Here is a 230,686-nt window from a genome sequence, read left to right on the forward strand (position 1 = left end):
AACTTCTATAAGCGCTTCATAGTGCAATTCGTTGGTTGGGACAACACATCGAACAGGTTTGTGATCTTCAAAAAAATCGCTATATACAGCATTTACTTCATCCCAAAGTTGAACATTCGGAATATAAATTCGTACTTGTAAAACATGGTTTTTATCGCTATTTGCTTCGTGTAATATGGTTTCGATATTTTTTAAAACTAAATTAGTTTGTTCAGAAATTGTAGAAGGAATTTTCTTCGTTTCACGATCTATTGGTAATTGTCCAGATAAATATAAAATGCCATTATGTTCGATACATTGTGAGTAATGACCATTAGCAATAGGCATATTTTCGGTTTGAATGATGTTCATTTTTCTATTGATTTTGAAAGTATCTTCACATCAAGATATATTACAAATATACAATTTATCTTGATGTGAAGATATTTTGTACCTTTGTTTTTCATTCAATTATGATGAAAAAAGAAAAAGATTTAATTGATACACTGATTGCAGAATGGAATATTGAACGTCCGGAATTGGATGTTGAAGCGATGCAAATTGTTGGAAGAATAATGAAATTAGGTAAGATTTTAGAGAATAGAGCGAGTTTAGCTTTAAAAGAAAATGGAATTTATTATACCGATTTAGATGTTTTAGCAACGATTCGCCGTTCTGGTGAACCATATCAATTATCTCCGAAACAATTGATGCAATCTGTTGTTATTACTTCTGGAGCAATGACAGCACTTCTTAATCGTCTAACGAAGTTAGAGTTGATTTATCGTGCGCCTGATGAAAATGATGGTCGAATAAGTTTGGCAGGTCTTACAGAAAAAGGAAAAGAAATTATTGATAAAGCGATTGAAAAGCGATTTGATGAAGCCAAAGAATCGATTCAGATTTTGACTCAAGAAGAGCAAGTTGATTTAGCCATCTTATTAAAAAAACTATTGGTTGAGTTGGATCAATAACAGTGATAATAAAAGAAAAACCTGAACAAATAAGTTCAGGTTTTATATAATTCAGGAATAAATTTTAACCATTTCCTCCACCGCCTCCGCCGCTTTGTTCTTGGTTAGATTTAGATCGTTCGATTTTAAATTGTTTTCCGAAATTGTAGCTGATACCAACTCGATACATTCTAAAAGGTTGTCCTACACCAGTATTAATGATATTATTTGAAACACTTGTATAAGTACCATTTTTGTTTTCGAAAAGGTTAGAAACATTGGCAGATATTTGTAGTTTCTTTTGGAAAACCATCGCTCTCAAACCAATATTATGTCGCATGAAATCTCCAAATTTATCCAATCCATCTGTACTTTTTGTGTAATACATAAACGAATAGTTGGCAAAAAGTGTTTTCTTTTTGTTTAGATCTAAATTATTTGTCAATCTAAATTCACCATTCATTCCGTCTATTGTATAATTCATTTCAGGAATTTTACTCGTTGTTTTTCGATAAAAAACATCGGCAGAAGCATTTATTTTCCACCATTTATATGGTTTTACATTGATGTTTTCACTAAAACCAATACTATATGTTTTTCCAATATTAAACGGTTTAGAAAGTGAAATTTTAGTTGCAGGATCATAAATTGTTACTTGCTCAAAAAGATCATTTGCGTTTCTATAATAAATACTCGAAACAAATAAATCTTTGTAAGCATGCTCTAATTCGAAGTTATTCGAATTAGAAGGCGTTAAATTAGGATTTCCTTCTGTGAAATTGTATTCATTTTGTTTAATTGTTCTCGGGTTTAAGTACCATATATAAGGACGATCTACACGACGAGAATAATTTAAAGTAAACGAATGATTTTCTGACGCTTGATACATCATGTAGGCAGTAGGGTATAATCCGTCATATTCTTTTTTGTAATTATCTTTCGGATCTTCCATGATACTTTCTGATTGAGCATGCTCGTATCGTAAACCTACTTTTGCAGTCCATTTTTCGCTCAATTGTTTTTCTATCGAATAATATAATGCATAGACGTTTTCATTGTATTGATAACTATTTGAAAAGTTAGTATCCTCACTAAAATCATCTGTTGGATTTGTTTTAGAAAAACGCTGATTGTCTGCTTTATCAATCGCCCAACGTAAGCGCGTTCCATAATTCATTTTCCATGAATTAATCGGGTGTTCCATGTCAATACTTACATTGAAACGATTAGAAGAACCATCAGTTAAGCTATAATTATTATCATATTTACCATTAATAGGATTCCAATTTGGATCGAATTCGTTACTAATGTTTTTAGAGGTGTTATCGTTCCCATTTTTAGAATAATCGAAATCGAACGTTAATTTTTTTCCTTCCTCTTTAAACTTTTTAATGATGTGATAATTAAATCCAAGATAATCCCAGTCCCACGAACTTCCATCTCGATTAGTGGTCATGTAACGATCAGTTGTATTGTTTATCAAATCAAAAATATTGGTTACAGAAGTTCCTGTGTTTGTTCCATTACCATCAGAATAATCAAAATTAAAACCAGTAATTAAGTTGTCATTTACTTGGTAATCAACTCCAATTCGCCCTCCATAATATTTATTCTTGTTTTTGTTTTCCCCATTTGTCATCCACTTTTGGTCTGGGTAGATAGTTGCACTTTCGTTTTCGTTGTACCAATTACCTAATCCACTGTAAATACTAGAAGTTAATGTCCATTTTCCTTTTCGGTAATTGATGTTGCCATTCAAGTTAAGACCTGGAAATTTTTGTTGGCTATATGATGTTGAAATAGAACCATTCAAACTTTCTTGTTTGGCATTTTTTAACACAATATTGATAATTCCACTATTTCCTGTTGCATCATATTTTGATGGAGGATTTGTAATGACCTCAATTTTGTCAATATCTTCTGTTCGAATAGTTTTTAAATAATTAGCCAATTGTTCGCTACTCATTTGCATCAAACGATCGTTAATCATCACACTTACAGAACCTTTTCCAATGATAGAAATAGCATCTGTAGCTTCTTCTACTTTGATACGTGGAGCAAGTTTCAGCGCATCTAATGCATTTCCACCTTTTGCACCTTCAGCTTGATCGACATTAAAAATGATTCGATCTACTTTTTTTTCAATTAGTTTCTTTTGCCCTGTTACAACAGCTTCTGTTAACGTAACATTTTCAGTTTTTGGAACTAAAATAATTCCTAAATCAGCATTTTTAGAAACATCAACTTTTAATGAATGTAGGGTAGCACCAGCTTCTTCTATTTTTAAAGTATATGAGCCTTCTTCTAAAACGACAGTAAAATGTCCATTTTCGTCAGTAGAAATTTCGTCAACAATCTTATCTCCTTGCGAAATAATTACATCAGCTAATGCAACTGGCGTTTGATTGGTATATTGTAGAGTTCCTTTTATTTCTTGTTGTGCATAAGTTTGAATTGCTGCAAAACAAATAATTGGAAGAAAATATTTTTTCATTTTTTAGGGTTATTTACAAATTAGACGCCCTATTCATTTAAAAGTTACATGGTTAAATGTGAAATATATCTTAAATAATAGTTAATTAACAAAATAGTTAAAAAAGTAAATCCCAATAAGCGGGTTATTGGGATTTTGGTGGAGTTTATTTAAGTTCTTTTTCTAACTGAATTGATTTCGGAAATAAAATATTGTTTTCTATGTGGATGTGTGTATGTAAATCATTTTCGAAATCTTGCAACATCGCATACGTTACTTTGTACGTATTACAAGCATCAGCAGGTGGAGTATAATTATTGGTAAGTTCTGCTATTTTTGCAAAACGATCTCCTTCTGCCGTGTGTTCATGTTCCATCATATGAACCGGATTCTCAACCGAGCCAAATGGTGGATAATCTATTTTTGTACCATTACGTTTACTGTTTGCCATCTCTTTGATAAAAGGAAATAGAATGTGTTCTTCTTTTTTCAAATGTGCGCTAAGCTCTTGAGCAGTTTGATTAAACAAATTATTGATTTCATAAAGTTCTGGATGTCTTTCGCCATGAACTTTGCATAATTTATCTAAGAAAGCTACTAAAACAGGTGTTTTTTCTTCTACATAAACATGGTGTATCTTTTCGACATATTCTGTTAGCAAATCTAACGGCCACGATTTATAATCAATCGATGCTTCTGTGCCTGAAGGTAAATTTTCTAAATCTTTGTAAACTTGTTCTTTATCTGTTGACTTATTTTCACAAGCTTCTTCTATCGTTCTACCTCCACGACAACAAAAATCAATTCCATGTTTTTTAAAAATAGCTGCAGTTCTGAAATCTTCTGAGACCATTTCTCCAATTAAATTTGTTTTTACGTTCATAATAAAATACTTTTTTATCTTTTATTAATTTAAATTTTTTTAAAGCTTATTATATCTTTATATTTTCTTTGCAACCATCACAAAAGCACATAAATGCTCTTCATATTTTTTGAAAACTTTTTTCATTCGTATAACTCTTTCTCTAACTTCTGGTTGTGTTGCAATATTTTTTATAATATTTAGAAAGCCAGAGAAACCTTCATCATCAATTAATCTTGATGGTTCGAGCAAATGCATTTCTGATGTTTTTATTTCGATAATTTCAAAGCCTTCATCTTTTATTAGATTCGTCCATTCTTCTATTGTCAAAGGTCTTGCATTAACATTCATTGTAAGGGCAAGTTCCTTTTGAATATTTTTTTTGATTTCTTCTGAAATATTATTTGGCTTTAATGCTAATTCGTGAATTGCATAATAACCATCGTTTTTTAGAATTCGATGCGCTTCTTTTATTATTTCGCTTTTTCGATGATTGACATGCATGGTTAACATAGCTTCACCAAAAACTTTAGTTTGCGTATTATTATCAAGCATCGTTTCTGCTGCATTTGCAAGCTGAAATTTAGCTTTATTATCATCGAATTTTTGATTTAAATTTTCGATCACTTTTTCATCTATATCTACTCCGGTATATGAACTTGGTTTTTTGTTGAGAACTATAGAAGTGGTATAACCAAGTCCAGGAGCAAATTCTACTACTGTGTCATTGGTTTTGATATTTAGTAAATCAATCATCTCAAGTGTTAATTTTTTACCACCAGGTCTCAAAACTTTTTTTCCTATTTTAGCAAGAAGCCAATGTCCAGACATTTTATCAATTGTATCGTTTTTCATTTTGTTAAGTATTTAATTTTTAATTCAAACAAAAAGACCTTTTTATCTCTTATTGAGTTAAATGATTATTCTAAATTTAGTTTTAGAAATACTTCTTTAGATTCTAATCTATCAACTAACATTGTAAATGTTGTTGTCTCTAATAAATCTTTCAAAGTATTTCGTATTTCTTTAAATTGATGATGTAAAGGACAAGGATTCTTTTCAGAACACTGTTTTAACCCTAACGCACAACCGCTAAAAATTTTATCACCATCAAATTGTCTAACAATAACAGCCAAAGAATTATTTAAATCTTTTTCGCTAAGATGAAATCCACCTGTTGGACCTTTTGTAGACTGCAATAGATTTTGTCGTACCATTTCTTGCAAAATTTTAGCTATAAAATATTCTGGAGAATCAATTCCTTTAGCAATTTCTTTAATTCCAACTTTATATCCTTCTTTTGTTTGCTGAGCAATATAAATTAATGCTCTAATAGCATATTCACAAGTTTTTGATAACATTTACAATTCTTTTACACTACAAATTTACGATATTATTTTTAATAAAAGAGTAAAAGGTGTTTTATTGTTTTTATTTATCTATTTCCAAAATTCATCTTGGTAAGAATCAATCGAGTGTGTATGTATTTTTTTTAATTTTTCACCAATTAGTTCCAAATCAGTTTCTTTTAGATTGTCTTGTAGAAAAGGAAACCAATCTCGTTCTTCGAATCGAATATGTTTTTTTAATAAATGAGAAAAATCTTCTAACAAAGCTTTCTCAGGATGTTTCATAATCTTTTCAACTAAAACATTCAAATCCTTATGCTCTGTTTTAATCTGTAGATTATATGTTTCATTAGAATAAGGAAAAAGAATTTCTTCTTCTTGATTAAAATGATCAGAAAGATGATTTTCCCAGAAATATTCTACATATGTTGCAATTCGTTCTAACGCTACATTTTTAGTTAGTCCTTGTTCTATTTTCCAGCTACAAAGTAATCCGAAATGATGATCTTTTGATAACGGTACAATGTGTTCATTTCTTTTCATAATCAATTTGTTGTATAGTATAAAGGTATGGTTTTTAATTATTTAATAAATCATTCAAACCTTCATTTTCAAATATTAATTGACCAACTCTGATATCAGACCATCCATTTTTTATTTTATAGGTATAAATAGGACGATTTTCTTCTATAACACATTCTAGATGTAAAAATTCTATATCGTCTAGCTGTTCTAATTCCTCTTGTATTTCATAATAATGAGTCGATATAAATGTTAAAGAATTTTGATAAAAACGTAAACCTTTAATTGTTTTTGCTAACAAGTTTGTTGCATCTACAGAATTTGTACCACTGAATAGTTCATCGAAAATTGCAAAGCTATTTACATCATTTTTATTCGAAATTATAAAGTTTTTTAGATTCACAATTTCATTCATAAAATGACTGTAGCCTTTCAATACGTTATCTGTATGATCAATATTTATGCTTATGGTATGATAAAATGGTATTGTTGCAGATTTACATGGAATTGGAAGTCCAAGATTTCCTAAATAACTACAAAAGGAAATTGCACGAAAAAAAGTTGACTTTCCTGACATATTTGCCCCAGTTAAAACAACGACTTTTTTAGAGGTTTTAAAACTATTTTTAATAGGGTTTTTGAGTAATGGATAATAGAAATCCACTAAATCTATTTCATTTTTCTGAGAAAGAATAGGAAAAATAAATTGATGTTCAATAACTTTTAGACTAATAGATATATAAGCTTCGAATAAATGAAATATATCGTAAAATGAATCTATTTCGTGCTTGTTCGCAATTAATATATCATTTGTTTTTAGAATATTTTTGCTTTTAAATGCATTATTTTTAATGATATGATAGGTTTCTTTGGTTTTAATTTTTTGTAACGTATCCATCATTTTATTAATCGAATGCTTAAACTTGGTTGGAAATAAATCGAGATTTAACGTCAATAAAAACGTATTAATTTTATTGAAAAAAATATAAATCTGAGCAAAATTACTTTCTAAAGAAAGTTTAGTAGCTGAATGAAATTTTATTTTCAGATAATTTTCAGGTTCTAACTCTTTTAGTTTTTGATAAACTTCGTTGTAATCTGTTTTTGAATAGTGATAGAGTTTTTTTTCAGGAAGTTCGGCTATAAAACCTTTTATAATGTCTTGTCTAAATGTAATCTCTTCAATAGAATTTGGTTTAGTTTTTAAGAGATCAATTAAAATTGAACGTGAATTATAATTTAAAGTTGCATTAAAAAGAGGTAAAATTTCTTTTTCTATATTCAAATTATCAATGTTGATCATATTTTTTGAGGTTAGGTCTATTTTAAAATTTCAGTCATTTATATATACCAAAACTGCTTTCTAAGATAATCATAATTTAAGTAAATTTGAGATAGGAAAGTTATTAGAAAATAATTATATAGCTGTTTTTTTTAATTTTCTTTAAAAACTCTAAAAGAAGATTTGATAAGTTTACAATTCTATTCAACTCATTAATATTGCTAATTGAAATAACAATTTAAAAACTATAAAAATGAAAAGAGAAATTTATCCGTGTTTATGGTTCGATGGACAAGCACAAGAAGCAGCAAAATTTTATTGTTCCGTTTTTCCCAATTCCAATATTATTAGTGACAATCAAATGGTGGTAATATTTGAGTTAAATGGCAAAAAGTTTATGGGATTGAATGGTGGACCAAATTTTAAATTCAATGAAGCGACATCATTTGTAATTGATTGCGATACACAAGAAGAAATTGATTATTATTGGAATACATTAACTTCCGATGGAGGAAAAGAGGGAAATTGTGGTTGGTTAAAAGATAAGTTTGGACTTTCTTGGCAAGTTATTCCAGTTATTTTACCACAACTTTTGAGTAATCCAGAAAAATCGCAGAGCGTTGTAGAAGCCTTTATGAAAATGAAAAAGTTTGATCTCGCAACTTTAGAACGGATATAATGAACTTCTAAAGTAAATTCTTTAACATGATATTTTTTCTGTTCAACCTACTTTTTAGGATGGTCATATTTGACTAAATTTGAAGTATGAAAGCAAGTTTTGAACCTTATATATTGAAATTCAAAAATCCAAGTGGAACTTCGCGTGGCGTTTTGACAGAGAAATTGACATATCTTTTTACAATAGAAGAAGATGGAAAAGAATATGTTGGTGAATGTGGATTGTTTAAAGGACTAAGTTTTGATGATCGTCCTGATTATGAAGAAAAATTACAATGGGTTTGTGATCATATCGATTTAGGAATTGATGAGTTATGGCGTGAATTACGTGAATGGCCTTCGATTCAGTTCGGAGTTGAGCAAGCTTTTCAGAGTCTTTCTACCAATCGTTACAACGATAATTATACAGATAAATTAAATCCAGATTTATACGAGTCCGCTTTTTCTACAGGCGATAAAGGTATTCAGACAAATGGATTAATTTGGATGGGAACAATCGATTTTATGCGCGAGCAAATCAAAGAAAAATTAGCCATTGGTTATAAATGCATCAAATTAAAAATTGGAGTTGATTGGGAAAATGAACATAAGATTTTACAACAATTACGTGCTGAATTTTCTGCAGAACAATTAGAATTACGTGTCGATGCCAATGGAGGGTTTACGTTCGAAGAGGCTAAAGTAGTTTTACAACAATTAGCAGAATTAAAAATTCATTCTATTGAACAACCAATAAAAGCAGGACAAATTGACTTGATGACAGAATTATGTGCTTCTACACCAACGCCAATTGCACTAGACGAAGAGTTAATAGGAGTTGTTCATCAAGAAGATAAATTTAAGTTGTTAGAAAAAATAAAACCTCAATATATTATTCTAAAACCAAGCTTAGTAGGAGGAGTAAGAGGTTCTTTAGAATGGATAAATACGGCTGATAGCTACGAAATTCCTTTTTGGATTACTTCTGCATTAGAAAGTAATATCGGTTTGAATGCCATTGCACAATGGACAGCAATATTATACCCAGAAATGCCACAAGGATTGGGAACAGGAGGTTTATTTACCAACAATTTTCCAAGTCGATTAGAATTAAAAGGTGAATACTTATTTAGAAACAAATTATGATCAATAAATTATTTATAGCAATTATAACAACGGTTGTGTTAATGAGTTGTCAAACAGCAAAGAAATCGAATGATATAGCTGAAATTCAAAAATATCAGACAGAATTAGCAACTTTTTATACCGATCCTAAAACAACACCATTGATGGACGAAGAGAAAACAAATTTCAAAGGAATTACGTTTTTTCCGATTAGTGAAAAATATCGTGTTAAAGCGAAATTTACACCAATTAAAGATGGAAAAGTGATTCCATTTCCTACTTCTGCAAAGAAAATTAAGAATTATAAAGAATACGGAATAGTCACTTTTACATTGGATGAAGTGCAACAAACGTTGACGATTTATCAATCTTCTCCTATTATGGAGAAATACGCAGAGAGTTTATTTTTACCTTTTATGGACGAAACAAATGGTGTGACTTCTTATGGTGGAGGAAGATATTTAGATTTGAGCACGAAGGATTTTGAAGGAAAATCGAATGAGATTATTTTAGATTTCAATCAAGCATATAATCCATATTGCGCATATAGCAAACATTACAATTGTCCAATTCCGCCAGCTAATAATGTGTTGGATGTTGAAATTAATGCAGGAGTAAGTTACCATAAATAAGATGTTGTATTTAGATTTTTCTCAACCAAATTTTGATGTTAATTCAATTCAACCAACAAATGAATTTGAAGAAACTGTTAAAGCATTTTTGGTTGAATGGTTTTCGGACTCTACGATTATGATTGCGCATACATCTGGTTCAACTGGAACTCCCAAAGAGATTATTTTGACCAAAGAAAACATGCGTAAAAGTGCGAATATGACAGGAAAATATTTGCATTTACAAAAAGGAGATTCTGCATTATTGGTTATGCCTGTTTCTTACATTGCTGGTAAATTGATGTTGGTTCGTGCAGTAGAAATCGGTTTGAAATTGATTTGTATGCAACCTACTTCGCATATTACGTTGAAAACGGTGAATGAATCGATTTCAGAACAATTTAAAACAATAGATTTTGTTGCGTTAACACCTATGCAAGTAGAAAACTCGTTAGTATTTGTTTCAAAATGTAAAAAGTTAATTATTGGTGGAGCTCCGCTTTCTGAGAAAGTGAAACAAGAATTAGCTGCATTTGATAATGAAGTTTACGAAACGTATGCCATGACAGAAACAATTACGCATATTGCTTTCAAACAAGTTTCAAATCGTAAATATCCTGATGCAGAACAAGTATTTGAAGCTTTTGATGAGGTTAATATTTCGCAAGATGATCGCGGTTGTTTGGTGATTAATACGCCTTATGATGATTTACAAGTGGTAACGAATGATATTGTTGAAATCATCGATCAACGTAAGTTTAATTGGATTGGACGAGCAGATAATGTGATTAATTCGGGTGGAATAAAATTATTTCCTGAACAGATTGAAAATAAATTGAAACCTTATATCCATTCAGACTTTTATGTGACATCAAAAGCGGATGAATTATTAGGTCAAAAATTAATTTTAGTAGTGGAAGGTGAGGAGAGAAGTTTAGATTTTTCTTTGGTCGATTTGACGAAATATCAACTGCCGAAAGAAATTATTTTTATCAATCAGTTTCCTCGTACTGAAAGCGGGAAAATAAAAAGACAGCAATTTTAGAAATAGCTGATTTTATTTTGTTCATGCATTTTATCTAAAAATAGCTTAATTTTAGCACTACTAAAAACTTATACTGTGGATTACAATAAACTTTTTAACGATATTTTTTTCTTAATTCTTGATGATGAGATGGATGAAAATCAATATCCAATTTGGAAAAGTTTTTCGTTTATTCACAATCCAATTCAGCAACTAATCAAGGCGCAAGATTTATTGAATCAGTTGTTACATGAATTTCCAAAAGATAAAAAAGCGCTTTTTCTAAAAGGCGTTGTTCAACGAAATTTAAACTTTAACGAAGAGTCAATTTTATACCTTTTAGAAGCCAAGAAAGAAGATTATTATTTGTACGCAACGAATTTTTATATTGCCGAATATTATATCCATAAATTAAAATTTGAAGAAGCGCAGAAGTACCTCAAAGAGCTTGAAATTGTGTATCCAACCAATCAACGTTTTCTTTTTTTATCGATTTTGGTAAATTTAGAACTTTTTGAATTTGAGGATGCTAAGCGTTATTTAAATACGTTGTATCAATTGGTTGAAGATAAACAGGTTTTAGAATTGTTAAGTAAAAATCTTCAAATTACAGAAGAAATAGTCTTGAAAACGACTAATCGTTTGGTGTTGAAAAATTTTAAATTAAGAAGTTTTAATTACAATCTTCAGCTCAAAACAAATCTGATTGCTTTTTATAAAAACTTCGCTGATATTGGTGTTAATTTTAATGGAATCAATTGCTTTATTATGGCGTTAACGTTGAAACAAATTACGTTATATCCTACGTTTCATAATTTTGAAATTTACAATGTACAAACGGTTTTAGATTATATTGATGTTGATAAAAAAGGTGTTCAAATGCGTTTAGATGATATTGATTTTGAACATGATTTTGTGCGAAATTATCATGAATATTTGGAGGTTGAAATTTTATTGAAAGAAGATTAATAGTGTATAAATTATCTTTTTATAAAATAAATAGAATGAATAAACTTGCTCTGTTGAAATTCAAAATAAGTCACTAAAATAGAAACAGACAATCAGAAAAAATATTTAATTTTGTCAAAATTTATAAGATGGAGTTTGTTCAAAATAAAGAAGAAGTTTTTGATAATGTTGAATTGTTTTTAGAAGGTTTGGAGATGGGAACTGAGCAAGAAAAAGCCAAAACAATCCAATTGATTAAAAAATCGAAGACATTTTTAGTAATCGATACGGAAGAGTTAATGGTTTTTGTGCCAAGTACATTTATTGGATATCAAGAAAATACTATTGCAAATTTTTCTGGGAAATTATTGGAACATGAAACAAATCCAGTTTTAACAAAATTATTTGGTTCAACTCCAAAAATAGATAAAACTTTAGACGAATTATTTTTAGATTTTTGCGACGAAATAGAAGTTAATCGCAATGATGTTGGGCTTTCTCGAGATTATTGGATTGTAAAAGATATATAAATAAAAAAGGCTTTTCTAATTAGTTTGAAAAGCCTTTTTTTATAACAAATTTAATCGATCAAATTCACTTCAAGTTTAGAGATAGGCTCTATTCCAGCCAAAACTCCATCAATTTCACATTTCAACAAACCACTTCCTCCACCAAAATGATGAATTTGCTTTACTGAAGGAAAATAGGTGCTTATCCATTCTTCCAAATTTTCTAACTCCGAAGCACCAATTCCGCTACTATATAAAACAATTTGAACATTGTTTGCAGCGATATACCATTTCAATTCTTCTTGCGTACAGGTACAAAATGCCTTCCATTTTTCATTCTTGTTGATCACACGTTCTAAGGTGTCCACAATTTCTTTATTCTTACCAAAAACAGCGATTTGTACTTGCATACTAGATTAATTTATGATGCAAAGTAACGTCACAATAAATAGTTGTACATTGATTTACATCAAGAAAGGAAGAAAAAAACCGTTTCTTTTGAAACGGTTCTATTAAGAATTTTGATTTTCTAATTGTGCTAATCTTTCTGCAGCCAAATAAAATTCTGGATTCAACTGCAATGCTTTTTTGTATTCTTCTACAGCTTCGTCTTTCTTTTCTAATTTCTCAAGAATTGCCCCTTTGTTGTAGTATGATAAGAAATGATTTGGATTTAATTCAATTGATTGATTAAAATCGCTTAAAGCATTGTCTAAATCATTTAAAACAAAATAAGTATTTCCTCTGTTGTAATAGGATAAGAAATGCGGTTTCATTTCAATTACTTTCGAATAATCCTCAATTGCTTGATCAAATTTTTGCAATTGATCAAAACAAAATGCACGGTTGTGGTAACAAGATTCATATTCTGGATTAATTTCTAATGCCTTATCAAAACATGCAATTGCATCGTCATATTTGTTCAAATTCATTAATACATATCCTTTTTGGTGATATGCTACAAAACTATTTGGATCAATTTCGATTACTTTATCAAAGTTTTCTGCAGCTTTTGTTGGATTATATTGATTAAAATTAGCCATTCCTCTATAGAAATAAAAGTTTGGATTTTTATCATCTAATTCAATTGCTTTATCAAAATCTTTGATTGCATCTGTATTTTGTTTCATGTAATATTGGCTCAATCCACGTCCGAAATATGAATTTGCCACTTCTATTTGACGTTTAATCGATAATGTAAAATAATCAATCGCCTTTCTATACTGACCTTTGCGGAGATATTGACTCCCATCTTCATAAAAACTCATAGTTCAATATTACAACAAACTCTTCAAATTTTAAATAAAAATTTTTATAAAAGTTTATCTTTACGCAAAACATCACACATGAAAATAGAACATATTGGCATTGCTGTAAAAGATTTGGGTTTGTCGAATGATTTATTCGAGAAATTATTAGGAAAAGCACCTTATAAAGAAGAAGCGGTAGAGTCGGAAGGTGTGCGAACTTCTTTTTTTGAAATAGGCGAATCGAAGATAGAATTGGTAGGTTCTGAAAAAAAAGATAGTGCTATCGAAAAATATTTAGAAAAAAATAGAGAAGGTATTCATCACATTGCTTTTGGTGTTGATAATATCGAAGATGAAATAGAGCGTCTTAAAAATCAAGGGTTTACTTTTATTAATGATCAGCCAAAATTAGGTGCAGATAATAAGCGTATTGTTTTTTTACATCCAAAAACTACGAATGGTGTACTGGTGGAGCTTTGCGAAGATGTAAAATGATTTTGAAGTTAAAAAAAATAGCTTTAATATTGCAAACGAATTAATCAATAGCTTCATTTTTATTGTTACTAATTCTGGTCCTATAACTCAGCTGGTTAGAGTAGCTGACTCATAATCAGCAAGTCCTTGGTTCGAGCCCAAGTGGGACCACACAAAGCACTCAATTTGAGTGCTTTTTTTTATTTAATTATGCTGATAATTAATGGTTTATCATTTTGACTACATTTTAAAATCACCATTTTTTACTATAGTTTGATACCCGTTTGATACCCAAATTATTTTAGTTATCAATGAAATACATTCTAAGCGAGTATAACAATAGAATTGTTTAAAGTTTAAAATATAAAACAAAATGTCCAGTTTTTTCATTAAAAAACTGGACATTTTTATTCTTTAAATTAAGTTTTAAACATTGGTATTCATTTGTTTAATCCTGATTAATTATTTTTTACCTATTATAGTTTTATTGAATAGGTGAAATTAAATATTCAACTCATATCTCACAGAACGTCCCGCTCCTTCAGTTATCAATACACTTTTTTTAACTAAATCTTGTAAATCACGTGTAGCCGTAGCTTTTGATATTTTTGTTATCGAAATATATTTCTTTGCAGACATTCCCCCTTCAAAGCCTTCTGCTCCTTGATCTAACATTTTTATAACGACTTTTAGTTGACGTTCATTTAAAAGAGTTTTTATTTGATCTAAAAACTTCGTTTTATTTAAAGTAAAATTGGTTATTTTCTTTGACTGAATTTGCGCCTCTAAAATAGTATTAGAAAAATAATAAATCCAATCGGTAATTTCTAATGTTCGCTGTGCATCTTTTAGTGCTTCGTAATAGTTTTTTTTATCTTTTTCAATTGTACTTGATAAACTCATGATTAAAGGACGATTAAAACTCTCTGCTAAACATTTTTCTGCAATAGCACGTCCAATTCGTCCATTACCATCTTCAAAAGGATGTATCGACTCAAAATAAAGATGAGCAATAGAAGTTTTAATCAATGCATTTTTTATATCAATCGATTCAACTTTATAATTATTGTACCAATTAATAAAGCTTTGCATTTCGTTTGGAACAATTTCAGATGGTGGAGCTTGGTAATGTACTTTTTCACGTCCATAAGCTCCTGAAATAATAACCATTGGTTCTTCTCCTACTCTGTATTTTCCTGCATTAATAGAATTTGAATTTTCAAATAATATTTTGTGCCATTCTTTTATTAAATCTTCAGTTAGTTTAGTCTTAAAATTATTTCGAACATCAACCATTAACTCTCCAATTCCACGAGCATTTTTATCTTTTATATGACTAATAGAAGAATGAATTCCAATTTTATTTTTGATTGAAGACATTACGTCCTGACGACTATAAAATTCGCCTTCAATCTCAGAAGTTTTAATGGCTTCATCAATCATAAATTGAATAATCGTTTCCTGTTTAATATCTTCAGATAAAGTATCAATCATCCCTTTTAATTCGCCTGTTTCTAAAGCAAATTTTATAACTATTTGGTCAATTACAGATGAGACATATTCAAAATTTGTCCAATTTTCATATTGCCAATTGTATTTCATGAGCCGATTATTTAATATAATTGGCTCAAATATAATGAAAATATGAGCCGATTAATAAATTTATTTGGCTCATTAAGTTCATTAACATCAATTAAACATTTTAAATTCACTATTTTACTTCATCTTTCTTAGCCCAATTCTAAATAAGAAAAATCATCATTCTTATAATATAGATTTGACTTTTAAAACGGATAATTATGAGTCAAATACAGATTTTGTTGGTCTATAATTGAAAGAATAAACTCAATAAAAATGAAGAATCATTAATTTAGATTTGCTGTTATCAGAATGGAAAGAGAACATATTTTTCGATAGGTCAATTATGTTTAATAAAGTATAATGTTAATAAACCATAATTTATTTCATTTTAATCAAATTAAGGATTTTAAATATTATAATAAAAATACAACACTATTATATTGTAATTGAATTTGTTGTGAAAAATATTAAAATTCTTTTATTTTTAACTTGTTTTTTATGTTTTAGATTTTATATATTTGCATTCAAAATAAAAGGGATTATTCTTTTTATTTTTGGTCCTATAACTCAGTTGGTTAGAGTAGCTGACTCATAATCAGCAAGTCCTTGGTTCGAGCCCAAGTGGGACCACAAAAGCACCTTTTTAAAGGTGCTTTTTTATTATCTTTATATTTATTTATTAATAAGTCAATTAATTAGAAGTATTTTTAAATACAGTTGAGTATTTATTTTTAATCGTATAATTAAAGAATTAATCTTATTTTTTGATGAATTTTGTAGAAACTCTTTTTCCATTTTTCGTTGTAATAATTGCTAAATAAACGCCTGGAGTAAGAAATCCTACTTGATTAATTTCTTTATTAGAATTCATAATATTTTTTCTATGTAAATCATAAACAGACAAAGACATAAACTCAGGTGTTTTTACTTCTAGTATTTGATTTACAACTGTTGTTGCTAAAGTAGGTGTTGCACTATTGAAAATTTCAGTTGTTCCTAAAGTGGTGTTACCTTCAATGCTAAAAGTTAGGTCTGTAGCTTGTTCTGTCCATTTTTCGTTGGTATAAACTTTCGCCAAATTCGTACCTTCTTTTTTGATTGCAGGATAGAAATGCCAATCGGTTAAATTTGAAGGATAAGCAGCATTAATATATGCACTAAAAATAATCCAGTATTTACGATCTGCTTTTAAATTAATAGAATGATTACTTAAATCAATTCAAAACTACTTTCGACAATGTGGCATCAGTTGTTAAAATGAAATCATCAGCGGCATGGATGGTACGGGAAGAAGAGGAAGCACTAATAGCACTTCCTTCAGGTGCTTGTTCTTGTGTGAATAAAATTGTGCTTTGAGCATTAAGGGAATGAGAACTTAACATTAGTCCTAATAAAATAAATGAGTAAACTTTCTTGTTCATATTGTGTTAATTTTCTCTAATATAGTGTTGTTTAACTATTTAACAAAATTTGATCATTTATTTGGCACGGATGATTCTGATCTTTCTTTAAAATTAAAATCAGATAACTTTGAGAGCCTCAGGGAACGATCTCTTGGTGGCTGAGGTTCTCGAAGTCACATTTTACGATTTTTTCCTTTCGAGAGTTTGATCTTTTCCCTTCGATTGCCTCAGGTAACGATTGGTTTTTTATTGGTGGCTGAGGTTCTTGAAGTCACATTTTACGATCTTTTCCCTTCGAGTGTTTGCTCTTTTCCCTTCGAGTGCCTCATGGAACGGGTTTTCTAGGGGGCTGAGGTTCTTGAAGTCATACTTTACGGCCTTTTCTTCTCGAGTGTTTGCTCTTTTCCCTTCGAGTGCCTCATGGAACGATCTCTTGGTGGCTGAGGTTCTCGAAGTCACACTTTACGGCCTTTTCTTCTCGAGAGTTTGCTCTTTTCCCTTCGAGAGCCTCAGGGAACGATCTCTTGGTGGCTGAGGTTCTCGAAGTCACATTTTACAATTAACCTATTTCCCTTATCCCTTGGAGTGCCTCAGTGAACGATTTTTTGGTGGCTGAGGTTCTCGAAGTCACACTTTACGGCCTTTTCTTCTCGAGTGTTTGCTCTTTTCCCTTCGAGTGCCTCATGGAACGGGTTTTCTAGGTGGCTGAGGTTCTTGAAGTCATACTTGCTCTAATTATTAGAACTAAACAATTTATTAAATCTAGTGTTCAATGTTTCAATATACGCTTGTTTAGTATCTTTATTTAAGAAGCTAATCTCCACAAAATCGATCCATTTTAGTCTAATTTTGATGAATCTTTTGTAAATAGATTCCACTGATTTATCAGGGATTTTCAGGGATTTAGCTAATTGGATGAAATCTTCTATTTTTAATCTATTTTTTTTATCATTAATTGTTAATGCAGATTCTTCCTTATCATCGGGAATTAATAACAGTGTATTCAATAAATCGTAAGCTGGAGATAATTCGTATTCATTGAAATCATTTTCGATTAATGAATAGTTTTTAAGATGCATATCAGCATTTGCAGTCAAGTAATTAAATAAAACAATTTCAAATAATTTTTGAGCTTCAAAACCACTATTTTTAGTTAGTTGATAGATTAATTTTCCAATTTTTTCTATTGAACCTCGATATTTATGTTCCGTTAAATTTTCAGTCAATTGACAAAAGTCTTCAACAGCAATTTTATCTTCATTTTTTCGATCAAATCGCTTTGTTAAATAAGCCAATTCACCTGATTTAAGCCGAATAAGTGTGTGTGTTGCTGTTTTTATTTTTACCAATTCCGCTAAATGCATGGTTAAGTCTTCATTTTCGGGTAAGTCGATATATTCTTTTGAAGCAGGTTTTAAAATATAATTTCCTTCAAGATCCACAATTGTAAATCTCGATTGTTTATTTATATCGCTTATAAGATTTAAAGATAATTTTGGTTGCACACCTGTAACTGCCACACTTTTTACAATCAACTCTTTTGCTAATTCTTCTAATTGTTTGCTGTCAAAATCAATTGAAGGAGGATTTATTGAACCAAATATTTTTTTAGAACATTTAGAATGAAAATCAATTTCATTTTCTGCTAATTCTTTGTAACAACTAAGGCATTTTTTCATAATTCTTCATTATTTGAAATGATAGAAACAGCTCCAATACAATCTCTGCAAAGAGTTAATAATAAACCAAAACGATCTTTAGAATTTAATTTCCAATTTTTTACTGCAATATTCAAAAGCCAACCTTCTGGTATTAATCCATCAAAAAAAGGAAATAAAATTTTACTTTCATAAGAATCTTGTTGTTTTGGAAGCGTTAAACTAATTGGTTTCGATTCCAAATTATTCAAATATTCTTGATCGTATTTAAAAATATAACCATTTTCATTTTCAGAAATTGTTCCTGCAAATAGATTTTTATAATAGACTAAACCTTTTCTCATTGCTCAATTTTATCAATTACACCAACTTCAGAACCAAATAAAGCTAAAACTTGATTAACTTTATCTAATCTTACAGAAGGTTTTCCTTGTTCTAGTTCGCGAATAAATCTTAAACCAACTCCAGCTCTCTCAGCTAATTCAGGTTGTGTAAGTTTTAATCTTTTTCTTTTTTGTTTGATAAATTCTGCAATTGATTGATTCATATTATACCCTTTGAGGTATAAATATAGTCATAATTTTTATTTTATACCCAAAAAGGTATAAAATTTATTTAAACGTAAGTATTATACCTTTTAGGGTACGATTTTTTCCCTTTGAGAGCTTGAGGGAACTGTTTTTCTTGGTGGCTGAGGTTCTCGAAGCTAAATTTTTACGATCTTTTCCCTTCGAGTGCCTCAGGGAACGATCATTTTTTGGTGGCTGAGGTTCTCGAAATTACATTTTAAGATCTTTTCCTTTCGAGTACCTCAGTGACCGTGCTAAATGTGAATTTGAATATTGGAAAAGAATGACGAAAACGGTATTAAAACACACACGTTAAGAAATGTTTGAATGAAACGTAAAAAGGTATTAGACCGTAGGGTTTTTAAAATCTTTAGTGAAATGAGAACATATTTAGTAGAGAGTTTTACAGCCAAGTCTTTTTTCATTAGTTTTTTTGACTATTCCCCGAAGGGCATATGAATACCTATAATTAAAATAGATAAGCTATGAATAAAAAAGTGATAGAAAGATTATTCTCGTTTTTCAAAACTACCTTCATTCATTTTTACCTTGACGCAAAAACGAACCAAAAACGTCAAGTCTGTGCCTACAAATCGGTCAATAACGGCTATTCACTAAATGCTTTAAATCATTCACATATAAAATGTGAACAGTAAATCATTTTTAACGTTCGCTACGCCGAATTTACACTCGACTCTTCAGCAATGACGGTTTTTAATTCCTTATTAAAAGTAAATTTAAAACTTGAATATTGAAAAAGAAATTAAAAATCCGACGATTTAGTATCGAAATGACGAATTTAAATTAAATTGTTCAGAATTATAAGCAAAGGACCTAAAGTATATTCGAAAGAAAAATTAGTTGAATTGGGTTATACCAATCCTTCTCAACCTGATTATTTAGTTGTAGACATAGAGCCTTGTACAGATTGGGAAGATATAGAAATTGCTTACAAGGAATTCGATTAATATAAAGGTTTATCAGGTTCTATTTACACACGAGTAGGACAACCTTTTGTGGTAATTTTGGATAAGATTCTGAGTTAGGAATTATAATACTTTTTGCTTATTAAACGTTACAATTTGGTTTATGCGTAATATATGTTGTAATTATTTTTGTATTTTTAGTGAATATATTTGATGATATATGTAATGCAAGTAATTAACGCAGTTCAAATAATTGATGTTTTAGGTACAAATAGCATCCCGATTAGGGTTTTAGCTGAGGATACAGAAATTTATTTTGCCAAGACTATTTTTAAAACTCATCCTCCATTAGAGGATATTATTAATGAATTGATTGGTAATTTTATTTATAGTAGTTGGGGAATTCAGGTACCTGAAATCATTGTAATAAAAATTGAAAACGAACTTTTACAGCGTTTTATAACAGATCATAATATATTTACTAAATATAGTGATTATAATTTAGAAGAATTATTTATTATTGGAGTTAAAGAAATTGTTAACCAGATAGATGTAGACATACATAACTTAACCATTACGAATAAAAATGATTTCAATAAATTTTTAAACCCTTATCGATTTTTAGATATTGCTTTTTGTGATATATGGTTAGGGAATAAAGATCGAAGAATTAATAATACTAATCTACTTTTAGTTGAAGATTATGGTAAATTAGATTTTGTTGCTATAGATCATACGCAGCTATTTGCAAATCAAAGCAATTACAAAGGGCTTAAAATTTCTGTCATGGATAGTGATTTATCTAATATGTTAATAACTACCGATTTCACTAAAAAGATTTGTAAATTTGCAGAGAAAGAAATAATTTCAACCTATCATAATAGAATTCTTGAAAAGATTGGTATAACACTTGATGTTTTACCTAACTTCTTAGATCTCCTACCTTCTGAAATAGGACTAAGTAAAGCAGGTAAAAACAAAATTATAGAGGTATTAGAAAATCAAGAAAGAAACAATAGAGTCGCTAACAAATTAATCAATTACTAAGATGAAATCGTATTACAGTTTAATCAGGTATTTTAATAACTCCTTATCAAAGGAGAATATTGTTATTGGGTTAATTGCGATTTCTACAACCAATGTATTTTATAGATTCTCTGAATCTAAAATTAAATTGATTTCTAAATTTTCAGATCATCGAGATGATCTTTTACATTATAATGTAAAAAAATTAAGAGATTATTTAGATGTCAACGTTAAGGATAAATTATTTGTCAAAGAGAATTCGTATAATCTTAAAGAATACATTGATCGTCTTTCTATTTATAGTAATGGTTTGATTCAATTCGATAAACCTGTAGAATTGAATATGGATGTAAACGAAGCATTTTTCAATAAATTTTATGATAAATACATTGGCGAGTTTAAATCAAATGCGAGAAATAGAAAAGTTGATCAAGTATTTGTACAACGTGTAGAGAACAAATTTCGTAAGCCTTTAGAACATATCATTGATATAGATTATAGAATAGAAAAAAAGATCATTCCATCATTATTCTTTGATTATAAATTAAATGGAATAGGGGTTAATGGTTCTGTTTATAGTGTAAAATGTATTGATATCAATTCAAACAGAACACTTGAGAATATTCAGAAAGATGTTTCAGAATTAGAAAGTTTAAGTTATAGACTAAATAAATTTTCTGAAGATAAAGTTCAACAACCAGAAAATAATCAACATTTTTTGGTTATAGATGAATATAAGGGTTATGATGATAAATATGCAGAGTTATATGAAGCTTTAATTAGCCAAGAAAACGATTTATATAAAATTGTCAATTCAGATCAACTAGATAAAATAACAACTAAAATAATCAATTCAGGAGCCACTAAATTTTCTGAATTAATAGAACAATAATAAAATCTAATAGTAAAAAAATCCTCAATCATTAATGATTGAGGATTTTTTTATTAATCGAGAATTGGAAATAGAAGGTATCAATGAATACTTCTTAAAAAACAAGAAAAATTATATTACTAAAGATATTAAGGTGTTTTTGTAATTAATATTTTTTGTAAAATTCAAGAAATGGTTTTTTCTTGATGGCTGAGGTTCTCGAAGTCACATTTTTACGATGTTATTCTTTCGAGAGTTTGCTCTTTTCCCTTCGAGTGCCTCAGGGAACGATTTCTTGTTGGCTGAGGTTCTCGAAGCCACACTTTTACGATATTTTCCCTTCGAGTATTTGATCTTTCCTTTCTAGAGCCTCAAGGAACGATTTTTTTTTTGTTTCAATGAAAAATAATTATGCGATTGTAATCTGTATGCACTAAATTCGTATAATTCTGAAAACTATCCTATGGTTACAATCTTCACAGCATACATCGTCTCCATCTTTTATTAATTGGTTTTCTATATCAATCTCTATGTTACATAAAGGACAATAGATCGAATGATCTGTAAATTTTAGATTAATAGGAGGGTTTAAAACAGTTGGTATTTCTAAAATAGAAATGCTTTCGGTTGTTGTATTTTGTTTATCCAATCTGTTGATTTTATTTATGAGTTTATTAAAGGTAGTGAAATACCTAATTTATAAACTTTGTAATATGCTTTTATTTTTTGTTTTGATTGCTGAATATTATTTAATGAAAAATCAACAATTCCATTCTCCATATCAGGATAAATAATTAAACAATCAATAGTTTTATCATCTTCAATCTTTAGCTTATTGCGTACTTTATTTAATCTTGCATACCCCGCAACCTGTCTAATATCTTCATGCAGATGACCTTTCTTATAATTTAGCTTATACTTTGCATCAATTACCATTTGATAATTAGGGGAAGAAACCAAAATATCTAAAGCATTTCCATACGTGCTAAATTGATAATGAATTTCTTTTTTTAATTCAGAATTACTCTCAATCATTTTACTGTAAACATACAATTCAAATAAACGTGGCATATCAATCCAAAAAGGAGGAGTTAAGATCTTAGAGTTGGATGTTTTTGTTATGTTGTAGGCAAATCGCTTTAAAATATAACTTCCAGTTTCTAAAGCATCTTTATAATCTTTATAGAATGGATTATGTTTTAAATGTTTGATTTCATTTTCTTTTATATCATCTGAAATTAGCTCAAATACTGGACGACAATAATTAATTGTTTCTTGAATTATTTGATAGTTTTGATTTAATAGTACTTTATTATTTTCTACATAACTAATCACAAATTGTAAAACTTTCTTCAAAAAACGATTCTCAAGATGATCTTCACCAAAAACTTGATATTCACAAAATGTAGTAGTCAATCGATTTTTAAAAACATTTTGTTTGATGTTTTGTCCAACTAAAATTTTTCCTTTTACTCGATTATTGAGATTTTCTTGAACTTTATAATAACTCTTTTTTAAACCTTTACGAACGATAGATTTTAAGGTTTGTAAAAATCGAATAATTAGAAATGGAGTTAATTGATCGTCTTTTTGTTCGATTCTTATTTGATTAGCATTCCAATCTATTTGAACAAGTTCTTTCACTTCCAAATTACTTTCTGAAACCGAAGTTACTTGTAACAACATTTTTAAATAATTCAATTCAAATTGTTGATTACTTTCATAATCAATTGTATTTATCGATGAATCATTTTCATCCTCTAATTCTTGAGTAAATGATTGAATAGAAGAAGAATTTAATTTTGGTTCTACATAAATATATTTTCCTGTTTCTCCTAACCAATCAATCCCAATACAATAATCAGCTTTTATAATGTATTGAGATTCTTGTTTTTCAAATAAAAAACGATAACTACTATTATTGAATGATTTAGATAAAACAGTTTCATAGCGTGAAAATTCTAATTCAGAAAGCATTAACCCTTCAAAAGATTGATTAATATTTTCTTCTGAATCATTTCTACGAATAGAAAAAGATTGATGTTCTGATAAACGAATTCCCATTAGATTGAAGCTTCTAATTCTTCTATTTGTTGTTTGATTTCTTCACCAATTAAAACGCCATCTTTTACATATTCTAATAAAATAGGTTTAATTTCATACTCTAAACGAATGTTCATAGAACCACCTTCTTTTGATTTATCAATAAAATAAGAATGCCCTAATTGTACATCCTTTTTCTCAAATTCTGTAGATAAATTAGTTTCGAAAAGTTCAGCAACTTGATGAAATAAAACAGAATCAAATAAAATACCTTCTTCATTCGACAGATCTTTCGGTAACACATCTACAAATGCAAATCTTCTTCGAATAGCATAATCAATATGACCAACAGAACGATCTGCAGTATTCATAGTACCAATAATGTATAAGTTCGGGGGAAGGATTAATTTATTATCTCCGTCTACTTCATACATACTTTCGACAGCTTCTCCGCGATATTCTAAAGCATAAATTAGCTCTCCCAAAACAGAAGATAAATTTGCACGATTAATTTCATCGATAATTAAAACGTAGTTTTGAAGTTTAACTTTTTCCGTTTCAGATTCTGAATTAAATTTTAAATTATTTACTTTTAAATATTCCTGAAATAAATTTAAAACTCTAATAAAGTAGCTTGCATGCTGTCTTGCTAATCCAGAAAGTGTTTGATTTTTTTTGATATCTTGCCTTTCTTGGTTATCATCTAAATATGCTTGAATGATATCTTTATATAACATTCTGTTGCCTCCTTTTAACCAACCTTCCGCCGATCCTTTATACCTAAAAGCATCTTCATCAGTACTTGTTATTAGTCCAACACTATTAGTAAGAGAGTAGAAACCTTCACTTTTTTCGATTTCATCACCAATATAATCGGTAAATAAATCAAAATATTTTTTTACTTGTTTTTCTTTTGAGATTGTAGAAATAGCCTTTTTACTATCGATATAATTATCCAAAGCTTTTTTAGCAAACTCAGCTAAAATTTTATTCTCGGCTTTATACATAATTCCGTCACCTTCTTCATTTGGTTTAGAAACTATACCTCTTACAAAATCTTCATACGTATAACTTGGGTGGAATTGAAGAATTTTGAATTGTTCATTTTTGTCCAACTCCTTTATATCTGATAAATTCAATAATTCTTTAGCAATATATTTAGCTTCTCTTGTTTTACCTGTTCCTGGAGGTCCTTGTAAAATAATTTGCTTTTTATACTTTAATAAATTTATATATTCATTCATTTTTTTTGAATTTGCGTACTTCTTTTTTAGAGAAATAAATTTGTTTCGATAATCTTCACCTTGAACTTTAACAATACCTTGTTGTAAAGGATACGTAAATCGATCATTTTCTAAAATATCGAAAAATACAGCATCATAAACAAAAAGATTATTATTAAATGGAATCTCTAATTCATTAAACTTATATTCTAAATGAGGAAAATCTAAAATTGATTTTCTAGAAGATGTAACTTTTGCTATATCTAGTACTGTATGTCCATCTGTTACTAATACATGAGAATCTAAAGAATAATCTTTATCAACCCAACCTATTAAAATATTTTTTTCTTTTATAAAATTGTAAAACAATGGTGTTCCTGAACCCCATCTACAACCTAATTTCCATAATTCCATTCCTCTATCTTTTACCTCCCAACAAATCCACTAACGTACGTATTCACAAAATCAAATATTTTATGCGTAACACGCTCTATTTTACTACTGCGTTCTTTCAAACTTGGACGTTGAAGCATTGTTCCAACAATATCATCGCGCAAAGGTTGTTTATCAGAAAAAAGATATTCGCCAATTACTTTTTCTAATTTTGAAGGATCAAGTTGTTCGACCTTACTCATTTCTTTTAAAGCATTTTGTCTTTCGATGTAAACAAACTGATCAAATTCTTCTAAAACCTGATCTGCATCTGTAATAAATGGTAATTGTTTTTGTATAAATTTTTCTATCAATTCTTTTTTACTTCTCAGTTTCAAATCACTGTTCAGTAAATCTTGAATCATTTTTTCTTGCTTAGCCTTATCGGTAACTGAAGCTGATTGTAATTTAACAATCAAATTCATGATATAGGTTACATTAATTTCATCACGATGAATTAATTCTAATTCGAAATCCAAATCATCTAAAACCGAATGGCCTTTATCTTCTTCTTTGCTAATCCCTTTTGTTTCTTCGTATAAGTCTAAATATTTACTTTTAAAATCTTCAAACTCTTGGTGAGATAACGGTAAATCAGCAAAAGAAAAATCAGCATATTGCTTCATTTTATTGATTAATCGCATCACATCTCGAAATGCTTTAATGAACTCAGCTTGCTCTTCTTCATTTTTCAAGTCATTTACTGCATCTACATTTGGAACAATTTCAATTAATTCATCATATTTTTCTTGAAAAGTTTCTTCCAATCGTTCAAATGGAGGCTCTATAATATCTTCTATTGCATCTTTGTTGGCAAATAATTCGATCGCTTTATCAGTCGCTTCTTTTAGATTTCGGTAACACACTATATTTCCGTGCGATTTTACTTCATCTAAAATTCTATTCGTACGGGAATAAGCCTGAATTAATCCATGATATCTTAAATTCTTGTCAACATATAATGTATTCAGCGTTTTGCTGTCAAAACCTGTTAAAAACATATTGACAACGATTAATACATCAATCTGTTTCGTTTTTACACGAGCTGTAATATCATTGTAATATTCGTAAAATAATTTCGAATCTTTAGTCGAATAGTTCGTCTGAAACGTTTGATTATAATCGAGAATAAATTCGTCCAAATATTCACGACTATGTTTTGTAGTATACGTTTCTTGATCTTCGGCAACCATTCCTAGCTCTTCATCATCAAACTGCTCTGTAATCGTTCCGGCATCTTTATCTTCTTCATTTGCTTGATAGGTAAAGATTGTCGCGATATTCAGATTATGTTTTCCTTCTTCTTTCGCTGTTTTAAATAATTGATAATATTCAATCGCTGCATCTACATCAGCCACACAAAACATAGAAGTATAGGTTTTATGATGTGTTTTATTTGGATGATTTTGAATAATGTGATTCACTATATTTCGACGACGAATAGGCGAATTCATTACTTCAGCTTCATCTATTTTTTCAATTTCGATGTCCTGAATTTCATCTCTTTGTTTAAACGTTCGAATATATTCTATCGCAAAACGTAAAACATTTCCATCTCGAATTGCATCTGTAATTACATATTTGTGCAAACATTCACCAAACAACATTTTAGTTGTTCGTTTTCCATATTCATTTGTGCCAGCATTATCTATGAAAATTGGTGTTCCTGTAAAACCAAATAATTGAGCACTTTGGAAGAAATTGACAATATTTTCGTGCGTCATTCCGAATTGAGAACGATGACATTCATCAAAAATAAATACAATTCGCTCGTTTTGTAAACTACTCATTTGGTTTTTATAGCGATTACCTGTAATGGCATTATTCAGTTTCTGAATAGTAGTTACAATCAGTTTGTTATCGCTATTTAATTGTTCTACTAACGTATTTGTATTATTGGTAGAATAAATAGAACCTTTCGCAAAACTGTTGAATTCTTTTGCTGTTTGGTAATCCAAATCTTTACGATCAACCACAAAAACGACTTTATGAACTTCAGGAATATGCGTTAAAATTTGAGCTGCTTTAAACGAAGTCAATGTTTTTCCCGAACCTGTCGTATGCCAAATGTAACCGTAATCTTTGGTCGTTTTTACTTGGTTGATAATTTCTTCAACCGCATAATATTGGTATGGACGCAACACCATCAATGCTTTTTGTGTTTCGTTGAGCACAATGTATTGCGTAATCATTTTTGATAAATGACAAGGATTCATAAAATCATCTGCAAACTCAGATAGATTTGTTGTTAATGAATTATCTTTTTTCGCCCAATAAAACGTTTGCTTAAAATTACGTTGACGCACCGAACCATTGCAATAATATTTGGTATTAACACCGTTACTAATGACAAACAATTGAATAAACTGAAACAATCCAAAACCTGCGGTATATGAATGACGTTGATAACGATTAATCTGATTGAACGCTTCTTTCAACTCCAAACCACGACGTTTTAACTCAACTTGTACCAAAGGTAAACCGTTAATCAATATGGTTACATCATAGCGATTGTCGTACGAACCTTTCATAGTGATTTGATTCGCGACTTGAAATTCGTTTTTACACCAATTTTTACTATCTAATAATTGTATGGTTTTATTTTCTCCTAAACTATTAACGTAAGGAATACGAGAACGCAAAGTTTTTGCTCGTTCAAAAATATTTCCTTTGTTGATGTACAACATAATTTGGTTGAATTCTGCTTCTGCTAATTCAACTTTATTGTGCTTCTCTATTTGGCGTTTAAAATTTTGGACTAAATCTGCTTCATCTTTTAATGTTATTGATTCGTAACCCAAAGATTGCAATTGGTCAATTAATCCGTTTTCTAGTAATTGTTCTGGTTGAGCGTTCATTTTTAAACTCTTAACATTTGTGTTTTGTTCTATATACTATCAAACTTGTTGTACAACAAGTACAATATTTGTTATATAAAGTACGTTTTTTGTTATATTTTTTATTATATTTGCATTATAAATTAGTCTTTAAAATAACTAAGATACAAAGGATTGGGGTGTCCCCGGTCGAGCAGAAGCCAGTCGTTTTTGATTGGCTTTTGTTTTTAGGGAAATATTTTAATTCCATACAATTTTCCATTTTTCTTGTAGATTTTATCCTTTACAACTTCAAATGCTGGGTTTGCTCTTTTCTTATCGATCACATAGCGTGCAATAGGATAAGCGACCAAATCGGATAATTGTAAACCATTGATGTTTTCTCTTTTGGATTTGAAGGTTATTTTTAAATAGACATCTTTCAAACGTTCAGGCGAAACATACGATGTCCCTCTTGCCAATAAGCGTTGAAAGTGTTCTTCTAATTTTTTATCTTCCTTTTTTCCACGTTTTTCTATAATGATTTCCAATTCCTTCTGTACACCTTTTATTTCGTCCAAAGAAAAAATAGCTCTTTCTATCACAAAAGACAATGCTAATTCGTACACATCATTAGAAAGCTTACCATACATATTAATGTATTTTTCTTTATTGATTGCCGATGCTAATACACGATATTTAGAAGTTGAAATAACATGATTGATCATTTCATAAAAATCCTTTTTGAGTGCTAAATCAAATAGAACCTGAAATTCTTTTTCGCATTTGCGAATATCTCTGGAATGAAGAATGACATCTTTATCTCCCCAAAATTTATTTTTAATCTGATTGATATTATTCTTTATAGACGCGTAATTTTCTTCGCTTGTGAGTATAGCACACAACAAGAAAACAGGAAATGACGGATCTAAGTTTACCAAACCATGATCACCACTTTCGTCTATAAACAAATAATACTTTTTCATACGCTATTCTTTATACAAGCATTTCATCTCTAATAATTGTTCTGATTTAGCGTTCATACCAATTTATTCAACGTTTAAAATATTTCTGAAATCATTATATTCTGCAACTTTATCATTTTTAAAAGTAACTGTACTACCATCATAGCTCCATATTTCACCTATAGATTCATATTTATTAATTCGAGTTGGTGTTCCTTGTGCTTTTTTAACTTCAAACTTTGTTGCTCCAATAGAAAATCTTGAAATTCCTAAGTAATCTGTTTCGGGAAGAATTTCAATAAATAATTGATCTTGATTATCCGAATATTCATAAACTCTTCCATTTTTAAAAGTAATCGTACTTGAACCATATCCCCAAATTTCACCAATCGTTTCATAATTACTAATTCGTGTTGGTGAACCTTGAATCCTTTTAACCTCTTCTTTACTTGATCCTAAAGTATAAAATTCTTGATTCGTTACTAAATCCTGAGTATCATATGAAGACTGAGCAGTATTCTGATAATTGTAATCATTTCCACCTGTATAAGAAGAATCAACTACACCTGAAGAATAATCTACTACAGCACTACTCACTGAATCTACATAATTATTATCGACAATAGGAGGATAATTTGATCTATTATTAAAATCATTACATTTATATATACCAAAAGCAACCATTGCTCCTATAAAACCAGCAGGTAACCATGATGATTTCTTTTTATTATTCGAAGGTTTTCCAATTTTATTGTTTAGCTCTTTCTCGTATTCTTTCTTATCGAAATCATATTTGTTTTTTTTACGACTCTTACGATACTCTTCTGCTTTTCTTAATAATTCTTCCTCTTCTGCTTTTTGTTTTCTTCGAAATTCTTCTTGTGCTTTTTGACGCTTTAAATCTTCTTGATAAGTATTATTTTGAGTTGATTTATTTGATGAACCACCTCTCAAAAAACTATCAAGCGATGATCGTTTACTATCATCAGTTAAAAAATCATAAGCTTCTTTAAGTTCTCTAAATTTATTCGCAAAAAATTCATCTCCATCATTTAGATCAGGATGAAACTTTTTAGATAGTTTACGGAATGCTTTTTTTATTTCATCTTGCGTAGCAAAATCAGATACTCCAAGTATTTTATAGTAGTTTGTCATGGTTAAATATTTTCTCTACACAAACATTTGCTGTAACATCGCTTTTTTGAAGCTTTGTGTTTCTTTTATTTGTTCACTTACTTTTTCGATATTCTCATCTATGGCCGATAAAAAATCTGCTATTTTTTGTTGTTCTGATAATGAAGGTGTTATAACTGGTAACAATTTTAAATCACCAATCTTTATACTTTTGAATGAACTACCTGTTATATTATTTTCAAAATAACGTTTTGTACTATCATTCGACAAAATATAATAAATGAATATAGGAAGAATAACTTTCACATTTGACCTTATCATAAAAACAGATTCATTAATGTTCCAATTTAATGGATCTTCTTTTAATAAATAAGCTTCACCTATATTACCAATACTAGACATTATAATATCATTCTTAGATAAATCTGAACGCTTCTTAATTAGATTCAAAGCTCTATCATCTATCATTTCACAATTAGAAAAATCTATCCTACCATTAGAGATGTTTTTTATTGTAACATAATAGTTTTTACCTTTTCCTAAAATGAAATTTTGTCTTGGGTTTAATCCTGTTGACATTCTCTCAATTATATCTCCCAATCTTTTCTCTTCCCACTTTGGAAAATCATTTCCCTTATCATCCTTAAAACGTATTTCTTGCGAAAAGAGTTTTTGCATCATGGCTTTTTTGTAACGAGATAGTTCGGTTTTCTTTTCTTCTAACAAGGTTATTTTGTTATCAATCGTTGATAAATAATCTGCTATTTTTTGTTGTTCTAGAAGTGATGGTGATATATTTATTACTACATTACTCAATGTTTCTTGACCAACATTAAATCTTGTGCTTCCTCCACTTTTAGTTGTAATTTCTAATCTAGCTTTAGTCGTTTTTAATAAGTAGTGTAAATAAAATGAATTGTATTCAGAAATAGATTTTCCTCTAATCACAAAACCACCAAAAGTTGCTGGTAAATCATCTAAATAAACATTCGATTGACCAACTTCCTCTCTTGTTTCAGAACTTCTTTGAAATAAAATATCACCATTTTGAACAATATTCTTTTCAAATTCTTTTTCAGTAATATTTACTTCTCCTATAATTAAATCATTTGTAATAATATTGTTATTAATAATATCTAAAACATTAATAAACTTATGTCCAAATCCGTAATTTTCTTTTGATGCATTAACACCATTTTTAAAATTCATTAAATTACCTAATTTATCAGAATACCAATCCTCTTCAAATTCAGGAAATCTCAATTTTGGTTGTAATTGTTTTTCCATACTTAAAAAGGTGTTGGGATATTCAATTCATTACAAAATTCTGTCAACTTTTTGTCTACATCAACCAATTCGGTGTTTATTGCTTTTAGGCGTTCTGTAACAGCGTTTACATCAATAGCTTCTTCTTCCTCAAACGTATCTACATAACGTGGTATATTTAGGTTATAATCATTTTCGGCAATTTCTTCCAACGTTGCTAAATGACAATATTTCTCTATCTCTTGTCTATTTGCATACGCATCTACAATACGTGCAATATCTTGTTCGCGTAATTTGTTTTGCGTTCCTTCTTTTATAAAATTATCATCGCCACTGGCATCTATAAAGACAATATTATCATCAGCTTTTCTGCATTTTTTCAGTACCACAATACAAGTCGGAATCGACGTCCCGTAAAATATATTGGCTGGTAAACCAATTACAGCATCTATAGCATTTAGCTCTTTGATAAAATATTCGCGAATTTTACCTTCTGCTGCACCACGAAACAAAACTCCATGCGGAAAAACAGAAGCAACCGTTCCGTTATCTGCCAATTGGTAATACATGTGTTGCAAGAAAGCAAAATCGGCTTTGGTTTTTGGAGCCAATTTTCCGAATTGTGAAAAACGAGCGTCTTGTGCATTTAGTGGATTGGTATCGCCTTTCCAATTTGCAGAGAAAGGTGGATTGGCAACGATGGCTTCAAAACGTTGTTCGAGATGACGAGGATCTTCTAAGGTATCATCTTGCTCGATATTGAAACGAGAAAAATGTACATCGTGCAAAATCATGTTCATTCGAGCCAAGTTGTAGGTTGTCGGATTTAACTCTTGCCCATAAAAATCGGCTACTTTTGCTTCTTTGGCAACACGCAACAATAACGAACCCGAACCACACGTAGGATCATAAACAGAACGAATTTTATCTTTCCCTAAAGTTACAATCTTCGATAAAATAGTTGAAACTTGTTGTGGTGTATAAAATTCTCCAGCCGATTTCCCTGCCCCTGCCGCAAAGTTTGAAATCAAATACTCGTAGGCATCACCCAATACATCCGATTCGATATCTTCTAATTTGAAATCAATTTCGTTTAGTTTTCCTAAAATTTCTACAATAACTTCGTTGCGTTTATCAGGTGTTTTACCCAATTTTGTAGAAGCTAAATCCACATCTTGAAACAATCCGTTGAAATCTTCTTCAGATTCTGTTCCCATTGTCGATTGTTCGATATAGTTTAATGTTGCTTCTAATTCTTCTATAATAAAGTTATTTTGACCTTTTTTGGCAATCACTTCAAACAACTGATTTGGATCTAAGAAATAACCCAATTGGGCCAACGATTCTTCTTTTATCGCTTGTAACGTTTCATCATCTGAAACCTTTGTATATTCTTTTACATCTTCCTCCTCTAATAATCCATTCGCATACAAATGTTGCTTTTCTGATAAATATTTAAAGAAAATAAAACCTAAAATATAGTTACGGTATTCATCAGCATTTATTCGTCCACGTAGTGTATTAGCTATATCCCAAAGCTTTTGCTCTAGTTGTTGTTTTTGATCTGTTGACATATTTATTTATTGTTTGGTAAAGATACAAATTGGTTTAGTTTGTTTAATGTTTCTTTTAGTTTTGCTAAAGTATTATTGATTCGCGTCATTATGTGGCGTTATAGTTTTCTACTTTTGGTATTATTAACTCTAAATTATTTGACAATGATTTCAATTTTAGCAATCAAACCAGGTCCGAAACCGAAAAAAGATGATGGTTCACCTGACAGAAGAAGAAGGGTAACTCCTGAAACAAAACCGAAGCATCCAGCTTTAAAACCTCATAAACACAAACCTGGAGATTAATTTAAAAAATTAGTATTCGTCACAAAAAAGTGGCGAATACTTTTTTAGTAAAATTACTTTAATAAATCTTTCTAATAATGCGGGAAACCGTAAAAACAAGAATGTTCTAATACTTAACTTTATAAAAATATCTAAATGAATAAAATAATAACAATGCTAGAAGAATTAAAGACTAATTTTTCTGAGCAATTATTTCGTGATACAATTGAGGAAATTGAAAGCATTCATGGAAATGAAATTTCTAAAAATTCAGAAGAATTTTCAGAAGCTATAAATGGACAAAAAGATCAATTCTATGATGAATTAGCTTATAAATTCAAAGAAGATTTTGAATTAAATGCGATGCTGTATTTAATGATTTGGGAGGAATTTCTTTCAAGCTTTAATCAAACATCTTTAGATTATTTTTATGAAAGCTGTAAAGCTATTGATCCAAATACTGATTTTACAGACTTCATAAATGGATTAATGGAATTGAACCAAAATAATTTGGATTTAGCACTTTTACATTTCAATAGAATGGAAGATGAAATAGCCTACTATTTTCTTGGTCTTTGTTATTTTGAATTAGAGAATGATGAAAATGCTATTAAACAGAATTTGTTATTTTTAGATTATATAAATGATATAATTTCTAACTTAAATGAAGAAGAGTTACCTTCTTCTACTTTTGATCTAATATTATGGAATATATATAATGATTTAGCCTATTCCTATATAAAATTGTATGAATTTGAAGAAGCTCTGCATTACTTTGAAAAATCAATTCAATTATTTGATATTAAAAGTAATTTTGAAATTAGATCTAGTATAACATATGAAAATGAGTTAGATGATTTTCAGATTTTTACAAACAATTACTTATTTGCTTTAGAAAAGAATGGAAATTTTAAAAAAGCGTTAGAAGTATTAAATTTTGTATTAGATAAATATCCTTCTTCTGTATATTATCAAAAGTTAAAACTAGATTTCCTTTCGAATGAAGAAAATACTAAAAATACTGATAATATTATTCAACGATTATTTAAACCTAAAAAACCATTTGAAATTTCAAATTTTCAATCAGTTAAACTTTTATCAAAGGAAAAATCCCTTGAAGATATGATTGTAGAACAAATAAAATATGGGATAAATGTTTTCGGAAAAGAACTAGAAATTTATCAAGATGATTTTATTTATGGAAGACAGTACAGAATACCGTATATCAATGGAATATTAGATTTACTTTTAATTGAAAAATCTACTAATCAGTTGTATTTAGTTGAGTTAAAAAGAAATGAAGCTGGAGTAGAAGTTGTTGATCAAATTGAAAATTATATTTCTGCACTTTCAAGTCAATTAGAACGTGAAATAAAAGGAATTATTTGTTTACATCAACCAAATCATGCTTTAATTGATCTTGTAAAATCTAAAGACAATATCGATTTATTCACTTACAATTTTGAATTTAACAAATTATAATGTTGTTTTTAGAAGAGTTTTTACTTTATAATATTTATCAAACATACAATAGCCACTTAACAATAACTTACGGTTTCACGTAAAAACAAAAAACCTCACTTTAAAACTTAGCGAAGTTGTATAGTTTAATTCTATTCAAGATATTGATCCTCAATAGCAAAATTGGGGATTTTTTAATACATAAAATACTGAATTTAGACGACTTATATTAGAGTGATTTTATTCAATAAAAAATTAATTAATAACATCAAAATAATTAAATAATTTATTTACTTAAAAGAAATAAAAAACTATCTATTAATTAATGATTATCAATTAATTAACAACTTGTTGATAATCTTTTTAATTTTTAATATTTTGAGATTTTTAATTGTAAAATCTTGTGTTAATTTTGAAAAACAACTAAGGTAATTATTAAATAAATGAAGACATAATATAAAAAATAGAGGAGAGTTTATTGCATAAAAAAACTCGGAATTGTTTGCCGACGTACCGAGTTTATTTTTGTAATGATTTTCTTAATAATCGAAATCTCTTTAAGAAATATTGATATTCTATGAATCAAAAATAGAACTTTAAATAAGTTTTTAATATAAAACTTAATAGATAATTTCTATAATATTCATATTTCTTTTCGGTTACTACAAATTCAATCCTGATTTGCCTCAAGTGGGATATTTTATTAAAAAAATATTAACGAATTAAAATTTTTAGTAGATGGCTACTAATAGAACACCGGGTGATAATCGACGCCACGGAGCAGTAAGACAATGCTCACAAATTTTTAACCCTAAAACAGAACAATGGGTTAAAAGAGAAACAAATACAGGAAAATTTATGGATGTTAAACAGGATGGTACACCATTCGAAGGAGTTGGAAAAGAGAAGTAATATGGAGCATAATTTTAATACAAAATCGATTACATTTATAGATAAGAAATCGAATAATTCAGTTAGTTTTCAGCAGTTAACTAAGTTATTCAGTGATTATAATGATGAATATTTAAATGATATCTTAAACAGATTTAATCCTGATGGATTGGATTTTAATATTAATATTGAAAATGTAGATATTGCATTTGATGCGGTAAATAAGGCGCTATCAAAATATGAATTTATCGACCATCTATGCAATGGAGAAAAATTAACAACATTTATTCTTGAAAATGAGGATGAAAGTTTAAATGCTAAGGCAAAAGATTTTTATTTTCAATTTAATGATTATAAAGATGCTCCAATTAATGCAAAAGCTATATATAACTCGAAAGATCAATTTTATGATGTGATAAAATTGGCTAACCATATTAACTACCTTAGAAAAAATGGTTTGAATAAAGAATTGCAAGAGATTAATGCAATTTGGCTTACAAAATCAAAATTATTTAAAGACAGAAAATTTAAATTATTAAAATCTAAAAATAATTTATGGTTTTTAAGAGCTGTAAATTCATCTAAATTTAAGGAATATGGAACAGCATTCACTTTCGTGTATACTATTCTATTATTAAATGAATATGAAAATAGAAATAAAGGAAATAACTTTAAAATTGAATCATTGGATATTAATGAATCTAAAATATCGATGGTTATTTCACAAGGTTTAATGAGGAAATTGGGTGATATCGGATTTATAAAATCATCTATTGAGATGACAAATAACGATTTAGGAAAAGAATCTTTCGTGTTTACTCAGAAAATAACATTGTATTCGAAAGATGATTTTAATATTCATTTTCCATTAAATTTTAAAATCCAAAATGCAAAAACTGTTGCTATTAGGGTGTCACATAAAACTGGTATTAAAACATTAGATGAAAAATTCAGTACTCTATTTAATGAATTTACCTCTATAGATGGTTTCGAAAAGGAATATTTTGAATTTTTAAGTTCGAAAGATCCTAAAGGTTTATGTAGTGCAATTATTCAAAAAATTTCAAATAGCCCAAGTTTAAGGAATTGTAAAGAGATTAAAGATTTATTTTTACCCAAAAATAAATTAATAGTGGATAATTTAAGTAAATTAATTAATATCTGCGGTAAAGCGGATCAACTGGATATTGATTATGACTTGAAGTATAAAATTCGAGAAATAATATCTGATGTTATGATTAAGAAAAATAATTAAAAAAATTAAGCACAATCATTGATTGTGCTTAATTTTTAAATGGTAGTTTACAGCTTTATGCATTATCATTCTATTCTTTTTTAATTGCCTATTAAAAGTGTCAGTTTCAAAAACAGTACAACAGCGCCTAATATAAGAATGATAATTTGATCTATTCTTCATCTTATTAGGATTTGGAGGATAATGAACATACTCATAAAATCCTTTTGTTACATTGTATTTTAATAAGCTATACTTGCGTTGAAGATTTTTTTCTTCAATATTTTCTATAGCTTGTAAACGTATAGGAAGAGTGGTTATTTTTCTTAATTGATTAAGATAGATAACACGTTTAATTGCTTCATCTTTTTGATGTAAATGATGGGCTCTTTTAGCTTTTTTCTTAGCTGAAGAAATCATTTTACGATAATATTTAGCCAAATTGGTTGATTTAATACCTGTATGGTATCCTCTAAACTCAAACCCTAAATAGTTTAAGTAGCTTTTAGTTTCAATATTATCAATTGAATGTTTAAAACATTCTAAACGTTTTTGTTTTTCAAGATTATACTCAACCATTTTAAAAACAAAACGCTCTGTTTTTTCTTTACTGATAGTAATTTTATAGTCTTTAATTAAATCATAAAAGAAGGATTCAATTTTACTCATATCACTTCGCTTACAAATTACTAATAAATCATCTGAGTAACGACGATAGACTCCATTATATTGGGTTAAAAAATCAATAATTTTTTGATCGAATTCAAGCAAATAAAGGTTTGCTAAAGTAGCAGATATAGGTAACCCTTGCGGGATACCTACATTTATTTTTCGAGTATTAGATTTATGCTTATTTATGTTTTCTATTTCTCTATAAAATGGATTATTATAAATTTTAAGATTTCCTTGTTGAATTTCATTTCTAAATTCCTCATTATCTTTAAAAAAACATTTGTAGCCTTTGTGTTTACGTATTGAGGCTAACTTAGATTCATTAAATCCATTTCTTCTTCTTCCTAACTGTTTTTGACCAATTCTTAAATCATCTAATAAAATATAATTGAACTTTGTACAAGCTTTAAATACATTGTAATGATCTTTAGGTAATTCATTTTTCCCTAATAATTTAGCCCAAGTTCTTTTTAATATTTGATGGTCTAGGGTTGAGAAAAAGCTTTTTAGATCAAATGCTAATACGCCAACTTCTTCGCAAGTACTATTGTAATTGGTTATAACATCAAAACATTCTTTTGCAAAATGAATATTAGATTTTCCTATTCCAGAACCTTTGAAAGTTTCTATTTTTCTATATGCTAAAACGGCATCATTTAATGCTGGTTGACTGTATAAAATCTTTTCATAACGTTCATTTATTAGTTGAGCATAATATCCATAAATTAACGAATCCATATGACTTGCATAATGCAACGGACGTTCTTTTTGTGTCTTTAAAGTTTGATTGGTTTTTATACAAAGATGAGAATGTCGTCTTCCTACTGTATGATGTTTGCTAGGATCAGCTTGTTTGTATTTACGCTCTTTGATAATTTTATGAATCAAAGGATAAAAAGCAAACTTCGCGACAAAGTTAGGGTTTTTAATTTGATGAATAATACGTTCACTATCCGAAAGCTGTATAGTCGGAGATAAATGCGTATAACCTTTTATTTTAAACCAATCTGGTAATTCTTGTATCATAAATTAAAAAAATCCTTAGGTAGCAATAGCGTTTATACATTAACATACACATCGTTGGAACAGTACCCAATTACTGAGTCATTGATAATGCGATGATCTTTGATAAAACAATTATAACAAAAGCCCAAATAATGGAAACAACCTTATATGTCATAGAATATATGTCAGCTGTTGGTTTAATAGAAACCACACCAGAAGTAGCCTTAATACTGTCTATCTTACCGATTTTCATACAATCTTATGGGGAATTCCCCAGAAGTTGGATGAAAATTGGTATTAACCCACCTCTATAACCTATCTGCTATAAAGTAAATCAATATTGATTCGTATTCCACTAAATGTTAATGAACTCTACCTAAAGGATTCGCTTCAAAGATATTTATTAATTACATTTGCCACAACTAATCGATATAGAAAATAATGACTAATATAGAAAAAGGTAGTATTGCTGTATTTAATACAAACAATTTTATAGATTCTTCAATTTTAATTGGAGCAAATCACGAATACACTTCACCATTTTTAAATGTTTATGAAGTTAAAAAAGAAAAATTTCACTCTTCTATTTCAAGTGTAAATTTAGGAAGTATAGTACATACAATTTACTATAACTCAAAAGCAGGTAAATTTGAGCGTAAAAATTTTAATACTAATGCATTAAATTATGTTGAAAATAAATTAAGTGAAGCTAATTTAACATCTATTGGAATAATAGATATTGATTTAAATAAATTTGAAAATGAATTTTACAACAGCTATTATAATAAATTAGTTATTTTAAAATCAGTTGATTTAGAATTAAAAAAAAGGGCGATTAAAGAAACGAATGATTTAGATAATGCTAAATTTATAACTAGTGCTTATTTAGAGTTTTTACCTCCTGTAATGACAATTATTGGCTATAAGTTCTCTGATGAAAAAAAGAGAATCTGTGAAGATACAGGTGATATAAAGCTTGAATTAAAATGTAAATGGTACAATAGTACTACCAAAACTTTCTCTGAAGAATTTTTACCTTATCAAGTATTAGCTTTTATAGAGAATCATGAAGAATTAAATCAAAAAGTTAAATTATTTCCTGAATTGATCAAGTCAAAAAAACTTATTCAAATAGAATTAGAAAATCCTATTGTTTTTAAAAATAGTGAGGGTGAACTTACAGATGAAATAATTAGTTATGAACTATTAAAACCTCATTCAATTGCTTTTTATCATTATTATCATCAGTTATTAGTAAAATCATTATTTTCTGATAAAATTAGAAAACAAAAAATTGAAATAGATTATAAAACTTGTCATGATGTTTTGGGTGTAAAATATCAAAAAGATGAAGATAGGGTATCATTTTATGATTTTATACCAAATGAATATTATTTGATTAAATACAAAGACAGAAATAACAATATTACTAAACGAATAATAAGAGTAAATAAAGTTGAAGTAGATGGAGGAATTTATTCATCATTAGCTGAATTTAAAACTTTTGTACAAGCTTTAAATCAAGAACAAACTTTAGATATTTATAATAATTTAAAAATTAATACAAATTGTCTACTTCGTCGTGGTGAAATTAGAAACTTCAGATTACAAGGTGTGTTAGAAATTATTCCAATTAATCGATTTGGAGAACAGCAAGAAAAAAGTTTTTTTGAAAGTGAATTTGTGAAAAGTATAGAAGTATCTGATAAATAAGGTGAATTTTCAATCAACATATTGATAATAAATCGATTTAAAAACAAAAATACAATTTAACTAAAATTGATAAATCATTTAAACTATTACCACCAAAATATAATTTAGAAGAAGTTTTTAAATGTGATTAATAACTAGATCTTAATAGTAAGCAAAATCAAAATGCCTCTCAATAAAGCAATTCAAGAAAATAAGATAAGTTTATCTATTCAAAAATTATTTGAATTAAACCTAGATATTCCAGATTATCAACGTCCATATAAATGGAAAGATAAAAATATACATCAATTAATAGACGATATCATTTTCGTAGCGGGTAATAAAAAGAATTATTCAATTGGCTCAGTAGTATTATTTAATGCAAATAAAAAAGAAAAGAGATCGATTAATGATATTTTCGATGTGGTCGATGGACAACAACGTTTAACAACATTAACAATATTATTACACTTGTGTAAAGTAAATATTAATCTTCCTTTATTAAAATCAAATTATAAATCTCCGATTAGTCAGGCTAATATTATTAATACTAAAAAGATAGTTAATTCTAGGAAATCAGAATTAACCAACGAGGTGATACATTATATTATAGATAAATGTTATCTAAATGTATTTATATTAAGTAAAGAAACTGAAGCATTCCAATTTTTTGATTCACAAAATTCAAGAGGTTTAGATTTAATGCCACATGATTTATTAAAAGCCTTTCATTTACGTGAAATGCAAAATAATACCGAGATTGAACAGATTAATATAGTAAATCAGTGGGAAAAATATAATAAAGATCGATTAGATCAATTTTTACGAAGTCATTTGTTCCGTGTAAGAAGACTATCTAAACAAAAATCAGGCTTAGGGTTTTCTAAAGAGAAAATAGAAACATTTAAAGGAGTTAGTTTAAATTCTACAATAATTTCTAATAAACTTCAAAAAGCTAAATTATTAGAGATGGCGTTGCATCATTATAATTCGAATTATGATAGAACATTTGATGCTAATTATATTATATATCCATTTGAAGTTAATCAGGTCATTACTAATGGTAAAAGATTCTTTGAATATGTAGAATATTATAAATCTAGTGAATTCTTATTTAATATATCTAAATATTCAGTAAAAAATGGAGAGAATAGCTTTTTAATTGAAAAGCTAAAATTGAATTCGGACAGCTTAGAAATGATAGGCTATGTAAACTCTTATAATCTTAATCGTAAAGGTGATCAAGCCTTAAGAAATCTTTTTATTAATTTATGTTTCTTGTATTTTGACAAGTTTAATACGGAAAAACTAGATTTAGCAATACAGAAAATCTTTGTATATGTATACACAAAACGTATTGTTAGTATGAATATTGGATGGGAAGATGTAGATAAATATGCTTTAAATAATTATAGCAATTCAATGTTTAGGATAATAGAAGATTCACTTACTGTAAAAGACTTTATTAATATAAGACTTAAATCAAGTGAAGCTTTAGATTTAATTATAAAAAATAATGCTCTAGAAAAAAATCAAAAAAAATTATTAAGAAATAATTTAGATGAACTAGTTAGACTTTACTTAAAATATACATAATGATAGATAGTACTAAGATTGAAGAAATTAAAGTAATTGATTTGTTTAATAAACATAATAAAGAGTTTGTAATTCCTATTTATCAAAGAGATTATGCTTGGGAGAAAAAGGAAATAGTTCGCTTATTAGATGATATATTTTATCATTTTGAGGATGTTAATTCCAAAGACGTAGTGAAATATTATATAGGTTCTATGGTTGTTTATCAGTCTTCTAATAATAAATATGAAGTAATCGATGGTCAGCAAAGATTAACCACATTTTATATTTTATTTCAATACCTAAATCAAATTAGTATTGTAAATAAGCTTTCTAGATTAACTGCTTTAAAGTTTCAGAGTAGACCGAGTTCTATGTATACATTAGGGATTTTAAAAAAGGAAGATATCCAAAAAGATTTAAATGATAGTAATCTTAACTTTCATATTATGGATGGGCATAAGGTGATTCAGAATTATTTTATTGGTAAAGAAGATAAAATAGAAAAATTAATTGAATATTTAAATAAAGTTATTCTTATGCAAGTAATGGTTCCAGCTGATACTGATTTAAACCATTATTTTGAAATTATGAATAATAGAGGAGAACAGTTAGAAGAGATAGAACTTGTTCGTGCAAAATTTTTTGGTCTAGTAAAAAATGAATATCCTAATTTATCAGAATTGTTTATAACAACTTGGGATAAGTTAGCAAATATGGAGGAGTATTTTGAAGTATTGGATAATAATTGGATAGAGAATTATTTCAATTTTCAAGTAAAAGAAAAAAACTTATTAGAGAATTATCTAGAGAGTGAGCATGAATTTACACTAGAATCAATTCTTCAACTTGACTCTTTTGAAGTAATCACTGAAACGGATAGTAAGGCTAAATTTTCAAGTGTATTAAGCTTTGAATATTTTCTTTTAACAGTATATTCTCTCTATTTTGATAAAAAAGTACTTAATAAAAAAGATTTTTTAGATACATTTTATTCTAATAAAGAATTTACAGCAGATTTAGTTATTAATTTTATACAAAAATTAATAATTTATAGAATTATATTCGATCGTTTTATAATAAAAAGAGAGGCTGATGATACAAGTAAAGGATGGGATATTTTAACTTTATCACCAGATCATAGATATTATTATCAAAGTTTTGGTTCTTCAAAAAATATAAGTGAAAATGATACACAAGAAGAATTAGAAAAATCATTAATTCACGATAGAATTAAACAACTTCAATCATTTTTTCAAGTAAGCTATTCAAGTCAAAATTATAAATATTGGCTTTTAGATTGTTTACAGTTTTTAGAAAAATTTGTAATTATAAAGGATAATACGATTGAATTAGTTGTAGAAAGAGTGAAATTCTATGAGTTCATATTTAATTTAAGTGAAAATTATATTTATAGTAAGTTATTGGATTTTGATTTTAAAAGATCTCAGTCAAGTTTGACTAAATTAAGTAATGACCAATTAAAGTCTTTAAAACACGAAAAGTTTACAGATTTAGTTGTTCAAAATCCGAAAAGCTTTGATTATGTAAATAATGGAACAGCTATAGAAGATGATATTTTCAATTTTATTGAATATAAAATTTATGATGATTTATTCTTTAAAGATGAAAATTCATCAGTATTGAAAAAATTTAAATTGAATAAACAGAGTCTTAAATCCTATTATTTTCATTATAATAATTCTGTAGAGCATTTATATGCACAAAATCAAAAGTTGGATCAAGGAAAAATAAATTATTTAAATAACATAGGAAATCTATGCCTACTATCAACGAATTTAAATTCTACCTTAAGTAATGCAACGGTTGAAAATAAACTTAGTTATATTAAATCAAATAATATTTTATCGAGCTTAAAACTATTAGTAATGGATGCAACCTTACAAAATTCAACTGATAAAGTTTGGAATGATAATGTTGTTAAACAGCATTACAGCGATATTATTGAATTGTTAAGAAATTAAAAAATTTATTTTTTGTTACCATTTTGATACCTAAAAATAAATACTTTTCACAAGTATTTGTAATTTAATTAATTATAAAATATTAATTCATACTAAGTGGAACCACAAAAACACCTTTTAAAGGTTTTTTAATTTAAGAAATACTATAACTGCTTAGATATGAATATTTTGAAATTATTTGCTGTTTTGAGCTACATAACGAGTTTACTAATCATAGAAAGTGTAGCAACTTATGTATACTTCAAGAAAAATTAGAAATCGCAAGACAGTTGACAGAGGTTGAGTAAATAAAGGCTTTCATAAAAGAGCCTTTATTCATTATTATATTGTATTAAAATCAAAATCTAAAAAAATTAGCATGAAAATTTAAAGCTATAGGTAATTGTATTTAGAGTCCAATAATAATTTTAGTTTTTCGGTGCTCATATTTGTATATTTTTCAGCATATTTTTTTTCAATAAAAATACTTTCATTCCCATATTTTTGTTTAAGCTGTATTATTAATGTATTTCTGGGTTCTTTTCTTAAAAGATTTGTAATACTAGTTGAGCTTTTTTTCTGAGCATCAGAATTCATTAAGGATAGAAGAAGTTTTGAAGTAATAGGTTTATTTAAAATACCTTCATTTATTAAACGATCAAGTTCTATTGCAAGAATATTAGATTTATCACGGATAATAGAACCTTTTTTCTGTCGTTCTTTAATTATTTTAATAGTTAATTCAGGAAGACTACTTTTTAAAGGTAATTTAAATTTTGGATTTGCAAAATCGTAATATGTAAGACCGAATACAGATGCTATATTAATCATCTTGTTAATATTTAAGCCAACTTCACCATTAATGATACTTCTAATATTGGTAGAGTTTGAATCAATTAATTTAGCTAAATCACCTTCTGTAAGATTATAATAGATTAAAAATTTAGAAACTCTTTTTCCATATTCTTTTTGATAATATTCTTTATTCATATTAAAATAGATTAGTTTATTTTGTTTTATCTATTTTTATTCATATATTTGTTTATGAAAACAATAGCGACAGAAAAAAAGTAAATTATAAGTTACTTTAGACGATGTCACTCGTTCGAAATCCGCCAGATTGCCACGAGTTGACCGAGAGTTTGCCTATTGCTGGAATTTTGTAACTTTGCTAAATATTCCAGTAGGGCACTCCTCGTTAACTTTTAGGCAACTCTGACTTGTTCAGAGACGGTTTCTGGCGGAACCACGAGTAAAAGTTGAGGGTGCTCTATCTGGTATTTTACCATATAATTCCTCTACTTTGTAAGTACATCGTTCCATAAAACCCAACACAAAATGAGAACGAAACAATTTCCATTCATCCGTAAAAAACCGCCAGACAAAGTCTGTTTGTTTTAACCATTCTTTTAAAGAACAAACCTCCGTTTTATAACATTTAACGGAACGTAAAGCAAAGGGCTAACCTTTCTTTACACGCTCTCTATCAGAGCCTCGGTAATGAGACTTTGACAGTTTGGTTATACTTTTATTTTTCGCACCTTAAAAGTAAACCCTTTATTGCCATTTTCCAAATTTATTGAGGTTCTGCTACCTGTTATTTAGATGTGAGACGTGAGAATTGAGATTTTAGAGTTGTACGATGTAAAAAGTACAATGTATTATGTATTTGAGGTTAAGATTAAGGACGAGATTCTGAAACGAGTTCAGAATGACAAAACTCATTGTAGAAAGTGAATTTGAATATTGAAAAAGGATGGAGAAACCGGCATTAAAACTCTCACGTTAAGAAAATGTTTGAGTGCAGCGTTAAAAAGGTTTTAGCCCGTAGGGTTTGTAAAACGTTTAGTGAAATGAGAACATTTTTAGTAGAGAGGTTTACAGCCAAGTCTTTTTTCGTTAGTTTTTTTGACGAAAAAAAGTGACATTAAAGAAAAGGACATTTCGATACTATTTTCTTTTTCTATGAAATGAAAATCACTCAATGTGACAGCAAGAAAGAATAACACGTAAAACATTAAGCGTAAAACTTATAACGTAAAAACAACCCCCTTTCCCAAAAACAAAGTTGGCGCGATGTACAGGAAAAGGAGAGGCTTTTAAAACTAATGTTGAATTAAAAAACTTATGTAAAATTATGAAAGAGTAAACAGATTCACACTCTATCCCCCGAAGACAACACAAAGAGTATAAATGATCTTCATAAAGTAATTAGTGTTAATTTTTAGTTTTCATTTATTAATGTAATTTTTAAAACCTGTCGGAGGGGGAATTTTTAAGGAGGTATAAACAGACGCGAATGCGTGCGCGCGAAAATAGAGCCTGCACTTCGATGCTTCGACAGGCTCAGCAACCGAAACTCAGTGCCCGTATTAAAAGTGATAATGAATTTGAATATTGAAAAAGGATGAAAAACTGGCATTAAAACTCTCACGTTAAGAAAATGGTTGAATGTAACGTTAAAAAGGTTTTAGCCCGTAGGGTTTGTAAAACGTTTAGTGAAATGAGAACATTTTTAGTAGAGAGGTTTACGGCCTTGACTTTTTGGTTACTTTTTAGTCAAGTAAAAAGTGACATTAAAGAAAAGGATTACCTAAGCTATACTATGGCTTCTCCTTTTAATTTCAAATGTTTTTTGCGCTCTTCCCTGTAAGGCATATGAATACCAAAAATTAAAACAAACAGAAAATGAATAAAAAATGAAGAAGAAAAGATTCTTCGACAGGCTCAGAATGACAAAGTCCGTAAAACTTAACAAACACTATGTTTCTATTGTGGTTAAAGATAGAATTGAAAAAAAATACGTAAAACGTTAAGCGTAGACCGTAAAACGTAAAAAAACAAAACCCCTTTCCCCAAAACAAAGTTGGCGCGATGTGCAGGAAAAGGAGTGGCTTTTAAAACTAATGTTGAATTAAAAACTTATGTAAAATTATGAAAAAATTTTACTTCAAACTCAGTAGGCAGTCATTTGCTGTATTATTGGGATTGTTTTGTGCAACACCTTTGTTGGCACAAACAGGTAAAACCGTGACTGGAACGGTAAAAGAACTTCAAATCCCGTTAGTGGGCGTAATGGTAAAAGAGGAGGGAACGGATAATTCTACTTTTACCGATACTAATGGACAGTATTCGTTGATCTTACAACATGATGATGCTAAACTGATTTTTGAGCAATTGGATTTCCCTATTCGAGAAGAAGAGGTATTGAATAGAAGCGTGATCAATGTACGTTTCACAAAAGAAGAGGAGGAGATTCAGCTGAAAGATGTGGTGGTCAATGCAGGATACTATGCTGTAAAAGACAAAGAACGAACGGGATCTATTGCACGTGTTACGGCAAAGGAAATCGAGAATCAGCCTGTGAATAATGTACTTTCTGCCATACAAGGACGGATGGCTGGCGTGAGTATCGTACAAAATTCGGGTGTTGCAGGTGGTGGGTTTGATATCCAAATTAGAGGGCGAAATAGTTTGAGGAGCTTTGCTTTAAAAAGTGGATATGAAGCTAACACTCCTTTGTATGTAGTGGATGGGGTTATTGTAACAGCTGCAGATGAATTTGTATCGGGTTTATCAGGAGCTATTTTCCCTTATCAAGATGCGAATCCATTAAATTTTTTAAGTCCATCTGATATTGAAAGTATTGAAGTTTTAAAAGATGCGGATGCTACAGCTATTTATGGATCACGTGGAGCGAATGGAGTGATTTTGATTACCACTAAAAAAGGAAAAAAAGCCAAAACGACGCTTCAATACGCGACATCATATACTATTGGTGAGGTGGCTAATCTTCCAAAGATGATGTCGACTTCTCACTATCTCGAAATGCGTAAAAATGCATTTGCTAATGATGGTCTTACAACTTATCCAGCAAATGCATACGATATTAATGGAGCGTGGGATCCTACAAAGAATACCGATTGGCAACGCTATTTTGTAGGTGGTCGATCAGCCCGAACATCAAATGAAGTTCGTTTATCAGGAGGGAGTGCACAAACACAATTTATGATAAGTGGTGGTCATCAAGAAGAAACCACTATTTTTCCTGGTGATTATCGGTATAAGAAAACGAAAATAGGGTTGAATCTTTCTCACGAAAGTATAGACAAACGATTAAAACTTCAGTTGAGTGCCTTTTATACATTGCAAAACAATTTTTTACCTCCGACAGATTTTATGCGGATCTATCAATCATTAGCACCGAATGCACCTGAGTTATATGTAGGGAATGGCACAATTAATTGGGCGAATAATACGTTTGCAAATCCCATGGCTGCTGCTACACAGAATTACAAAACCAATCAAACCGATTTTCTTAGTCAACTAAATATAAATTACAAAATTATAAAGGAGCTAGCCTTTCAATTTAATGCTGGTTATACGTCTAATGATGCTAATGAGCGAATGATTTATCCTAAAACTTTATATAATCCTATTTACAATTATGGAAGTGAACGCTCTGCTTTATCTACCACATCTATTCAACAATTGAATTGGATGGTTGAGCCTCAATTGAATTATCAAAAGAAATGGGAAAGACATAAAATTGAAGCGTTGGTGGGGACAACTTTTCAACATACATCTGCTGATTATTTAATGCAAAATGGGTCTAATTTTACTTCAGACGAATTCATTGAGAATATGGGCGCAGCGGCAACTGTTCAAATAACACGTGATGCTTCAACTACTTACCGTTATACAGCTATTTATGGACGTTTCAATTATCAATTCGCTAATCGTTATTACATCAATTTAACTGGACGTCGCGATGGTTCGAGTCGTTTTGGACCAAATAATCGTTTTGCCAACTTTGGTGCTGTAGGTGCAGCATGGATTTTCTCGAATGAAAAATTTTTAGAAGACTCTAATTGGTTGTCATTTGGGAAAATTAGAACAAGTTATGGTACAGCAGGTAGTGATCATATAGGCAATTATCAATTTTATGATACTTATACCACTACAACAGTTGTTTATAATGGAACGCAAGGAATAACGCCAAGTAGATTGTTTAATGCCAATTATGGTTGGGAAACCACACGTAAATTTGAAGTAGCGATGGAATTGGGATTTTTAAAGGATCGTATTCAATTTACTTCAGCCTATTATCGCAACCGTTCAGGCAATCAACTAGTCGGTATTCCATTACCTGGTACAACAGGTTTTACTTCTGTACAAGCAAATTTGGATGCAGTTGTTCAGAATCAAGGAGTTGAATTGACGTTGAGTGCTAAGCCGATAAAACATAGTAATTTCCAATGGGAATCGTCTTTTAATTTTAGTGTTCCTCAAAATAAGTTAATCTCTTTTCCAAATTTAGAAGCTTCTACTTATGCTTCTACTTTAGTAATTGGTCAATCGATGGTCTTAAAAAAGATGTACCACTATTTAGGAGTTGATCCCGTTACAGGTGTTTATCAATTTGAAGATGTGAACAATGATGGGAAATTAGATGCAAACGACCGTACAGTTGTTAAAGAATTAGGTGTGAAATGGTATGGTGGATTTCAAAATACTTTCCATTACAAGAATTTTCAGTTGGATGTTTTGATGCAAGTTTCATCTCAAACCCGAGAGAATTTAATTGTTAGAATGGGTAATTTGGGAACTATAGGAAATTATAGTACTGAATTTTTAGATTATTGGACACCTACAAATACCGATGCTCGCTACCAAAAACCAAGCAGTGGTGCTAGTAGCGTATTGAGTACTGCTAATGCTAATTTCAGATTGAGTGATGCTAGTGTGATGGATTCTTATTACATCCGTCTTAAAAATATACAATTTAGTTATCAACTTCCTCGAAAAACCTTTAAACGTTTTCAAGGAGTGGTCTTTTTTCAAGGACAAAATTTATGGACTTCAACTAATTACAAAGGGCTAGATCCTGAATTTAATCTTTCAGGTTATACACCAGCTTTACGAACATGGTCATTTGGGTTTAACTTAACATATTAACAATGAAAAAAATTATTATCCTACTATTCGTATTATCGTATTCGAGTTGCGAAAAATTTATAGATCTCGATTTGCCACAGGATCAAATTACACAAGAGACCGTATTTAAAGATGGTAAATTGGCTCAGTCAGCTTTAGCAGGGCTTTATCAGTCTTTAAGAGAAGGCGGATTTTTATCTGGTGGATTATTTGGAGGCGGAGTTTATTTAGGGTGTTATACTGACGAATTGGTTTCTTATCAAACAGCTAACTCTACATTAGACCAATTTTATCAGTTAAATTTAAATCCAACTTCAAGCGCTGTCAAAAATTTATGGCAAACAACTTATAATCAGATTTACCAAGCCAATCGGATTATTGAAGGAGTCGAAAATTCGAATTCGATCGAGTTATCTACGAAGAATCAACTGAAAGGAGAAGCCTTGTTTATTCGTGGATTGTTGCATTTGTATTTAGTTCAAAGCTATGGTGAAATCCCTTATATTGCTACAAGTGACTATAAAGTAACACAACATGTTTCTAAGAATACGATTGCAGAAGTTTATCAAAAAATAGAAGATGATGTATTACTAGCTCAGCAATTATTAGCCGTTAATACAGCGGTAGGTAATCGATTTATACCATCAAAAGAAGCAACTCAGTTAATCTTATCACGATTGTATTTGCTTCAAAAAAGATGGGATGATGTGATTAAGGTTACTGCTAATTTAGCTCAAAATGAATCATTCCAATTGAGACAAGATATTAGTAAAGCCTATTTAAAAGATAATGTCTCTACTATTTGGCAATACGCTCCAGCATCAGCGACAGCAACCACATACGAGGCAAGTATTTATATTATGTTTTTTGCACCACCTTATATTGTGGCTTTGCAACCATCTTTTGTCAATACATTTCGTACAGGAGATCTTCGTTTTCAAAACTGGATAGGTACAATAGCTGATTTTACAGGAAAAAAATATTCCTATTCGTATAAATACAAACAATATTCGACAGCAAATGGTCAGAATGAATATTCGATTATTTTACGCAACGAAGAAACGATTCTTAATCGTGCAGAAGCTTATATTCAAAAAGGAGAACTGGCAAATGGAGTAGGGTATTTGAATCAAATTGTAACACGTGCTGGTTTGACAGCTGTTCCAATGGGATCGAAAGAACAATTGTTGGAGCGTGTATTAGAAGAGCGTCAACATGAATTATTTACTGAATATGGTGCACGCTTTTTTGATTTGAAAAGAATGAATCTATTGGATGCTAAAATGATTGGTTTAAAACCTAATTGGAAATCAACTTTTGTATTATTACCACTCCCTGAAAGCGAACTTTTATTGAATCCAAATTTAAAACCACAGAATGATGGTTACTAGAATAATTTTGCAAATTTTACTTCTTTTCTTTGTATTGCTTGGTCAATTAAGCCCTGTTATAGCTCAAACCATCAAAGAGTTTAGTGATTCTTACAAAGCATATCATAGGACTTCGTTGCATACTCAAAGTCCGAATTTGGATTGGGTAGTAGTACGACATGTATATGGAGAAGATAAACCGATGTATGAATTAATTTCACTAAAACATAGTACAACTAGAGTATTACCAGAAGCATCTTTATTTACATTTACATCTGATTCAGTTTTAGTGTATCAATTGCCTAACCAAGAGGTGGTGTTTGAAAATTTGTATACGCAAAAGAAAAAGAAATTTGAAGGCATCGTAAATTTTATTCATTTTCCATCTAATCATATGGTTATATTAAAACCGATTGATCAGACAGAAATGATTATCATTAATGCAAATGGTTTGGTCAATCACCACTTAAAACATTTGAAGAGTAATAGAATCGATTTTACATCCCAGAAAATATATTTTAGAATTGATGCTGTGTGGAATGTTTTAGACCTAAAGCAGAATAGAATGAGTCAATTAATCAATTTTCCTGCTATAGATTGGTTGCATGAAAGTAATTCTGAATGGATAGGGTTGAAGAAGGAAAATGACAAATTGCGATTATTTCAACAAGAAAAAGATTCTCAAAAAATTAATGAATCAATTATTATTCCTCCAATTCAATTTCTATTTACGGAAGATTATGTTACAAATCTTGAGATAAGAGATAATCGTTATATTTTATTTAAGCTTGTTTTAGAAAATAATAAAAATGAATTAGCAGAAATAAGTTATACCAATCAATATAATCCTAAAGCTTTCTCATTTTTGCAATTAGGTATTTATGATGTGCAAGAAAAAAAATGGACTTGGAAACCAGATAAAAAGAAACCCTATCAAACGCAAAAATTTTTAACTAAAGGTGGTGATTTTATGTTGTATGATAACGCATTAAATGTTGTTGATACGTTAACGAATGTTAGATTACCGATGCGATTGGTGAAAGACTATGGAAGACTACAAGAATCGATTGCAAATCAGTTCATACAAGATTATAATTATTATTATGATATAAATACAGATTATATTCTCTATTTTGAAGAAGGAAGATGGAAAAGTGAAAACTTGTCTACACACGAAATTAAAGAAGCTCCATTTGAATCTAATGTACAATTAAGTGACGGAAAATACAATGATTTAGCAGATTTACCGAAGGATAGAATTACACCTACTTTTCAAAAAGGTATTTTTATAGTGAAATCTGAATATGATTTGTACAGTTGGGATATCTTTAAAAACAAAGTACAGTTGTTAACCAATGGAGCTACTGATCATATAAATTATGAGCTGAAAGCACAACCTCTTTGGATTTTAGGGGAATCATTATGGGGGGGTATTTTTCATCGTCCTATAGATTTGAAAAAGCCACTTTTGGTAAGAGGAATTTCAATGAAAGATTATACCACTCGTTTGGGAGTCATCACAGGAAATAAATTGAAAATTATTGCGCAATCTGATTTTACAATCAAAGATTTTGAAGAAAATAAAAGAGTGGTGTATACTACATCAGGCTACAATGAGCCTTTAAAAATTTATGAAGTAAAAGGAAATAAATCCTATTTAAAGTATACAAGCAAAGGCATGAAAACTGGGAGTCGTCCTTTACTAAAAAAGAAATTGTTTCATTACACAGTTGATGGGCAAGAATTAAATGCTTATTTATTTTATCCCATAGATTACGATTCTACTAAAGTTTACCCAATGGTAGTTAGGGTATATGAAAAACTTTCTTACGATTTTAGACAGGACGATATACCTCATTTAATGGATGGAATAGGTTTTAATTTTATGCACTATGTTCACAATGGTTATTTCGTTTTGATACCCGATTTGGCATATAAAGTAAATGATTCACAAAAAACAGCAATTAAAAGTATTGAAAACTTAATGAGTAATATAAAATCTATTCCGCAAATAGATAGCAAACATATCGGGCTTATTGGACAATCTTTTGGAGGGTATGAAGCAGCCTTGTTTATGGGGACAACTAATCTATTTGCAACAGCGACGATAGGGGTTCCTGTAATTGATATTCCTAGAAAATATTTGACACAGTATAAATTTGATAGAAGTTCTTATTCTGATTACGCGAGGGAAGAGCGTCAACAAACACGTATGAATAGTAGTTTATTTGATAATTGGCAAGGTTATTTGGAAGCTTCTCCTATTTACCATGTCAAGAAGGTGCAAAAACCAATTTTACTTTGGGGTGGTGATTTAGATAACAATGTATTACCAGAACAAGTACGTTCTTATTTTTATGGTTTGACACGAGTCCGTAAAAAAGCTGTCTACCTTAATTATCTTGATGAGGGACATAGTATATCGAAAAAAGTGAATCGTTTGGATTTGAATTATAAAATATGGCAATGGATGGAATACTTTCTAAAAGGAAATTCCGCTGCTGATTGGATACAACCAATGTTGGAAGAGTAGAGGGAGGAGATTAAGATTTTAGAATTGTACAATGTCATAAGTATTAAGATCGAAGCTAATTTATTTGATTAGCTCATTTTTTGATTTCTTCTCTTATTTTTAAAATTTAAGAAAAAAGATAGCTCCCAATTGGGAGCTATTTTTTTAAGGTTTATATAACGTAACATTACATGTATTCAGATCGCCAGTGTTTTTTAGACCAAAAACTTGTTGACTATCTTCATTATCATCTATTGTACAGATATCATTTGGAATATCAGAACATTCTCTAATGGGAACACATGTATTTAATGTTGTGTTGTAAATGTATCCCATTTTAGGAGCGCGTTTATTTTCTTTTTGCTTTACTTGATTTGTAGCAAAAGCTGCACCAGTCCCCATCATGATGATGACAGCTGGTAAAATGATTTGTTTGAAATTTGTTTTCATTTTGTATAATTTTAATGTGGTGCCTACGTTAACAGGTTTCAGCAATCCTGCCTCTATTCGTCAATAAAGGGTGTATGCATACGTTTATATTTTATTAGTAAATTATCTTGTAACACATAGAAGTATTTCGAAGTCAACCACATTTCTCTTATTTTTTCTTTTCCTTCTTCGGGTACTGTAAAACTATAGTGGTAACGATTAGCTCGATAATCGTAAACATCAATAATTCGGTTGTTTTTTCGAATGTCACGAGGGTCTAGTTTAGCTTGACTATTAGAATCGTTGAAGAGAAAACCTCCATAGGCGATTTGTCTATTATTTAGTTTGAGAGGAGGAGCATCGAGTTTGGTTGTACCATCTTTGAGATGGATGGTTGATAATTGAGCAGTCGAAATAGTATCAATTGTGTTTCCTCTGCCTTTATCTTGAAGTATAGAGTCTATTATACGGTATTCATTGCGATAGAAATAGGTATAAATAACATTTTTTATAATAGGATCATAAGCAAAAGTACCATCGGTATCAAAGACTACATCCATTTGTTTTTCGAGTATTTTAGTATTAAATGAAATATGATGTGTAGTCGTATTTTGTAATCCCAGAATATTTTCTCCTGTTTGTGTACTTTGGCCTCTAAAAATATAATTTGATGAACTTGTTCTTACTATTCTTGAAAAATAGGCTTGATTTTCGAATTGTCTGTATGCTTTTTTAGAAGGAAGTTTACCTTCAAAAATTGCAGGAACATAGCCGTCAATTAAGCTGTAATCTGGATAATTAACCTGTATACGTGCATTTTGAAAAGGTAAATCCATTTGGTCTAATTGTATAGTGTCTATTTGTAATATATCGTTTTCAGGAAAAATTGTTCCTAATAATAGAGGAGCGGTTGTTACACCTAAGAAAATAGTATCTCCTTGCGCACCTGCAAAATAAAAACCATTAGAAGGTAATGTTATGTTGGTTGGATGATCAATTGCATGTGGTTGAAATTTTCGAATAAAAGGATTGTTGATCTTCATTGTTTTTTCGGAAGAAATATGAAGAAAATAGAGTAATCCAATGCCTATAAAGATCTCAGTGAATAATAGTATACTAATTTTTAACTTCGAATAAGAGGTTTGAATAATAATGGCAATACATGCGAGTAAAACAAAAACAAGATTAAAAACTATGTGTTGTTCCCACGATAATTTTTCGAGAATCCCTCCACAAGAACATGGAATAAAATCGCTGTAATGTAAGATAATGTAAATGTAGGCAGTAAATGCGATCATTATAATGAAAGAGGCATGTAACGCAATTTGTCGTGTAGAACGAAAGCATAATAATAGCGTAATAATGAGCTCTACACTTATTACGGCATAACCAATCCATGTTGCATAAGCTGTAAGAATAGGTGATTGTCCCAATTGCGTTTGAAAAGTCTCAAAATCGATAAGCTTACTGACTGCTGCATAGACAAATAAAACAATAAATAGGTAGCAGATGAGTGTTTGTAAAATAGAAGTTACTTTTCTCATCATTATATGTTTTATGGTTAACGGTAAATGGCTAACGGTAAATGTTATACAAAGTTCAGAGAAGTTATTGAGCAAGTCAATACCTATTTTTTGAAAAAACAGACCAATTTTTGTTAATTCTACTCATATTTTAAAAATAGAACTCATTTTTTTGAAAAACCTCTCATTTTTGATGAGTTTTAGAATTGTTCTATATAAGGTAATTTTATTTTAACCAGATTATTTGAAAACCTTTTTCTCGATACAAAATTCTTTCAGAATTCCACTCGAAATGACGATTTTAAAGTTGAAATGGGCAGAATCTACAACGTGATTGTATTTATTTTAACCACATAGAGGCATAGAAAATAGAAGATTTACAAAAGAGTAATCAATAGTTTACCATAGAGTTTTCATTTTATGAAAACTAGAGTATTGAGAATAGATATTTAATTTGAAAACCTTTTTCTCGATATAAAATTCTTTTAGAATTCCACTCGAACTGACGGTTTTAAAGTTGAAATGGGCAGAATCTACAACTTGATTGTATTTATTTTAACCACATAGAGGCATAGAAAATTTACAAAAGAATAATCAATAGTTTACCATAGAGTTTTCATTTTATGAAAACTAGAGTATTGAGAATAGATATTTAATTTGAAATCCTTTTTCTCGATATAAAATTCTTTTAGAATTCCACTCGAAATGATGGTTTTATTGATTAAGCGTTTTATTTTTTAGATAATTAATCGAGGGATTCCTTTTAAAGGAATTTGGTGTTTCGCAAATGTACGTTTTAAGGTAATGTAAGTGGAGAAACCACTTTGAACGGTAATGTCTTTGAATGGAGCATTGGTAAACATGATCAATTCTAATGCTTTCAACATTTTTAATTTTTGTTCGTATTCCGTAAAGGAGCAGTTGAAATAGTAGTTAAATCCTTTCTGAATTTCATAGTAAGTAAATTCGGTGTCTGCTGCAAAAGCATAAAGTGTTTGGTTCTTTTGCAGGCATTCTTTGTAAATTAATTTGAGTTTGTGAATGGGAATATGATAAAATCTTTTCCATTGGCCTTTTAATTCTTGACTTATTACTTGGAACGAAACACAGTAATACGCAAATTGATCTTGTTTGTGTCGGTGTACAAAACCAGCGAGATGATGGTAACCGACGGATAATGCAGAAATATCGATGAGTGCAGGAAAATATTGGTTTTGATTATAGTTGATTTGTGTGTTGTTTTTTAATAGTTCGCAAACAGCTTCTATGTCAACTTTAAAATCTATGGATAGGGTTGGGGGACGGGGACATTCGCAGATATCATTGAAGTAAAAGATTAATTGCGGAATAAACAGAAGTTGTGATTGATAATCTTGTATCCCAAACAAATTGATTTTTTGAATAAAACCAAATGCATATTCAATCATTTGCATATACTGTTTGTTTAGGATATCTTGCTTGGCCTCGATTTGTGGTTCAATTTTTTTGATTACATCCCCATATCGATGAATAAAAAAGTTCAGATACTTGATATATTCTTCATATACTTCAATTTTCATACGCTTAAAATTAAAATTGAAAATGGTTGTAGTAAAGATGTAATTCTCTAATATACAATAAATTATAAAATAAACAAAAATCCCCTCCAAAAAAATAGAGGGGAAGTAATTAAAGTACAGTGACTTGACCTAAATAAACAGAAGGTGCAGCGTCTTGTTTTATGACGGATAAAAAACTCATCCAAACATGCACATCTGTTCCTTGATATTTGGGCAGAAATTGTAGTACATAGGATTCTTCAGAGCGTTTTACCGTTGTTTGTACAACCGTTGATTGTGCTTTTGTATTACCATCTTCTGCATACAATATAACTAAGGTGTCATTTTGATCCACAAGTTCTGTTGCATTATTGGTCCATGTAATCGTTGCCGATAGTGGATCGTCTGCTGTAATATTTACAGGCTGTGGTTCGAGTAAGTTACCTTTTGTGAATTGAATGTTGTTGTACTGAATAGAAAAAGTTAACGTATCCATATCACATAAAATAGCTTGTAATAAATTTGCCATTGCTTGGTTGTAAGGTGATTTTAGTCCAGACCTTTTTCCGTAATAGGTTTTAGCCAATGCTTTATACCCTTGTATAAACTGCACAGCAAAATTGAACCTGTTTTTTATAACTTGTTGTTTTGGCGTTGGTATACGATTTGATTTTCGTGGTCGCATACGAGATATTTCATGCCCTTCGATATTCGAAACAACAATTCGTCCTGTACGTCCTCGCGTACCTGACAATAGAGAATCTGTAATTTTTCCCATTTTTAATAGATTTTAAATTAAACTTTATTTGACTTGGTTCAGCAACAATTCGAATGTAGACTGAATAGCTTTAAGTGATTGAAACCTGACGAGCTGTGAACAAAATTGATGGATGATGAAGGGGAATGATTGGTGTGAATGTAGATGTTAGGTGTGAAATATAGATTTTATTAGCTGTATTACGTGAAACCGTAATTTTTTATTAAAGCCATACTATAAATTTGTTATCTATTAAAAATTAATTAGGAAGGCTTGTAAAATGAAATTGGTAAATAAATTTTTCAGAAGAACATTAGGTTTTGTTTTAATAATAAATGTTTCAAGTTGTAATAGTTGTAATGAAAGAAGTTTTAAGCAAGAGTTAATGACATCTATTCGTGATGATAGAAAAATTGATTCACAAGAATGTATTTCTTTAAGAAATTATATTATTAATAATCAAAGAAAGTTTGAAGATTTATTTGTTGATAATAAGTTAGATGAAAAGTTATTTATTAATTATTTAAAGAACGTTCTCCAAAATGAATTAAAAGGATATTCTGATGTTCAGGTATTATGTAAAAAAGAAGTTCAAACAACGGTAAATGTATATATAGAAAACTCAGGTAGTATGGATGGTTATATAAATGGAAATACCATTTATAAATCAAATTTATCTGATTTAATTGTACAAGTAAGAGGTGTTTTTGGTATTACAAATACAAATACGTTTTTTGTTAACTCTAATGTTTATCAATCGAATTCGGAGGATGTCAAGAATTTTATTTCTAAAATTAATGCAAATAATACCGAATATAAACAAGGAAATACCTCAACTTCTGAATTAAATGAAACGTTAAAATTGATTTTATCTAAATCAAATAATAATAACATTTCAATATTATTATCAGATTTCATTTACTCATTAGACAAAAATCAAAATACACAAGATGGTCTAGGAATAGGAAAATCTTTAACTAAAGATGCATTCTTACAACATTTAAATAAGCATCAAGTTTCAACATTGATTTTAAAATTCAATTCTGATTTTGATGGTCGTTATTATACTGCTAATAATACAATAGTTAATTATAAAGGGAAAAGACCATACTATGTATTAGCAATCGGAAATGATGAGATTTTAAGAAACTTTATAAAGCAAATCCAATTAAGTAATTTAAAAGGATTTGAAAACAGTTACTATATTTCCAATTCTGCTAGTTTTAAGCCAGTTTACGAAGTTTTTGATGCAAAAACTAATATTGGGTCATCACGTGTAGATCGAGAATATACAAAAGACAATATTATACTGAATCAAGTAAAAATGGATAATGGAGTTTTTCAATTTACTATTGCAGTAGATTTTTCTGAAGTCCCAGATCAAAAAATAGTTATAGATCCAACTAATTATAATATCGTTGGTGATTTTAAAATTAAAGCTATTACACCAAGAACTGATGATTTTATTAATGACAATTTCTCATCAGGTGTAGCTAATAAAGTGAAACAATCAAAAGCAACTCATTTTATTACTGTTGAATCAACTCAATCTAATTTTGATAAAAAATTAGCGATTCAATTGACAAATAAAAAACCAAATTGGATTGTTAAATCATCAACTGAAAATGATTCAAATATCTCTTCAAGTGTATTGACAACGTTTGGATTCAATTATTTCGTTGATGGAATTTACGAAGCTTACAATCTTAAAAATAATAATACAAACAACGACTTCATAAGTCTAAACTTTACTCTAAATAAATAATACTATGTTTAATGAGATTTTTGCGTCTATATATGAGACGTTTACGTATTCGAATGAATTTTCAGGGGATTTATACAACGAAAATATTTATCAAATTCTAGGATTTGTTCTATTGCTAACATGTATTCTTATCCCTTTTTTATACTATAAGGTTATTGATAAAGTCCATTTAGCTAAATTGTTTATTTGGGTAGTTGTTGTATTAATTCCTATTTTAATCAACTTTGTGTTTGCGTATAGTTATCCAAATAATCTTTTTGTTGGTTTAGGAATAGAGTATGACTCGAATGATTATTTGTCTTTAGCAACTGTTAATGCAGTTTTCGCATTAGTTCTATCGATATTATTTTCTATTATTTTCAAAAATATCAGTACAAATACAAAGAAAATTCCTTTTTAACTATGCCTAAATTATATATTTTCGGAATCGGAGGAACGGGATCACGAACGTTGAAATCCTTAGCAATGTTATTAGCATCTGGAGTAAAAACGAATTATGAAATTGTTCCTATAATCATTGATCCAGATAAATCTGCTGCAGATGTAAATCGTACGGTTAAGATTTTAAATAACTATTCAAACATTTATAATAAGATCAGTACTAGCGAGAAAAATACTTTTTTTAAGAATAAAATTAGTACACTTGGAAGTATTATTAATGAAAAACACGGTCGTGTAATAGCGGATCAATATGTTATTAATTTAGAAGGTTTACAAGGTGATAACTTTAAAAATTTCATCAATTTTTCAACTTTAGATCCTAATAATTCAGATTTAACATCGCTATTATTTTCTGAACAAAATTTAGATTTAAATCTTGAAGTTGGATTCAAAGGAAATCCGAATATTGGTAGTGTAGTTTTGAATAGTTTTACGAAATCGCAAACGTTCCAATATTTTGCTGATTCTTTTGAAGAAGATGATCGTATTTTTATTATAAGTTCTATTTTTGGTGGAACAGGAGCTGCAGGTTTTCCTTTGTTACTAAAAAATTTAAGAGAAGGAAATATCGGTGGTAAACATCATCAACAAATCAAGAATGCGGTAATTGGTGCAATATCTGTTTTACCATATTTTAAATTAAATACAGATGAAAATTCAGCAATAGATAGTCATACATTTAATTCAAAAGCTAAATCTGCACTACATTATTATTATAAAAATATTTCAGGAAATCAAGCATTAAATTCAATGTATTACATTGGTGATAATGCGGATAATTTATATAAAAATAGTGAAGGTGGACAAACTCAAAAAAATGACGCACATTTTGTTGAGGTAGCAGCCGCTTTGTCAATCATTGACTTTGCAAATGATGAGAATTTATACACATCTGATGGAAAAGCTGAGAATTCTAAGTACAAAGAATTCGGAGTAAAAGTAGATGTAAATACATTAAATTTTAGACATCTTCATGAATCTACACAATTTATTGTTAAGCAAAATCTAACAAAATTGTTCTATTTTAATTTGTTCTGCAATGATGTGTTAAAGGATAAACTGGATCAACGTTTTGCGAGTGATGGAACTTATCGGATTGATACTAATTTTTTAAATCAATCATTTTATACAAATTTAACAGATTTCTTTAAATCATATAGAGTTTGGTTAGGAGAATTGAGTAGAAATCAAGTTTCTTTTAAACCTTTTATAATAGACTATCTAACAGATGATGAAACAAAAGAAGTGACAGATATTTTATACGACAATTCAGATATATACAATTTAATTAATGGAGTAGAAGCAAAGAATTCAGGGATCTTCTCAAAATTAATAGGATCTAAAAATTATGATTTTTATGTTCAAAAATTAAATGAAATAGATAAGAAGAATTCAGCAAATTTCACTTCAGTAGAGACAAAATTTGTAGAATTATTTTCACAAGGGACAGAAGAATTAATAAAAGAAAAATTATTCTAAAATGGCAAAAGTATTTAGATTAACTGCAGGTCAAGATTTAGAACATTGGGCCGATTCAGAAGTGATAGATAGTACTGTAATTGAATCGATATCTACAAAAGATGGAGACAATACAAGAAAAGAACCGACATCAATTCCAAGTCCTTTTGCTCGTTTAGATTTAATTAGAACAGCATTTAAAATTGTAGCTGATAATTATGATTTAGATGGAGATACTGTTCATCATAAAATGGTTTCTGATACATTAGATTTACTAGAGTTATCATTTAATTTTGATAACGTACCTGGTTTAAGTATGTCGTATTGGAATAAAAAAAGCCATCTTAAATTATTGATTGAATCGAATGATCCAAAACATCGTTTATATGGTGAAACTTTGTCATTATATTTAAGTCAAGATAATGAATCGTTTAATTTTAATAATTTCAATGGATTTTATATTTTCAAGTATAATCACCAAGTAATTGGAGGTACTTCTCCATTGACTTTATTTTTTACTTCTGCAAATGATTTATTTGATATTACAAAAGGATTAAGAATTAATAATAATGATGTCCTGTTTGATAATGAATATTGTCCGCTTCATAAAAGAGATGTAGAATTTATTAAATATGTTTTTAGTTTATTTGCTCATTATCCGATGCTTAAGGCTAAAATGGTGAGTTTCTATGATTATTTAGAAGCTACTCGAAAACTATTGAATTCAACAAATTTTGATTTATATAACGAAATCAGTTTATTTACAGAAGGAAATAATTACTTATCAAATTGTAAGACATTAACGAATGGTATTGGAGGGCAAAATGTAGAAATTTTTGGTATCCCATTATACAAACGTAGTGGGGAAATGCCTATCGAATCTGAATCTGAGTTTTTAATTTATTCAGATCGATTCAAAAATATATACCCTGACCAAAAGCAACCTTTAGTCCTACAAAATAATTTCAACAAAGCTTTAAAATACACAAGTAACACTTCAATTTGGGATATAAATTTTAAAATTCCTTATGTCGATGAAAATGCTTTGGAAGAAAGATCTTTGCCAGGAGTAATCGTTAAATATCCATACTTAACGGTAAGTGATTTTTTAGAGCCCGTAATTTTTGAATTTGATTATGCTTTAAATTCGAATGCATTTTACAACGGAATTTCGAAAGATAAAGAAAAATATGATGTTAGTTATGCACTCCCATTAACAAAAAGATTTTTTGATTTTTATACCATTGATGATTTAATGAATAAAAAAATTAATGGTAATCCAATGCTTGAAATTACAGCTTTTTCTGCTAGTGTGGAAGTGGTATTAAGAATTCCTATAAATGCAGGAATAGATGTTATAACATTTACTAGAAAATACGACTCTAAAGAAGCTTCTTTTGATAAAGATTTAAGACCTGATTTAGAAAATAACCAAGGTGTAATTGAAAAATTAGATGCAGCTGTTGCTATATATCCGTTTATAAAATCTGAGTTTATTAATGATTATCGTATAGGGTTATATAAAATGAGAGATTATAATGTAAAATTAAATTATTATAATTCTAATAATATACCTAATCGTATTTTAGCTTCTAAAACAAGAGGTCAAGAACTAATCAAATCGTCATATGATCTTGTAGAAAAATCATTTGACTATATTACTGTATCACAATTTGATTATCAGAATGTAATTGTACCAAAATGGAAAGTTCAAAAAGCAAAAAATGATGTATTTACATTTGCAATAGATTTTGGTACTACAAATACTCATATCGAATATCAAATAAATAATTCTGAACCAAAAGCATTTGAAATTGTAGAAAGAGACATTCAATATCAGTCAACTATAGATCCTGATTTTATTAATAAAGGAGATATTTCAGATGCTTTAGATATGAATGATTCTGCTATATTAATTGAATTAATGCCTCCATTGATTAATTTAGAATCAGATTATAATTTCCCGATAAGATCAGTTTTAACGCATAAAAAAGATTTAAATAAAGCTGTTCCTACATTTTCATTAATGGATTATTCTATTCCATTTGTTTATCAAAAGAAAGTTATACCGTTAGATAATGAAATTAAATCTAATTTAAAATGGAAAAAGCAGACAAATTTAGATGTAGAAAAGTACTTAGAAGAATTAATTTTATTAATAAAAAATAAAGTAATTTTTAATAATGGAGATTTAGAAAAGACAAAAATTAAATGGTCATACCCTTTAAGTATGTCTAAAGCTCGTTTAATTAATTTAGAAAGTGTTTTTGAAAATTTAATAGAAAAACATTTTAGTGATAATGTAGAAATTGAAAAATATTCTGAATCTCTTGTACCGTTTCAATACTTAATTAAAAAACAAGGAATTGTTTCATTGAATAAACCTGTAGCCTCGATTGATATGGGGGGAGGAACAGTTGATATGGTGATTTATTATAAAAATGAGCCACAATTAATAACATCTTTTAAATTAGGTGTTAATACTTTATTCGGTAATGGATTTAATAAATCTAAAGAGTTAAATGCATATAAAAGATTTTATGAAAGGATAATCAAATCATTAATTGATAATAATAAATCTGATTTAGAATCTATTGCAGGGAAATTATTGTTTAACTCAAATGATTTTACAGACTTAGCTACGTTTGCTTTTTCACTTGAAAATAATAAAGAACTAATGGAAGATAATATTGAAATATCATTTAATAAGATGCTTTCAAATAGTGGAGATTTGATTATTGTTTTCTTGTTGTATTACTCATCAATGATATATCATTTAGCCAAAATTATGAAGTTAAATGAACTAGAGTCTCCTAATACTATAACATTTACAGGAAATGGATCAAGAATTTTAAATGTAATTGATTCTTCTAAAAAATCTAAAATTTTATCTGAATTGACTGCACTTATTTTTGAAAAAGTTTATCAACAAGAAGTTGATTCAATTAAAATAGGTAGATATGATAATCCTAAAGAAATGACTGCAAAAGGTATGATTTACGCTATTAAGGATTATGATATAAATGATTTAAGTTTTACTTTGATTGGGGATATCAATAACACTACATCGGATACGTATGAAAATGTAGAGAATTATATTAATGATGTTGAATCAGAATTTTCAAACTTCATTGATTTATTTTTTGATTTAAATAAAGATTTTAGTTTCACAGATAATTTTGAGATTTCTCAAATGCGATTAAATGAATTTAAATCATTTATAAAATCATCATCTAAAGATGAATTATTGTTAGGTGTACACGAAAGGGTTAGTGAACTAAACAATCAGTTAGATACTCCTGTAAATGAATCTTTATTCTTTTATCCTTTAATCGGAATATTAAACAGTTTAGCAACTCATATAATTGAAGATGATTATGAGAAATAAAATTTTTATAATGTTAGTGTTTTTTACGGCAGCTAATTTATATGCTGTAGATCCTGTCGAAAAGAATCAAGATAGTTTTTGGTTTACAGCTTTTATTGTTCTAATATCTTTAAACATTGTTGTATTTGTAATTTTTTTCTTAAAGTATAAGCTTGTAGATAAAAAGTTTATGAATAATAATAATATTTCTGTCAGAAATATAGATTCAAATAATAGAAATCATCATATAAAGGATAATTATAAAGAAACTTTAGATAATTTAAAAATATCATTAAACCAATTTAGTGATTATCTTGATATTGATTATTTAAATAATAAAATTTCCCTTAAAAAAGGAGTAGTTTTTAAGAAAGAAAATGCTGAGGTTAATAAAAATGTTAAGGAAGAAGTAAAAGAGTCTGAAAAATGTAACTTAAAAGAAAAAACTATAAAAGAAATTAAAACAGATCTTTTACTTGAAAAAGAGGAATCTTTAGAAATAAAAAATAATGATACGATATTTTCATCTGAGAATGATAAGTCAAATGTTATTAAAAAATTTTTTGTAAATAAGTTTAATAAAAATGGTTATTTTGAGAATCAACTCTTGAATACACATAATAGTGACGATTCTTTTTATGTGATTGAAATTATTGAAAATAAAGGGGAAATATCTTTTAATAATAATAATTTTACTCTACAAAAAGCTCTTTATTCTCCAGAAAATTATATCAAGCCATTTTGCGATAACCAAAATGCATTTAAACCTAATGCATCTAAAATCATTACAATACAACCTGGTATTGTAATAAAAGAGGGGGATTTATGGAAAATACAAACAAAAGCTCAGATTCGCTATGAATAACATTATAACCATAATAGAGATAATATTAGTTGTAGCTATTATTTTTTTACAACTTAAATTTGGATTAGAAACCAAAAAAACTATTCTAAAACTTAAAACTTACTTACCAAAAATCAATCAATTAGATATTGATAAATTAATCATTTCAACAGATGAACTTTCAAAGAAAAATCCGAAAGAAATCATTGATAAATTTGACGAATTAAAAGATATTGAAAATCAGTATAATGAAGAAATATACTTGAATAATGAGTTAAATTTATTTCATCAAGATAATACTGAATTAAATTTGATAGCACCTACAAAATCATTTAATACTTCTTTCGATTCAATAAAAGAATCTTTAAATATTTATTTAATAAAGAATAAAGGTTCTGTAGCCGATTTTAACTTAATCAAAGATGTTATAGAGCGTAATATTGATGCAGAAGATGATATGATAGCTCAGACGATTAATACACCTTTGTATTTAGGATTAATGGGGACTATGCTTGGGATTATTTTTGGGTTAGTGAATTTATTTATTATTCAAGGAAGTGGACAAGATATTTTTGACAAAGGAATATCAAGTTTTTTATTAAGTGTTGCTATTGCAATGCTTGCAAGTTTATTTGGTTTAGCATTTACCGTTTATAATTCGGTATTAGGTTTTAAAGATGCACGTCGAATAATTGAAACGAATAAAAATGATTTATATACATTAATTCAGACGGAACTGATGCCGTTGATAAATCAATCTGTTACGTCAAGTGTATCTACTTTAAAAGATGTATTGATTAAATTTAATACAGACTTTGGTTCAAACTTAGGGAAACTTGATAAAATGTTTGCTAAGAATTATCAAACAATAACAGCTCAGGCTACGATTTTAAGTTCTTTAGAGTCTATTGATATCAACAATTTTGCAAAAGCAAATGTGAAAGTTCTGAAAGAGTTAAAAGAAACTGTCCCAAATTTAGAGAAGTTTAATGCTGCATTAAATTCATCTGATCGTTTAATTAACAATACAGAAAACTTAAGTAGAGAAATCAATCAAATACTTCAAAGAACGAATGATTTTAGTTTAATTGCTGAAGGAATAGATCAGCGTATTGAGGAAACTCGTACAGTTATGGAATACTTGAAAACACATATTTCTAAATTCGAATCAAGTGATGATTTGTTAATGAAATGGGTGATGAAAGCGGATGATTCGATGACTCGTACGGTTACTGAATACCAAAAATTAATTGATACCCAAAAAGAAGGCATCAAGCAAATGACAATGAAAGAAACTGAGTTGTTAGAAAAAGCTTTTGAAGAAAATAGATCATATTTTGCGAATCTAAAATATCTAGAGGATTTAAAAGATTCGAATAACGAGTTAGCTGATAAATCCAATACTATTGTTGAAATTAAATCAGAATTAGAAGCCTTGAAAATATTCTTTGATCGAACTAATACTACATTAGAAAAAGGTAATGAGTTAGTTAAAGAATCTAAAAAAACTTTAGAGAAAACTTCTGCAGTAATTGAAAAATCTGCTCATGCAGTAGAATCGATACCTAACAGAATTAAAGTTGATGTTATTTCAGATATATTTAAAAATCCTTTTAAAAAGAAGAAAATAAATGGCTAAAAAAAAGGATCAGGGAATGTTCTGGGTAAGTTTCTCAGATTTAATGACCAGTTTATTTTTTATTGTATTAGTCTTGTTTGTTATCACCTTTATTTCTCAACAAAAACAAGTTAAGGATTTACAAAAAAAACTTGAAGTATATGATATGGTGGAGCGTAATGTAAAACCATTAAAGGAAAATAGTAATCTTTTTAAATACGAAGAAGATTACAAGCGTTTTGTCTTAAGTTTTGACGTTAAATATACTCTAGCAAGATATAAAATTGTTGAAGGTGATATTGATAATTATTCATTAACAGCATCCAAAATTAAGGAAGCAGGTTTTGAATTGAAAAAAATTATTGATCAACTTGAAGTAGAAAAAAGAAATAATCCTAATTTACAAAATGTTTCATATATCGTTATTATTTCAGGATATGCCTCAAAGCTGTTAAAACCAGAATTAGATAGGGATTATGAATTAAGTTATTTAAGAGCTTTAAATCTTTGGAAATTTTGGCTAATCAATGGAATAAATTTCGAAGATGAGAAATATAACGGATTGATCGATTTACAAATTTCAGGTAATGGATGGGGGGGAGTTGGTCGACATCAATATACGATTGAAGATATGTCTAATAAAGAACAAGTGAATCAATTTTATCATACCGAAACTAAGAATCAACGTTTTATAATTCAAATTGTTCCAAAAATAACTAAACCAGAAAATGAATAGAATATTTGTATTAATAGGATGCCTTTTAATCTTAAGCTGTTCAAAGTCTGGTAGTAGAAGTCATCAAATTCATAATCTTGAAACTGTTTATGTCGATAAAAAAGAAATAAAATCTAATATTTCCGATGTAAAAGATGTGGTTAAAAAAGAAGAATTAAAACCGATTAGAAACGAAATTGTGTTGCCTTTTGAAACAGAATGGGGTGTTAAAATTGTAAATATTAAAGTAAATAATATTCCTTTAGATTTTATTTTTGATACAGGTGCAAGTTTAATTTCTATTTCAGAGACTGAGGCAAGATTCTTAGTAAAACAAGGCACTTTAACTGAGGAAGATTTTTTAGGTGTTCAAGAATTTATTGATGCAAATGGTGATATTTCAGAGGGGGTATTAGTTAATCTAAGAGAGATTGATATACAAGGCTATAAATTATATAATGTAAAGGCTTCTATAGTTCAAAATGCTAATGCACCATTACTTCTAGGACAATCACTTTTAGAAAAATTTGCTCAAGTAACCATTGATAATAGAAATGAAAAAATCTTATTGAAATAATGAGAAAATTATTAATTATCACTTTATTATTATCGATTATTTCTTGTCAATCTAAAAGCTCTAAACGAAGTAATAATAGTAACAAGTATAAAGAAAATAGAGAAGGTGTTTTTATAGATGAAAATATAAATCTTTCTCTAGCATCTGATTTATATTTTGTTTATAAAGTAGTTGATGGAGATACTTTTTATTGCTATGATGAGAATAGAAATGAGGTGAAAATCCGTCTGATTGGAATTGATACACCTGAAACTAGTAATCGATTTAAAAAAAAGAAAGGGTATTATGGAATTGAAGCAAAAAATTACTTAACAGAATTGATTTTAAACCAATCAGTTAAATTAGAATTTGATTTAGATAGATACGATCAATATAACCGTGTATTAGCTTATGTCTATTTGGATGATAAATTTATTAATGCTGAATTAGTAAAAAATGGATTCGCGAGAATAATGACTATTCAGCCTAATTCAAAATATGCTGAATTATTTTATGAGCTTCAAGTCAAGGCGAGAGAAAATAAAATTGGACTTTGGGCTTTAGAAGAATATTAAATATGAAAAATACAAATCGTTTTATTTTTAATAATAAAAAAATAAAGAGCTTATTTTTAGTAAATAGTATAGTTCTTTTTATTGCTTGTTTACCAATGCCCTATGGTTTTTATCAATTTATAAGAACGGTAGTTTGTTTAATTTTAATATTGATCATTTATAACTACATTCAAAAGAATAAATCCTTTGATCAAATTATTATTCTTGGGTTGATTGCAGTACTTTTTAACCCTTTGTTTCCAGTTTTTTTAAATAATAAATGGTTATGGGTTTTGATTGATATAGCTTTTGGATATTATTTCTTTAAATTATATAAAAAAAATAATTGATATGATTAAGTTGTGTGACAGCATTAGTTAGAGAAATTAAGTGTTAAAAAGTGTTAAATTCCTGTATCGATGTATATCGAAAATGACACTTTTCTGTATCGGTTGTGTATCCGCGCTGTATCCATTCTGTATCCATTGTATATCCGTTCCGTATGGTTTGTTCGGTGTTCGTGTATCGGTGTTTAGTTGTAAAATGTAGTATGTATTAAGTAAAATGTACAGATTAGATGTGAGGGTTGTATTATGTAAAATGTATTAAGTAAAAAGTAGATGTATTTGAGGTTAAGACTAAGGTTGAGAAAGAGGATTGATTTTAGATGTGAGAATTGAGATATTACAATTGTAAAATGTATAAAGTAAAAAGTATGATGTATTTGAGATTTACGAGTTACAGGAGAATAAATTCTTCACCCTAGCTAAGAATAGTATTTTAGATTTTGTTTAGGCAAAAGCAAAAAGAGAAATAAATGGTTTATTTCTCTTTTTTTTGTTATTTCACCAAATGGGTAAGAATACCTCTTATAATATCGTGTTGTAAATATAGGTTTCGCTTGCCTATTTGATACACATTAAAATACTTTTTTAAGCGATACCTTCGTAAGGTGGATTTTGAAATTTGTAATAGGGTTGTTACTTGATGTTCTTCCATTAAAATGGAATCGCTGAATTGGATAATATTATTTTTCCAATCTTGTTCTAATTCATCTATTTTTTTGATAATAGAATTGAACCATTGAACCGAAAATATAGTTTTATCGTTCATAATTTTTTGTTTTTAAATTGATTCTTGAAAATCGAGAGGATTAATGTTGTACACGTCGCAGAACTCTCTTAGACTTAACATGTCGTCTTTTGATTTACCTACTTTATGTTTGGCTTTTTGTAATAAGCGAAGACTTTGCCTGTAACTTCTTCCAGTGGCATTTTGTATGTCTTTCGCATAAATGATCATTCGTTTGTTTTTTTTCATATTTCATCTTTTTAGTTGTCGAATTAAATTAAGTAGAACTCAATAGCTTGTTGTGCCTGATGGTTTTATTTGTTTAGTTTTTTTAGAAAATGATCTATTTTTCTAAAAATCATTGTTGTTGTATGACAAAAAGGGATAAAAATGTTTTTCATTGATTATAAATGACATCTGGTTTATGGTGATTTGTTTTATATGGAAATAGATTAGAATTTTATGAAAAGTTTATGTTGAGGTGACTTATGGTTAAACGATTATGAGATGAGGAATGTGAAGATAGGCGACAGATAAAATGACTAACAACTATAAAAAAATAGAAGATGGATTTAGTTTTAAAAAGAAAGTATTTACCTGACGGAACCAATGGACAGCTTTGGTTACAGCAACAACTGATTTGCATGACAATTGAATTACCATGGAAGAACAACTTGAAACGCAAATCATGTATTCCTGAAGGTAAATATCCACTAAAGAAGCGATTTAGTAAACGTTTTGGGTGGCATGTATGGATTGATTTGGTTCCGAATCGGTCGTTGATTTTGTTTCATCCAGCGAATGATGCGCTAAAGGAGCTGAATGGATGTATAGCTCCAGTTACTTCTCTTCAAGGAGAAGGAAAAGGTATTGATTCTCGTAAAGCATTTGAACGACTGAAAACAATCGTTTATGAGTATTTACAGAGAGGTGAAGAGGTATTTTTACACATTAAAAAATAAACGTTATGAATATAGTAGAACGTTTGCAATTGCCAACACCTAAGTTATTTCAACATATTCGTACAATAGGATTAGTCGCTGCTAGTATTGGTGGTGTATTGATTGCCGCTCCTGTTGTTTTACCAGCACTATTGGTGCAATTAGGTGGATATTTGGTTGTGACGGGAGGTGTTTTAACAGCCGTAAGTCAATTAACTGTTGACCATGATGTTGTTGATGAATCCGATGCCGCCTCACGATCACACGAAGTTTAGTGTGATTTGTGGTGCTATATGCGGTATGTATGCAAGTATACAATGGCAGGATATTATTTCGACAATTTTACTTTCGCTCGTAGGGGCATTAAGTAGTTTTTGTTTGTCTTTGTTGTTGCAAAAATTGAAGAATGAAAATTTTATGTAATTGTTAAAGGCTACCCAGTGATGGGTAGTTTTTTTGTTATGTAAAAGTAGATTTGAGAAGTGAGAAGTGAGAAGTAAAATGTATTATGTAAAAAGTAAAAAGTAAAAAGTAGATGTATTTGAGGTTAAGACTAAGGTTGAGAAAGAGGATTGATTTTAGATATGAGAATTGAGATTTTAGAGTCGTAAAATGTGTTATGTATTATGTAAAAAGTAGATGTTAGATTTGAGATATGAGTATTGAGAGGGTTGTACAATGTACAGATTAGATGTTAGATTTGAGATTTGAGAAGTAAAATGTATTATGTAAAAAGTAAAAAGTAAAAAGTAAAAAGTAGATGTATTTGAGGTTAAGACTAAGGTTGAGAAAGAGGATTGATTTTAGATGTGAGAATTGAGAATTGAGATTTTTGAATTACTAATTACGGGTAGTATCACACAAACTGTGTAAGAAGAAAAGTTATTCTGAAAAATTATGAGCCTTACAGCTCAAATAATTTTTCGGAGATAACTTTTTATTATTTTTAAACGTTACATAGTTATGATCGACAAAGAAGATTTATTAAACAGTAAGGATTTTTACAAGTCCTTTAAGAATGGAGAGGATTTAACATCTTTCTTCAAGGAGCTGCACAAGAAAGCAGTTGAACATATGTTGGATGCTGAACTAGATAGTCATCTAGACAATGAAAAACATGCCAGAAGCAAAGATGGAAATTATCGAAACGGACATGACTCCAAGAAAATAAAATCCGCTTTTGGTGAATCAGAAATTAAGGTTCCTCGTGATAGAAAAGGCAGTTTTGAACCTGCTTTAGTTCCTAAAAGACACAATATTATCGATGGTTTAGAAAATATTATTATTTCATTTTATGCCAAAGGAATGAGTGTTTCGGACATCGAAGAACAGATTCGCGAGATGTACGATTTTGATATTTCAACATCAACAATATCACGAATTACTAACGCTGTTGCTAGTGAAGTTGTTGCTTGGCAAAACCGACCGTTAGACGATTTATACTTGATTGTTTGGATGGATGGAATTGTTTTTAAAGTTCGAGAAAATTCAAAAGTCATCAATAAAACCATTTATTTAGCCGTTGGTTTAAACCGAGAGGGAAGAAAAGAAGTGTTAGGCATGTGGCTTGGAAAGAATGAGAGTTCCAGTTTTTGGATGAGTGTTTTGACCGATTTAAAAGCTCGTGGTGTTGAAGATATTCTCATTACAGCAACCGATAATTTGAACGGATTTACCCAGACTATTCGCTCTGTTTTTCCAGAATCGCAAACTCAAATTTGTGTAGTTCATCAGATTAGAAACGCTTGCAAATATGTGGTTTGGAAAGACAGAAAAGAGTTTTCTGCCGATATGAAACACATTTATACAGCACCCAACAAAGACGCCGCAAAAGCTGCTTTGGACGATTTTGCAACAAAATGGGAAAGTAAATATTTGTACGCCATTCAATCCTGGAGAAATAATTGGGATGAATTAACCGTATTTTTTGAATTTCCGCTAGAAATCCGTAAAATCATTTACACCACTAATTTAATTGAAAATCTAAACGGAAAAATTAGAAAATACACTAAAAATAAAATGTCATTTCCTACCGATGATGCTGTCTTAAAGTCTGTTTATCTGGCACTCAAAGAGTCCACTAAAAAATGGACTATGCCAATCCATAATTGGGGAATTGTTTTAAACCAATTTATGCTTATTTTTGAAAATAGGCTCAGATTATAAAATCTAAGCCCTAACTTTTCTACTTACACACTTGATGGGATAGTGTCTAATTACGAGTTAAATAGTTACTTATTTATTACACATACTAAAAAGTCCGATAAACAGTATGTTTATCGGACTTTTTTATAGGAAGTTAGTTAGGGGAGTGTATATAATTCAATTTATTTTTAATGTCCATGATCTCCTGTATTACTTAGTTTCGCATTAATAAAAAACGCTCCTTTGACAACAATTTTCGCTTGATGATCGATTTCTTTAACAGGTGTAATTGCCGTATAACCAATATTTGAAACTCCTTTTACAACTTCTATCTTTTCGAAATTAATTTTCTTTTCAGTATGATTTTCCTTTGTCGTTTCTTTGTGATCATGTGTATCTTCTCCTTCTTCTGCATGTTCAGTAGGTTTCTTATCTGTTTGAATAAAAATATAATATTTTCCATCTGCTTCTACAATAGCTTCGTCAGGAACAGCTTCTGTCAACACATTCGATAAACTTACGTTTCCTGTAATATTCATTCCATTTATCAATCCCGTTTTGTTTCCACGCACTTTGCTATGTACAGCAATCGTTTTACTATCATTCTCGAAAGATGAACCAATACTATAAACAACGGCTTCGTAACGATTTCCTGGATTATTCGTTAATTCGAATTGAATGACTTGACCAACTTTCATTTTTGGTAAATCTTTCTCGAAAACTTGTAAATCCAAGTGAATAGAATTGTTATCAATAATTTCTGCAACTGGTGACGAAACATCGACATAACTTCCTATTTGTGCAATAATTTTACTCACCGTACCACTAATCGGCGCTGTTATCACCATTCCATTTCTCAGATTTGCATTGGTAACTTTAGAAGGATTGATTCCCATCATTTGCAATTGACGTGACAAAGAAGCTTTCTGAGAACGTAAAGTTTTCAACTCAGCAGAAGAATTCTGAAGATTCTTTTTTGCTCCAGCATCGTTATCAAATAATTCTTTTTGTCGTCTAAATTCTTGTTCAGCATAGGTAATTCGACTCAGAACAGTTAAGTATTGTTCTTGTGTCAAAATAAATTCTGGATTAGAAATCGTCGCAATTACCTGCCCTTTTTTTACATAAGAACCTTCCTGAATTGGTAATGTTTGAACCAGTCCTCCAAACATCGACGCAACACTTGCCATGCTACTATTAGGCACATTCAACAAACCATTTGCTTTAATCATCGACGTTAATTCTTTCATTTCAATTGAACCCAATTTTACGCCAACAGAATTCATTTGTTCTTCTGTTAAAGTCGCAATTGTTTCTGCAACTTCATCATGTTGTTCTTCTTTTTCTTCTGTCGGTTGTTCTGTTTTAACTTCTTTTGTACAACTATTCAGAAATGATAAAGCTAGAATGCTATAGATAAGGATATTTATTTTTTTCATTTTATTGATTGATGATTGAATTAATATTGACCACTGTTTGATTAACTTGTTGGATTGATTCAAGATATTTTAACTGAATATCTGTTGCTGTTTGTAAAGCAAAAAGATATTCGATGTACGATATTTCTCCTGTTTTATATCCCAACTGAGCTGCTTTTACAATTTTTTCTGCATTTGGAATAGCTTGGTTCACATAATATTCATATTGATCCAAATCTTGCTGATATTGATTCGTTGCATTTTCTAATTGAACTTTCAGTTGTTGTTTTTGATAATTTGCATTTTGCTGAATCGCTTGTTTATCATATTCCAATGCTTTTATTTTTGCTTTTGTTGCACCAAACGTCAGTGGAATAGCCACTCCAAGATTTACAGAAGTAAAACGATCAAGACCATTGTAATATCTTTCCACGCCATTTTTCTCGTGCATACCAATCATCGACAAACTATTTACACCAAACGAAAACTCAGGCAAACCTTCTGCTTTTACCACTTCTTTATTTCGCTCAGCAATTTCCATTTGTTGATAAAATGCTTTAATTGTTGGATTATTATCTATTGTAGAACCGTCTAAAATTCCACTCAATTTTAATGGAATATAATTCGTCTCTTTGGTAATTGTAAAATCCTCTTCGGTATTCAATAAAACGTTTAGATTTTTGTACGCATTATTCAAATAGACTTTATTTTGTTTCAACAATAAATTAATTTCTCCTTGCTGTGTTTCTGCTGTATTAATTTCGATTTTCTTAATATCACCAGCCTTAAATCGAACCGAAGCAATTCGAATAAATTCTAAATAAAGTTTATTTAATTGCTCGAGTTGATCATGGTTATATTCTAAATATTCGATCTGATAGAAATACGTTCTCACTTGTTTCAACAATTCGTTTGTTGTCACTTCTTTTTGTATCTTCTTACTATTTACTTCTGATTCTAAAACTGCCTTTCGGTGTTTAAAAATAGTTGGGAATGGAATACTTTGAGAAATAGATAAACCATAATCGAATTTTGGACTCGCATATTGCCCAAGTTGCGCTTCCACATTTAATTTTGGTAATTCATTTGCGGCTCCTTTTAACGCTTCGCTCGACGAAATACTTAATTCATCTGCTTTAATTAAAGGATTATTTTCAATTGCAATTTGTTGTGCTTCTTGAATATTAATTGAACGAGTTTGTGCTTGAGTAGATTGTCCCATTAAAAACATTCCGATTACAAGAAATGGAAGTGTATTTTTTGAGTTCAATTTTATTTTCGGAAGTTTTGAATTGAATATTAAATATAACATTGGTAAGACAAATAAGGTTAAAAAAGTAGCGGTGATTAATCCTCCAATGACAACTGTTGCCAAAGGTTTTTGTACTTCGGCACCTGCGCCTGTGGAAATTGCCATCGGTAAAAATCCTAACGAAGCTACTGTTGCAGTCATTAATACAGGACGCAATCGGATATTGGTTCCTTCCATTATTCGTTTTAGAATGTTTTTCTCTCCTTCTTTTTCTAATTGATTGAATGTTCCGATTAATACAATTCCATTTAAAACAGCGACACCAAATAAAGCAATAAAACCAATTCCAGCACTAATACTAAATGGCATATCGCGAATAATTAATGCAAAAATACCTCCGATTGCACTCATTGGAATTGCTGTGAAAATTAAGGCTGCTTGTTTGAATGAATGGAATGTAAAATACAACAACATAAAAATTAACAACAACGAAATTGGAACTGCAATCAATAAACGTTGACTAGCTGCTTGTAGATTTTCGAACTGACCTCCATAGGTGAAATAATAGCCAGAAGGCAATTTGATTTCTTTGTCTAATTTTGTTTGAATATCTTTTACAACCGACTCTACATCGCGATCTTTTACGTTGAAACCAATTACAATTCTTCTTTTTCCTTCTTCGCGACTAATTTGTGAAGCACCCAATTTATAACTCACATTGGCAACTTGAGACAATGGAATTTGATTGCCAGAATTTGTCGGAATCATTAAATTATTAATGTCATCTATGCTTTTTCGATGCACACTATCCAAACGAACAACTAAATCAAAACGTCTTTCATTTTCGAAAACTTGACCTGCTGTTTTTCCTGCAAAAGCTGTACTTAAAATATCATTCACCTCTTGAATATTCAATCCATAATTTGCCATTCGAATTCGATCATATTCAACATTTATCTGAGGTAAACCACTTACTCGTTCCACTTGAGGTTGCGTAACACCTTCAACAGATTGAATTGCTTTTGAGGTTTTATCTGCATAATAAGACAATGAATCTAAATTCTCACCAAATATTTTGACCGCAACATCTTGTCGAATTCCTGTCATCAACTCATTAAAACGCATTTGAATTGGTTGATTTTTTTCGAAGAAAACACCAGGGATAACTTCTAATTTTTCTAACATTTCATCGCCTAATTCTTCATAAGAAATTTTTCGTTTCCATTCTTCCTTAGGTTTCAGAACGATAATCATATCCGATGCTTCTGGAGGCATGGGGTCTGTTGGAACCTCGGCTGAACCTGTTTTTCCTACAACCATTTTTACTTCATCAAATTCTTTTAAAATACGAGAAGCTTGCATGGATGTTTCTAAACTTTGAGTTAACGAACTTCCTTGTGGCAAAATACAGTGAAAAGCAAAGTCGCCTTCTTGTAATTGAGGAATAAATTCTCCTCCCATATTTCTAAATTGAACAATAGATAGTACAAAAATTGCTACCGTAATTCCGACTAACCAGTATTTAATTTTGATTGCTTTTTCTAATAATGGTTCATAAACCTTGTGAATTTTCACCATCATTTTATCTGAAAAAGAAGCTTTCAAAACTGGTTTCTTTGATAAGAATAATGCACTCATCATCGGAATATAAGTTAACGAAAGAATCAATGCACCTAGGATAGCGAAGCCAACTGTTTTAGCCATTGGTGTAAACATTTTTCCTTCTACACCAACTAATGTAAGAATAGGAATGTACACGATAAGAATGATAATTTCTCCGAACGCTGCCGAATTTCTAATTTTTGAAGCTGAAAGAAAAACCTCTTCGTCCATTTCTTTTTGAGACAAACGATGCGTGGATTTTCTAAGTCCAAGATGATGTAAGGTAGCTTCTACAATAATCACAGCTCCATCGACTATCAATCCAAAATCAATAGCTCCCAAACTCATTAAGTTTGCACTAACACCGAAAACATTCATCATTCCCAAAGCAAACAACAACGATAGCGGAATTGCAGAGGCAACAATTAATCCTGCTCTTAAATTTCCAAGAAAAATAACCAATACAAAAATGACTATCAATGCGCCCTCTATCAAGTTTTTTTCCACTGTACTAATTGCACGGTCAACTAAGTCTGTTCGATCTAAAAAAGGCTCAATGACTACATCATCGGGTAAAGATTTTTGAATAGTTGGTATTTTTTCTTTAATCAAATTTACCACTTCATTACTATTGGCTCCTTTCAGCATCATCACGACACCACCTACGGCATCTACTTCGCCATTATAAGTTAAAGCTCCGTATCTGATTGCGTGACCAAATCTTACCTCAGCAACATCTTTTATAAAAATTGGAACTGTTCCTGTATCATTTTTAACTGGAATTAACTTTACATCATCCAAGGAAGTCACCATTCCAATTCCACGAATAAAATAAGCATTTGGCTTCTTATCGATGTAAGCTCCTCCTGTATTTTGATTGTTTTTTTCTAAGGCATCAAAAATATCTGTTACACTAATTCCCATTGCGCGTAATCTATTCGGATCTAGAGCAACTTCGTATTCCTTTAATTCTCCACCAAAACTATTGATCTCAGCAACTCCAGGCGTTCCGTTTAATTGTCTACGAACAATCCAATCTTGCATTTCGCGCAATTGCTTAGAATCGTATTTTTTCTCACTTCCTTTTTTAGGATGCAGAATATATTGATATACTTCGCCAAGTCCTGTACTAACAGGAGCTAACTCTGGTATACCAACACCTTTGGGAATATCTTCTTGTGCTTCTTTTAGTTTTTCGTTAACTAATTGACGAGCAAAATAAATATCAACATCTTCTTTAAAGACTACTGTAATCACAGATAATCCGAAACGAGAAATACTTCGTGTTTCTTCGATATCAGGAATATTTGCAATACTTTGTTCAATTGGAAAAGTCACCAATTGTTCCACTTCTTGGCCAGCCAATGTAGGACTGACCGTTATAATTTGAACTTGATTATTTGTAATATCTGGAACAGCATCTATTGGCAATTTTGTTGCACTCCATACGCCCCAGATAATCCATAATACAGTCATTATTCCAATAACAATTTTGTTTTGGATACTAAATTTTATGATTTTATCTAACACAGATAATTTGATTAATTGCATTAACATTACCCATTTATTATCGAAATAAATGAGCACAGAAAAGGGATAGAATTACAGTTTTGATAATTGAATTCTATTAATTGACGAAAAAAGAAATCGTCTCGTTAAGCAAGATTTATCTTGGGAGGTTGCCAGATATCGGCATACAATTGATTTTTAATTGTATTTTCCTTGAATTGTATTTTTTTGGAAGTATTTGGTTCAAATACTTTCGGAGTCTTTAGTAATCGTGTAAATTTTATAGAAGAAATTGTTATTTGACAACAATTGCATGCACACAAAGGACTACATTTATCTTTATGATTAGGTTCTTCATTTTCACTATGTACCATAGAAGTTAGTGATCCATTATTATTTGTATCCTGACACGGAATAAATGATAGAACATTAACATATAAAGCGATTATGAAAATTATAAATTTCATTGTTACAAATATAAAAACATTTTTTGAGTATAATAATTTTATGATGCAGTACGAATTACGAGTTTCGAATTACGAATACAAAATGAAAATTACCTGCTATTACGGAGTTATAAATTCTTTACTCATTAAAAACTAGAAACAATATAATTATTAACTATTTAATATATATACTTTATAAAATAAATTGATTGATTGATAAAACAATTTGATTTTTAATTAATAAGACAAATTATTATATTTATGATATTTACAAAACAAAATAATAAACATAAAATAATCATTAATGGAAAATCAAGGAGGAGACATCTCAAAATGCCCATTTCACAATGGTAAAGTAGCGACAACACCTGTTGCTGGTGAAGGGACTCAAAATAAAGATTGGTGGCCTAATCAATTAAATGTTAGTATTCTTCGTCAACATTCAAACAAATCAAATCCTTTGGGAGTAGATTTTGATTATGCTGAAGAATTCAAAAAATTAGATTTAGAAGCTGTAAAAGCAGATTTAAAAGCTTTGATGACGGATTCGCAAGATTGGTGGCCAGCAGATTTCGGTCATTACGGACCATTTTTTATTCGTATGGCTTGGCACAGTGCTGGAACTTATCGTGTACAAGATGGACGTGGAGGAGCAGGTGAAGGGCAACAACGTTTTGCGCCTCTTAATTCATGGCCAGATAACGTATCGTTGGATAAGGCTCGTCGCTTAATTTGGCCGATCAAACAAAAATATGGAAATAAAATTTCTTGGGCAGATTTAATCGTATTAACAGGAAATGTTGCGTTAGAATCAATGGGATTCAAGACACTTGGTTTCGCAGGTGGTCGTGCAGATGTTTGGGAGCCAAACATGGATGTGTATTGGGGATCTGAAAAAATATGGTTAGAACCAAGTGGAGGAGAAAATAGTCGTTATTCTGGAGATCGCGATTTAGAGAATCCTTTGGCTGCTGTACAAATGGGTTTAATTTATGTGAATCCTGAAGGACCAGATGGAAATCCTGATCCATTAGCTTCGGCTCGAGATATTCGTGATACGTTTGCACGTATGGCAATGAATGACGAAGAAACTTTAGCATTGATTGCTGGTGGACATACATTTGGTAAAACACATGGTGCTGCTTCGGCTGATCATGTTGGAGCTGATCCAGAAGCTTCTGATCTTGAAATGCAAGGTTTGGGTTGGAAAAACTCGTACGGAACAGGAAATGCAGGTGATACCATTACATCTGGTCTTGAAGTAACGTGGACAAGTAAACCAACAGAATGGTCGAATTTATTCTTAAGCTATTTATTCGGTTTCGAATGGGAATTAACAAAGTCTCCAGCTGGAGCTCATCAATGGGTGGCGAAAGATGTAGGTGAAATTATTCCACATGCTCATGATGCTTCTAAAAAATTAAGACCAACGATGTTGACTTCGGATATTGCCTTACGTGTTGATCCGGCTTACGAAAAAATTGGTCGTCGTTTCTTAGAAAATCCAGCAGAATTTGAAGATGCTTTCCGTAAAGCGTGGTTCAAATTGACACACCGTGATATGGGACCTCAATCTCGTTATTTAGGTGCGGATGCACCAAAAGAAACGTTTACATGGCAAGATCCAGTTCCAGCTGTTACACATGAGTTAATTGATGAAAATGATATCGCGAATTTAAAAGCTCAACTTTTAGATTTAGGATTATCTGTTTCAGAATTAGCAGGTACAGCTTGGGCTTCGGCATCTACTTTCCGTGGATCTGACAAACGTGGTGGAGCGAATGGCGCGAGAATTCGATTAGAACCAATGAAAAATTGGGATGTGAATAATCCAATTCAATTAAATAAAGTTTTAAAAGCTTTAGAAGGTGTACAGGCTTCATTCAATGAAGCAAATACTTCTAAACAAGTTTCTTTAGCAGATTTGATTGTTTTAGGAGGAAATGCCGCGATTGAAAAAGCCGCGAAAGATGCTGGAAAAACAATTACAGTTCCTTTTGCAGCTGGACGTACTGATGCATCGCAAGAACAAACAGATGTTGAATCTGTTGCATGGTTAGAACCAATTGCTGATGGCTTCCGTAATTACCGCAAAGGAAAACGATTAGGTGTTTCTACTGAAGAATTATTAATTGATAAAGCTCAATTACTAACATTAACAGCACCAGAATTAACTGTTTTAATCGGAGGTTTACGCGCAATTAACATTAATTACGATGGTTCTAATCACGGAATTTTAACAGATCGTCCAGGTCAATTGACAAATGATTTCTTTGTAAACTTATTAGATATGGGTACACAATGGAAAGCGAAAGACGAATCAAGAGAAGTTTATTTAGGTTCTGATCGTAAAACAGGTACACCAAAATGGACAGGAACTCGTGCTGATTTGGTTTTCGGTTCTAATTCTGAATTAAGAGCTGTAGCTGAAGTGTATGCGCAAGAAGATGCACAAGATAAATTTATCAATGATTTCGTTGCTGCTTGGAACAAAGTAATGAACGCAGATCGTTTTGATTTGAAATAATCTTAAACATTATAAATAAAAAACGAGCGTCATATGATGCTCGTTTTTTATTTTTGCTTTACGCTTTACGCTTTACGCTTTACGCTTTACGCTTAGAACGGATATCCAATGGCGATGTTTAGAATTAAATTATCTTTTCGCCATGCTTTGTCTCCAAAATCTATTTTATCAAAAGTCCAGCGGTCATTCTTTTCGTAATAAGGAACTCGAAGTGGAGTTGCTAAATCTAATCTTAAAATTAAGATATTAAAATCTAGACGTAGTCCTAAACCAGCTCCAACTGCAATTTCATTCATAAACTCTTTTGAAAACTTAGCACCTGGACGTGTTTCATCTTCGTTGATTAACCAAATGTTTCCAGCATCAACAAACAAGGCGAGATTAAGAAAGCTGAATAATTTTTGTCTAAATTCTGCATTTACTTCTAATTTAATATCACCTGATTGATCATAAAAGAAATTTGCATTTTGGTTACGTGGATCATAACTTCCTGGTCCTAATGTTCGCGCTCTAAATGCACGAATACTGTTGCTTCCTCCGACAAAGAATTGTTTCGAGTAGGGAACAAATTCTGAATTTCCGTACGGATAAGCGATGCCACCAATAAATCGTGTGGCAATTGATGATTTATCTGAAAATTTATGATAAAAACGGAAGTCGTGTTCCATTTTTGCGTATTGACTAAATGGGATTTTGAAAATCTCTTTTTCTTTGTCTTTTTTTACGTTTGCACCTGTAATCAATCCAGTTAAATTTCCCGCTAAATCGACAGATCCACGGTAGTAGAATGTACTATTTCGTGGTAACATTGTGGTTGTATACGTGTACGAATATTGTGGTCCAAAGATTAATTGTTTGTCCACTACACGTTTTAAACTTGGGTTGATGATATTTCCAATTGAATCGTAAATTTTGCTGTTATATTCATCTGTTACTTTTTCTGGGAACAATAAAGTCGCACTAAAAACTTTTAAATTGTGCTCTTTTTGAGCATTTTCTTTCCAAACATATCCAAATGATGTATTGAAATTATGTAAGGTATATAATTTTGATCTGTTTTGATATTCGTAACCAATTTCAATATTTGTTCTTGGTACAAATGCACTCGATGAATGAAATTTGAATGGTGCTACAATTCTTGGAATCGAAAGTTGTGTATTAAAACCAGCTCTAAAAATGTTGTTGGCATCTTTTTGCCCTCCTAATTGCATATCAAAAGCACCATACAAAGCCATTTTAAGCTGTTCTGCTCCTTTAAATATATTTCGGTGTGTCCAGTTCAAGTTTAATTCACCACCGCCGTAATTCGCCGAATTTGTTCGTCCTAAAACTTCTAATCTCAATGATTGGAATTCGCGTGGTGTTAAGGTATAATACACATCAAATTTATTATTAATAGAATCAGAGATCACGAAATCATTTTTCACAAATTTGAATACACCCAAATTAATTAATCGATTTAGGGTTAAATTATGATCTGCTCGGTTGTAAATATCTCCTGTTTTAAAATATAACGCGCGGTCAAAAACTTTTGGTTTGAAAATCTTTTTAGAATCGACCATGTAAAAACCATTTTGCTCATATTTCGCTAAGAAGTCGTTGTTCATGGGCATATTGTAGATTCCTTTTCGAGCATCACGAATGTTATAATCTGGGAAAACAATTACTTTATCTATACTATACTGTTGTTTGGCTTGCTCTGGTGTCTTATCTTTTAATTTTACAAAAAGTTCAACATCTTGTTTATTTGTAACTGTACTATCCGCTTGTACAATAATGTTATCGGGATGAAAATAATAGAATCCATTTTCTTTTAGTCGCGCATCTATTCGTTCTCGTTCGGCTTTTATAACATCTAAATCAAAAGGCTGTTTATCTTTTAGTAAAGTGTTAGCTTGTGTTTTTTTAATTTCTTTGTTGACCGCTAAAGTGGTGTCTTTTGGGAAATTAATTTGGTTGATGTAATAACGTTTATGTGGTTTTAAAACATAATGTACTTCTGCTTTTTTGTTGTTACTTATTGTATCACCTTGTGCTTTGGCATTGAAATATCCTTTGTTTTCAGAATAATTAACTAAAATATCTTTATTGAATTCGATGTCTACATCTCCCAATAAAACAGGTTTTTCACCCACTTTATATTTTAACCAATATTTCAGTCCTTTTTGCTTTTTAGGTTCGCTGGTGATGTTGTAAATGTACAAACGCGGACGAAGTCCAAAAAAACTTGAATTAGGTTTTGGAATGATATTTTTTTCGAGATTATCTTTTAGTTCAGCTTTGTCTGTTTTGCTTAATGAATCGCCTTCTATTGTTAATTTAGAGCCCGTGTAAAGCATTTCACCTTCTTTGAGAAAACGTGTATTGCTACAAGAAGAAATACCTAAAATAGAAATTGAACAAGTTATAAATTTGATATAGGTTAAAACTGATTTTTTCATGGTTTCACTTCTTGATTTTGTGTATTTCTATTTGCTCTGTTCGTTCTATTTTTTCTTCTTTTCTCGAAAATTTCTTTGAATTTATCGTAATCTAATGTGATGATAAATCCAACACCTGTTTCTACAATTTGTCCTTGTAATGCGACTTGGTATTCATCTTTTCGATAAGCTCTCAACATGTATCGACCATCACGAGATAAGCTATAATCAATTGTGATATCACCCGCAATATTAGTCATGTTTTCATTTTCTCGTGCATCACCATCTAATCCAAAATTACTTCCAACCGAAACTTTCAATCGGTCGTTTAGTAATCGTTTGCTCACGGCAACATTCAGATCAGTACGTGTGTTTTTAGATCCTGAAGAATAATCGTCTTGCGTATCTAATCCCAAATCGATGTCAATTCCTTGGATTAAATCATCCGCTAAATTATTCAATTGCTGAGATAGAATATTACTCACACTTTGTAACGCCATTGTTTCTGCAGATACACTTGTTTTACTTTCGAACGGATTCTCGCCAATAAAACGATTCAATAATAATAGCGCAAAAACTTGTTTGTTCATTTCGGCTTCATCATTTTTCAACTGATCCAATTTCGATTGTGTATTTTCTATCACCGCAGTTGCAATGGACGGATTGTCTTTATCCATTGAAATATTGAATTTAATATCAGGCTTTAATAGTTCACCTTTTAAAATTAATTCAGTATTGAACGGAATTCGTTGTTTGTACATGTTCATTTCTGCTGATGAATAACCTGAAATTTGTTGTTCGATTAAATCAATGGGAGCAGCTTTTGTTTTGTAAATCGCCGTAATGTCTAAATTGGCTGTAGTTGGCTCACCAGTCCATGTAATGGTACTTCCTTTCTGAATATCAAAACGACGTTTTAACATGCTTACCGAAAGTTCGTACGCACCTTTTTCTACTTGATAAACGCCAACCAACGTCATTTTTCCTGAAGGATCCATTCCGCCTGTTAATTCTGCTTCACCTTGTATTTCAACAAAATCTCCGTTTGCTTTGTCGATGATAATAGATGTTTTAGCTTCTTTACTAATTTCAATATTGACACTTACATCTAACCCTTTTATTTTAGATTCGGCTATTAATTCATCTGTTTTAATCGTTTCTTGAAGCGCCACTTGATCTTGATCGATAAATTCGACAATTCCTTCGCGCTCTTGTAAAGAAGGTGAAGATTGTGGTAAAACAAATGTGAAATTCGTATCATCAGTCACGGTTAAGCTTCCGTTTACTTTCGGTAAATCTAAGTCACCTTTTATCGTTAAGTTTGCATTAACAGCTAACTTTCCGTACATGATGGCGTCGTTCGATTTTTCTGAATTTACCACATTGAAATCTCGTGCATTTGCTGTTAAATTGAAAGCGAAGTCACGATACGTTTCGGTTAAAATTTCTCCTCTTATCGTTAATGAATTACCATCATTATCATTAATTTTGAATCGATTGAACTCAATTCCTTTGTTCGTGAAATCAATCACGTCATCAATTTTTCTGAAATTACTTCCTGTTTCAGCAATCGTTAAACCTACTTGATTAAATTTGACTTGACCTAAAATGCTCGGCTTATCCATTGTTCCAGCGATTTTTAGATTTCCAGAAATATAACCTTCTGTGTCTTTGATTTGATTCATTGTAAATCCTTGCACCGATTTCATTTCTAATCGATTGATATCTAAAGCTAAATCAAACGCACTTTCTTTGGTGTTATAATCTCCAAAAATCTTCATGTTGTTGCTGTTTCCATCTAAGGTAATGTCAGCGTTAATCATGGTTGGAGAAGTGTTTTTTACTTTTGCTATAATATTTCCAATAGGATTTCCAAAAGCTTTTAAATCTGAAACGGTCAAATCAGCATTGAATGTCATTTCTTTGTTTAAATCTCTAATTTGAGCTGTTCCATTGATTGTTCCTTCGGCAGGTAAATCCTCTTTTTTAATGATTTCTGCAATGGTTTCAATTTTGAAATCTTTAATGGTAATATTCAGTGGACTTGTTCCTTTTTCCGATTCAGATTGCAATAAAATTTGACTTCCATTGTTCATCAAACTGAAATTATTTGCAACAATTCCATCTTTTCTTAACTGAATTAAATTTCCTTCGCCAACTTGCCATTGATCGTAGTTTAAAACCAATCCATTCGGATTTAGACTAATTTCCGTGATATCATTCAACGTTTTTAGATTTCCAGCCAGCAAAAATTGCGTTACATCTTTCACATCCTTTGTCGAAACGTTATAATTGATAACATTATTTGTAATATCACCATTCAAATCAATTTTTTGTAATTGAAAACTTTCGCTTTTTAACGCATCCACATTCAACGAATACAACAAGGCTTCATTTTGGTTGGATAATTTTATCAATCCATTGTTAATCGTATTTGTTCCGTACGTTAAATTTGGGATTTTTCCATCAACATTGATTTGTTTTGAATCTGCATCATAGGTTGCGTCAAGTGTTATGTTTTCAAAGTTTTTCAAATCTGGAACAAATCTTCGAATCAATTCATCATCTTTAATTTTTGCATTCAAAGTAAAGAATTGATGAGGTTCTATTTTTTCGTCTTTATTTGGTTTCTGAAATTCATAATATTGGTTAATTGTTGAAGTTAGCGAACCAAAAATTTGTGTCAATTTAAATTTTCCTTTCATATCCAAATCGGCCAATTGTGAAGTCAAACTAATTTGATTTGAATCAGCAGTTGAAGTCGCAATCAAGCTTACTTCTTGCATTGGAAAAATATCTTTTGTATTGGATAATGCAAAGTTTTTCAGGTACAAAGAACCATTTAAATAATCTGGATTTAAATCAGCAAAATTGGCATCAATTTCACCAGCTACAATCATTGGTTCGTTGTAAAAACCAAGCTTTTGAACATCTAATTTGACAATATTTCCGTTCAATTTTACATCAGATAAATCTTTTTTGTACACGCCAGAAGCAGTCAAATTAAGATTCGCGTTTGGATCTTTTGAGAAAACATGCGCATCAAAGGCACCATGATTCACTTTTGTATCGAGTGTTATATTTTGATAAGTATATTTATTGTAATAAGCGGATGAAACGGTTCCCGAAAGTTTTGTAACCATTTTTTCAGGGTTGAAACTTGTTCCAACAGCATTAATTTTTCCAGTTATTTTACCTAAATCTTTGTTGCTAATAAGCGTTCCAATATCCAAATTTTGTAGATCTGCTTTGACATTATATTTTTCTGCATCCTTTTTTTGCATGTCCACAATTGCATCAATTTTCGCATTTCCCAACGTAGAATTTATTGCCAATTGTGTATTGATAATTTCGGTTGTTCCTTTTGCATTTCCTTTGACAGAAAGCTTTGAAGGAATTCTAATGTTAGTTGGAATGGTATTTTTCGGAATTAAATTGTAAATCGTTTTAGATGATGTCGAAAAGTTTTTGATGTTCAAATCATAAAATAAATTCTTCGGATTCATCGCATTTTTCACTCTTCCTGAAGCCGAAAGTTGCAAGTTATCTAAACCAGAAACTTGTAAATTATTAATCAATAAATCGTTTACTTTTCCTTTTACATTGGTGTTAACACTCAGAATGGCGTTTGGATATTTGTCGAAAGGCGTCGTATTTCTAAGCGTTGGAGCAAGATTTAAAATATCTGCCAAACCAATTTTTGAATTTTTGATATTTGCATTAACCAAAACATTTTCTGGATGAGAAGTTAACTCATTAATCGTATTGTAACGTAAAATAACTTCGTCACGAAGAACGGTTCTTGGTGTTTGTAAATAAAGGTTTTTCAGATACGCTTGTGTATCTGCGTACAAGAAATCTGTTGTCAATTTCTGAATATTCAAACCTCTTGATTCCTTTATTTCAGCACTTTTTACTTGTCCAGCAAATGTATTATTGAACATTTTGAAATCGCGCAAATCAAGATTTAATTTAGAAAAATCTAAATGGTTAAAATCCATTCCTTGCGCAGTTCTACGCTCTGCTGTATTGTTATATTTTACTTTTACATTTTCTAAAATTGTTTCATTCAAAACCAAATTCATTGGAGTAGATGTAGAAGTTTGAGGAGATGTCGAATTTTTAGAAGAAAGATATAAATTGGCTTCGATGTCAGCGTCTTTCAATAAAATATTTTCAATATCAAAAATTGAATTTTCAAGATCAAGTTTATTGACTTTTGTTTCAAATTCATTCAGGTTGATTTTTGCAAACGTTTTCGAATTTTCGTCACCGTAATTAACTTTGATATCATTCAAATTAATTTTGTTTAATGTAATTTGAAGAGGATTTTGTGTTGATTTTGAATTGATTTTATCAACATTATTTTCTTGAATTTTTTCAACCATTTTTTGATTGAAGTCAACCCATAAACCATTCAATAAAATATCATCAATGGCATAAGAATTCTGTTGTAAATCAAGTTTTTTGACTTTAGTTTTGAAATCTTTGAATTTTACTTTTGCAAACATTCCAGAATTATCATCACCATAATCTACATCAAAATTGGTTAAATTAATTCCATTCAATTCGATTTTCATTGGTTTTTGATTATTCAACGAATCAACTTTTTCTTCAACTTTTTGTGAAACTTCTTTTACAATATCTTGTTTTAATTTAAGTTTTAAACCATCTAAATTGATATCACCAATCGCATACGAATTTTGTTCTAAATCAAACTTTTTGATACGTGTATCAAACGAATTTAAATAAACATTGATGTTGTTTGCAGATTGCTGATCGATGAATGAAACCTTGATATCTTGAAGTTTTATTTTATCCAAGGAAACAATAAAAGGTTTGGAAGTACTTTCTTCTTTTTCGTCGGTAGCAAAAGCATTCATAATGTAATCAAAATTAAATTTTCCGTCTGGTTTACGAATTACATTTGCTTTTAAACCATCCAAATCAACAGATTTTATATCTGCTTTACTCTTGGTTAACTGCCAAATATCAAGACCTACATCAAATTTTTTGACGTACAATAAGGTGTCCACATCTTGTCCTTGTAGAAAAAGATTTTCCATGACAAGGCTGTTAGGAAAGTCAATATAAACTCGATCTAATTGAACTTTTGTATGGATTTTATTTTCAAGGTAATTGACTAATTTATTTTTAACAAAATTTTGAACAGCAGGAAATTGTAAGCTGAAAACAGCAATGGTCAACAATAAGATTATTGATAAAAGCGTAAGAGAGAAATATTTGAGTATTTTCTTTGTGTTGAATTTCAATTGGTTAGATTTTATTCGTTTTAGTTGGATTTAAGATACGAATTTCTAACAAGGATAATACCAAAAATATTGTTTTATAACTACTTGATCTAAAATTTACGTTTTATTTTGTTATCAAATCACTTTTCATGACGGCATCTTTTATCAACTTTTCATAGAAATAGTAGTCTTCTGGTTGATCAGGCATAATATTTTGTAAAACAACTAAACTAACTTTTGACTTAGGGAAATAAATATTTATAGCAGAGAAACCGTCTCCTAGACCTGTATGCCCAACGTAATTGATATTATTTTCAGTAACATTTCGTATATTATATGCATATCCATGAGGAGTTTTACCAAAAACATTATGTTGTGATAGAGTAGAAGGTGTTATTAAAAGTTGATAGGTTTCTTGTTTTAAAATTTTTCCATTATGTAATAAACTATTCCATTTTGCTAAATCTTTTGCTGTCGAAATTATTCCATCTGCAGGTAAATTTTCTTCGTTAATCAATGTTTGGTGATTTAGAATTAGCGAATCATTTTGATAAAAATAACCTTGTACGAGTTGATTTTTTTCCTTTTCAGAATATACAAATGTTTCGGTAAGGCTAGTTTCTTTAATCAAATTCGTGGCTAATTCTCTATAGGTTTTATTGGTTACTTTTGTTAAGATTTTACCTAAAAGAACACACGAATAATTTCCGTATTTGAATTCTGTTCCTGGTTTGAATAAAAGCGGTTGCGAAACATCTTTTATCCCATGTGTATGATTTAATAATTGATGAACGGTAACAGAATCTGCCCAAGTTTGTGTAATTTCAGGTAAATATGTTTTTATAGATTGTTGTAAATTTATTTTTCCTTTTTCGACTTCTTTCAAAATTAAAACAGAAGTAAATAATTTTGAATTGGACATGATTTCAAATTGATTTGTTTTTTTTAGAGGAGTTTTATCTTCTATATTTTGAAAACCATAGACTTTTTCATAGACAGTTTTTCCATTTTTAGAAATTAAAATAACACCATTAAAAGGAAAAGAATGTTTTGATGTAATAATTTCTTCAATTTGTTGATTTAATGGGATAGATTTTTGAGCAAAACTTTGTTTGCTGAAACAACAAATTAATGTTAAAGTAATTATTTTTAGAAGAGTTTTCATTTTTTGAATTGGTTTTACACAAAAGTAAAATTTAATTTGTTTCGATTTTGAGGATATTTTAAAAAACTAGCAAAAGTTTTTAATTTTCATTGGTAAAACAAATATTCTTTTATTAAATTTGAGTCAAACAATTGAAGCTATGAGAAGAATTTTTTTTGAAAAAGATAGCCACAAAGATTACTTATTTGTTATAATTGATCATGAAAGAGAGTTAGATCAAGTCTATAAAGTGGATAATTTTACTGATGAAACAGGTCGAGAATATGTATATACCTTGATTGGTGAACGAAAAAAATTAACACCAGATTTGTTGAAAGCTCATGTTGTTGCGCAAGAGAATGGAAGTTATGTTGATTATAACGGAAATAATGTGCTCTCAGATCCGCATGCTTGTATAGAAAGTATGATTGATAACAGAGAATTGAATCGAGAACAAGAAATATTTGTTTATGTTCGTAATAAATAGAAAATAGAAAAGGCTTTGAAAATAAACTTCAAAGCCTTTTTTTATTGTATTTCAATTTGATTGAATATTAATTTTTGTACCACTTCATCTAAATACTCTTTGTGTTTTGCAACAAAGTCATTTGCTACATCTAATAATGTTTTGATATTGGTATTTGAAACATTTCCTAAATCTAAAGCAGATTCAGGAATTTCTGGATTAAAACGATAATAATTTTGTTGATACTTTGGTTTCAGTAAAGCGAACATACTTTTCATTTCTTGGTCAACCATATCAACACCAGTCGAAATAAAAATATCAACCAAAGGATCTACCCATTTTGATTTTGAAATTCCACTTAAATGTTCATGTTTATAGGATTTTGCTCTTGAGCCATTACCAATGGAAATAACAACAAATTCTTGTAAAGAAGCTGTTCCGTTAAATTTTAATTCATCTTTGAAGTATTTGTTGAAGTTTATTTTTTGTGTTTCTATAAATCCGACAAATGTTGGATTGTTAGCAAAAACACCACCATCAATACAGCAAAACTCTTGGTCTGCAAACGATTTTATTTTTGCTGGTTCAAAATAGGTTGGTGCAGCCGAGGATGCTCTACAAACATCTTTTATATAAAAATTTCTAAAAGGCGAAATTCCATCAATTGAATTGAAAATTTTAGGTTTTTGATGTTCTGTATCATACGCAAGTAAAGCGCAAGGACGAATTAAATCTTTTAATTCTAACTTTCCGAAAACAATTTTCAATTGTTCTTCTAAAACCAATGTCGGTAAATTATCTTTTAAAACACTTAGAGGATTATTGAGAATTGTCCAAAACGTTTTCGAGAAAATATTTTTTCCTTCTCCCAAATAAATATTGAGTGCATCTGTGATAGAATGTTTTGCTTTCTTCGGATTATCGTCAGAAGGTGAAAGTAACAAAGCGGCAATTAAAGCACCTGTACTAGTTCCTGCAATAAAATCAACATAATCGCCAATTTTAGCATTTTCATCGTGCAATTCTTTCAGTTTATCTTCGATGTATTTTAGAATGACACACGAAATAATTCCTCTAATTCCTCCGCCATCCAATGAAAGTAAAATAATTTTTTTCTCTTTAAATTCCATTTTTGATGTTCTATTGCTTAAAGTTAAACTTTTCAGTCCAACTATTAGCAATTGTATTTATTTTTACATCTGATAATTCACTCCATTATGACAAAAAAACTATTTCCGACATATGATATCTGTAATTTGAACACAGAAAAGAACAGCAACGAATTGTTTTCTGTGGATCGATTTAGAGGTTATGTGGATAGTAATCCGCATTTACAGGAAGTTCATAGCCATAATTATTACCATTTGGTTTATTTTACAGAAGGGAGTGGAGAACATTTAATCGACTTTGAAAAGTTTGAGGCAAAATCTGGAACGATGTATTTTATGAAGCCTGGACAAGTGCATCAATGGTATTTTAAAGAAGAATATGATGGGTTTGTTGTGAATTTTTTTGATAATTTTTTTGATTGGATTGGGATTAATTCGTCTATTTTACAAAAGTTCAGATTTTTGCAATCAATTTTAGTAAAGGAACATGTGGTAGAAATTCCGAAAGAAATTCAACAAAAAATTGCACATTATTTTGAAGAAATGATGAACGAAAATCATCAAAATAATCAGTTTTCAAATCTAAAAATTGGGTTTCATTTAATGAGTTTGTTCATTGATATCGAAAGAAGTTTAGAAGTGAAAAAAGTGAATACAACTGATTACCAATCGGTGTTATTGCATAATTTCCAAACGCTTATTGAGCAAAATTTTAAAACGAAAAAATTGCCAAAAGAATATGCAGAACTTTTGTATATCACGCCCAATCATTTGAATGCACTTTGTAAAGATGTTTTGGGTAATTCCGCAGGAAAGTTGATCAGAAGTCGTGTGGTGTTAGAAGCAAAACGTTTGCTGGTTAATAAAGAAATTTCGGTGACAGAAATAGCTTATTTACTTAACTTTCAAGATGCTTCTTATTTCGTAAAATTCTTTAAGAAATATACCAATTTTACACCAGAGCAATTTCGAAAACAATATTACGCTTAGATTAATTATTACTATATCGAACAGGAATATTAAAATAGACTTTTACAGGATTTTCGTTAATTAAAGCAGGTTTTATTTTAGTTGAATTTTCTTCTTGTTCTCTATTTATTTTATACAAAATTTGTGTAGCAATTCTTCCTAATGTCTCATTTCCTTGAGAAGTTATGTTGGAAAAGTATCCATTTTCATCAATTATAAAATTTAATTTCGCAAAATAATCACCAGATTTTTGGAGTATTTTATCCAGTTTTATTTTGGATAATCTTTCTTCAAGATCATGATTCAATTTCGTATTAAAACATTCTACGTAATCATCTGTCTTTTCTTCACATCCTGGATAAATTGCAAACTGACTCACATTTTTTATTGTGTAAATTTCTTGCGAAAATGTAAAAGTACAAATAGAAAATACTAGTAGTTTTAGTAAGTTTCTCATAATAGGTGGCTTAGGTTATGGTTTGGTAAATATTTATAAATTAATGATTTATATCAATCCATAAATATTACCATAAATACCATAAATAGTGCCAAACTCTAACTTGATTGTAGCGGTAAATTTGCATAGATATTAAGTAGAAGGTATATGAGTGATATAAAACAAGATTCAACGCAACTTGGTTTTGAAAAAGAGAATGAACAATTCAGAACAGAAGTCGCAACAATGGATAAAAAAGGAACTCGAAAATGGGTGTATGCGAAGAAACCTTCTGGAAAATACACTAATTATCGTACAATTGTTTCTTCGGTTCTATTGATATTATTAGTTGGGTTACCCTTTATAAAATTACCAAATGGAAATCCTATTTTCAAATTTGATGTGTTTAATACGAATTTCATCCTTTTTGGTTATCCATTTTTTACAACAGATTTTTTCTTACTTGCTTTCGGAATGATTGTAAGTGTGGTTTTTATTATATTATTTACAACTGTTTATGGACGATTGTTTTGTGGATGGCTATGTCCGCAAACCATTTTTATGGAAAGTGTTTTTCGTAAAATTGAATATTGGATAGAAGGTGATAGAAGTAAACAAATTCGTTTAGATAAACAAGATTGGAACGAAGAAAAAATTCTGAAGAGAGGAGGAAAATGGACGATATTTTACATTATTTCGTTTTTCTTTTCGAATATACTTTTAGCATATATCGTTGGAATGGATGAATTGATTAAAGTAATTACCGAGGGTCCATCAGAGCATGGAGGTTTATTATTTGGAACATTTATTTTCAGTGTTTTTTTCTATTTTGTTTTCGCTTGGTTTCGTGAACAGGTTTGTACGTTGGTATGTCCTTACGGAAGATTTCAAGGAGTTTTGATTGATAAAAAAACAATTCAAGTTTCGTATGATTTTAAAAGAGGTGAAAATACAAATGGACGCTCTAAATTTAGAAAAGGTGAAGATCGAACTGCTGTAGGAAAAGGTGATTGTATAGATTGTCGTCAATGTATAGCGGTTTGTCCTACTGGAATTGATATTAGAAATGGTTCGCAATTAGAATGCGTAAACTGTACTGCTTGTATGGATGCTTGTGATGATATTATGACGAAGATTAATCTTCCGACAGGATTGATCCGTTATGCTTCTGAAGAAAATATCGAACAAGGAAAATCATTTAAGATTACAGCGAGATTACTTGCTTTTACATTTGTATTGGTTGCAATGATTGGTGCGATGACAGTATTTATGTTAAATAGAAGTGATGTCGAAGTAAAGTTTCTACAAGTTCCAGGAAAAGATTATGTCGTAGAAGGTGATTATATCATTAATACGATGCAATATAGTTTGATGAATAAAACCAATGAACCATATAAATTAGTTGTTCATGTAAATGGTTTTAAAGGTGGAAAAACTGTTTTGTTAGTAGAACCAAACCAATATATACAAATAAATCAAGGGCAATTAAAGCAAGGTTTAATAGATATTAAAATTCCTAAAAGTGAACTAAAGTCCTACAAAGTTCCGGTTATTTTAGAATTAAAAGATTTAAAGGGAAAAACCATCGATCATTATACGATTAGTTTTATGGCTCCTTTTTAGTTGAATTAAAAACGTCTTACAAAATGTAAGACGTTTTTTTAAAAAGTTTATTTTTTTGACAGCACTTCGTTTTCGAATGTTACACCTTTCCATCCGTTTTGCATAAATTGACGAATATTATTGTGATCATTTCCTTCTGGCGTAGCTAATACAGCTTGATAATGTTCTGCAAATAATTTTAATGTATCATCTTGAGACAAACCATTCAATTTTGCAAAAGCAAACACCTTTGCACTACCTTGATTTTGATCTATAGCATTCTCTTGATTTCCATTTACAAAAGCAGATGGTGTATAGTTATAATTTTCTTCAATATGCGTAATAACATCAGCAAAATTTGCTTCGTTTTGGTTTAATTTTTCTAGAATCATTGTATCTTTTTGTCAAAAATAAGAACTTATTTCGAATACAATAAATCATTAAGTATGTTAATTTTTTTTCTTGATAGAATAGTTAACGAATGTTTAACAAGTTTCTGTATATTAATTGATTAGATTTATAATTATTAACCCACAAAAACTATTTTTATGTTCGAAAGAAGGCAATTTAATTATGAAACTTCAAGCGTAGCGCTAAAGGAGTTGGCAGAAAAAGGATATCAAGAAGATTTTAATTTATTAGAAAGTGATTTGATTGATCATCCTCACGATTTTAAAATTATTTATATCTATCGTTACGAAGGAAATTCGAATCCAGAAGACGAATCAAGTGTTTATGGAATCGAAAAAATATCGACAGGAGAAAAAGGCGTTTTAGTTGCAGGCAATTTGGGATTTGTACAAACAAATTTAGCATCGATACTTATTCAATTAGAAATTGAGGGTAGAGGTAGAATTCTGAATAACTAAAAACAAAAGCATGAATCAACTACTAAATATTACCATTAAAATATGAAAAAGCGTTACCAAAAAATTTGATAACGCTTTTTTAATTGTATATATTTTCATTAGTTTTTTTGAAACTAATTGTCTTCTATTTTTAAAAGTAATCTATATTCTGCAAAACGATGTTCACGAATTGGACGAACAAAAGGTTCTGTTTTGAAATATAAAACTAAGCATGGAGAAATATTTTTATATTTTTCTACAAATTCATACGAAATTAGTTCTCCATTATTTATTCGCTGTTTTATTTTATTGTGATAAGGATACATTTTTCATTCAATAAACAATTATTTTGCCTTTCTACATAAAACTTTGAATGGAATAGAAAATGCGCTATTGTATTTCGATTTTAAACGACGAATATCTCTTGATGCCGATGCTCTTGTAAAGTAATCGCCAACTAAAACTCGGTAGTCTGGAGAAAAATAGGCTGTTTGAGATGATAAATCTGGAAAAGAACGCGAGAATTCATTTCTTACTTTGTCTGCATCATTTCTATCTTTTGAATAATAAATCTGAATTTTGAAACCATTTACTTGTGGAGTTCCTGCACATGGATCATTCGATTGTACGATAGGTTTTTTTTCTGTATTTTTTTTGATCGGAGCAGTGTATGTACATACAGCATCTTCTTTTGCTTTTAACACAGTGTTTATTCTACTATCAATTTCCATATTCAATGTACCATTGTTAATAATTTGAACAGTGTCAATTTTATCTTGTGCAAAAACACATGACGAAAATGTAATAAGGAATAAAAAGATAAATTTTTTCATAGGATGAAATTAATTTGTGCAAATATACTTTTTACAATTAAGTTATTAAATTTTATAGACTTTTATTTTCCTACAACGAATATTGTTCCAAATTACTTTAAATTTCAAAATAATCTGGTTTAATCATTCTTTTATTGATGACTGATTTTGATAAAATAGAAAGTAATTATTTTTCAGATTGTGTTAAATAGTAAATCATTTCAATGAAAACCTCTAATCTCAAACCGAATAGATAATATTTATAGCTTCATTTCTTTTAACAATTAATTTAGAAACGTTTTAAATTAAGCTGAATGACAAAGTTCAGTATGTAAACTTTATGATTTTATTAAGTATTGAAGCTATTTTTGCTGTTAGTTAAGTGTTCAAATAAAAACGAGTTAAAAGAAACAACGAACTGAGATTATTTAAGTAAATGAAGGCAAGATTTCTAAAAAGAATACGTTTATGGAGCTGCGCGATAATACTATCGACGTTCTCCTTAGCAAATGCCCAAGATGCAGGTAAAGGTTACGAGTTATTCGAAGCCAACTGTACTGCTTGTCACCAGATTGATGGTAAGTTAATTGGGCCGGAATTACGTGGTGTAGAGAAACGCGTACAAGAAGAAGCTGGACTTGGAAAAGAGTGGTTACACGCTTGGATTAAGGACAACAAAGCTTTACGTGCGTCTGGAGATGCGTATGCAAACAAAATTTTCGCTGAGTACAATAACACGGAGATGTTAGCTTTCCCTAACTTATCTGACGGTGATATTGATAATATCTTAGCATATACTGCCGATCCTGATGGTGGTAAAAAAGCTTTTGATGATGCAAAAGCTGCAAAAAAGAAAGAAGCTGCTGCTGCTAAAGCTGCTGCTGCCGGAAACGGAGGTGGTGCTGGTACAGGAGTTATCGCAATTGGATTTGTTGTATTAGCTGCATTATTATTGTGGATTTTGGTTCGCGTAAATGCATTAGTTAAAGCAACAGCTACAGAAGATTTAAATTCTAAAGAAGAAAAAGCTGCTTTTTCTTTCGCAAACTTCTTCCAAAAATACCAAAAAGTTGGTGGTGTGTTAATCGCAGTATTAGCATTCTTTGCATTGTACAATGTGTATTGGGGATTAATGGGAATTGGTGTTGATAAAGGTTACGAGCCAGAACAACCAATTTATTTCTCTCACAAAGTTCACGCTGGTGTACAAGGTATCGACTGTCAGTACTGTCACAGTTCAGCTAAATACGGTAAAGTGTCTGGAATCCCTTCACCAAACGTATGTATGAACTGTCACAAAACAATCAAAGAATACAAAGGAGATTACTTCGAAGAAGAATTAATCACTTCTGGTAAATTCTCTGATGAGGAGGCAGTTAAGAACTTCTATACAGGAGAAATCCAAAAAATGTATAAAGCTATTGGATGGAATACAGAAACGAACAAATACGATGGTCCACAAAAACCAATCGAATGGGTACGTATTCACAATATGCCAGATTTCGTATTCTTTAGCCACGCGCAACACGTTGTAGCAGGAGAGAAAGCGATTAAGAAAGCAATTAAAGATGGAACTATTCCAAATGCTAAAGAATTAAACATTGGATCAGGAGACCAAGTTTGTTTCGCATGTCACGGACGTGTTGATGAAATGAACGAAGTAAAAATGGCGAATGATTTCACAATGGGATGGTGTATCGAGTGTCACAGAACTACTGAGGTAGATATGGACAACGAGTATAACAAAGAATATTACGCAGAACTACACGAAAAATTGAAAAAACAGTACGGTGACGCAACTAAGATTACAGTTGATGCTATCGGAGGTTTAGAGTGTGGTAAATGTCATTATTAATATAAAAAAGAGAGGAGTATAAATGGCTTCGAAGAAAAATTACTGGAAAAGTTTTGAGGAGTTAACTGACAATACATTAAATGAAAAGTTAACTACCAACGAATTTGCAGAAGAAATTCCCGTAGACAATTTCTTAGGGAATGACAACGCCATGGAGAATAGTCAAACTTCACGACGTGACTTTTTGAAGATTTTAGGGTTCAGTACAGCTGCTGTTACATTAGCAGCGTGTGAAGCTCCAATCGTAAAATCTGTTCCTTATGTAGTAAAACCAGAAAACATTATGCCTGGTGTACCTACATATTATGCATCTACAGTTTTTGATGGATACGATTATGCGAACGTATTAGTACGTACAAGAGAAGGTCGTCCAATTAGAATTGATGCAAATAAAGGAGCAAAATATTATGGTTCTACAAATGCACGTGTTCAGGCATCTGTATTATCATTATACGATTCTGATAAAATAAAATCACCTTTAACAAATGGTGGTGAGAATTTCAAAGCAACATCTTGGAAAGATTTAGATGCACGTGTTTCTAAAGCATTAGCATCTGTAGGAGGAAAGAAAGTAGTTATTTTAACTCCATCTTTACCTTCTCCAACAACTAAAAAGTTGATTGCAGAATTCGCAACAAAATATCCAACTACTCAACATGTAGTATATGATGCAATTTCTTATTCGAATGCATTAGACGCTGCACAAGAAGTATACGGAAAAAGAGAATTACCATTCTACGATCTTAAGAATGCTGAATTGGTTGTTTCTTTCAACGCAGACTTTTTAGGAGATTATAATGGTGGTGGAATGGAAGGTGATTATGGTGTTGCTCGTAAACCAGGAGCGAACATGATGCGTCATATCCAAGTAGAATCTATCTTATCTTTAACAGGTGCAAATGCAGATACACGTTATCCTTTAAAACCAACTGATACTGAAAAAGTATTGGCTGAAGTTTATCAAGGATTAACAGGTGGTTCTGCTGCTTCTAAAGAAGCGAAAGCAATTGTTACTGAATTAAAAGCGAAAGGATCTAAAGCAGTTGTAATGGCTGATGGTTCTAAAGAAGCTTACGCAATTGCATTTGCAATTAACCAAGTTTTAGGATCGGCAGCAGTTTCAGATAAAGCTGTTTTATTAAAAGAGTCTAACGATACTGCATTCTATCAATTCGTAGCAGAAGCAAAAGCTGGACAAGTAGGAGTTTTATTAAACTTCCAAACAAATCCAATTTACAATGCTAAAAATGCGAAAGAAATTGAAGCAGCATTCAAAAACATTGGACTTAAAGTTGGTTTAGTTGAAAAATTAGACGAAACTGCATCAGTAATGGACGTTATTGCTCCGGTTACTCATGGTTTAGAGTCTTGGAATGATTTCAATCCATTAACAGGAGTATATTCATTACAACAACCAACAATTCCACGTATTTTTGATTCTCGTCAATTCCAAGATTCATTAATTGCTTGGATGACAGGAGTAACTAAAGTAACTGAAGTAGAAGATCCAAATGACCCAATTATGGTGATGGCGGTTTCTGCTACAAGACAAAAAGTTTCTCCATTCTACTTATATGTAAAACAAAACTGGGAATCAGCTATTTTACCTAAATTAGGTGTAGATTTCAATAAAGCGTTATACAATGGTTATAATGAAGCTGCTGAAACTTCTGCATTTACTGCTAACACAGGTGCTGCTTCTGCTGCTGCTACAAAATTAGCTGTAGGTAAAGCAACAGAATGGGAAATTCAATTCTATTCTAAAGCTGGTTTAGGAGATGGTACACAAGCAAACAATCCTTGGTTACAAGAATTACCAGATCCTATTACTCGTAACTCTTGGGATAACTATTTAACAGTTAATCCAAATGATGCGGAGAAATTAGGAATCAAAATTCAAGATAACTACAACGTTACGAACGGAAGAATGCAATTTGACGGTGAGTATGTAAACTTAACTGTTAATGGAGTAGTTTTAGAAAACGTTCCAGTATTCATTCAACCAGGTCAAGCAATCGGAACTGTAGGTTTAGCTTTCGGTTATGGTCGTACAAAAGCTGGTAAAGTTGCAAATAATGTAGGGGTTAACGCTTACACATTATATAACGGAACTGTAGGTGTATCTAACGTTAAGATTGAAAAATCTTCTCGTACAGATAAACACGAGTTTGCTAACATGCAACAACAACCAACATTGATGGGACGTTATGAAATTGCAAGAGAAGTTTCTTTAGCAGATTTTATTAACACAGATCGTCAAGAATGGAATCCAGTTGCTAAAATGCCAACATGGAGAGGAGATTCTCCTGTAGGTGAAGTTGATTTATGGGCTAGTTTTGATCGTTCAACAGGACCTCACTTCAATTTAACAATTGACATGAACTCTTGTACAGGATGTGGAGCGTGTGTTATTGCTTGTCAAGCAGAAAACAATGTGCCAACTGTAGGTAAAGAGCAAATGCGTATGTCGAGAGATATGTACTGGTTAAGAATTGACCGTTACTACTCTGATGTTACTTACAATGATCCTGAAGGAAAATTAACTCAAAAAGTTGCTTTAGAATCTGATCCAGATAACGAACCACAACAATATACACGTTTAATTAAGCCAGAGGCTGAGAATCCAGATGTGATTTTCCAACCATTAATGTGTCAACACTGTAACCACGCTCCTTGTGAGACCGTGTGTCCAGTAGGTGCAACATCTCATGGTCGTCAAGGTCAAAACATGATGGCGTATAACCGTTGTGTTGGTACTCGTTATTGTGCAAATAACTGTCCTTATAAAGTACGTCGTTTCAACTGGTTTAACTGGGCGAATAATGACAAATACGACTTCCACATGAATAATGATTTAGGTCGTATGGTACTTAATCCAGATGTTGTTGTACGTACACGAGGAGTAATTGAGAAATGTTCATTCTGTATCCAACAAACTCAAGCTGCAATCTTAAAAGCTAAGAAAGAGAACAGAGTAGTTAAAGACGAAGAGTTTATGGCTGCTGCTGCTTGTGCTGCTGCTTGTGGAACAGGTGCGATGAAATTTGGTGATATCAATGATGATAAATCAGAAGTAAGACAAGCATCGAAAGATAAACGTTCTTATGTTTTATTAGAAGAAATTGGTACAAAACCAAATGTTATCTATCAAGTAAAAGTTAGAAACAGAAAAGAACAAGCTTAATTAAATTAGTAAAGAATTAATAAGGTAAACAAATATGTCACATTACGAATCACAGGTAAGAGAACCCCTTATTTTAGGACATAAAACCTACCACGATATCACAGTAGACATTGCACGTCCGATTGAGACGCCTGCAAGTAAGCTGTGGTGGATATGTTTCAGTATTGCAATGGTTGCTTTCATTTTTGGTGTTGGTGCAATTGCATATACAGTTGGAACTGGTATTGGTGTTTGGGGATTGAATAGAACGATTAACTGGGGATGGGATATCACCAACTTCGTATGGTGGGTAGGTATCGGTCACGCTGGTACGTTAATCTCAGCCGTTTTATTATTATTCCGTCAAAAATGGAGAATGTCGGTAAACCGTTCTGCGGAAGCCATGACTATCTTCGCCGTTGTACAGGCAGCGTTATTTCCTGTAATCCACATGGGTCGTCCATGGTTAATGTACTGGGTATTCCCTATTCCTAACCAATTTGGATCTTTATGGCCTAACTTTAACTCACCATTATTATGGGACGTTTTTGCGATTTCTACGTATTTCTCTGTATCAACAGTTTTCTGGTTGATGGGATTAATTCCTGATTTCGCTATGGTGCGTGACCGTGCAACAAAACCATTCGCTAAGAAAATCTACGGAATCTTATCATTCGGATGGGGTGGTGGAGCAAAACATTGGCAACGTTTCGAAGAGTTATCTTTGGTATTAGCTGGTTTATGTACACCGTTAGTATTCTCGGTACACACGATTGTATCTTTTGACTTCGCTACATCGGTGATCAAAGGATGGCACTCAACAGTATACCCTCCATATTTCGTAGCCGGAGCTATTTTCTCTGGTTTCGCAATGGTACAAACATTATTAAGTGTAATGCGTAAAGTTTTACACTACGAAGATTATATCACACGTAAGCACATCGAGTACATGAACATTGTAATCGTTGTAACAGGTGGTATGGTTGCTGTAGCTTATTTAACAGAGTTATGGATCGCTTGGTATTCAGGATCTCGTTACGAAGATTTTACATACTTCTCTCCAGGAGCTGCAACAGGACCTTATTGGTGGGCATTCTGGGCATTAATTATTTGTAACGTTTTAGTACCAGGATTATTATGGATTCGTCCGATTAGACGTTCATTCTTCTGGACATTCGTTATCTCTATCGTAGTTAACATTGGGATGTGGTTCGAGCGTTTTGATATTATCGTTATCAACTTAGCGCGTGACTACTTACCATCGAGCTGGACAATGTTTATGCCTTCATGGGTAGACGTAGGTATCTTCTTAGGTACTATGGGATTCTTTTCTGTGTTATACTTATTGTACGCACGTACATTCCCAGTTATTTCACAATCTGAATTAAAAACTATTTTGAAATCATCAGGCGAAAGCTATAAAAAACATCATACTGAAGATGAGCATCACGAACACTAAAATCGTTTATGGTCTTTACGGAGACGATGATGATTTATTAAAAGCAGTAAAATCTATTCGTAAACAAGGTATTACGATAGATGAAGTATATACACCTTTCCCTGTACACGGTTTAGATAAAGCGTTAGGATTAAAGAAAACTCGTATTTCTGATCTTGCTTTCTTCTATGGTGCATTTGGAACAACGTTAGCATCTTTGATGACATGGTTTATCATGAACCATGACTGGGCTCAAGATATCGGTGGTAAACCATCTTTCTCTTGGGGACAAAATATGCCAGCTTTCGTTCCTATTATGTTCGAGTTGACAGTATTCTGTGCGGCACACTTTATGTCATTAACGTATTTAGTACGTAATAAAATGTATCCAGGTGCAAAAGCAAAAAACCCAGATCCACGTACTACAGATGATAAATTTTTAATCGAAATCAGAACTGCTGATGTAGAGAAAATCAAAAATGTATTTGTAGAAACTGGTGCTGAAGAGGTAACTGTAAAAGGTGATGTAGTCGTAGAACCAAGTGTTAACAATTTAGTACAAGAAGCATAATGAAAAAGATAGCATTACTTATAGGATTAGGAAGTATTATTATCACTTCTTGTTCTGATAAAAAACGTCACGCAAGTATCGTTTATATGCCAGATATGTATTATCCAACAGCATATGATCCTTACGAAAAGGCAACTTTTGGTTATCCTCATGACGAAGAAAACTCTGAAGTTCCAGTAATGAGTAAAAATCACAATATGTCTGCTTTAGAATCTGTAGAAGGTGCTGTAGCAAGAACAGACGGTGATATCTTACCATGGACTTACAAAAACAATAATGCTGGTTATGCACAAGCAAAAGCAGTAACTGTTTCTCCATTAAATGCAGCAAACAAAGTAGCAGATTTAGAAAGAGGTAAATTATTGTTTGGTCAAAACTGTGCAGTTTGTCACGGTGACGCTGGTGATGGACAAGGATCAATTGTAAAATCTAAAGCTTATTCAGGAGTTCCTAATTATAGCGAAAGAGATGTTACTGTAGGATCAGTTTATCATGTAATTATGTATGGAAAAAATGCGATGGGTTCTTACGCATCTCAATTGACTCCTGCAGACCGTTGGAGAGTTGCTGAATATGTAATGAGTTTGAAAGGTGGTTCTGCTACTGCTGCTCCAGCTGGAGAAGCAACTGCTGAAGTTAAACCTGCAACTGAAGAAACAGCAACTAATAAATAATAAAATAAGTTAATTATTATGCAATATACATTTTCCCCAAGATTAAAAAATGCATCACTTATCCTAGCTGTGATAGGTGTTGTACTTTACGGGATAGGATTTTTCTTACATCAACAAGATGTTGCTAATTCAACTGAATATATTAACGGTTTGATTGAAGCTCACCCAACACAATTTTTTGGTGAGTACATTTCAGATTCATATGCTGCTATGAACACTGATCATGCAGGTCATATGGAGCATTTAACAAATTTATTGAAAAACAGACCTTGGGCTGCTTTCTATGTACCAGCTTATTTATCGTTTGGTATTGCAGCATCTGCATTGTTTTTCTTATGTATTCAGTTTGTAGCAAATGCAGGTTGGTCTATGGTAGTATCTCGTGTTATGGAGGCTATCGCATCATTTTTACCAGTTGGTTCTGTTCTTGTTGGTATTATCGTTTTAGGATCTTATTTTCACATGAATCATTTATTCCACTGGATGGATGCTGATTTAATCAATCCAGATAGTGAGAAGTATGATATTTACATGGCAAACAAAGCTCAACTTTGGTTAAGTCCAAACTTCTGGTTAGTACGTTGTGTTATTTACTTAGTAGTATTATCTTTAATGTTACCAGTAATTAAAAATGCAACACGTAAATTAGATGAGACAAACGGAGACTTAAAAGTTTACGCACAATTGTATAAAAAATCAGTTATTTACTTAGTGATTTTTGCAATCTGTTCTGCAGCTTTTGCATGGGATTTTGTGATGTCTTTAGATCCACACTGGTTCTCTTCATTATTTATGTGGTACGGAATGGTTTCATACTTAGTTTCTGCGGTTTCTATTATGGCAATTATTTCTATCTACTTAAAAAGAAAGAACGCTTTACCATTATTCAATGATAATCACTTACATGATTTAACAAAATACATGTTTGGTTTCTCATTATTATGGTCATATTTATGGTTCTGTCAATTCATGTTACAATGGTATGCAAACATTCCTGAGGAAGCACAATACTTCCAACAACGTATGGCGCAATATCCATTATACTTCTGGATGTTGATCATTAACTTAGTAGCTCCATTCTTGATTTTAATTTCATCAAGCATGAAACGTCGTTACCAAATCGTTTTCGCGATGGGATTCGTTATCATCTTTGGACACTACTGGGATTTCTACAACCAAATTATGCCAGCAGCTGTTGGTCCGTTCCACAACTTCGGATTAATGGAAATTGGAGCATTAGTTGGAATCGGAGGATTATTTACATTCGTAGTAATGAATGCAGTTTCTAAATTAAACTTAGAAGCAAAAGGTCACCCTTACTTCCACGAATCTAAAATTTATGAATATCCTTTCTAATTAGAAAGATGTTATAAAACTTAAAAAGCTCGATGCATTAGCATCGAGCTTTTTTTATTTTAATCAAATAAATATTATTGTATTGTTCTGCGTTTGATTTCCAAATCAACCAAAAAATGATCTACATCGTCATCAGTCGATAAATTTCCAACTACATATACACCTTTCTCTCCATTTAGATTATTGATTATTCCATAAACTGATGATTCATCATCAGGATCAGACATACCTTCGTATCGATAAATACATACAATATCAAAATTCTCTGAATGTTGTTTTAATTGATCTTTTTCAATATTATAATCAATTGTAAATCCATTAGTATTTAATTCTGTTAAAGCTTCGTTAGTTGTTTTATAACGGTATTGAATTTTTTCTTTCATAATTTTAATAGTTTAAGAATTGATTCTCAAATACTATTCCATTAAAGCTCTTGATATATCAAGAAATAAACTTTTTTGGTAAGGTTCTTGTCTTATGTTAAGTTAGATTATATTATATTATATGAATGTGATTATGAAACTAACAGTATTAAAGAAAATCAATTTGGTTGCAATTTTTGCACTTGCAGCTTTATTTTTAACATCTTGTGATGGTTCTACTACAATTTATGGTATTGAGCATACAAATCGTAAGAAAGGTAAGTACAAAAAATATCCTAAATATGAAGTAAGATATGATGATCATAGAAGTTTACCTCCAGGACAACATAAGAAAATTCATGGTGATAAATCCGCGAAGCGTTATGCTCCAGGTCAGCAAAAGAAATACAATAACAAGTATTATAAAAAGAAAAATCATCACAAACATCACAATGATTAACATAAAAAAGGATTGAACATTGTTCAATCCTTTTTTGTTTAATATCTAAAAATTGTTTTAATCTACAACTTCCATTTCTACGTTCAATGTTCCAGAACTTGTAGAACCTATAGACGAAAACGCCGCTTTACTTAAATCTAATAATCTTGATTTTGTGTGTGGACCTCTGTCGTTAATTTTTACAACGACTGATTTGCCATTATTTGTGTTTGTAACTTTAACTTTTGTACCAAATGGTAAGGTTTTATGTGCGGCTGTGAGGTTGTTTTTATTATATAATTCGCCGCTCGAAGTTTTTTTGCCATGAAATTTGTCTGCATACCACGAGACAATTCCACTTATTTTGCTTCCTGCTTTTTCTACAATTTCTGCAACAGTAGTATTTTCTACTTTGTTCAAATCTGCAACTTTATTTAAGATGGTTGATTTGATATTTTTTGTATAAACTGATACTGGTAAAGGTAAAGGACTAACTGTCGAAAAATTTGATTTTCCCTTAGCCTGAGCCATCGGAATAATCATCAGCATTACTAATAATGTTAAAAAATTCTTTGTCATTCTTTAGTTTTTTCTGAATCTTTATCTAAAATAAGCATTATAGATTTTGTTTAGACATAAGTTCCTTTTTCAAATGGTTTTAAGAAAATATTTGGCGTCTAAACCTTTATATTCAGTACTGTTATGAATGATTGTTAACGATAAGTTAAAAATATGATTACTTATTAAATTTTTTAAGAATATTTTTTAAATAATGTATAACTGATAGATTGTTAATTTGTTACATATGTTTTAACAATTTATTGAATTATATGACACGATTGAGATGTTGATTTAAGATATTTTTTAAACCCGTAAAATGCATGATTTGTTGAAGAATTTGATTGGTTTCCTCAATAGGTAATTCAGGATTTCTGGTTTGTTGCATCAATTCTTTAATCATATTATCAATATAGATAATTTTGAAGCGTAGTAAAACATCAAACAAATCTTTGTGTACAAACTCTTCTTTCTTTTTGATATTAATTCCTTGCTTAATCGTCCAGTTTTCGCTTAAACTATGTTTATCTATCATCATTTCAGAAGCTAAGTTTACAATTTCAGGATTGGTTAAACGCGAGAAAAAAGTCCCAGTTCGCAATTCATCGTTTTCTAAACCATTTTTTACATCTTCTATAATTGATTGATAAAGCGGATTACTCAATTGCAGTTCATTTTCTTCGAATTGAGAAATAATTTCCTGATTAACGGTAGTTTTATATAGTTCGTTGTTTTCGTTCTTTAAATCAACCTCTAAATCACCAAATTGCATAATCAGCTTGATGATTTCATTTTCTACAGTTTGTTGAACATTGATTACTTCTTTTGTCGACGGAATAACCGAAATAGAAGGTTTTTTAGTGCGTGCGCTATCTGTAATATGAGAAGATGAAGAAGTTGATTTGTCATTAGAATTTTGTAGTTGCGCCAATTCTTTGAACAAAACTTCTTCTCGAATCTCCATAATTTTAGAAGTTTCAGCAATGTAAACCTCTTGTTTGATGATATTCGGAATTAGAGAAATTGATTTGACAATTTCTCTAATTAATTCAGCTTTTTTGATTGGATCATTCTTCGCATCTTCTAATAAAACATTTGCTTTGAAACGAATAAAATCGGTTGCATTCTCTTTTATATAGGCTTCAATTTCTGTTGTTGAATGTTTTTTAGCAAATGAATCTGGATCTTCGCCTTCTGGTAACAAAAGAATTTTTACGTTCATTTCTTGTTCCAAAATCATATCTATTCCTCGGAAAGATGCTTTAATACCAGCATTGTCGCCATCGTACATGACAATGATATTTTCTGTCAGACGCTTTACTAAACGAATTTGCTCATTTGTAAGTGCTGTACCAGAACTCGCTACGACATTTTGTATTCCAGCTTGATGTAAAGACAAAACATCTGTATATCCTTCAACTAAAAAACATTGATCAGCTTTAGTAATATGTTGTTTTGCCTGAAATAAACCATAAAGTGTTTTACTTTTGTGGTAGATTTTATTTTCTGGAGAATTTAAATATTTAGCAGCTTTAGCATCATTTCGTAAAATACGTCCACCAAAACCTAATGTTCTACCCGAAAAACTATAAATGGGAAACATTACACGTTCGCGAAACTTGTCGTATTTTTTATTATCTTCCTTAAAAGTTGCTAAACCTGCTTCTTCGATTAATTCTTTCGAATAGCCATTTTTTAAGGCATGTTCAGCTAAAGCATCCCATTGTTTTGGAGAATAACCAAGCTCAAACTTATCAATAGTTTCTTTGGTAAAACCACGTTCGCGAAAATAGCTTAAACCAATTAAATTTCCTTCTTCTGAGTTGTGAAGCTGATTTGTAAAGAATTTTTTAGCAAAATCCGTTAAAATGTATAAACTTTCTCGGTCTTTTTCTTCTTGTTGTTGTTCAAAATTATATTCCCCATCTTCTTCAATCTCGATATTATAGCGTTTCGCCAACCAACGTAATGCTTCTGGATAAGTAAATTGCTCAACTTCCATCAAAAAAGTTACGACATTTCCTCCACGCCCCGACGAAAAATCTTTCCAAATTTGTTTGGCAGGTGAAACGACAAAAGAAGGAGTCTTTTCGTTACCAAAAGGTGAAAGTCCTTTTAAACTAGAACCGGCACGTTTTAATGTAACAAAATCACCAACAACTTCTTCTACACGAGCTGTTTCGAAGATAATATCTATAGTTCTTTGAGAAATCAAATTGAAATATTTTTTGAGAATTGAATAAACTAATTATTTATCAAAATTAAAACAAATTCTTTACATCAATTCATCTTTTCAAATGCTTTGTAGAAAAGATTTTTAACATTTATGAAAATTGGTATGATATTCGTGTATTAAGTAGAAACTTGAAATTAAATTTTATGAAATCAACAATTTTGAAAATATCTTTTGCTGCAATATTAGCAACTGGTTTTTTATCATCTTGTTCTACTGTAAATAATGTAATGGGTAATACAGAATCTAGTACAAATAGCACTTCTGTTTTAGGAAAATGGGAGTTAAGCCAAATTAATTTTATGAAAGCTGGTTCTATTGCTGAAGCTTATCCAATGGGAGTACCTTACCTAAATTTTGTTTCGAATAGTATGTTAAATGCTTCTGATGGTTGTAATACTTTAAATGGAGGAGTTACGATTTCGGGTAATGAAATTACGTTTGGAAACATGATGTCTACAATGAAAGCATGTCAAAATGTAGAAGATGCAAATTTTAGTTCAAAATTAAACGGAAAGTTAAAATATTCAATCTCTGATAATAAATTATTATTAATTCAAGGCGATATTGTTATTATGACATTTGTTCGTCCTGGAACTTTAGCAGGTTCTTGGGAATTAGAAGAATTTATTGGAAAAGATAGAAGTGCAAAATCTTTAGATGATCGTTTCCCAAATCAAAAACCAACTTTAACATTCCAAAATAATAAAGTTTCTGGTAATGATGGGTGTAATAACTTAACAGGAGCATATGTTGCAATTGGTAATTCTTTAACTGTTAAAAATATTGCAACTACACGTATGGCTTGTCAAGGAGTCGATTCAGATGCGTTTGGAGAGCGTTTTAATAATGTAAACAGATACGAAGTTCAAGATGGAAAATTAGTTTTGTTTGCGAATGATGTTAAAACAATGGTTTTCAAGAAAAAATAATTTGATTCTATTCAAAAAATCATAAAAGCTGTCATTTTTTGACAGCTTTTTTATTTTTATATTTGTAGACTTTTTAATAGAAGAAAAAGATGAAATTTCCAAATACACATAAATTAAAAGAAATTGCATCAATAATTGATGCAAAATTTATTGGAGACGAAAATTTTCCAGTAGAAGGAATCAATGAAATTCACCGTGTAGAAGCGGGAGATATTGTTTTTGTTGATCATCCAAAATATTATGACAAAGCATTACAATCTAATGCGACAATTGTTTTGATAAATAAAGAAGTTGATTGTCCAGAAGGAAAAGCATTGTTGATTTCTGATGATCCTTTTCGTGATTTTGTAAAAATTGGTCAACATTTTTTACCATTTCAATCATCAAACAAGCAAATTTCTGATTCTGCAGAAATAGGGGAGGGAACAATTATTCAACCAGGTGCTTTTATTGGAAATCATGTGAAAATAGGAAAAAATTGTGTGATACATTCTAATGTTTCAATTAACGATCATGCAATTATCGGAGATAATGTAATTATTCGTTCGGGAACTGTTTTAGGAGCAGATGCGTTTTATTACAAAAATCGTGAAACTGGTTTTGATCGATTAAAATCTGTCGGAAATGTAATCATAGAGAATAATGTAGAAATTGGTGCAAATTGTACGATTGATAGAGGAGTTTCTGCTTCTACGATTATTGGAGAAGGGACAATTATGGATAATTTAATTCAGATTGGTCATGATACAATTATTGGAAAAAAATGCTTGATAGCTTCTCAAGTTGGTGTTGCAGGTTGTGTGATTGTAGAAGACGAAGTTTCTATTTGGGGACAAGTTGGGATTACAAGTGGTGTAACAATAGGAAAAAAAGCAGTATTGTTAGCACAAGCTGGAGTAAGTAAAACATTAGAAGGAGGTAAAACGTATTTTGGTACACCTGCAGAAGAAGCACGTGGGCTATATAAAAAGATCGCAGCCACAGAGATAATGGTACGCGATTACAGAAAAAAATAATCTAAAAGAATATATCATAAGAAAAGCTGAGCATTGCTCGGCTTTTTTTATGATAAATATCTTATGCTTTTTTGTCCTATTAAAATAAAGACTTAGTGTATTTTTTACATTGAATATTTTTTAAAATGCAAAAGTCCTTTTATATTTGTGTAAATTAAAAATCACAATGTCTGTATTAGTAAACAAAGATTCAAAAATAATCGTTCAAGGATTCACAGGGAAAGAAGGAACTTTTCATGCTGAACAAATGATTGAATATGGAACTCAAGTAGTAGGTGGTGTTACTCCAGGAAAAGGTGGGCAAACTCACTTAGGATTACCAATTTTCAACACAGTTAAAGATGCAGTAGATCAAGCAGGAGCTGATGTTTCTATCATCTTCGTTCCACCAGCATTTGCAGGAGACGCTGTAATGGAAGCTGCTGAAGCAGGAATTAAAGTAATTATTTGTATTACAGAAGGTATTCCAGTAGAAGATATGGTAAAAGTACAAGCGTATGTTGACCAAAGAGATGTAACATTAATTGGGCCTAACTGTCCAGGTGTTATTACTTCAGGTGAAGCAAAAGTTGGTATTATGCCAGGATTTATCTTCAAAAAAGGTAAAGTTGGTATCGTTTCTAAATCAGGAACATTAACTTACGAAGCTGCTGATCAAGTTGTAAAAGCTGGTTACGGAATTTCTACAGCTATTGGAATTGGTGGAGATCCAATTATTGGAACAACAACTAAAGAAGCGGTAGAATTATTTATGAACGATCCAGAAACGGAGTGTATCGTAATGATTGGTGAAATTGGTGGACAATTAGAAGCTGAAGCTGCTCGTTGGATTAAAGCGAATGGAACTAAACCAGTTGTTGGATTTATTGCAGGACAAACTGCACCAAAAGGTCGTACAATGGGACATGCTGGAGCTATCGTTGGTGGAGCTGATGATACAGCACAAGCTAAAATGGCGATTATGACAGAATGTGGAATTCACGTAGTGTCTTCTCCTGCTGATATCGGAGCTAAAGTTGCTGAAGTTTTAGGATAAGAAAATTCTAATCAAAATAATAAAGGAACTCAAATAGAGTTCCTTTTTTTATTTAAACCAATATTTACTCATTTCCTCTAAGAAAATTGGATCATTAATTGGAAAATTATTATCAATAATAGCATCAATTCCACATTTTGGACAAACTGCAGTTGCATCTTTTCCTTCAATTTCTTCAAAATAGTCTTTAATTTCTGAAGTAGAGAAAATTTTTTTACAACAAAAACATGCACAATTATTACTATTCAATATTTTTGATTTATTAAATATAGATTCTTGATGAGCCTGTTTTAAAAATTCAATTGTATATTTCATATACTTACAAAAATTCATCGTCATCATCAAAATCATCCTCTGTCTCGTCATCATCAGGAGAATAATCTTCAATAAAAACTTTGAATAATCTTGGGCATATAACTTGTAAATTAGTCAAGTTTTCATCATCCCAATCAAAGTCAGGTTTTGGAGATTTTTCAGTAAAAAACTTAAGACATTCTTTGTCTACAAACTCAATAATATTATGCTCAAATTTTGCATAGAAAACGTTATTAGCAATTAAATGAAAATCTTCAAATTCGTATAAATCATCTTCGTTAAATCCATCATTAAAATAATCTGCTAAATTATCAGGAGCTAAAATTGCTTTTTCAAATAATTCTTGTCCTTGAGAAATGATCCAATTTTTAAAATAAAAAAAATGTAGAGGATCTGTATCATCATTCATAATGCAAGCTGCACACCAAATTTCTGGAGTATGAAGGGAGTATGAATAAAATTCTAAACGAAGCTGAAAACCAATCATATCTTCGGCAGTTAGATTTTCAAGTTCTTGTATTAAAGCTAATTCTTGATCTTGCAGATTATTGGCTTCAAGCAAAGAATTTTCTATAATTTGCCAAAATAAATCTTCTTCGAGCATGCGTGTAATACGTTCCGAAGGTAGAGTCGACGAATTAAACAAATCATCTAAAAAACCCATATTTCTACTTTTTAGTTTTTAATTAGTTGGTTTTGATTTGCTAAAATTTTCATAACGTTTTATTTCTTAAATCTTTAATTATTTAAAACTTTTAACGAAATCTTTTTAAAATTTATAAATAATAAATGATGAAACCAATCAATTTTTGAACTATTTATATTTTTTTAGTTAAATAAATGATTTAGTTAGAATTATAAAAGTCTAATTCGTTGAGGAATTAGACTTTTTGGTTATTTAATTGAATTTTTTATTTAGCGTAATAATTCCAAACTGCTTTTGTAATATCTACAATTACTTTTTCTGTTTCTACTCTTTCTTCTGTGATATTTTTTAAATAAATCGATAAAATAATTGGTTTATGATTAATTGGTTTAATTATTCCAACATCATTCAATGCAACTCTTAAATTTTGGTTATTAGTACCACTAATTCCAGTTCTATGAGCCAATTCTGTATTTGCAGGTAAGCCAGCTTTCATCCATGTTAAACCTCTGGATGTTTCTACCATTAATTGATATAAATACGCTGTAGAATTTCCTTTTAGAACCTTTTTTGCATAAAAATTCTCAAGTAATTGTGTGGTAGAGTTTGCGGAAGTTATATTGAGATATAAATTATCCCAAGTCTGCATTTGTTGTTCATTTACTTTTATCACAAAATCTTTAATTCCTTGTTTACGAATAAAATTTTGTACAATTTTAGTTCCTCCAATAATTTTTAAAAGTATATCACAACCATTATTATCGCTATGCGAAACGGTATATCTTAAAAGTTGATCAAGTGTTAGATAGATATTTCCATTTGGATAATCTTCAAGAATCGGACTCCAAGTATTAGGTAATAAATCTTCTTTTTTGATGAAAAATTTTTGGTTGAGTTGTAATTTATTTTGATCAACTTCGTGTAAAACAGCTAATGCAATATGAAATTTGAACACACTCATCATTGGCATCATTTGATTACCATTGATACTTAGCGTATCGTTATTCTGAAGATTTTTTAATGAAATTCCAACTGTAAGATTTTTTGAAGAAATAAGTTGATTGATTTCTGTTCTTAAATTTTCAATGGATTGAGCATTTAAACAAAAACTTGAAAGGATAAATAGTAAAGTAAATATTAGTTTGTTCATATTAGAAATTAAACTTTTAACCAAATTAGTTATTTATTTGGTTAAAAATTTAATTATATAAATAAAAACTCTAATTCGTTGAGGAATTAGGCTTCTATAAGATTTACGAATGCTGTTAGTATTACTCAATAATATGGGGTACAAAACGGCTTTTGTCTGTTGTAATAAATTGATCACTTTCGCGAACAGTAATTCCGCACGATTCTTGACCAATTATCCAGCTTCCGATAATTGAATAACCTGTTTCTTCACGATGTAAATTTGCCAAAGCTTGGTAAATAAAACCTTCTTCGCCATATTCTCCAGAAGTTTGTTCAGAGATATTTCTGTCTTTTACAACGTCTACATTTGCGCCCTCGCGCGATAGAAGTGGTTTTTTTACATAGTTTTTCATCTCTTTTGGCGAATCTGTGTATGCTTCTAATAATAATGGATGATTTGGATACAATTCCCACAAAATCTGTAAAATTGCTTTGTTTGAAAGAATCATTTTCCAAGCAGGTTCGATCCAATTTGCGTTAATTTCATCATTTTTTATGTTGTATGCAAACAATTCATTCACGAGCCATTCCCACGGATAAAGTTTGAAAATATCTGTAATTGGTTCTTCTTCTAAATCTACAAAATTGACATTATTCCAACCGATTTCATCAATGTAAATTAATTTGGTATTGATACCTGCTTGTATTGCACAATCTCTGATATATTCGATATTTGTCAAATCTTCTAACGATTCTCTCACACAAGAAAAATGCAATGTTTCGCCTTTCAAATAAGGTTTTAGCATTTTCCAAGTTTCAATTAATTTATCGTGAACAGAGTTGAATTGATCCTTTGTTTCCCCAAAATAATTTTCCATCCAAAGCCACTGTACCACACCACATTCAAACAACGAAGTTGGTGTATCAGCATTGAATTCTAATAATTTTAATTGACCGCTATCGTAAGCAAAATCGAACCGACCATAAATACTTGGTGCATCATTTTCCCATGTATCAATTAAATAAGGTTGAATAAATTTTGGAATTTTAAATTCGTCTAAACGATTATTCTGAATAACATGTTCGACAGCATTTAAGCACATTTGCCATAATTCGTTAGTTGCTTCAAAAATTTGATCCGCTTCTTTTTCCGAAAACGAATAGTAATAATCTTCTACCCAATAGGTTTGTTTATTTTCGTCTGTATGATAGCCAAAGCCAATGTTTTCTAACCTTTCTTGCCAGTTTTCATCAGCTTTTATTTTTTTTAATTGCATAATATTTTTTTAAGATGAAACTGAACGAGATGAAGCAGATTTACCAAATCCACCACGAACAGTTTGACTTTTATAGGCTTGCGCTTTAGCGGTATTTGTTCCTACATTTGATTGTTGATGCAAACCTTGACTTGCATAGCCCATTCCTCCGCCAGTTAAGCTACGAAAAGCCATAAACCAAAGTAACGAGCTTCCCATTCCACCATGATGTGAACCGCCTGAATGCGAAGCATAATTAGAGGAAACATCTGTATAAGGAGCAGTAGAGTCTGCACGCATATAAACTTTTTGAGCGTTGTTTGTAACTGGTGCTTCTTCACGATTCATACACGAACTAAGAACTGAAGAAATCAACACTAACGTCACAACTTTACTTGCTCTTTTTTCTTTTTTATTCATCATTAATTATTGAATAGTTACGTAAATAGGAATTTTTGTAGAATCGGTAGGTGTATATTGTTTGTGTGTAATCAATGTATCTACTTTTTCTGCGATCATCAAGTCATTTGACCAAATTTTTTGTTTGGTAATATGTAAAACAGAATCGCCTTTCGTTTCGGTTGTCAATACAACTTCACGAGCCGACTTTTTATCTAGCTGTTCTAAATTTTGATTTTCGTTTTGATTAGATTGACACGCAAAAAAAGTTATCAATGGAAGTGTTACAAAAAGTATTTTTTTCATCTAAGTTATTTTGTTGTTATAATTAATAAATCACCATTAAATTGTTTTCCAAATGTCTGGTTATTCATTTTCTTTTGAGGAACAATATTTATGGATTTTATTGCGTTAGGATCAATTTTTATAAAATTTTTGAGACTGTCGGAAATAGATTTACCATCAATAATAATTAAATCAATTTTCTTTTTATCCCAACCTCTTCGATTGTCGATATTAATATCACTTAATTTAAATAATTCATTGATTTTTTTTAGTGTAATATTTAATTCTTTAGATTTTTTATTAATTGTAATATTTTCAATATTGTCTCTATCTAAATAATTTTTTTCGAAATCAGTTATTTCATTGTTAATAAATATACTGTATTCTTTAGAGTATTTCTTAAGTATTTTGTCTCTGTTATAGTGTATATTATTTGTTTTACAACTAAAAATTAATATTATAAAAATAAAAGGGAAAATTAATTTCATATTTTTATTTTAAAATTATACTTTCAAATATACAAATAAGAGATTAATTGGAATTATTTCACAAAAAAAGCACAATCCGAAATTTTCGAATTGTGCTTTTAGAAAAAGTATAGTCTTATTATTTATTATTTCTAGTTATTCAAAACCAATAAATCTTCTTTTTTCATAGAACCTGTCGTTTTCAATCTTGTGTGCCAAGAAAACGCTTCTTCTAAGATGTGTGGCGTTTGACCACCTCTTTCTGCACAAGCTCTTTCAAAGTAAGATAATAATTCGCCTTTATAATCTGGGTGAACACAGTTGTTGATAATTTCGATAGCTCTTTCGCGTGGTGCTAAACCTCTCAAATCGGCTAAACCTTGCTCTGTAACAATAATATCTACGTCATGTTCTGTGTGATCGTGATGAGAAACCATCGGAACGATAGAAGAAATATTTCCACCTTTTGCGATAGAAGCCGTAACGAATATTGAGATAAATGCATTACGCGCAAAATCTCCAGAACCTCCAATACCATTCATCATGTGTGTACCAGAAACGTGAGTTGAATTTACATTACCATAAATATCACATTCTAAAGAAGTATTGATTCCGATAATTCCTAAACGACGAATAACTTCGGCAGAGTTAGAAATAGATTGTGGACGTAAAAGGATTTTACCTTTATAGTTATCAATATTTCCAATTACACGATCGTAACATTCTTGAGAAACTGTCATAGAAGATGCCGAAGCAAATTTCATTTTTCCAGAGTCAATCAAATCAAATGTAGAATCTTGTAATACTTCTGAATACATTACTAAGTCTTCGAAATCAGAATGTTCTAAACCTCCTAAAACAGCGTTTGCAACTTTTCCAATTCCACATTGTAATGGCATTAATGATTTTGTTAAACGACCTTCTTCTACTTCATTTTCGAAGAATTTTACAATATTTTGAGCGATTGCAGCAGTAGCTTCGTCAGCAGGTTGTATATCTCCAGGAGCATCTTGAATGTCATGGAATACAATACCAACAATTTTAGAAGGATCTACTTTAATAGTTTCCGTACCTATTTTAGCATCACAAGTTGTAATGTTAATTGGAGTACGTTTTCCATATTCTTCTACACTGTAAATATCGTGGATTCCTTTTATATTTGTAGGAATAGATGTGTTAATCTCTATGATTAATTTATCTGCATTTGCAGCAATTTCTGCATTATTTCCGATTGAAGTAGTAGGAACTAATGAACCATCTTCTAAAATCTCAGCAACTTCTAAAACACCTAAATTAATTTTAAATTGTCCATCTAAAATATGTTCAGCTGTTTCTCCTAAATGTTGATCTATAAATAATACGTTTCCTGCATTAATATTTTTACGCATTACAGTGTCAACTTGGAATGGTAAACGTTTTTTTAATGCTCCACTTTCTACCAAAGCAGCATCTGTTCCATGTCCTAATGAAGCGCCTGTAACTAATGTGATTTTTAAATTCTCAGATTTGGCACGCTCCGCAACAGCTTTTAATACTACTTTTGTATCGCCTCCTCTTGTAAAACCACTTGAACCAACAGTCATTCCATCTTCAAAAAATTTGGCAGATTCTTCTGCTGTCATTACTTTTGACTGTAAGCTAGTTAATTTTATTCTTTCCAACATAATGCAACTTATTTTCTAATACTTTTCAATAATTATTCCCTTCTTAACAGAGGGAATTACAAATATTGAATTATTTAATAAAATGTTAATATCAAAAAAAGTCAAATAATTATTCATTTCAGACACTTTTATTTGTGTACTTTATACATTATATCAAATAAATTGTTATATTAGTTCAAGATTAAAAAAACTATGAATATACATTTGGATAATAAGTTCGAAACACGATACTACTTAACCGAAATTGATAAACTACCAACATCTATTTTCTGCTATCACAAGGAAATTTCGGAGGCATACGTTGTAGAACACAAACATAATAAAGCGCAATTTCTTTATTGTGAGGGTGGAATAGTGTATGTAAAAATTGGAAAAGATACTTTTTATCTGCCTGCAAGACATTATATGTGGATACCTCCTCATGTAGAGCATAGTATACACCCAAATACACCAGACTTGATAATGAGAAATTTATATTTTCCAATTAACGAAGGTGATAATTCATTTTATAAAAAAGTAGGAATTTATCCTGCAGATGGTTTATTATTAGAACTTTTATTGTTCACTAATCAATGGAAAGGAGATATTGTTCCAGAAAATAGGAGCGAATATGTAATAGCTCAAGCATTTAAAGAAATTCTGCCAAAGGTGAGTAAAAGTAGTTTGAGACTTGCATTACCACTTCCTCACGATGAACGTTTGAAAAAAATTGTACAATTCTTAGATGATAATATGGATTCTTCGATTACAATGAAAAAGATTACTGCAGAGTTTGGATTTTCTGAACGATCGTTGTCTCGATTATTTCAAAAAGATTTGAATATGACATTTGTGCAATATTTTACAATTCTAAGAATGTTACGTGCTTTACAATTATTAATAGATAATACGTATTCTATTAGTGAAATATCGACAATGGTTGGTTACAATAGTTTGCCTACATTCAGTAATACCTTCCAAAAAGTGATTGGCGTACGCCCTACAGATTATTCGAAAAAGAAAGATATATTATAATAAGGTATGAAAATTTATCAAGTAAGTGGATTAGGAGCAAATGGAAATGCGTTTAGAAATCTACACTTGGAAAAAGATTTTGAGCAAGTAAATATTCCTTGGTTAACTCCTGAGAAAAATGAAACATTAGCTCATTATACAGAAAGAATGTTAGAAAGTATTAATCCCACAGAAGATTTTCTTTTGATGGGATTGTCTTTTGGTGGAATAATTGTACAAGAAATGAATCGTTTTATCGATCCCCAACATACATTTCTTATTTCGACGGTTAAAAATAGAACTGAAATCCCAAAACTTTTTCGTTTTTCTGCTTCAACAAATGCTCATAAAATAATTCCGATGAGTTTCTTGACATCAGATCGTACTTTTTCATACATGATGATGCGTAAATTATATTATACCGATAAACAAAAAGATAGTATTGATGATATTTTTGATTTTAAAGATCATTATTATTTGAGTTGGGCAATTCATAAGATTGTTAATTGGGAACATTCATCTGCTTATCACGAAAAAAACTTAACGCATATTCATGGAACCAAAGACATTGTTTTTCCAATAGAAAATATAAAAAATGCGATACAAATAGAAGGTGGAACACATATTATGGTGATGCAAAAGCCAAGACAAGTAAGTGCAGAAATAAATAAAGTATTAATCACTTTATAAAAAATAAAAGCTTGAACATTTGTTCAAGCTTTTATTTTTTATATTTTTTCAGTTGTATTTCCTTCTTCAAAATAACTCTTTTCTAAAGCAAAATTTTCGGAGTTGATTACATCAAAATCGCCAATTTTTGTACGACGAAGAGCGGTTAAATATCCGCCTGAATTTACTGCTTTTCCAAAGTCAAAAGCTAATGAACGAATATAAGTTCCCTTGCTACAATTTACTTCAAAATCGACAAGAGGTAAATCAATCTTCGTGATTTTAAAATCGTGAATAGTTATTTTACGTGCTTTACGCTCTATTTCTTGACCTTCACGGGCTAATTCATATAAACGTTTTCCGTCGACTTTAATCGCCGAATGCATAGGAGGAAATTGTTCAATCTCTCCAATAAATTGTTTTGTTGCTTCGCGAATAATTTCTTCTGTGATATGTTCAGTAGGAAAAGTTTGATCCTCTTCCGATTCTAAATCATAGGTTGGCGTTGTAACGCCTAATTTGATAGTACCTGTATAGGTCTTTTCTTGCGCCTGAAATTCATCAATGCGTTTTGTCCATTTTCCGGTACAAACCAATAAAAGTCCAGTCGCTTTAGGATCTAAAGTTCCAGCGTGCCCAACTTTTATTTTCTTCAAATTATATGCTTTTCTAATGTTCCAACGAATCTTGTTTACGACATCAAAAGATGTCCAATCAAGAGGTTTATCAATCAAAAAAACATGACCTTCTTGTATTTTTTCTACATTCATTTTATTTGTGCTGAATCATTGTAGTTTCTACTGAAGCGGCATTATCTTTTTCTACTTGTGTTGGAGAATTGTATGAGAAATAAATCAGTAAAATAATACCGATTATAATTCTGTACCAACCCCAAAATTTGAAACCGTATTTTGTTAAAACTGCGATAAATGTTTTTACTGCGATTAACGCCACAATAAATGCGACAACATTACCAATTACGAATAGTATAATATGGTTTTGATCTTGCAAAATCATTTCGTAACCTTTCATTGGTGTTGTAGTATCTTCTCCCCAAGTTTTTACAAAAACAGAATAAACTGTAACCGCTAACATTGTTGGAACCGCTAAAAAGAATGAAAATTCTGCAGCTGCTTTACGCGATAAACCTTGTGTCATACCACCAATAATAGAAGCAGCAGAACGAGAAGTTCCAGGCATCATCGCTAAACATTGCCAAAAACCGATAATAATTGCTTGTTTTAAAGAAATGTCTTTTTCATCATTAATTTTAGGATTTTTGAACCATTTGTCTACAAATAATAAAATAACTCCTCCGAAAACTAACATTCCAGAAATAGCGACTTGATTTCCTAAAACTGCTTCAATTTTATCATCAAATAATTTTCCTAAAACCAAAGCAGGTACAACAGCACAAGCTAATTTGATGTAAAAATTGATGTTGAAATTTTTGAAGTCAAAGAATTTTTTCCAGTACAAAACAACGATAGATAAAATAGCTCCAAATTGTATCGAAACTTGAAACATTTTTAAGAATTCGCTTTCTGGCATTCCCATCAACGCAGCAGTAAATCCCATGTGCGCCGTAGAAGAAATTGGTAAATATTCGGTAAGACCTTCTATAATAGCAATGATAATTGCTTGTAAAGTATTCATTATTTTTCTTTATTCGGATTGATTAATATGGCATATACTTCGACAATAAAACCAACGACAACTAAAAATGGCGCTAATCTAATTCTACGGAAAGAATAAATCTCGTCGTTCCAGTAATTAGCATCCCATGTCCCATCTGGTCTTGTGTTTGCATCGTGACCTGTCATTAATAAAAATCCAAGACCGATTAATGCAACACCAATTGCCATGAAAATATAGTTTCTTTTTCCAAATAAAAAAGTAAAACCAGCATCATTTGTAGATGCTGATTTTTTTGTTGTATCGATAGAATTTGATTTCATTAATAAAGTTGATCAGTTTTTAATCTTAAATAACGCCACGCAGCAAACAATGTACTAAATACTGCGATGATAACTCCAATTCCTATAAGAACAAGAATTAAAGGAGTGAAACTAGGATTCCAAAGTACTAATCCAACTTTTGTTGCTAATATGTACCATAAAAATCCTAAACCAATTACAGCTATAAATGCTGCTAAAAATCCTAAAATAGCTGCTTCTATTAAGAAAGGTTTTACAATAAAACGTCTGCGCGCACCTACTAATTGCATTGTTTTGATGCTGAAACGTTTTGCGTAAATTTTTAAGCGGATAGAGTTATTGATTAATACAACAACAATTACCAAGAAGATAACAGCAAAAATCATAATCCAAAATGTGATTTTGTTGATGCTGTGGTAAATTGTTACCATTGCTTCTTTATCACTTTTTACTTCGTCTACAATTGGATTTTTTGCTAAAACTTTGTTGATCGAATCAATTTGTTCAACAGATTGTATTAAAGCAGGATTCAACGTAATTTGAACCGAAGCCGGGAAAATACTTTCTTCGAAGAAATCGCTACCATCTGTTCCCAAATCTTTTTTCGCAATTTTAGCTGCATCCTCTTTACTGACATACTGTGTAGCTTCAACAAACGGGTACTTTACTTTTAACGAATCGATATAAGATTTTTGTAAATCAAGCTCCTTATCTTTTAATTTCGGATCTTCGACATCTTTAAAATATGCCTCGATTTTTAACTCTCTTTTTAGATGTTCTGCGTAACTTTGTGCATTAATGACAATTAAGCCGAAAATACCTAATAGAAATAAAACAAGCGAAATACTAATCACAACAGTAATGTTAGAAGATCGCAGTCTTTTTTTCTCAAATTTATCGTTCGTTTTTGACATTTGGGTTAATTTTGGGGCTAAGATAAAAAAAACTTATTTCGCAAGAAAGATATTCCGTATATATTCTACGATAAGTTGGTTAAAGAAAACATAAAATTTAGAATTTTTGAAAGTAAAAGCTAAAAAACATTTAGGTCAACATTTTTTAAATGATGAAAATATTGCACGAGACATTGCCGAAGGTCTTACTTGGCAAGGGTACGATCGTGTATTGGAGATTGGACCAGGAATGGGCGTGTTGACAAAATATATTTTACAAGCTAAGAAAAATATAGAGGTTGTAGAGATTGACACTGAATCGGTAGAATATTTGAAAGAATATTATCAACCATTTTATCCAGGATTTAAAATTCATTCCGAAGATTTCTTGAAAATGGACTTTTCATCAAAGTTTGATGAACAAATTGCTATTTTAGGAAATTTTCCGTATAATATATCTTCACAAATTATTTTTAAAGCATTAGAAGAGCGTTACACAGTTCCCGAAGTTTGTGGAATGTTTCAAAAAGAAGTTGCCGAACGTATTGCATCTAAAAAAGGTACAAAAGATTATGGTATACTTTCTGTATTAGCGCAAGCTTATTATCATTGCGAGTATTTGTTCACTGTTCCAGAACATGTTTTTACACCACCACCAAAAGTGAAATCGGGTGTCATTATTATGAAACGTTACCGTACAGAAATTGAAGGAGTTGATCAAAAAAGATTCTTTCAAGTAGTAAAAGCTGGTTTTGGACAACGAAGAAAAACACTTCGTAATTCGTTGAAATCATTAGGGATTCCTGAAGATTTAAACGATCACGAATTTTTGACTATGCGCGCAGAACAATTATCTGTCGAAGATTTTATTGAGTTAACGAAAAGAATGAAATAGATTATGGAGGTAAAAATTACAAAAGATTTTATTGAACTTTTAAATGAAAGAATAACCACTCAAAATGCAAAAGAGGTAAAGGAAATGTTGCAAGATTTGCACCCTGCCGATATTGCAGAATTGTTTGATGAACTTTCGACCAAGGAACAATCTTTTGTAATTGATTTACTTGATAATGAAATTTCTGCAGATATTCTTCTCGAATTAGAAGAAGACGACCGTCGCAAATTCCTTAAAACACTTACAGCAAAAGAAATTGCTGAAGATGTCATCAACGAAATGGATACGGATGATGCTGTTGATGTCATTAATGAGCTTTCCGATGAAAAGAAAGATCAAGTTATTGCGCAATTAGAAGACCAAGAACATGCCCGAGAGATTGTAGATCTTTTGCGCTATGACGAAGATACGGCGGGTGGTTTAATGGGAAAAGAGTTAATCAAGGTTAACAAAGATTGGTCAGTAATTACTGCAGTTAAACAAATGCGTAAACAGGCAGAGGATTTTGAAGAAGTTTTTTCGATTTATGTAGTGGATGAAAATGATAAATTACTTGGAACATTAAGTTTAAAGCGTTTGTTGACAACTTCTGCAAATTCTAAAGTAGCTGATGTTTACAACGAAAAAATTCAATACGTAAAAACGTATACCTCTGATTTGGATGTTGCAAAAGTGATTGAGAAATATGATTTGTACGAAGTTCCAGTTGTCGATGAATTAATGCGTTTGGTTGGAGTAATTACGGTGGATGACGTGATTGATGTAATTCGTGAGGAAGCAGAAGAAAATTATCAATTAGCTGCTGGTATTACACAAAATGTAGATTCGGACGATAGTATTTGGAAGCTAACAAAAGCACGATTACCTTGGCTTTTATTGGCATTGGTAGGTAGTTTTGTAGCGGTTAACGTATCTCAAAGTTTTAGTGATGCAATGAATTTGTATCCACAACTGTTCTTTTTTACACCACTTGTTGCTGCTATGGCTGGTAATGTAGGAGTACAATCTTCTGCGATTATTGTTCAAGGTATTGCAAATGATAATATTTCGGGATCAATTTGGAAAAGACTTGGAAAAGAAATGTTATTAGCCTTATTAAACAGTACTTTTTTAGCAATAGTATTGCTTTTAGCAACACATTTTATGATGAGTACCAGTTATGAAATTTCTTCTACAATCGTCTTAGCATTAGTTATTGTAATGATTTTAGCAAGTTTAATTGGAACTTTTATTCCTATTATGTTACATAAATATGGTGTAGATCCGGCAATTGCAACAGGACCATTTATTACAACAAGTAATGATATTTTTGGTTTGTTGATTTATTTTTCTATAGCAAAAATGATTTTAGGATTTTAAAAATAAAATAAATGAACACATTAAAAATAATAGGAATAGCAACTCAAACGACTAACAATAATAGTCAGGCAATTGAAGATTTAGGAAAATTATGGCACCAATTTTTTGCTGAGAATGTTATTGCCAAAATTCCGAATGCTATCAGTACAAATATTTATTCATTATATACAGATTACGAAAGCAATTATACAGGAAAGTATACGACAATTATAGGTTGTGAAGTTTCTTCTTTAAATGAAATTCCAGAAGGTATGGTTGGAAGAGAATTTCAATCTCAAACGTTTAAAAAATATGTTGCAAAAGGAGAATTACACGAAGCTGTAGGAAAAACTTGGTCAGAAATTTGGAATGATGATGCAAATTTAAATCGTACGTATATGTATGATTACGAATTATACACCGAAAAAGCTCAAAACCCAGCTGATGCCGAAATTGAAATTTATATAGGAGTCAGAGATTAGTATGAAATAATTCTAAATTCAAGAATAAAAATAAAAATGAGCTGAAGGTTTACCTTCAGCTCATTTTTATTTTGGATATTTTGTAGGATTTTTATGCGTATTAAAAACGGCTTTTATAAGAATAATATTTTGTTGTTCATTTAATGTAAAAAAAATAATATAAGGAAATTTCTTCATTGGTTTACCTCTGAAATTTTTATAATAAATGCTATAAAATGGATTTTTAGTAATCATTTCTACATTTATTTCATAATCTTTCAAAAAACTTTGCGCGATTTTTAATGACACATTTTCTTTATAATAAGTAATTGCTTCCCTGATATTTGCTTTGGCTATTGGAGAAATAACAATTTTATAACCCGTATTCATTTTTAACTTCTTCTAAAAAATCAGCATTATCTTGGTATTGAGTTAAGGACAGATTCTCTTGGTTATCCAATATTTCTTTCTGTTCATTACTTAATTCAAATTCTGTTTCTTGATTGTGCTTATAAGTCAAAAAATCAATATAACGCTCAACTTCTTCCAAAAGTGATTCAGGAAGTTGTTTCAATTTAGAATTTACTTGTTCAATAGATGTAGCATTCATAATTATTAATTTTACAAAACAGTTGTCGTTCTAACAAAGTTACAAAAAGTATACCTTATATATTATTAAGCTAAAAACTTTGTGAATAGTAGCTTTTTAGCTATTTTAGAAAGTAAAATTTTATAACATGTTTAAAAAAGAATTTTTTATTATTAAAGTTTGGTTATCAACTATTTTATTTTCTCCTATTTTAATTTTTTTATTTTCATTGATTTTATTTAGAAAACAAACTGATGCTATTTTTGAGGCATTAAAATATTATTTATTGTATGCCGCAATTGGTTTCTTATTTTCAATTCCATTAATAATTATATTTGGATATTTATATCGTTATTTGACTAAAAGAAAAATAAGTTTAGCATTATTAAATTTATATTTATGTTTATTCTCCATTTTTAGTGTTTTTACTAGTTTTTATTTTCTTGGTAAAAATTTTTTATTTTTGAATATAGTATTTCCAATAAGCTATTGTATCGTAAGTTGTCTTTCAATAATATTTATTAATAAAAATTATTCTATCACTTCTTCAATAAAATCTTAAATTCAGTTCCTGTTTCTTTAGACGATTTGGCTACAAATATTTTTCCTTTGTGATATTCTTCTATAATCCGTTTGGCTAACGATAAACCAAGTCCCCAACCACGTTTTTTTGTTGTAAATCCGGGCTCGAAAATCTTTTTTTGCAATTTTGTAGGAATTCCAGAACCAGTATCTGCAATAGAAATTTCAACAAATTTATTCTTCGTCGTAACCGAAATCTCCAATACGCCTTTATTTTGCATCGCATCAGCAGCATTTTTCATCAAATTTTCGATAACCCAACTGTATAAAGAAGCGTTGAGGTTGATGTTAAACTCATCTACATCGGTTCTGAAATTGACTTCAATTCCTTTCGAAATTCGTTGAGAAATATAATCAACGGTTTGTTTAGAGGTCGAAATTAAGTCGATTTGTTTAAGCTCAGAAGTTGAACCAATTTTAGAAAAACGTTCTGCAATATGTTTTAAGCGGTCTACATCTTTTTCAATTTCGATAACAGATGTTTGATCAATATCTTCTAATTTTAATAATTCGACCCAACCCATTAACGAAGAAAGTGGTGTACCAATTTGATGTGCCGTTTCCTTTGCCATTCCTGCCCATAAATAACTTTTTTCGGTGTCGCGAATTGTTTTAAAATACCAATACGAAAAACCAAAAAATAGTAAAATCAATACGATAATGATAAGAGGATAATATTGAAGTTGATTCAATAGTTTCGAATTTTTGAAATAAACGTAATTTTTTGAACCAATTAATTCGACCTCTATACTTTGTTCAGAAATTTTCATCCTATTGACATACTTTTTTAACTGAGCTGAATCTTTTACAATCGATTCATCAATGTTTTTTGTATCTAGAATAGAACCTTTTTCGTCTACAAGAGCAACAGGAATTGATTTATTATCTTCAATCAATTTAAATAAAAAATCTTGTGTTTTAGAATCTAAAAATTCCGAAGAACTAATCAACTCCAATGATTTTGCGTAATTCTCTACACGCTTGTGTTCTTCACGCTTCAGCTCTTGTACAATTTTGTTACTTGACCAGATAGTTATGGCAAAAATGACAAAGATGATAAAGAAGCCAAACCAACGCTTATTTATTTTTTTTGTTAGAAAATTTCTCATCTAAATGTAAAATCTTTCTTAAATTTATATCAAATGTAATGATTATTTGACTATAATATATTTTTATGGCGAGATAAGATAAATATGATGAAAGTAATTTTTTTTAAAGCCTTAAATAGTTTATTTTTGTAGCTAAATCTCATAGAGAGTAAAATTTATGGATCGTTTTTCGTTTTTAAATGCCGCTCATTTAGAGTTTATAGGCGACTTATATGATCAATACGTCCAATATCCGGATAGTATTGAACCAAGTTGGAAAGCTTTTTTCCAAGGGTATGACTTTGCGAATGCAACATATGATGGAGAGCCATTATTTGCACCAGCACCTCAAGCAGCACCTAACAAAGGTAGTCAGACAACACAAGCTGTAGTAAATCCTGCAGTTGTTTCTCAAGTTCCAGACAATGTTCAGAAAGAGTTTAAAGTTATCAATTTGATTGATGCTTATCGTACTCGTGGACATTTGTTTACGAAGACTAACCCCGTTAGAGCGCGTAGAACTTTTGAACCTTCATTAGACATCAAAAACTTTGGTTTGACAGATGCTGATTTAGGATTAACATTTAACGCTGGTGAAATTTTAGGTATCGGTGGACCAATCACTTTACGTGAAATTATTGGACACTTAGAAAACATGTACTGCGAATCTATCGGAATCGAGTATATGTATGTAAGAGAACCTCAAAGAATTAATTGGATTCAGAATTGGTTAAACCAAAATTTGAATCAACCAAAATTATCTAAGGAGGAGAAAGAGCGTGTATTAGAAAAGTTAAATGAAGCAACTGCTTTCGAAAACTTTATGCACACTAAATATGTTGGACAAAAACGTTTCTCAGTAGAAGGAAATGAATCATTGATTCCTGCTTTGGATACATTGATTAATCGTTCTGCAGATCACGGCGTACAAGAAGTTATCGTAGGGATGGCTCACCGTGGACGTTTGAATGTTTTGGCTAACATTTTTGGAAAATCATATTCTCAAATCTTTTCAGAATTCGAAGGGAAAGCTTTTGATACAGATTTAATGGCTGGTGATGTTAAATATCACATGGGATCATCTAATCAAATCAAAGCATTAAATGGAAAAGATATCTTAATCAATTTAGCGCCAAACCCGTCTCACTTAGAGACTGTAGATGCAGTTGTAGAAGGAATTACACGTGCAAAAGCTGAGGAAGATTATAAAGATGATTATTCTAAAATTATTCCAATCTTAATTCATGGTGATGCTGCTGTTGCTGGACAAGGAATCGTTTACGAGGTTGTTCAAATGGCAGGATTAGACGGATACAAAACAGGTGGTACAATACACGTTGTGGTAAATAACCAAATTGGGTTTACAACAAACTATTTAGATGCGCGTACTTCTACATATTGTACAGATGTTGCAAAAGTAACATTATCTCCTGTAATGCATGTTAATTCTGATGATGTAGAAGCGGTAGTTCATGCTTTCCGTTTTGCTGCAGATTACCGTGCAGAATTCGGTTCTGATGTATTCATCGATTTATTAGGATACCGTAAATATGGACATAACGAAGGTGATGAACCAAAATTCACTCAACCTAAATTATATAATTTAATCTCTAAACACCCAAATCCTCGTGAAATTTACAAGGAAAAATTATTAAAAGAAGGTGTAATTGGAGAAGAAATTGTTAAGCAAAAAGAAGCTGAATTTAAAGCTTTATTAGAAACAAACTTCGAAGCTTCTAAAGAAATTGAGCGTAATCACATTTTCCCTTTCATGCCAGAAGAGTGGGAAGGATTTGAAATTGCTGATGATGCAAAAGTTTTCGAACAAGCAAATACAGCTTACGACGAAACAAAATTAAGAGAAATTGCAAAAGCTGTTTCTACTGTTCCAGAAGGTAAAAAATTAATCAAAAAAGTTTCTCGTTTAATTGAAGGACGTGGAAAAATGATTGATGAAGATAAAATCGACTGGGGATTAGGAGAAGCTTTAGCTTTCGGTTCTATTTTAACAGACGGACGTAATGTACGTGTTTCTGGGGAAGATGTAGAGCGCGGAACATTCTCTCACCGTCATGCAGTTGTAAAAACTGAGGACACAGAAGAAGAAATTATCTTATTAAACCATATTAATGATGAGCAAGGTCAATTAAGAATCTACAACTCATTATTATCTGAATATGCAGTTTTAGGTTTCGATTATGGATACGCAATGGCTAATCCAAAAGCGTTAACAATTTGGGAAGCTCAGTTTGGAGACTTCGTGAATGGAGCGCAAATTATGATTGACCAATACATTTCTGCAGCAGAAGATAAATGGAAATTACAAAACGGATTAGTAATGTTGTTACCTCATGGTTATGAAGGTCAAGGAGCAGAGCACTCTTCAGCACGTTTAGAGCGTTTCTTACAACAAGCAGCAAGCAACAATATGTTTGTAGCAAATATTACAACTCCAGCAAACTTTTTCCATGCATTAAGAAGACAAGTGGTTACAAATTTCCGTAAACCATTAATTGTAATGTCTCCAAAGTCATTATTACGTCATCCTTCAGCTGTATCAAAATTAGAAGATTTCTCTAAAGGAGGTTTCCAAGAAATTATTGAAGATACATTTGTAGATCCTAAAAAAGCGAAAAAAGTTGTTTTCTGTTCTGGTAAAATTTACTACGAATTAGAGAAAAAACGTCAAGAATTAGGTGATACAACAACAGCTATTGTACGTATTGAGCAATTATATCCACTACAAAACGAAAGAGTAGAAGCGATTATTGCAAAATATGGAAAAGCAGAATTAATTTGGGCTCAAGAAGAACCTGAAAACATGGGAGCATGGAGTTACATTTTACGTAAATTCCGTAAACTTCCTTTCGAAGTTGTTTCTCCAGCAGAAAGTGCTGCTACAGCGCCAGGTTCAAGCAAACGTTGGGCTGCTATTTACGAAGAGGTAATTAATAAAGTATTCAATTAAAAAATAAAGCTAATAGATATGTTAGAAATGAAAGTCCCATCACCAGGGGAATCAATCACAGAAGTAGAGATCGCTACGTGGTTAGTAAAAGACGGTGATTACGTAGAAAAAGACCAAGCAATTGCAGAGGTTGACTCAGATAAAGCAACATTAGAATTACCAGCAGAAGAAAGTGGAATTATTACTTTAAAAGCGGAAGAAGGTGATGTTGTAGAAGTAGGACAAGTTGTTTGTCTTATTGATACATCAGCTGCTAAACCAGCAGGAGGAAGTGCTCCAGCTGCAGAAGCACCAAAAGCTGAGGTTAAAGAAGAAGTAAAAGCTGCTCCAGCTCCAGTTGCTACACCAGCACCTGCTGCTCCAGCTGCAACTTATGCTACGGGAACTCCATCTCCAGCTGCTAAAAAAGTTTTAGATGAAAAAGGAATCGATGCTTCTCAAGTAAAAGGATCAGGACGTGACGGACGTATTACTCAAGAAGACGCTGTACGTTTTACTCCAGCTATGGGACAAGCTCCAATTTCTGGAAACCGTGCTCAATCAGAGAAAAAATTATCATCATTACGTCGCAAAATTGCACAACGTTTAGTTTCTGTTAAAAATGAAACTGCAATGTTAACTACATTCAACGAAGTTGATATGTCTGCAATTTTCGAATTACGTAACCAATATAAAGACGAATTCAAAGCTAAACATGGTGTTGGTTTAGGATTTATGTCTTTCTTTACTAAAGCAGTTACTCGCGCATTAGAGTTATACCCAGATGTAAACTCTATGATTGACGGTGATTACCAAGTGAAATTTGACTTTGCTGACGTTTCTGTTGCAGTATCAGGACCAAAAGGTTTAATGGTGCCAGTAGTACGTAATGCAGAAAATTTAACTTTCCGTGGAGTTGAGCAATCTATTAAAGATTTAGCGATCAAAGTACGTGACGGAAAAATTTCTGTTGATGAAATGACAGGAGGTACATTTACAATCACAAATGGTGGTGTATTTGGATCTATGATGTCTACACCAATCATCAACCCACCTCAATCAGGTATCTTAGGAATGCACAATATCGTTGAGCGTCCAGTTGTTAAAAACGGACAAATTGTTATTGCTCCAATGATGTATGTTGCTTTATCTTATGACCATCGTATCATTGACGGACGCGAATCTGTTGGATTCTTAGTTGCAGTTAAAGAAGCGGTAGAAGATCCATTAAATGTATTAATGGGAGGTGATGCTAAAAGAGCTTTAGAATTGTAATACAAAAAAACATTCTAACAATCCATAAATTGAAAGCCATTCGAAAGAATGGCTTTTTTGGTTTTATATAACCTAATTTATAAGATATCCTTTATTGTGTAATTAGAATTAATGGAGTAATTTAGTTGGTTAACAAACATAGAAAGAAGATAAAAAATCTCCTTTCAAATTAACACAATTATTTATTATGCTAAATTCTTTTAAAAAGAGAGCACTCTTTTTCTTATTCTTACTCTTTTTTGTATATGCGCAAGCAAATGCTTCTAAAGTTTATGATTTATCCAAGTATGGAATCAAACCAAATACTGGAGAAAATATAAGCTTGGTAATTAATCAAGTTATTCAGAAGATAGTAAAAGATGCAGGTACAGACACATCAATTGTTCTTAAGTTCAAGAAAGGACGTTATGATTTTCATACTGAAGGAACACAGTTAAAAGAATATTATATTTCTAATCACGATCAAGAGAATCCTAAAAAAGTAGCTATAGCATTAGAGAAATACAATAATATTACGTTAGATGGACAAGGTGCCGATTTTATATTTCATGGACGAATTTTACCCATCTCATTGATTGAAAATAGTAATTTAACCTTAAAAAATATCAATATAGATTTTGAACAACCACAGATTTGTCAAGTCAAAATTTTAGAAAATAATATTGATAAAGGTACTATTACTTATCAAGTTGCACCTTGGGTGACATATACTATAAAAGAAGGTAATTTTTTTAATACAGGAGAAGGTTGGGAAATGCAACCAACTGCTGGAATTGCTTTCGAAGAAAATACAAAACGAATTGTTTACAATACGAGTGATATTGCAGTTGGAACGAAAAATGTTGAAGAAATTTCGAAAGGAATTATTAAAGCTAAAAATTGGAAAAATCCTAAATTAATTCCAGGAACTGTTGTAGCAATGCGAAGCTGGTATAGACCAAATCCAGGAATTTTTGTTCACAAAGGAAAGAATATTAGCTTGGATAATGTGACGGTACATTATTCCGAAGGAATGGGCTTGTTAGCGCAATTAACAGAGAATATTCATTTAAATAAATTCAATGTTTCGTTAAGAGGTAAAAATGATCCAAGATATTTTACAGCTCAAGCAGATGCCACTCATTTTTCAGGTTGTAAAGGTGTGATAATTTCTAACAACGGTTTGTACGAAAATATGATGGATGATGCGATAAATATTCACGGAACTTATTTAAAAGTTTTGAAAAAAGTGGATAATAATACAATTATTGCAAGATATATGCATGATCAAGCATATGGTTTTGATTGGGGATATAAAGGAGATTCGGTACAATTTATTCAATCAAAAACGATGGAGTTATGGGATTCTAAGAATACGATAAAATCAATTGAAGTTATTCGTAAACAAAGTACAGATCCAATTAGAGAATTTAAAATTATTTTTTCTAAACCTTTAGATAATTACATTGATCCAACAAATTTAGACATTGGAATAGAGAATTTAACTTGGACACCAAAAGTAGAATTTAAAGGAAATATTGTACGCAATAATCGTGCGCGTGGAGCTTTATTCAGTACGCCTCAAAAAACTATTGTAGAAGACAATATCTTTGATCATACTTCAGGTACAGCTATTTTATTATGTGGAGATAGTAATGGTTGGTATGAGACGGGAACAACGAGAGATATTACAATTCGCAAAAATAAATTTATTAATTCGCTTACAAATATGTTTCAATTTACAAATGCTGTGATTTCAATTTATCCAGAAATTCCAGATTTGAAAAATCAGAAAAAATACTTTCATAGTGGAATTAAAATCGAAAATAATTATTTTGAAACATTCGATAAACCAATTCTCTATGCGAAATCAGTAGATGGAATTTCCTTTACGGATAATAAAATTAAGACAAATTCGGCTTATCCAGCATTTCATTGGAATAAGAAAGAGATATTTTTTGAACGTGTAATTAACGAAAAAATTCAAAACAATACAATTGATGGAAAACCATTGATTTATTCGTCTAATTAAATTTTAGAAATCGGTTTTTGAGTTTTAAAATAATACATCCAGAGAGTTTTTCTTTGGATTTTTTTTATATTATTTTTATATTATTTTGATAGGAATATACAATACTAAATAATGTGAAATTATAATAAATATAGAAAGTTATTTTTTCTCTTCATAATAAGTTGACATCCAAAAAAAATTTAATGAAAGAATTTGAGTTAGTAAACAAAAGTCTATCTAACACAATTATACCTAAAAGCAAGTATGACATACTTATTGTGGAAAAACAAAGGTAGGGTTTCGATTTTGTTAAGAAAATATGGTAACATAGTTAATATAGATCAAGAATCTATTCTAAAAAATCAAAAGAGAGATCATCTCAAAAAATAAATATTAGAAAGATATTAGCTAATGAAAAGAGGAAGTTTAATATTCTCAATAAGTTGATTACAATGTCAGATGGACAAAATAGTTATTGAAAATTTTATATGATTTTTATAAATAAGTGATGTTTTTGAAAATATTTAAAAAGTAACAAAATTTATAAAGCCCTAAACATAAGTATTTAGGGCTTTATCAGCGGAGAGTGAGGGATTCGAACCCCCGGAGGTGTGACCCTCAACAGTTTTCAAGACTGCCGCATTCGACCACTCTGCCAACTCTCCAAGACAGCGTTTATTGCTGTATTGCGAGTGCAAATATAGAACGCTTTTTCGAATTACCAAATTATTTTTTCAAACTACAATTTTACGAAAACGTTTTCGTGGTTAATTTTATTGAAAGTATTAAAGTTTAATTCATTTATATTCTGACAAATAGGTTGTTCTTGTAATTATATTTTTTTTTAATTTTTTCTAAATTTATATTATATTACTATTGTTTTCATGAAAAAACATGTATTTTTATGACAATAATTAGTTTTTGAAAAAAAAATGTACGAAATCGTTATAATTGATTACTTTTGCCAAGAATTAAGTAAATAAACACAAATAAACATTTCTAAAATGAACCACTCTTCTTATGATCAGCAACTTGCATCTTTCAATGAAATGAGCAAAAAGGTTGTAGAATTCATTAAAATTGTTTCAGATTTATGGTACGATCAATCAATCGAATTAGTTATTTTTCGTAATCAATTAGTGGATAAAAACGTTAGCGATATCGTAAATCTACACCAATATGCAGAAGAATTTGTAGAGAAAAAGATTGCTATTGATGATACGTTAGCGATTGCAAAAGCTATTTCGCAAGCAAATTTACCAGCTTCTAGACTTGACGTCGGAAAATTGGCGAAAGAATACGTTTCTGGAAATTATGCTTCAGCTGAGGTTTTTGTTGAAGAAAAATTAGGAGAAAGTAGAAATGTAAAAAATGTAGAACCAAAAGATGTTGTTTTATACGGATTTGGTAGAATTGGACGTTTATTAGCTCGTGAATTAGCTTCTCAAATGGGAAAAGGTCAACAGTTAAGATTACGTGCCGTTGTTACGCGTGATAAAAATGATCCTGTTTTATTAGAAAAAAGAGCTTCATTATTACGTCATGACTCTGTTCATGGTGATTTTGATGGAAATGTAGTTGCAGATCACGAAAATAATACTTTAGTTATTAACGGAGTAAGTGTTCATATGATTTCTGCTGCGCAACCAGAGGATATAGATTATACTACATACGGAATTAATGATGCGTTAATTATTGATAATACAGGAGTTTTTAAAGATGAAGAAGCTTTATCTCGTCATTTAAAATCTGTTGGTGCTGATAAAGTATTATTAACTGCTCCTGGGAAAGGTGTACCAAATATTGTTTATGGAGTAAATCATGAAGAATATAGTCCAGAAAATGTAAATATTTTCTCAGCTGCTTCTTGTACTACAAATGCCATTACACCAATTTTAAAAGTTGTAGAAGATAATTTGGGTGTTGTGAAAGGACACTTAGAAACGATACACGCTTATACAAACGACCAAAATCTGGTTGATAATATGCATAAAAAATACCGTCGTGGACGAGCTGCTGCTTTAAATATGGTAATTACCGAAACTGGTGCTGGTAGTGCTGTAGCAAAAGCTTTACCAAGTTTAGCAGGAAAATTAACTTCAAATGCAATTCGAGTTCCTGTTCCAAATGGATCATTAGTTGTTTTGAACTTAGAAGTTGGTAAAGACACTTCTGTAGAAGGTGTAAACAAGATTATGAAAGATGCTGCATTGAACGGAGAATTAGTTGAGCAAATTAAATACTCGTTAAATAACGAATTAGTTTCTTCTGATATTGTAGGAACTTCAGCTCCATCTATCTTTGATAGTAATGCAACAATCGTATCTGCAGATGGTAAAAATGTTGTAATGTACGTTTGGTATGATAACGAATATGGATATAGCCACCAAGTAATGCGTTTAGCAAAACATATTGCTGGTGTAAGACGATACACATACTATTAATAGTATTTTTTCCCTTTATTTAAAATTAATCCACTAGCCTTTTGGTTAGTGGATTTTTTTAATATATTCATTTAAAACCGATTAATTAATTATATAGATTATCTTTGTTAATATTATATTAATGTAAAATATAAAAATTAACATTATTTTTGAAGAACTTAAAAAAAACATTTTATTTATGAAGAAATTTTACTTTTTTAATTGGATATTTCTCTTGCTAGGATTAATATCTTTTACTGCTTTTGGGCAAAATTCAGAGTTAGTAACTCCAAAAAGAGATCAAGTTACAGGTTTTCCTACTTGGACAGATACTAATGTAACAGGTTCAGCTTATATTCAATTATTACAAGCAACATCAAGTATTGTAACTCCTACTTTAAATCTATCATCATACGAATCTATTAAGATAAATTTTTTAGCTAGAAGTTTTGGAGGAACTAATGTTACTGAAAATACTATTTATATAGCTATTTCAAATGATAATGGTAATACATGGACAGATTTGGCTTCGAGAGTTCCAAGTAGCTCAAATTTAGCAGCTGTAACTGAAATATCAACAGTAAATAATAACACTCAAGTTAAAATAAGATTTTCTGTTAGTGGAACAAATAACTCTATTGGAGCGGGGCTTGATGATATTGAAATTGTGGGTATGAAGCCTAACAATCTACCTCCTGTAGTTTCTCCAAAAGCTATCACAGGAACTTATGGTGTTTTATTGACTAATGGAACTATTACAGCAACAAATAATCCTACATCTTGGACACAAACAGGAGCTTTACCATTAGGTATTACATTTGACAATGGTGTTTTTTCTGGAACACCTACACAAGCAGGTAGTTTTATAGCACAAGTTAATGCTACAAATGAGTTTGGTACTTCTGCTTCTGCTAATGTTACATTTGTGATTGCAAAAGCTAATCAAACTGTAAATTATACGTTCAATAATGTGTCACAAAATCAAGGTACTACGTTTTCGGAATTACCAAGTCAGACAGATCAAGGACAAAATATTGTTTACTCATCTGCAGATAATTCTATTGTTTCTATAAACGGAAATACATTATCTTTTGATGGTATTGGTTCTACAACTGTTACTGCTACTGCAATTGGAGGGGATAATTTTAATGATTACACAACTGCCTTTAGTGTGAAATCTAAAGATCCTAATGTAGTTACATATAATGGACAAGGAACATTTGTTAAAGTAAATAGTTTGGCTGAAGTTACAGATGGGTATTATGTGATAACAAATGAGGCTGATCTTTTTTTAATGACAAATAATTTATCATCGAGTGTATTACAATCTGCCAATGCTAATGTAGTGAATGGAGAAATTATTAATCCTTCTACTGCTAATGTATGGAAGATAGAAACTGATGGAGCTTCTAAAACAATCTACAATGAAGTTGTTGATAAGTATGTAGGTTGGATGTCTGGAAATTCAGCAGCTTTATCGTCATCTTTATCTAATAACTACAGATGGTCTTTTACTTACGCAAGTAATAAATTTACAGTAAATAATGTTGCTACGCCATTAAGACAATTGTCTTACAATGCTGCAGCTCCTCGATTTGCCTCATATGAAGGTGCTGGACAGCAAGAGTTGCAATTCTATAAATTAATTCCTTCTCCATCTACAACTTGGGATGGAACAACTTGGTCTAATGGAGAGCCAGATCTTACAAAGGATGCAATTGTTAAAGGAGAAGTTGTTATTGATTCGAAATTAGAAGCTAAAACACTTACAATTTCAGATGCTGGAGGTTCAATTTTATTGAAATCAGGAGGCTGTTTAACGGTTGATGGAACAATAGATAATCAAGCTGGATTAACTGGTTTAATTATTGAAAATGGTGCTAATTTAATTCAAAATCAAAATGTAACGAATACTGGAGCTATTACTGTAAAAAGAAAAAGCAACTCTATGGTACGTAATGATATGACATTTTGGTCTTCACCAGTGGATGGACAAGTTATTCGATCATTTTCTCAAGAAACATTATATAATCGTTTTTGGACATACAATGAAACAGCAGATGAATTTAGCCAAATTTTAACATCGGATACAGATTCCAAATTATTTGAAGCTGGTGTAGGAGTTGCAATTCGTGTTAAAAACACTTTACCTACAGGACAAAACACAATTCATAATGGAGAATTCTTAGGAGTTCCATTTAACGGAAATATTGAAGTTCCTGTTCAGTTTACTACAAACGGATATAACCAAGTTGGTAATCCTTATGCTTCTAATATTAATGTAGAGAAATTTTTATTAGCAAATGAACATGTTAATTCATTATATTTCTGGTCGCATCAATTCCCTGTCGGGTCTCCAGAATATGCCAATAATTACATCGCATTCAATGTTGTAGGCGGAGTTATTCCTAATTTATCTAATATATCTGTTGGACAAGGATTTATCGTAGGTCTTTCTCAAGCAACACCTACAGTTAATTTTAATAATGCTATGAGAACTTCTCAAGATGCATTATTCTACAAAAATTCTAACGTAGAAAAAAATAGAATTTGGTTAAGTTTATCAAAAGAGAATAAAACAATTAGCCAAATTTTATTAGCTTATATGGATGGTGCAACAAATGGTCTGGATAATCAAATTGATGCGAAGGTTATGCAAAGAGGTTCTTCTGCTATTTATTCTTTAATTAATGATGAAGCTTATGCAATTCAAGGACGTAGTTTACCTTTTAAAACTGAAGATGCTGTGAAATTAGGCGTAGAAGTTTTAGAGCAAGGAAATTATACAATAAACATTGAACAACTAGATGGTCTATTTGAAAAAGGTCAAATTATTTATCTAAAAGACAAAGAGCTAAATAAAATACATAATTTATCTGAATCAGTTTATTCTTTCGCTTCAAAAGAAGGTGTATTTAATGATCGTTTTGAATTAATTTATTCTGAAAAAACTTTAGCTACAAACGAATTAACTAAGAATGATATTACGATTTATAATTCAAACAATTCTATTGTTATAAAATCTAATAACAGTAATATTGTTTCAATACAATTATTTGATATTCAAGGAAAAAAAGTAATGGAGAAAAATAGTATCAATTCACAATCGTTCAATTTAGAATCTAAAGAAAAAGGAGTTTTAGTTATAAAAGTTTCTACTGAAGACGGAAAAATCAAAACACAAAAAATTGTAAATAAATAATATAATATGAAAAATATAAAAAACATTTTATTAATAGCTGGTGCTTTATTATGTACCATTAATACATCAGCGCAGGAGGAAGAAACGTCATTCTTTGGTTCTCAAAGTTTAGCCGGACCTAATACTGGTGGAGGTACTGATGATGCAGATCCAGATCCAAACCCTGCTGCGCCAATCAACGATTATTTACCATTATTGGTAATTGGTGCTGGATTAGTTGCTTTACGCTATAGAAAACAATTGTTAAAAAACTAACTTACAATAATTTTTGAATAAAAAAGCTTCTCAATTTTGAGAAGCTTTTTTTATTTAATCTGTTCCAAACTATTAGCAATTGCTTTATATAAAATTTCACCCATTGTTTGGCATTCCTCATAAGATTGATCTTTGTAGAATTTTGCGAAACTTTTTCGTAATTGCTCAATATTTTCTGTTTTAGAAATTTTATCCTTTTTAATAATTTTCATTAAATCACGAAAACGTTTTGAACTATTGGATATTCTTTTCGAAGTAAGCGATTTTACTTCTTTTCGATATTGGTCTATAGAATTTGGTTTCAAACGATTATTCACTAAATCTACCATTACACGATTTTCTTTAAAATATTGTGGTCGATAAATCTTTAAGTTACCTTCATAGCTTTGTTGATCAAAATCTATTGGTCGAATTCGATAAATAACTTGATCAAAATCGTGAATTGGTATAATTACATAATTATATGAACGCATATCACCCAAAAGACCAATAAAACAACGTTCATTAAACTTTACAAATTCTTTTGCGATTTGATTTTTTTCTAAATCATTACATTTATCCAAGTAATTTTTAATAAAAACATCTCCAGGTATTCCTAAAATATGCTCTTCTATTAACGTATTTTTATACACCAAAAAATTGATGCGGTGTGGTGACAAAATATCTTCTAATTCTAATCCATAAATACGCGACGCATCTGCTTTCTTAATATAAAAGTTCGTGTAATTATCATTCAAAATATTACGAACTCTAATTCGAAAAGGTTTCGAATTCCCGAACGTACAATAATCAATAGAATCTACAACAAGATATGGCAAAGACTCTTCATCTCCATCAGAATGTAAAAAAGTATAAATACGATTTAAACTATCTTGAATTTCCTGATGTTCGGAATCTGTATAATAAACACCTAGCCAATGCGTGTCATTTCCTTCTTTATCTTCCAAAGTAACACAGCCCGAAAAACGCATCAAATCATCATATTCTATACTCGCTTTTGTTTTACGATGATATTTTTCCAAATAAAGATTTAATTCTTTATTTACAGGATAAATAGGTTTTTTAAATTCTATTTTTACATCTTTCATTTTCGCATTTATCTACTTACGAAGATAAGTTTTAATTTATTTTTTAAAATTGTTTATTGGATTAATATTTGCTAAATTCAAGCATAATCTAAATCTAAATAAAATGAATATTCAGGTCAGAAACTTGACGCTTGAAGATTACAGTGATTTGACAGAATCTACAAAAGAAGCTTATCACAATCAACTTGGAACTTGGACTGTTAACGAAATAAAAGAATTATTAGCAATTTTTCCTCAAGGACAATTTTGTGTAGAAGTTGATGGTAAAGTTGTAGCTTCTGCCTTAAGTATTGTAGTAAATTCTAAAAAAACAAATATCGAATCTAATTATGATACAATAACTTCTAATGGTAAGTTTTTGAAACATGATTCCGAAGGTGATACTATGTACGGAATTGAAGTTTTTGTGCATCCAAATTATCGTCAACTTCGCTTAGGGAGGCGTTTATATGATGCAAGAAAAGAACTTTGCGAAGAAATGAATCTAAAATCTATTGTAGCAGGAGGACGAATACCAAATTATTACAAATATTCGCACGAATTATCTCCACGTCAATATATAGAAAAAGTAAAAAGTAAGGAAATTTACGACTCTACTTTAGCGTTTCAACTTTCGAATGATTTTAATGTTAAAAAAATCTTGAAAAATTACCTTAAAGATGATAAAGAATCATTAGAATATGCCACTTTATTAGAATGGAATAATATCTATTACGAACCAGAACTGAAATCGAATTCACCAACAAAACGTACAATTCGACTTAGTTTGGTACAATGGCAGATGCGTTTATTTAATGGATTACAAGATTTTTATGATCAGATTGAATTCTTTGTAAATGCGGTGAGTGATTATGGTTCAGATTTTATTATGTTTCCAGAATTTTTTAATACACCATTGATGAGTCCTTATAATCATTTAAAAGAGATTGAAGCAATGCATCAATTAGCAACGATGACAGAAGATATTGTAAAGAAAATTCAGGAATTCGCCATTACATATAATATCAATATTATTTCAGGTTCTATGCCTCATTTAAAGGAAGGAAAATTGTATAATACGTCTTTTCTTTGTCATCGTTCAGGAAAATTAGATTCCTATAGTAAAATTCATATTACACCAAATGAATTCAAATATTATGCATTAAATGGTGGTGATGAAATCAAAGTTTTTGATACAGATTGTGGTAAAGTTGGTTTATTGATTTGTTATGATGTTGAGTTTCCAGAATTGAGCCGAATATTAGCTGATCAAGGTATGGAAATTTTGTTTGTTCCATTTATGACAGATACGCAAAACGGTTATACGCGTGTAAGAAGTTGTGCGCAAGCTCGTGCGATAGAAAACGAGTGCTATGTAGCTATTGCGGGTTCTGTTGGTAATCTACCTCGTGTAAATAATATGGATATACAATATTCGCAATCCGCTGTTTTTACACCTTCCGATTTTTCTTTTCCAAATAATGGAGTAAAAGCAGAAGCAACGCCAAATGCAGAAATGGTGCTTGTTGCCGATGTTGATCTTTATCTTTTGAAAGAATTACACGAATATGGAACAGTAAAAACAATGAAGGATAGACGTAAAGATTTGTATCAAGTTAAATTAATGAAATAACATAAAAAAAACCTCCAATTTTGGAGGTTTTGTTTTAGTTCTTATCCTTGTTGGTTAAACTTGAATAAGAACAGTAATCTAACTTTTTCTTTAAGTATAGAACCTTAGGTTCGGTTAAGAATTAGTATTAAATTTAGAAAAAATTTTTATTTGAAACAAATATTTTTCATCAAAATATAAATTTTAACATTATTAGAACAAATGATTTATCTCCAATTGAAAGATTTGAATATATTTTTCATTAAAATTATTCGGCACAAACTGATTAAAATAGATTTTTTTACTATTATTTGAAAAATGAGGAATTCCTGTTAATTCATTATTGAATAATTTTGATTGATATACTTGTTTAGATTTTTTTTCGGATAAATTGGTAATAAATATTTTATCTTCACTAATGTATACAACTAGGTTTCCGTCTGTTGATAGAGTAAATGGAGAATTTATTGATTGATCTAAAAAAGAATATTGAATAATTTCATTAGAAACTAAATTCACTCCAAATAATTGAGTAATTTCAAATTGATCTTCCATTAAAAAATAGATAATTTTTCCATCATTTGATGAACGTAACCAATGACGAAAATTACTAATTCCTTTTTCTGTATACGTTAATCTTTTTTGCGAAATACATTTCGGAACATCAGGCAAAGTTAACTCCGAACCTAATAAATTATCATTTTCATCAATTGTAATTTCATTCGGAATTTCAGCAACAAAAATTTCTGTTTTTAAATTTCCTTTTTCATCACGTACATGACCTTGAAAAGCAATATTATTAGACGAGTTTATCCAACATTCATCAAACGCTTTTTCTATTTCATCACTTCCGAAAATAGGAAAGCTAACAACCTTTGAAAGGATAATAGAAAACATTTCTCCAGAATTATTTTCTAATGTTTCATCAAAATCTATCTCAACTTTTTTAGGAAACATCATTCCAACAACACGTTGATCTTTTATTGATGAATTGTTAAATGATTCTTGTTCTATAATAAAATCATTGTATGTGAAACTTATCCAATCCTTATCTTTTTTCCATGAATGAGAGTGTGTTCCTCCTCTTAAAGCACCAGTTGTAAAAGGGAAATTTATATTTCTTGCATCCATGAAAATTGGTTGATTTGGATGATTCAAATCAATTGCAACACCAGTTCTTCTTGTTGCTGAATATGGTTTTTTTTCATCAGCATTTCGAATTCCATGAATAAAAATAACTTTATTTTCTAACTGCGAAAAAGAAGCAGCTCCTACTCCTGGTCCAAATTTCGTTTGATTTGAAGTTGTGTAAATCGTTTCACTTTCAAAAGTTTTTGTATTCAATAAACAAATAGATGATGTTTCTGAAATTTTTGTATCGTCATTCCGAGTGTCATATAACAAATATTCACCATTAAGCGACTCGATTTGAAAATGATGTAAGGTATGTCCAAAATCTCCAAATGTTAGTTGAAGAGGTGCAATTGATTTGTTTGAAATTGTCATAAAAGCAAATTTAAAAATTGATTTTATATGATGTTCATTTGTAGGAAATAAAATAGCCTTTTGAAGCTGATTTCAAAAGGCTATTAGTTGATTTTTTATTTTACTTTGAATCGTGTATTCGGATTAACCAATATTTTTTTCAAATAACTTGAAATATAAATATCGTCCTCAGATTTACATCCATCTGAATATTGAACATCAACTTTAAATGTTCCGAAACCTGTTTTTCGTAAATCAAGATAATTATCAGTACTAATTACAGTTTGATTACCAGTAGAAGTTCCATCTATTTTATACCATTTATACGTTGTATTTGCATTACCATAAAATTTTGATGTAGAAATAATGTATGTAGAAGGATCATTTGCAATAACTCGATGTTTTAACCAGTCAGGACCTAAACCTTCAAACGCACCTGGATTGTAAGTATCATAGTTAATGTTATTATTATTCTGATTTGCAATGGTACTTTGTTCACCAAAATGCAAGGTTTTTCCTAAAGCATTAATATCTCTAAGATTGCCAAAATTGAAACTTGTGTTATCTCCTGTTATTTTTACATTTGATTTTATTGCATTTGTTTCACTTTTTACAAAGGTAACATTACATGGATTTCCTCCTAATGTCCAATTCTCAATAGTTTGCATTGAATTATCTTGAAATGTATACGTTTTTCCTGCTGTGAAAATAAGATCTTTAAACGTGTTATTTCCTTTTATGAGAGCATCTCCTTTTAATTCAACTTTATTAAAAGTCGCGTTACCATTATTATACATATATCCTCCAGTATTTTCAAAGCTTAAGTCATGATAAGTTTGCTCATTATTAGCATAAAACCCATATGGATTATTATTATAATCTTTAGTAAACTTAGTAAAATGAATGTGAGAGGTACCAGCATTTACAATTGTTAATAAAGAATTTGTTTTAAAAATGGCTGATATAGATGATAAATAAATGTTAGAACTTCCAAGGTTTAATGTTTTGGTTTTATCATCATTAGAAGCATCGAAGATATTCATTATGTATACATCATGATTACCTGTATTCCATGATCCTGCAGATAAAGTAAGATTATAAGTGCTAAAATTGTCTAATAACGTAATTGAAGTTTCTTCCTCTAAAAAAACATTATAATTATTATTTGCACTAAATGTAACACCATTACTTTTTATCGTTTTGTTTTTTCCTGTATGTCGATAATAGATATTGAAAATATTAACATTAGGCATTCCAGTTTGCCATTCACTTGATCCGTAAATATTGAATGTTTGATTACCATTTTGAGTAAATGTAGGAGCTACAGTACTACCCGAAAAAGTAATATCTTTGGTATAAGACATATTATCTACAGTAACTGTTTTATTATTGTTTAGAAAAGCTGAACCAGCATCAAAAAAAGTATTATCGTTTGGACCTGGAACGCAATAGCCACCAGATCCTCCAGAAGTTTTTGACCAATGCAATCTATCATTCCAATTTCCTGATGCACCTACCCAAAATAAATCTTGTCCAATAGAAGCTGGAAATTGCCAACCCATATTATTCCCATTATCTATCGAATTATTTGCTATAAAATTAGCCCCACCAGCAGCATCAATATTTTGCATAACAACTCCTGATAGGTCTATTGTTGTGTTAGATGAAGCAACTATATATGCCTTTTTACCAGCTGTTGTAGAATTAATTGTTGACCATCCCCCGCATTGAGCTGTATGTGCTGAAAACAGATCATAAATAGTCTGCGTAGCCCCTTCTTGAAACTGATAGGTTTTTGTAGGAGAAAATATTAATTGTTTAAATTTATTAGAACCAGCTATTCTTCCATCTCCTAAAAAAGTAACTTTGTTAAAAGTGACTGAATAATTTAAAGAGTTATTTATTATTCCTCCTGTTTTTTCAAATGACACGTCATAATATACTTGTCTATCATAACCTTTTAAACCGTAATCTCCACTATTGTAGCCATTTAAAAACTCGGTGAAATGAATATGAGAAGTACCAGCATTTACAGTAAGATAAGGCGAGGCTGCATTAAATTTTGCGTTAATAAGTGTCATATAAATATGAGAGCTACCTAAATTAAGTGCTCTTTTTTTACTCCCTATAGTAGCATCGTATCCATAAGTTATTGTGACATTGTTATTATTCGTATTAAAACTTCCAGCTTTATGATCTATATAAGTTGTTGAAAAATTATCAAGTAAATCTATACTTAATTCTTCTTCTAAAATCAATTTATCAAATCCTGTTTTAACCCCATTACTCTTTATTTTTTTTGGTAAGCCAGTATTTCTATAATACAGATTTCTAATCGTAATAATTCCCATTCCTGTTTGCCACTCACTAGAACCATAGATATTAAACTCTTGATTTCCATTTTCGTTTAATATAGGTGCGACAGGACTTCCTGAAAAAGTAATATCTTTAGTATATGATGTATTATCTATTGTTACAGTTTTATTAGTGGAGGTAAAACCAGAACCAGCATCAAAAAATGTATTATCGTTTGGTCCAGGAACACAATAGCCTCCTGCATCTCCAGAGGTTTTTGACCAATGAGCTTTATCATTCCAATTACCAGAACCTCCAACCCAAAATAAATCTAAGCTGGTAGATGCTGGAAATATCCAGCCACTATTGTTCCCATTATCTATCGAATTAACCGCTGTAAAGTTTGCAGTTCCACTTGCATTCATATCTTTCATTATAGCTCCCGAAACATTAATAAGGGTTGCTGAACTGGCATTTATTGTTGCTTTACTTCCTGTAGAAGAAGAAGTAATAGTAGTCCAACCTCCACAAACAGGAGTGTTTGCAGTAAAAGATTCTAAAATCGTCTGTGTTTTCCCTGCATCTAAAACATAGGTTTTAGACGGTGAGAAAACTAAGTTTTTAATTGTAGTTGTTCCTGTAATTCGACCATCACCCAAGAATGTAACTTTATTGAAAGTTGTATTACCTCCATTCGAATTAATGACACCTCCAGTTCCTTCAAAAGATACGTCATAAAAAGTCTGATTAACATAAGTTATCAAACCATATGCAGTACTATAATTATAATCCCTATTAAAATTAGGGAAATGAATATTTGAAGTACCTGCATTTATTGTAACATTAGCTGAATTTGTATTAAAGCTTCCATAATTTAGCTTCATATAAATATGAGAACTTCCCAAATTAATTGTTCTCGGTAATGTCCCTTGACCAACACTAAAACTATAAGTGATGGTAACATTATGTCCATTCGTATTCCATACTCCTGCATTATGATATAAGAAATAAACTTGAAAATCATCTAATAAGTCAATTTTATTAGTCTCATTAAAATTAACAGTCGCATTATTTGAACCCGTTTGTACACCGTTACTTTTTATAGTTTTAGCTTCTTTTGTATCTATATAATTGATCGTCTTAATATCTATGATTCCCATTCCAGTCTGCCATTCACTAGAACCATGTATATTGAGGATTTGAGATGTATTTTCTTTAAACGTTGGAACGACTAAACTTCCCTTAAAAGTAATATTATGAACGTTTGCTGTGTTGTCTAATGTTACAGTTTTACTGGCTGTTGTAAAACCAGAATTTACATCAAAATAAACATTATCAATAGGTCCAGGAATTACAGAAGGAGTTAATGAACCTCCAGATGTCGTTCGCCAATGGCTAATATCTGTCCAATTTCCAGAACCACCAACCCAATAGTATTCTGCTGCCCATGAGAAACTCATAAGCAGAAGCGCTAAAAAGCTTGCTATTTTTTTCATAAAAATCTAAGAAATGTATTATTTCACTTTGAAAATAATATTCATAAAAGTATCTTCAGAAATCATGGGGTTTGCAACAATTTTGTAAGAAAGTATACCATTGTCATCCAAAGAAATTGTTAATGGATCAAAGACTTTATTATCAAAATATGTCACAAAATAATCCAATTCTTTTGCTGTCACACGTGGCAATTTATTAGCAGAAGGATTCTTTAGCGCAGTTCTTGTATTTCCAGTAATATCACCAGCTAAATCAAACTGTTGTTTGTAGATTTCGAACAATCTTGCACGAAATGTTTGTGTAGACGACTCGTACCAAATTGCATCCGCAGAATTAGTCGAAACTCCGGCAAAATCTGTTGGTAATGCAATAGAGGGCGCATAAAAATAAGACACAACCGTTTTGTGACCTAAGTTTAAAGGTTCCCATTTTTTTATGTTATCACCAGTCCAATACCAATATCCCATATCATTTACATCGGGAGTACTTGCAGTAGAAACAGTTGTTGAATAAAGAAGTGTTCCTGCTTTTAAATCAGACGTTTTCATCGCTTCAATTTGATCTGCAGTCATCATAGGAAATGCAATTCCAGCACTTTCTCCATTTATGTAATTGGGATGAAGTGCCACATCTAATGTCGCTTTTGGTTTATCCGTTCCAATTCCAACTTGAGCCAATGCACTCAAAGAGAAAAAATGTAAAAAAAAGGTTGGTAAAAATTGTTTCATTTTTCTATATAAAAATTAGAGCGCGAAGATAACTAATTTACTCATATACAATTATGTAAAATATATAATTTTTATCATGTTTTAGTAATGTTGTTTGATTATATATAACAAAGTTCTTTTTATAGAATATAAGCAGTATATATTATTCAAAACAAGGTGTTTAATTTAAATAGCATAAATACTGTTGGTATAGTTTTAAACATTCATTTTTAAAGTTAAATACAAATGTTTTAATTATTAAAACCAGTCAAATTTATCAAATATTTCTTGAGAAGTAAGTGTTTTATTTAATGATTATTTTAAGAGAATATACGATCACTTTGCTTAATTTTTCTCTTACATAAAATGCTTAAAATCGTTTTTTATTTGCGCCGGTTTCAAGTATTTTAGATTTAATATTTAAAACACTAACAATGAGTTGGTTAAGTATTTTGTTGTTGTTTTTTGTGTCCGAATTTGTCCACGTTTGTCCACATTTGTCCAGTTCTGTCCATATCTTTTTTACACAATTATACTTTTGCGCAAAAATAAATTCCTTTCTAAGCTACTGTTTATAATAGTTAGAGAAGAAGTGAGTTTTTAGTCAATTTTGACTTTGTTCGACCATCGTTCGAGGATTGTTCGACAAACCTCACTAAAACTGCACCTTTTCTCGAACAATTGTCGAACAAAACACGAACAAAAGTAGAAGCAAAGTGGTGTTATTTTAATTTAACAACAATTGTTATAGTTTGTCATTATTCTTCAGGATTTTAATTTTATAAAATACAGATGTAGTTTAATTATTGTAAAATAGTTGCCTGTTTAATTTGTTAAAATGTTCTGGGTAATAATTAAATTTAAAAGTTATTTTAGGACTAGTCATTTTTTTACTGTTTATCGAATTCGCGTGTCATCTTCATTCACTTTATTCTCTTTGTAAATCGATTTATTTAAACGACCAAAATTATATTTTACAGCAATTGAAAATTCTTGATTATCGACGATAAAAAGATTTTTCGAATCAATTTTCTCATAATTTAATGTTTCGCGAAATTTCATTTGTTTAAAAACATCATTGAAACGTATAGTAAAATCAAAGTTTTTGTACGATTTTGTTAACCCTAGATTAACGATAGTAAAAGCATTTCGTTCATAAATTCCTTCTATTCTCTTCGTTAACCAATAACCATCCAATAAAAATTTGAAATCATTTCCCAGTTGAAAAGTATGATTAGCGTATAAATATAAATAAGGTATAGATTTTCTTAAAATAGCCTTTTTATCATTTATTTCATTGTAAATTAATGATAAACTAATTTGTGTTGACCAAAATTTGTATTCGAACGGAACATCTAAACCAATTGATATATTTTTCTCTTTTTCGAAATTAACAGTTGTAAAGGTTGAGATATTTCTAAAATCATCATATATCAACGTATAATTCATTGGATTTTTACTTTGGTAATACGTAAAAATTACAGCCCATTTTTTATATAAATAATTTACAGAAAATGTATTGGTATAGGTTGGTAAAATATCAAAATTTCCTGCATATTCTACATATGGACTTCCGTACAAATTTCCTGAGGAAATACTACTATAATTTGGTCTATCAATTATACGTTTATAGAATATAGTGAAATTATTATGATCATTCAATTTATAATTGATTTCACTTGTAGGAAACCAATCAATATATTTTTTATCAATATCTATTAATCCTTTTGTCAGATTAGTTCCTTTCGAGTCTGTCGATTCGGTTCTTAGTCCAACTTTATAGTCCCAATTTTGGTATTTTTTAGAATATTGTATGTAAGCTCCCAAATTAAGCTCATTGAATTTATATTGAAATTTTTCTGACATCGAATTTGCAAAAACAGTTTGGTTGTTTGTCTTAGCATCAGCATTTGTTAATCGTGCTCCTAGTTCAAATTTTTGGTTATTTTCAATGTTTTTTTCAAAATCAATTCGAGCAGCAAAAGCATTAATTCTATATTTTTGATCACGAGATTGATTATATTCTAAACCATTTTGATTGATTGAATTATAAAAATCATAAGATCTTCCTTCGTTGTAAATTGTATATTGTAAACCTGTAAAAAGTGTTGCGTCAATTGGTTTTAATACTTTATAGTAATTTATGATCGAGTTCACCGAGTTTCGATGATTTTCATTGTGATTTAATGTTAAAATAGATTGTTTTAGATCATTTTCGCTGTAATTTGTTTGTGTATCAATGAGTCCTTTATCTTTTCTGAAATTAGAATTAATCGAAAAAGTTAGATAATCACCAATCTCATTCAATTCTTGATAAAAACTTGAATTTATAATAAAGTGAGGACGTTTTGTTTGAGATTTGATAAAATAATCTGAAGTTATGTTTTTATTTTTTACGTTATAATCAAAACCATTTCCTTCCCAAGGATTAAGTTGATTATATGAGGCATTTAGTTTAAATTCACTTTTATTTTTTCGAAATTGTAACGTACTATTCAAATAATTATTTAGTTTTCTTTTAAATGATAAAGTTTCTTGAAAAGTGAATTTTAAACCTTCTTTTTTACTTTTTTTAAGCGATATTTTAACAACAACTTTACCATTCGATTCATATTTAGCAGAAGGGTTTCTGATAATTTCTATTGTTTTAATATCCTCTACAGCTAAACTACTAATTGTGGTAAAATCTACTTGTTGATTATCTAAATACAACAAGGGATTTCCTTTTCCAATAATAGATAAGGATTCTTTGTCAGGTCCCAAAATAACAGAAGGTATTTTAGATAAAAGTTCTGTTGCATTAGTTGTTTTATTAAAATCTGAATTTGCAATATCTATAATTAAATTACCATTTTCTACTTTGAAATTTTGTTTTTTAGCGTTGATGATAACTTCATTTATTTCTATATTATCATGAAGCTGTATAATAAAATTTCTGTCTTCATTTAATTCAAAAATCGGTTCATTTTGAACAATACTCGATGTAATGATTGAAATAGAATACTGACCAGGTTTGACATTTTTGAATTCGAAAAGTGATTCATTTGTTTCGGTAGAATAAATCGTATTCTGATTTTCATCTTGCAAAATTATTTCTGCATGTGTAATTGGTTGATTATCTTGATTAATTATTTTTCCATGTATTGTATAAGTTTCTTGCGCAAATAAACTGAGATGTAGCAAAAAGAAAAAAAAATTTAAAAACTTCATAATAAATATGTGTTAAGAATTGTTTTACTTTGAATAAATGATTTATTATCACAAGTTTAAGTATAAATGTTAATGAGTTTTTGTTTAATAGGTGTGAAATGATAATTGGTTACCATGATTTATAAAATAAACAATATCAATAAAATAGGTTTTAGAATTCGAGAAAATAGTTTTATTAAATCTATCTTAATGATTCTCATTTTTTTCGTTTCAATTCTTGTTGAAGCCAAAAGTCAACACGAAAAAGCTGAATTCCTAAAACAAAAGAATAACGAATTAATAGAAGAAAATCTTCGTGTTTTAGATTCAACTATTGCTACTGCTTATCGTTTGGGGGATGAATCATTGTTGAGTGAAGCTTATTTAGAGAAAGGAAATTATTTTTTGCAGCAACGTAATTATAATAATGCGCTAAAAAACTTTATGATTTCAAATCAACTTTCAACAAAATTAAAAGATGAATTCAATTTATTCTCTTCGTTTTTGGGTATTGCAGAAGCAAAAGAAAGTTTTAATCAAATCAACGAATCAATAGGTTTATACAACAAATCGTTGACCTATTTTGAATCTCATAAATCTGATCCAAAAGCATTCAAGAAATATCTATTTATTTTAGGAAAATTATCCTACTTAAATAGTAAAACAAACCAAATAGAGAAAAGTAAATTCTATAATGATTTAGAACTTAAAGAAACAATTGATACTGTAAATTATCAATATGCACTAAAAAATAAAGGTATAATTGATTTTTATAAAAAAGATTATTCGAATGCTTTTATCACTTTAAAACATTCTCAACAAACATTTATTCGTCAAAATGACGTGGATTGGTATATTGTAACCGAACAATATTTAGGTGAAATTTTGTATCAACAACGAAAGAAAAAAGAAGCGATAGTTTATTTTGAAAATGTCGTAGAAATGTCAAAAAAGTATAAAATTGTTAAAGACGATTTGCGACTTTCTTATGAGCGAGTACTTGAATATTATGAAGAATTTGGAAGTAAAAAAGAGCAACTAAATGCAATAAATAATATGTTATCTTTTGATAGTTTGTTTTATACGAATGATAAAATTGTTTTAAAACCAAATGTTGTTAAATATGAAAATGTTGTATTGAAATCTGAACGAAATCAATTAACTGAAAAGAATAAAACGATTACTTATTCTGCTTTTACTGGTTTTGTTTTGATAGTATGTTTTGGAGGGTTTTCAGTGTATAAAATCAATCAAAACCATAGAAGTAATCAATCAAAACTATTGAATTATATTGATGAATTGAAGTCAAGAAAAAGTGTTTCTCCATTAACTTCATTACCTCAAAAGAATAAAAAAAATATCGAATTTGATTCAACTTTAGAAGCAAATTTGAAATCTTTCGAAGAAAGAAAATTATATCTAAATTCAAAAATTTCGCTGATTGATTTAGCAAAAGAATTGGACACAAATCGTTCTATTGTTTCAAATTATATAAATCGTTCAAGGCAAAAGAATTTCAATCAATATATTAATCATTTGAGAATAGATTATATCATGCAACGATTGGTAAATGAGCCTACTTTACACAAATATACGATTGATGCATTAGCTGAAGAAACAGGATTTAATTCAAGAAAAACATTTTCAGATGCTTTTTTAGAGCATACAGGTTTTCGCCCTTCAGATTTTATTCGAAAATTTTCTATATAAAAAAAGCAATCCAATTGGATTGCTTTTTTATTTACAATTGATTCAAGGAAATTCAGTTTATTAAACAGTGTTTAAATGGAGTTTAATTATATGAATTTAAGTTGTTTATGTTTGTGTTTTTAAGAATTTATTTTGATATTTTTTTACCTTTTAATATGTATTGATATAATGTATAATTTTAAAGTAATGAATTAACACTTTACAATTATGAAACAAATTTACTTTACTGCATTATCACTTTTAATGCTTTCAGAATCAAATGCTCAGGTTTATGATGTAGGGACATGGGCCCAAGTTACTGATATCTCAAATAATGGTGTAGCTGTTGGGAATGCTGCTGGTGTTTTACATTTTAAATGGACAAAAGAAGATGGTCCTTCTGTAATTGGAGAATTATCTGGAAGTGATGATTATATTTCAGGTAATACAACTATTTCTGCTGATGGGACTTTGGTGTCGGGAACTATGACAAATCCTGATACAGGAAATGATGAATTGGCGCTTTATAATATTTCTAACAATAAATGGGAATTTATAGGAGGGAAGGATACCTCTGCATGGGGTATGTCAAGTAATGGTGAAACTTTAGTTGGATTAAAATTTTTAACAGCTTCACAAGCATTACCTATTGTTTGGAATAGAAAAGATGGAATAAAACAATTGCCGTCAACTTTCTCAGGTAAAAGCGCAAGAGCTAATTCTGTTAACAACGACGGAACAATGGTTGTTGGTTGGCAAGATGGTGAAAATGGTTTTCGTAAAGGTGTGTATTGGAAAAATGGAGTACAAACTCATATAAAAGATTTACAAGGAAATGAAGTAGGGGAAGCATTGTCTGTTTCTGCTGATGGTAATATAATTGTTGGATTTAATGATCCAGAAGGATATATCTATAATGTTACAACAGGTGTTTATACAATGGTAGAACATCCAGATCCAGAATATGTATCATCTATAATTGCGGTTTCAGATGATGGTAATGTTGCTGTTGGATATTCAAGATTATGGTATGCAACAAATACGGACGGAGAAGGTTTTATCTGGTTTAAAGATAAAGGTATGGTTAAAATTGAAGACTATGTAAAAGAAGCTGGATTTGATGACAAAAGCTTCACTTTTGTATTACCAACAGGAATTTCTCCTAATGGACAATATATAGGAGGAATTGGAATTAATTGGGATGAAATGGATTTGAAAGGTTTTGTCATAAAATTGAAAGATAATTTAACTGTAACAGAAAACGTTATAGAGAAAAATATCACAACGATTTCGCCAAATCCTGTCGTTGATGAAATGACAATAAACTCAAAAGAGAAAATTAATACAATAGAAATTTATAATTTAGTAGGTCAACAAGTTTGGAAATCAACTAAAGTTACAACTAATAAAATTGATTTAAATTTCTTAAATAAAGGAGTTTATATGATTAAAATTAATACAGATTCTACTAACGAATCAATTAAGTTTATCAAAAAGTAATACCATCTAAATAACAAAAAAGTCGCTCATTGAGCGATTTTTTTTTATTCTACTTTATAATCCATCGGAACCATATTGGCAATCTTTTCCCAACTCCAATAACCTTCTACAATTAAATTTGCAGGATGATAATACGTTCCATTTTCTTCTATTTTAAGAATATCATCTTTCAAGAAAAAAATAGATGATTGAAATGAAGAATATTGTAATCCCATTTGTTTTATATATTCAGGTTCCTCTTTTTCTTTCGTGTAAACAACAGAATATAAACCTTTAAAGTTAATATACTTACCATCATTTGTTATTGTTCTAAGACTATCTATCGGAACTTTTTGGTCAACTAAATAAGTTATAATTTTTGGAGGGACTGATCCTGCAGTTATTTTTGCTCCCAATAACATTTCATCTTTGTATTTTTGATATGCAGGATTTTCTTGTCTAATTATTCTTTTTACATCATATCCTTCTTCAACTATTTTATTATCATAAACCGCTTTTATAAAATGATTTACACTTCCTAAATATGATTTTTTACGATTTTCTTTCCATTTTTTAGATACAGAATTATCATCATTTAAATCACTAAACAATGCTGTTCCAAGAGTTAGCGCATAATTTGATTTAAAATCAACATTAAAATCAATTAAATCATATTCTATTTTATAACCTAAATAATTATTTGTTAACTGTAAAGGATTACGAGAAGAAGCTGTCAAAATTTTATTTTTTTTATCATAAGAAAATCTTAGATCTTTCGAATTTTCTATTTTAGTCTTTTTTGCAGCTTCGTTTGTTCCCAAAAATAATTTTAAAAATACACTATAATAATATTCCCAATCTTTCTTAGATATTGCTTTTACTGTAGCTTCTTTCAAAGAAATTTGTTCAGGATCTAAAATTATTTTATGAATTTTTTTATCTGAAGATGTAACGCCTAAAATAAAATTTTCATACAAATTAGCTCGAATAATTAAATTGTATTGACCATTTGGAAGATTTAATTCAAACTCACCTTTTTGATTAGTTTCTGTTTTCAACGTAGAGCCATCAACATAAATTATCGCATGAACAATTGGTTTAAAATTTTCATCAGTTACACTTCCTTTCACTATATTCTGAGCATACATTAATGAAAATAATAAAACAAATACTACAGTAATGTATTGTTTAAAAATCATTTAAATAAAATTTTCAAACAAGATAATAAAAAAACCGCTTAATAAAGCGGTTTAAAATTATTTAAAGAAATAAGTAAGTCCTAATGTTAAGAATGAAGAGCGATTTGTTCCATTGTCCCAACGAGTATAGTCATAGGTGTCAATTAATCCATACTGATAGCGTAAATTGATTTCATATTTTCTATCAATAGAATAACCTCCACCAATATTAAAAGCTAAATCAAAAGATTTAGGAACATTATTTGTTCTTTCTGGTTCATCTTCATCAAATTTCTCAGAAACTTTAAATCCTAATTGTGGTCCTCCTTCAACAAAGAAATCTTTTCCTTGATCATCAAAATAATATTTATACATAATTGGAATATTGATATAGTTCAAGAACGCTTTATATTTATCGCCACCTTCTTTATATAATGAATATTCTCCTTGAGTAGTATATAAAACTTCTGCTTGTAAATAGTGGTTTTCATTTCGTGTTGTTAATTGATATTTCGCTACACCTCCAGCTAAAAATCCAACTCTTTCTTTAGAAACTCCATGAACAATAGTTGTATTACTAAGTCCTACACCACCTTTTACTCCAAATTCAACTTGAGCAAAAGACATAGTAGATAAACTTAATAAAAATAAACTTAATAGATTGGTTTTTAAATTTTTCATAAGTTATTGTATATTTTTTAACAAAATTAAAGATTTTTTTAATACAATTTTCATTCTACAAAAAAAGCTCTTCATTTGAAGAGCTTGTATGATATAATAATTAAAATTATTGTTTTGGTTGCGGTGGAAATTTAGCTAAAATTTCTTCAATTGCTTTCGGAATTCTTTCTGCTTTTGCGCTAATATTACTTAAGTTTAGATCAGAACCAACTCCTTGCCATACTAATACATTACGCTTGTCGTCAACAATGTCAATTACAATTGTTCCTGCTTGATAAGATGAAACATTAGATGGTCCATAGTATCCGCCATAATATCCGTAAGGTCCATAACCCCAACCACCATTATTTACAGAAACCTGTTCTTTAGAACTTGTCAATATATTAATCACTAAATCTGTATCAGAGCTAACTTTAGTAAAACCTTTTGCAGTCATTTGCGTATCAATTGCTGTAATTAACCTATTCTTATCCAAATCGTTCACTTTCAACTTATCTAACCCTTTTTGATGGAAAGAATAAGTTTTATACGTTGCGAAATTTGCTGATCTATCATAATCTGTACTCACCTGTACTGTACCACAGCTTGTTACAAATAAAGACAACAAAATTATAAAAGTAAAATGTATAATTTTCATGACCTTAATTTTTTTATTTAAAATTACAATTATTATTCCTAAATGTAAAGGTAAATCAAAAAAAAGAAGCTCAAAATAATTGAACTTCTTTTTAACTAATATTTACAATACTTATTTTGCTAATTCTAACTCCTGAATTTTCACTTCAACGATACCATTATGATTGATTCTTATTAAATCGACAATTTGCGTCTCGTTGACTAATTCAGGATTAAAATCTGTCTGAACTTTTACATAATTTTCTGTAAAACCAAACATTTTTCCTCCTTTATTATCATGTTCCCAAAGCACTTTTTGAGTTGAATTTAATTGAGATTGATAAAAAGCCTGACGCTTTTTCTCTGATAAAATACGTAACATTTTATTACGACGTTTACGTTCTCCTTGATCAATAACACCTTCAAATTCGATCGCTTCTGTATTATCACGTTCCGAATATGTAAAAACATGTAAATAACTAATTGGTAATTCGTTTAAGAAATTATATGTCTCCATAAACAATTCTTCCGTTTCACCTGGAAAACCTACAATTACATCAACACCAATACAAGCATTCGGCATTACTTCGCGAATTTTCGTTACACGATCTAAATAAAGATTCGATAAATAACGACGTTTCATTTTTTTCAAAATTTGGTCGCTACCAGATTGCAATGGTATATGAAAATGAGGAACAAATCGGTTGCTTTTTGAGACAAAATCAATTGTTTCATTTTTCAGTAAATTAGGTTCAATAGAAGAAATTCTGATTCGTTCTATCGCTTCAACTTGATCCAATTCTTGCACCAATTCCAAGAAAGTATGCTCGTGTTTTTTATTTCCGAATTCACCTTTCCCATAATCACCAATATTTACACCCGTTAATACAATTTCTTTGATTCCTTTTTGTGCAATCTCATTCGCATTTTTGATGACATTTTCAACTGTATCCGAACGCGAAATTCCACGAGCCAAAGGAATTGTACAATACGTACATTTATAATCGCAACCATCTTGCACTTTCAAAAAGGCACGTGTACGATCACCGATAGAGTAAGAACCAACGTAAAAATCGGCCTCTTCAATTTCACAAGAATGTACAATTGTTTCTTCTTTTTTATTGATATCGTCTAAATATTCAGCAATATTAAATTTTTCTGCAGCTCCTAAAACCAAATCAACACCTTCCATTTCCGCAATTTCTTGCGGTTTCAACTGCGCATAACAACCTACAACGACAACAAAACCTTCTGGATTTGCTTTCATTGCATTTTTCACAATCGTTCTGCACTCTTTGTCTGCATTTGCGGTTACCGAACATGTATTTATTACGTACACATTCGCAGAATCTGTAAACTCAACTTTCTGATAGCCATTATCTTTCAAGTTTCTTGCGATCGTCGAAGTTTCAGAAAAATTAAGTTTACATCCCAATGTATGAAATGCAACTGTTTTAGTTTGATTATTCATAGCTGCAAATTTAAGAAATTATCCATAGTTTTGAAACATAAATAAATCAGCTATACAAAATGACTAAATACTTTATCTACATTATGTTATTCGTTTCAGTATTTTCGTGCTCTAAGAAAATTGAAATTGATGAAAGCAAAGTATTTAAATTAAATCGTTACGATAATATTTCTTCTTTAGATCCTATCAATGCGCGAACACAAGCTAATAACTGGGCGTGTAACTTAATGTACAATAGTTTAGTAAAGATTGATAATCAATTAGAAATTCAGCCAGATATTGCAAAATCTTGGACAATTTCTGAAGATGGAAAAACCTATTCTTTCAACTTAAGAAAAGATGTTTATTTCCACAAACACGAAGCTTTAGGTAAAGATTCGACACGAATTGTAACCGCTTCAGATTTTGAATATAGTTTTAATCGATTAAAAGATCCGAAAGCTGGTGGTTCTGGTGGTTGGATTATGAATAATATTGATTCGTATAAAGCAATTAATGATACAGTTTTCGAGATTAAATTGAAAGAAGCTTACCCTGCTTTTCTAGGTCTAATTTCGATGAAATATGCTTCGGTAGTTCCAAAAGAATTGTTCAAGAATGGAAATGAAGATTTTTTGAAACATCCTATCGGAACTGGTCCTTTTCAATTTAAAATTTGGGAAGACAATGTAAAAATGGTTTTCAGAAAAAATCCAAAGTATTTTGAATTTGATGAAAAAGGACAACGTTTACCATATTTAGAAGCGGTAAATTTATCTTTTTTACCAGAGAAAAATTCAGAATTTTTAGAATTAATTAAAGGCAATTTAGATATGATGGCAGATTTGGATCCATCTTATAAAGATGAAATTCTAAATCCTATTGGAGATTTGAATTCAAAATATTCGAATGTTTTAACAATTCAGAAAGTTCCTTATTTAAGTACGGTTTATTTGTGTTTTTACCTTGATGCGCCCAATGCAGTTGATTTGAAGTTGAGACAAGCATTAAATTATGGAGTTGATAAAAACAAAATTATCAAATACATGATGAAAGGACAGGCTTTTTCTGCAGATGGAGGTTTTATTCCGAAAGGTTTACCAGGTTATTCTGCAGAAAGTGGTTATGTTTACAATCTTGAAAAAGCACGTGAATTAATCGATACCTATAGAAAATCAAAAGGTAAAATAACGCCAATTGAGTTGACAACAGTGCAAGAATATGTGGATGTTTGTGAATATATTGCTGCTGAAATGGCTAAACTTGGTTTACCTATAAAAGTGAATGTTGTACCAGGACCAACAATGCGAGATGGTAAGGCTACTGGTAAATTTACACTTTTCCGCGCAAATTGGGGAGCAGATTATCCAGATGCAGAAAACTTTTTGTCGTTGTATTATTCGAAAAACTTTGCGCCAGAAGGTCCAAATTATTCACATTACAAAAATGTAGTATTCGATAAATTATATGAACAAGCTTTTTTAATAAATAATCCAGAAGAACGCGCCAAAATTTATCAAAAAATGGATGCGTTAATGATGCAAAATGCGCCTATTATTCCATTATTCTATGATCAGACGACGTTGTTTTTGAATAAAAGAGTTAAAAATTTTTCGATGGGACCAATCAAATTGTTAGATTTAACGAGAGTTTACAAAGAATGATTCCTTTAACTTTTTGTGAAAAGTTTGAACATCTTTTAAAAAAATCTGAATAATATTTCATTTTATTTCACGACATTAGATAATTGTTAACTTATTTGAAATAATTGGTTTTCTCTAACGTTTGAAATCAATCTATTAAAAGAAATAATTTCAGAATTAAAGCGACTAAACCGAGTTTTTTTAGATATATTTGACACCAAATTTTTAATCAAAATCATTTAAATTTTTACTTATGAAAGTAAGACAACTTTTCGTAGTAGGATCTATCATTACTCTCGTTGCAATTGGAGTAATCTCTTATTTTTGGCCAGGTATTTTATGGTCTTTAATAATTATTCTTCCTTTAATTGCTTTAGGAATTGCGGATATCACGCAAACAAAACACGCTATCAGAAGAAACTTTCCTATTGTAGGACACGGACGTTATTTACTAGAAAGTATTCGTCCAGAAATCATGCAATATTTTGTTGAAACAGATACAGAAGGAAAACCGATTGACCGTTTGATGCGTAGTATGGTTTACCGTCGTGCAAAAAATGTAATTGATACTGTACCTTTCGGAACACAATTAGATGTTTACGAACCAGGATATGAATGGTTAAACCATTCGATGTATGCAGGAAAAATCAAACATGCTGATGATCCTCGTGTAAAAGTTGGAGGAAGCGAATGTAAACAACCTTATTTAGCAAGTTTATTAAACATTTCTGCCATGTCTTTCGGTTCTTTAAGTGAAAATGCTGTATTAGCGATGAACAAAGGAGCTAAATTAGGAAACTTTGCACACAATACTGGTGAAGGAGGTATTTCTCCTTATCACTTACAACCAGGTGGAGATTTAATTTGGCAAATTGGTACTGGATATTTTGGATGTCGCGCAAAAGACGGAGGATTTGATCCTGATAAATATGTAGAGCGTGCAAGTTTACCAAATGTAAAAATGATTGAATTAAAAATTTCTCAAGGTGCAAAACCAGGACATGGAGGAATTTTACCAGCAAATAAAAATACACCAGAAATTGCGGCAATTCGAGCTGTAGAGCCATATACAACTGTTGATTCACCTCCTTCTCACTCAGCTTTTTCTGATGCTGAAGGAATGTTACATTTCATTAAACAATTAAGAGAATTATCTGGAGGAAAACCAGTTGGTTTTAAATTGTGTATTGGAATTAAACGTGAGTTTATCGAGATTTGTGAAGCTATGATCAAAACAGGTATCAAACCAGATTATATTGCGATTGACGGTGGTGAAGGTGGAACCGGAGCTGCTCCTGTTGAATTCTCAAACTCTTTAGGTATGCCTTTATTAGATGGTTTAGCTTTTGCAGTTGATACATTACGTGGTTATGGTCTAAAAAAAGACATTCGTGTTGTAGCTTCAGGAAAAATTATTTCTTCTTTCCACATTGCTCGTGCAATGGCTATTGGTGCTGATTTAGTTTATTCTGCTCGTGCTATGATGATGGCTGTTGGATGTATCCAAGCATTACAATGTAACACAAATACATGTCCGGTTGGAGTTGCAACTCAGGATCGTGAGTTAATGAAAGGTCTAGATGTTGAAGATAAAGCAACACGTATGTATAACTTCCACAAAAAAACAATGCATATTTTATCTGAATTAATTTCTGCTACGGGAGTTAAATCACACAGAGATTTTAATCGTTCTCACGTTAATTTACGTATTGATAATACACGTATTATGTCTTATGATCAATTATATCCTATCGTAGAAGAAGGTGCATATGTTGGTATGTCAGTTGAAGATGTTTTACAAGAAATTAGAGTTCGTACACTTAGTAAAGTAAATTAATAAAATTGAAATAAATTTTAAAAGCAATCCAATTGGATTGCTTTTTTTATATTCCTTTTCCTGTTAATCATTATTAGGTGCATCATGAGAAGGTATGTCTTCTAAATCGAGCATTTCTTTTGCAAGTGCAATCATTCTTGGAGTTCCAGTGTGTTTGTTTTTTTCGTCTGAAAGTTTAACAACTCCTGTCCATTTAATATCTATTGAAGAGATTTCAGTTAATTTCATTACTATATTCATAGGTCGAAGATTGGTATCATTTGTTAAATCTGTTCCAATTCCGAAAGATAAACCAATTCGCCCTTTAAATGCATTTGTTATCATTTCTACTTTTTCTGAGTTTAATCCATCTGAGAAAATAATAGTTTTGAACAAAGGATTGATGCCCATTTTTTTATAATGTGCAATTGTTTTTTCTCCAAATTCTATTGGATCTCCAGAATCGTGACGAACACCATCAAATAATTTTGATAATTTTTTATCAAATTGTCCAAAGAAAACATCAGAAGTGTACGTATCTGTTAAAGCAATACCTAAATCGCCATAGTAGACTTTAACCCAGCGGTCTAAACTAATGGAATTAGCGATTTTGAAACCATAACGAGCACCATGAAACATAAACCATTCGTGTGCATGTGTTCCGATTGGTTTTACACCATATTTATGTGCGAAATGTACGTTTGATGTCCCTACAAAACTTTTTCCCTTATGGTTTGTTAGTTCTTTCATTACCGTATCATGAACTTCGTAGCTATGTCTGCGACGTGTACCAAATTCTGCAACCGTTACACCAAGTCGATTATATAAATCGACTTTATCACTTGTACGTTTGGTAATTTCTTCATTTGAAATTCGTTGAGCATTTGTCAATTTGTAAAAAATCTCACTAATTAAGCAAAGAATAGGAACTTCCCATAAAATTGTACGGTACCAATATCCCTCAACATGAACTTCTACATCAGATCCGTTTTGAGAAATCTTTACTTCAGAAGGATCGTAACGATAACCTTGTAAAAAATCTAAATAAGCAGGACTAAGATAGGGACAATTTGTAGAGAAGAAATCTTTTTCATCTTTTGTTAAGGAAAGTGAAGCCATTGCGTTGATTTCGTTTTGTAGTTCCTCTGCAAAACCTTGTGGAAATTCATGTTGTCCTCGATTGATAAATTTATAGCGCGCCATAACATCTGGATATAGTTTTGTAACGCCAAATTGCATGGTGAATTTATAGAAATCGTTATCTATAATAGATTTTATAATACTCATTTTTTAGGTTTAAATTCTAATATTTTTGAAAATTAAAGATAAAAAAAAACCATCAATGAAGATGGTTTTTAAAAGAATATCTTGTATTTGAAATTATTATTTTGTTCTTTTTTCAATTTTAGGTAATTCAAAATTGAATACAATAGTTGCATCTCTAAAATAATATGTATCAGATAATCCTGTACCAGAAACATAGTATTTATTTCTTGCATAAGCTAAACGAGAAGGTAAGATAATAACTCCTTGAAAATTATATAAATCATTCGCAGAACGTTCTGTAGTTTTGAAATGCTTTAACCCTTCAATAAAGTTTTTTAATTCTAAATGCTCTCTTTTTACTCCGTTTTTTACTTCAGTATCTGTAGGAATAAAGTAATAAAATGTAGGATCTTTTACAGCAGAACCATCACCTGTATTGATACTTGAATAATAAAATTGATTTAAAGAACCATATTTTCTTTTGTAATCTTTACTATTTGTAGCAACAAAATAGGTTGAAACTGAACTAAGATAAATAGAGGAACTATCATTAGATACTATAGTTTGTCCAGTTCCTTTATGATTAGGATTTTCTGCATACCAAATTCCTAAATTATCTTGTTTAGCCGAACTTTTTAAAGTTGGATAAGCATCATCTTCATTTCCTTTTATGGTATCAAACTTTGTAAGAACTCCATTTTTTGGATTAAAATAAAAGTCTTCCATATATTGTTGAATTGCTTCGTCATCTAACGCATTACGTTCTTCAACTGGAATTTTTGTTTCTTTATCTACACCGTTATCATCATCATTATTACATCCTACTAAAACAGCAGAACATGCAATTAAAGTAACGAAGAATTTCTTTATCATGTTATTTCGATTTATATTGCGAATTTAGAAAAAATATTAATTTATCCTAGTAAATATTAAGTTTTAAATGAGATTAGATAAATTTCTTTGGAGTGTTAGGTATTATAAAACGAGATCATTAGCTGCAGATGCAGTTAAAAAGAATCGTATAAAAGTGAATGGAATTGTAGCAAAAGCATCTCGAGAAATTATTCCGAGTGATATAATCGAGGTGCGAAAAGATCAGATTAATTTGTCGTTTAAAGTATTACAAATACCGAAAAATAGAATTGGAGCCAAGTTGTTGACTTTACATATTGTTGATACTACTCCAAAAGAGGAATATGAGGTATTAGAGCTTCGTAAGCTTTCTCAAGATTATTACCGCGAAAGAGGAGAAGGTAGGCCTACGAAAAAGGATCGTCGCGATTTGGACGATTATTTAGATGAAGGTGCAGAAGAAATCATTATAAAAGGAGAAGATTTGGATTAATTCCAAATTTTCTCCTTTTTAAGATGATTCATTATTTCGTCTAAAATTTCTAAAGTACTTTGATTCGAAATACTGATTGTGTATTTTGCTTTTTCGTAAAATTGATTACGCTCAAACAAATGTTTGGCAATAAACTCTGTCATTTCTTCATTAGATAAATGGGCTATTAACGGACGAGTTTCTTTTTTGTTTTCAAGTCGTTTAACTAATTGAGGGAGTTGAACACGCATAAAAATTGAAACAGAGTTTTTAACAACTTCGTCCATATTGTCATAATAAACTGGAGTTCCTCCGCCCAAAGAGAGTACAATATTGGTTGTTGTTAGAACTTCTTTTAACGCTTCACGTTCCTTTTTACGAAAACCTAATTCGCCTTCTTTTTCAAAAATAGAAGTAATTTTGGTTTGATATTTTTGTTCGATAAAATCATCCAAATCGATGAATTCAAATCCAAGTGCTTTGGCTAAATCCTTTCCGGTAGTCGATTTTCCACTACCCATATAACCAACTAATGAGACTATCATTTGTTTTGTAATTTATTTAATCTACAGGTAAATCTTCAGAATAAAAGATCGTTAATCTTGCATAACCATCAAACGAATCAATTTGATAAGAATAGCTATTCTCTAACCTTCTTGCATCATAACGCTCTACATTATACGTTACTTTGTAATCTTCGTTCGTTACAATTGAATTAGAATGATGATATTTAGATTTTGGAGCATCTTTTTTGATTTCAGCTCTATATTGATTCAGAAATTTAATAGGAAAAGAATACGTTAACTTATAAACAATCTCCTGCGAAATTTGCATAGCAGTAATCTTATTCAAAAACATTGTTCCTTGATTATTATTTTTAATTTTCAAAGAATCTACACGATCTACATTTTGGATGTATAAATTTTTACCAAGTTTCGAAACCTTAAAACAACGATCATTTAATTTTTGATGAATAGATTGTGGCTGTTCTTTTATCAAAGTTTTTAATTCCTTTAAAGAAAAGTTAGCTAAATGTGCATCTTTTGTTTCTTGATTACAATTATTCGCATACTCAGAATCGGGTACATCTGCCTCTGGATTGTCAGATTTTTTACATGATACTACCGAAAACAAAGCAATAATAATATAGATAATATTTTTTTTCATTCTAAAATTTCAATCTTTAATTGCTTTTCCGAATACAATTCGGTTAACATAGATCTTGATTTGTTGGTTGACAAATATAGTATATAAATCATTTATCAATTACATAAAATGATGTTTCTGTCACTTATTTTTTCAGTTTTTTGTTCCTGAAATATTACTTTTCAAAAAAAACGAAAATATTATCAATTTTTAAGTTCTTAAAACCGAAATGTTTAATTAATAAATTGGAAAAAACTTCACAAAACGTTTGTTAAATTAGTATTAAACACCCTATATTTGCACTCGATTTAAGAAACCGACCTGGTAGCTCAGTTGGTAGAGCACAACACTTTTAATGTTGGGGTCCTGGGTTCGAGCCCCAGCCAGGTCACTTAGTCAAAACGTTCTTTTAATATAAGAAAAATAAAAAACAAATTTCGTTTTGTAAACTCAGATATAGTCGTATATTTGCAGTCCGAAAAAACGGAGACCTGGTAGCTCAGTTGGTAGAGCACAACACTTTTAATGTTGGGGTCCTGGGTTCGAGCCCCAGCCAGGTCACAAACTTCACGTTATTGAGAAGTATAAAAACAATAACACTCCAAAACGGAGACCTGGTAGCTCAGTTGGTAGAGCACAACACTTTTAATGTTGGGGTCCTGGGTTCGAGCCCCAGCCAGGTCACAAACTTCACGTTATTGAGAAGTATAAAACGATAACACTCCAAAACGGAGACCTGGTAGCTCAGTTGGTAGAGCACAACACTTTTAATGTTGGGGTCCTGGGTTCGAGCCCCAGCCAGGTCACAAACTTCACGTTATTGAGAAGTATAAAAACGATAACACTCCAAAATGGAGACCTGGTAGCTCAGTTGGTAGAGCACAACACTTTTAATGTTGGGGTCCTGGGTTCGAGCCCCAGCCAGGTCACAAGAAGCCAAACAGAAATGTTTGGCTTTTTTTTATGCATAATAATTGAGGTAAATATGATAAATATCGCGGTAAATAGAAGTTTTATTGCTTTCTATTCATTCATATTCTCAGTTACTTTGCTCAACCGATTGTAGTAATTATGAAAAAGAAGAAAACGATTCTTACGAAAGTAACGAAAGTGATGAAGATTACTGGAATTTCTTTGGGAGGAATTGCATTGGTATTATATGTTTCACCTTATTTTTTTAAGGAACAAATTAACGAGGGTATAAAAGAAGTCGCTAAGAATTACATCAAGACAGAAGTTGATTTTAAGGATTTAGATATATCTTTTTTTAATCATTTTCCAAAACTTACCGTAACACTTGCAAATTCGTCAATCAAAGGTTCGATCCCTTATCAAACAGAAAACTTAATCTCAGCAAAAGAAATAGCGCTTGGTGTAGATGTTAAAACGTTATTTGAAGATAAAATTATCTTCAACGAATTGTTTATTACGGATGCAAACATCAATCTAAAAATAGATAGTTTAGGGCGAAATAATTTTGATATCACTGTTCCGTCTGATGAAGTAGAAAAAGAAGAAAAATCGGGGGTAGGATTAGCATTAAATAACTTTAAAATTACTAATTCTAACTTTTTATATGACGATAAATCATCAAAAACATATTTGAAGCTGGATAAATTTGACTACGATGGATTAATAGATTTAACGAAAAATCAATTAACGCTTAATGCTGATACAGAAATTAAAACTGTTAATTTTAGTTTTGATGAACAAAAATATGTCAAAAATTTACCGTTAAAAGGAAAAATAAATTCGAGAATAGATTTAGAAAATTTAGCATTTTATTTCACAGAGAATAATTTAGAGTTAGGTCAATTTCCATTTTCTTTAAAAGGTTCTTTGTTGATGCCAAATGAATCACAAGTTTATGATTTGACGATTTCTTCCGAAAAAAACGATTTAAAATATATTCCAGCAATTATTCCTGAAGCGTATCAAAAGTGGGCAAAAGATGTGGAAATGAAAGGTTCTTAGACGATTTTTTTCACGATGAAAGGAATTATGAATGCAACCACAAATCAAAATCCTGATATTCATATTGAAGCAAAAATAGCTGATGGATCACTAAATTATAAGAAATCATCATCCCCAATACAAAACATAAATCTTATTTCTACAATAGATTTACAAGCGTTAGATCCAGAAAAAATGCGTGTAAAAGTAGAAAATCTTGATTTTAAATTGTTAGATGGAACAACGAAAACTAACTTTACATATTGGTCTGGAAAAACAATGTTTTCTGAAGGTGTTATAGAATCAAATGTTGATTTAGAGGCTTTGAAAAACGCTACAGGTTTTAGTCAATTTGATGCAAAAGGTATTCTAAATTTAGAAGGAAATTGGAAAGGTTCAATCGTTCAGAATGTAAAGAAATCACAACAAAAAATTCCGACATTTTATCTAAAAGCAAATTTAGAAAATGGTTATTTCAAAATGAATGAAATGCCTGCGGCATTGGAGCATATCAATTTGAATATGACGATGAAAAATACAGATGGAAACTACAAAAACACTTCTGTTTTGGTTCATCAAATTGATGCGAAAGCTTTGGATAATTTTATAATTGGACGTCTTGAGTTGAAAAATCTTAACAATTTCCCGATTAATGCTGATTTTGCTGCGAAAATTCATTTAGAAGATATTTACAAAATTTATCCTGTGCAAAATATTGAAATGCGCGGAGATTTGTATGTAAAGATGAAAGCAAACGGAACATATGAGCCGAAAAGAAAAAAAGTTCCTGTTTCGAATACAGTTCTAAAATTGAAAAACGGTTTCATAAAATTGAATGAATATCCAAATTTACCTTTAGAAAATATTACAGTAGAAACGCATATTAAATCGGGTAGAGGTTCGTTTAGTGATTTGTCAATAGATGTTTTACCAATTTCGTTTACGTTGGCTGGAAAACCTTTTAAAGTGAATGCAAACCTTAAAAATTTAAACAATTTAGATTATCGTATTCATTCGAAAGGGGAATTGAATTTGTCGAATTTGTACAAATTATTTCCAATCGAAGGATTAGATATTGATAGATTAATTGAAACTAATTTTGGTGTAAAAGGGAATAATGGTGCACCTTTAGAAAGTTTTCAAAATAAAGGTTATGTGAAAATTGAGAATATCAAAATCAATACAAAATTCTTTCCAAGTAAGATTGTGATTAAACAAGGAGATTTCAGATTTGAGGGAAGTCATTTAACGTTTAAAGATGTAAAAGCGCGTTATAAACGCAATGTTTTTGTGTTTGATGGAGACGTTTCGAATTATATCAATTATGCCTTAAAAGAGAATGAAACATTAAAAGGGACGATTAATTTCACAACCAATCGAGTTAATATTGATGATTTTATGGCGTTTAATTCCGGCGAAACTTCCTCTAATTCGGTAGTTGCTGAAGAAGGAGTGGTATTGTTACCTAAAAATGTCGAATTATCAATAAAGGGGCAAGCGAAAGAAGTATTGTTTAAAGATATTACACTTCAAAATTTTACTGGAGATTTAGGATTGAAACAAGGAAATTTAGAGCTTCAAAATACCAAGTTTAATTTGATTGGTTCAGAGTTTTCGATGAATGGAAATTATGTACCAACAAATGCGAAAAAAGCAAAGTTTAATTTTAATATAAAAGCCAATAATTTCGATATTCAGCGTGCTTATCATGAAATTACACTTTTTAGAGAGTTGGCAAGTGCAGCAGAAAAAGCGCACGGAAAAGTTTCGATGGATTATCAGTTAGAAGGAGATTTGGGAGCAGATATGTTTCCGAAGATGAAAACAATAAGAGGTGAAGGGAATTTTACATTAGAAGATATCAAATTTTTAGGATTCAAAGTGTTTAATACAGTTGCTGAAAAAACTTCTACAGACGCTTTGCATGATGCAAATTTGAAAAAGTTAATTTTAAAACGAAAATCGAGAATAATGTAATCACGATTAATCGTACGAAATTTAAAATTGCAGGTTTTCGTCCTCGCATAGAAGGTCAAGTGACTTTAGATGGTTATATGAATCTTGGAATGCGTCTTGGTTTGCCACCTTTTGGTATTTTCGGAATTCCGATCAAAATTACTGGTCCAGCCGATACGTTTGAAGTTGAAGTTGGAAAATATCATAAAGAAGATTTAGACGAATCAGATGACGAATTTGGTGAATATCAAAAGTCGTTAGAAGAGGAGAAGGTCAAACAAGAAATGGCACAAGTGAAATAATAATAAATAAAATCCTTCAGAATTTCTGAGGGATTTTTTTCATCATAAATAGTGATTGTAAATTAATTATAAAAAGTGTATTTTTAAAGTATAAAATCAACCTATTCTGAAACTTACACATCCTATAAAAAATATATCGTGGTGGAAAATGCTACTTTTTTTCGTTTGGCTTTATTTCTTCGGATTAATGCTCGAAATTACATGGCGTTATGTTCCAATATCTTCAGATGTATCTTTTCTAGCAATTAAACAAGATGAGGTGACGATGGTTCCACTTTATTTAACGATATTTTACATACACGTCTATTCATCCATATTTACCTTGTTTTTCGGGATTGTACAATTCGTTAAAATCACTAATCCGCAGATAAGAAAATTACATCGTCTTTTTGGTAAATTCTATTTCTATATAACTGTCTTCTTAGCTGCTCCGAGTGGAATCTATATCGGATTTTATGCAAATGGAGAATTAATTGCAAAAACAGCTTTTGTTATTTTAGGAATTCTATGGTGCATTTTTACTGTACTAGCTGTTATTAAAATTAAGCAGAAAAATATCGTCGCTCACCGAAATTTTATGCTTCGTAGTTATGCGTTAGCGATTTCGGCACTTACGTTACGAGCTTGGAAAGTGATTTTGGTTTTCTTGTTTCATCCTGCGCCAATGGATGTTTATCAAATTATTGCTTGGCTAGGATTTGTTCCAAATCTATTACTTGTAGAATTGTATATTTATAAAACTAAACAATCTAAAATATGAAAAAACTTACGTTAATTATGTGTTCTATTATTGCACTTTATAGTTGTAAAGAGGAAGAAAAAACAAAAACTACAGACGTTAATACTGTAAAAAGTCAAGATATAAAAGAGTCTTCGATTTCAGATTTTGATAAAAAATATGGCTTATGGTCAGGTGAGTTTGTAGCTGATATTATTAATTATGAAGCTGGCGAAAATTTTTCTAATATTAATCGGATGACATTAGTTATTCAGGATATTACAGATGACAAAATTGAAGGTTATAGTGTTTCTGCTGGTAATATCAGACCATTTGTAGGAGAGATTAAGAAAACTGATTCCACTAGATATATTGTTGCAAAAGAGCCTGGAGATCATAAGTATGACGGAACATTTAAATTTAATATAGCTGATAATAATGATTCTATTTTTGGTGAATGGATTTCTAACCGAAAAGATTTACCAGTTTTAAGTCGTAAATTTTCAATCAAGAAAAAAGATTTTAAATATAACCCTAATAATATGTTGGACGAAGAAAAAAATAGCGATGGTTATGACGATCTTGGAGTTGTTGATTGGGTAAATGGCAAAAATAAAATAATGAATTATGAAGGTGAAAAATACGAATCTTATGTGAATAGAGCCGCTTCCAAAGATATATTCTCAATTAATGGTTCTACAAGAAAACTAACAGAAAAAGAATTGAAAAATCTACACAAATTAGATTTAGAAATCATTAGAAATACAATTTATGCACGTCATGGTTATTCTTTTGCGAATCGTGGCGCACGTCAATATTTTGATAACGTAGATTGGTATATTCCTTTGTATGATAATGTTGAAAATGAATTAACTTCAACAGAAAAAGAAAATATAGCTTTGTTAAAGCGTTTTGAAAAATATGCAACGGATAATTACCAACAATATGGTCGTTAAAATTTATTCATTAAAAAAGTAATATCTACCTATATAAAATCTGTTATTCTGTTGGATAACAGATTTTTTTATTGTGTTAAATTTTATATTTTTATTAAAATTACACAAAAAAAATACACATGAATTTCATTAAATCAGTTTTAACTCTTACTATTCTTTCTTTTGCATCTTTTTCTACTGCGCAAAATATTACGACTATCGATTATGATAAAGGTGAATTTTGGTGGGGTGGAGTTGTGGCTTATGGTTCTAAAATGCCATATATACAACCTATAAAGCAATTTGATTTAGCGTTGCAGAATAGTAATAATCAAGTTGTGCCATTATTTTTATCAAACAAAGGACGTTATGTTTGGAGTGATAAACCTTTTAAGTTCGAAATCAAGGATAATCAATTAATAATAGATTCTAAATACGAAAAAATAGAGATTCAAAAAGTTGGAAGTACATTAAAAAGTGCTTATTTAGACGCAAGTAATCAACATTTTAAGTCAACTTCAACTCTGCCAAATGAATTGTTGTTTGTAGAACCACAATACAATACATGGATCGAGTTGATGTATAATCAAAATGAAACTGATATTCTAAAATATGCCAAAGCAATCAAACAAAATGGATTTCCAGAAGGTGTGTTGATGATTGATGATAATTGGCAACGTTATTATGGAAATTTTGATTTTAGAGCAGAAAAAATTTCTAATCCAAAGGCAATGGTAGATGAATTGCATGCAATGGGATTTAAAGTAATGTTGTGGATTTCACCTTTTGTTAGTGCAGATTCTCAGGAATATAGAGCGTTAGAAGAAAAAGGATATTTAATAAAAGAAAAAGGAAGAAATACACCTGCTATTATTTCGTGGTGGAATGGTAAAAGTGCTTGTTATGATTTGACGAATCCAGAAGCTAAAGCTTATTTCATAAAACAATTGAAAGATATGCAGATGAAATATGGAATTGATGGATTTAAATTTGATGCAGGTGACAACGGGTTTTATAATGAAAAATACATCGATAGTTACGATAAAAATGCTATTTCTGTAGATCATACAAAAGCATGGAGCGAGATTGGATTAGAATTTCCGTTCAATGAATATCGAGCTGGATGGCAATTAGGTGGACAACCGTTAGTACAACGATTAGGAGATAAGCCTTATTCATGGAAAGCTGTTCAAATGCTTGTGCCAGATATGATTTCTGCAGGTTTATTAGGTTATGCATATACATGTCCAGATATGATTGGAGGAGGATCTTTTACTACTTTTTTGAATATTAAAGAAGATGAATTTGATCAAACACTTATAGTTCGTTCTACTCAAATTCATGCTTTAATGCCAATGATGCAGTTTTCTGTTGCTCCTTGGAGAATTTTGAGTAAAGAAAATTTAGAAATTGTAAAAGATGCAGCAAAATTGCACGAAAAATTTGGGAACTATATTTTAGAATATGCGAAGATTTCTTCTAAAACAGGAGAACCAATTGTACGTCATATGGAATATGAATTTCCAAATCAAGGTTTTGAACAAGTGATTGATCAATATATGTTAGGAAAAAAATATATGGTTGCACCGGTTGTTACGGCTGATAATAGACGATCTATAAAATTACCAAAAGGAAAATGGAAAGATGATTTAGGAAAAGTACATCAAGGAGGAAAAACTATTGAGGTAGATGTTCCATTAAATCGAGTACCATATTTTGAAAAATTAGATTAATTAAAATTATATCAGCATTTAGGTATAATAAACTAATCAATCTGCAAATAAATCGACGTTTTACTAAAAAGTATTCATTAATATTAAATTTTTCTAAATTAATTATTGCTAAATTTAAATAAAATCAAAAGTATAGTAATAAAAAATAAATTTGTCGTAAATTTGCACCCATAATTTTCAAGGATGCAAAACATTAGAAATATTGCGATTATCGCACACGTTGACCATGGTAAAACTACATTGGTTGACAAAATTCTTCACAGCGGAAACGTTTTTAGAGAAAACCAAGAGTCTGGTGAATTAATCATGGATAATAATGATATCGAGCGTGAAAGAGGGATTACGATCTTCTCTAAGAATGCATCGGTTGATTATAAAGGTGTAAAAATCAATGTAATTGATACTCCTGGTCACGCGGATTTCGGTGGAGAAGTTGAGCGTGTATTGAAAATGGCTGATGGGGTTATCTTATTAGTGGATGCTTTTGAAGGACCAATGCCACAAACTCGTTTCGTTTTAGGAAAAGCGTTAGAGTTAGGTCTTAAACCTTTAGTTGTTATTAACAAAGTTGATAAAGAAAACTGTCGTCCTGACGAAGTTTATGATAAAGTATTCGAATTATTCTTTAATCTTGATGCAACAGAAGAGCAATTAGACTTCCCAGCATTCTATGGTTCTTCTAAACAAGGATGGTTCAATACAGAAAATGTACGTGTAGATGATATCACACCTTTAATGGATGGTATTTTAGAGCACGTTCCAGCTCCAGAAGCACAAGAAGGTGCTTTACAAATGCAAATTACATCTTTAGATTATTCTAAATTCTTAGGACGTATTGCTGTTGGTAAAATAACACGTGGTGTATTAAAAGAAGGTGATTGGGTTGCTTTAGCAAAACCTGATGGAACTTTCAAAAAACATAAAATTAAAGAGTTATTTACTTTTGCAGGTTTAGGAAAAGTAAAAGCTTCTGAGGTAAAAGCTGGTGATATTTGTGCTGTTGTTGGTATCGATGGTTTCCAAATTGGAGATACAATTGCAGATGCAGAAAATCCAGAAGCATTACCAGTAATGCATATTGACGAACCAACGATGAATATGTCGTTCGGAATTAACAATTCTCCTTTCTTTGGTAAAGACGGTAAATTTGTTACTTCTCGTCACTTAGTAGATCGTTTAACAGACGAATTAGAGCGTAACTTAGCTTTACGTGTAGAGCCAACAGACGATTCTAATACACAATTAGTTTACGGACGTGGTATTATGCACTTATCTGTATTAATCGAAACAATGCGTCGTGAAGGTTACGAGTTGACAGTTGGTCAACCTCAAGTAATTTTCAAAGAAATTGACGGTGTTAAATGTGAACCATACGAAACATTAGTAATTGATGTTCCAGATGATTATTCTTCTAAAGCAATTGACTTAGTAACTCAACGTAAAGGTGATTTATTAGTAATGGAAGCAAAAGAAGGTATGCAACACTTAGAATTCGAAATTCCATCTCGTGGATTAATCGGTTTACGTTCTTTAATGTTAACTAACACGGCTGGTGAAGCTGTAATGGCACACAATTTCTTAGAGTATAAACCTTTTAAAGGTGCTATTGCTGGACGTTCTGCAGGTGTTATTATCTCTAAAGATCAAGGTGTTTCTACTCCTTATTCTATCGATAAATTACAAGATCGTGGAAAATTCTTTATCGAACCTAGTGAAGAAGTTTACGAAGGTATGATTATTGGTGAACACTCTCGTAATAATGATTTAGTTGTAAACGTTGTTGAAGCTAAAAAATTAAATAACATTCGTGCAGCTGGTAAAGATGATTCATCTTCTATTGCTCCTAAAATTGAAATGACTTTAGAAGAATGTATGGAATATATCCAAGCAGATGAATGTATCGAGGTAACTCCAAACTTTATCCGTTTACGTAAAATTCATTTAAAAGAAAATGATCGTAAACGTTACGAAAAATCAATGAGTTAATCAGTTGAAATTATATAAACAAAAAGCCAGAAGAATTTTTCTGGCTTTTGTTATTTTAAATAGATTCAATTCTATTTTTTGAGCTTTTTAATTGCGAAACTTAAATCATCTTTAGAAGCAGAATATTCCAAAATTTGACCTTTCGATTTATACCTCGAAATGTTAAATCCTTCTTCGATGTCATTGTACCAAATTACATGATTTTGGTAGAGTGCAACTGCCCAAAAGTTATCTTCTATAACATCTGTACAAATCCAAATTTCTGGAGAAATTTTAATTTGATTCCAAAATAATAGAATTTCTTCATCCATATTTTGCTCGCCAAAATAAATTTCGAGCAGCAAATCCTTTTTAGGAAAGTTTATCAAATTGTTCGCAGAAATTAATTGAACCGAAATTTACCCTATTTTTCCTAAATTTTCTGCAATTGTTTCGATAAAAGAAGTTAATGGTTTTTTTGCCATCATTTCGATCATCATATTAAAGTTTCCATCAAAATCTAACGTAACATCAGATGAATGATCATCAACTGCATCAATAGAAATTGTCAATGTATATTCAAAAGCAGGAGCAGGAGATTCGAAAATAATTTGAGAAGGCTCAATTGTTTCTTTCAAACGCATTCCAACTTTTGGTAAAGCACCAACACCAACCGTAAATCCTTTTCCAGACTCGTGGATTTCGAATGATTTTGTATCTTCTGGCATCAATTGCTCATAATTCTTCATATCCAACAAAAAATTGTACGCATCTTGTTGATTTTTTTCAAAACGGACTTTATTTGTATTTACCTTCATATCCTTGTGAGTTTTTTATAAATTTGTATCAAATCGTTCAAATGTACAAAGTTTTTTTTAATGAAAGTTTGTTAACTTTCAGCAACCAATCTAATCCTGAAGCAAAAAATATTTTGTTTCAAAATGAAGCTCAATTCGATGAATCTTTTCATTTATTATCTTCAAAAGCGGCAACTTTAGTAAATATTTTTAGTGAAGATATTGAAACTGTTTGGACGAAATTTTTAAAATATTACAAGCATATACAAGCTGCTGGTGGTATTGTTCGCAATCCAAAAGATGATTATTTATTCATTTATAGACTTGGTAAATGGGATTTGCCAAAAGGGAAAATGGAGAAAGGAGAATCGAGAGAAGAATCTGCAATTCGAGAAATAGAAGAAGAATGTAGCTTGACGAATTTGGAATTGAAACGATTTTTGATGCCAACTTTTCATATTTATTTTTTGAAAGAATATATCATTAAAGAAACTTTTTGGTTCGAGGTTTATTACAATGGAGTTGAATTGCCATTACCACAAACTGAAGAAGGGATTGAATCTGTAGAATGGAAAAAGGAAAGTGAAATTCCTCAGTTATTAGAAAATTCATACCCAAATATAAAATTGTTAATGGATAATTATTTAAATTTGAACTAAATAAGACTCTTATGAAAAAATATATTTTAACTTTTTGTGCTTTAACATGTTTAGCATTGACAACAAATGCGCAAGCAAAAAAAGAAAACAAAGCCAAAATAGAAAAAGCTTCGAAAGTTCAAACAAAAATTTTAGATAACGGAACTGCAAAAATTGATGATTTATATGCGTATCAAGTGTATGGAGAATCTTTTGATATTAAAAATACATTGACAAAAAACGAACTTGGAAAGTTATACGATAACATGAAAAGTGGAGATTCTTTAGAAAATGTACAATTTGTTTCGACAATAGAATCGGTTTGTAAAAAGAAAGGTTGTTGGATGAAAGTTGATTTAGGCAAAGGTGAAGAACAATCTTTTGTTCGTTTCAAAGATTATGGATTTTTTATGCCTTTAGATGGTGAAAAAGCGAATGTTGTCGTGCATGGAAAAGCTTTTGTAAGTGAAATTTCTGTAGAGAAATTACGTCATTATGCTGAAGATGAAGGAAAATCGAAAGAAGAAATAGCAAAAATAACAAAACCTCAGTTGCAATATAATTTTGAAGCTGATGGAGTTTATTTGAAAGAAAACTAATAATTATTATTAATCGATAATACATCAAACCTTTCTAATTTTGGAAAGGTTTTTTTATGAAACCAATTTTAATATAAAAATGACAAATTTATTTCAAGCCAATCCTAATCAGTATTTTTCTTTAATTGGAAAATCAGAAAATGACGAATTATTTCAAAAGTTTCAATCAGAATTTGATTCAGAAATTTCTGAACAAAATGTTTTGAATGAAAAAATATTACTTTATAAAAACGAAGGAATTTCGATCAAAATTGTAGAAGGAATTATTGTTGTTATAAAATTTTATCTTTCTCCGAATCCAATTTCTAAAGTTTATGAAGGTCAAAATATTTTTGAGTTGAAACGAATTACAGATGAAACACAAATTCGAAAAAATGATCTTTATTCTCGTATAAAAAATACTGATCCTAATCGTTTGACAAATGATTATAAACGAGATAATTGCTTGTTTTCATTTGATTCGATGACAGGAGAATTTTTATCCATCGAAATTTTAAATGAAATTCAGTAAGATTTATCAGCTAAAATGTAGATATTTATAGTTTAATAATAAACCTTAAATGAAAAAATATATACTTTTAGTTTCTTTATCTTTCTCCCTATTCGCCACAGCTCAGTCTAATAATAACAAATCTTTCGTAGTAAACGATTCGCCCATTTCATATTCGTATAAAGCTGTTTTTGATTCTAATACAAAAGACGAGGTTATTCAGAGAATTTCTTCTCAATTTAATCAACCAAAAGTAAACGAAGGAGATTTAGTTTGGAATTTAAATGGAAGTTATGAAATTGTAGTTTATGAAAACAATGTCACAATAAACTTTGGGAAAAGTAGTGATAATCAACATCTATATGAGAAAGTAAAATCCCTAGGACAAGATTTATCGACGATTGTAAATCAACAAGTTTTTAAACATAGATTGATTACAAACAAATTTTATGTAATTAATGATAAAGCGAGTACGTATTCTTATCGCGGTGTTTTTACATTAAATAAACGCCAAAACATGAAAAAAAGTGTCGAAAAATACTTTGGAGAGCCAAAACTTGTTGGCGATAGTTTTATTTGGACTTCTCCTGATTACGATGTAAAATTGAAAAAAGATCAAATTGAATTTTTTTTGATGAAAGATCAAACGAATAATTTGTATTATAATCAATTTATTGCATTAGAAAATGATGTAACAGAGATTATTGTAAATCCTGGACCAAAAAATACATTGATTACAAAGAAAAATTATGCGTTGAATGATAATCCACTTTCTTATACATACAAAGCAGTTTTTCAGCCAAAACAAAATGAAAAGGTAAAAGAATTAGTTATCGAACAATTTGGAGATCCAAAAATGTATGAAGGCGATTTGGTTTGGAATACAAATGAGAGTTATGAAATTGTTTTATCAGATGATCAAATAAAAATTAATTTCGGAAAAAGCAGTGATACTGAAAGTGTTTATCAACAAATAAAAGAACTTGGATCAATGATTACAAAAACATTAAATTATTAATTTAAGTATTTAATAAACGAGTAAAAATTTATTTTTGACGAAATTTAATTCTCTAAAATAAACTACTATGAAAAAATATTTATGCTTTGTTCTATTTTTGTTTACTTTTTCTGTTTTTGCTCAGTTGCAAGTAAATAATACAGAATCTTATTATTCGATGAAAGGAATTTTTAATTCTGATAAAAAAGATAGTGTAAAGAAAGCGATTGTCAAAGAATTTGGTGAACCAACGACTGAAAATGGAAATTTAATTTGGACAGGAAGAGGAAGTTTTGAAATTATTCTCAATGAAAATTCAATTAAAATGGAAATTCAGAAAAGTAATGACAACCAAGAAGTTGTAGATAAAGTTAAAAATTTAGGAGATAAAATTCTCGCAACAAGACATATAAATAAAATCAATTCTTAAAAAATGAGCTGCAAAATTATTTGCAGCTCATTTTATATTAACCCTTCGTTAACCGTTTATTAACCAATATAAATTAATCTTTTTTAGATTTTTATAAAAAATAAAAACATGAAAAAGATAATTTTAATCGTATCCGTTTTTTGTACTGGATTAGCTTATGGACAAACAGCCAAATCATATGTTACTTCAAAAACATCTGGTTCTACAACACATTCTAATGTTTCGGTTAGTGTGAGCGATAGTAACGAAGTTTATTCGTATTCTGCAATTTTCGATAAACCAAAATCAGCAAATGCAATTAAAGAAATCGAAAAAGTATTTGGAAAGCCAATAACAGAAGGAAAAAATTATGTTTGGCGCGAAGGAAATTCATTAGAAATAAAAGCGCGCGAAGGAAAAGTTTCAATAGAATTTGAAAAAGGTTCTACAAAACTGTATGAGAAAGTTAAAGAATTGGGCGAATCTATTTCTGCTGTTATAGGAGAGAAGTAATAAATAAAATGATTTCAAAATAAAAGGTTTAAATATTTTTTAAACCTTTTATTTTGAAAATTAATTGTAAATCAAATATTTTGCTCTTATTTTTTTGAAAGCTTCCAAATCTTTTTGCCAAGTTGCTTTTATTTCTTCTTCCGATAAACCAGCTTCTATCTGCTTACGCAATTCATCTGTTCCAGAAAGTTGATCAATCCAAAGCTTTTTACCATTCATCGTCCAAAAAGGTTGTTTCGTATTGTTTTTGTATGCATTGATTAACCATTTCAAATTAATGGAAGATTGATACGGAGCATCGGACAAATCTTCACCATAACAAACTTGATCTTTAAACTTTGGGCTTGTAGCACCTGGTTTTGAAATTGGCGTATATTGAAAAGGCATATTTTTTAGGAATGGAGAACCATAAACTTGAAACTGAATATCTGTTCCACGACCTTCGTTTACATTTGTACCTTCAAATAAACAGGTGCTTGGATACAAATTAATCGCGTGAGCATTTGGTAAATTAGGCGATGGTTTTACAGGTAAATTATACTTAGATTGATGTGTATAATTGATTAATGGAATAATTTCTAAATCAGCTTTTACTCCATTTGCCAACCAACCTTCACCATTAATCATTTGCGCGTATTCGCCAATCGTCATTCCATAAACAATCGGAACATTGTGCATGCCAATAAAGGATTTGTACTCGTTTTTCATCACAGGTCCATCTATATAATGCCCGTTCGGATTTGGTCTATCCAACACGATTATTTTTTTTCCATTTTCAGCCGCAGCCTCCAAAACATAATGTAACGTAGAAATGTACGTATAGAAACGTGCACCAACATCTTGCATGTCAAAAACCAAAACATCAACATCAGAAATTTGATTTGCTTTTGGTTTTTTATTATCACCATAAAGCGAAATAATTGGCAAGTTAGTTTTACTATCTATACCAGATTTTACTTTAGCACCAGCATCAGCATCTCCTCGAAAACCATGTTCAGGCGAATATAATTTCACAACATTGATGTTATTTTTTAATAACAAATCAACTGTATGCATCGTTGTTCCATCAATTGTTGCAATTCCTGTTTGATTAGAAATTAAACCAACTTTTTTCCCTTTTAATTTAGAAATATAATTGACTGTATTTTCTGCTCCAATAATAATATTAGAATGGTTTTCTTGTATTTTAGAGGTGTTATTTTGAGCTAAAATTGGTGTAGAAAAGCCGAAAAAAATAACTGAACTAAGTAAACCAATTGATGTATATTTGACAAAGTTTTTCATTTCGTTTTGAATCTTTTGAGTTTAGGCGAAAATAAAGCCTAAAGTTAGTTTTAATCTTATAAAAAATATATAATTTGAGTTTTTCTTGGTGGTTTTCAAAAAAAATTGCGCTTGGTAAAAATACTAAAAATAACTTATCGAGTATTATTATTCGTGTAGGTCAAATTGCAGTAGCATTAGGTTTGATTGTTTCTTTGGTGACAATTTCGACAGGTGTTGGGGCAAGAAAGGCAATCAAAGAAAAGTTAGCCGATTTTAATGGTCATATTACGATCAGAAATTACAATAGCAACACATCGCTAAACTCGGATTCGTTGTCACTTCATCAAGCTTTTTATCCTAAATTTAAATCAATTCCCGAAATTGAACATGTACAAGCAATTGCAAATAAAAGTGGAGTAATTCGTACCAAAGAAAACTTTAGTGGAGTTGTTTTTAAAGGAGTTGGGACAGATTATGACACAGTTCGTTTCGAGAAATTTATGGTAAAAGGTCATTTTCCACGAATCAATAAGGATTCGATTATGGATGAGGTTTTATTATCTGAAAAGATTGCCAACGAAATGAAATTGGATGTAGATAGTTCGTTTGTGATGTATTTTATTCAAGAAGATACAAAGCCAATTTATCGTCGATTTACTATTTCTGGATTGTTTAAAACTGATATCAAAAATTTTGACGATCAAATTATGTTTGGCGATATCAAACATGTGCAACGTCTTAATCGTTGGGACTCGACTACAGTTGGTGGTTTTGAGTTATTTGTAAACGATGTCGAAAACATAGATCCCGTCGCAAAACGTGTGCAAGAAAATATTCCATACAATTTATATGCAGAATCAGCTACAGCTTCATTTGCGCAAATCAATGATTGGATTACAATTTTTGATAAAAATATAATCATCATTGTTTTTATTATGCTTTTTGTAGTGGTAATTAATATGGTAATGGTTTTATTAATTTTAATTTTAGAACGAACTCATTCCATTGGAATTTTAAAGGCATTTGGTGCAACAAATTGGCGAATCCGAAAATTATTCATCAATTACGCTTTATTTATTATGTTACCTGGATTAATTGCAGGAAATGTAATAGGACTTGGATTATTATTCATTCAGAAATATTTCGGAATTATCAAACTTCCAGCAGAAAATTATTATTTATCAACAGCTCCGGTCTATTTAGATTTTGGCACAATTATTTTATTAAACGCAGGGGCTTTATTAGTTTGTGCAATTGTATTACTTTTGCCATCGTATATGATATCTAAAATTACTCCAGCAAAAGCGATTAATTTTAGATAAAATTTAATCATTTAATTTAAAATTTAGAAAAAAATGAAATACGCAAATAATATATTAGAAACGATTGGGAATACTCCTTTGGTTAAAATCAACAAGATTACAAAGGATTTACAATGTACTGTTTTAGCTAAAGTAGAATATTTTAATCCTGGTCATTCTTGTAAAGATCGTATGGCGTTGAAAATGGTAGAAGATGCTGAAAAAGATGGTCGTTTAGTTCCTGGAGGTACAATTATCGAAGGAACTTCTGGTAATACAGGAATGGGATTGGCTTTGGCTGCAGTTATAAAAGGATATAAATTAATTTGTGTTATTACAGATAAACAATCAAAAGAGAAAATGGATATTTTGCGCGCTGTTGGTGCAAAAGTTGTGGTTTGTCCTACGGATGTTGAGCCAGATGATCCACGTTCATATTATTCAGTTTCGAAACGTTTAGCACAAGAAACACCAAATGGTTGGTATGTAAATCAGTACGATAATCCATCAAATGCAATTGCGAATTACGAGCAAACTGGACCAGAAATTTGGGAACAAACAGAAGGAAAAGTAACGCATTTTATTGTTGGAGTAGGAACTGGAGGAACAATTTCTGGAGTTGGAAAATACTTAAAAGAAAAAAATCCTAACATTAAAATTTGGGGAGTTGATACGTACGGATCAGTTTTCAAAAAATATAAAGAAACCGGAATTTTCGATGAGAATGAAGTGTATTCTTATGTAACAGAAGGAATTGGTGAAGATATTTTACCAGAAAATGTTGATTTTGATATCATCGATGGTTTTACAAAAGTGACAGATAAAGATGCAGCGGTTTATACGCGTCGTTTAGCTTTAGAAGAAGGTTTGTTTGTAGGAATGTCATCAGGATCTGCAATCAAAGGATTGTTACAAATGAAAGACGAATTTGGACCAGACGATGTTGTGGTTGTTTTATTCCACGATTCAGGTTCTCGTTACGTTGGAAAAATCTTTAATGATGATTGGATGCGCGATAGAGGATATTTGGACGAAGAAATTAAAACTGCAGTCGATTTAATCAAAGAACATGTAGATAAACCTTTGGTTACAGTTCGTACAGAGGAATTAGCTTCTCATGCGATTGATCGTATGCGTCGTTTCAAAATTTCTCAAATTCCAGTAATGGATGTAAATGGAATTGTTGGTTCTTTAGATGAATCAGATTTGTTTCAAGCATTTTTAGAAGATAGAAATGTTGCCGAAAAACCAGTTCACGAAATTATGGGAAAACCTTATCCAGTTGTAAAAGCAGGAACGTCTATCGAAGAAGTTTCGAAGTTAATTACAAAGGATAATCAAGCTGTATTAATAGAATTAGAAAACGGAAAATATCATATCATCACAAAATATGATATTATTAACTCGATTAAATAACAAAAATCCTATCTTTGAAGCGATATGGGAATTGTATTAAAAGGTCAGAATTTAGTAAAAGATTACGGTAAAAAACACGTTGTTAAAAACGTATCTTTTCAAGTAGAACAAGGAGAAATTATTGGATTATTAGGACCAAATGGTGCTGGTAAAACAACTTCTTTCTATATGATTGTTGGTTTGGTAAAAGCAACGCAAGGAAAAGTTTTTTTAGATAAACAAGATATCACAAGCGATGCGATGTATAAACGCGCGCAAAAAGGTATTGGATATTTAGCGCAAGAAGCGTCTATTTTTCGTAAACTTTCTGTTGAAGATAATATCAAATCAGTTTTACAATTCACAAAACATTCGAAAAAAGAACAACAAATGCGAACAGATGCTTTGATTGAAGAGTTTTCTTTAGAGCATGTACGCAAAAATCGTGGAGATTTACTTTCTGGAGGTGAGCGTCGTCGTTGCGAAATTGCACGTTGTTTGGCTACAGAGCCTAATTTTATCTTATTAGATGAACCTTTTGCTGGAGTTGACCCAATTGCGGTAGAAGATATTCAGAAGATTGTACGTTCGCTAAAAGAGAAGAATATTGGAATTTTAATTACCGATCACAATGTATCGCAAACATTAGCAATTACAGATAAAACCTATATCATGTTCGAGGGCAAAATCTTGAAAGAAGGTTCACCAGAAGAACTTGCAAATGACGAAGATGTTCGTCGTGTTTATCTTGGTGAAAATTTTATGTATCAGCAGATATAATTTACAATATGGTATTTTTGAAACCACTCTATTTTGAGTGGTTTTTTTGTTTATGTTTGTAGAAGAATTAACTACTAAAAATTATTTATGAAAAGATTAAATTCCATTTTATTATTTTTATTAATGATAAATATTCATGCTCAAATACGTTTTGAACAAGGATATATTATTGATAATAATGATCAAAAACAAAATGTATTAATTAAAAATATTGATTGGCTTAATAATCCAAAATCAATTGAATATAAAAATGATGAAACTTCTAAAGTTGAAGTAGTAAACATTAATCAAATTAAGGAATTTGGCGTTGATAATCAATCAAAATATGTAAGAGCAGATGTTAAGATTGATCGATCTTCGGAGGATTTGAATCAAATAAGTTCAACTGTAAATCCTGAATTTAAAGAAGAAAAATTATTTTTAAAGGTTTTAATTGAAGGTGATGCAACGTTATATGGTTATACTGATTATAATTTAAAAAGATTTTTTTATAAGACTAACAATGGAGATATACAACAATTGGTGTATAAAAAATATGAGACATCTACAAACCAATATGCTTATAATAGGACGTACAAAGGTCAAATAGCACAAAATTTTAAATGTCAAACTATTTCAAATGAAAGAATAAAAAAGGTAAACTATAGAGATGTGGAACTTATTAAGCTTTTTACTGAAATTAATAAATGTATGGGATCAGATGTAACTTTTAATGATAATATTGAATCAAAAAAAGTAGATTTTAATTTATGGTTAAGACCTAGATTGAATAATTCTAAATTAGATTTGACAACAGATACTGAATACGCAAAATTTGATAGTAAAACAGGAATAGGAGTAGGAATTGAGACTGAATTTGTTTTACCATTTAATAAAAAGAAATGGAGCTTGATAGTAGAACCAACTTATCAAAATTATAAGGTAGAAGGAACAAAATTATCAGGTGGAGATGTTGTAAATATTGATTATAAAAATATTGAAGTTCCTTTTGGTGTAAGACATTATTTCTTTTTAAACCATACATCTAAATTGTTTGTTAATCTTCAATATATGATTAATTTAAATTTAAACTCAAGTATTGAATTTAAAAGAGGTGAGTATACTTATTGGGATTATAAAATAAATAGTAGAGGTAATGTTGCAGCAGGTATTGGATATAATTTTAAAGATAAATTTAATGTAGAGTTTCGTTATCTTTCTGATAGAAAATTATTGGATGAGTTGAATGTTACTACGAAATATTCTACTATTTCATTTGTATTAGGTTATAACGTTTTTTAATGCAAGATTAAGTAAATCTTAAGTTTGTATTTGATTTATTGTATTTATATTTAAGTACTAAAACAAATCAAAAAAATGCTTAAACTTAATTGTTATATTATTTGTTTTCTTTCAATTTTTATCTTGAATAGTTGTACACATGAAGATGAAATTGTAAATGATACAAAAAAAGATAATCAAAGAGGTGGGGTGGTGCTAACTTTTGATGACGATTATGTAGATGAATGGTTTAATGCGAATATAAAATTAAAGCAATACAATTGGAAAGGAACTTTTTATGTAACGCATTTTGATAAGCTTTCGGAGAATCAAATTCGTGAATTAAATTATTTGCAACAAAACGGAAACGAAATTGCAGCACACGGATTAAATCACGTGCATACAACACAGTTTATCAAAGATTTTGGCGAGAACGAATTTATCAATAAAGAAATAAATCCAATGTTAACAATGATGAAAAACAAAGGATTGAATATTTCAGATTTTTCTTATCCATATGGAGATCGAGATGTAAAATCTGATCAATTGCTTTTGAGTCATTTTAAAACGTTGAGAGGAACAACTTACGGAAACGAAGCACCTATTTATCAGAATTGTTATTATCAAAATAAACCATTGTTTTATGGATTAGGAATTGATAATAGCTATGCACATTTTAGTATTCCGTATTTTATTTCGTTGCTGCAATATGCGAAAGATAATAATAGAATAGTTGTTTTTTATGCGCACAAAACGGTAGCAAAAGCATCTAATAATTATGAAACAGAGTTTAAAACCTTAGAAGAAATATGCAAATTTGTGAAGGATAATAAAATGAAATTTTATACTGTTTCAGATTTACATAATAAATTAAAATAGGCTCAATTAATTGAGCCTATTTTAATTATAAATCAACAAAAAGTAATTTTCCTTTTTGATTAATTGTATTTTTGAAATGTAAAAAAACATCTTGAATATCAAATCGTCTAAAATGAATAGTTTGAGAAATGTTTTCATTTGGAAGTTGATACGTCATCTCAAAATTCAACATGCTACCAAAACCTGAACTTTCAATTTTCTCGACTAAAATTCCTAAAGATTCTAATCGTTCTATCAAACGGTTAATTTCCAAATCATTATGTTTCATACTACCTAAACCTACCAAATTATAAGGCTTCAAAGCTAAAACATAATCATTTAAAAAAGAAGTTAAACTTTAAAATAATCCACAATTTACTTCAATTTAGTTTTCAAAAACAACAACATATCTTCGATAGAATCGTATTGTTTTACACCATATTTTTCTGCTGTTATATCAACATTTCCTTTTCGCCAAAAACCTTCTGGACAAATAATTAAAAGCTTTCCGCTTCGTGCATATAATCTCATTTCTAATAAACTAATTGGACTTTTTGAATCTTTTCCAAAATACATAATAATATAATCAGAATTCTCTAAAGCATTTAATTCCCATTCCACTTGTTTTCGAAATTCAGGCTCTTCTTTTACAGGTTTCCAAGCAATATTCCAATCATCTCTTCTCGGATTGAATAATATTATCGATTCGTTTTTTAATTCTCTCGAAATTTTAGCTTGCCAATCTTCCGAATTTCCCATATCAATCGTTCCACCCAAAAAAACTTTTAATCGGTTATCCTTTTTCGGAAGTTCATTTGGTGATTTTATTTCAATAAATTGAGCAGAAACAGAAAAATTTAGTAGTATAAAAAATGTAAATAGAATTGCTTTCATTTGAATTGTTTCGACAAAGATAACAATGCTATATAATTTAGTTTTGATGATTTCTGTTAGCATTGACTTGAAATATGGAATATTTAACATAGATTTTATACGTTTTAAATTGATTTGAGGTTATTTAGTATAAATAATAATCATACATGAAAAAGCTATTATCTATTTTTGTTGCTTTTGTAATCTTTTCTTGTCAAGAAGACGAAGTGATAATTCCTGTCAAAGAACAACCTACAAATCCACAACCAACAGAAACTGAAATTTTCCAATTCGATAAAAATGTTTCAATTTTAGATGCATATTATTACAAAGGACCAGACGGAAAAGATTATCCAGCCGAAGCCGAAACTTTCTTCAAGAAAACTTGGACGCTTTATGAAGATCCTTCTATCAAATCTATTGAATTGAAAAAAGATTCGATTATAATCAATGAAGAATTGAAAACGTCTAAATATAAATCAACTGTAGAGGAAAATAATCTGTATGTTACTGACGGTTCAAGAAAAATTTTGTTAGGTAGAATTGATAAAACAACAAATTCATTTTATTTGTTTAAACATTTTGAGTCTTATACTGTTGTAGATACTGAAAATGGAAGTTCGTTTTCAGGTAAGAGTTCTGATTTTGGAAAGATTACAAAAGATAATATTTTTCTAAGAATTATTGAGAAACCAGAAGATTTAAAGCAAAATGGAGTATATGTATTCTGGAATAATGTAGAATATAAATTTAAGAATAAGTAACATCAAAAAAGCTAAGTATCAATTGACGCTTAGCTTTTTTTAATTTAAATATTTGGATGATATTGATGTGTCAACTATTTTGTTGGCTCTTTGTGAGTCGTAGGAGTGTGAACGATATCAAAGTAAACAGATTTATCATCGTTAGAAGGATAGATTCTGTATGTAAATTCTTTCTTTGTTAAAACTGTTATATCAACAATTCTTGTAAATAAAATCTGTCCAGCATCATTTTTAGCAACGATTGTTCTTGTTTTTCCATCTTCAGAAACAGACCAATCTCCTTTCATTTTTGGTGTATCATCTAAGTTGAACATTGTAAATGTTCCATCTTTTTTGAAATAAGCAAAACCAACAAAATTAGAAACATTAGCATCTGATAAGGCAACATTTTGTCCTTTGTTGTTTAAAGCGTTTGTTGTTTCCCAAGAAGTGAAGGATAAAATTTCGCTTGGTGTTAATTGCTCTTTAATAGCAGAATCGTCATCATTGTTACAGTTGAAAAGCGTTAAGCCAACTAATAATACAAAAATGCTTGCTGTAATTTTTTTAAAAATGTTCATCTTTTAATTTTTTGATACCACAAATAAACTCAATATTCAATGGCTTTAATTGTGAATTTTATTCCCATTATTGTATAAATTATTGTAGATGAAGTTGAAATAAAAAAGCTGAAAATCATGGTTGATTTTCAGCTTCAAAAATTACTTTTTCGCTTTTTTTGCAGGTTTTTCTTCGATAACTTCTTCCTCGTAATAATATTTCTTACGCTGACGTTTTACGCCATAAGAGCCATTGACAATTTTTCCTCTTCTCGATTTTTTATCGCCTTTTCCCATTAATAAATGTTTTAAAATTAATAAATTCGATTACTTTCCATCCAAGTTAATAAATCTAACTTAGATGAACAAAAGATTTACAATTCTTTATGAATTAAACTAACTTTGCGACATAGTTTGACGTGAATAATATTTAATTTAGAAATTAAAATCATGAGTAGAAATACAGAAGCAAATAAAAAAGCTGTAAAAGCAAAAAAGGCTCAGAAGCGTAAGAAGGAAAAAGATGCAGAAGCGGAACGCAAAGCACGTTTGAAAGAAATAAGCAAACAATTTAATCAACAAAATAATTCTGAAAAAGAAGAATAAAATATGAAAATTTTGCATACAGCCGATTGGCATTTGGGTAAAAAATTAGATAGTTTTTCGCGTTTAGAAGAACAAATTTTAGTGATGAATGAAATTGTCGAAATAGCAGAACAAGAGCAAGTAGATCTTGTGCTTGTGGCGGGCGATTTATTCGATAATTTTAATCCAAGTGTAGAAGCTGTAGAATTATTTTATAAAACATTAAAAAGACTTTCTAATAATGGAAAACGTCCTGTTGTAGTGATTTCTGGTAATCATGATTCACCAAGTTTGATTGACGCGCCAGATCCTTTGGCAAGAGAATGTGGTATTATTTTGATTGGTTATCCAAATGCAAAAATTCAGGAATTTGAACTAAATGATTTTAAAATTTTGAAATCTGTCGCAGGAATGATCGAATTAAAGTTAAATTCTATTGATTTTCCTGTAAGAATTTTACATACGCCTTATGCAAACGAAGTTCGTCTCAAGCATTATTTGGGAGAGAATAAAGAAGATGCTTTGAACGATATTTTAGCAACAAATTGGAAAAATATTGCAGAAGAATATTGTGATATAAATGGAGTGAATTTATTGATGGCGCATTTGTATATGAATCAAAAAGGATCCGAAATTTTAGAAGAACCAGAAGGTGAAAAACCAATTAAAATAGGAAATGCTGATATGATTTTTTCGGAAGCAATTCCATCTCAAATTCAATACACGGCTTTGGGACATTTACATGGTTTCAAAAATATCGGGACAGAAGAAAAACCTGTTGTTTACAGCTCTTCGCCTTTATGTTATAGTTTTTCTGAGGCTGGTCAAACGAAATATGTTTCTATAATAGATGCAGAACCTAATCAGAATGTTTCTTATCATAAAATCGAATTGAAAAATGGAAAACCGCTTATGCGTAAAACATTTGATTCTGTAGAAAATACGGTAGAATGGTTAAACGAAAATAAAAATGCGTTGGTCGAATTGACCTTAGAAAGGGATACGTTTCTGAAAGCAGAAGATCGAAAACTTATTTATCAATCGCATGCTGGGATTATTCATTTAATTCCGAAAGTAAAAAATCAAGAGATTGAAACTGCAGAATATCAATTTGCTGATCAAACAAAAGATATCAAAGAATTATTTGCTGATTATTTCAAATCAAAAAATGGAAATCAAGAACCAAACGATGAGATGAAAGATTTGTTTAATGAAATATTGAATAGTTAAATTTATCTTCTTCATTTCGCTAAAGCTACATTCAGAATGACAGACTTTGATGTAGTTGTCATTTCGAGCTTGTCGAGAAATCTATCATAGATATTGTATGAAAACACTAGGTACTCATAATTATTTTGTCTATATTCTTACGAATAAAAATAAAACTGTATTATATGTCGGCGTAACAAATAATTTGAAGTTAAGATTATATCAACATTCAAACCCTAACATTTTTAGTAATGCATTTACGATGAAGTAAAATTGCTATTTTTTAATTTATTATGAGTGTTTTTCGGATATTAATATAGCTATTTCAAGAGAAAAAAAGATTAAAGGTTGGAATAGAGAAAAGAAAGAATCGCTAATTAATAACTTTAATTCAGAATGGAAATTTTTGAATGACGAAATTGTATAATAGATTAATAAAATGTCATTTCGAGCTTGTCGAGAAATCTTTAATTAAAAAATTAAACAAAAAATGATTCCAGTAAAATTAACAATAGAAGGACTTTATTCGTACCAAGAACGTCAAACAATTGATTTTTCTCAATTAACAGATGCAGGATTATTCGGTATTTTCGGAAATGTAGGCTCTGGTAAATCGTCTATTTTAGAAGCAATAATGTATGTTTTGTATGGCGAAACAGAACGTTTAAATTCTAAAGATAAACGAGCTTATAACATGATGAATTTGAAATCGAATTTGTCTTATATCGAGTTCGATTTTTATAATTTCGAACAAAAACTATTTAGAGCGACACGAGAATTTAAACGTAATTCGAAACGTTTTGAAGATGTGAAGTCGCCAACAGTAGTTTTTTATGAGCAAAAAGAAGGTGAATGGGTTCCACTTAATCATTCGAAAGCAGAAGAAATAATTGGTTTAAGCTACGAAAATTTCAAACGAACAATTATTATTCCTCAAGGACAATTTAAAGAATTTATTGAGTTGGGAGCGAAGGATCGTACGCAAATGATGAAGGAAATTTTTGGGCTTCATCGTTATGATTTACAAGACAAAGTTTCGTCATTAAACGCTAAAAATTTAACGAATCTAAACCAATTAGAAGGAAAATTATCTGGTTTTGAAGAGGTTTCAGAAGAAAAAATAAAAGAACTTGAACTGAATTTGATTGAACAAACTAAAGTTGCAAATCAAGTTCAAGAAAAATATAGCGAAATCAATGAATCTTTTCAACGTTTAAAAGCTTTGAAATCAGATTTTGAAAGTTTGCAACAAAAGAAAATTGATTTTGAAAAAGTATCAATTCAAAAAGTTGAAATGGATCAGCGTAAAGTTGAAATGGATCGATACGAATTGATTTTTAATGTTTTTTATCAAATTTTACAAAGTCAAACAAAAGTCAAAAATCAATTTGTAGAAAAATCGAATTCTATAGAAAATCAACAAAAACAATTAGTCTTAATTGAAAATCAAATCAAGGAAGTTTCAACTAAAATTGAATTGATTAAAACTGATTACGAAGCTTTACCAACAAAACGAAAAGAAGAAATTGATTTAGAATTAATTGTTCAGATTTTAGAATTTTCTCAAGAAATAGAAAAGCTAAAAGATAGAACAGCAAATGGTTTGAAAGAGGTTGAAGAAGTTCAGAAGAAAGAACAAGAAATTGAAAACTCAATCAAATTATCTGAAAAAGAGTTGAAAACTTTATCAGAATCAAAAATAGAATCAAAAACATTGATGGAAGTTGGAAATTGGTTTGTGCAAAATCAAAATTTACATCAATCGATTCAAAAACAGCAAACTAAAATTGAAGAACAAAAACAACAAATAAATAGTTTCGAACTTCAGTTAAAACAAGAAAATATAGCTATTTCTACATTCGAAAATTGGTTTAATTCAGAATTTGAAAAGCTTGAATTATCAAAAAAATCCCTTGAAAAAAAGAAAAGTGAGATAGAAGTGCAAGAAAAATTAGCACATTTTGCACATAATTTACATGATGGCGAATCTTGCCCGCTTTGTGGAGCTTTAGAACATCCAAATATTATTGAAATTGATGATGTGACTTCAAAATTAGGAGTTGTAAATAATGAATTAAAACAGATTGAGGAGCAATTAAAATTACTTCAGAAAAAGCAAAATGAAGTTCAGAAAATAATTGATCAAAAATTATTTATAGAAAAACAAATAGAACAAGAGGAAGTTGTTTTAAATGAATTAAAAACTCAAGAAAAAGAACATTTAAATTCATTTGTTTGGAAAGATTTTGATCCGAAAAATATAGGGCTTTTTGAGGAGAAAAAACAAGCTTCAATTTCTTTAGAAGAATCTATTTCAGAAAAAAATAAACAACTTTCTTTAGATAGAGAATCTTTAGAAAAAGAACGCCTAAATTTATCGAAATACAAACAGTTTTTAGAGAAATTTAAAGTAGAAGAAGCTGAGAAAGCATCTCAAATCAAGCAAAATGAAACGAATTTGAAGGTATTGAAATTTGAAAATTTTCAACATAATACGATTGAAAACGTTCAACAAAATTTAATTGCTTTAAAATCTAAAAATGCAAAAATTGAACAAGATTATCAACAATTTTCGGAGAGTTTAAATCTTTTGAATCCTAAGTTATCTTCTCAAAAAACATCAATCGAGTTGATTGAAAAACAGATTACTGAATTAAATGAAGAGTTAAAACACTATCAGAATCAAATTGAAAAATCGTTAGAAATTCATCAAATCGATTCTGTGGAAGTTGTTCAGCAAATTTTGAATCAAGAATTAAATGTTTCTAAAATTCGAAAAGAATTAGAAGAATTTACAATTGAGTTCGAAACATTGAAAAGTTCAATTCAAGAATTAGAACAAAAATTGAATAAAGTTTCTTTTGATGAACTAGTTTTTAAAGCGCAAGAAGAACAATTGCTTTTGATTACTAATCAACTGAAAGAGTCAACTGAAATTGTAACCAAAACGAAAACTGAAATTGAACGATTTACAAAATCTTTTGTAGAAAAGAAAGATTTGTTAACAGAGTTGGATAAATTACAAAAACGTGGTGCTAATTTACAAACGATGCGAAATTTGTTTAATTCAGCTGGATTTGTGCAATATGTTTCGTCTATTTATTTGAAACAATTATGTGATAACGCAAATGTGAGATTTCATCGTATGACTCGAAATCAATTAAGCTTACAAATGAATGAAAATAATGATTTTGAAATTATAGATTATTTGAATGAAGGTCGTTCGAGAAGTGTGAAAACTCTTTCAGGAGGTCAATCTTTTCAGGTTTCATTGAGTTTAGCTTTGGCTTTGGCCGAAAGTGTACAAACGAATGCGAAGTCGGAAAAGAATTTCTTTTTTATTGATGAAGGTTTTGGAACACAAGATGCAGATGCTGTAAATATTGTGTTTGAAACGTTGATGAGTTTGCAAAAAGAAAATAGAATTGTCGGAATTATTTCACATGTAGACGAATTAAAAGATCGAATTCCAGTCGCTTTACAAGTGACAAAAGACGAAGAAAAAGGTAGTTTGATAGAAGTTATTTTATAAAAAAGTCCTCAGTTGAGGACTTTTTTATATACTTTCTATTTTAATTGTTTTCAGTAATTCTGGTAAAACAGTATTCGAAAATTCCTGTTGCGCTTCTATTAACAAAGGTTTGTAATCGTGGTAACGATTAGAAAAATGTCCTAAAATTAACTTTTTTACATTCGCTTGTTTGGCAATCATTCCAGCTTCTTTTGCTGTTGTGTGTCCTGTATAAACAGCCAAATCTTTCAATTCATGTAAGAAAGTAGATTCATGATATAGCAAATCGACCTCTTTGATGATTGAAACAATATCTGGTTTATATTTTGTGTCAGAACAAAAGGCATAACTCAATGATTTTTGTGCAGAAAAAGTCAAATAATCATTCGGAATTATTTCTCCAGATTCTAATGTGAAATCTTTTCCATTTTTCAAATTTTGATAATCACAGATTTCAATTTCTGAAAATTCCTGAATAGTATCCATGTTCAATTTTCGAGGTTTTGGTTTTTCTCGAAATAGATAACCATTTGTATAAACACGGTGATTTAAAGGAATAGAATAAACTTCTACTTTATCATCTTCAAAAACTAAAACGGATTCTTTCGTGTGTAATTCATTGAAGATAATCTCGAATGAATTGTTAGATTCTGTTAAACGTAATTGTGTTGTAATAAATTCTTCGATTCCTTTTGGACCATGAATATGCAAGGGCATATCACGCCCAAGTAATTGAAATGTAGAAATTAATCCGATTAAACCAAAAACGTGATCGCCATGTAAATGCGATATGAAAATATGATTAATTCGGTTAAATTTTGCTTTTGCTTTACGCAATTGTACTTGTGTTCCTTCACCACAATCAATTAAAAAATAGCGTTCTGCGATGTTTAATAATTGTGCAGTTGGATGTGTGAAAGCAGTTGGTAATGCCGAATTAAATCCTAATATAGTTAGTTGTAAACTCAATTTACGTTTAGATTAGTTAAAAAATCATTTAATTTTTCGACAGCTTTTCCTCTATGACTAATCGCGTTTTTTTCTTCAGCTGTCATTTGAGCAAATGATTTTGAAAAACCATCTGGAATAAAAATTGGATCGTAACCAAAACCATTGTCACCCATAATTTCGGTTGCAATTGTTCCATTTACTCTACCTTCGAAAAAATATTCCTCTCCATTCAAAATTAAACAGAAAATACTAATAAAGTAAGCTTTTCGGTTTGTTTTTCCGTCTAATTCTTTCAAAGCTTTTGCAATATTATCTTCGTCCTTTCCAGTTCCGGCATATCGTGCTGAATAAACTCCAGGAGCTCCGTCTAAAGCTTCGATGACTAATCCAGAATCGTCAGCAAAGATATTTTTACCAGTTTTTTCGAAAATTGTTTTTGCTTTTAAAAGTGCATTTTCTTCGAAAGTTTTCCCTGTTTCTTCAATTTCTTCGAAAAAATTAATGTCAGTTAAAGATTTCATCGTTAAATAAGAAGGTAGCATTTTTGTAACTTCTTTTACTTTATTGTTGTTATGCGTGGCAAAAATTAATTCCATTTATATTGTTTTTTGTTCTGTTTTTTTGATTAATAAGTACACCGATAAAAGTCCAATAAGTGTCATTCCTCCAATTAATAAATAATCTCTTTGAGCAAAAACTTCTCCCTCCATATCGCCTTGTATTAACATTAACGAATAGGAAAGTGTATTATTAAGAAAATGTAATAACATTGGTAAAAACAACGATTTTGTACGATGATAAACAATTCCGAAAATGATACCTAAAATTCCTGCACCAATAAATTGCCAAGGATTCATGTGTGCCATTCCAAAAACAAAACCATTGATTACTATCGCAATCGTTGGATTGACATTGAAATTCAACATTCCTTTTAAAATAATTCCTCTAAAAATAATTTCTTCGAAAATAGGCGCAAAAAGGCAAACCATTATAAAACCAGCAACTTTGTAATCAAGCATCATTTCGAAAGAACTTTGAAAGATTTTATAGATACCTTCTAAAGGTCCAGTTGTTGGTATTAAGCTTGTAAAAACTTCTGCCAAAGGCAAAAGAAATAACCAACATGCTATGGATAGAATAAGTTGAATTGCTGTAAAAGGATGTTTAATTGCTTGTAAAATTATAGCAAATTTTGTTTGTGTTAACATCAACAAAATGACAATTGCACAAACAGTTCCTGTTAAAAACCCTAAAGGTAAAAGAACGTGATTTAGTGGTAAGTAAAAAAATGCAGGAGCAGAAACAATTCCGCCAGCAAATTGCATAATAATTACCGCTACAGCACTGTATAAAATAGCTTTTCCAATTCCAAAACTCAATTTATTATCTTGTTCTAAGTTCAAATTTTCAAACTCTTGAAAATGATTTTCGTTATTCATGGTGATAAGGTTTACCCTTCAAGATACTAAATCCGCGATAAATTTGTTCTGTTAAAAATAAGCGAACCATTTGATGTGTAAAAGTCATATTAGATAAAGACATTTTTTTGTTTCCGCGATTGTAAACAGATTCGTCAAAACCATAAGGTCCACCGATTACAAAGACAAGATTTTTGACTGCTTGATTCATGTAATTTTGGATATCGTCAGCAAATTGTTTCGAAGTGGGTTGTTTTCCTTTTTCATCTAAAATGATAACAAAATCTGTATTGACGATTTTGGTCAAAATTTGTTCAGCTTCTTTTTGTTTTTGTTGAATTTCGGACAAATTTTTACGATTTTTGATGTCAGGAATTTCAATTCTTTGATAATTAATATGCGAAGGCAATCGATTTTCATACTTTTGTAATAGCATTTCGATGGCTTTTTCGTCAGTTTTACCGATACAAATGGTCGTAATATTCATTCAAAATTATTTATTGAGACAAAAATATGCGCATTCTACAAGATTTTAAAACATATACAGGAATAAATTATTTTCGAGATTGGTCGAAAACAAAATTGATGAACAAAAATACGGGCATTACGGTATATGATTTTTTGAAAGTTTTTTGGATTCGCGTGATGAAAGGTAATTTTCCGTTGCGTTCTGCAGCAGTTTCGTGGATTTTATTTTTTAGTATGTTTCCTTTTCTACTTTTTTTGTTTAGTGTTTTACCGCATTTGGCTTATTACGAAGAAATAAAAAAATTATTGTTTACACAGCTACTCCCTCAGCTTTTACCAAAGCATGTGAGTAATGAAGTGATTTCGTATATCGATAAAACGACAGCTTTACAAGGAAAGCGAAAAGTAAATTATGTGTTGATTTTGATTACAATTTTTATGTCGTCAAATGGAATACAAGGAATTATTAATGGATTTAATGTTTCGTATCAAGATGTATATGTGAAACGAAAAAACTCAAAATCGAGAATGATTTCGATTATTCTGACATTATTTTTTACAGCTTTTATTGTATTGCAAGTGTTTTTATCATATTCGACATCAATTATTTGGAAATATTTGTCTAATGTTTCTTTCTTGAGTAAACTTGGTCAATTTTCATATCTCATCAATTATTTTACTGTATTTATGTTTTACTTCGTCTCAATGTGCATGTTGTATTATTTCGGTCCGAATCACAAAAAATCGCGTAGTACAGTTTTACCTGGAGCATTATTAACTTCGGTATTGTTTTTATTAACCGTAATAGGATTTAACACGTATTTAAGCTACTTTACAAATATTGATTTGCTGTATGGTTCGCTTGGATTAGTAATGATAATGATGATTTTTGTATACATCAACGTAATATTGATGTTGGTTGGTTACGAATTGAATATGTCAATTAATTATACTAAAAATTACGAGCATGTGAATCATATTGACAATAACCGATTCATTAATTTAGATAAAGATTAATGTTCGTTTAGTTTGTGACCACAAGTTTTGCAATAAATAGAACCATCAAGGTGATAATCATCTCCACAATTTCTACAACGCTCTGTATTAGTAGGGATATCATCTTTAATTTTAGAGGCTTTATTCATTTCCATTGTTACAATACTCGTTGGAACAGCAATTACACCATAACCTATAATCATTACAACAGAAGCTAAGAATTGTCCTAATCCAGTTACTGGAGATATATCACCATAACCAACTGTTGTTAAGGTTACAATTGCCCAATAAATACTAATTGGAATACTTGTAAAACCAGATTCAGGATGGTCGTGTTCGACCATATACATCACCGAACCAATTACGACTACAATCAACAGAACGAACGATAAAAAAACAATAATTTTATCTTTACTTTCTTTTAATCCTAGTACCAAAACATTTTTTCCACGTGTAAAGCGAGTTAAATTGAATATTCTGAAAATACGTAACAAACGTAAAATTCTGATACTTGATAAATACTTGCTTGTTGGGAAGAAAAGACCAAGATAGAATGGTAAAATTGACAATAAATCAATAATTCCATAGAAACTAAAAATATAGCGCCAACGATTTTTTACACAATATATTCGCAGTAAATATTCAACCGTAAATATACTGGTCAAAATCCACTCAAGTGTTACTAAAACCGAATGATGACGAGCGTTTATGGCAGGAATTGATTCTAACATTACCAAACCAACGCTTATTAAGATTAAAAATAATAAAGAAATATCGAAAAGTTTACCATAAGGAGTATCAGCTTCAAAAACGATATCGAAGATTTTTTGTTTTAATTTTTTTTCTTCATCCGCACCCATTTTTTTTAGGAAAGGAAATCGACCTTTAAACATTGGTTTATATTTTTGGAATGAGCTAAATTAGGAAAAAAATTTAGTATGAATATTCTTCTAACTGGTGGAAGCGGTTTAATTGGCTCTGAATTATCAAAAATTTTAATTGATAATGGACATCAAGTGCGTATTTTAACAAGAGAAAAAGAGATTGAACATCCTTTTTATCATTGGGATAAAAATAAGATAGACGAAAAAGTTTTTGAAGATTTAGACGGAATTATTCATTTAGCAGGGAGTTTAATTGCAAAAAGATGGACAAAATTTTACAAAGAAGAAATAGTATCAAGTCGTGTAGATACAGCAAATTTACTTTTTGATTATGTAAAAAAACTGGATATTCAACTAAAATTTTTTATTTCAGCTTCGGGAACAGCTTACTATGGTCAAATTACTTCGGACAAAATTTTCAATGAAACCGATGAACCAAATACTGATTTTTTAGGAAAAGTTTGTGTGGCTTGGGAAAATGCGGCTTACCAATTTGAAAAATTAGGTGCTAGAGTAGCCTGTTTTAGAACATCATTGGTTTTAGCAAAAAATGGTGAAGGATTTAAATTATTGAAAAAACCAATTCAATTAGGTGTTGGAGCAAATCTTGGAAACGGAAAACAATGGATGCCTTGGATACATATTACAGATTTGTTGCAAATTTATGCATATGCAGTCGATAACGAAACAATACAAGGAAGTTACAATGCTTCCGCGCCAGAACATGTAAATCATTCAACATTCAATCATATGTTAGCGAAAAAATTGAATAAGCCATTTTTTTTACCAAATATTCCCGCTTTTGTGATGAAAATAGCACTAGGTCAAATGAGCGATTTGGTTTTAAAAGGTTCTCGAATATCTCCACAAAAAATAGAAGAAACAGGTTTTAAATTTCAGTATCCAACATTAGAAAAAGCTTTTAGTGAATTATTAGAAAAATAATCTTTAATTTATTTTAAGTGTTATTGTATTGTGTATTTTTGCGTCAAATTAAACCAGCATGAAAATAAAAATTACTTTACTCTTTTTACTTTTTACATTTTATATAAATGCCCAATCGAAAGATTTAAAATTAGGAAAAATATCTGAACAAGAAATTAAATTAACTCAAGTTCATTTTGAAAAAAATGCAGACGCAGTCATTCTTAGTGAAGAAGGGAAAATGGATTTGACAGGAGCTAATTATTATTTAACTGTAAAACGTAGAATAAAAATTCTTACAGAAAAAGGTGTTGAAGAGGCGAATGTACAATTGAATTATTATAGTAAAAATAAACAAGAATCTATAATTGGAATAAAAGGAAGTACAATTAATATTGTAAATGGAGTAGAACAAATTACTCCAATTGATGAGAAAGAAATTTTTGAAGTTTCGTTAAATGAACTCTATTCTGCAAAACGATTTACGTTTCCAAATGTTAAAGTTGGCTCTATAATAGAATATACATATGTAAAAGGAAGTGAGCATAACTTCTCTATCGATGCGTGGAATTTTCAACATGATTTACCAACACTTTCAAGTAAATTTAGATTAAACAATCAAGCTTATGGTGCTTATTCTATCATTACAATTGGCGATGCATTAAATGCTAAATATAAAAGTAAATCAACTTCTACAGAATGGTCATTGAATAATATTCAGAGTTATAACCAATTAAAATATGTTTATAATCCAGAAGATCAAAGTGAACGTATAAAACTTCAGGCAGATAATTATCATACAGATGGAACTAAAAAGCCAACGTTGAATGCTTGGAGAGAGTTGCTTCAAGATATTAATGCACAATATGAAACATATAGAAACCCTTCTGCAATAAAGGATGTTGCACAAAATATTCCGAATGGAAAAGATGAGATAGAAACGTTGAGAAATGTGATCGAATATATTGATACAAATGTAAAATGGAATAGATTTTACAGCATTATTCCATCCCGATCAAACAGAACATTACTGAAAGAAAAAGTAGGTTCTACAGCAGATATGAATCTATTATTAAATGAAATTTTAACAGCAAAAGGCTTCGAAACATCAATGGTTTTATTTAGTAGCCGTCATCATGGACAAATTTTATTTTCTTATCCAATTGTTAATCAATTTAATTCTGTCTTGACCGTTGTGAAATTGAACAAAGGCGCTTCTAATCTTATTTTAGATGCTTCAAAATTAAACAAAGAACAAATAGAATTTGGACCTTTAGATGTGTTTAATTATCATGGAGTAGTCATTAAAAAAGGAGAACCTTCTTTTGTGAAACTAAATCAAAAGTTATCTTATTACGAATCATCTATAAAATATGATTTCATGAACAACGGAAACTTGGTTCTTTATAAAAAAGATAAATTTAATGGATATTTTTACGATGAAAAAACTGATGAAAAGAATGTATTGAATCGATTTGTAACAGAATCTTTAGAAGCACGTTTGGATGAAGAATCGAGTGATAAAATGATTTTTGAAACAGATTCTTATGTTAAATCATATAAATCAAAAACTACAATTCCTAATGCTCCTTTTTATACATTTATTAATCCTTTGCGTGAGTTTTTGAAGCAATATACTTTTGAGGATACAAATCGACAACGTAAAATAGAATTTGATTATCCTTATTTATTTAATATTCAGATAAAGTCTAAAATTCCAGAGGGTTATCAAGTGGTGATTGATGAAAAATATAAAGCGCATCATAAAATAGAACTTGGTTTAGAATATTATCAAGAAGCCAAAGTAAAAGACGGACAATTAATTTTAGCTATTCAATTTTTATTACCAGAAGGCGTATACGAAGCCGATAAATACAACGAACTAAAACATTTTTTTGAGAAAGTAAAAACAGAATCTCTGAAAGAAGTTTTAATGAAAAAGAAATAACAAAAAACCGCACTGATTTTCAGTGCGGTTTTTTTTGTATATTTATACAATAACACTATATATAAAATTTAAAATTTATTTTCTTTTCAGTTTTTTATTGACTCAACTAATTTTTGGTCAATTAAGTAAGTTTGAATTTGGAGTAATTTCAGAAGAAGAATATAATTATGAAACAGTTCCGTTCGAGCCAGATGCATCTGCAGTAATTTTATCTGAATATGGAGAGTTACAGATGAACAATAATGGATATGAGCTAAAACAACATATTCGAAAAAAGATTTTAAAACAAGATGCTGTTGATGGAAATGTATTAAAATTTACGTACAATCCAAATAATAAATATAGTCGAGTTAAGATAAATAATGTACAAGTTTATAATAAGGTGAATAATGAAATTGTTATCACAAAATTGAATAAAAAAGATATTCTTGAAGAGTCAATTGACGAAAATACATCGCGAATTATATATATTATTCCAAATGTTAAAGTCGGTTCTATTATTGAATATGAAACAGAAGAAGTTCGTACAGCTGATTTATATGCTACTCCATGGGCTTTTCAGAATGATTACCCGACATTAAAATCGAAATTAGATCTTAGAATGTATACAGATTTTGATTATCGAATTTATTTGATTGGTCAAAAATTAAATGAAAAATATGGAAATAAAAAGGGTAATAAATCTTGGGAAATTGAAAACGTGCCAAGTGTTAAAAAATACGACAAAATATACAATATTCGTGATTTTAAAGAAACAATTGGATTTCAATATACCGCTGAAAAAGATTGGCATGGAACTATTTTTTCTTCTCCAACTTGGAGTTCATTTCGATCTGTTTTTATTAAAAAAATTGAAGCTAGCATAAGAGGAACCGACTTTAATGAACTTGCTTTAAAAATTAACAATGGTACTTCGCAATTAGAAACATATAAAAATGTGATTCAATATGTCAAGCAAAATTACAAAGTAGAAAAAGAAAATATAATAGATAAGATATCAAACTTTAAATCAGGAATTTTAAGAACTAAATCAGGAACAAATTTAGAATTAGTTATTTTGGTTAACAAAATACTGAAATCTAAAGGGATAGAATCACATTTAGTGATTAATAGTTTTAGAGGTAGAGGGAGATTAATTATAAATTTTCCTATTGTATCAAGAATTTCTAATATTCAAACAATGACAATTTTAGATAATCAAATTTATCTTTTTGACGAAAATATTTTAAAAATTGCTGATGATAGTTACAATGAAAAAATCGTTTTTCCTTATTTAGATTATTATAACCAACTTGTATTAAAGCTTGAAACCACTTCCGATGAATTCTTATATATCAATCCACCATTGTCGGAAAGTTATTTAATCAATGAAATAGAATTTAAAGGAGATGATTTCAAAATGAAATCTTTAAATAAATTCAAAGGTTATTTTAACAAAGAAAATCAAAAGAATTATGATTTTCCAATGTTTAATGAATTAACATATTCATCAGATGATTTAAGTAATAAAGGAGATTATAGCACAATAAACAAAATTTTTGCAAGCAAAGAAAAAACGATCAACTATTTTGGATTTGAATTTCCGTTTAACGAAGCATTAAATTTTTTAAGTATTGAAAAAAACAGAAAGTATCAAGTCGAATTAGATTTTCCATTTCAAAAAGTTGTGCAATTCAAATCTAAAATTCCAACTAACTTTGTCTTAAAATATGATGATTTTAATATTGAAATTAAAGCTTTAGGAAATAAATTACAATACAAACAACAAATTGAAGTTAAAAATAACGAGTTTGTAATAACTTATATTTTATTGCTTAATCAAGCAATTATAAGCAGTAAAGAATTAAAAGAATACTCAGAATTTCTTAGTAAAATAGCTGAAAGAAATAAAGATACAGTTCTTTTAATGAAAAAGAAATAACAAAAAAGCTCTGAATTTTTTCAGAGCTTTTTTATGATTCTATCACCATCAAATTACAACCTCTAACGTCGGAATGATCAAAACGACCTAAGATTTCAAATTGATTTTTGGATATTTTTTTACCTAAATCATCAGTTGCAATAAAACTGATTGAATTGTAATTGGCTAAATCAATCACATTTACACCTCCAGTTTTCCCTTCTTCAACATATTTCAGTGGATCTTCTGTTTCACGGATCAGAATTCGCATCCAATTTGGCGATTTAAATGTCAAATCTCCACGAGAATAACCTTGCGAAAGCAATTCCGTCATTCCGTATTCGGAATGAATTTCATTAGTTCCAAAACCATCTTTCAAAATAGTGTGTAATTCTTCACGCGTAATTTCTTTCTTACGACCTTTCATACCACCAGTTTCCATCACAATTGTATGTTGCAAATTCATTTTATAATTTTCGACAAAATCTAATAAAGCAAACGAAACACCAATCAAAATAGCTTTTTTACCAGTTTTTTCATGTGCAATAAGGTTTTCGTATAATTCATCGTGATTATATAGGTAAAATCCGCTTTGATCGCTCTCAGATTTTTCAATCCAATATTCTACCATATCAATCAGCGATGAGCCAGTACGTTCTAAATACGAAGGTAAAAGTGCAAAAATTGTGTAATCGGAAAGTGGACCGTAGAACTGTTCAAAACATTTTTCTAAACTATAATGATACAAAGCCAAATCCGTAACCAAATGCTTGCTAGTCGACATTCCTGTTGTTCCAGAACTTGTAAAAACCTTCTCTACAGCTCTATTTCCAGAAATAAGATCATATTTCTTAAAAAACTGAATAGGTAAAAAAGGAATTTCGTCTGTATGTTTTATGGTAGAATAATCAACTTTCAAGAAGTTTAAGAAGTTTTTGTACACTTCATTTTCTTGCGCTTGATAACGGAAAACTTCCAATGCAACGTTTTGGAAATCTTCTTCGGATTGAATAGAAAAAATTTGCTTTGAATCAAACATTTTGCAAAATTACAAAATAGAGTAGAAGTGAGCGAATTTAGAAGTTAAAACCATTCAATTAATTTTACGAAACCAAGTATAATTAGTAGAACAATAAAGAGAAGGAATCCAAAAAATAAATATTTTATTAGTTTGTCTTTGATAGTTTCTTTATAAATATCTTTTTCAAGATAGTTTTTCTTAGGTTGAAAGTTGGGAATGTTTTTAGTCTTTTCGAAGCTATCTTTTTCTAATTCATTTAAAGTTGATTGTAGATGAAATGACAATTTGGTTTTATCTCCGCGGAAAACAATATCTTTTAAAATTTGATTTCCAGAATTATTAACAGAGTTTTTATAAATTTCGATACATCGGTTAATTTCAGAATTTCTATTTTCTGATAGGATCCAAAATTTACCAGCTTCATCCAGAAATCCGCTTTCGTAATAAATTTCTGCAAGTTTATTTCTTAATGTTAAATCATTAGGGAATTCATTGATAAGATTTCTTAAGCGCAACGTTGCTTTATACTTTCTACCTTGCTCTAAATCATAATTTACTTTTTGTGACGAACTTCTATGCATAGGTTAAATTTACAAAATAGAGTAGACGTGAGCGAATTTGATTGAAATTATTCTACTCATTAATAATTTTATCTATAAAACCTTCAATTCGAGTGAAATTCGTTTAGAATTTTGTATCGAGAATAAGGTTTTAGAAAATAAAATTCATCTTAATTCTCGATACAATTTTTAGAAATGTCTTTCTAAAAATCACTCGAATTGACGAATTTTAGCTCAAGATGGATTATCATTTAAAATATTCATCAAAATGATGTTTGAATAAGCTTGACATCGTTTCTGATATAATACCAGTAAATGTAATTTCAAATTCAATTTTATTATCTAAAAGTTCAGAACCAGTAATTGAAGCTCCCCAACCAATTAATTCATCATGAAAATTATTGTAAAAAACTTTCAGATTTGGAAGAATAGCTGTAGCAATCAGTTTAATATCTTTTGTATCACTATAAATTTCAATATTATTTTTTAAACAATAATTTTTGAAAAATAAGTAAGGAGATTCAATATTAATAAAGTTTATTTTACCGAAAACAACTCCCATTGTAACATCTGCAAACTCAAATTCAGTTGTTCCTATGATTTGTTCTTCTAGTTTTATTGTGAAAATTGTAGACAATTAAATATATTTTTACATAAACTTACAAAAAAACTACTGATTCTTTAGCTTTACGATTGTTGCATTGGCTTTGTATAAATGATCACCAAGAATTTCATAATTCTGAATTAAATCTTTGTAGAAAAGCGCACTTGTCGTCAAAAGCTTTTCTTTATCAATCGTTTTCATCAAGTTTGCCTCTGCTTCTTTGTAGATTGTATTGATCGTTTTCTCGATAAATTCTGCTTGCTTAATTGAAACTTCTTCTTGTGTTTCGTTCAAATTTTGATTTAAAATTCGAGTCGTTTGATCCAGATTACTTTGAAATTCTACCAAATAAGTTCTCATTTTAGGCGTAAAGTAACTATTTGTCATACGACGACGACGATGTATAGACGAAATCTTAATCGCAATATCGCCCACACTTTCTAAGTGATGACAAAGTGTTATTAATTGATGAATAGCAATTGTATTTTCATTTGGTAAATCTAAATCAGCAATTTCGTTCAAAAACTCATTTACTTCTCGTTCCAATTGATCGCCTTCTTTTTCGAGCTCTAAGATACGTTCGCGAAAAACTAAAATCTTTTCCTCATCACTTTCGGTAATCATTCGTCCAAGCGTATAAATTGTCTGTTTGGTTGTAGAAGCAAGTTTTAGTAATTTTTTGTTTGCTTCATTTTTATATAGATCCGAATTTGTTCCGAAAGGAATTGCATAAAATTCTAATTTATTATCTGTAGGTTTAATTGAAAAATACTTTTTCTGACAATAAAAAGCCAATTTATTAACGAAAGGAGTAAATAAAATGACACCAACCAAATTTGTAATGGTATCAAATGTGATAAGTTGTACAGCAAAATTCGTAGAAATTGTAGAACCTATAAATTTCAATAGAATACTTCCAATTAACATAAAAATAAATGCAATCACTAGATTGAAAAATGTATGGAAAGCAGCCACAACTTTTGTGTATTTATCGCCAATTGCAGCAACTAAATGTGCTGTAAAAGTAGTTCCAATATTTGCTCCCAAAACAATCATCGCAGCAAGTTCAATTGGTAAACCTTTACTTGCTAATAAGATTGCTATAGTAATAGAAGCAGATGAAAAGTGAACTAAAACCGTTAGTAATATACCGAAAACGATAAACAATAAGTTGGTCAAAAAACCATAATTCGATAAATGTTGAAAAAACTCTTGTAGCTTTTGATGACTTTCTATAGAAGGCAAAAAGGTTTTTAAGAAATATAAAGCAAGAAAAAGCAATGAAAGTGAAAAGAGGATTCCCCCAATTTTTCTTTGATTACGTTTTTTAGATAAGTAAAAAGGAAAAGCAATTAAAATAAGTGGCAAAGCAATTTGTACCAAATCGAATTTCATTCCGAAATACACGAGCCATAAAGTAAGCGTAGTTCCGATATTTGCACCCAATATCAAACCAAATGCTTTTCGTAAATTAATTAATCCAGCATTTACAAATCCCAATATAAATACACTCGCAGCCGACGAAGATTGTATGGCTGTTGTAAAAAGAGTACCTGTAACAATTGTCGAGAAATTGTTTTTGGTTAATTTATTTAATGTACGTTTAAAATTCGATCCAGATAATGCTTGTAAATTTTCGCTTAATAATTTTATCGCAAAAATGAATAACGCAATTGCTCCGAAAAGTTGCAAAATTTGTATGATAAGATGCATTAATGATTAATTGACCACAAAAATAAGTACTCTTATGTAAATAGAATATTATCTTTTTTACTTTTATTGAAAAAAAGTTTAATTTTTTTTTGAATTCTAAAATTCTGATTTTCAAAATTGAAGTAAAAAATTATTAAAAACTTCTAATTTTTTTTCAAAAAACATTTGCGAGATTCGAAAAACTGCCCTAATATTGCACCACGAAAAAGGAACAACACTACTTCCGAGAAGTTAACTTCCTGTTTTCATTTTGAAATATTCAAATAACAAATATTTTTGCCGATGTAGCTCAGCTGGCTAGAGCAGCTGATTTGTAATCAGCAGGTCGTGGGTTCGAGTCCCTCTATCGGCTCAGTAAAAATATAGGTTGGGGAGATACTCAAGCGGCCAACGAGGACGGACTGTAAATCCGTTGGTTTCACCTTCGCAGGTTCGAATCCTGCTCTCCCCACAAAAATGCCGATGTAGCTCAGCTGGCTAGAGCAGCTGATTTGTAATCAGCAGGTCGTGGGTTCGAGTCCCTCTATCGGCTCCAAAAAAGTTTATATTTTACTTTTAAAACAAAAATAACAAACGCCGATGTAGCTCAGCTGGCTAGAGCAGCTGATTTGTAATCAGCAGGTCGTGGGTTCGAGTCCCTCTATCGGCTCTTCTTTTTTGAAGAATACTTTATTATTAGGCGGGGAGATACTCAAGCGGCCAACGAGGACGGACTGTAAATCCGTTGGTTTCACCTTCGCAGGTTCGAATCCTGCTCTCCCCACAATCCATTTTATTATTTGGAAAATGAATCACCAAGCAATTGATGATTTTTTTTATTAATGTGTACATCAAAAAAAGCCCTTTTAAAAGGACTTTTTACTTGATGATGTTTTTGATAATCTCTATCGAATAAACATTTGATATTTTCTCAATAAAACTATTAAAATCTATTGTAGAATGATCATCCGCATCGTCTGATATTGTTCTGATAATAATAAAAGGAATCTCGAATTCGTAACAAACTTGTGCTACTGCAGCTCCTTCCATTTCTACACAAAGAACTTCTGGTAATTTTTGTTGAAGCTTTTCTTTCTGAGAATTTGTCGAGAAAAATAAATCTCCAGAACCGATTAAACCTGTGTGTAATTTTGGAGCATGGATATTAAATTTATTCAAATCTTTTTCTGAAATAACGTTGTGAAGATGTTGTTCTTGTAACAAATCTAAAATAGCAGTTGTTGCGACTTGTAATTGCGAGGAATCTGCTTCAAAATAAGCTTTTCCTAACATTGGAATTTCATATGCGGGAAACAAAGGTTGTGCATTCATATCATGTTGAATCATGCTTTGTCCCAAAACAATATCACCAATTTTTACATCTGCATGTATTCCACCAGCAACACCTGTGAAAATTAATTCTGTAATTTTAAACTCTAAAATAAGTGTAGAAACAGTAGTTGCTGCTGCAACTTTACCAACACGAGAGTAAACAACAACAACTTTTTGGTTGTTTAATTCTCCGGTATAATAGTTTCTTTGACCGATTTTGAATTCTTGTTTATTTGATAATAAGTTTACTACACCATTTATTTCTTGCGGTATAGCGCCCATTATTCCAATTATTTTTTGGCTCATTTTTTTAATTTACGAGCGAAGTTACCAATTTATTTTTTGTATTTATAAACTGTACAATAAACCTCGTAGATTAAAATAAAAGGCAAACAAATGATAATCAAACAAGTGTTTAAAATATTTTTTATCATGATACAAAAGTAGACTTTTTTTAGAATATGTTAAAAATCAATTGTGAATTAGAGGAGGCTTGTTGTACTTTTGTAGTATAAAAGTTTGAAATGAGAAAAATATCTACAGCACTTGTATGTTGTATGTCTGTAATGCTGATAAATTGTACAAATAAGTCAGATGAAAAAGTAGTAGAACAACACGAAGTTAAAACGGAAGCAACGCTTGAAGAGCCAACAGAAATAGTAGAAGGTGTAATTCGTAAGTCGGGAGTAGAGTGGACAGCTTATAAAACGACAGATAAAGTTGCTGTTTCGGGACGTTTTGATGTGGTTTTGGTAAAAGATGCGAAAGAAGATGGGAAAACACCACAAGAAGTTTTAGAAGGCGCAAATATTATAGCCTCTGTTGCGACTTTAAATTCTGACCAAATTGATCGTGATCAAAAATTGAAGGACATTTTGTTTGGAAATATGATTAATACAAGCGAAATCAAAGGTCAATTACATTTCAGAGAAGGTAAAACATTTTTGAATTTGACGTTGAACAATGTGTCAAAAGAATATGAAGTAAAATCAGCTTTCGAAAATAAAACATTTACTATAGAAGCTGATGTAGACTTGATGGATTTTAATACAGCAAAAGCGATGGAAGCTTTAAATCAAGCTTGTTTAGAATTACATAAAGGAGCAGATGGAATATCTAAAACATGGAGTGAAGTTCATATAAAAGGACAAGTAGAATTTAGCGATAGTTTCGGTAAATAATAAAAAATAATTAATATTAAGGCTACATTTTTGTAGTCTTAATTTTTATAAATCAATCAAAATAATGAACTGGATTATTTTACTTATCGCAGGTTTATGCGAAGTAGGTTTTGCATCTTGTTTAGGAAAAGCAAAAGAAGCAACTGGAAATGATACGTATTTATGGTATGGCGGATTTTTATTTTTCTTAACTGTAAGTATGATTTTGTTGGTAAAAGCAACACAAACGTTGCCAATTGGAACAGCATATGCGGTTTGGACAGGAATTGGTGCTGTCGGAACTGTATTAGTCGGAATTTTTATTTTTAAAGAACCAGCAAGTTTTTGGCGAGTATTCTTTTTAACAACCTTAATTTGTTCGATTATCGGATTAAAGTTTGTTTCAAATTAATCGATTAAGTATAAAAAAAATGTAAAATTAGTGTTGATATATGGAGAGTTTTAATGTTTTTGATCAAGAGGAATTTATACAACAAACAGTAGAGAATAAACGGTTGAAAAAAGATTTGATTCAAACGATTTTTATTCGAAAAGGAAGTTTAAAAATTTTGCAAAATGATCAAGAAATTAATCTCAATAAACACGATGTTTTTTTTCCAGAGCCAAATAAATCGTACCAAATTATTTCTAAATCGACTGATCTGGAATTGTTGAGTTTAGTCTTAACAAAAAAGATTTTAGATACTTCTATTATCGATTTGAGTGGTTACGAATACAACCAATTTTTTGCTTCGAATAAAATTAATAATTATCATTTTAACGAAATAGAATTTTCGGCTTTGGTAGAACTTTTGCTGCAATTGAAAAACCGTTTAAAAGAAAAACCGACTAAATTCGTACGTTACATTCAGTACAATTTATTTTATGCAATTGTTTACACAACGTTTAGTGAATTATCTAAACAACAAACAATAATTGTAAGAAAAGGTACACGTAAAGATGAAATTGTAAAACGATTTTTAGTAGATTTAAATCATTATTACACCGAAAATAGAGATGCAAAGTTTTATGCAGACAAATTGAATATCACTGTGCGTTATTTGACAGAATGTTGCAAGTCGATAACTGGTAGAACCACAAAAGAGTTGATAAGCTCTGTGGTGATTCGCCAAGCAAAAGTTTTGTTAAGTGAAACAACAAAAACAATTTCTGAAATTTCAAATGAATTAAATTTTTCTGATCAATATTCGTTTGGAAACTTCTTCAAAAAACAGCTTAAAATAAGCCCAACTCAATTTAGAAAAAATTTACAATAACTTCCGTTTTTTACATCTTTAGACTACTTTTTAAACTTTTTGACAAAAGTTTTTTTTACAACTTTGTATGTATCAAAAGGGTCACTATAATTTTCTAGTGTAAAACAGGGGTGATATTTTTGCAGGTTCAGCCTACAAAAGTGAGTAGAGTATTGTATTGCTAATATGGTTATATCACCTCTGTTTTTTATAAAAAAAAATAATGTTTTTAAAATTTAATAGTTCCGAAAAAGTTTAACAAAGTTTATAAGTTTACTAATATTGAAAAGAAGTAATCCTAAGACGCAATTTATTTTGACCAATTGAAAAAAATAAAAGAGAACCTAAATTAAGTTCTCTTTTTTACATTTATAGATATTTTAAGTGAAAATCACCAATCGTAAATTGGTGATTTTTTTATGCTTTAAATAATTCATTTAAGTTCACTCCACCAAAGTTACCAGAACTCATCATCAAGAATACTTTATCTTTTTTATCTAAACTTTCAATATACGTTTGCAATTGTTCCCCATTTGTAAATACCAAAATAGAATCATCTCCAAAAGCATTTTTGATATCTTCTGGCGAGATCATAGGCATACGTTTTATTTCTAATGCTTCGGGGCTATACATCACAATTTTAATATCAGCTTTATCCAAAGCTCCTTTGTATTGAACCAAAAACTCAGGATTTAAAGATGAATAGGTATGAATTTCTAAACATCCTACAACTGTTTTCGATTCATATTGCTCTTTTACAGCATTTGTCACTGACGTTACTTTACTTGGAGCGTGTGCAAAATCTTTGTACGCAACGAAATTTGACGTTCTATTGATTAATTCTAAGCGTTTTGATGCTCCCTTGAATGATTGAATTGCTTCGTTAAAATCATCATCCATTACACCTAATTGTTTACAAATAGCACGAGCTCCTTCTAAATTCATTAAGTTGTGATTACCAAAAACTTCTAATGGAATTGGACCGTCTTCTGTTTCGATAAATGTAATTCCATTGTCAATAAAATGTTCAGGTAAGTGATAAGGGAATTTTTTGATTGCTTTTTCGGTTCCTTCTACAACTTTTACAACTTCTTCGTCTGTTTCGTTATAGATTAAAGCTCCTCCATTTACAATAGATTCTACGAATTTTGAGAATTGAGAAGTATAATCTTCAAAGGTTGGGAATACATTGATATGATCCCAAGCAATACCAGAAATCAAAGCAATATTTGGTTGATACAATAAGAATTTTGAACGGTGATCTAAGGCAGATGATAAATATTCGTCACCCTCCATAATCATAAATTCATTGTCGTCTGTCAATTTTACCATCACATCAAAACCATCTAGTTGTGCACCAACCATATAATCAACATCAATGTTGTGGTAGTGTAAAACATGTAAAATCATTGATGTAATCGTAGTTTTTCCATGAGAACCACCAATTACAACACGAGTTTTATCTTTTGATTGTTCGTATAAATATTCAGGATATGAATAGATTTTTAATCCTAACTCTTGCGCACGTAACATTTCTGGATTATCGGCATGAGCATGCATTCCCAAAATAACAGCATCTAAATTTTCTGTAATTTTTTCAGGAAACCATCCCATTTCTTCAGGTAAAATACCTCGTTGAGCCAAACGAGTTTTCGAAGGTTCAAAAATTGCGTCATCAGAACCTGTTACTTGATATCCTTTTTCGTGCAAAGCAATCGCCAAATTGTGCATTGCACTTCCGCCAATTGCAATAAAATGAACTTTTTTCATTTTGTATGTTGTATTCTTTTAGTCTTTTTTATTTTCTTCGTCGTAACCCATCTCTTCGAAATCATCAAACTCTTCATCATCTTCATTTAGATAATCGTCTAATGATTTTTCACTATTTTCTGCAAGGATTTCGTTCATTGGTCGAACTTTATTAAACTCAGGCGATTGTTCGATTGCGTTCATAATTTTTTTCATGATAGCATCGCTCGAATCATTTTCATAATCGATTTCTAATGGTTCTTTGAATGTCATTGTTGCATTGATACCACGTTTTTTGATACGTAAACCTTTTTTATCAAAAGCTCTACGAAAACCATCAATTACAACAGGAATTACAATGGGTTTATTTTTTTTGATTAAATGCGCAGTTCCACGACGACCTGGCGCAAATGCAGTTGTAGTTCCTTGTGGAAATGTAACTACCCAACCACTTTGCAACGCAATATCGATATTATTAATTTCTGATAAATCAACTTTTCTATTTACATTTTCTCCTTTTGCACGCCACGTTCTTTTCACCGTAACCGCTCCTGTATACGCGAATAATTTAGTCAAAAGATTATCTTTCATCGTTTCTTCTGCAGCAACGTAATAAAAATCAATTTTAGGATTTAGTAAATAAATCGGATTTTTAATGGTGTCAATAAAACCATTTTTTACACTACAAAAAACATGATACATTGCAAATACATCAGCAAAATAAGTTTGATGATTTGAAACGAATAATACATTTTGAGCAGGTAAATTAACCAAATTTTTTGTTCCAGTTACTTTTAGTTTATTAAAACCATTATAACGGTTATAGGTAAATGATCCTAATAGAAAAATCAACGTTCTTTTTAGGAAATATAGATGTCCAAATGAATCGCGAAATGCGTTCTTTTTCTTTGCTTTTTGAGACACGAGTTCTTAATTGTTTAAGTTACAAATTTAATACGATTTTTAAATAATCTTTGAATTCTTCTAAAATCATTGCAGTTGCACCCCAAAGATATTCATCATCACCAATATTATAACCAGGAATTTCGACTACTTGACCAGAAAATTCTCGTTCAAAAACTTCGTAATCAGCATTTAAAAAAGCTTCTAAATTTAATGGAACTACATATTGTACTTCACGTTCATCTGGATTAAACTGAGGTTCTCCATGATAAATTCCGATGTAAGGATAAACCAAAAAGTTACTTGGCGGAATATACATTTCACTCAATTGTCTAATTACTTCAATATTTTCATAATCAATACCAAGTTCTTCGACAGTTTCGCGAATAGCTGTTTCATCAAAACTAATGTCTTGCTCCTCGAATTGTCCGCCTGGTAAAGAAAACTGATGAGAATGTGCACCTTCGTACGAAACACGCATTGTTACAGGAAACTCTATTTCTCCATCTTCATTTTGATACAATAAAATCATCACAGACGCACTTCTTGGATTGGTACGTTTTACGTATTCTAAATCAAATTTTTGACGATATGGAGGCGAAAGTTTTTGATGCGATTCCCAATTTGGTAATTCTTCTACACTTTCGGCTAATACATATTTTAATTCTTCTAAATCTAAGTACAAAATCTAAAAATTTTAGGGTAATAAAAAAAGAGTGAACGACTCCACTCTTTTTCAAAGTTAACTATTTTTGTTCAAGAAAAAACAAGCTTTTTATTTCTATTTTTTATTCTTCAATTTTATAAAAAAGAATAAGATTAAAATCAATAAAATAGCAGCAGAAATGTATAAAAAAATGTGATTTTTTTGAGATGAATTATCACTTTTTTGATCTAATTTTTTGACATATTCAATTGCTTCATTTACAGATTGATTTCGTTTTAGGTTCAAACTATCTTTGTAAGTTAAAAATAATGTATTGTATTCTGTACTTTTTGGAGTATCTCCTTCATTTTTGTAAGCTTCGGCTAATACTTTATAACTTTCGGCAGTCAAAAATTTATGTTCACTTTGTATCAAAGTTGGAATTGATTTATTTAATAATTCAATCGCTTTTTTATTATCATTTTTCGCAACATAATAAGACGCAAGATTAGTATCTAAATCAGCTAAACCTCTCGCATCGTTATTGTCTTTGTATTGATATGCTTTCTGAAAATAAACAAAAGAAGAATCTACATTTACATCTTTATAAGTTCTTCCGATATTGTTGTAAAGAGAAAGTAGATTTTCGTTTTTTTCGTAATTATTTTTAAACTTGAATAGTTTTATTTCGTTTAGAGCCTGAAAATAAACCTGTAAAATTTGTTTTGGTTTAACTTCTTTTCGTCTTAACAAAGAAGCTTCACGATACAATTTTTTAAAAAGCAGAAAATGTTTGTCATCTCCTTTGTATTCTGCTAACAATGCGTCTATTTTAGTTAAAGTTATTGTTGCTTCATCATAAAATCCAATGTAAACATAAGCCCAAGCTAATAATTCGCTTGATCTAATTTCGTATTCAATATTTTCTGCTTTTTTAGCAAATTCGATAGAAGTTGTGGCGTATTTTATCGTTTGCAAATAATTTTCTTGCTTCTTAAAAATTTTAGCCAATAAGTAATTTGCTTTAGCAATTTTGTACGCATCATTTTCTTCAGAGCCGATACTTTCTAAATTTAATGCTTGATCAAATGCTTTTGAATACTCGTTTTTATCTACCAAATCAGAAGTCGTATTGTATAATTGATCGAACTTTTTTTCTGATTGAGCATAGCTAAAAAGAAATAGATTGAAAAATAGAATCAAAAAAGCAAAGTATCTTAGCTTCAATTTCATTTGTTTAAGTGGTTTTTTGACGGACAAATGTATAGAATCTTTCCTAATTATTGATGAAAAATGAATTAGAATTGTTTTACAACATAGGTTATCAATATTAAGCAGATAATTTGAAACTTTGCTTTATAAGTTTTAACTTCGTTAAGATTAAAAAATATAGAATGTTCAATAAAAAACTTTTTTACGGAATGATGGTTGGATCGTCAATCCTTGCCACTTCTTGTAGCGAAAAGTCAACAAATAGTATGTGGAACGATAAAAATCCTTTTTACGAGGTAAGTAATTTACCCTATCACACAGCTGATTTCTCAAAAATTAAAGATGAAGATTTCAAACCGGCTTTGTTGCAAGGAATGATAGAGCAATTAGCTGAAATTGATAAAATTGCCAATAATTCTGAAGAACCAACTTTTGAAAATACATTGGTTGAAATGGAAAAATCAGGGCAATTATTGTCTAGAGTTAGCCATGTTTTTAATTTACTAACAGGAGCAAATACAAACGAAACATTGCAAGCAGTAGAGGAGGAGATGTCTCCTAAATTTGCAGCTCACAGCGATGCAATTTATTTGAATGATAAATTATTTCAACGCGTTAAAAAGTTACATGATAGCAAACAAACGTTGAATTTAGATAAAGAATCTTCTCGTTTATTAGATGTTTATTATCAACGTTTCGAGTTGGCTGGAGCTAATTTATCTGCTGCTCAAAAAGATGAATTGAAAAAATTGAATGGAGAAATCGCTTCTTTAGAAACTAAATTCTCTAATCAACTATTAAAAGGAACAAAATCTGGTGGAGTAAAGTTTACGAAAGAAGAATTAGCAGGTCTAAGCGAAGCTGATTTAGAAGCTTTCAAACAAGCTGATGGTACATATTTAATTAGTTTATTGAATACAACTCAACAACCAGAATTGCAAAATATGACAAATGCGGCATCTCGTAAAAAGTTATTTGATGCAGCTTGGATTAGAACAGAGAAAAAAGACGAAAATGATACGCGAGAAACGATTTTAACATTGGTTAAAAAGCGTGCTGAGAAAGCGAAATTGTTAGGGTTTAATAATTATGCTGAATGGAATTTGCAAGACCAAATGGCACAAAATCCAACTGCTGCAAAAGGTATTTTAAATCAAATGATTCCTGCTGCAACTGCAATGGCGCAAAAAGATGCGAAAGAGTTTGAAGCTTTAGCGAAGAAAGAAAATCCATCGAATACGTTAACAGCTGCTGATTGGAATTATTACGCAGAAAAAGTTCGTAAAGAAAAATATGACATCGATGAAAATGAAATGAAACCTTATTTTGTTTTAGATTCAGTTGTAGAAAACGGAATTTTCTATATGGCTAAACAATTGTATGGAATTTCGTTTAAAAAACGTACAGATATTCCTGTTTGGCACGAAGATGTAAAAGTCTATGAATTGTTTAACGAAGATGGTACTGAATTAGGGTTATTTTACACAGATTATTTCAAAAGAGATTCTAAACAAGGTGGAGCTTGGATGAGTAATATTGTAGAGCAATCGCATTTATTAGGGACAAAACCTGTAATTTACAATGTTGGTAATTATACAAAACCTGCAAATGGTCAACCAGCTTTAATTTCATATGACGATGTAGTGACAACTTTCCACGAATTTGGACATGCATTACATGGTTTCTTCGCGAATCAAAAATATCCAACTTTATCAGGAACAAATGTATCAAGAGATTTTGTTGAGTTTCCATCTCAATTTCACGAACATTATGTAACAGAACCAGCAGTTTTGAAAAATTATGCGAAGCATTACCAAACAGGAGCTACTATTCCTGATGCATTGGTAGAAAAAATGAAAAAAGCATCTAATTTTAACAAAGGTTATACATTAACAGAAATGCTTTCTGCGGCATCTTTAGATTTGTCTTGGCACACAGTTGGCGTTGATAATAATATTACAAACGTAGATGAATTTGAAAAACAAGCGTTGATTGATAATAAAACCAATCTTCCTCAAGTTCCGCCACGTTACCGTTCATCATACTTTAGCCATATTTTTGGTGGAGGTTATGCAGCTGGATATTTCGCTTATATTTGGGCAGAAATGTTAGATCATGATGCATACGAATGGACATTAGAAAACGGAGGAATGTCTCGTAAGAATGGACAAGTTTTACGTGATAAAGTATTTTCTCAAGGAAATTCAGACGATTTGAATACGATTTACAAAAACTTTAGAGGTAAAAATCCGTCAATCGAACCAATGTTAAAATACCACGGATTGAAATAATCAGTCTAAAATAATAACATCTTAAAAATCCAAGACATAGTTCTTGGATTTTTTTCGTTTTATGAATAAATTTGCAGCTATAAAAACAAGTATAAATGGGAAGAGCATTTGAATTTAGAAAAGGACGTAAAATGAAACGTTGGGCGGCAATGTCTAAAGCGTTTACTAAAATTGGGAAGGATATCGTAATGGCAGTAAAAGCAGGAGGACCTGATCCGCATTCAAATTCTCATCTTCGTGCGGTGATTCAGAATGCGAAGGCTGTTAATATGCCGAAAGATAATATCGAACGCGCAATCAAAAAAGCATCTGATAAAAATACAGAAAACTATAAAGAAGTTATTTTTGAAGGTTACGGACCTCACGGAATTGCCGTTTTAGTTGAAACTTCTACAAATAACAATAACCGTACAGTAGCTAACGTTCGTTCTTATTTCAGTAAATGTAATGGACAATTAGGAACGCAAGGTTCTGTGGAGTTTATGTTTGATCATATTTCTAACTTCAAAATTCAAAAACCAGAAGGTTTTGATATGGAAGAATTAGAGTTTGAGATGATTGACTTTGGAGTAGAAGAGATTTTTGAAGACGAAGATGGAATTGTATTAATTGCTCCTTTTGAGAATTATGGAACAATCTATAAATCGTTAGAAGAAGGTGGATACGAAATTATTTCATCAGAGTTTGAGAGAATTCCTCAGACAACAAAAGAGTTAACGGAAGAACAAAAAGCTGACATCGAAAAATTGTTAGAGAAATTTGACGAAGATGAGGATGTAAATAACGTATATCACACGATGAAAGAAGACGAAGAGGAGGAAGCATAAACTTTTCTTTTGATAATATTTAAAAACCGTTCAATATACCTTGAACGGTTTTTTTATCTTTAAGTTTTTAAATAAAATCTGAATGATAAAAATCTTTACACTATTAGGTTTGGTTCTACAATTTCTTGCATTTTGGATGGCTGCACCAGAAATTCTTGGCGTAGATTGGTTAAGAAAAACAGAAGAAATGATTCGGAAAGTGATTAAACAAATTCCGCAATTTATATTAGCTGTATTAGGAATGGTACTAGGAATGATGTTTTATCACTCCACAGATTCTTTATTTTTATTTATTCTTATCATTATTTTGGTTGTATTCATGTGCGTTTTTTATAAGAAAATAGGAAGTGTTTTAGATGATAAAATTTCTAAACCTCTGATAGAAAAATTAATTATAAATGATGCTTTCCGATTCACTTTATTGAAATTTGCAGCCTTGTTTTTTACTCTTGGTTTCGTTGTTCAAGTAGCTTTGGTACTTTTAGTATAATTTTTTTTAAAAATATTTCTTTGATACTGAATTAACTAAGGTTTTATGTGAAAAAAACTTTAAATTATGATTTGGTAATTCGAAAAAGCGTTCTATATTTGCACTCGCAATACGGCAATAAACGCTGTGTAGGAGAGTTGGCAGAGTGGTCGAATGCGGCAGTCTTGAAAACTGTTGAGGGTCACACCTCCGGGGGTTCGAATCCCTCACTCTCCGCTAAGAAAACCCAATAGAGTAATCTGTTGGGTTTTTGTTTTTTTGAAGTTGTTGAAAATTCTATTTTTATAAAGCTGAAAGGAATGACAAAAAATAATAGATGCGAAGTATGTAGAGTTTTATTAGAATTTCGTTCTTTTCTAGGGAACATAAAAATAATCCCTCACTCTTCGCTGAAAGGGATTCTATTATTTAGAATCTCTTTTTCTGTATAAATAAGTAAGTTTTCTTCCATCATTTCAAGTGATTAATCGAAAATAAATCCATCATTGTAGGTGTTCGATAAATACCTTTTTCATAGTATAAATTACTGTTGAACACTATGTTTACAAATTCTCGTTTTTGTAAAGTATTAGCTTTAGAATAAACAAACTTCATATCGTTAGTTGATTCAGATTCTTTTCTAAGATTTAAAAGTAAACTTCGCATAAAAAAGTATAAATGATATTGTATATTCTAATGTCTTACGCAAAAAATAGTAGACTAATTATAATGTATTTTTTATCTATCTTCTTCGACAATCCTTCGACCGTTGTTCGACTGTTGTTCGACAAAACATACTTTTTCTCGAACCATTGTCGAAGGACACTCGAACAAACCCCGAAGAAATAGACTATTTTGTCTTTCAAAAAAATAGAGATAAAAATAAGAGATATACCTTGTTGTGTAAAACAAAAAACCTCGCTTAAAACACTTAGCGAGATTTTATATTTTATTGTTATTACACCATCTCATGTGCTACGAGCAAGACAAAAGCTTAGTTATTAACGATAGTTTTTTATAAAAATCCACTATATATACTTGGACTTGTAAGAATATTTGCAACTATGTTTGATAAAACATCTCCACCAAAACTTTTTATTTTGTCAATAATCTTTGTTTTAGTCATTTCTGGTTCAGATTCATAATCCTTCATAATTTCTTTTAATTCTTTTACTTGTTTACCTGTTAACTCATCTTTAATAGCTTCTAAAAAAATATTCAAAGTTACTTGCTGAGAAACAGTTTGATTGTTAGTGATTTGAATACTATTTGTTGGATTATAAATTTGTGATTTTATTTCAGGTTCAATAGGTAATAATTTTATAGCTTTTAGTATACCTAAAATTTTTCTATGATTTTTATTGCTTAATTTTAATGAAGCCTCTTTTAAATCTTCTAAATCGCTTGGGTGATAAGATTTTATGAATCGAGTGACAGATGCTTGCCAATTTTCATATTTTTCAATTTCTGTACTTGTATAAACAGAATAAGTTCTAATAACATTATGTCCTGATGGGACAAATTGGACAGTTTTAGTTAAATATTCTCCTTCGGAAATTAAGTTTTCTAAGATTTCAAAATTCATTATGAGGTTCTGTTTTTAAAATTACCACTAACATTGTTTTTTTACAAAACTACTTAGCTGTAGTTTCGTATAAACAATAAATATATTAATTAATGTAATTCATAAACATTATTGTATAATTATAGAAAATAGCTTTTTCACCTTTTCTTTAACTTATTAAGAAGTATTAATCTATTAATTCTTTAAGACTAATATCTAAAGCGTCACAGATTTTTAATAGAGTAGAAAATAAGAAATCTTCTTTACCATTTTCTATATCGCTGATTTTTGATCTATCAAATTTTGAAATTTTTTCAGCTACTTGTTGTTGAGTAAGTCCTTTTTCTTTTCTCTTTTTCTTTATTTTTTCACCGATTATCTTATAATAAGTTGTATAATTTTCGTTCATTGTAAAAAAAAATAATTGTGGTTTTATTGCCACATTAAAAAATATTGTTATATTTGTATAAGCGAATTGATAATTAGACTTTTAATAGTCATAATTAAAACGATGTAATCTCGAACCGTAACGACCAATTTTATCTTCGAGAGTATCGTGAAATCGCTCCATGTCTCAAAAGTTTTGTACTTTCGCATACGGCATGGGCGGTTTTCACATATGCTTTAGGAGATAACTTTTAAACTTTAGAGTTTTTAAGCAGGGTTTGGTCGCCCTCGGTACTAAAGTGTGGAGCCGCCTTGCTTTTTTGCAAGTATTTCTTCATACACGAGAAACATCGTTCCATAAAACCCAACACAAAATGAGAACGAAACAATTTCCATTCATCCGTAAAAAACCCCCAGACAAAGTCTGTTGGTGTTACTAATTCTTTTAAAGAACAAACCTCCGTTTTTATAACATTTTTAAAACACGGAACGTAAAGCAAAGGGCTATCCTTTCTTTACACGCTCTCTATCAGAGCCTCGGTAATGAGACTTTGACAGCTAGGTTATACTTTTATTTTTCGCACATTAAAAGTAAACCCTTTATTGCCATTTTCCAAATTTATTGAGGTTCTGCTACCTGTTATTTAGATGTGAGACGTTAGATTTTAGTATTGAGAGGATTTATTATGTAATAAGTACAGATTAGATATTAGATATGAGAATTGAGATATTAGAGTTGTTGAAAGTGATAACGAATTTGATTATTGAAAAAGGATGAAAAACCGGCATTAAAACTCTCACGTTAAGAAAATGGTTGAGTGTAACGTTAAAAAGATTTTAGCCCGTAGGGTTTGTGAAATCTTTAGAGAAATGAGAACATTTTTAGTAGAGAGGTTTACGGCCTTGACTTGCTTGTGCTGAGCCTGCCGAAGTATTGGTTACTTTTTAGTCAAGTAAAAAGTGACATTAAAGAAATGGAATACCTAAGCCATACTATGGCTTCTCCTTTTAATTTCAAATGTTTTTTTGGATGAGCTTCCCTGAAAGGTATATGAATCCAATATTCATAAAATAATAAAGAGCATGAATAAAAAATGAAAAGAAGATTTCTTGAAATGACAAAATATTAGAGAAATAATGTGTTAAAAAGTGTTAAAATCCTGTATCGGTGTATATCGAAAATGACACTTTTCTGTATCGGTTGTGTATCCGCGCTGTATCCATTCTGTATCCATTGTATATGCGTTCCGTATGGTTTGTTCGTGGTTCGTGTATCGGAAGGGATTGTTAGGATGTACTATATACTAAGTAAAATCTACAGATTAGATGTTAGTATTGAGAATGAAGTTGAGATTAAGGAAGAGACTGAGACTCTGAGACAAGCTTAGAATGACAAAATCCGTTTTTAAAAATGACAACGAATTTGAATATTGAAAAAGGATGAAGAAAATGGCATTAAAACTCTCACGTTAAGAAAATGTTTGAATGGAGCGTTAAAAAGGTTTTAGCCCGTAGGGTTTGTAAAATCTTTAGTGTAATGAGAATATTTTTAGTAGAGAGGTTTACAGCCTTGACTTGCTTGTGCTGAGCCTGCCGAAGTATTGATTACTTTTTTGCTCTCTTCCTCGAAGGGCACATGAATACCGATAATTAAAATAGATAAGCTATGAATAAAAAAGTGATAGAAAGAATTTTACATTCATTTTTTATTCATGAGTTATTATTATTTCAAATGAATTCATATGCCCTACGGGGAACCTTGATGAAAAAACATTTGAAATTAAGAGGAGAAGCTCCAGTGGAGCTTAGGTACATTTTTAAACTTTTACCTTAATGCAAAAGTTACAAAACATCAAGTCTGTGCTTACAAGTCGGTCAATAACGGCTACTCGCTAAATGCTTTAGAACATTCGCATATGAAATGCGAACATAAATCATTTTTAACGCTCTTTACGCCGAATTGACACTCGATTTTTCAGCAATGACGGTTTATAAATTCATTGTTAAAAAAGGATTTGAATATTAATAAGAATAAAAACACGTCAAACGTTAAGCGTATCACGTCAAACGTAATAAAAAACCCCTTTCCCAAAAACAAAGTTGGCGCGATGTACTGGAAAAGGAGTGGCTTTTAAAACTAATGTTGAATTTAAAAACTATGTAAAAACGTAGAACGTCATACGTATCACGTAAAACATAAATAAAACCACCTTTATTATGCTAGAAAAAGAATTTGAATTATTAAAAAAAAGGTAATTCTATTGCTTTGGAACGTATTTATGTCAGATATAATAAACGCATCTTTTGGTTTGGTAAACAAATAATTGAGGATGAGTTTGTAGTAGAATGTTTGGTACAAGATGCTTTTCTTAGATTATGGGAATATCGTGAGAAGATTGAATCTCCCGATCATATCTTTTTCTTTTTGAGACTTGTAATGAAATACAGTTGTTATTCGCATTATACTAAACCGAAGAATAAGTTTTTTAGAACTGTGAGCTCGTTAGAGAGTTATGAGAATTATCAAAGTTATTTGGCAGGATATGATCCCGCTGATGTAATAGAAAACCTGAACGACCATGATAGGCAACAACACTATTTTGATGAAATTATAAAAGTGTTACCCTTATTAAGTGCTGAAAGAAAACATTTGATAGAACTCTGTTTAAAACATGGATTTCGGTACAAAGCGATTGCTAAAGCAATGGGAAGAGGATTAACTGAAACAAGTAATGAAATTAAACATGCTATAGCGGATCTTAAGAAGATTTTAAGTCACCAAAATAAGTTAGTAATTAAAACCAAAACAGTCTCTACAGAAGAGAAACAAGATCAAATATCCGAAACACAATCGTTGATTTTAAAACTTCGATGTAAGCATAAACAATCTTTTGCCAATATCGCTGAAGAATTACAACTGTCTCAAAAAGAAGTACACAATGAGTTTATAGTCGCCTATAAATTTACCCAACAAAATATAGTTCAATCCCTAAACTATTGATGATGGAGAAATCTACTTTAATACTCACTCGAAAAATACAGTTAATTGTTGATTTACCTACCCAAGAAGAACGTAAAGAGGCATTAGACAAGCTTTATATATGGAGAAACAGATGTTTTAGAGCAGCTAATTTGATCGTTTCTCATTTGTATATACAAGAGATGGTGAAAGAGTTTTTGTATCTCTCAGAAGGGATTGTACACAAGTTGGTTGATGAAAAGAAAGATGAAACTGGAATCTTACAACGTTCGCGAATAAATACCACTTATCACGTGATATCAAATCGTTTTAAAGGTGAAATTCCGATGAATATATTATCGTGTTTAAATAGTAGACTCCACAGTACGTTTAACAAAGATTACCAAGAATATTGGAGAGGAGAAGCTTCTTTAAAAAACTTTAAACGAGATATGGCATTTCCTTTTGGAGCAGAAAGTATTAGTAAATTATCTTATCATCCCGAGAAAAAAAGTTTTTGTTTTCGGTTGTTTCAACTTCCATTCAAAACCTATTTAGGAAAAGATTTTACAGGCAACAAAAAACTATTGGAACAGGTAGTAAGTGGTGAAGTTAAACTTTGTACGTCCCAAATAAAAATAGAAAAAGGAAAAATATTTTGGTTAGCTGTTGTTGAAATTGAAAAAGAAAATCATCAATTACAACCCGAAACTATAGCAGAAGCTTCCTTATCATTAGAATATCCATTGGTTGTAAAAGTGGGTAAATCTAGACTTTCTATCGGAACCAAAGAAGAGTTTTTATATAGAAGATTGGCGATACAAGCGTCCCGTAAACGAACGCAAGTTGGAGTAGCCTATGCGAAATCGGGCAAAGGAAGAACTAGAAAACTAAAAGCGCTTGAAAAAATGAGTCAAGTAGAACGTAATTACGTGCATAATCGATTACATGTTTACAGTCGAAAGTTAATTGATTTTTGCATCAATAATAAAGCAGGAACACTTATATTATTGGATCAAGAAGAAAAGATGGAGCTAGCCAAAGAAGAAGAATTTGTATTGAGGAATTGGAGTTATTATGAACTGATGACTAAAATAAAATACAAAGCTGATAAAGCAAGAATAGAGCTTATTATAGCATAAAATACAATTTTTGAGGGTGATTGTACACCCGTAAGGTGAGGTTGATTACGAACACTCACTAAATGTAAACAACATATACAACGGTTCGCTACTTGTTATTTCATCAATAGATAATGGTAATGTACTGGTTATAAGATGGTGTAACGATTTTATAGTTCAAGTGCTGTGATGCTAGTATAGTTGTTTTTATACAAAACAGTATTTGTTTTACTTTTCACAATTTGTAAAGTAAATGTTTTAAAATTATTCAAAATATTAAAACTTATTTTGACCATCGAAAATCAAAAAACTCAAGTCTTTGATTTTAATGAATAATAATACTTCCTATATAAATGCAGGATATAGGTAATATAAACACGTCTGCAACTTGGGATTCTGTCTTAAAATTGGTTAAAAAAAAATGAATTTTGAATATTGGAATAACATTTTTTATCTGTATATGTTCAACTTAAAATAAAGAATTTATTAGAGGTTTAATCCTCAAAGTACTATAATTTTGAGGGTGATTGTACACCCATAAGGTGAGGTTGGTAACGAACACTCACTAAATGTAAATTACATATACAACGCGTGAGCTCACTTACTTTCATCAATAATTAATAGCAGATACTCTTTGATGTTAAAAGCAAGACAATGAGAACGTATATTTGTCTGAAACTAGTCTTTTAGAATTGGAGTTCGTTTACAGAAAAGTGAATTTAAATGTTGGTAAAACATAGTTCATCTATATATATTCAACTTTAAATAAAAAAATTAATAGAGATTCAATCCTCAAAACTCTATTGTATAGTAAATTTAGGATCAAGTTTAATTGGTGTATAACTATAACAGGATTTATTTAAAAACATGTATAGTTATTTTAGGACGGGTCACATCTATAAATAGTAGCAGGATACTCCCAACATCAAGGCAAGATGAAGGCAACATAGTGGCAGTAGAATGTATGTAAACGATTTTTGTAACTCAGATGTTGTTAAATCAGTCTTGTATTTATATAAAAAGACAATTCAAAGAGTTTAAAAATTAAACTCATCTGCTATACTCTTAAGTCTGTTTTATCTATCTAAAAAACTAGAAAAGACAATAAATATTCGAAAGAGGTACCTGTCAGCCCGCTGATAAAGCCCTAAACTTTTATGTTTAGGGCTTTTTTTATTTTATAAAATGATAAATATTAAAAAAGACCAGAACTCGTCTGATCTTTTATTTTTATTTCAAATCTTTATATACTTTTCGAATAATACCGTCCGATAAACCAATTTTTGGAACATGTATTTTCTTCGCATGTGACCATTTTAATACATTATTGTAGATTTCTAACGCGTAAACAACAACATCTGCACGATCGGGTTTCATATTAAAATTTTGCATACGTTCTTCGGCTGTCATAGTTTGTAAAATTTGATAATGTTTTTTGACATAAAGACTACTCAAAGGCATGCCTAATTTTACTCCAGAATATTTGTAAACATGGTTAATGTTTCCTCCCGAACCAATTAATTCTACTTCATCGTGACCAATATTTTCATGAATCCATTGTTTCATTTCATTAAATGTAGTAGGTGCAACTTTATTTTCTAATAAACGAACAGTTCCGACTTCAAATGATTTTGAAGTAAAAACTTTATTATCTTTCAATAAAGTTAATTCGGTACTACCACCACCAACATCTACATATAAATACGTTTTATCATCTTTTATAAAAGCTCCTAATTCCGTATTAAAAAGTAATTCTGCTTCTGTTTTTCCATCTATAATTTCGATGTTGATCCCAGACTTTTTTATTACTTTTTTTACAACATCCTTTCCATTTTTTGCTTCGCGCATGGCAGAAGTTGCATAAGCTTTGTAAATCTCAACATCATATACTTTCATCATCAACGCATAAGACAACATAGCGTCGCAAATACGTTCGATATTATTTTCACAAATTTGTCCATCAATAAAAACATCATGCCCTAAGCGAATTGGCATTCGGACAATACTTGTTTTATTGAAAATTGGTGCACGACCTTCTTCCTCATAAACATAATTAATCAACAATCGCATGGCGTTAGACCCAATATCTATTGCTCCTAATTTTCTAATCTTCATTTTCTTGTTCGTTTAATTTTTTTAAATATTCGTATGTTGTGTATTGAGATCGGTTAGGTTTTTTATTATTGCGTTTATATTCTAACGAAGATTTTGCAGTAATTCTGCGTCCTTTCACATTATCTTCAAAACTAAGGTTAAACGTATCCATTACAATTTTCTTAAATTTATGATCATAAATAGGGCATGCAACTTCTACACGGTTATCCAAATTACGTTCCATCATGTCTGCAGAAGAAATATAAACTTTATCATCACCTGCATTTTTGAACCAATAAATACGTGGATGCTCTAAGAATTTATCAATAACGCTGACGCATTCTATATTTTCGGATAGATTTTTTACTTCAGGAATTAAACAATTTATTCCACGAACAACCAAACGTACTTTTACACCTTTTTGGGATGCTTTGTACAATAAATCGATGATTTGTTTGTCGCTTAAACTATTCAATTTCATATTGATTTCCGCAGGTAAACCAGCTTGATGATTTTTGATTTCTCGTTTGATCATCTTTACTATTTTTTTACGTGTTCCGTAAGGCGAAACCAATAAATGATTATAAGTTAAGTTCAAATAATTTGCTCCAAAGAATTTAAAAATCTGTTCAACATCTTTTGTAATTCCAGGATTTGTCGTGAAATAAGTATAATCTGTATAAATTTTTGCCGTTCCTGCATGGAAATTTCCTGTGCTGATAAACACATATTTTTGAGCCAATCCATATTCAGGTTTTCGTTCGATGTATCCAATTTTAGAATGCACTTTCAAGCCTGGAACACCAAAAATAACATTTACACCAGCTTCTTGTAGCTTTTTTGACCACATCGCATTGTTCGATTCATCAAATCGTGCACGAAGCTCTAAAACTGCTGTTACTTCTTTTCCATTCATAGCAGCATTTATCAACGAATGCATGACTTGTGAATCTTTTGCAACGCGATAAACTGTGATTTTGATTTTGGTAACCTTTGGGTCAATCGCTGCTTCTCGCAAAAATTTCAATAATAATGAATAATCATGATAAGGAGCCATCATCATTTCTTCGTTTTCAGAAAAAGCCTGAAAATAGCTATTGTAACTAAAAGGTTTATTCTGAATGATTGGTTTGATTTTTTCGTAAGTTAATCCTGGGATATCAAAACTTGGAAAGCTCATCAAATCTCGTTTATTGTGGTATTTACCTCCAGGATTAATACTATCATATTCATCAAGACGTAATTTTTTTAAGAAAAATTTCAACGTATCTGGAGCAATTTCAGCATCGTAAACTAATCGAACTGGAACACCTTTTTTACGGTTTTCTAAACTATTGATTACTTTTTCTAATAAACTATGTTCAAGGTCATTATCGAAATCTAATTCACTGTCTCGCGTAATTTTAATAGAATGTGCTTCAATCGTTTCGAAATCAAACATCTTGAAAATATCTTTCAAATGATAACGAATAATATCTTCTAAATACATGACATATGTATTTTCGTCAAATTTTGGAAGAACAATAAAACGTGGAAATAAGTGAGTTGGAACAATTAAAAGTGCATATTGAACTTTATCTTTTAATTGCATTTTAACTGCTAAATAAAAAGAGCCATCGCGCAATGGAGGCGCTTTTTTGATATCATCTAAAATAAAAACTCCTACAGTATGAATGAATTCGTTGTAAAAATATTCTGAAATAAATTCTAAATAACTTTCTGGAATCGAAGTATCATCAATCACAAAAATATTGTAATTCTCTAATTCTTTGAACAATTGATTATGTAAATCATCGTACTGAACACGTTGTTGACGGACAATTTCATTGATTTCATCAATTAATTCTTCATCAGTTTGATCGGGTACAATATTTTGATAAACAATTTCAACGTCTTTAAACTGAATAGAACGTAAA

At 30.2% G+C, this 230,686-nt stretch carries 198 protein-coding genes and 14 tRNA genes (2 of these 212 cut by a window edge); 115 read left to right on the forward strand and 97 right to left on the reverse strand.

Annotated elements, in window-relative coordinates; translation table 11 throughout:
- A protein-coding gene (locus tag AC2I98_RS14610) for a RidA family protein (RefSeq protein WP_486412374.1) crosses the window boundary here: on the reverse strand, positions 1-351 show its 5' portion. The gene continues 27 nt to the left of window position 1, outside the view; only the first 351 of its 378 coding nucleotides appear in the window; its start codon is at positions 349-351; the stop codon falls past the left edge of the window.
- Between the two features lie 101 nt (positions 352-452).
- Between AC2I98_RS14610 and AC2I98_RS14615 the strand changes: the two genes are divergently transcribed.
- Complete coding sequence (locus AC2I98_RS14615) at positions 453-953, forward strand: MarR family winged helix-turn-helix transcriptional regulator (RefSeq protein ID WP_486412375.1); 501 nt, start codon at positions 453-455, stop codon at positions 951-953.
- A gap of 64 nt (positions 954-1,017) precedes the next feature.
- Here AC2I98_RS14615 and AC2I98_RS14620 read toward each other — a convergent pair whose 3' ends face one another.
- From AC2I98_RS14620 to AC2I98_RS14645, 6 genes are all read right to left on the reverse strand, one after another.
- The gene (locus AC2I98_RS14620) at positions 1,018-3,426 is read right to left on the reverse strand and encodes a TonB-dependent receptor domain-containing protein (RefSeq protein WP_486412376.1); all 2,409 of its coding nucleotides are present in this window, start codon (positions 3,424-3,426) and stop codon (positions 1,018-1,020) included.
- A gap of 145 nt (positions 3,427-3,571) precedes the next feature.
- On the reverse strand, positions 3,572-4,288 hold the full coding sequence (gene ric, locus AC2I98_RS14625) for an iron-sulfur cluster repair di-iron protein (RefSeq protein WP_486412377.1): 717 nt from the start codon (positions 4,286-4,288) through the stop codon (positions 3,572-3,574).
- Positions 4,289-4,345: 57 nt separating this feature from the next.
- On the reverse strand, positions 4,346-5,122 hold the full coding sequence (locus AC2I98_RS14630; RefSeq protein ID WP_486412378.1) for a class I SAM-dependent methyltransferase: 777 nt from the start codon (positions 5,120-5,122) through the stop codon (positions 4,346-4,348).
- A gap of 65 nt (positions 5,123-5,187) precedes the next feature.
- The gene (locus AC2I98_RS14635) at positions 5,188-5,628 is read right to left on the reverse strand and encodes an RrF2 family transcriptional regulator (protein ID WP_486412379.1); all 441 of its coding nucleotides are present in this window, start codon (positions 5,626-5,628) and stop codon (positions 5,188-5,190) included.
- A gap of 78 nt (positions 5,629-5,706) precedes the next feature.
- On the reverse strand, positions 5,707-6,159 hold the full coding sequence (locus AC2I98_RS14640) for a hemerythrin domain-containing protein (RefSeq protein WP_486412380.1): 453 nt from the start codon (positions 6,157-6,159) through the stop codon (positions 5,707-5,709).
- Between the two features lie 34 nt (positions 6,160-6,193).
- Complete coding sequence (locus AC2I98_RS14645; RefSeq protein WP_486412381.1) at positions 6,194-7,441, reverse strand: MutS-related protein; 1,248 nt, start codon at positions 7,439-7,441, stop codon at positions 6,194-6,196.
- Positions 7,442-7,673: 232 nt separating this feature from the next.
- Between AC2I98_RS14645 and AC2I98_RS14650 the strand changes: the two genes are divergently transcribed.
- From AC2I98_RS14650 to AC2I98_RS14675, 6 genes are all read left to right on the forward strand, one after another.
- Positions 7,674-8,099, forward strand: a complete 426-nt coding sequence (locus AC2I98_RS14650; RefSeq protein ID WP_486412382.1) for a VOC family protein — start codon at positions 7,674-7,676, stop codon at positions 8,097-8,099.
- A gap of 86 nt (positions 8,100-8,185) precedes the next feature.
- Positions 8,186-9,223 (forward strand): o-succinylbenzoate synthase, encoded by a 1,038-nt coding sequence (locus tag AC2I98_RS14655; protein WP_486412383.1) that lies wholly within the window; start codon positions 8,186-8,188, stop codon positions 9,221-9,223.
- The gene (locus AC2I98_RS14660; protein WP_486412384.1) at positions 9,220-9,834 is read left to right on the forward strand and encodes a DUF1684 domain-containing protein; all 615 of its coding nucleotides are present in this window, start codon (positions 9,220-9,222) and stop codon (positions 9,832-9,834) included. Before AC2I98_RS14655 ends, AC2I98_RS14660 begins: the two co-directional genes overlap by 4 nt.
- Before the next feature lies 1 nt (position 9,835).
- Positions 9,836-10,858 carry an AMP-binding protein gene (locus tag AC2I98_RS14665; protein WP_486412385.1) on the forward strand — a complete coding sequence of 341 codons (1,023 nt, stop codon included), beginning with the start codon at positions 9,836-9,838 and terminating at the stop codon, positions 10,856-10,858.
- Between the two features lie 75 nt (positions 10,859-10,933).
- Entirely contained in the window at positions 10,934-11,806 is an 873-nt protein-coding gene (locus AC2I98_RS14670) for a tetratricopeptide repeat protein (RefSeq protein WP_486412386.1), read from the forward strand.
- A 128-nt stretch (positions 11,807-11,934) separates the two neighbouring features.
- Positions 11,935-12,315, forward strand: a complete 381-nt coding sequence (locus tag AC2I98_RS14675; RefSeq protein WP_486412387.1) for a hypothetical protein — start codon at positions 11,935-11,937, stop codon at positions 12,313-12,315.
- A 50-nt stretch (positions 12,316-12,365) separates the two neighbouring features.
- On the opposite strand, the gene AC2I98_RS14680 is transcribed toward AC2I98_RS14675, so the two are convergent.
- Both AC2I98_RS14680 and AC2I98_RS14685 read right to left on the reverse strand, forming a co-directional pair.
- Positions 12,366-12,704, reverse strand: coding sequence for a hypothetical protein (locus AC2I98_RS14680; RefSeq protein ID WP_486412388.1), 339 nt, complete (start codon positions 12,702-12,704; stop codon positions 12,366-12,368).
- A gap of 102 nt (positions 12,705-12,806) precedes the next feature.
- Positions 12,807-13,562, reverse strand: coding sequence for a tetratricopeptide repeat protein (locus tag AC2I98_RS14685; RefSeq protein ID WP_486412389.1), 756 nt, complete (start codon positions 13,560-13,562; stop codon positions 12,807-12,809).
- 78 nt (positions 13,563-13,640) lie between these two features.
- On the opposite strand from AC2I98_RS14685, the gene mce reads away from it, so the two are divergent.
- Both mce and AC2I98_RS14695 read left to right on the forward strand, forming a co-directional pair.
- The gene (mce, locus tag AC2I98_RS14690) at positions 13,641-14,039 is read left to right on the forward strand and encodes a methylmalonyl-CoA epimerase (protein ID WP_486412390.1); all 399 of its coding nucleotides are present in this window, start codon (positions 13,641-13,643) and stop codon (positions 14,037-14,039) included.
- Between the two features lie 76 nt (positions 14,040-14,115).
- A tRNA-Ile gene (locus AC2I98_RS14695) sits at positions 14,116-14,189 on the forward strand.
- Positions 14,190-14,519: 330 nt separating this feature from the next.
- Here the strand turns inward: AC2I98_RS14695 and AC2I98_RS14700 are convergent.
- Complete coding sequence (locus AC2I98_RS14700; RefSeq protein ID WP_486412391.1) at positions 14,520-15,620, reverse strand: Fic family protein; 1,101 nt, start codon at positions 15,618-15,620, stop codon at positions 14,520-14,522.
- A gap of 535 nt (positions 15,621-16,155) precedes the next feature.
- On the opposite strand from AC2I98_RS14700, the gene AC2I98_RS14705 reads away from it, so the two are divergent.
- Positions 16,156-16,229 (forward strand) — tRNA-Ile (locus AC2I98_RS14705).
- 127 nt (positions 16,230-16,356) lie between these two features.
- On the opposite strand, the gene AC2I98_RS14710 is transcribed toward AC2I98_RS14705, so the two are convergent.
- From AC2I98_RS14710 to AC2I98_RS14730, 5 genes are all read right to left on the reverse strand, one after another.
- Positions 16,357-16,677 carry a T9SS type A sorting domain-containing protein gene (locus AC2I98_RS14710; protein ID WP_486412392.1) on the reverse strand — a complete coding sequence of 107 codons (321 nt, stop codon included), beginning with the start codon at positions 16,675-16,677 and terminating at the stop codon, positions 16,357-16,359.
- 136 nt (positions 16,678-16,813) lie between these two features.
- The gene (locus AC2I98_RS14715; RefSeq protein WP_486412393.1) at positions 16,814-17,020 is read right to left on the reverse strand and encodes a hypothetical protein; all 207 of its coding nucleotides are present in this window, start codon (positions 17,018-17,020) and stop codon (positions 16,814-16,816) included.
- Between the two features lie 713 nt (positions 17,021-17,733).
- On the reverse strand, positions 17,734-18,681 hold the full coding sequence (locus tag AC2I98_RS14720; RefSeq protein WP_486412394.1) for a HipA domain-containing protein: 948 nt from the start codon (positions 18,679-18,681) through the stop codon (positions 17,734-17,736).
- Positions 18,678-19,004: a HipA N-terminal domain-containing protein gene (locus AC2I98_RS14725; protein WP_486412395.1), complete on the reverse strand. Its 327-nt coding sequence runs from the start codon at positions 19,002-19,004 to the stop codon at positions 18,678-18,680. The genes AC2I98_RS14720 and AC2I98_RS14725 overlap by 4 nt, the downstream gene beginning before the upstream one ends.
- Positions 19,001-19,207, reverse strand: coding sequence for a helix-turn-helix transcriptional regulator (locus AC2I98_RS14730; protein ID WP_114999434.1), 207 nt, complete (start codon positions 19,205-19,207; stop codon positions 19,001-19,003). Before AC2I98_RS14730 ends, AC2I98_RS14725 begins: the two co-directional genes overlap by 4 nt.
- 831 nt (positions 19,208-20,038) lie before the next feature.
- Here AC2I98_RS14730 and AC2I98_RS14735 point away from each other — a divergent pair.
- The 3 genes from AC2I98_RS14735 (at position 20,039) to AC2I98_RS14745 (ending at position 22,073) form a co-directional block, all read left to right on the forward strand.
- On the forward strand, positions 20,039-20,197 hold the full coding sequence (locus AC2I98_RS14735) for a hypothetical protein (RefSeq protein ID WP_486412396.1): 159 nt from the start codon (positions 20,039-20,041) through the stop codon (positions 20,195-20,197).
- Positions 20,198-20,380: 183 nt separating this feature from the next.
- Entirely contained in the window at positions 20,381-21,202 is an 822-nt protein-coding gene (locus AC2I98_RS14740; protein WP_486412397.1) for a HipA family kinase, read from the forward strand.
- Between the two features lies 1 nt (position 21,203).
- Positions 21,204-22,073, forward strand: coding sequence for a hypothetical protein (locus AC2I98_RS14745; RefSeq protein ID WP_486412398.1), 870 nt, complete (start codon positions 21,204-21,206; stop codon positions 22,071-22,073).
- Positions 22,074-22,715: 642 nt separating this feature from the next.
- Here AC2I98_RS14745 and AC2I98_RS14750 read toward each other — a convergent pair.
- The 7 genes from AC2I98_RS14750 to AC2I98_RS14780 all read right to left on the reverse strand — a co-directional run bounded on the left by AC2I98_RS14750 (position 22,716) and on the right by AC2I98_RS14780 (position 33,505).
- The gene (locus AC2I98_RS14750) at positions 22,716-24,116 is read right to left on the reverse strand and encodes a 5-methylcytosine restriction system specificity protein McrC (RefSeq protein WP_486412399.1); all 1,401 of its coding nucleotides are present in this window, start codon (positions 24,114-24,116) and stop codon (positions 22,716-22,718) included.
- Positions 24,116-25,732 (reverse strand): AAA family ATPase, encoded by a 1,617-nt coding sequence (locus tag AC2I98_RS14755; protein ID WP_486412400.1) that lies wholly within the window; start codon positions 25,730-25,732, stop codon positions 24,116-24,118. Before AC2I98_RS14755 ends, AC2I98_RS14750 begins: the two co-directional genes overlap by 1 nt.
- 11 nt (positions 25,733-25,743) lie before the next feature.
- Complete coding sequence (locus AC2I98_RS14760; RefSeq protein ID WP_486412401.1) at positions 25,744-28,608, reverse strand: type I restriction endonuclease subunit R; 2,865 nt, start codon at positions 28,606-28,608, stop codon at positions 25,744-25,746.
- A gap of 206 nt (positions 28,609-28,814) precedes the next feature.
- Positions 28,815-29,552, reverse strand: a complete 738-nt coding sequence (locus AC2I98_RS14765; RefSeq protein ID WP_486412402.1) for a DUF3800 domain-containing protein — start codon at positions 29,550-29,552, stop codon at positions 28,815-28,817.
- A 63-nt stretch (positions 29,553-29,615) separates the two neighbouring features.
- Positions 29,616-30,686: a J domain-containing protein gene (locus AC2I98_RS14770; protein ID WP_486412403.1), complete on the reverse strand. Its 1,071-nt coding sequence runs from the start codon at positions 30,684-30,686 to the stop codon at positions 29,616-29,618.
- Positions 30,687-30,701: 15 nt separating this feature from the next.
- A complete protein-coding gene (locus AC2I98_RS14775) occupies positions 30,702-31,952 on the reverse strand; it encodes a restriction endonuclease subunit S (protein WP_486412404.1) in 1,251 nt (416 codons plus the stop codon).
- 2 nt (positions 31,953-31,954) lie between these two features.
- Positions 31,955-33,505, reverse strand: coding sequence for a type I restriction-modification system subunit M (locus AC2I98_RS14780; RefSeq protein WP_486412405.1), 1,551 nt, complete (start codon positions 33,503-33,505; stop codon positions 31,955-31,957).
- Between the two features lie 144 nt (positions 33,506-33,649).
- Here AC2I98_RS14780 and AC2I98_RS14785 point away from each other — a divergent pair, with 144 nt between their 5' ends.
- The 4 genes from AC2I98_RS14785 (at position 33,650) to AC2I98_RS14800 (ending at position 37,376) form a co-directional block, all read left to right on the forward strand.
- Positions 33,650-33,790, forward strand: a complete 141-nt coding sequence (locus tag AC2I98_RS14785; RefSeq protein ID WP_448367850.1) for a hypothetical protein — start codon at positions 33,650-33,652, stop codon at positions 33,788-33,790.
- A 135-nt stretch (positions 33,791-33,925) separates the two neighbouring features.
- A complete protein-coding gene (locus tag AC2I98_RS14790) occupies positions 33,926-35,251 on the forward strand; it encodes an endonuclease NucS domain-containing protein (protein WP_486412406.1) in 1,326 nt (441 codons plus the stop codon).
- A 717-nt stretch (positions 35,252-35,968) separates the two neighbouring features.
- Positions 35,969-36,142 (forward strand): hypothetical protein, encoded by a 174-nt coding sequence (locus tag AC2I98_RS14795; RefSeq protein ID WP_486412407.1) that lies wholly within the window; start codon positions 35,969-35,971, stop codon positions 36,140-36,142.
- Between the two features lies 1 nt (position 36,143).
- Positions 36,144-37,376 carry a hypothetical protein gene (locus AC2I98_RS14800; protein ID WP_486412408.1) on the forward strand — a complete coding sequence of 411 codons (1,233 nt, stop codon included), beginning with the start codon at positions 36,144-36,146 and terminating at the stop codon, positions 37,374-37,376.
- A 15-nt stretch (positions 37,377-37,391) separates the two neighbouring features.
- Here the strand turns inward: AC2I98_RS14800 and AC2I98_RS14805 are convergent, their stop codons facing one another.
- The gene (locus tag AC2I98_RS14805; RefSeq protein ID WP_486412409.1) at positions 37,392-39,053 is read right to left on the reverse strand and encodes a reverse transcriptase domain-containing protein; all 1,662 of its coding nucleotides are present in this window, start codon (positions 39,051-39,053) and stop codon (positions 37,392-37,394) included.
- A 420-nt stretch (positions 39,054-39,473) separates the two neighbouring features.
- Between AC2I98_RS14805 and AC2I98_RS14810 the strand changes: the two genes are divergently transcribed.
- From AC2I98_RS14810 to AC2I98_RS14820, 3 genes are all read left to right on the forward strand, one after another.
- Positions 39,474-40,745, forward strand: coding sequence for a hypothetical protein (locus AC2I98_RS14810; protein WP_486412410.1), 1,272 nt, complete (start codon positions 39,474-39,476; stop codon positions 40,743-40,745).
- A gap of 162 nt (positions 40,746-40,907) precedes the next feature.
- Positions 40,908-42,320: a DUF262 domain-containing protein gene (locus tag AC2I98_RS14815; protein ID WP_486412411.1), complete on the forward strand. Its 1,413-nt coding sequence runs from the start codon at positions 40,908-40,910 to the stop codon at positions 42,318-42,320.
- Positions 42,320-44,284, forward strand: a complete 1,965-nt coding sequence (locus AC2I98_RS14820; RefSeq protein WP_486412412.1) for a GmrSD restriction endonuclease domain-containing protein — start codon at positions 42,320-42,322, stop codon at positions 44,282-44,284. Before AC2I98_RS14815 ends, AC2I98_RS14820 begins: the two co-directional genes overlap by 1 nt.
- 372 nt (positions 44,285-44,656) lie before the next feature.
- Here the strand turns inward: AC2I98_RS14820 and AC2I98_RS14825 are convergent, their stop codons facing one another.
- On the reverse strand, positions 44,657-45,253 hold the full coding sequence (locus AC2I98_RS14825; protein WP_486412413.1) for a helix-turn-helix domain-containing protein: 597 nt from the start codon (positions 45,251-45,253) through the stop codon (positions 44,657-44,659).
- 1,944 nt (positions 45,254-47,197) lie between these two features.
- Between AC2I98_RS14825 and AC2I98_RS14830 the strand changes: the two genes are divergently transcribed.
- From AC2I98_RS14830 to AC2I98_RS14840, 3 genes are read left to right on the forward strand one after another with little or no spacing between them, the layout of a single operon-like run.
- A complete protein-coding gene (locus AC2I98_RS14830) occupies positions 47,198-50,221 on the forward strand; it encodes a SusC/RagA family TonB-linked outer membrane protein (protein ID WP_486412414.1) in 3,024 nt (1,007 codons plus the stop codon).
- A gap of 2 nt (positions 50,222-50,223) precedes the next feature.
- Entirely contained in the window at positions 50,224-51,591 is a 1,368-nt protein-coding gene (locus AC2I98_RS14835; protein WP_486412415.1) for a RagB/SusD family nutrient uptake outer membrane protein, read from the forward strand.
- Positions 51,578-54,103 carry an alpha/beta hydrolase family protein gene (locus tag AC2I98_RS14840; protein ID WP_486412416.1) on the forward strand — a complete coding sequence of 842 codons (2,526 nt, stop codon included), beginning with the start codon at positions 51,578-51,580 and terminating at the stop codon, positions 54,101-54,103. Before AC2I98_RS14835 ends, AC2I98_RS14840 begins: the two co-directional genes overlap by 14 nt.
- A gap of 144 nt (positions 54,104-54,247) precedes the next feature.
- On the opposite strand, the gene AC2I98_RS14845 is transcribed toward AC2I98_RS14840, so the two are convergent.
- The 4 genes from AC2I98_RS14845 to AC2I98_RS14860 all read right to left on the reverse strand — a co-directional run bounded on the left by AC2I98_RS14845 (position 54,248) and on the right by AC2I98_RS14860 (position 58,350).
- On the reverse strand, positions 54,248-54,532 hold the full coding sequence (locus AC2I98_RS14845; RefSeq protein ID WP_291116450.1) for a DUF6520 family protein: 285 nt from the start codon (positions 54,530-54,532) through the stop codon (positions 54,248-54,250).
- A gap of 53 nt (positions 54,533-54,585) precedes the next feature.
- A complete protein-coding gene (locus AC2I98_RS14850) occupies positions 54,586-56,055 on the reverse strand; it encodes a DoxX family protein (RefSeq protein WP_486412417.1) in 1,470 nt (489 codons plus the stop codon).
- 716 nt (positions 56,056-56,771) lie between these two features.
- Complete coding sequence (locus AC2I98_RS14855) at positions 56,772-57,593, reverse strand: helix-turn-helix transcriptional regulator (RefSeq protein ID WP_486412418.1); 822 nt, start codon at positions 57,591-57,593, stop codon at positions 56,772-56,774.
- A 109-nt stretch (positions 57,594-57,702) separates the two neighbouring features.
- Positions 57,703-58,350 carry a DUF6266 family protein gene (locus AC2I98_RS14860; RefSeq protein WP_486412419.1) on the reverse strand — a complete coding sequence of 216 codons (648 nt, stop codon included), beginning with the start codon at positions 58,348-58,350 and terminating at the stop codon, positions 57,703-57,705.
- Between the two features lie 259 nt (positions 58,351-58,609).
- On the opposite strand from AC2I98_RS14860, the gene AC2I98_RS14865 reads away from it, so the two are divergent.
- The 10 genes from AC2I98_RS14865 to AC2I98_RS14910 are packed head-to-tail and all read left to right on the forward strand — an operon-like array spanning position 58,610 to position 69,997.
- Positions 58,610-60,094, forward strand: a complete 1,485-nt coding sequence (locus tag AC2I98_RS14865) for a hypothetical protein (RefSeq protein ID WP_486412420.1) — start codon at positions 58,610-58,612, stop codon at positions 60,092-60,094.
- A 4-nt stretch (positions 60,095-60,098) separates the two neighbouring features.
- Positions 60,099-60,494: a hypothetical protein gene (locus AC2I98_RS14870; protein ID WP_486412421.1), complete on the forward strand. Its 396-nt coding sequence runs from the start codon at positions 60,099-60,101 to the stop codon at positions 60,492-60,494.
- A gap of 2 nt (positions 60,495-60,496) precedes the next feature.
- Positions 60,497-62,014 (forward strand): hypothetical protein, encoded by a 1,518-nt coding sequence (locus AC2I98_RS14875; protein ID WP_486412422.1) that lies wholly within the window; start codon positions 60,497-60,499, stop codon positions 62,012-62,014.
- A 1-nt stretch (position 62,015) separates the two neighbouring features.
- Entirely contained in the window at positions 62,016-65,381 is a 3,366-nt protein-coding gene (locus AC2I98_RS14880) for a hypothetical protein (RefSeq protein ID WP_486412423.1), read from the forward strand.
- Complete coding sequence (locus AC2I98_RS14885) at positions 65,371-66,225, forward strand: hypothetical protein (protein WP_486412424.1); 855 nt, start codon at positions 65,371-65,373, stop codon at positions 66,223-66,225. Before AC2I98_RS14880 ends, AC2I98_RS14885 begins: the two co-directional genes overlap by 11 nt.
- Positions 66,218-67,843 carry a hypothetical protein gene (locus AC2I98_RS14890; protein WP_486412425.1) on the forward strand — a complete coding sequence of 542 codons (1,626 nt, stop codon included), beginning with the start codon at positions 66,218-66,220 and terminating at the stop codon, positions 67,841-67,843. The genes AC2I98_RS14885 and AC2I98_RS14890 overlap by 8 nt, the downstream gene beginning before the upstream one ends.
- Entirely contained in the window at positions 67,836-68,558 is a 723-nt protein-coding gene (locus tag AC2I98_RS14895) for a hypothetical protein (protein ID WP_486412426.1), read from the forward strand. The genes AC2I98_RS14890 and AC2I98_RS14895 overlap by 8 nt, the downstream gene beginning before the upstream one ends.
- Complete coding sequence (locus AC2I98_RS14900) at positions 68,551-69,114, forward strand: retropepsin-like aspartic protease family protein (protein WP_486412427.1); 564 nt, start codon at positions 68,551-68,553, stop codon at positions 69,112-69,114. The genes AC2I98_RS14895 and AC2I98_RS14900 overlap by 8 nt, the downstream gene beginning before the upstream one ends.
- Positions 69,114-69,668, forward strand: a complete 555-nt coding sequence (locus tag AC2I98_RS14905) for a thermonuclease family protein (RefSeq protein ID WP_486412428.1) — start codon at positions 69,114-69,116, stop codon at positions 69,666-69,668. The genes AC2I98_RS14900 and AC2I98_RS14905 overlap by 1 nt, the downstream gene beginning before the upstream one ends.
- A 2-nt stretch (positions 69,669-69,670) precedes the next feature.
- Positions 69,671-69,997: a DUF6804 family protein gene (locus tag AC2I98_RS14910; RefSeq protein ID WP_486412429.1), complete on the forward strand. Its 327-nt coding sequence runs from the start codon at positions 69,671-69,673 to the stop codon at positions 69,995-69,997.
- A 490-nt stretch (positions 69,998-70,487) separates the two neighbouring features.
- Here the strand turns inward: AC2I98_RS14910 and AC2I98_RS14915 are convergent, their stop codons facing one another.
- The gene (locus tag AC2I98_RS14915) at positions 70,488-70,760 is read right to left on the reverse strand and encodes a MerR family transcriptional regulator (protein WP_125349751.1); all 273 of its coding nucleotides are present in this window, start codon (positions 70,758-70,760) and stop codon (positions 70,488-70,490) included.
- Between the two features lie 524 nt (positions 70,761-71,284).
- On the opposite strand from AC2I98_RS14915, the gene AC2I98_RS14920 reads away from it, so the two are divergent.
- From AC2I98_RS14920 to AC2I98_RS14930, 3 genes are all read left to right on the forward strand, one after another.
- Positions 71,285-71,680, forward strand: a complete 396-nt coding sequence (locus tag AC2I98_RS14920; RefSeq protein WP_486412430.1) for a DUF5675 family protein — start codon at positions 71,285-71,287, stop codon at positions 71,678-71,680.
- A 5-nt stretch (positions 71,681-71,685) separates the two neighbouring features.
- Entirely contained in the window at positions 71,686-71,934 is a 249-nt protein-coding gene (locus tag AC2I98_RS14925; protein ID WP_038337108.1) for a hypothetical protein, read from the forward strand.
- A gap of 688 nt (positions 71,935-72,622) precedes the next feature.
- Positions 72,623-73,825 carry an IS256 family transposase gene (locus AC2I98_RS14930; protein ID WP_486412431.1) on the forward strand — a complete coding sequence of 401 codons (1,203 nt, stop codon included), beginning with the start codon at positions 72,623-72,625 and terminating at the stop codon, positions 73,823-73,825.
- 167 nt (positions 73,826-73,992) lie between these two features.
- On the opposite strand, the gene AC2I98_RS14935 is transcribed toward AC2I98_RS14930, so the two are convergent.
- The 3 genes from AC2I98_RS14935 to AC2I98_RS14945 form a co-directional block, all read right to left on the reverse strand.
- The gene (locus tag AC2I98_RS14935; RefSeq protein ID WP_486412432.1) at positions 73,993-75,243 is read right to left on the reverse strand and encodes an efflux RND transporter periplasmic adaptor subunit; all 1,251 of its coding nucleotides are present in this window, start codon (positions 75,241-75,243) and stop codon (positions 73,993-73,995) included.
- A gap of 1 nt (position 75,244) precedes the next feature.
- Positions 75,245-79,606 (reverse strand): CusA/CzcA family heavy metal efflux RND transporter, encoded by a 4,362-nt coding sequence (locus AC2I98_RS14940; RefSeq protein WP_486414083.1) that lies wholly within the window; start codon positions 79,604-79,606, stop codon positions 75,245-75,247.
- 125 nt (positions 79,607-79,731) lie between these two features.
- On the reverse strand, positions 79,732-80,052 hold the full coding sequence (locus AC2I98_RS14945) for a DUF6660 family protein (protein ID WP_486412433.1): 321 nt from the start codon (positions 80,050-80,052) through the stop codon (positions 79,732-79,734).
- 283 nt (positions 80,053-80,335) lie between these two features.
- Here AC2I98_RS14945 and katG point away from each other — a divergent pair, with 283 nt between their 5' ends.
- Positions 80,336-82,558, forward strand: coding sequence for a catalase/peroxidase HPI (katG, locus tag AC2I98_RS14950; RefSeq protein WP_486412434.1), 2,223 nt, complete (start codon positions 80,336-80,338; stop codon positions 82,556-82,558).
- A 92-nt stretch (positions 82,559-82,650) separates the two neighbouring features.
- Here the strand turns inward: katG and tamL are convergent, their stop codons facing one another.
- From tamL to AC2I98_RS14965, 3 genes are all read right to left on the reverse strand, one after another.
- The gene (tamL, locus tag AC2I98_RS14955; RefSeq protein ID WP_486412435.1) at positions 82,651-84,999 is read right to left on the reverse strand and encodes a translocation and assembly module lipoprotein TamL; all 2,349 of its coding nucleotides are present in this window, start codon (positions 84,997-84,999) and stop codon (positions 82,651-82,653) included.
- Positions 84,996-90,197, reverse strand: coding sequence for a translocation/assembly module TamB domain-containing protein (locus AC2I98_RS14960; protein ID WP_486414084.1), 5,202 nt, complete (start codon positions 90,195-90,197; stop codon positions 84,996-84,998). Before AC2I98_RS14960 ends, tamL begins: the two co-directional genes overlap by 4 nt.
- 157 nt (positions 90,198-90,354) lie before the next feature.
- A complete protein-coding gene (locus AC2I98_RS14965) occupies positions 90,355-91,395 on the reverse strand; it encodes a serine hydrolase domain-containing protein (RefSeq protein WP_486412436.1) in 1,041 nt (346 codons plus the stop codon).
- Positions 91,396-91,534: 139 nt separating this feature from the next.
- On the opposite strand from AC2I98_RS14965, the gene AC2I98_RS14970 reads away from it, so the two are divergent.
- The gene (locus AC2I98_RS14970) at positions 91,535-91,861 is read left to right on the forward strand and encodes a hypothetical protein (protein ID WP_486412437.1); all 327 of its coding nucleotides are present in this window, start codon (positions 91,535-91,537) and stop codon (positions 91,859-91,861) included.
- 41 nt (positions 91,862-91,902) lie between these two features.
- On the opposite strand, the gene AC2I98_RS14975 is transcribed toward AC2I98_RS14970, so the two are convergent.
- Positions 91,903-92,970, reverse strand: coding sequence for a patatin-like phospholipase family protein (locus tag AC2I98_RS14975; protein ID WP_486412438.1), 1,068 nt, complete (start codon positions 92,968-92,970; stop codon positions 91,903-91,905).
- 87 nt (positions 92,971-93,057) lie between these two features.
- Here AC2I98_RS14975 and AC2I98_RS14980 point away from each other — a divergent pair, with 87 nt between their 5' ends.
- Positions 93,058-93,939 carry an AraC family transcriptional regulator gene (locus AC2I98_RS14980; protein ID WP_486412439.1) on the forward strand — a complete coding sequence of 294 codons (882 nt, stop codon included), beginning with the start codon at positions 93,058-93,060 and terminating at the stop codon, positions 93,937-93,939.
- A gap of 1 nt (position 93,940) precedes the next feature.
- Here the strand turns inward: AC2I98_RS14980 and AC2I98_RS14985 are convergent, their stop codons facing one another.
- A complete protein-coding gene (locus AC2I98_RS14985) occupies positions 93,941-94,375 on the reverse strand; it encodes a hypothetical protein (RefSeq protein WP_486412440.1) in 435 nt (144 codons plus the stop codon).
- Between the two features lie 147 nt (positions 94,376-94,522).
- On the opposite strand from AC2I98_RS14985, the gene ccoG reads away from it, so the two are divergent.
- Positions 94,523-95,977, forward strand: a complete 1,455-nt coding sequence (gene ccoG, locus AC2I98_RS14990) for a cytochrome c oxidase accessory protein CcoG (RefSeq protein ID WP_486412441.1) — start codon at positions 94,523-94,525, stop codon at positions 95,975-95,977.
- Positions 95,978-96,024: 47 nt separating this feature from the next.
- On the opposite strand, the gene AC2I98_RS14995 is transcribed toward ccoG, so the two are convergent.
- On the reverse strand, positions 96,025-96,348 hold the full coding sequence (locus AC2I98_RS14995; protein WP_486412442.1) for a HopJ type III effector protein: 324 nt from the start codon (positions 96,346-96,348) through the stop codon (positions 96,025-96,027).
- A gap of 156 nt (positions 96,349-96,504) precedes the next feature.
- On the opposite strand from AC2I98_RS14995, the gene AC2I98_RS15000 reads away from it, so the two are divergent.
- A complete protein-coding gene (locus tag AC2I98_RS15000) occupies positions 96,505-96,825 on the forward strand; it encodes a hypothetical protein (RefSeq protein WP_486412443.1) in 321 nt (106 codons plus the stop codon).
- A gap of 113 nt (positions 96,826-96,938) precedes the next feature.
- Here the strand turns inward: AC2I98_RS15000 and AC2I98_RS15005 are convergent, their stop codons facing one another.
- Positions 96,939-97,130, reverse strand: a complete 192-nt coding sequence (locus AC2I98_RS15005; RefSeq protein ID WP_486412444.1) for a hypothetical protein — start codon at positions 97,128-97,130, stop codon at positions 96,939-96,941.
- An 18-nt stretch (positions 97,131-97,148) separates the two neighbouring features.
- The gene (locus AC2I98_RS15010; protein ID WP_486412445.1) at positions 97,149-97,637 is read right to left on the reverse strand and encodes an SPOR domain-containing protein; all 489 of its coding nucleotides are present in this window, start codon (positions 97,635-97,637) and stop codon (positions 97,149-97,151) included.
- A gap of 415 nt (positions 97,638-98,052) precedes the next feature.
- Here AC2I98_RS15010 and AC2I98_RS15015 point away from each other — a divergent pair, with 415 nt between their 5' ends.
- From AC2I98_RS15015 to AC2I98_RS15040, 6 genes are read left to right on the forward strand one after another with little or no spacing between them, the layout of a single operon-like run.
- A complete protein-coding gene (locus tag AC2I98_RS15015; RefSeq protein WP_486412446.1) occupies positions 98,053-99,471 on the forward strand; it encodes a c-type cytochrome in 1,419 nt (472 codons plus the stop codon).
- A 22-nt stretch (positions 99,472-99,493) separates the two neighbouring features.
- Complete coding sequence (locus tag AC2I98_RS15020) at positions 99,494-102,655, forward strand: TAT-variant-translocated molybdopterin oxidoreductase (protein WP_486412447.1); 3,162 nt, start codon at positions 99,494-99,496, stop codon at positions 102,653-102,655.
- Positions 102,656-102,689: 34 nt separating this feature from the next.
- Positions 102,690-104,093, forward strand: coding sequence for an NrfD/PsrC family molybdoenzyme membrane anchor subunit (gene nrfD / locus AC2I98_RS15025; RefSeq protein WP_486412448.1), 1,404 nt, complete (start codon positions 102,690-102,692; stop codon positions 104,091-104,093).
- The gene (locus tag AC2I98_RS15030; protein ID WP_486412449.1) at positions 104,074-104,643 is read left to right on the forward strand and encodes a DUF3341 domain-containing protein; all 570 of its coding nucleotides are present in this window, start codon (positions 104,074-104,076) and stop codon (positions 104,641-104,643) included. Before nrfD ends, AC2I98_RS15030 begins: the two co-directional genes overlap by 20 nt.
- Positions 104,643-105,317 (forward strand): c-type cytochrome, encoded by a 675-nt coding sequence (locus AC2I98_RS15035; protein ID WP_486412450.1) that lies wholly within the window; start codon positions 104,643-104,645, stop codon positions 105,315-105,317. The genes AC2I98_RS15030 and AC2I98_RS15035 overlap by 1 nt, the downstream gene beginning before the upstream one ends.
- A gap of 18 nt (positions 105,318-105,335) precedes the next feature.
- Positions 105,336-106,673 carry a hypothetical protein gene (locus tag AC2I98_RS15040; protein WP_486412451.1) on the forward strand — a complete coding sequence of 446 codons (1,338 nt, stop codon included), beginning with the start codon at positions 105,336-105,338 and terminating at the stop codon, positions 106,671-106,673.
- A gap of 74 nt (positions 106,674-106,747) precedes the next feature.
- Here AC2I98_RS15040 and AC2I98_RS15045 read toward each other — a convergent pair whose 3' ends face one another.
- Positions 106,748-107,056 (reverse strand): hypothetical protein, encoded by a 309-nt coding sequence (locus AC2I98_RS15045; protein WP_486412452.1) that lies wholly within the window; start codon positions 107,054-107,056, stop codon positions 106,748-106,750.
- A 133-nt stretch (positions 107,057-107,189) separates the two neighbouring features.
- On the opposite strand from AC2I98_RS15045, the gene AC2I98_RS15050 reads away from it, so the two are divergent.
- The gene (locus tag AC2I98_RS15050; RefSeq protein ID WP_486412453.1) at positions 107,190-107,495 is read left to right on the forward strand and encodes a hypothetical protein; all 306 of its coding nucleotides are present in this window, start codon (positions 107,190-107,192) and stop codon (positions 107,493-107,495) included.
- Between the two features lie 57 nt (positions 107,496-107,552).
- On the opposite strand, the gene AC2I98_RS15055 is transcribed toward AC2I98_RS15050, so the two are convergent.
- A complete protein-coding gene (locus tag AC2I98_RS15055; RefSeq protein WP_486412454.1) occupies positions 107,553-108,053 on the reverse strand; it encodes a septal ring lytic transglycosylase RlpA family protein in 501 nt (166 codons plus the stop codon).
- A 247-nt stretch (positions 108,054-108,300) separates the two neighbouring features.
- Entirely contained in the window at positions 108,301-110,247 is a 1,947-nt protein-coding gene (gene dnaG / locus AC2I98_RS15060; RefSeq protein ID WP_486412455.1) for a DNA primase, read from the reverse strand.
- Between the two features lie 164 nt (positions 110,248-110,411).
- Between dnaG and AC2I98_RS15065 the strand changes: the two genes are divergently transcribed.
- The 3 genes from AC2I98_RS15065 to sucD all read left to right on the forward strand — a co-directional run bounded on the left by AC2I98_RS15065 (position 110,412) and on the right by sucD (position 113,249).
- Positions 110,412-111,197 carry an META domain-containing protein gene (locus AC2I98_RS15065; RefSeq protein ID WP_486412456.1) on the forward strand — a complete coding sequence of 262 codons (786 nt, stop codon included), beginning with the start codon at positions 110,412-110,414 and terminating at the stop codon, positions 111,195-111,197.
- 89 nt (positions 111,198-111,286) lie between these two features.
- Positions 111,287-112,213: a UDP-3-O-(3-hydroxymyristoyl)glucosamine N-acyltransferase gene (locus tag AC2I98_RS15070; RefSeq protein ID WP_486412457.1), complete on the forward strand. Its 927-nt coding sequence runs from the start codon at positions 111,287-111,289 to the stop codon at positions 112,211-112,213.
- Between the two features lie 166 nt (positions 112,214-112,379).
- Entirely contained in the window at positions 112,380-113,249 is an 870-nt protein-coding gene (gene sucD, locus AC2I98_RS15075) for a succinate--CoA ligase subunit alpha (RefSeq protein WP_486412458.1), read from the forward strand.
- Positions 113,250-113,297: 48 nt separating this feature from the next.
- Here the strand turns inward: sucD and AC2I98_RS15080 are convergent, their stop codons facing one another.
- From AC2I98_RS15080 to scpC, 8 genes are all read right to left on the reverse strand, one after another.
- Positions 113,298-113,564, reverse strand: a complete 267-nt coding sequence (locus tag AC2I98_RS15080) for a hypothetical protein (protein WP_486412459.1) — start codon at positions 113,562-113,564, stop codon at positions 113,298-113,300.
- Between the two features lie 4 nt (positions 113,565-113,568).
- Positions 113,569-114,228: a DUF4240 domain-containing protein gene (locus tag AC2I98_RS15085; protein WP_486412460.1), complete on the reverse strand. Its 660-nt coding sequence runs from the start codon at positions 114,226-114,228 to the stop codon at positions 113,569-113,571.
- A 247-nt stretch (positions 114,229-114,475) separates the two neighbouring features.
- A complete protein-coding gene (gene bla / locus AC2I98_RS15090) occupies positions 114,476-115,360 on the reverse strand; it encodes a class A beta-lactamase (RefSeq protein WP_486412461.1) in 885 nt (294 codons plus the stop codon).
- 121 nt (positions 115,361-115,481) lie between these two features.
- Complete coding sequence (locus AC2I98_RS15095) at positions 115,482-116,618, reverse strand: glutathionylspermidine synthase family protein (protein ID WP_486412462.1); 1,137 nt, start codon at positions 116,616-116,618, stop codon at positions 115,482-115,484.
- Between the two features lie 9 nt (positions 116,619-116,627).
- Positions 116,628-117,017 carry a hypothetical protein gene (locus AC2I98_RS15100; protein WP_486412463.1) on the reverse strand — a complete coding sequence of 130 codons (390 nt, stop codon included), beginning with the start codon at positions 117,015-117,017 and terminating at the stop codon, positions 116,628-116,630.
- Positions 117,018-117,023: 6 nt separating this feature from the next.
- Positions 117,024-117,302 carry a hypothetical protein gene (locus AC2I98_RS15105; RefSeq protein WP_486412464.1) on the reverse strand — a complete coding sequence of 93 codons (279 nt, stop codon included), beginning with the start codon at positions 117,300-117,302 and terminating at the stop codon, positions 117,024-117,026.
- 5 nt (positions 117,303-117,307) lie between these two features.
- Positions 117,308-117,769 (reverse strand): hypothetical protein, encoded by a 462-nt coding sequence (locus AC2I98_RS15110; protein ID WP_486412465.1) that lies wholly within the window; start codon positions 117,767-117,769, stop codon positions 117,308-117,310.
- A gap of 131 nt (positions 117,770-117,900) precedes the next feature.
- The gene (scpC, locus tag AC2I98_RS15115) at positions 117,901-119,412 is read right to left on the reverse strand and encodes a succinyl-CoA:acetate CoA-transferase ScpC (RefSeq protein WP_486412466.1); all 1,512 of its coding nucleotides are present in this window, start codon (positions 119,410-119,412) and stop codon (positions 117,901-117,903) included.
- A 192-nt stretch (positions 119,413-119,604) separates the two neighbouring features.
- Here scpC and AC2I98_RS15120 point away from each other — a divergent pair, with 192 nt between their 5' ends.
- Positions 119,605-120,426, forward strand: a complete 822-nt coding sequence (locus AC2I98_RS15120) for an AraC family transcriptional regulator (protein WP_486412467.1) — start codon at positions 119,605-119,607, stop codon at positions 120,424-120,426.
- A 6-nt stretch (positions 120,427-120,432) separates the two neighbouring features.
- Positions 120,433-121,095 carry an alpha/beta hydrolase gene (locus AC2I98_RS15125; RefSeq protein WP_486412468.1) on the forward strand — a complete coding sequence of 221 codons (663 nt, stop codon included), beginning with the start codon at positions 120,433-120,435 and terminating at the stop codon, positions 121,093-121,095.
- Between the two features lie 38 nt (positions 121,096-121,133).
- Here the strand turns inward: AC2I98_RS15125 and truB are convergent, their stop codons facing one another.
- The 4 genes from truB to AC2I98_RS15145 are packed head-to-tail and all read right to left on the reverse strand — an operon-like array spanning position 121,134 to position 123,925.
- Positions 121,134-121,844 (reverse strand): tRNA pseudouridine(55) synthase TruB, encoded by a 711-nt coding sequence (gene truB, locus AC2I98_RS15130; protein ID WP_486412469.1) that lies wholly within the window; start codon positions 121,842-121,844, stop codon positions 121,134-121,136.
- A gap of 1 nt (position 121,845) precedes the next feature.
- Positions 121,846-122,730 carry an undecaprenyl-diphosphate phosphatase gene (locus AC2I98_RS15135; RefSeq protein WP_486412470.1) on the reverse strand — a complete coding sequence of 295 codons (885 nt, stop codon included), beginning with the start codon at positions 122,728-122,730 and terminating at the stop codon, positions 121,846-121,848.
- Positions 122,730-123,032 (reverse strand): DUF3098 domain-containing protein, encoded by a 303-nt coding sequence (locus AC2I98_RS15140; RefSeq protein ID WP_486412471.1) that lies wholly within the window; start codon positions 123,030-123,032, stop codon positions 122,730-122,732. The genes AC2I98_RS15135 and AC2I98_RS15140 overlap by 1 nt, the downstream gene beginning before the upstream one ends.
- The gene (locus AC2I98_RS15145; protein ID WP_486412472.1) at positions 123,032-123,925 is read right to left on the reverse strand and encodes a cell division protein FtsX; all 894 of its coding nucleotides are present in this window, start codon (positions 123,923-123,925) and stop codon (positions 123,032-123,034) included. The genes AC2I98_RS15140 and AC2I98_RS15145 overlap by 1 nt, the downstream gene beginning before the upstream one ends.
- Before the next feature lie 106 nt (positions 123,926-124,031).
- Here AC2I98_RS15145 and rsmA point away from each other — a divergent pair, with 106 nt between their 5' ends.
- The 3 genes from rsmA to AC2I98_RS15160 are packed head-to-tail and all read left to right on the forward strand — an operon-like array spanning position 124,032 to position 126,619.
- A complete protein-coding gene (gene rsmA / locus AC2I98_RS15150; RefSeq protein WP_486412473.1) occupies positions 124,032-124,799 on the forward strand; it encodes a 16S rRNA (adenine(1518)-N(6)/adenine(1519)-N(6))-dimethyltransferase RsmA in 768 nt (255 codons plus the stop codon).
- 3 nt (positions 124,800-124,802) lie between these two features.
- Positions 124,803-126,158 carry a magnesium transporter gene (gene mgtE, locus AC2I98_RS15155; protein ID WP_486412474.1) on the forward strand — a complete coding sequence of 452 codons (1,356 nt, stop codon included), beginning with the start codon at positions 124,803-124,805 and terminating at the stop codon, positions 126,156-126,158.
- Between the two features lie 11 nt (positions 126,159-126,169).
- Positions 126,170-126,619 (forward strand): GyrI-like domain-containing protein, encoded by a 450-nt coding sequence (locus AC2I98_RS15160; RefSeq protein WP_486412475.1) that lies wholly within the window; start codon positions 126,170-126,172, stop codon positions 126,617-126,619.
- Positions 126,620-126,685: 66 nt separating this feature from the next.
- Here AC2I98_RS15160 and AC2I98_RS15165 read toward each other — a convergent pair whose 3' ends face one another.
- On the reverse strand, positions 126,686-126,988 hold the full coding sequence (locus AC2I98_RS15165) for a type II toxin-antitoxin system RelE/ParE family toxin (protein WP_486412476.1): 303 nt from the start codon (positions 126,986-126,988) through the stop codon (positions 126,686-126,688).
- Positions 126,972-127,208: a hypothetical protein gene (locus tag AC2I98_RS15170; RefSeq protein WP_486412477.1), complete on the reverse strand. Its 237-nt coding sequence runs from the start codon at positions 127,206-127,208 to the stop codon at positions 126,972-126,974. Before AC2I98_RS15170 ends, AC2I98_RS15165 begins: the two co-directional genes overlap by 17 nt.
- A gap of 127 nt (positions 127,209-127,335) precedes the next feature.
- Between AC2I98_RS15170 and AC2I98_RS15175 the strand changes: the two genes are divergently transcribed.
- Complete coding sequence (locus AC2I98_RS15175; protein WP_486412478.1) at positions 127,336-127,749, forward strand: hypothetical protein; 414 nt, start codon at positions 127,336-127,338, stop codon at positions 127,747-127,749.
- Here AC2I98_RS15175 and AC2I98_RS15180 read toward each other — a convergent pair.
- The gene (locus AC2I98_RS15180; RefSeq protein ID WP_486412479.1) at positions 127,727-128,878 is read right to left on the reverse strand and encodes a sensor histidine kinase; all 1,152 of its coding nucleotides are present in this window, start codon (positions 128,876-128,878) and stop codon (positions 127,727-127,729) included. The genes AC2I98_RS15175 and AC2I98_RS15180 overlap by 23 nt on opposite strands.
- Positions 128,879-129,035: 157 nt before the next feature.
- Between AC2I98_RS15180 and AC2I98_RS15185 the strand changes: the two genes are divergently transcribed.
- The 3 genes from AC2I98_RS15185 (at position 129,036) to AC2I98_RS15195 (ending at position 135,090) form a co-directional block, all read left to right on the forward strand.
- Positions 129,036-131,825, forward strand: a complete 2,790-nt coding sequence (locus AC2I98_RS15185) for a 2-oxoglutarate dehydrogenase E1 component (RefSeq protein ID WP_486412480.1) — start codon at positions 129,036-129,038, stop codon at positions 131,823-131,825.
- Positions 131,826-131,843: 18 nt separating this feature from the next.
- Complete coding sequence (gene odhB, locus AC2I98_RS15190; RefSeq protein WP_486412481.1) at positions 131,844-133,079, forward strand: 2-oxoglutarate dehydrogenase complex dihydrolipoyllysine-residue succinyltransferase; 1,236 nt, start codon at positions 131,844-131,846, stop codon at positions 133,077-133,079.
- A 187-nt stretch (positions 133,080-133,266) separates the two neighbouring features.
- Positions 133,267-135,090, forward strand: a complete 1,824-nt coding sequence (locus AC2I98_RS15195) for an alpha-1,3-galactosidase-related protein (protein WP_486412482.1) — start codon at positions 133,267-133,269, stop codon at positions 135,088-135,090.
- Positions 135,091-135,649: 559 nt separating this feature from the next.
- Here the strand turns inward: AC2I98_RS15195 and AC2I98_RS15200 are convergent.
- Positions 135,650-135,734, reverse strand: a tRNA-Ser gene (locus AC2I98_RS15200).
- 339 nt (positions 135,735-136,073) lie between these two features.
- Here AC2I98_RS15200 and AC2I98_RS15205 point away from each other — a divergent pair.
- From AC2I98_RS15205 to AC2I98_RS15215, 3 genes are all read left to right on the forward strand, one after another.
- A complete protein-coding gene (locus AC2I98_RS15205; RefSeq protein WP_486412483.1) occupies positions 136,074-137,513 on the forward strand; it encodes a glyceraldehyde-3-phosphate dehydrogenase in 1,440 nt (479 codons plus the stop codon).
- 178 nt (positions 137,514-137,691) lie between these two features.
- Positions 137,692-140,694, forward strand: coding sequence for a T9SS type A sorting domain-containing protein (locus tag AC2I98_RS15210; RefSeq protein ID WP_486412484.1), 3,003 nt, complete (start codon positions 137,692-137,694; stop codon positions 140,692-140,694).
- 6 nt (positions 140,695-140,700) lie between these two features.
- Positions 140,701-140,949: a hypothetical protein gene (locus AC2I98_RS15215; protein WP_486412485.1), complete on the forward strand. Its 249-nt coding sequence runs from the start codon at positions 140,701-140,703 to the stop codon at positions 140,947-140,949.
- A gap of 50 nt (positions 140,950-140,999) precedes the next feature.
- Here the strand turns inward: AC2I98_RS15215 and AC2I98_RS15220 are convergent, their stop codons facing one another.
- Positions 141,000-142,037 (reverse strand): hypothetical protein, encoded by a 1,038-nt coding sequence (locus tag AC2I98_RS15220; protein WP_486412486.1) that lies wholly within the window; start codon positions 142,035-142,037, stop codon positions 141,000-141,002.
- 103 nt (positions 142,038-142,140) lie between these two features.
- Between AC2I98_RS15220 and AC2I98_RS15225 the strand changes: the two genes are divergently transcribed.
- Positions 142,141-143,649 (forward strand): GNAT family N-acetyltransferase, encoded by a 1,509-nt coding sequence (locus AC2I98_RS15225; protein ID WP_486412487.1) that lies wholly within the window; start codon positions 142,141-142,143, stop codon positions 143,647-143,649.
- Positions 143,650-143,841: 192 nt separating this feature from the next.
- Here AC2I98_RS15225 and AC2I98_RS15230 read toward each other — a convergent pair whose 3' ends face one another.
- The 4 genes from AC2I98_RS15230 to AC2I98_RS15245 form a co-directional block, all read right to left on the reverse strand.
- Positions 143,842-145,134 (reverse strand): DUF3748 domain-containing protein, encoded by a 1,293-nt coding sequence (locus tag AC2I98_RS15230; protein WP_486412488.1) that lies wholly within the window; start codon positions 145,132-145,134, stop codon positions 143,842-143,844.
- Between the two features lie 95 nt (positions 145,135-145,229).
- Positions 145,230-148,904: an autotransporter outer membrane beta-barrel domain-containing protein gene (locus AC2I98_RS15235; protein WP_486412489.1), complete on the reverse strand. Its 3,675-nt coding sequence runs from the start codon at positions 148,902-148,904 to the stop codon at positions 145,230-145,232.
- Between the two features lie 18 nt (positions 148,905-148,922).
- Positions 148,923-149,633 (reverse strand): hypothetical protein, encoded by a 711-nt coding sequence (locus AC2I98_RS15240; RefSeq protein WP_486412490.1) that lies wholly within the window; start codon positions 149,631-149,633, stop codon positions 148,923-148,925.
- An 876-nt stretch (positions 149,634-150,509) separates the two neighbouring features.
- Positions 150,510-152,822, reverse strand: a complete 2,313-nt coding sequence (locus AC2I98_RS15245) for an outer membrane beta-barrel protein (protein WP_486412491.1) — start codon at positions 152,820-152,822, stop codon at positions 150,510-150,512.
- Positions 152,823-153,011: 189 nt separating this feature from the next.
- Here AC2I98_RS15245 and AC2I98_RS15250 point away from each other — a divergent pair, with 189 nt between their 5' ends.
- The gene (locus AC2I98_RS15250; RefSeq protein ID WP_486412492.1) at positions 153,012-154,511 is read left to right on the forward strand and encodes a helix-turn-helix domain-containing protein; all 1,500 of its coding nucleotides are present in this window, start codon (positions 153,012-153,014) and stop codon (positions 154,509-154,511) included.
- A 207-nt stretch (positions 154,512-154,718) separates the two neighbouring features.
- Positions 154,719-155,990 carry a T9SS type A sorting domain-containing protein gene (locus tag AC2I98_RS15255; RefSeq protein WP_486412493.1) on the forward strand — a complete coding sequence of 424 codons (1,272 nt, stop codon included), beginning with the start codon at positions 154,719-154,721 and terminating at the stop codon, positions 155,988-155,990.
- 44 nt (positions 155,991-156,034) lie between these two features.
- Here the strand turns inward: AC2I98_RS15255 and AC2I98_RS15260 are convergent, their stop codons facing one another.
- From AC2I98_RS15260 to mtaB, 4 genes are all read right to left on the reverse strand, one after another.
- Positions 156,035-157,168: a carboxypeptidase-like regulatory domain-containing protein gene (locus AC2I98_RS15260; RefSeq protein ID WP_486412494.1), complete on the reverse strand. Its 1,134-nt coding sequence runs from the start codon at positions 157,166-157,168 to the stop codon at positions 156,035-156,037.
- Positions 157,169-157,225: 57 nt separating this feature from the next.
- Entirely contained in the window at positions 157,226-157,828 is a 603-nt protein-coding gene (locus AC2I98_RS15265; protein ID WP_486412495.1) for a porin family protein, read from the reverse strand.
- A 106-nt stretch (positions 157,829-157,934) separates the two neighbouring features.
- Positions 157,935-158,465 (reverse strand): DUF4136 domain-containing protein, encoded by a 531-nt coding sequence (locus tag AC2I98_RS15270; protein WP_486412496.1) that lies wholly within the window; start codon positions 158,463-158,465, stop codon positions 157,935-157,937.
- Between the two features lie 111 nt (positions 158,466-158,576).
- Positions 158,577-159,914 carry a tRNA (N(6)-L-threonylcarbamoyladenosine(37)-C(2))-methylthiotransferase MtaB gene (gene mtaB / locus AC2I98_RS15275; protein ID WP_486412497.1) on the reverse strand — a complete coding sequence of 446 codons (1,338 nt, stop codon included), beginning with the start codon at positions 159,912-159,914 and terminating at the stop codon, positions 158,577-158,579.
- A 59-nt stretch (positions 159,915-159,973) separates the two neighbouring features.
- Between mtaB and AC2I98_RS15280 the strand changes: the two genes are divergently transcribed.
- Together AC2I98_RS15280 and AC2I98_RS15285 are read left to right on the forward strand one after the other, a co-directional pair.
- Positions 159,974-161,557, forward strand: coding sequence for an ABC transporter substrate-binding protein (locus tag AC2I98_RS15280; protein WP_486412498.1), 1,584 nt, complete (start codon positions 159,974-159,976; stop codon positions 161,555-161,557).
- Positions 161,558-161,789: 232 nt separating this feature from the next.
- On the forward strand, positions 161,790-163,373 hold the full coding sequence (locus AC2I98_RS15285) for an FMN-binding glutamate synthase family protein (RefSeq protein ID WP_486412499.1): 1,584 nt from the start codon (positions 161,790-161,792) through the stop codon (positions 163,371-163,373).
- A gap of 63 nt (positions 163,374-163,436) precedes the next feature.
- On the opposite strand, the gene pncB is transcribed toward AC2I98_RS15285, so the two are convergent.
- A complete protein-coding gene (pncB, locus tag AC2I98_RS15290; protein WP_486412500.1) occupies positions 163,437-164,639 on the reverse strand; it encodes a nicotinate phosphoribosyltransferase in 1,203 nt (400 codons plus the stop codon).
- A gap of 96 nt (positions 164,640-164,735) precedes the next feature.
- Complete coding sequence (locus AC2I98_RS15295; RefSeq protein ID WP_486412501.1) at positions 164,736-165,491, reverse strand: hypothetical protein; 756 nt, start codon at positions 165,489-165,491, stop codon at positions 164,736-164,738.
- Between the two features lie 67 nt (positions 165,492-165,558).
- Here AC2I98_RS15295 and AC2I98_RS15300 point away from each other — a divergent pair, with 67 nt between their 5' ends.
- Positions 165,559-165,963 (forward strand): RNA-binding S4 domain-containing protein, encoded by a 405-nt coding sequence (locus AC2I98_RS15300; RefSeq protein ID WP_486412502.1) that lies wholly within the window; start codon positions 165,559-165,561, stop codon positions 165,961-165,963.
- On the opposite strand, the gene AC2I98_RS15305 is transcribed toward AC2I98_RS15300, so the two are convergent.
- Together AC2I98_RS15305 and AC2I98_RS15310 are read right to left on the reverse strand one after the other, a co-directional pair.
- Positions 165,960-166,487: a shikimate kinase gene (locus AC2I98_RS15305; RefSeq protein ID WP_486412503.1), complete on the reverse strand. Its 528-nt coding sequence runs from the start codon at positions 166,485-166,487 to the stop codon at positions 165,960-165,962. The two genes, AC2I98_RS15300 and AC2I98_RS15305, sit on opposite strands and share 4 nt — an antisense overlap.
- A gap of 16 nt (positions 166,488-166,503) precedes the next feature.
- Positions 166,504-167,109 (reverse strand): hypothetical protein, encoded by a 606-nt coding sequence (locus AC2I98_RS15310; protein WP_486412504.1) that lies wholly within the window; start codon positions 167,107-167,109, stop codon positions 166,504-166,506.
- 297 nt (positions 167,110-167,406) lie between these two features.
- Here AC2I98_RS15310 and AC2I98_RS15315 point away from each other — a divergent pair.
- The 12 genes from AC2I98_RS15315 to typA all read left to right on the forward strand — a co-directional run bounded on the left by AC2I98_RS15315 (position 167,407) and on the right by typA (position 176,671).
- Positions 167,407-167,479 (forward strand) — tRNA-Lys (locus AC2I98_RS15315).
- A gap of 97 nt (positions 167,480-167,576) precedes the next feature.
- Positions 167,577-167,649: transfer RNA gene (locus AC2I98_RS15320), tRNA-Lys, on the forward strand.
- 50 nt (positions 167,650-167,699) lie between these two features.
- Positions 167,700-167,772, forward strand: a tRNA-Lys gene (locus AC2I98_RS15325).
- A gap of 49 nt (positions 167,773-167,821) precedes the next feature.
- Positions 167,822-167,894, forward strand: a tRNA-Lys gene (locus tag AC2I98_RS15330).
- Between the two features lie 50 nt (positions 167,895-167,944).
- A tRNA-Lys gene (locus AC2I98_RS15335) sits at positions 167,945-168,017 on the forward strand.
- A 142-nt stretch (positions 168,018-168,159) separates the two neighbouring features.
- Positions 168,160-169,062 (forward strand): AsmA family protein, encoded by a 903-nt coding sequence (locus tag AC2I98_RS15340; RefSeq protein ID WP_486412505.1) that lies wholly within the window; start codon positions 168,160-168,162, stop codon positions 169,060-169,062.
- A 15-nt stretch (positions 169,063-169,077) separates the two neighbouring features.
- On the forward strand, positions 169,078-171,018 hold the full coding sequence (locus AC2I98_RS15345; RefSeq protein ID WP_486412506.1) for an AsmA family protein: 1,941 nt from the start codon (positions 169,078-169,080) through the stop codon (positions 171,016-171,018).
- A 59-nt stretch (positions 171,019-171,077) separates the two neighbouring features.
- Positions 171,078-171,299, forward strand: coding sequence for a hypothetical protein (locus AC2I98_RS15350; RefSeq protein WP_486412507.1), 222 nt, complete (start codon positions 171,078-171,080; stop codon positions 171,297-171,299).
- Positions 171,300-171,447: 148 nt separating this feature from the next.
- Positions 171,448-172,059, forward strand: a complete 612-nt coding sequence (locus tag AC2I98_RS15355; RefSeq protein ID WP_486412508.1) for a DUF2306 domain-containing protein — start codon at positions 171,448-171,450, stop codon at positions 172,057-172,059.
- A complete protein-coding gene (locus tag AC2I98_RS15360) occupies positions 172,056-172,973 on the forward strand; it encodes a YARHG domain-containing protein (RefSeq protein WP_486412509.1) in 918 nt (305 codons plus the stop codon). The genes AC2I98_RS15355 and AC2I98_RS15360 overlap by 4 nt, the downstream gene beginning before the upstream one ends.
- A gap of 119 nt (positions 172,974-173,092) precedes the next feature.
- A complete protein-coding gene (locus tag AC2I98_RS15365; protein WP_486412510.1) occupies positions 173,093-174,685 on the forward strand; it encodes a glycoside hydrolase family 31 protein in 1,593 nt (530 codons plus the stop codon).
- Between the two features lie 183 nt (positions 174,686-174,868).
- Positions 174,869-176,671 (forward strand): translational GTPase TypA, encoded by a 1,803-nt coding sequence (typA, locus tag AC2I98_RS15370; protein WP_486412511.1) that lies wholly within the window; start codon positions 174,869-174,871, stop codon positions 176,669-176,671.
- A 71-nt stretch (positions 176,672-176,742) separates the two neighbouring features.
- Here the strand turns inward: typA and AC2I98_RS15375 are convergent, their stop codons facing one another.
- A complete protein-coding gene (locus AC2I98_RS15375; RefSeq protein ID WP_486412512.1) occupies positions 176,743-176,982 on the reverse strand; it encodes a hypothetical protein in 240 nt (79 codons plus the stop codon).
- Between the two features lie 87 nt (positions 176,983-177,069).
- A complete protein-coding gene (locus AC2I98_RS15380; protein ID WP_486412513.1) occupies positions 177,070-177,468 on the reverse strand; it encodes a hypothetical protein in 399 nt (132 codons plus the stop codon).
- Positions 177,469-177,509: 41 nt separating this feature from the next.
- Between AC2I98_RS15380 and AC2I98_RS15385 the strand changes: the two genes are divergently transcribed.
- The 6 genes from AC2I98_RS15385 to AC2I98_RS15410 all read left to right on the forward strand — a co-directional run bounded on the left by AC2I98_RS15385 (position 177,510) and on the right by AC2I98_RS15410 (position 181,093).
- Positions 177,510-178,106: an NUDIX hydrolase gene (locus AC2I98_RS15385; protein ID WP_486412514.1), complete on the forward strand. Its 597-nt coding sequence runs from the start codon at positions 177,510-177,512 to the stop codon at positions 178,104-178,106.
- Between the two features lie 11 nt (positions 178,107-178,117).
- Entirely contained in the window at positions 178,118-178,684 is a 567-nt protein-coding gene (locus AC2I98_RS15390) for a DUF4920 domain-containing protein (RefSeq protein ID WP_486412515.1), read from the forward strand.
- A gap of 79 nt (positions 178,685-178,763) precedes the next feature.
- Positions 178,764-179,195: a hypothetical protein gene (locus AC2I98_RS15395; RefSeq protein WP_486412516.1), complete on the forward strand. Its 432-nt coding sequence runs from the start codon at positions 178,764-178,766 to the stop codon at positions 179,193-179,195.
- A 49-nt stretch (positions 179,196-179,244) separates the two neighbouring features.
- Positions 179,245-180,192: a hypothetical protein gene (locus AC2I98_RS15400; RefSeq protein ID WP_486412517.1), complete on the forward strand. Its 948-nt coding sequence runs from the start codon at positions 179,245-179,247 to the stop codon at positions 180,190-180,192.
- A gap of 67 nt (positions 180,193-180,259) precedes the next feature.
- Positions 180,260-180,601 carry a hypothetical protein gene (locus AC2I98_RS15405; RefSeq protein ID WP_486412518.1) on the forward strand — a complete coding sequence of 114 codons (342 nt, stop codon included), beginning with the start codon at positions 180,260-180,262 and terminating at the stop codon, positions 180,599-180,601.
- A 108-nt stretch (positions 180,602-180,709) separates the two neighbouring features.
- Positions 180,710-181,093 (forward strand): hypothetical protein, encoded by a 384-nt coding sequence (locus AC2I98_RS15410; RefSeq protein ID WP_486412519.1) that lies wholly within the window; start codon positions 180,710-180,712, stop codon positions 181,091-181,093.
- Between the two features lie 60 nt (positions 181,094-181,153).
- Here AC2I98_RS15410 and AC2I98_RS15415 read toward each other — a convergent pair whose 3' ends face one another.
- Positions 181,154-182,377: an exo-beta-N-acetylmuramidase NamZ family protein gene (locus tag AC2I98_RS15415; protein ID WP_486412520.1), complete on the reverse strand. Its 1,224-nt coding sequence runs from the start codon at positions 182,375-182,377 to the stop codon at positions 181,154-181,156.
- Between the two features lie 74 nt (positions 182,378-182,451).
- On the opposite strand from AC2I98_RS15415, the gene AC2I98_RS15420 reads away from it, so the two are divergent.
- The 5 genes from AC2I98_RS15420 (at position 182,452) to AC2I98_RS15440 (ending at position 187,974) form a co-directional block, all read left to right on the forward strand.
- Positions 182,452-183,681 (forward strand): ABC transporter permease, encoded by a 1,230-nt coding sequence (locus tag AC2I98_RS15420; RefSeq protein ID WP_486412521.1) that lies wholly within the window; start codon positions 182,452-182,454, stop codon positions 183,679-183,681.
- Between the two features lie 33 nt (positions 183,682-183,714).
- On the forward strand, positions 183,715-185,076 hold the full coding sequence (locus AC2I98_RS15425; protein ID WP_486412522.1) for a pyridoxal-phosphate dependent enzyme: 1,362 nt from the start codon (positions 183,715-183,717) through the stop codon (positions 185,074-185,076).
- A 30-nt stretch (positions 185,077-185,106) separates the two neighbouring features.
- Positions 185,107-185,835 (forward strand): LPS export ABC transporter ATP-binding protein, encoded by a 729-nt coding sequence (gene lptB, locus AC2I98_RS15430; RefSeq protein WP_486414085.1) that lies wholly within the window; start codon positions 185,107-185,109, stop codon positions 185,833-185,835.
- 87 nt (positions 185,836-185,922) lie between these two features.
- Positions 185,923-187,116, forward strand: coding sequence for a porin family protein (locus AC2I98_RS15435; RefSeq protein ID WP_486412523.1), 1,194 nt, complete (start codon positions 185,923-185,925; stop codon positions 187,114-187,116).
- Between the two features lie 75 nt (positions 187,117-187,191).
- Entirely contained in the window at positions 187,192-187,974 is a 783-nt protein-coding gene (locus AC2I98_RS15440) for a polysaccharide deacetylase family protein (protein WP_486412524.1), read from the forward strand.
- Between the two features lie 25 nt (positions 187,975-187,999).
- Here the strand turns inward: AC2I98_RS15440 and AC2I98_RS15445 are convergent, their stop codons facing one another.
- Together AC2I98_RS15445 and AC2I98_RS15450 are read right to left on the reverse strand one after the other, a co-directional pair.
- On the reverse strand, positions 188,000-188,275 hold the full coding sequence (locus tag AC2I98_RS15445) for a hypothetical protein (RefSeq protein ID WP_486412525.1): 276 nt from the start codon (positions 188,273-188,275) through the stop codon (positions 188,000-188,002).
- Positions 188,276-188,328: 53 nt separating this feature from the next.
- Positions 188,329-188,937 (reverse strand): nucleoside 2-deoxyribosyltransferase domain-containing protein, encoded by a 609-nt coding sequence (locus AC2I98_RS15450; protein WP_486412526.1) that lies wholly within the window; start codon positions 188,935-188,937, stop codon positions 188,329-188,331.
- Between the two features lie 56 nt (positions 188,938-188,993).
- Here AC2I98_RS15450 and AC2I98_RS15455 point away from each other — a divergent pair, with 56 nt between their 5' ends.
- A complete protein-coding gene (locus tag AC2I98_RS15455; protein ID WP_486412527.1) occupies positions 188,994-189,590 on the forward strand; it encodes a hypothetical protein in 597 nt (198 codons plus the stop codon).
- A 74-nt stretch (positions 189,591-189,664) separates the two neighbouring features.
- Here AC2I98_RS15455 and AC2I98_RS15460 read toward each other — a convergent pair whose 3' ends face one another.
- Entirely contained in the window at positions 189,665-190,150 is a 486-nt protein-coding gene (locus AC2I98_RS15460; RefSeq protein ID WP_486412528.1) for a DUF4822 domain-containing protein, read from the reverse strand.
- Between the two features lie 141 nt (positions 190,151-190,291).
- The gene (locus AC2I98_RS15465) at positions 190,292-190,426 is read right to left on the reverse strand and encodes a 30S ribosomal protein THX (RefSeq protein ID WP_486412529.1); all 135 of its coding nucleotides are present in this window, start codon (positions 190,424-190,426) and stop codon (positions 190,292-190,294) included.
- A 153-nt stretch (positions 190,427-190,579) separates the two neighbouring features.
- On the opposite strand from AC2I98_RS15465, the gene AC2I98_RS15470 reads away from it, so the two are divergent.
- The 4 genes from AC2I98_RS15470 to AC2I98_RS15485 all read left to right on the forward strand — a co-directional run bounded on the left by AC2I98_RS15470 (position 190,580) and on the right by AC2I98_RS15485 (position 195,455).
- Positions 190,580-190,735 (forward strand): hypothetical protein, encoded by a 156-nt coding sequence (locus AC2I98_RS15470; protein ID WP_486412530.1) that lies wholly within the window; start codon positions 190,580-190,582, stop codon positions 190,733-190,735.
- Between the two features lie 3 nt (positions 190,736-190,738).
- Positions 190,739-191,944: a metallophosphoesterase family protein gene (locus tag AC2I98_RS15475; protein ID WP_486412531.1), complete on the forward strand. Its 1,206-nt coding sequence runs from the start codon at positions 190,739-190,741 to the stop codon at positions 191,942-191,944.
- A 97-nt stretch (positions 191,945-192,041) separates the two neighbouring features.
- On the forward strand, positions 192,042-192,194 hold the full coding sequence (locus tag AC2I98_RS15480; RefSeq protein ID WP_486412532.1) for a GIY-YIG nuclease family protein: 153 nt from the start codon (positions 192,042-192,044) through the stop codon (positions 192,192-192,194).
- Positions 192,195-192,413: 219 nt separating this feature from the next.
- Entirely contained in the window at positions 192,414-195,455 is a 3,042-nt protein-coding gene (locus AC2I98_RS15485) for an SbcC/MukB-like Walker B domain-containing protein (protein ID WP_486412533.1), read from the forward strand.
- Between the two features lie 24 nt (positions 195,456-195,479).
- On the opposite strand, the gene AC2I98_RS15490 is transcribed toward AC2I98_RS15485, so the two are convergent.
- From AC2I98_RS15490 to rlmH, 4 genes are read right to left on the reverse strand one after another with little or no spacing between them, the layout of a single operon-like run.
- A complete protein-coding gene (locus AC2I98_RS15490) occupies positions 195,480-196,403 on the reverse strand; it encodes a ribonuclease Z (protein WP_486412534.1) in 924 nt (307 codons plus the stop codon).
- On the reverse strand, positions 196,400-196,981 hold the full coding sequence (gene rdgB, locus AC2I98_RS15495; RefSeq protein WP_486412535.1) for an RdgB/HAM1 family non-canonical purine NTP pyrophosphatase: 582 nt from the start codon (positions 196,979-196,981) through the stop codon (positions 196,400-196,402). The genes AC2I98_RS15490 and rdgB overlap by 4 nt, the downstream gene beginning before the upstream one ends.
- On the reverse strand, positions 196,982-197,824 hold the full coding sequence (locus tag AC2I98_RS15500; RefSeq protein ID WP_486412536.1) for a CPBP family intramembrane glutamic endopeptidase: 843 nt from the start codon (positions 197,822-197,824) through the stop codon (positions 196,982-196,984).
- Positions 197,817-198,290 (reverse strand): 23S rRNA (pseudouridine(1915)-N(3))-methyltransferase RlmH, encoded by a 474-nt coding sequence (gene rlmH, locus AC2I98_RS15505; RefSeq protein ID WP_486412537.1) that lies wholly within the window; start codon positions 198,288-198,290, stop codon positions 197,817-197,819. Before rlmH ends, AC2I98_RS15500 begins: the two co-directional genes overlap by 8 nt.
- A gap of 26 nt (positions 198,291-198,316) precedes the next feature.
- On the opposite strand from rlmH, the gene AC2I98_RS15510 reads away from it, so the two are divergent.
- A complete protein-coding gene (locus AC2I98_RS15510) occupies positions 198,317-199,288 on the forward strand; it encodes a YihY/virulence factor BrkB family protein (protein WP_486412538.1) in 972 nt (323 codons plus the stop codon).
- Here the strand turns inward: AC2I98_RS15510 and AC2I98_RS15515 are convergent.
- A complete protein-coding gene (locus AC2I98_RS15515; protein WP_486412539.1) occupies positions 199,285-200,160 on the reverse strand; it encodes an ion transporter in 876 nt (291 codons plus the stop codon). The genes AC2I98_RS15510 and AC2I98_RS15515 overlap by 4 nt on opposite strands.
- Before the next feature lie 45 nt (positions 200,161-200,205).
- Here AC2I98_RS15515 and AC2I98_RS15520 point away from each other — a divergent pair, with 45 nt between their 5' ends.
- The 3 genes from AC2I98_RS15520 to AC2I98_RS15530 all read left to right on the forward strand — a co-directional run bounded on the left by AC2I98_RS15520 (position 200,206) and on the right by AC2I98_RS15530 (position 204,944).
- Entirely contained in the window at positions 200,206-201,096 is an 891-nt protein-coding gene (locus tag AC2I98_RS15520; RefSeq protein ID WP_486412540.1) for a TIGR01777 family oxidoreductase, read from the forward strand.
- 58 nt (positions 201,097-201,154) lie between these two features.
- Positions 201,155-203,023: a DUF3857 domain-containing protein gene (locus AC2I98_RS15525; protein ID WP_486412541.1), complete on the forward strand. Its 1,869-nt coding sequence runs from the start codon at positions 201,155-201,157 to the stop codon at positions 203,021-203,023.
- 97 nt (positions 203,024-203,120) lie between these two features.
- On the forward strand, positions 203,121-204,944 hold the full coding sequence (locus AC2I98_RS15530; protein ID WP_486412542.1) for a DUF3857 domain-containing protein: 1,824 nt from the start codon (positions 203,121-203,123) through the stop codon (positions 204,942-204,944).
- Positions 204,945-204,975: 31 nt separating this feature from the next.
- Here the strand turns inward: AC2I98_RS15530 and AC2I98_RS15535 are convergent, their stop codons facing one another.
- From AC2I98_RS15535 to AC2I98_RS15550, 4 genes are all read right to left on the reverse strand, one after another.
- On the reverse strand, positions 204,976-205,962 hold the full coding sequence (locus tag AC2I98_RS15535; RefSeq protein ID WP_486412543.1) for a LuxE/PaaK family acyltransferase: 987 nt from the start codon (positions 205,960-205,962) through the stop codon (positions 204,976-204,978).
- 44 nt (positions 205,963-206,006) lie between these two features.
- On the reverse strand, positions 206,007-206,525 hold the full coding sequence (locus tag AC2I98_RS15540) for a DUF6584 family protein (protein WP_486412544.1): 519 nt from the start codon (positions 206,523-206,525) through the stop codon (positions 206,007-206,009).
- A gap of 226 nt (positions 206,526-206,751) precedes the next feature.
- Positions 206,752-207,141 (reverse strand): hypothetical protein, encoded by a 390-nt coding sequence (locus AC2I98_RS15545; RefSeq protein ID WP_486412545.1) that lies wholly within the window; start codon positions 207,139-207,141, stop codon positions 206,752-206,754.
- A 33-nt stretch (positions 207,142-207,174) separates the two neighbouring features.
- Positions 207,175-208,821, reverse strand: a complete 1,647-nt coding sequence (locus AC2I98_RS15550) for a Na/Pi cotransporter family protein (RefSeq protein WP_486412546.1) — start codon at positions 208,819-208,821, stop codon at positions 207,175-207,177.
- Between the two features lie 278 nt (positions 208,822-209,099).
- Here AC2I98_RS15550 and AC2I98_RS15555 point away from each other — a divergent pair.
- The 5 genes from AC2I98_RS15555 to AC2I98_RS15575 all read left to right on the forward strand — a co-directional run bounded on the left by AC2I98_RS15555 (position 209,100) and on the right by AC2I98_RS15575 (position 209,584).
- A tRNA-Thr gene (locus AC2I98_RS15555) sits at positions 209,100-209,173 on the forward strand.
- A 17-nt stretch (positions 209,174-209,190) separates the two neighbouring features.
- Positions 209,191-209,272 (forward strand) — tRNA-Tyr (locus tag AC2I98_RS15560).
- A 7-nt stretch (positions 209,273-209,279) separates the two neighbouring features.
- Positions 209,280-209,356, forward strand: a tRNA-Thr gene (locus tag AC2I98_RS15565).
- Between the two features lie 40 nt (positions 209,357-209,396).
- A tRNA-Thr gene (locus AC2I98_RS15570) sits at positions 209,397-209,470 on the forward strand.
- Positions 209,471-209,502: 32 nt separating this feature from the next.
- A tRNA-Tyr gene (locus tag AC2I98_RS15575) sits at positions 209,503-209,584 on the forward strand.
- A 95-nt stretch (positions 209,585-209,679) separates the two neighbouring features.
- Here AC2I98_RS15575 and AC2I98_RS15580 read toward each other — a convergent pair.
- Entirely contained in the window at positions 209,680-210,438 is a 759-nt protein-coding gene (locus AC2I98_RS15580) for a 5'-methylthioadenosine/adenosylhomocysteine nucleosidase (RefSeq protein ID WP_486412547.1), read from the reverse strand.
- A 218-nt stretch (positions 210,439-210,656) separates the two neighbouring features.
- On the opposite strand from AC2I98_RS15580, the gene AC2I98_RS15585 reads away from it, so the two are divergent.
- From AC2I98_RS15585 to AC2I98_RS15595, 3 genes are all read left to right on the forward strand, one after another.
- Complete coding sequence (locus AC2I98_RS15585) at positions 210,657-211,313, forward strand: hypothetical protein (RefSeq protein ID WP_486412548.1); 657 nt, start codon at positions 210,657-210,659, stop codon at positions 211,311-211,313.
- A 64-nt stretch (positions 211,314-211,377) separates the two neighbouring features.
- Positions 211,378-211,704 (forward strand): DMT family transporter, encoded by a 327-nt coding sequence (locus AC2I98_RS15590; RefSeq protein ID WP_135834419.1) that lies wholly within the window; start codon positions 211,378-211,380, stop codon positions 211,702-211,704.
- 40 nt (positions 211,705-211,744) lie between these two features.
- Positions 211,745-212,569 carry a helix-turn-helix domain-containing protein gene (locus AC2I98_RS15595; RefSeq protein WP_486412549.1) on the forward strand — a complete coding sequence of 275 codons (825 nt, stop codon included), beginning with the start codon at positions 211,745-211,747 and terminating at the stop codon, positions 212,567-212,569.
- Positions 212,570-212,965: 396 nt separating this feature from the next.
- Here AC2I98_RS15595 and AC2I98_RS15600 read toward each other — a convergent pair whose 3' ends face one another.
- The 4 genes from AC2I98_RS15600 to AC2I98_RS15615 all read right to left on the reverse strand — a co-directional run bounded on the left by AC2I98_RS15600 (position 212,966) and on the right by AC2I98_RS15615 (position 217,079).
- Entirely contained in the window at positions 212,966-214,318 is a 1,353-nt protein-coding gene (locus tag AC2I98_RS15600) for a UDP-N-acetylmuramate--L-alanine ligase (RefSeq protein WP_486412550.1), read from the reverse strand.
- An 18-nt stretch (positions 214,319-214,336) separates the two neighbouring features.
- Positions 214,337-215,221, reverse strand: coding sequence for a lysophospholipid acyltransferase family protein (locus AC2I98_RS15605; protein WP_486412551.1), 885 nt, complete (start codon positions 215,219-215,221; stop codon positions 214,337-214,339).
- A 19-nt stretch (positions 215,222-215,240) separates the two neighbouring features.
- Positions 215,241-215,885, reverse strand: coding sequence for an NUDIX hydrolase (locus tag AC2I98_RS15610; protein WP_486412552.1), 645 nt, complete (start codon positions 215,883-215,885; stop codon positions 215,241-215,243).
- Between the two features lie 96 nt (positions 215,886-215,981).
- Positions 215,982-217,079, reverse strand: coding sequence for a hypothetical protein (locus AC2I98_RS15615; protein WP_486412553.1), 1,098 nt, complete (start codon positions 217,077-217,079; stop codon positions 215,982-215,984).
- Positions 217,080-217,240: 161 nt separating this feature from the next.
- Between AC2I98_RS15615 and AC2I98_RS15620 the strand changes: the two genes are divergently transcribed.
- From AC2I98_RS15620 to AC2I98_RS15635, 4 genes are all read left to right on the forward strand, one after another.
- Positions 217,241-219,349 carry a M3 family metallopeptidase gene (locus tag AC2I98_RS15620; RefSeq protein WP_486412554.1) on the forward strand — a complete coding sequence of 703 codons (2,109 nt, stop codon included), beginning with the start codon at positions 217,241-217,243 and terminating at the stop codon, positions 219,347-219,349.
- A gap of 95 nt (positions 219,350-219,444) precedes the next feature.
- Complete coding sequence (locus AC2I98_RS15625) at positions 219,445-220,176, forward strand: YebC/PmpR family DNA-binding transcriptional regulator (protein WP_486412555.1); 732 nt, start codon at positions 219,445-219,447, stop codon at positions 220,174-220,176.
- Positions 220,177-220,258: 82 nt separating this feature from the next.
- Positions 220,259-220,666 carry a hypothetical protein gene (locus AC2I98_RS15630; RefSeq protein WP_486412556.1) on the forward strand — a complete coding sequence of 136 codons (408 nt, stop codon included), beginning with the start codon at positions 220,259-220,261 and terminating at the stop codon, positions 220,664-220,666.
- A 131-nt stretch (positions 220,667-220,797) separates the two neighbouring features.
- Positions 220,798-220,882 (forward strand) — tRNA-Ser (locus tag AC2I98_RS15635).
- A gap of 778 nt (positions 220,883-221,660) precedes the next feature.
- On the opposite strand, the gene AC2I98_RS15640 is transcribed toward AC2I98_RS15635, so the two are convergent.
- Complete coding sequence (locus tag AC2I98_RS15640; RefSeq protein ID WP_486412557.1) at positions 221,661-222,230, reverse strand: hypothetical protein; 570 nt, start codon at positions 222,228-222,230, stop codon at positions 221,661-221,663.
- Between the two features lie 166 nt (positions 222,231-222,396).
- Complete coding sequence (locus AC2I98_RS15645; RefSeq protein WP_486412558.1) at positions 222,397-222,618, reverse strand: helix-turn-helix domain-containing protein; 222 nt, start codon at positions 222,616-222,618, stop codon at positions 222,397-222,399.
- Between the two features lie 2,244 nt (positions 222,619-224,862).
- Here AC2I98_RS15645 and AC2I98_RS15650 point away from each other — a divergent pair.
- Positions 224,863-225,597 (forward strand): RNA polymerase sigma factor, encoded by a 735-nt coding sequence (locus AC2I98_RS15650; protein ID WP_486412559.1) that lies wholly within the window; start codon positions 224,863-224,865, stop codon positions 225,595-225,597.
- A gap of 2 nt (positions 225,598-225,599) precedes the next feature.
- Positions 225,600-226,697, forward strand: a complete 1,098-nt coding sequence (locus tag AC2I98_RS15655) for a nuclease/transposase family protein (protein WP_486412560.1) — start codon at positions 225,600-225,602, stop codon at positions 226,695-226,697.
- 1,209 nt (positions 226,698-227,906) lie between these two features.
- On the opposite strand, the gene AC2I98_RS15660 is transcribed toward AC2I98_RS15655, so the two are convergent.
- Positions 227,907-228,791 carry a Ppx/GppA phosphatase family protein gene (locus AC2I98_RS15660; protein WP_486412561.1) on the reverse strand — a complete coding sequence of 295 codons (885 nt, stop codon included), beginning with the start codon at positions 228,789-228,791 and terminating at the stop codon, positions 227,907-227,909.
- A protein-coding gene (gene ppk1, locus AC2I98_RS15665) for a polyphosphate kinase 1 (RefSeq protein WP_486412562.1) crosses the window boundary here: on the reverse strand, positions 228,781-230,686 show its 3' portion. 161 nt of this gene lie beyond the right edge of the window; only the last 1,906 of its 2,067 coding nucleotides appear in the window; its start codon lies off the right edge, out of view; the stop codon is at positions 228,781-228,783. The genes AC2I98_RS15660 and ppk1 overlap by 11 nt, the downstream gene beginning before the upstream one ends.

The sequence above is a fragment of the Empedobacter sp. EJD.6dd genome (genome assembly GCF_057369435.1).

Excerpts from the sequence above, each read along its gene's own strand:
- AC2I98_RS15095 (WP_486412462.1), bottom strand. The coding sequence starts at position 116,618 with ATGCAATTAAAAAAAATAAAAGCTGATGAAAACTGGCAAGAAAGGTTA.
- AC2I98_RS14665 (WP_486412385.1), top strand. The coding sequence starts at position 9,836 with ATGTTGTATTTAGATTTTTCTCAACCAAATTTTGATGTTAATTCAATT.
- AC2I98_RS15450 (WP_486412526.1), bottom strand. The coding sequence starts at position 188,937 with ATGTTAAATATTCCATATTTCAAGTCAATGCTAACAGAAATCATCAAA.
- AC2I98_RS14970 (WP_486412437.1), top strand. The coding sequence starts at position 91,535 with ATGAGAAGAATTTTTTTTGAAAAAGATAGCCACAAAGATTACTTATTT.
- AC2I98_RS15465 (WP_486412529.1), bottom strand. The coding sequence starts at position 190,426 with ATGGGAAAAGGCGATAAAAAATCGAGAAGAGGAAAAATTGTCAATGGC.
- AC2I98_RS15660 (WP_486412561.1), bottom strand. The coding sequence starts at position 228,791 with ATGAAGATTAGAAAATTAGGAGCAATAGATATTGGGTCTAACGCCATG.
- AC2I98_RS14930 (WP_486412431.1), top strand. The coding sequence starts at position 72,623 with ATGATCGACAAAGAAGATTTATTAAACAGTAAGGATTTTTACAAGTCC.
- AC2I98_RS14770 (WP_486412403.1), bottom strand. The coding sequence starts at position 30,686 with ATGACAAACTACTATAAAATACTTGGAGTATCTGATTTTGCTACGCAA.
- AC2I98_RS14685 (WP_486412389.1), bottom strand. The coding sequence starts at position 13,562 with ATGAGTTTTTATGAAGATGGGAGTCAATATCTCCGCAAAGGTCAGTAT.
- AC2I98_RS14700 (WP_486412391.1), bottom strand. The coding sequence starts at position 15,620 with ATGAAATACAATTGGCAATATGAAAATTGGACAAATTTTGAATATGTC.
- AC2I98_RS14935 (WP_486412432.1), bottom strand. The coding sequence starts at position 75,243 with ATGAAAAAAATAAATATCCTTATCTATAGCATTCTAGCTTTATCATTT.
- AC2I98_RS15085 (WP_486412460.1), bottom strand. The coding sequence starts at position 114,228 with ATGGGTTTTTTAGATGATTTGTTTAATTCGTCGACTCTACCTTCGGAA.
- AC2I98_RS15180 (WP_486412479.1), bottom strand. The coding sequence starts at position 128,878 with ATGAGAAATTTTCTAACAAAAAAAATAAATAAGCGTTGGTTTGGCTTC.
- AC2I98_RS15510 (WP_486412538.1), top strand. The coding sequence starts at position 198,317 with ATGCGCATTCTACAAGATTTTAAAACATATACAGGAATAAATTATTTT.
- AC2I98_RS14640 (WP_486412380.1), bottom strand. The coding sequence starts at position 6,159 with ATGAAAAGAAATGAACACATTGTACCGTTATCAAAAGATCATCATTTC.
- AC2I98_RS15230 (WP_486412488.1), bottom strand. The coding sequence starts at position 145,134 with ATGACAATTTCAAACAAATCAATTGCACCTCTTCAACTAACATTTGGA.
- rlmH (WP_486412537.1), bottom strand. The coding sequence starts at position 198,290 with ATGAATATTACGACCATTTGTATCGGTAAAACTGACGAAAAAGCCATC.
- AC2I98_RS14805 (WP_486412409.1), bottom strand. The coding sequence starts at position 39,053 with ATGATACAAGAATTACCAGATTGGTTTAAAATAAAAGGTTATACGCAT.
- AC2I98_RS14755 (WP_486412400.1), bottom strand. The coding sequence starts at position 25,732 with ATGGAATTATGGAAATTAGGTTGTAGATGGGGTTCAGGAACACCATTG.
- AC2I98_RS15265 (WP_486412495.1), bottom strand. The coding sequence starts at position 157,828 with ATGAAAAATTTAAAAACCAATCTATTAAGTTTATTTTTATTAAGTTTA.
- AC2I98_RS15010 (WP_486412445.1), bottom strand. The coding sequence starts at position 97,637 with ATGAAAAAATTTATCTTTTTATTCCTTATTACATTTTCGTCATGTGTT.
- AC2I98_RS15295 (WP_486412501.1), bottom strand. The coding sequence starts at position 165,491 with ATGATAAAGAAATTCTTCGTTACTTTAATTGCATGTTCTGCTGTTTTA.
- AC2I98_RS15395 (WP_486412516.1), top strand. The coding sequence starts at position 178,764 with ATGACAAATTTATTTCAAGCCAATCCTAATCAGTATTTTTCTTTAATT.
- mce (WP_486412390.1), top strand. The coding sequence starts at position 13,641 with ATGAAAATAGAACATATTGGCATTGCTGTAAAAGATTTGGGTTTGTCG.
- AC2I98_RS14635 (WP_486412379.1), bottom strand. The coding sequence starts at position 5,628 with ATGTTATCAAAAACTTGTGAATATGCTATTAGAGCATTAATTTATATT.
- AC2I98_RS14975 (WP_486412438.1), bottom strand. The coding sequence starts at position 92,970 with ATGGAATTTAAAGAGAAAAAAATTATTTTACTTTCATTGGATGGCGGA.
- AC2I98_RS14870 (WP_486412421.1), top strand. The coding sequence starts at position 60,099 with ATGTTTAATGAGATTTTTGCGTCTATATATGAGACGTTTACGTATTCG.
- AC2I98_RS15500 (WP_486412536.1), bottom strand. The coding sequence starts at position 197,824 with ATGAATAACGAAAATCATTTTCAAGAGTTTGAAAATTTGAACTTAGAA.
- odhB (WP_486412481.1), top strand. The coding sequence starts at position 131,844 with ATGTTAGAAATGAAAGTCCCATCACCAGGGGAATCAATCACAGAAGTA.
- AC2I98_RS14720 (WP_486412394.1), bottom strand. The coding sequence starts at position 18,681 with ATGAAAAAATGCCTTAGTTGTTACAAAGAATTAGCAGAAAATGAAATT.
- AC2I98_RS15625 (WP_486412555.1), top strand. The coding sequence starts at position 219,445 with ATGGGAAGAGCATTTGAATTTAGAAAAGGACGTAAAATGAAACGTTGG.
- AC2I98_RS14810 (WP_486412410.1), top strand. The coding sequence starts at position 39,474 with ATGACTAATATAGAAAAAGGTAGTATTGCTGTATTTAATACAAACAAT.
- sucD (WP_486412458.1), top strand. The coding sequence starts at position 112,380 with ATGTCTGTATTAGTAAACAAAGATTCAAAAATAATCGTTCAAGGATTC.
- AC2I98_RS15345 (WP_486412506.1), top strand. The coding sequence starts at position 169,078 with ATGAAAGGAATTATGAATGCAACCACAAATCAAAATCCTGATATTCAT.
- AC2I98_RS15125 (WP_486412468.1), top strand. The coding sequence starts at position 120,433 with ATGAAAATTTATCAAGTAAGTGGATTAGGAGCAAATGGAAATGCGTTT.
- AC2I98_RS15000 (WP_486412443.1), top strand. The coding sequence starts at position 96,505 with ATGTTCGAAAGAAGGCAATTTAATTATGAAACTTCAAGCGTAGCGCTA.
- AC2I98_RS15105 (WP_486412464.1), bottom strand. The coding sequence starts at position 117,302 with ATGAAAAAAATACTTTTTGTAACACTTCCATTGATAACTTTTTTTGCG.
- AC2I98_RS15595 (WP_486412549.1), top strand. The coding sequence starts at position 211,745 with ATGGAGAGTTTTAATGTTTTTGATCAAGAGGAATTTATACAACAAACA.
- AC2I98_RS15250 (WP_486412492.1), top strand. The coding sequence starts at position 153,012 with ATGATTCTCATTTTTTTCGTTTCAATTCTTGTTGAAGCCAAAAGTCAA.
- AC2I98_RS15365 (WP_486412510.1), top strand. The coding sequence starts at position 173,093 with ATGAATTTCATTAAATCAGTTTTAACTCTTACTATTCTTTCTTTTGCA.
- AC2I98_RS14780 (WP_486412405.1), bottom strand. The coding sequence starts at position 33,505 with ATGTCAACAGATCAAAAACAACAACTAGAGCAAAAGCTTTGGGATATA.
- AC2I98_RS14860 (WP_486412419.1), bottom strand. The coding sequence starts at position 58,350 with ATGGGAAAAATTACAGATTCTCTATTGTCAGGTACGCGAGGACGTACA.
- AC2I98_RS15035 (WP_486412450.1), top strand. The coding sequence starts at position 104,643 with ATGAAAAAGATAGCATTACTTATAGGATTAGGAAGTATTATTATCACT.
- AC2I98_RS15240 (WP_486412490.1), bottom strand. The coding sequence starts at position 149,633 with ATGAAACAATTTTTACCAACCTTTTTTTTACATTTTTTCTCTTTGAGT.
- AC2I98_RS14840 (WP_486412416.1), top strand. The coding sequence starts at position 51,578 with ATGATGGTTACTAGAATAATTTTGCAAATTTTACTTCTTTTCTTTGTA.
- AC2I98_RS15485 (WP_486412533.1), top strand. The coding sequence starts at position 192,414 with ATGATTCCAGTAAAATTAACAATAGAAGGACTTTATTCGTACCAAGAA.
- AC2I98_RS15280 (WP_486412498.1), top strand. The coding sequence starts at position 159,974 with ATGACTAAATACTTTATCTACATTATGTTATTCGTTTCAGTATTTTCG.
- AC2I98_RS14730 (WP_114999434.1), bottom strand. The coding sequence starts at position 19,207 with ATGAATCAATCAATTGCAGAATTTATCAAACAAAAAAGAAAAAGATTA.
- AC2I98_RS15285 (WP_486412499.1), top strand. The coding sequence starts at position 161,790 with ATGAAAGTAAGACAACTTTTCGTAGTAGGATCTATCATTACTCTCGTT.
- AC2I98_RS14775 (WP_486412404.1), bottom strand. The coding sequence starts at position 31,952 with ATGGAAAAACAATTACAACCAAAATTGAGATTTCCTGAATTTGAAGAG.
- AC2I98_RS15220 (WP_486412486.1), bottom strand. The coding sequence starts at position 142,037 with ATGAAAGATGTAAAAATAGAATTTAAAAAACCTATTTATCCTGTAAAT.
- AC2I98_RS15140 (WP_486412471.1), bottom strand. The coding sequence starts at position 123,032 with ATGAAATCAAATTCTATCGATACAACAAAAAAATCAGCATCTACAAAT.
- AC2I98_RS15590 (WP_135834419.1), top strand. The coding sequence starts at position 211,378 with ATGAACTGGATTATTTTACTTATCGCAGGTTTATGCGAAGTAGGTTTT.
- AC2I98_RS14900 (WP_486412427.1), top strand. The coding sequence starts at position 68,551 with ATGAATAGAATATTTGTATTAATAGGATGCCTTTTAATCTTAAGCTGT.
- bla (WP_486412461.1), bottom strand. The coding sequence starts at position 115,360 with ATGAACAAACTAATATTTACTTTACTATTTATCCTTTCAAGTTTTTGT.
- AC2I98_RS14765 (WP_486412402.1), bottom strand. The coding sequence starts at position 29,552 with ATGAAAAAGTATTATTTGTTTATAGACGAAAGTGGTGATCATGGTTTG.
- AC2I98_RS15525 (WP_486412541.1), top strand. The coding sequence starts at position 201,155 with ATGAAAATAAAAATTACTTTACTCTTTTTACTTTTTACATTTTATATA.
- AC2I98_RS15585 (WP_486412548.1), top strand. The coding sequence starts at position 210,657 with ATGAGAAAAATATCTACAGCACTTGTATGTTGTATGTCTGTAATGCTG.
- AC2I98_RS14895 (WP_486412426.1), top strand. The coding sequence starts at position 67,836 with ATGGCTAAAAAAAAGGATCAGGGAATGTTCTGGGTAAGTTTCTCAGAT.
- AC2I98_RS14615 (WP_486412375.1), top strand. The coding sequence starts at position 453 with ATGATGAAAAAAGAAAAAGATTTAATTGATACACTGATTGCAGAATGG.
- AC2I98_RS15475 (WP_486412531.1), top strand. The coding sequence starts at position 190,739 with ATGAAAATTTTGCATACAGCCGATTGGCATTTGGGTAAAAAATTAGAT.
- AC2I98_RS15480 (WP_486412532.1), top strand. The coding sequence starts at position 192,042 with ATGAAAACACTAGGTACTCATAATTATTTTGTCTATATTCTTACGAAT.
- AC2I98_RS15260 (WP_486412494.1), bottom strand. The coding sequence starts at position 157,168 with ATGATTTTTAAACAATACATTACTGTAGTATTTGTTTTATTATTTTCA.
- AC2I98_RS15185 (WP_486412480.1), top strand. The coding sequence starts at position 129,036 with ATGGATCGTTTTTCGTTTTTAAATGCCGCTCATTTAGAGTTTATAGGC.
- AC2I98_RS15300 (WP_486412502.1), top strand. The coding sequence starts at position 165,559 with ATGAGATTAGATAAATTTCTTTGGAGTGTTAGGTATTATAAAACGAGA.
- AC2I98_RS14830 (WP_486412414.1), top strand. The coding sequence starts at position 47,198 with ATGAAAAAATTTTACTTCAAACTCAGTAGGCAGTCATTTGCTGTATTA.
- AC2I98_RS14660 (WP_486412384.1), top strand. The coding sequence starts at position 9,220 with ATGATCAATAAATTATTTATAGCAATTATAACAACGGTTGTGTTAATG.
- AC2I98_RS14680 (WP_486412388.1), bottom strand. The coding sequence starts at position 12,704 with ATGCAAGTACAAATCGCTGTTTTTGGTAAGAATAAAGAAATTGTGGAC.
- AC2I98_RS14745 (WP_486412398.1), top strand. The coding sequence starts at position 21,204 with ATGAAATCGTATTACAGTTTAATCAGGTATTTTAATAACTCCTTATCA.
- AC2I98_RS15355 (WP_486412508.1), top strand. The coding sequence starts at position 171,448 with ATGCTACTTTTTTTCGTTTGGCTTTATTTCTTCGGATTAATGCTCGAA.
- AC2I98_RS15270 (WP_486412496.1), bottom strand. The coding sequence starts at position 158,465 with ATGAAAATTATACATTTTACTTTTATAATTTTGTTGTCTTTATTTGTA.
- AC2I98_RS15415 (WP_486412520.1), bottom strand. The coding sequence starts at position 182,377 with ATGAAAAACTTTGTCAAATATACATCAATTGGTTTACTTAGTTCAGTT.
- AC2I98_RS15385 (WP_486412514.1), top strand. The coding sequence starts at position 177,510 with ATGTACAAAGTTTTTTTTAATGAAAGTTTGTTAACTTTCAGCAACCAA.
- AC2I98_RS14985 (WP_486412440.1), bottom strand. The coding sequence starts at position 94,375 with ATGAGAAACTTACTAAAACTACTAGTATTTTCTATTTGTACTTTTACA.
- AC2I98_RS15390 (WP_486412515.1), top strand. The coding sequence starts at position 178,118 with ATGAAAAAATATATTTTAACTTTTTGTGCTTTAACATGTTTAGCATTG.
- AC2I98_RS14905 (WP_486412428.1), top strand. The coding sequence starts at position 69,114 with ATGAGAAAATTATTAATTATCACTTTATTATTATCGATTATTTCTTGT.
- AC2I98_RS15305 (WP_486412503.1), bottom strand. The coding sequence starts at position 166,487 with ATGATAGTCTCATTAGTTGGTTATATGGGTAGTGGAAAATCGACTACC.
- AC2I98_RS15210 (WP_486412484.1), top strand. The coding sequence starts at position 137,692 with ATGAAGAAATTTTACTTTTTTAATTGGATATTTCTCTTGCTAGGATTA.
- AC2I98_RS14715 (WP_486412393.1), bottom strand. The coding sequence starts at position 17,020 with ATGAACAAGAAAGTTTACTCATTTATTTTATTAGGACTAATGTTAAGT.
- AC2I98_RS15050 (WP_486412453.1), top strand. The coding sequence starts at position 107,190 with ATGAAACTAACAGTATTAAAGAAAATCAATTTGGTTGCAATTTTTGCA.
- AC2I98_RS14845 (WP_291116450.1), bottom strand. The coding sequence starts at position 54,532 with ATGAAAACAAATTTCAAACAAATCATTTTACCAGCTGTCATCATCATG.
- AC2I98_RS15245 (WP_486412491.1), bottom strand. The coding sequence starts at position 152,822 with ATGAAGTTTTTAAATTTTTTTTTCTTTTTGCTACATCTCAGTTTATTT.
- AC2I98_RS14740 (WP_486412397.1), top strand. The coding sequence starts at position 20,381 with ATGCAAGTAATTAACGCAGTTCAAATAATTGATGTTTTAGGTACAAAT.
- AC2I98_RS14890 (WP_486412425.1), top strand. The coding sequence starts at position 66,218 with ATGAATAACATTATAACCATAATAGAGATAATATTAGTTGTAGCTATT.
- AC2I98_RS15235 (WP_486412489.1), bottom strand. The coding sequence starts at position 148,904 with ATGAAAAAAATAGCAAGCTTTTTAGCGCTTCTGCTTATGAGTTTCTCA.
- AC2I98_RS15070 (WP_486412457.1), top strand. The coding sequence starts at position 111,287 with ATGAAATTTCCAAATACACATAAATTAAAAGAAATTGCATCAATAATT.
- AC2I98_RS14725 (WP_486412395.1), bottom strand. The coding sequence starts at position 19,004 with ATGAGAAAAGGTTTAGTCTATTATAAAAATCTATTTGCAGGAACAATT.
- mgtE (WP_486412474.1), top strand. The coding sequence starts at position 124,803 with ATGGAGGTAAAAATTACAAAAGATTTTATTGAACTTTTAAATGAAAGA.
- AC2I98_RS15030 (WP_486412449.1), top strand. The coding sequence starts at position 104,074 with ATGAGCATCACGAACACTAAAATCGTTTATGGTCTTTACGGAGACGAT.
- AC2I98_RS15065 (WP_486412456.1), top strand. The coding sequence starts at position 110,412 with ATGAAATCAACAATTTTGAAAATATCTTTTGCTGCAATATTAGCAACT.
- AC2I98_RS15145 (WP_486412472.1), bottom strand. The coding sequence starts at position 123,925 with ATGTCAAAAACGAACGATAAATTTGAGAAAAAAAGACTGCGATCTTCT.
- AC2I98_RS14920 (WP_486412430.1), top strand. The coding sequence starts at position 71,285 with ATGGATTTAGTTTTAAAAAGAAAGTATTTACCTGACGGAACCAATGGA.
- AC2I98_RS15550 (WP_486412546.1), bottom strand. The coding sequence starts at position 208,821 with ATGCATCTTATCATACAAATTTTGCAACTTTTCGGAGCAATTGCGTTA.
- AC2I98_RS14965 (WP_486412436.1), bottom strand. The coding sequence starts at position 91,395 with ATGAAAACTCTTCTAAAAATAATTACTTTAACATTAATTTGTTGTTTC.
- AC2I98_RS15645 (WP_486412558.1), bottom strand. The coding sequence starts at position 222,618 with ATGAACGAAAATTATACAACTTATTATAAGATAATCGGTGAAAAAATA.
- AC2I98_RS14790 (WP_486412406.1), top strand. The coding sequence starts at position 33,926 with ATGAATAAAATAATAACAATGCTAGAAGAATTAAAGACTAATTTTTCT.
- AC2I98_RS14785 (WP_448367850.1), top strand. The coding sequence starts at position 33,650 with ATGATTTCAATTTTAGCAATCAAACCAGGTCCGAAACCGAAAAAAGAT.
- AC2I98_RS15215 (WP_486412485.1), top strand. The coding sequence starts at position 140,701 with ATGAAAAATATAAAAAACATTTTATTAATAGCTGGTGCTTTATTATGT.
- AC2I98_RS14645 (WP_486412381.1), bottom strand. The coding sequence starts at position 7,441 with ATGATCAACATTGATAATTTGAATATAGAAAAAGAAATTTTACCTCTT.
- AC2I98_RS15175 (WP_486412478.1), top strand. The coding sequence starts at position 127,336 with ATGTTTAAAAAAGAATTTTTTATTATTAAAGTTTGGTTATCAACTATT.
- AC2I98_RS15080 (WP_486412459.1), bottom strand. The coding sequence starts at position 113,564 with ATGAAATATACAATTGAATTTTTAAAACAGGCTCATCAAGAATCTATA.
- AC2I98_RS15425 (WP_486412522.1), top strand. The coding sequence starts at position 183,715 with ATGAAATACGCAAATAATATATTAGAAACGATTGGGAATACTCCTTTG.
- AC2I98_RS14655 (WP_486412383.1), top strand. The coding sequence starts at position 8,186 with ATGAAAGCAAGTTTTGAACCTTATATATTGAAATTCAAAAATCCAAGT.
- katG (WP_486412434.1), top strand. The coding sequence starts at position 80,336 with ATGGAAAATCAAGGAGGAGACATCTCAAAATGCCCATTTCACAATGGT.
- AC2I98_RS14980 (WP_486412439.1), top strand. The coding sequence starts at position 93,058 with ATGACAAAAAAACTATTTCCGACATATGATATCTGTAATTTGAACACA.
- AC2I98_RS15515 (WP_486412539.1), bottom strand. The coding sequence starts at position 200,160 with ATGTTTAAAGGTCGATTTCCTTTCCTAAAAAAAATGGGTGCGGATGAA.
- AC2I98_RS15540 (WP_486412544.1), bottom strand. The coding sequence starts at position 206,525 with ATGCATAGAAGTTCGTCACAAAAAGTAAATTATGATTTAGAGCAAGGT.
- AC2I98_RS14620 (WP_486412376.1), bottom strand. The coding sequence starts at position 3,426 with ATGAAAAAATATTTTCTTCCAATTATTTGTTTTGCAGCAATTCAAACT.
- AC2I98_RS15375 (WP_486412512.1), bottom strand. The coding sequence starts at position 176,982 with ATGGATGAAGAAATTCTATTATTTTGGAATCAAATTAAAATTTCTCCA.
- AC2I98_RS15310 (WP_486412504.1), bottom strand. The coding sequence starts at position 167,109 with ATGAAAAAAAATATTATCTATATTATTATTGCTTTGTTTTCGGTAGTA.
- AC2I98_RS15110 (WP_486412465.1), bottom strand. The coding sequence starts at position 117,769 with ATGAAATTAATTTTCCCTTTTATTTTTATAATATTAATTTTTAGTTGT.
- ccoG (WP_486412441.1), top strand. The coding sequence starts at position 94,523 with ATGAGTGATATAAAACAAGATTCAACGCAACTTGGTTTTGAAAAAGAG.
- AC2I98_RS14835 (WP_486412415.1), top strand. The coding sequence starts at position 50,224 with ATGAAAAAAATTATTATCCTACTATTCGTATTATCGTATTCGAGTTGC.
- AC2I98_RS15380 (WP_486412513.1), bottom strand. The coding sequence starts at position 177,468 with ATGAAGGTAAATACAAATAAAGTCCGTTTTGAAAAAAATCAACAAGAT.
- AC2I98_RS14630 (WP_486412378.1), bottom strand. The coding sequence starts at position 5,122 with ATGAAAAACGATACAATTGATAAAATGTCTGGACATTGGCTTCTTGCT.
- mtaB (WP_486412497.1), bottom strand. The coding sequence starts at position 159,914 with ATGAATAATCAAACTAAAACAGTTGCATTTCATACATTGGGATGTAAA.
- AC2I98_RS14855 (WP_486412418.1), bottom strand. The coding sequence starts at position 57,593 with ATGAAAATTGAAGTATATGAAGAATATATCAAGTATCTGAACTTTTTT.
- AC2I98_RS14820 (WP_486412412.1), top strand. The coding sequence starts at position 42,320 with ATGATAGATAGTACTAAGATTGAAGAAATTAAAGTAATTGATTTGTTT.
- AC2I98_RS15535 (WP_486412543.1), bottom strand. The coding sequence starts at position 205,962 with ATGTTTGATTCAAAGCAAATTTTTTCTATTCAATCCGAAGAAGATTTC.
- AC2I98_RS15055 (WP_486412454.1), bottom strand. The coding sequence starts at position 108,053 with ATGACAAAGAATTTTTTAACATTATTAGTAATGCTGATGATTATTCCG.
- truB (WP_486412469.1), bottom strand. The coding sequence starts at position 121,844 with ATGAATGTAGAAAAAATACAAGAAGGTCATGTTTTTTTGATTGATAAA.
- AC2I98_RS15340 (WP_486412505.1), top strand. The coding sequence starts at position 168,160 with ATGAAAAAGAAGAAAACGATTCTTACGAAAGTAACGAAAGTGATGAAG.
- AC2I98_RS15640 (WP_486412557.1), bottom strand. The coding sequence starts at position 222,230 with ATGAATTTTGAAATCTTAGAAAACTTAATTTCCGAAGGAGAATATTTA.
- AC2I98_RS15120 (WP_486412467.1), top strand. The coding sequence starts at position 119,605 with ATGAATATACATTTGGATAATAAGTTCGAAACACGATACTACTTAACC.
- AC2I98_RS14795 (WP_486412407.1), top strand. The coding sequence starts at position 35,969 with ATGGCTACTAATAGAACACCGGGTGATAATCGACGCCACGGAGCAGTA.
- AC2I98_RS15600 (WP_486412550.1), bottom strand. The coding sequence starts at position 214,318 with ATGAAAAAAGTTCATTTTATTGCAATTGGCGGAAGTGCAATGCACAAT.
- pncB (WP_486412500.1), bottom strand. The coding sequence starts at position 164,639 with ATGAGTATTATAAAATCTATTATAGATAACGATTTCTATAAATTCACC.
- AC2I98_RS15045 (WP_486412452.1), bottom strand. The coding sequence starts at position 107,056 with ATGAAAGAAAAAATTCAATACCGTTATAAAACAACTAACGAAGCTTTA.
- AC2I98_RS14650 (WP_486412382.1), top strand. The coding sequence starts at position 7,674 with ATGAAAAGAGAAATTTATCCGTGTTTATGGTTCGATGGACAAGCACAA.
- nrfD (WP_486412448.1), top strand. The coding sequence starts at position 102,690 with ATGTCACATTACGAATCACAGGTAAGAGAACCCCTTATTTTAGGACAT.
- AC2I98_RS15410 (WP_486412519.1), top strand. The coding sequence starts at position 180,710 with ATGAAAAAGATAATTTTAATCGTATCCGTTTTTTGTACTGGATTAGCT.
- AC2I98_RS15015 (WP_486412446.1), top strand. The coding sequence starts at position 98,053 with ATGAAGGCAAGATTTCTAAAAAGAATACGTTTATGGAGCTGCGCGATA.
- AC2I98_RS15580 (WP_486412547.1), bottom strand. The coding sequence starts at position 210,438 with ATGAGCCAAAAAATAATTGGAATAATGGGCGCTATACCGCAAGAAATA.
- AC2I98_RS14760 (WP_486412401.1), bottom strand. The coding sequence starts at position 28,608 with ATGAACGCTCAACCAGAACAATTACTAGAAAACGGATTAATTGACCAA.
- AC2I98_RS15255 (WP_486412493.1), top strand. The coding sequence starts at position 154,719 with ATGAAACAAATTTACTTTACTGCATTATCACTTTTAATGCTTTCAGAA.
- AC2I98_RS14875 (WP_486412422.1), top strand. The coding sequence starts at position 60,497 with ATGCCTAAATTATATATTTTCGGAATCGGAGGAACGGGATCACGAACG.
- AC2I98_RS15100 (WP_486412463.1), bottom strand. The coding sequence starts at position 117,017 with ATGAATAAAAAAGAAAAAAGAGCAAGTAAAGTTGTGACGTTAGTGTTG.
- AC2I98_RS15620 (WP_486412554.1), top strand. The coding sequence starts at position 217,241 with ATGTTCAATAAAAAACTTTTTTACGGAATGATGGTTGGATCGTCAATC.
- AC2I98_RS15195 (WP_486412482.1), top strand. The coding sequence starts at position 133,267 with ATGCTAAATTCTTTTAAAAAGAGAGCACTCTTTTTCTTATTCTTACTC.
- AC2I98_RS15435 (WP_486412523.1), top strand. The coding sequence starts at position 185,923 with ATGAAAAGATTAAATTCCATTTTATTATTTTTATTAATGATAAATATT.
- AC2I98_RS14995 (WP_486412442.1), bottom strand. The coding sequence starts at position 96,348 with ATGATTCTAGAAAAATTAAACCAAAACGAAGCAAATTTTGCTGATGTT.
- AC2I98_RS14915 (WP_125349751.1), bottom strand. The coding sequence starts at position 70,760 with ATGAACGATAAAACTATATTTTCGGTTCAATGGTTCAATTCTATTATC.
- AC2I98_RS14865 (WP_486412420.1), top strand. The coding sequence starts at position 58,610 with ATGAAATTGGTAAATAAATTTTTCAGAAGAACATTAGGTTTTGTTTTA.
- AC2I98_RS15165 (WP_486412476.1), bottom strand. The coding sequence starts at position 126,988 with ATGAATACGGGTTATAAAATTGTTATTTCTCCAATAGCCAAAGCAAAT.
- AC2I98_RS15455 (WP_486412527.1), top strand. The coding sequence starts at position 188,994 with ATGAAAAAGCTATTATCTATTTTTGTTGCTTTTGTAATCTTTTCTTGT.
- AC2I98_RS14885 (WP_486412424.1), top strand. The coding sequence starts at position 65,371 with ATGAGAAATAAAATTTTTATAATGTTAGTGTTTTTTACGGCAGCTAAT.
- AC2I98_RS15020 (WP_486412447.1), top strand. The coding sequence starts at position 99,494 with ATGGCTTCGAAGAAAAATTACTGGAAAAGTTTTGAGGAGTTAACTGAC.
- AC2I98_RS15205 (WP_486412483.1), top strand. The coding sequence starts at position 136,074 with ATGAACCACTCTTCTTATGATCAGCAACTTGCATCTTTCAATGAAATG.
- typA (WP_486412511.1), top strand. The coding sequence starts at position 174,869 with ATGCAAAACATTAGAAATATTGCGATTATCGCACACGTTGACCATGGT.
- AC2I98_RS14815 (WP_486412411.1), top strand. The coding sequence starts at position 40,908 with ATGCCTCTCAATAAAGCAATTCAAGAAAATAAGATAAGTTTATCTATT.
- AC2I98_RS15170 (WP_486412477.1), bottom strand. The coding sequence starts at position 127,208 with ATGAATGCTACATCTATTGAACAAGTAAATTCTAAATTGAAACAACTT.
- AC2I98_RS15225 (WP_486412487.1), top strand. The coding sequence starts at position 142,141 with ATGAATATTCAGGTCAGAAACTTGACGCTTGAAGATTACAGTGATTTG.
- AC2I98_RS15470 (WP_486412530.1), top strand. The coding sequence starts at position 190,580 with ATGAGTAGAAATACAGAAGCAAATAAAAAAGCTGTAAAAGCAAAAAAG.
- AC2I98_RS15400 (WP_486412517.1), top strand. The coding sequence starts at position 179,245 with ATGAAAAAATATATACTTTTAGTTTCTTTATCTTTCTCCCTATTCGCC.
- AC2I98_RS15360 (WP_486412509.1), top strand. The coding sequence starts at position 172,056 with ATGAAAAAACTTACGTTAATTATGTGTTCTATTATTGCACTTTATAGT.
- AC2I98_RS15630 (WP_486412556.1), top strand. The coding sequence starts at position 220,259 with ATGATAAAAATCTTTACACTATTAGGTTTGGTTCTACAATTTCTTGCA.
- AC2I98_RS14800 (WP_486412408.1), top strand. The coding sequence starts at position 36,144 with ATGGAGCATAATTTTAATACAAAATCGATTACATTTATAGATAAGAAA.
- rdgB (WP_486412535.1), bottom strand. The coding sequence starts at position 196,981 with ATGGAATTAATTTTTGCCACGCATAACAACAATAAAGTAAAAGAAGTT.
- AC2I98_RS15655 (WP_486412560.1), top strand. The coding sequence starts at position 225,600 with ATGGAGAAATCTACTTTAATACTCACTCGAAAAATACAGTTAATTGTT.
- AC2I98_RS15405 (WP_486412518.1), top strand. The coding sequence starts at position 180,260 with ATGAAAAAATATTTATGCTTTGTTCTATTTTTGTTTACTTTTTCTGTT.
- AC2I98_RS14675 (WP_486412387.1), top strand. The coding sequence starts at position 11,935 with ATGGAGTTTGTTCAAAATAAAGAAGAAGTTTTTGATAATGTTGAATTG.
- AC2I98_RS15005 (WP_486412444.1), bottom strand. The coding sequence starts at position 97,130 with ATGTATCCTTATCACAATAAAATAAAACAGCGAATAAATAATGGAGAA.
- AC2I98_RS14945 (WP_486412433.1), bottom strand. The coding sequence starts at position 80,052 with ATGAAATTTATAATTTTCATAATCGCTTTATATGTTAATGTTCTATCA.
- AC2I98_RS15160 (WP_486412475.1), top strand. The coding sequence starts at position 126,170 with ATGAACACATTAAAAATAATAGGAATAGCAACTCAAACGACTAACAAT.
- AC2I98_RS15615 (WP_486412553.1), bottom strand. The coding sequence starts at position 217,079 with ATGAAATTGAAGCTAAGATACTTTGCTTTTTTGATTCTATTTTTCAAT.
- AC2I98_RS14925 (WP_038337108.1), top strand. The coding sequence starts at position 71,686 with ATGAATATAGTAGAACGTTTGCAATTGCCAACACCTAAGTTATTTCAA.
- tamL (WP_486412435.1), bottom strand. The coding sequence starts at position 84,999 with ATGAAAAAATCAGTTTTAACCTATATCAAATTTATAACTTGTTCAATT.
- AC2I98_RS14825 (WP_486412413.1), bottom strand. The coding sequence starts at position 45,253 with ATGAATAAAGAATATTATCAAAAAGAATATGGAAAAAGAGTTTCTAAA.
- AC2I98_RS15520 (WP_486412540.1), top strand. The coding sequence starts at position 200,206 with ATGAATATTCTTCTAACTGGTGGAAGCGGTTTAATTGGCTCTGAATTA.
- AC2I98_RS15440 (WP_486412524.1), top strand. The coding sequence starts at position 187,192 with ATGCTTAAACTTAATTGTTATATTATTTGTTTTCTTTCAATTTTTATC.
- AC2I98_RS14910 (WP_486412429.1), top strand. The coding sequence starts at position 69,671 with ATGAAAAATACAAATCGTTTTATTTTTAATAATAAAAAAATAAAGAGC.
- AC2I98_RS14750 (WP_486412399.1), bottom strand. The coding sequence starts at position 24,116 with ATGGGAATTCGTTTATCAGAACATCAATCTTTTTCTATTCGTAGAAAT.
- AC2I98_RS15460 (WP_486412528.1), bottom strand. The coding sequence starts at position 190,150 with ATGAACATTTTTAAAAAAATTACAGCAAGCATTTTTGTATTATTAGTT.
- scpC (WP_486412466.1), bottom strand. The coding sequence starts at position 119,412 with ATGTTGGAAAGAATAAAATTAACTAGCTTACAGTCAAAAGTAATGACA.
- AC2I98_RS15040 (WP_486412451.1), top strand. The coding sequence starts at position 105,336 with ATGCAATATACATTTTCCCCAAGATTAAAAAATGCATCACTTATCCTA.
- AC2I98_RS15135 (WP_486412470.1), bottom strand. The coding sequence starts at position 122,730 with ATGAATACTTTACAAGCAATTATCATTGCTATTATAGAAGGTCTTACC.
- ric (WP_486412377.1), bottom strand. The coding sequence starts at position 4,288 with ATGAACGTAAAAACAAATTTAATTGGAGAAATGGTCTCAGAAGATTTC.
- AC2I98_RS14880 (WP_486412423.1), top strand. The coding sequence starts at position 62,016 with ATGGCAAAAGTATTTAGATTAACTGCAGGTCAAGATTTAGAACATTGG.
- AC2I98_RS14850 (WP_486412417.1), bottom strand. The coding sequence starts at position 56,055 with ATGAGAAAAGTAACTTCTATTTTACAAACACTCATCTGCTACCTATTT.